The 226015-nt window shown below is 42.4% G+C and carries 274 protein-coding genes, 1 tRNA gene and 23 pseudogenes (2 of these 298 cut by a window edge); 138 read left to right on the forward strand and 160 right to left on the reverse strand.

What is annotated here, in order from left to right:
* Nucleotides 1-284, forward strand: the 3' portion of a protein-coding gene (locus tag MKP07_RS15285; RefSeq protein WP_317236020.1) for a DUF5683 domain-containing protein. It extends 202 nt beyond the left edge of the window; only the last 284 of its 486 coding nucleotides appear in the window; the start codon falls outside the window, past its left edge; its stop codon occupies nt 282-284.
* Between the two features lie 125 nt (nt 285-409).
* Here the strand turns inward: MKP07_RS15285 and MKP07_RS42585 are convergent.
* Nucleotides 410-1471, reverse strand: a pseudogene (locus tag MKP07_RS42585) (Mrp/NBP35 family ATP-binding protein).
* Between the two features lie 101 nt (nt 1472-1572).
* Here MKP07_RS42585 and MKP07_RS15305 point away from each other — a divergent pair.
* Nucleotides 1573-2205 (forward strand): carboxypeptidase-like regulatory domain-containing protein, encoded by a 633-nt coding sequence (locus MKP07_RS15305; protein WP_240847964.1) that lies wholly within the window; start codon nt 1573-1575, stop codon nt 2203-2205.
* A gap of 135 nt (nt 2206-2340) precedes the next feature.
* On the opposite strand, the gene ruvA is transcribed toward MKP07_RS15305, so the two are convergent.
* On the reverse strand, nt 2341-2928 hold the full coding sequence (gene ruvA / locus MKP07_RS15310) for a Holliday junction branch migration protein RuvA (RefSeq protein WP_240847965.1): 588 nt from the start codon (nt 2926-2928) through the stop codon (nt 2341-2343).
* Between the two features lie 243 nt (nt 2929-3171).
* On the opposite strand from ruvA, the gene MKP07_RS15315 reads away from it, so the two are divergent.
* A complete protein-coding gene (locus tag MKP07_RS15315) occupies nt 3172-4164 on the forward strand; it encodes a beta-ketoacyl-ACP synthase III (RefSeq protein ID WP_240847966.1) in 993 nt (330 codons plus the stop codon).
* 59 nt (nt 4165-4223) lie between these two features.
* Nucleotides 4224-4631, forward strand: a complete 408-nt coding sequence (locus MKP07_RS15320; protein WP_240847967.1) for a GNAT family N-acetyltransferase — start codon at nt 4224-4226, stop codon at nt 4629-4631.
* Between the two features lie 103 nt (nt 4632-4734).
* On the opposite strand, the gene MKP07_RS38650 is transcribed toward MKP07_RS15320, so the two are convergent.
* Nucleotides 4735-4911: an outer membrane beta-barrel protein gene (locus tag MKP07_RS38650; RefSeq protein ID WP_317235831.1), complete on the reverse strand. Its 177-nt coding sequence runs from the start codon at nt 4909-4911 to the stop codon at nt 4735-4737.
* Between the two features lie 5 nt (nt 4912-4916).
* The gene (locus MKP07_RS15325; protein WP_262919320.1) at nt 4917-5813 is read right to left on the reverse strand and encodes a porin; all 897 of its coding nucleotides are present in this window, start codon (nt 5811-5813) and stop codon (nt 4917-4919) included.
* A 314-nt stretch (nt 5814-6127) separates the two neighbouring features.
* On the opposite strand from MKP07_RS15325, the gene MKP07_RS15330 reads away from it, so the two are divergent.
* The 6 genes and pseudogenes from MKP07_RS15330 to MKP07_RS15355 all read left to right on the forward strand — a co-directional run bounded on the left by MKP07_RS15330 (nt 6128) and on the right by MKP07_RS15355 (nt 9214).
* On the forward strand, nt 6128-6400 hold the full coding sequence (locus MKP07_RS15330; protein ID WP_240847968.1) for a hypothetical protein: 273 nt from the start codon (nt 6128-6130) through the stop codon (nt 6398-6400).
* Entirely contained in the window at nt 6373-6693 is a 321-nt protein-coding gene (locus MKP07_RS15335; RefSeq protein ID WP_240847969.1) for a hypothetical protein, read from the forward strand. The genes MKP07_RS15330 and MKP07_RS15335 overlap by 28 nt, the downstream gene beginning before the upstream one ends.
* A gap of 188 nt (nt 6694-6881) precedes the next feature.
* Nucleotides 6882-7373: an acetyl-CoA carboxylase biotin carboxyl carrier protein gene (gene accB / locus MKP07_RS15340; protein ID WP_240850863.1), complete on the forward strand. Its 492-nt coding sequence runs from the start codon at nt 6882-6884 to the stop codon at nt 7371-7373.
* A 50-nt stretch (nt 7374-7423) separates the two neighbouring features.
* Nucleotides 7424-7789, forward strand: coding sequence for a four helix bundle protein (locus tag MKP07_RS15345; RefSeq protein WP_240847970.1), 366 nt, complete (start codon nt 7424-7426; stop codon nt 7787-7789).
* 85 nt (nt 7790-7874) lie between these two features.
* Nucleotides 7875-8776: pseudogene (locus MKP07_RS15350) on the forward strand (acetyl-CoA carboxylase biotin carboxylase subunit); the annotation flags it as partial.
* Between the two features lie 84 nt (nt 8777-8860).
* Nucleotides 8861-9214 (forward strand): acetyl-CoA carboxylase biotin carboxylase subunit family protein, encoded by a 354-nt coding sequence (locus MKP07_RS15355; protein WP_240850865.1) that lies wholly within the window; start codon nt 8861-8863, stop codon nt 9212-9214.
* Between the two features lie 216 nt (nt 9215-9430).
* Here MKP07_RS15355 and MKP07_RS15360 read toward each other — a convergent pair whose 3' ends face one another.
* The 7 genes from MKP07_RS15360 to MKP07_RS15390 form a co-directional block, all read right to left on the reverse strand.
* Nucleotides 9431-10156: a DUF6263 family protein gene (locus tag MKP07_RS15360; RefSeq protein WP_240847971.1), complete on the reverse strand. Its 726-nt coding sequence runs from the start codon at nt 10154-10156 to the stop codon at nt 9431-9433.
* 22 nt (nt 10157-10178) lie between these two features.
* Complete coding sequence (locus tag MKP07_RS15365) at nt 10179-10847, reverse strand: DUF2911 domain-containing protein (RefSeq protein WP_317236023.1); 669 nt, start codon at nt 10845-10847, stop codon at nt 10179-10181.
* Entirely contained in the window at nt 10763-11008 is a 246-nt protein-coding gene (locus tag MKP07_RS15370; protein WP_240847972.1) for a hypothetical protein, read from the reverse strand. The genes MKP07_RS15365 and MKP07_RS15370 overlap by 85 nt, the downstream gene beginning before the upstream one ends.
* Nucleotides 11009-11116: 108 nt before the next feature.
* Entirely contained in the window at nt 11117-11854 is a 738-nt protein-coding gene (locus tag MKP07_RS15375) for a tyrosine recombinase (protein ID WP_317235832.1), read from the reverse strand.
* Nucleotides 11815-12015, reverse strand: coding sequence for a site-specific integrase (locus MKP07_RS15380; RefSeq protein WP_240847973.1), 201 nt, complete (start codon nt 12013-12015; stop codon nt 11815-11817). Before MKP07_RS15380 ends, MKP07_RS15375 begins: the two co-directional genes overlap by 40 nt.
* A 31-nt stretch (nt 12016-12046) precedes the next feature.
* Nucleotides 12047-12682 (reverse strand): hypothetical protein, encoded by a 636-nt coding sequence (locus MKP07_RS15385; RefSeq protein ID WP_240847974.1) that lies wholly within the window; start codon nt 12680-12682, stop codon nt 12047-12049.
* Nucleotides 12683-12884: 202 nt separating this feature from the next.
* Nucleotides 12885-13142: a YraN family protein gene (locus tag MKP07_RS15390; protein ID WP_240847975.1), complete on the reverse strand. Its 258-nt coding sequence runs from the start codon at nt 13140-13142 to the stop codon at nt 12885-12887.
* A gap of 34 nt (nt 13143-13176) precedes the next feature.
* On the opposite strand from MKP07_RS15390, the gene manA reads away from it, so the two are divergent.
* The 3 genes from manA to nth all read left to right on the forward strand — a co-directional run bounded on the left by manA (nt 13177) and on the right by nth (nt 15471).
* On the forward strand, nt 13177-13677 hold the full coding sequence (gene manA, locus MKP07_RS38655) for a mannose-6-phosphate isomerase, class I (RefSeq protein ID WP_262919321.1): 501 nt from the start codon (nt 13177-13179) through the stop codon (nt 13675-13677).
* Between the two features lie 41 nt (nt 13678-13718).
* Nucleotides 13719-14381, forward strand: coding sequence for a cupin domain-containing protein (locus MKP07_RS38660; RefSeq protein WP_262919322.1), 663 nt, complete (start codon nt 13719-13721; stop codon nt 14379-14381).
* A gap of 436 nt (nt 14382-14817) precedes the next feature.
* Complete coding sequence (gene nth / locus MKP07_RS15400; RefSeq protein WP_240847976.1) at nt 14818-15471, forward strand: endonuclease III; 654 nt, start codon at nt 14818-14820, stop codon at nt 15469-15471.
* A gap of 115 nt (nt 15472-15586) precedes the next feature.
* On the opposite strand, the gene MKP07_RS15405 is transcribed toward nth, so the two are convergent.
* On the reverse strand, nt 15587-15940 hold the full coding sequence (locus MKP07_RS15405) for a hypothetical protein (RefSeq protein WP_240847977.1): 354 nt from the start codon (nt 15938-15940) through the stop codon (nt 15587-15589).
* Between the two features lie 34 nt (nt 15941-15974).
* Nucleotides 15975-16682: a hypothetical protein gene (locus MKP07_RS15410; protein WP_240847978.1), complete on the reverse strand. Its 708-nt coding sequence runs from the start codon at nt 16680-16682 to the stop codon at nt 15975-15977.
* Nucleotides 16683-16784: 102 nt separating this feature from the next.
* Between MKP07_RS15410 and MKP07_RS15415 the strand changes: the two genes are divergently transcribed.
* From MKP07_RS15415 to MKP07_RS15445, 7 genes and pseudogenes are all read left to right on the forward strand, one after another.
* The gene (locus MKP07_RS15415) at nt 16785-17132 is read left to right on the forward strand and encodes an N-formylglutamate amidohydrolase (RefSeq protein WP_240851124.1); all 348 of its coding nucleotides are present in this window, start codon (nt 16785-16787) and stop codon (nt 17130-17132) included.
* The gene (locus MKP07_RS15420) at nt 17054-17392 is read left to right on the forward strand and encodes an N-formylglutamate amidohydrolase (RefSeq protein ID WP_240847979.1); all 339 of its coding nucleotides are present in this window, start codon (nt 17054-17056) and stop codon (nt 17390-17392) included. Before MKP07_RS15415 ends, MKP07_RS15420 begins: the two co-directional genes overlap by 79 nt.
* Nucleotides 17393-17564: 172 nt before the next feature.
* Nucleotides 17565-17735, forward strand: a complete 171-nt coding sequence (locus tag MKP07_RS15425; RefSeq protein WP_240847980.1) for a hypothetical protein — start codon at nt 17565-17567, stop codon at nt 17733-17735.
* Nucleotides 17736-18409: 674 nt separating this feature from the next.
* Nucleotides 18410-19410 (forward strand): annotated as a pseudogene (locus tag MKP07_RS15430) (flavohemoglobin expression-modulating QEGLA motif protein).
* 10 nt (nt 19411-19420) lie between these two features.
* Nucleotides 19421-19642, forward strand: coding sequence for a hypothetical protein (locus MKP07_RS15435; protein WP_240847981.1), 222 nt, complete (start codon nt 19421-19423; stop codon nt 19640-19642).
* 34 nt (nt 19643-19676) lie between these two features.
* On the forward strand, nt 19677-19928 hold the full coding sequence (locus tag MKP07_RS15440) for a hypothetical protein (protein ID WP_240847982.1): 252 nt from the start codon (nt 19677-19679) through the stop codon (nt 19926-19928).
* 35 nt (nt 19929-19963) lie between these two features.
* Nucleotides 19964-20404, forward strand: coding sequence for an ATP-grasp domain-containing protein (locus MKP07_RS15445; protein WP_240850869.1), 441 nt, complete (start codon nt 19964-19966; stop codon nt 20402-20404).
* On the opposite strand, the gene MKP07_RS15450 is transcribed toward MKP07_RS15445, so the two are convergent.
* The 3 genes from MKP07_RS15450 to MKP07_RS15460 all read right to left on the reverse strand — a co-directional run bounded on the left by MKP07_RS15450 (nt 20401) and on the right by MKP07_RS15460 (nt 22848).
* Nucleotides 20401-21300 (reverse strand): sucrase ferredoxin, encoded by a 900-nt coding sequence (locus MKP07_RS15450; RefSeq protein WP_240847983.1) that lies wholly within the window; start codon nt 21298-21300, stop codon nt 20401-20403. The two genes, MKP07_RS15445 and MKP07_RS15450, sit on opposite strands and share 4 nt — an antisense overlap.
* Nucleotides 21301-21433: 133 nt before the next feature.
* Nucleotides 21434-22135: a cupin domain-containing protein gene (locus tag MKP07_RS15455; RefSeq protein ID WP_262919770.1), complete on the reverse strand. Its 702-nt coding sequence runs from the start codon at nt 22133-22135 to the stop codon at nt 21434-21436.
* A 476-nt stretch (nt 22136-22611) separates the two neighbouring features.
* Nucleotides 22612-22848, reverse strand: coding sequence for a hypothetical protein (locus MKP07_RS15460; protein ID WP_240847984.1), 237 nt, complete (start codon nt 22846-22848; stop codon nt 22612-22614).
* A gap of 150 nt (nt 22849-22998) precedes the next feature.
* Here MKP07_RS15460 and MKP07_RS15465 point away from each other — a divergent pair.
* The 3 genes and pseudogenes from MKP07_RS15465 (at nt 22999) to MKP07_RS15475 (ending at nt 27055) form a co-directional block, all read left to right on the forward strand.
* Nucleotides 22999-25991 (forward strand): annotated as a pseudogene (locus MKP07_RS15465) (glycoside hydrolase domain-containing protein).
* A 301-nt stretch (nt 25992-26292) separates the two neighbouring features.
* A complete protein-coding gene (locus MKP07_RS15470; RefSeq protein ID WP_240847985.1) occupies nt 26293-26664 on the forward strand; it encodes a TIM barrel protein in 372 nt (123 codons plus the stop codon).
* Complete coding sequence (locus MKP07_RS15475) at nt 26645-27055, forward strand: sugar phosphate isomerase/epimerase family protein (RefSeq protein WP_240847986.1); 411 nt, start codon at nt 26645-26647, stop codon at nt 27053-27055. The genes MKP07_RS15470 and MKP07_RS15475 overlap by 20 nt, the downstream gene beginning before the upstream one ends.
* A gap of 63 nt (nt 27056-27118) precedes the next feature.
* On the opposite strand, the gene MKP07_RS41205 is transcribed toward MKP07_RS15475, so the two are convergent.
* The 4 genes from MKP07_RS41205 to MKP07_RS15495 all read right to left on the reverse strand — a co-directional run bounded on the left by MKP07_RS41205 (nt 27119) and on the right by MKP07_RS15495 (nt 28784).
* Nucleotides 27119-27382, reverse strand: a complete 264-nt coding sequence (locus MKP07_RS41205) for a hypothetical protein (RefSeq protein WP_317235833.1) — start codon at nt 27380-27382, stop codon at nt 27119-27121.
* A gap of 204 nt (nt 27383-27586) precedes the next feature.
* The gene (locus MKP07_RS15485; protein WP_240847987.1) at nt 27587-27850 is read right to left on the reverse strand and encodes a hypothetical protein; all 264 of its coding nucleotides are present in this window, start codon (nt 27848-27850) and stop codon (nt 27587-27589) included.
* Entirely contained in the window at nt 27850-28143 is a 294-nt protein-coding gene (locus MKP07_RS15490; protein ID WP_240847988.1) for a UDP-N-acetylmuramoyl-tripeptide--D-alanyl-D-alanine ligase, read from the reverse strand. The genes MKP07_RS15485 and MKP07_RS15490 overlap by 1 nt, the downstream gene beginning before the upstream one ends.
* Before the next feature lie 29 nt (nt 28144-28172).
* Nucleotides 28173-28784 (reverse strand): UDP-N-acetylmuramoyl-tripeptide--D-alanyl-D-alanine ligase, encoded by a 612-nt coding sequence (locus tag MKP07_RS15495; protein ID WP_240847989.1) that lies wholly within the window; start codon nt 28782-28784, stop codon nt 28173-28175.
* Nucleotides 28785-29030: 246 nt separating this feature from the next.
* On the opposite strand from MKP07_RS15495, the gene ispF reads away from it, so the two are divergent.
* The 17 genes and pseudogenes from ispF (at nt 29031) to MKP07_RS15570 (ending at nt 40377) form a co-directional block, all read left to right on the forward strand.
* Complete coding sequence (ispF, locus tag MKP07_RS15500) at nt 29031-29510, forward strand: 2-C-methyl-D-erythritol 2,4-cyclodiphosphate synthase (protein ID WP_240847990.1); 480 nt, start codon at nt 29031-29033, stop codon at nt 29508-29510.
* Between the two features lie 3 nt (nt 29511-29513).
* Nucleotides 29514-29888: a hypothetical protein gene (locus tag MKP07_RS15505; protein WP_240847991.1), complete on the forward strand. Its 375-nt coding sequence runs from the start codon at nt 29514-29516 to the stop codon at nt 29886-29888.
* Between the two features lie 212 nt (nt 29889-30100).
* Nucleotides 30101-30544, forward strand: a complete 444-nt coding sequence (gene dut, locus MKP07_RS15510; RefSeq protein WP_240847992.1) for a dUTP diphosphatase — start codon at nt 30101-30103, stop codon at nt 30542-30544.
* A 32-nt stretch (nt 30545-30576) separates the two neighbouring features.
* On the forward strand, nt 30577-30972 hold the full coding sequence (locus tag MKP07_RS38665; protein ID WP_262919323.1) for a DUF4292 domain-containing protein: 396 nt from the start codon (nt 30577-30579) through the stop codon (nt 30970-30972).
* A 2-nt stretch (nt 30973-30974) separates the two neighbouring features.
* On the forward strand, nt 30975-31364 hold the full coding sequence (locus tag MKP07_RS38670) for a DUF4292 domain-containing protein (protein WP_262919324.1): 390 nt from the start codon (nt 30975-30977) through the stop codon (nt 31362-31364).
* Between the two features lie 158 nt (nt 31365-31522).
* A complete protein-coding gene (locus tag MKP07_RS15520) occupies nt 31523-32200 on the forward strand; it encodes a murein hydrolase activator EnvC family protein (protein WP_240847993.1) in 678 nt (225 codons plus the stop codon).
* Nucleotides 32201-32274: 74 nt separating this feature from the next.
* The gene (locus tag MKP07_RS15525) at nt 32275-32820 is read left to right on the forward strand and encodes a hypothetical protein (RefSeq protein WP_240847994.1); all 546 of its coding nucleotides are present in this window, start codon (nt 32275-32277) and stop codon (nt 32818-32820) included.
* On the forward strand, nt 32807-32950 hold the full coding sequence (locus tag MKP07_RS15530) for a peptidoglycan DD-metalloendopeptidase family protein (RefSeq protein WP_240847995.1): 144 nt from the start codon (nt 32807-32809) through the stop codon (nt 32948-32950). Before MKP07_RS15525 ends, MKP07_RS15530 begins: the two co-directional genes overlap by 14 nt.
* A gap of 106 nt (nt 32951-33056) precedes the next feature.
* Complete coding sequence (locus tag MKP07_RS15535; RefSeq protein WP_240847996.1) at nt 33057-33341, forward strand: ferredoxin reductase domain-containing protein; 285 nt, start codon at nt 33057-33059, stop codon at nt 33339-33341.
* A 26-nt stretch (nt 33342-33367) separates the two neighbouring features.
* Nucleotides 33368-34093, forward strand: coding sequence for a flavin reductase family protein (locus MKP07_RS15540; protein WP_240847997.1), 726 nt, complete (start codon nt 33368-33370; stop codon nt 34091-34093).
* A gap of 149 nt (nt 34094-34242) precedes the next feature.
* Nucleotides 34243-35100 carry a Tex-like N-terminal domain-containing protein gene (locus MKP07_RS15545; RefSeq protein ID WP_240847998.1) on the forward strand — a complete coding sequence of 286 codons (858 nt, stop codon included), beginning with the start codon at nt 34243-34245 and terminating at the stop codon, nt 35098-35100.
* Nucleotides 35097-36491, forward strand: coding sequence for a helix-hairpin-helix domain-containing protein (locus MKP07_RS15550; RefSeq protein WP_240847999.1), 1395 nt, complete (start codon nt 35097-35099; stop codon nt 36489-36491). Before MKP07_RS15545 ends, MKP07_RS15550 begins: the two co-directional genes overlap by 4 nt.
* A gap of 287 nt (nt 36492-36778) precedes the next feature.
* Nucleotides 36779-37015, forward strand: a pseudogene (locus MKP07_RS42590) (carboxypeptidase regulatory-like domain-containing protein); the annotation flags it as partial.
* Nucleotides 37016-37068: 53 nt separating this feature from the next.
* Nucleotides 37069-38931, forward strand: coding sequence for a TonB-dependent siderophore receptor (locus MKP07_RS15555; RefSeq protein WP_240848000.1), 1863 nt, complete (start codon nt 37069-37071; stop codon nt 38929-38931).
* 191 nt (nt 38932-39122) lie between these two features.
* The gene (locus MKP07_RS15560; protein ID WP_240848001.1) at nt 39123-39470 is read left to right on the forward strand and encodes a HesB/IscA family protein; all 348 of its coding nucleotides are present in this window, start codon (nt 39123-39125) and stop codon (nt 39468-39470) included.
* Between the two features lie 11 nt (nt 39471-39481).
* Nucleotides 39482-40030, forward strand: a complete 549-nt coding sequence (locus MKP07_RS15565) for a class I SAM-dependent methyltransferase (RefSeq protein ID WP_240848002.1) — start codon at nt 39482-39484, stop codon at nt 40028-40030.
* Nucleotides 39985-40377: a methyltransferase domain-containing protein gene (locus tag MKP07_RS15570; RefSeq protein ID WP_240848003.1), complete on the forward strand. Its 393-nt coding sequence runs from the start codon at nt 39985-39987 to the stop codon at nt 40375-40377. Before MKP07_RS15565 ends, MKP07_RS15570 begins: the two co-directional genes overlap by 46 nt.
* Here the strand turns inward: MKP07_RS15570 and MKP07_RS15575 are convergent.
* On the reverse strand, nt 40374-41195 hold the full coding sequence (locus MKP07_RS15575) for an alpha/beta hydrolase family esterase (RefSeq protein ID WP_240848004.1): 822 nt from the start codon (nt 41193-41195) through the stop codon (nt 40374-40376). The two genes, MKP07_RS15570 and MKP07_RS15575, sit on opposite strands and share 4 nt — an antisense overlap.
* Before the next feature lie 158 nt (nt 41196-41353).
* Nucleotides 41354-42133, reverse strand: a complete 780-nt coding sequence (locus tag MKP07_RS15580) for a glutaminyl-peptide cyclotransferase (protein WP_240848005.1) — start codon at nt 42131-42133, stop codon at nt 41354-41356.
* Between the two features lie 170 nt (nt 42134-42303).
* On the opposite strand from MKP07_RS15580, the gene MKP07_RS15585 reads away from it, so the two are divergent.
* From MKP07_RS15585 to MKP07_RS41210, 6 genes and pseudogenes are all read left to right on the forward strand, one after another.
* Nucleotides 42304-42774, forward strand: a complete 471-nt coding sequence (locus tag MKP07_RS15585; protein ID WP_240848006.1) for an Lrp/AsnC family transcriptional regulator — start codon at nt 42304-42306, stop codon at nt 42772-42774.
* 2 nt (nt 42775-42776) lie between these two features.
* The gene (locus MKP07_RS15590; protein ID WP_240848007.1) at nt 42777-43043 is read left to right on the forward strand and encodes an EamA family transporter; all 267 of its coding nucleotides are present in this window, start codon (nt 42777-42779) and stop codon (nt 43041-43043) included.
* The gene (locus tag MKP07_RS15595; protein ID WP_240848008.1) at nt 43025-43717 is read left to right on the forward strand and encodes an EamA family transporter; all 693 of its coding nucleotides are present in this window, start codon (nt 43025-43027) and stop codon (nt 43715-43717) included. Before MKP07_RS15590 ends, MKP07_RS15595 begins: the two co-directional genes overlap by 19 nt.
* Before the next feature lie 53 nt (nt 43718-43770).
* Nucleotides 43771-44789: pseudogene (locus tag MKP07_RS15600) on the forward strand (LLM class flavin-dependent oxidoreductase).
* Nucleotides 44790-44905: 116 nt separating this feature from the next.
* Entirely contained in the window at nt 44906-45712 is an 807-nt protein-coding gene (locus MKP07_RS15605; RefSeq protein ID WP_240848009.1) for a phosphohexomutase domain-containing protein, read from the forward strand.
* Entirely contained in the window at nt 45670-46629 is a 960-nt protein-coding gene (locus MKP07_RS41210) for a phosphohexomutase domain-containing protein (RefSeq protein WP_240848010.1), read from the forward strand. The genes MKP07_RS15605 and MKP07_RS41210 overlap by 43 nt, the downstream gene beginning before the upstream one ends.
* A 51-nt stretch (nt 46630-46680) precedes the next feature.
* Here MKP07_RS41210 and MKP07_RS15615 read toward each other — a convergent pair whose 3' ends face one another.
* Nucleotides 46681-48516 (reverse strand): hypothetical protein, encoded by a 1836-nt coding sequence (locus MKP07_RS15615; RefSeq protein WP_240848011.1) that lies wholly within the window; start codon nt 48514-48516, stop codon nt 46681-46683.
* Nucleotides 48517-49032: 516 nt separating this feature from the next.
* On the opposite strand from MKP07_RS15615, the pseudogene MKP07_RS15620 reads away from it, so the two are divergent.
* From MKP07_RS15620 to MKP07_RS15630, 3 genes and pseudogenes are all read left to right on the forward strand, one after another.
* Nucleotides 49033-50126: pseudogene (locus tag MKP07_RS15620) on the forward strand (DUF3810 domain-containing protein).
* A gap of 118 nt (nt 50127-50244) precedes the next feature.
* Entirely contained in the window at nt 50245-51882 is a 1638-nt protein-coding gene (gene rpsA / locus MKP07_RS15625) for a 30S ribosomal protein S1 (protein ID WP_240848012.1), read from the forward strand.
* Between the two features lie 26 nt (nt 51883-51908).
* Nucleotides 51909-52193, forward strand: a complete 285-nt coding sequence (locus MKP07_RS15630; protein ID WP_240848013.1) for a hypothetical protein — start codon at nt 51909-51911, stop codon at nt 52191-52193.
* Between the two features lie 1306 nt (nt 52194-53499).
* Here MKP07_RS15630 and MKP07_RS15635 read toward each other — a convergent pair.
* The 6 genes and pseudogenes from MKP07_RS15635 to MKP07_RS38690 form a co-directional block, all read right to left on the reverse strand.
* Nucleotides 53500-54543, reverse strand: coding sequence for a zinc metalloprotease (locus tag MKP07_RS15635; protein ID WP_240848014.1), 1044 nt, complete (start codon nt 54541-54543; stop codon nt 53500-53502).
* A 227-nt stretch (nt 54544-54770) separates the two neighbouring features.
* Nucleotides 54771-55898 carry a hypothetical protein gene (locus MKP07_RS15640; protein ID WP_240848015.1) on the reverse strand — a complete coding sequence of 376 codons (1128 nt, stop codon included), beginning with the start codon at nt 55896-55898 and terminating at the stop codon, nt 54771-54773.
* A gap of 74 nt (nt 55899-55972) precedes the next feature.
* Entirely contained in the window at nt 55973-56893 is a 921-nt protein-coding gene (locus MKP07_RS15645) for a TonB-dependent receptor domain-containing protein (RefSeq protein ID WP_240848016.1), read from the reverse strand.
* 268 nt (nt 56894-57161) lie between these two features.
* Nucleotides 57162-58127 (reverse strand): TonB-dependent receptor, encoded by a 966-nt coding sequence (locus MKP07_RS15650; protein WP_240848017.1) that lies wholly within the window; start codon nt 58125-58127, stop codon nt 57162-57164.
* 244 nt (nt 58128-58371) lie between these two features.
* On the reverse strand, nt 58372-58680 hold the full coding sequence (locus MKP07_RS38685; protein WP_317236024.1) for a zinc-binding metallopeptidase family protein: 309 nt from the start codon (nt 58678-58680) through the stop codon (nt 58372-58374).
* Nucleotides 58659-59491 (reverse strand): annotated as a pseudogene (locus MKP07_RS38690) (M42 family peptidase). The gene MKP07_RS38685 and the pseudogene MKP07_RS38690 overlap by 22 nt, the downstream one beginning before the upstream one ends.
* A 405-nt stretch (nt 59492-59896) precedes the next feature.
* Between MKP07_RS38690 and MKP07_RS15665 the strand changes: the two are divergent.
* Nucleotides 59897-60562: a DUF6515 family protein gene (locus MKP07_RS15665; protein ID WP_240848019.1), complete on the forward strand. Its 666-nt coding sequence runs from the start codon at nt 59897-59899 to the stop codon at nt 60560-60562.
* A 239-nt stretch (nt 60563-60801) separates the two neighbouring features.
* Here the strand turns inward: MKP07_RS15665 and MKP07_RS15670 are convergent, their stop codons facing one another.
* The 16 genes and pseudogenes from MKP07_RS15670 to ilvA all read right to left on the reverse strand — a co-directional run bounded on the left by MKP07_RS15670 (nt 60802) and on the right by ilvA (nt 76084).
* Entirely contained in the window at nt 60802-62754 is a 1953-nt protein-coding gene (locus MKP07_RS15670) for a hypothetical protein (RefSeq protein ID WP_240848020.1), read from the reverse strand.
* 22 nt (nt 62755-62776) lie between these two features.
* On the reverse strand, nt 62777-63475 hold the full coding sequence (locus tag MKP07_RS15675) for a carboxypeptidase-like regulatory domain-containing protein (protein WP_240848021.1): 699 nt from the start codon (nt 63473-63475) through the stop codon (nt 62777-62779).
* A gap of 16 nt (nt 63476-63491) precedes the next feature.
* Nucleotides 63492-64367: a GLPGLI family protein gene (locus MKP07_RS15680; protein ID WP_240848022.1), complete on the reverse strand. Its 876-nt coding sequence runs from the start codon at nt 64365-64367 to the stop codon at nt 63492-63494.
* Nucleotides 64368-64550: 183 nt separating this feature from the next.
* The gene (locus tag MKP07_RS15685) at nt 64551-65621 is read right to left on the reverse strand and encodes a glutamate synthase subunit beta (protein WP_240848023.1); all 1071 of its coding nucleotides are present in this window, start codon (nt 65619-65621) and stop codon (nt 64551-64553) included.
* A 14-nt stretch (nt 65622-65635) separates the two neighbouring features.
* A complete protein-coding gene (locus tag MKP07_RS15690; RefSeq protein WP_240848024.1) occupies nt 65636-65911 on the reverse strand; it encodes a hypothetical protein in 276 nt (91 codons plus the stop codon).
* A gap of 248 nt (nt 65912-66159) precedes the next feature.
* Nucleotides 66160-68478: a glutamate synthase-related protein gene (locus MKP07_RS15695; protein WP_394803659.1), complete on the reverse strand. Its 2319-nt coding sequence runs from the start codon at nt 68476-68478 to the stop codon at nt 66160-66162.
* Nucleotides 68476-70121, reverse strand: a pseudogene (locus MKP07_RS41215) (glutamate synthase central domain-containing protein); the annotation flags it as partial. The pseudogene MKP07_RS41215 and the gene MKP07_RS15695, both read right to left, overlap by 3 nt.
* Nucleotides 70082-70671 (reverse strand): annotated as a pseudogene (locus tag MKP07_RS42595) (hypothetical protein). The pseudogenes MKP07_RS41215 and MKP07_RS42595, both read right to left, overlap by 40 nt.
* 509 nt (nt 70672-71180) lie before the next feature.
* Nucleotides 71181-71591 (reverse strand): formylglycine-generating enzyme family protein, encoded by a 411-nt coding sequence (locus MKP07_RS38715; RefSeq protein WP_262919327.1) that lies wholly within the window; start codon nt 71589-71591, stop codon nt 71181-71183.
* Complete coding sequence (locus tag MKP07_RS38720; protein WP_262919328.1) at nt 71588-72682, reverse strand: formylglycine-generating enzyme family protein; 1095 nt, start codon at nt 72680-72682, stop codon at nt 71588-71590. Before MKP07_RS38720 ends, MKP07_RS38715 begins: the two co-directional genes overlap by 4 nt.
* A 127-nt stretch (nt 72683-72809) precedes the next feature.
* Entirely contained in the window at nt 72810-73127 is a 318-nt protein-coding gene (locus tag MKP07_RS15715; RefSeq protein ID WP_240848025.1) for a hypothetical protein, read from the reverse strand.
* Nucleotides 73128-73144: 17 nt separating this feature from the next.
* On the reverse strand, nt 73145-73354 hold the full coding sequence (locus tag MKP07_RS15720; RefSeq protein ID WP_240848026.1) for a hypothetical protein: 210 nt from the start codon (nt 73352-73354) through the stop codon (nt 73145-73147).
* 45 nt (nt 73355-73399) lie between these two features.
* On the reverse strand, nt 73400-73864 hold the full coding sequence (locus MKP07_RS15725) for an LVIVD repeat-containing protein (RefSeq protein ID WP_240848027.1): 465 nt from the start codon (nt 73862-73864) through the stop codon (nt 73400-73402).
* A gap of 62 nt (nt 73865-73926) precedes the next feature.
* On the reverse strand, nt 73927-74706 hold the full coding sequence (locus MKP07_RS15730; protein WP_240848028.1) for an LVIVD repeat-containing protein: 780 nt from the start codon (nt 74704-74706) through the stop codon (nt 73927-73929).
* A 126-nt stretch (nt 74707-74832) separates the two neighbouring features.
* On the reverse strand, nt 74833-75132 hold the full coding sequence (locus tag MKP07_RS15735) for a hypothetical protein (RefSeq protein WP_240848029.1): 300 nt from the start codon (nt 75130-75132) through the stop codon (nt 74833-74835).
* 16 nt (nt 75133-75148) lie between these two features.
* Nucleotides 75149-76084 (reverse strand): threonine ammonia-lyase IlvA, encoded by a 936-nt coding sequence (gene ilvA / locus MKP07_RS15740; RefSeq protein WP_240848030.1) that lies wholly within the window; start codon nt 76082-76084, stop codon nt 75149-75151.
* A 178-nt stretch (nt 76085-76262) separates the two neighbouring features.
* On the opposite strand from ilvA, the pseudogene MKP07_RS15745 reads away from it, so the two are divergent.
* A pseudogene (locus MKP07_RS15745) lies at nt 76263-77359 on the forward strand (methionine aminotransferase).
* 99 nt (nt 77360-77458) lie between these two features.
* A complete protein-coding gene (locus MKP07_RS15750; protein WP_240848031.1) occupies nt 77459-77776 on the forward strand; it encodes a hypothetical protein in 318 nt (105 codons plus the stop codon).
* Here MKP07_RS15750 and MKP07_RS15755 read toward each other — a convergent pair.
* From MKP07_RS15755 to MKP07_RS42610, 15 genes and pseudogenes are all read right to left on the reverse strand, one after another.
* Entirely contained in the window at nt 77773-78081 is a 309-nt protein-coding gene (locus MKP07_RS15755) for an ATP-binding cassette domain-containing protein (protein WP_240848032.1), read from the reverse strand. The genes MKP07_RS15750 and MKP07_RS15755 overlap by 4 nt on opposite strands.
* Nucleotides 78042-78725: an ATP-binding cassette domain-containing protein gene (locus MKP07_RS15760; RefSeq protein ID WP_240848033.1), complete on the reverse strand. Its 684-nt coding sequence runs from the start codon at nt 78723-78725 to the stop codon at nt 78042-78044. Before MKP07_RS15760 ends, MKP07_RS15755 begins: the two co-directional genes overlap by 40 nt.
* 139 nt (nt 78726-78864) lie before the next feature.
* Nucleotides 78865-79197 carry an ATP-binding cassette domain-containing protein gene (locus tag MKP07_RS15765; protein WP_240848034.1) on the reverse strand — a complete coding sequence of 111 codons (333 nt, stop codon included), beginning with the start codon at nt 79195-79197 and terminating at the stop codon, nt 78865-78867.
* A 100-nt stretch (nt 79198-79297) separates the two neighbouring features.
* Nucleotides 79298-80779: a ketol-acid reductoisomerase gene (gene ilvC / locus MKP07_RS15770; RefSeq protein WP_240848035.1), complete on the reverse strand. Its 1482-nt coding sequence runs from the start codon at nt 80777-80779 to the stop codon at nt 79298-79300.
* 50 nt (nt 80780-80829) lie between these two features.
* Nucleotides 80830-81306 carry a DinB family protein gene (locus tag MKP07_RS15775; RefSeq protein ID WP_240848036.1) on the reverse strand — a complete coding sequence of 159 codons (477 nt, stop codon included), beginning with the start codon at nt 81304-81306 and terminating at the stop codon, nt 80830-80832.
* Between the two features lie 9 nt (nt 81307-81315).
* A complete protein-coding gene (locus MKP07_RS15780) occupies nt 81316-81600 on the reverse strand; it encodes a hypothetical protein (protein ID WP_240848037.1) in 285 nt (94 codons plus the stop codon).
* 104 nt (nt 81601-81704) lie between these two features.
* Nucleotides 81705-81902 (reverse strand): ACT domain-containing protein, encoded by a 198-nt coding sequence (locus tag MKP07_RS15785; protein WP_240848038.1) that lies wholly within the window; start codon nt 81900-81902, stop codon nt 81705-81707.
* A 52-nt stretch (nt 81903-81954) separates the two neighbouring features.
* Nucleotides 81955-82536 carry an O-methyltransferase gene (locus tag MKP07_RS15790; protein ID WP_240848039.1) on the reverse strand — a complete coding sequence of 194 codons (582 nt, stop codon included), beginning with the start codon at nt 82534-82536 and terminating at the stop codon, nt 81955-81957.
* Nucleotides 82537-82563: 27 nt separating this feature from the next.
* Complete coding sequence (gene ilvB, locus MKP07_RS15795) at nt 82564-84306, reverse strand: biosynthetic-type acetolactate synthase large subunit (RefSeq protein ID WP_240848040.1); 1743 nt, start codon at nt 84304-84306, stop codon at nt 82564-82566.
* Nucleotides 84307-84384: 78 nt separating this feature from the next.
* Entirely contained in the window at nt 84385-84879 is a 495-nt protein-coding gene (locus MKP07_RS15800; protein WP_240848041.1) for a DinB family protein, read from the reverse strand.
* Nucleotides 84860-85345: an ORF6N domain-containing protein gene (locus MKP07_RS15805; RefSeq protein ID WP_240848042.1), complete on the reverse strand. Its 486-nt coding sequence runs from the start codon at nt 85343-85345 to the stop codon at nt 84860-84862. The genes MKP07_RS15800 and MKP07_RS15805 overlap by 20 nt, the downstream gene beginning before the upstream one ends.
* A 3-nt stretch (nt 85346-85348) precedes the next feature.
* A complete protein-coding gene (locus MKP07_RS43780) occupies nt 85349-86047 on the reverse strand; it encodes a hypothetical protein (RefSeq protein ID WP_449589534.1) in 699 nt (232 codons plus the stop codon).
* Nucleotides 86033-87030, reverse strand: a pseudogene (locus tag MKP07_RS43785) (dihydroxy-acid dehydratase domain-containing protein); the annotation flags it as partial. The pseudogene MKP07_RS43785 and the gene MKP07_RS43780, both read right to left, overlap by 15 nt.
* A gap of 63 nt (nt 87031-87093) precedes the next feature.
* The gene (locus MKP07_RS42605) at nt 87094-87510 is read right to left on the reverse strand and encodes a homocitrate synthase/isopropylmalate synthase family protein (RefSeq protein ID WP_394803660.1); all 417 of its coding nucleotides are present in this window, start codon (nt 87508-87510) and stop codon (nt 87094-87096) included.
* Nucleotides 87490-88247, reverse strand: a pseudogene (locus MKP07_RS42610) (2-isopropylmalate synthase); the annotation flags it as partial. The gene MKP07_RS42605 and the pseudogene MKP07_RS42610, both read right to left, overlap by 21 nt.
* A gap of 192 nt (nt 88248-88439) precedes the next feature.
* Here MKP07_RS42610 and MKP07_RS15830 point away from each other — a divergent pair.
* The 6 genes from MKP07_RS15830 to MKP07_RS15850 all read left to right on the forward strand — a co-directional run bounded on the left by MKP07_RS15830 (nt 88440) and on the right by MKP07_RS15850 (nt 93201).
* Nucleotides 88440-88877, forward strand: coding sequence for a hypothetical protein (locus tag MKP07_RS15830; protein WP_240848046.1), 438 nt, complete (start codon nt 88440-88442; stop codon nt 88875-88877).
* Between the two features lie 44 nt (nt 88878-88921).
* A complete protein-coding gene (locus tag MKP07_RS15835; RefSeq protein WP_240848047.1) occupies nt 88922-89986 on the forward strand; it encodes a hypothetical protein in 1065 nt (354 codons plus the stop codon).
* Nucleotides 89987-90128: 142 nt separating this feature from the next.
* Nucleotides 90129-90464: a hypothetical protein gene (locus tag MKP07_RS43790; RefSeq protein WP_449589127.1), complete on the forward strand. Its 336-nt coding sequence runs from the start codon at nt 90129-90131 to the stop codon at nt 90462-90464.
* Entirely contained in the window at nt 90461-91321 is an 861-nt protein-coding gene (gene trpB / locus MKP07_RS15840; protein WP_449589535.1) for a tryptophan synthase subunit beta, read from the forward strand. The genes MKP07_RS43790 and trpB overlap by 4 nt, the downstream gene beginning before the upstream one ends.
* A gap of 30 nt (nt 91322-91351) precedes the next feature.
* The gene (trpA, locus tag MKP07_RS15845; RefSeq protein WP_240848048.1) at nt 91352-92119 is read left to right on the forward strand and encodes a tryptophan synthase subunit alpha; all 768 of its coding nucleotides are present in this window, start codon (nt 91352-91354) and stop codon (nt 92117-92119) included.
* Between the two features lie 119 nt (nt 92120-92238).
* The gene (locus MKP07_RS15850) at nt 92239-93201 is read left to right on the forward strand and encodes a TlpA disulfide reductase family protein (protein ID WP_240848049.1); all 963 of its coding nucleotides are present in this window, start codon (nt 92239-92241) and stop codon (nt 93199-93201) included.
* Nucleotides 93202-93371: 170 nt separating this feature from the next.
* Here the strand turns inward: MKP07_RS15850 and MKP07_RS15855 are convergent, their stop codons facing one another.
* The 18 genes from MKP07_RS15855 to MKP07_RS15925 form a co-directional block, all read right to left on the reverse strand.
* Nucleotides 93372-94682 carry a DEAD/DEAH box helicase gene (locus MKP07_RS15855; protein ID WP_240848050.1) on the reverse strand — a complete coding sequence of 437 codons (1311 nt, stop codon included), beginning with the start codon at nt 94680-94682 and terminating at the stop codon, nt 93372-93374.
* A 205-nt stretch (nt 94683-94887) separates the two neighbouring features.
* Complete coding sequence (locus MKP07_RS15860) at nt 94888-95196, reverse strand: transposase (RefSeq protein ID WP_317236028.1); 309 nt, start codon at nt 95194-95196, stop codon at nt 94888-94890.
* Between the two features lie 619 nt (nt 95197-95815).
* Nucleotides 95816-97102 carry an amidohydrolase gene (locus MKP07_RS15865; RefSeq protein ID WP_240848052.1) on the reverse strand — a complete coding sequence of 429 codons (1287 nt, stop codon included), beginning with the start codon at nt 97100-97102 and terminating at the stop codon, nt 95816-95818.
* Nucleotides 97103-97129: 27 nt separating this feature from the next.
* Nucleotides 97130-97429 carry an alpha/beta hydrolase family protein gene (locus MKP07_RS38725; protein ID WP_262919329.1) on the reverse strand — a complete coding sequence of 100 codons (300 nt, stop codon included), beginning with the start codon at nt 97427-97429 and terminating at the stop codon, nt 97130-97132.
* On the reverse strand, nt 97417-97668 hold the full coding sequence (locus MKP07_RS38730) for an alpha/beta hydrolase family protein (protein WP_262919330.1): 252 nt from the start codon (nt 97666-97668) through the stop codon (nt 97417-97419). Before MKP07_RS38730 ends, MKP07_RS38725 begins: the two co-directional genes overlap by 13 nt.
* Nucleotides 97669-97679: 11 nt before the next feature.
* Complete coding sequence (locus MKP07_RS15875; RefSeq protein ID WP_240848053.1) at nt 97680-99656, reverse strand: S9 family peptidase; 1977 nt, start codon at nt 99654-99656, stop codon at nt 97680-97682.
* 504 nt (nt 99657-100160) lie between these two features.
* On the reverse strand, nt 100161-101597 hold the full coding sequence (locus MKP07_RS15880; RefSeq protein WP_240848054.1) for an efflux transporter outer membrane subunit: 1437 nt from the start codon (nt 101595-101597) through the stop codon (nt 100161-100163).
* A 145-nt stretch (nt 101598-101742) separates the two neighbouring features.
* Entirely contained in the window at nt 101743-103842 is a 2100-nt protein-coding gene (locus tag MKP07_RS15885) for an efflux RND transporter permease subunit (protein WP_240850878.1), read from the reverse strand.
* Nucleotides 103728-104672, reverse strand: coding sequence for an efflux RND transporter permease subunit (locus MKP07_RS15890; protein ID WP_394803572.1), 945 nt, complete (start codon nt 104670-104672; stop codon nt 103728-103730). The genes MKP07_RS15885 and MKP07_RS15890 overlap by 115 nt, the downstream gene beginning before the upstream one ends.
* Nucleotides 104673-104686: 14 nt before the next feature.
* The gene (locus MKP07_RS42615; RefSeq protein WP_394803573.1) at nt 104687-104902 is read right to left on the reverse strand and encodes an efflux RND transporter permease subunit; all 216 of its coding nucleotides are present in this window, start codon (nt 104900-104902) and stop codon (nt 104687-104689) included.
* Nucleotides 104903-105023: 121 nt separating this feature from the next.
* Entirely contained in the window at nt 105024-106172 is a 1149-nt protein-coding gene (locus MKP07_RS15895) for an efflux RND transporter periplasmic adaptor subunit (RefSeq protein WP_240848055.1), read from the reverse strand.
* A 407-nt stretch (nt 106173-106579) separates the two neighbouring features.
* Nucleotides 106580-107005: a TetR/AcrR family transcriptional regulator gene (locus MKP07_RS15900; RefSeq protein WP_240848056.1), complete on the reverse strand. Its 426-nt coding sequence runs from the start codon at nt 107003-107005 to the stop codon at nt 106580-106582.
* A 230-nt stretch (nt 107006-107235) separates the two neighbouring features.
* Nucleotides 107236-107499 (reverse strand): ACP S-malonyltransferase, encoded by a 264-nt coding sequence (locus tag MKP07_RS15905; protein ID WP_240848057.1) that lies wholly within the window; start codon nt 107497-107499, stop codon nt 107236-107238.
* The gene (locus MKP07_RS38735; RefSeq protein ID WP_317235835.1) at nt 107475-107840 is read right to left on the reverse strand and encodes an ACP S-malonyltransferase; all 366 of its coding nucleotides are present in this window, start codon (nt 107838-107840) and stop codon (nt 107475-107477) included. The genes MKP07_RS15905 and MKP07_RS38735 overlap by 25 nt, the downstream gene beginning before the upstream one ends.
* A complete protein-coding gene (locus MKP07_RS38740; protein ID WP_262919331.1) occupies nt 107822-108124 on the reverse strand; it encodes an ACP S-malonyltransferase in 303 nt (100 codons plus the stop codon). The genes MKP07_RS38735 and MKP07_RS38740 overlap by 19 nt, the downstream gene beginning before the upstream one ends.
* Before the next feature lie 130 nt (nt 108125-108254).
* A complete protein-coding gene (folE, locus tag MKP07_RS15915) occupies nt 108255-108851 on the reverse strand; it encodes a GTP cyclohydrolase I FolE (protein WP_240848058.1) in 597 nt (198 codons plus the stop codon).
* 37 nt (nt 108852-108888) lie between these two features.
* Complete coding sequence (locus tag MKP07_RS15920; protein ID WP_240850880.1) at nt 108889-109167, reverse strand: 6-pyruvoyl trahydropterin synthase family protein; 279 nt, start codon at nt 109165-109167, stop codon at nt 108889-108891.
* Nucleotides 109168-109355: 188 nt separating this feature from the next.
* Nucleotides 109356-109775 (reverse strand): 6-pyruvoyl trahydropterin synthase family protein, encoded by a 420-nt coding sequence (locus MKP07_RS15925; protein WP_240848059.1) that lies wholly within the window; start codon nt 109773-109775, stop codon nt 109356-109358.
* A gap of 166 nt (nt 109776-109941) precedes the next feature.
* On the opposite strand from MKP07_RS15925, the gene MKP07_RS41220 reads away from it, so the two are divergent.
* The 5 genes from MKP07_RS41220 (at nt 109942) to MKP07_RS15950 (ending at nt 114494) form a co-directional block, all read left to right on the forward strand.
* Nucleotides 109942-111078, forward strand: coding sequence for a helix-turn-helix domain-containing protein (locus tag MKP07_RS41220; protein ID WP_240848060.1), 1137 nt, complete (start codon nt 109942-109944; stop codon nt 111076-111078).
* 148 nt (nt 111079-111226) lie between these two features.
* Nucleotides 111227-112240 (forward strand): alpha/beta hydrolase, encoded by a 1014-nt coding sequence (locus tag MKP07_RS15935; RefSeq protein ID WP_240848061.1) that lies wholly within the window; start codon nt 111227-111229, stop codon nt 112238-112240.
* Between the two features lie 15 nt (nt 112241-112255).
* Complete coding sequence (locus tag MKP07_RS15940) at nt 112256-112939, forward strand: hypothetical protein (protein WP_240848062.1); 684 nt, start codon at nt 112256-112258, stop codon at nt 112937-112939.
* A gap of 47 nt (nt 112940-112986) precedes the next feature.
* A complete protein-coding gene (gene mqnB / locus MKP07_RS15945; protein ID WP_240848063.1) occupies nt 112987-113631 on the forward strand; it encodes a futalosine hydrolase in 645 nt (214 codons plus the stop codon).
* Between the two features lie 59 nt (nt 113632-113690).
* Nucleotides 113691-114494 (forward strand): 1,4-dihydroxy-6-naphthoate synthase, encoded by an 804-nt coding sequence (locus MKP07_RS15950; RefSeq protein ID WP_240848064.1) that lies wholly within the window; start codon nt 113691-113693, stop codon nt 114492-114494.
* 9 nt (nt 114495-114503) lie between these two features.
* Here MKP07_RS15950 and MKP07_RS41225 read toward each other — a convergent pair whose 3' ends face one another.
* The 12 genes and pseudogenes from MKP07_RS41225 to MKP07_RS16010 form a co-directional block, all read right to left on the reverse strand.
* Nucleotides 114504-115820 (reverse strand): cryptochrome/photolyase family protein, encoded by a 1317-nt coding sequence (locus MKP07_RS41225; protein ID WP_240850881.1) that lies wholly within the window; start codon nt 115818-115820, stop codon nt 114504-114506.
* Nucleotides 115821-115857: 37 nt separating this feature from the next.
* Nucleotides 115858-116271: an aminotransferase class IV gene (locus MKP07_RS15960; protein WP_240848065.1), complete on the reverse strand. Its 414-nt coding sequence runs from the start codon at nt 116269-116271 to the stop codon at nt 115858-115860.
* A gap of 16 nt (nt 116272-116287) precedes the next feature.
* Entirely contained in the window at nt 116288-116686 is a 399-nt protein-coding gene (locus tag MKP07_RS15965) for a hypothetical protein (RefSeq protein WP_240848066.1), read from the reverse strand.
* 95 nt (nt 116687-116781) lie between these two features.
* Nucleotides 116782-117003 (reverse strand): DUF4296 domain-containing protein, encoded by a 222-nt coding sequence (locus MKP07_RS15970; protein ID WP_240848067.1) that lies wholly within the window; start codon nt 117001-117003, stop codon nt 116782-116784.
* Between the two features lie 99 nt (nt 117004-117102).
* Nucleotides 117103-118133: pseudogene (gene coaBC / locus MKP07_RS15980) on the reverse strand (bifunctional phosphopantothenoylcysteine decarboxylase/phosphopantothenate--cysteine ligase CoaBC).
* A gap of 29 nt (nt 118134-118162) precedes the next feature.
* Nucleotides 118163-118384, reverse strand: coding sequence for a flavoprotein (locus MKP07_RS41230; protein WP_317235836.1), 222 nt, complete (start codon nt 118382-118384; stop codon nt 118163-118165).
* 119 nt (nt 118385-118503) lie between these two features.
* A complete protein-coding gene (locus MKP07_RS15985) occupies nt 118504-118713 on the reverse strand; it encodes a hypothetical protein (protein ID WP_240848068.1) in 210 nt (69 codons plus the stop codon).
* 105 nt (nt 118714-118818) lie between these two features.
* A complete protein-coding gene (gene bamD, locus MKP07_RS15990) occupies nt 118819-119130 on the reverse strand; it encodes an outer membrane protein assembly factor BamD (protein ID WP_240848069.1) in 312 nt (103 codons plus the stop codon).
* A 43-nt stretch (nt 119131-119173) separates the two neighbouring features.
* Complete coding sequence (locus tag MKP07_RS15995; RefSeq protein ID WP_240848070.1) at nt 119174-119635, reverse strand: outer membrane protein assembly factor BamD; 462 nt, start codon at nt 119633-119635, stop codon at nt 119174-119176.
* Between the two features lie 142 nt (nt 119636-119777).
* Nucleotides 119778-120578, reverse strand: a complete 801-nt coding sequence (locus tag MKP07_RS16000) for a uroporphyrinogen-III synthase (RefSeq protein WP_240848071.1) — start codon at nt 120576-120578, stop codon at nt 119778-119780.
* A 35-nt stretch (nt 120579-120613) separates the two neighbouring features.
* The gene (locus tag MKP07_RS16005; protein WP_240848072.1) at nt 120614-121453 is read right to left on the reverse strand and encodes a DUF4271 domain-containing protein; all 840 of its coding nucleotides are present in this window, start codon (nt 121451-121453) and stop codon (nt 120614-120616) included.
* An 81-nt stretch (nt 121454-121534) separates the two neighbouring features.
* Entirely contained in the window at nt 121535-123151 is a 1617-nt protein-coding gene (locus tag MKP07_RS16010; RefSeq protein ID WP_240848073.1) for a POTRA domain-containing protein, read from the reverse strand.
* 296 nt (nt 123152-123447) lie between these two features.
* On the opposite strand from MKP07_RS16010, the gene MKP07_RS16015 reads away from it, so the two are divergent.
* Nucleotides 123448-123822 (forward strand): radical SAM protein, encoded by a 375-nt coding sequence (locus MKP07_RS16015; protein WP_240848074.1) that lies wholly within the window; start codon nt 123448-123450, stop codon nt 123820-123822.
* 5 nt (nt 123823-123827) lie between these two features.
* The gene (locus MKP07_RS16020; protein WP_240848075.1) at nt 123828-124475 is read left to right on the forward strand and encodes a coproporphyrinogen-III oxidase family protein; all 648 of its coding nucleotides are present in this window, start codon (nt 123828-123830) and stop codon (nt 124473-124475) included.
* Between the two features lie 123 nt (nt 124476-124598).
* Here the strand turns inward: MKP07_RS16020 and MKP07_RS16025 are convergent, their stop codons facing one another.
* From MKP07_RS16025 to MKP07_RS16105, 17 genes are all read right to left on the reverse strand, one after another.
* Nucleotides 124599-125312: an NAD(P)H-dependent glycerol-3-phosphate dehydrogenase gene (locus tag MKP07_RS16025; protein WP_240848076.1), complete on the reverse strand. Its 714-nt coding sequence runs from the start codon at nt 125310-125312 to the stop codon at nt 124599-124601.
* Between the two features lie 5 nt (nt 125313-125317).
* Nucleotides 125318-125638 carry an NAD(P)-binding domain-containing protein gene (locus MKP07_RS16030; protein ID WP_240848077.1) on the reverse strand — a complete coding sequence of 107 codons (321 nt, stop codon included), beginning with the start codon at nt 125636-125638 and terminating at the stop codon, nt 125318-125320.
* A gap of 76 nt (nt 125639-125714) precedes the next feature.
* Nucleotides 125715-126485 carry an SDR family NAD(P)-dependent oxidoreductase gene (locus MKP07_RS16035; protein WP_240848078.1) on the reverse strand — a complete coding sequence of 257 codons (771 nt, stop codon included), beginning with the start codon at nt 126483-126485 and terminating at the stop codon, nt 125715-125717.
* 10 nt (nt 126486-126495) lie between these two features.
* A complete protein-coding gene (locus MKP07_RS16040; protein ID WP_240848079.1) occupies nt 126496-126828 on the reverse strand; it encodes an alpha/beta fold hydrolase in 333 nt (110 codons plus the stop codon).
* Complete coding sequence (locus tag MKP07_RS16045; protein ID WP_317236030.1) at nt 126774-127139, reverse strand: alpha/beta fold hydrolase; 366 nt, start codon at nt 127137-127139, stop codon at nt 126774-126776. Before MKP07_RS16045 ends, MKP07_RS16040 begins: the two co-directional genes overlap by 55 nt.
* On the reverse strand, nt 127136-127288 hold the full coding sequence (locus MKP07_RS16050) for an alpha/beta fold hydrolase (protein ID WP_240848080.1): 153 nt from the start codon (nt 127286-127288) through the stop codon (nt 127136-127138). The genes MKP07_RS16045 and MKP07_RS16050 overlap by 4 nt, the downstream gene beginning before the upstream one ends.
* Before the next feature lie 115 nt (nt 127289-127403).
* Nucleotides 127404-128807, reverse strand: a complete 1404-nt coding sequence (gene lnt / locus MKP07_RS16055; protein ID WP_240848081.1) for an apolipoprotein N-acyltransferase — start codon at nt 128805-128807, stop codon at nt 127404-127406.
* 238 nt (nt 128808-129045) lie between these two features.
* The gene (locus MKP07_RS16060; protein ID WP_394803576.1) at nt 129046-130332 is read right to left on the reverse strand and encodes an ABC transporter ATP-binding protein; all 1287 of its coding nucleotides are present in this window, start codon (nt 130330-130332) and stop codon (nt 129046-129048) included.
* Nucleotides 130333-130378: 46 nt separating this feature from the next.
* Complete coding sequence (locus MKP07_RS16065; protein ID WP_240848083.1) at nt 130379-130609, reverse strand: hypothetical protein; 231 nt, start codon at nt 130607-130609, stop codon at nt 130379-130381.
* The gene (locus MKP07_RS16070; protein WP_240848084.1) at nt 130590-130847 is read right to left on the reverse strand and encodes a hypothetical protein; all 258 of its coding nucleotides are present in this window, start codon (nt 130845-130847) and stop codon (nt 130590-130592) included. The genes MKP07_RS16065 and MKP07_RS16070 overlap by 20 nt, the downstream gene beginning before the upstream one ends.
* 93 nt (nt 130848-130940) lie before the next feature.
* Nucleotides 130941-131633: a DUF6438 domain-containing protein gene (locus tag MKP07_RS16075; RefSeq protein ID WP_317236031.1), complete on the reverse strand. Its 693-nt coding sequence runs from the start codon at nt 131631-131633 to the stop codon at nt 130941-130943.
* Nucleotides 131564-131845, reverse strand: a complete 282-nt coding sequence (locus tag MKP07_RS16080) for a hypothetical protein (protein WP_240848086.1) — start codon at nt 131843-131845, stop codon at nt 131564-131566. Before MKP07_RS16080 ends, MKP07_RS16075 begins: the two co-directional genes overlap by 70 nt.
* Nucleotides 131846-131940: 95 nt before the next feature.
* A complete protein-coding gene (locus MKP07_RS16085; protein ID WP_240848087.1) occupies nt 131941-132306 on the reverse strand; it encodes a hypothetical protein in 366 nt (121 codons plus the stop codon).
* A gap of 90 nt (nt 132307-132396) precedes the next feature.
* On the reverse strand, nt 132397-133323 hold the full coding sequence (locus MKP07_RS16090; protein ID WP_240848088.1) for a retropepsin-like aspartic protease: 927 nt from the start codon (nt 133321-133323) through the stop codon (nt 132397-132399).
* Between the two features lie 36 nt (nt 133324-133359).
* Nucleotides 133360-134907: a YifB family Mg chelatase-like AAA ATPase gene (locus tag MKP07_RS16095; protein WP_240848089.1), complete on the reverse strand. Its 1548-nt coding sequence runs from the start codon at nt 134905-134907 to the stop codon at nt 133360-133362.
* 50 nt (nt 134908-134957) lie between these two features.
* Nucleotides 134958-135518, reverse strand: a complete 561-nt coding sequence (locus tag MKP07_RS16100) for a Uma2 family endonuclease (protein WP_240848090.1) — start codon at nt 135516-135518, stop codon at nt 134958-134960.
* Nucleotides 135519-135639: 121 nt separating this feature from the next.
* Nucleotides 135640-136179, reverse strand: coding sequence for a YceI family protein (locus MKP07_RS16105; protein WP_240848091.1), 540 nt, complete (start codon nt 136177-136179; stop codon nt 135640-135642).
* A 134-nt stretch (nt 136180-136313) separates the two neighbouring features.
* On the opposite strand from MKP07_RS16105, the gene MKP07_RS16110 reads away from it, so the two are divergent.
* From MKP07_RS16110 to MKP07_RS16135, 6 genes are all read left to right on the forward strand, one after another.
* Nucleotides 136314-137123 (forward strand): UbiA family prenyltransferase, encoded by an 810-nt coding sequence (locus MKP07_RS16110; RefSeq protein ID WP_240850887.1) that lies wholly within the window; start codon nt 136314-136316, stop codon nt 137121-137123.
* Between the two features lie 9 nt (nt 137124-137132).
* Entirely contained in the window at nt 137133-138095 is a 963-nt protein-coding gene (locus MKP07_RS16115; protein ID WP_240848092.1) for a type III polyketide synthase, read from the forward strand.
* Nucleotides 138083-138301 carry a hypothetical protein gene (locus MKP07_RS16120; protein ID WP_240848093.1) on the forward strand — a complete coding sequence of 73 codons (219 nt, stop codon included), beginning with the start codon at nt 138083-138085 and terminating at the stop codon, nt 138299-138301. Before MKP07_RS16115 ends, MKP07_RS16120 begins: the two co-directional genes overlap by 13 nt.
* On the forward strand, nt 138294-138842 hold the full coding sequence (locus tag MKP07_RS16125) for a methyltransferase domain-containing protein (protein WP_240848094.1): 549 nt from the start codon (nt 138294-138296) through the stop codon (nt 138840-138842). Before MKP07_RS16120 ends, MKP07_RS16125 begins: the two co-directional genes overlap by 8 nt.
* A 130-nt stretch (nt 138843-138972) precedes the next feature.
* Entirely contained in the window at nt 138973-140106 is a 1134-nt protein-coding gene (locus tag MKP07_RS16130) for an NAD(P)/FAD-dependent oxidoreductase (protein ID WP_240848095.1), read from the forward strand.
* A 46-nt stretch (nt 140107-140152) separates the two neighbouring features.
* Nucleotides 140153-140638: an META domain-containing protein gene (locus MKP07_RS16135; protein WP_240848096.1), complete on the forward strand. Its 486-nt coding sequence runs from the start codon at nt 140153-140155 to the stop codon at nt 140636-140638.
* A gap of 40 nt (nt 140639-140678) precedes the next feature.
* Here MKP07_RS16135 and MKP07_RS16140 read toward each other — a convergent pair whose 3' ends face one another.
* From MKP07_RS16140 to MKP07_RS43800, 4 genes are all read right to left on the reverse strand, one after another.
* Nucleotides 140679-141044 (reverse strand): CoA-binding protein, encoded by a 366-nt coding sequence (locus MKP07_RS16140; RefSeq protein WP_240848097.1) that lies wholly within the window; start codon nt 141042-141044, stop codon nt 140679-140681.
* Between the two features lie 138 nt (nt 141045-141182).
* The gene (locus MKP07_RS16145) at nt 141183-142325 is read right to left on the reverse strand and encodes a dihydrolipoamide acetyltransferase family protein (protein ID WP_240848098.1); all 1143 of its coding nucleotides are present in this window, start codon (nt 142323-142325) and stop codon (nt 141183-141185) included.
* Complete coding sequence (locus MKP07_RS43795; protein WP_240848099.1) at nt 142253-142639, reverse strand: lipoyl domain-containing protein; 387 nt, start codon at nt 142637-142639, stop codon at nt 142253-142255. Before MKP07_RS43795 ends, MKP07_RS16145 begins: the two co-directional genes overlap by 73 nt.
* 17 nt (nt 142640-142656) lie before the next feature.
* Nucleotides 142657-142761 (reverse strand): biotin/lipoyl-containing protein, encoded by a 105-nt coding sequence (locus MKP07_RS43800; RefSeq protein WP_240848100.1) that lies wholly within the window; start codon nt 142759-142761, stop codon nt 142657-142659.
* A gap of 634 nt (nt 142762-143395) precedes the next feature.
* On the opposite strand from MKP07_RS43800, the gene MKP07_RS16160 reads away from it, so the two are divergent.
* Nucleotides 143396-143695, forward strand: a complete 300-nt coding sequence (locus MKP07_RS16160) for a hypothetical protein (RefSeq protein WP_240848101.1) — start codon at nt 143396-143398, stop codon at nt 143693-143695.
* A 24-nt stretch (nt 143696-143719) separates the two neighbouring features.
* On the opposite strand, the gene dnaX is transcribed toward MKP07_RS16160, so the two are convergent.
* Complete coding sequence (gene dnaX / locus MKP07_RS16165; protein ID WP_240848102.1) at nt 143720-144877, reverse strand: DNA polymerase III subunit gamma/tau; 1158 nt, start codon at nt 144875-144877, stop codon at nt 143720-143722.
* A 225-nt stretch (nt 144878-145102) separates the two neighbouring features.
* Between dnaX and MKP07_RS16170 the strand changes: the two genes are divergently transcribed.
* Nucleotides 145103-145483, forward strand: coding sequence for a hypothetical protein (locus tag MKP07_RS16170; protein WP_240848103.1), 381 nt, complete (start codon nt 145103-145105; stop codon nt 145481-145483).
* Nucleotides 145484-145545: 62 nt separating this feature from the next.
* Here MKP07_RS16170 and MKP07_RS16175 read toward each other — a convergent pair whose 3' ends face one another.
* The 11 genes from MKP07_RS16175 to MKP07_RS16220 all read right to left on the reverse strand — a co-directional run bounded on the left by MKP07_RS16175 (nt 145546) and on the right by MKP07_RS16220 (nt 152467).
* Nucleotides 145546-145944 (reverse strand): hypothetical protein, encoded by a 399-nt coding sequence (locus MKP07_RS16175; RefSeq protein WP_240848104.1) that lies wholly within the window; start codon nt 145942-145944, stop codon nt 145546-145548.
* A gap of 38 nt (nt 145945-145982) precedes the next feature.
* A complete protein-coding gene (locus MKP07_RS16180; RefSeq protein WP_240848105.1) occupies nt 145983-146891 on the reverse strand; it encodes a ferritin-like domain-containing protein in 909 nt (302 codons plus the stop codon).
* Between the two features lie 18 nt (nt 146892-146909).
* Entirely contained in the window at nt 146910-147641 is a 732-nt protein-coding gene (locus MKP07_RS16185) for a ferritin-like domain-containing protein (RefSeq protein ID WP_240848106.1), read from the reverse strand.
* Between the two features lie 395 nt (nt 147642-148036).
* Nucleotides 148037-148849 carry an anti-sigma factor gene (locus tag MKP07_RS16190; RefSeq protein WP_240848107.1) on the reverse strand — a complete coding sequence of 271 codons (813 nt, stop codon included), beginning with the start codon at nt 148847-148849 and terminating at the stop codon, nt 148037-148039.
* Nucleotides 148846-149391, reverse strand: a complete 546-nt coding sequence (locus tag MKP07_RS16195; protein ID WP_240848108.1) for an RNA polymerase sigma factor — start codon at nt 149389-149391, stop codon at nt 148846-148848. Before MKP07_RS16195 ends, MKP07_RS16190 begins: the two co-directional genes overlap by 4 nt.
* 86 nt (nt 149392-149477) lie before the next feature.
* Nucleotides 149478-150314, reverse strand: coding sequence for a hypothetical protein (locus MKP07_RS16200; protein ID WP_240848109.1), 837 nt, complete (start codon nt 150312-150314; stop codon nt 149478-149480).
* A 79-nt stretch (nt 150315-150393) separates the two neighbouring features.
* Nucleotides 150394-150672, reverse strand: a complete 279-nt coding sequence (locus tag MKP07_RS16205) for a hypothetical protein (protein WP_240848110.1) — start codon at nt 150670-150672, stop codon at nt 150394-150396.
* Between the two features lie 89 nt (nt 150673-150761).
* Nucleotides 150762-150890, reverse strand: coding sequence for a hypothetical protein (locus MKP07_RS38765; RefSeq protein ID WP_262919334.1), 129 nt, complete (start codon nt 150888-150890; stop codon nt 150762-150764).
* Nucleotides 150887-151585, reverse strand: coding sequence for a L,D-transpeptidase family protein (locus MKP07_RS16210; protein WP_240848111.1), 699 nt, complete (start codon nt 151583-151585; stop codon nt 150887-150889). The genes MKP07_RS38765 and MKP07_RS16210 overlap by 4 nt, the downstream gene beginning before the upstream one ends.
* Nucleotides 151586-151757: 172 nt before the next feature.
* Nucleotides 151758-152318 (reverse strand): L,D-transpeptidase scaffold domain-containing protein, encoded by a 561-nt coding sequence (locus MKP07_RS16215; protein WP_317236032.1) that lies wholly within the window; start codon nt 152316-152318, stop codon nt 151758-151760.
* Entirely contained in the window at nt 152312-152467 is a 156-nt protein-coding gene (locus MKP07_RS16220; protein WP_240848112.1) for a hypothetical protein, read from the reverse strand. The genes MKP07_RS16215 and MKP07_RS16220 overlap by 7 nt, the downstream gene beginning before the upstream one ends.
* A gap of 267 nt (nt 152468-152734) precedes the next feature.
* Between MKP07_RS16220 and MKP07_RS43805 the strand changes: the two genes are divergently transcribed.
* The 5 genes from MKP07_RS43805 to MKP07_RS16240 all read left to right on the forward strand — a co-directional run bounded on the left by MKP07_RS43805 (nt 152735) and on the right by MKP07_RS16240 (nt 155822).
* Nucleotides 152735-153202 (forward strand): hypothetical protein, encoded by a 468-nt coding sequence (locus tag MKP07_RS43805; protein WP_317235838.1) that lies wholly within the window; start codon nt 152735-152737, stop codon nt 153200-153202.
* Nucleotides 153203-153209: 7 nt separating this feature from the next.
* Nucleotides 153210-154220: a F0F1 ATP synthase subunit beta gene (gene atpD, locus MKP07_RS16225; protein ID WP_317235839.1), complete on the forward strand. Its 1011-nt coding sequence runs from the start codon at nt 153210-153212 to the stop codon at nt 154218-154220.
* Between the two features lie 75 nt (nt 154221-154295).
* Nucleotides 154296-154553: an ATP synthase F1 subunit epsilon gene (atpC, locus tag MKP07_RS16230; protein ID WP_114791550.1), complete on the forward strand. Its 258-nt coding sequence runs from the start codon at nt 154296-154298 to the stop codon at nt 154551-154553.
* A gap of 154 nt (nt 154554-154707) precedes the next feature.
* Nucleotides 154708-155604 (forward strand): hypothetical protein, encoded by an 897-nt coding sequence (locus MKP07_RS16235; protein WP_240848113.1) that lies wholly within the window; start codon nt 154708-154710, stop codon nt 155602-155604.
* A gap of 11 nt (nt 155605-155615) precedes the next feature.
* The gene (locus tag MKP07_RS16240; protein WP_240848114.1) at nt 155616-155822 is read left to right on the forward strand and encodes a hypothetical protein; all 207 of its coding nucleotides are present in this window, start codon (nt 155616-155618) and stop codon (nt 155820-155822) included.
* Between the two features lie 78 nt (nt 155823-155900).
* Here MKP07_RS16240 and MKP07_RS16245 read toward each other — a convergent pair whose 3' ends face one another.
* On the reverse strand, nt 155901-156056 hold the full coding sequence (locus MKP07_RS16245) for a hypothetical protein (RefSeq protein ID WP_240848115.1): 156 nt from the start codon (nt 156054-156056) through the stop codon (nt 155901-155903).
* A gap of 406 nt (nt 156057-156462) precedes the next feature.
* Complete coding sequence (locus tag MKP07_RS16250; RefSeq protein WP_240848116.1) at nt 156463-156942, reverse strand: hypothetical protein; 480 nt, start codon at nt 156940-156942, stop codon at nt 156463-156465.
* A gap of 1 nt (nt 156943) precedes the next feature.
* Here MKP07_RS16250 and MKP07_RS16255 point away from each other — a divergent pair, with 1 nt between their 5' ends.
* Nucleotides 156944-157306 (forward strand): response regulator transcription factor, encoded by a 363-nt coding sequence (locus MKP07_RS16255; RefSeq protein ID WP_240850890.1) that lies wholly within the window; start codon nt 156944-156946, stop codon nt 157304-157306.
* A gap of 79 nt (nt 157307-157385) precedes the next feature.
* On the opposite strand, the gene MKP07_RS16260 is transcribed toward MKP07_RS16255, so the two are convergent.
* The 3 genes and pseudogenes from MKP07_RS16260 to MKP07_RS16275 all read right to left on the reverse strand — a co-directional run bounded on the left by MKP07_RS16260 (nt 157386) and on the right by MKP07_RS16275 (nt 159389).
* On the reverse strand, nt 157386-157835 hold the full coding sequence (locus MKP07_RS16260; RefSeq protein ID WP_240848117.1) for a DUF5362 family protein: 450 nt from the start codon (nt 157833-157835) through the stop codon (nt 157386-157388).
* A gap of 248 nt (nt 157836-158083) precedes the next feature.
* A pseudogene (locus MKP07_RS42620) lies at nt 158084-158805 on the reverse strand (DUF4197 domain-containing protein).
* A gap of 50 nt (nt 158806-158855) precedes the next feature.
* Entirely contained in the window at nt 158856-159389 is a 534-nt protein-coding gene (locus MKP07_RS16275; RefSeq protein ID WP_240848120.1) for a YqgE/AlgH family protein, read from the reverse strand.
* A 123-nt stretch (nt 159390-159512) separates the two neighbouring features.
* On the opposite strand from MKP07_RS16275, the gene MKP07_RS16280 reads away from it, so the two are divergent.
* The 3 genes from MKP07_RS16280 to MKP07_RS16290 all read left to right on the forward strand — a co-directional run bounded on the left by MKP07_RS16280 (nt 159513) and on the right by MKP07_RS16290 (nt 160859).
* Nucleotides 159513-159878 carry a hypothetical protein gene (locus tag MKP07_RS16280; RefSeq protein WP_240848121.1) on the forward strand — a complete coding sequence of 122 codons (366 nt, stop codon included), beginning with the start codon at nt 159513-159515 and terminating at the stop codon, nt 159876-159878.
* Nucleotides 159879-159979: 101 nt separating this feature from the next.
* Nucleotides 159980-160201 (forward strand): hypothetical protein, encoded by a 222-nt coding sequence (locus tag MKP07_RS16285; RefSeq protein WP_240848122.1) that lies wholly within the window; start codon nt 159980-159982, stop codon nt 160199-160201.
* Nucleotides 160176-160859, forward strand: a complete 684-nt coding sequence (locus MKP07_RS16290; protein WP_240848123.1) for a sensor histidine kinase — start codon at nt 160176-160178, stop codon at nt 160857-160859. Before MKP07_RS16285 ends, MKP07_RS16290 begins: the two co-directional genes overlap by 26 nt.
* A gap of 16 nt (nt 160860-160875) precedes the next feature.
* Here MKP07_RS16290 and dcd read toward each other — a convergent pair whose 3' ends face one another.
* The gene (gene dcd / locus MKP07_RS16295; protein ID WP_240848124.1) at nt 160876-161391 is read right to left on the reverse strand and encodes a dCTP deaminase; all 516 of its coding nucleotides are present in this window, start codon (nt 161389-161391) and stop codon (nt 160876-160878) included.
* A 384-nt stretch (nt 161392-161775) separates the two neighbouring features.
* On the opposite strand from dcd, the gene MKP07_RS16300 reads away from it, so the two are divergent.
* A complete protein-coding gene (locus tag MKP07_RS16300; RefSeq protein ID WP_317236033.1) occupies nt 161776-162081 on the forward strand; it encodes a 4'-phosphopantetheinyl transferase family protein in 306 nt (101 codons plus the stop codon).
* A gap of 35 nt (nt 162082-162116) precedes the next feature.
* On the opposite strand, the gene MKP07_RS16305 is transcribed toward MKP07_RS16300, so the two are convergent.
* The 8 genes from MKP07_RS16305 to cobA form a co-directional block, all read right to left on the reverse strand.
* Complete coding sequence (locus MKP07_RS16305) at nt 162117-163145, reverse strand: DUF2130 domain-containing protein (protein WP_240848126.1); 1029 nt, start codon at nt 163143-163145, stop codon at nt 162117-162119.
* A 454-nt stretch (nt 163146-163599) separates the two neighbouring features.
* Nucleotides 163600-163902 (reverse strand): hypothetical protein, encoded by a 303-nt coding sequence (locus MKP07_RS16310; protein WP_240848127.1) that lies wholly within the window; start codon nt 163900-163902, stop codon nt 163600-163602.
* A 110-nt stretch (nt 163903-164012) separates the two neighbouring features.
* On the reverse strand, nt 164013-164315 hold the full coding sequence (locus MKP07_RS16315; protein ID WP_240848128.1) for a hypothetical protein: 303 nt from the start codon (nt 164313-164315) through the stop codon (nt 164013-164015).
* 304 nt (nt 164316-164619) lie between these two features.
* Nucleotides 164620-165039 (reverse strand): SH3 domain-containing protein, encoded by a 420-nt coding sequence (locus tag MKP07_RS16320; RefSeq protein ID WP_240848129.1) that lies wholly within the window; start codon nt 165037-165039, stop codon nt 164620-164622.
* A 292-nt stretch (nt 165040-165331) separates the two neighbouring features.
* Nucleotides 165332-165622 carry a BON domain-containing protein gene (locus MKP07_RS16325; RefSeq protein ID WP_240848130.1) on the reverse strand — a complete coding sequence of 97 codons (291 nt, stop codon included), beginning with the start codon at nt 165620-165622 and terminating at the stop codon, nt 165332-165334.
* A gap of 104 nt (nt 165623-165726) precedes the next feature.
* Nucleotides 165727-166410: a Crp/Fnr family transcriptional regulator gene (locus tag MKP07_RS16330; protein WP_240848131.1), complete on the reverse strand. Its 684-nt coding sequence runs from the start codon at nt 166408-166410 to the stop codon at nt 165727-165729.
* Between the two features lie 42 nt (nt 166411-166452).
* A complete protein-coding gene (locus MKP07_RS16335; protein WP_240848132.1) occupies nt 166453-166608 on the reverse strand; it encodes a hypothetical protein in 156 nt (51 codons plus the stop codon).
* A 77-nt stretch (nt 166609-166685) separates the two neighbouring features.
* On the reverse strand, nt 166686-167219 hold the full coding sequence (gene cobA, locus MKP07_RS16340; RefSeq protein ID WP_240848133.1) for a uroporphyrinogen-III C-methyltransferase: 534 nt from the start codon (nt 167217-167219) through the stop codon (nt 166686-166688).
* A gap of 211 nt (nt 167220-167430) precedes the next feature.
* On the opposite strand from cobA, the gene nirB reads away from it, so the two are divergent.
* The 11 genes from nirB (at nt 167431) to MKP07_RS42625 (ending at nt 177291) form a co-directional block, all read left to right on the forward strand.
* On the forward strand, nt 167431-169086 hold the full coding sequence (gene nirB / locus MKP07_RS16345; RefSeq protein WP_240848134.1) for a nitrite reductase large subunit NirB: 1656 nt from the start codon (nt 167431-167433) through the stop codon (nt 169084-169086).
* Complete coding sequence (locus MKP07_RS16350) at nt 169023-169925, forward strand: nitrite reductase large subunit (RefSeq protein WP_240848135.1); 903 nt, start codon at nt 169023-169025, stop codon at nt 169923-169925. Before nirB ends, MKP07_RS16350 begins: the two co-directional genes overlap by 64 nt.
* 58 nt (nt 169926-169983) lie before the next feature.
* Nucleotides 169984-170226 (forward strand): nitrite reductase small subunit NirD, encoded by a 243-nt coding sequence (gene nirD / locus MKP07_RS16355; RefSeq protein ID WP_240848136.1) that lies wholly within the window; start codon nt 169984-169986, stop codon nt 170224-170226.
* A 163-nt stretch (nt 170227-170389) separates the two neighbouring features.
* Nucleotides 170390-170797: a hypothetical protein gene (locus MKP07_RS16360; protein ID WP_240848137.1), complete on the forward strand. Its 408-nt coding sequence runs from the start codon at nt 170390-170392 to the stop codon at nt 170795-170797.
* 50 nt (nt 170798-170847) lie between these two features.
* A complete protein-coding gene (locus tag MKP07_RS16365; RefSeq protein WP_240848138.1) occupies nt 170848-172056 on the forward strand; it encodes a NarK family nitrate/nitrite MFS transporter in 1209 nt (402 codons plus the stop codon).
* Nucleotides 172057-172202: 146 nt separating this feature from the next.
* Nucleotides 172203-173420 carry a molybdopterin-dependent oxidoreductase gene (locus tag MKP07_RS38770; protein WP_262919335.1) on the forward strand — a complete coding sequence of 406 codons (1218 nt, stop codon included), beginning with the start codon at nt 172203-172205 and terminating at the stop codon, nt 173418-173420.
* Nucleotides 173342-174802: a molybdopterin dinucleotide binding domain-containing protein gene (locus MKP07_RS38775; protein WP_317235840.1), complete on the forward strand. Its 1461-nt coding sequence runs from the start codon at nt 173342-173344 to the stop codon at nt 174800-174802. Before MKP07_RS38770 ends, MKP07_RS38775 begins: the two co-directional genes overlap by 79 nt.
* Nucleotides 174796-175785: an FAD-dependent oxidoreductase gene (locus tag MKP07_RS38780; protein WP_317235841.1), complete on the forward strand. Its 990-nt coding sequence runs from the start codon at nt 174796-174798 to the stop codon at nt 175783-175785. The genes MKP07_RS38775 and MKP07_RS38780 overlap by 7 nt, the downstream gene beginning before the upstream one ends.
* Nucleotides 175785-176606 carry a hypothetical protein gene (locus tag MKP07_RS16380; protein ID WP_240848139.1) on the forward strand — a complete coding sequence of 274 codons (822 nt, stop codon included), beginning with the start codon at nt 175785-175787 and terminating at the stop codon, nt 176604-176606. Before MKP07_RS38780 ends, MKP07_RS16380 begins: the two co-directional genes overlap by 1 nt.
* Complete coding sequence (locus tag MKP07_RS16385; RefSeq protein ID WP_240848140.1) at nt 176576-177115, forward strand: hypothetical protein; 540 nt, start codon at nt 176576-176578, stop codon at nt 177113-177115. The genes MKP07_RS16380 and MKP07_RS16385 overlap by 31 nt, the downstream gene beginning before the upstream one ends.
* 14 nt (nt 177116-177129) lie before the next feature.
* Complete coding sequence (locus MKP07_RS42625; RefSeq protein ID WP_394803577.1) at nt 177130-177291, forward strand: rubredoxin; 162 nt, start codon at nt 177130-177132, stop codon at nt 177289-177291.
* A 21-nt stretch (nt 177292-177312) separates the two neighbouring features.
* On the opposite strand, the gene mobA is transcribed toward MKP07_RS42625, so the two are convergent.
* Nucleotides 177313-177894: a molybdenum cofactor guanylyltransferase gene (mobA, locus tag MKP07_RS16390; RefSeq protein WP_240848141.1), complete on the reverse strand. Its 582-nt coding sequence runs from the start codon at nt 177892-177894 to the stop codon at nt 177313-177315.
* Between the two features lie 72 nt (nt 177895-177966).
* Between mobA and MKP07_RS16395 the strand changes: the two genes are divergently transcribed.
* The 11 genes and pseudogenes from MKP07_RS16395 to MKP07_RS16445 all read left to right on the forward strand — a co-directional run bounded on the left by MKP07_RS16395 (nt 177967) and on the right by MKP07_RS16445 (nt 185115).
* On the forward strand, nt 177967-178800 hold the full coding sequence (locus MKP07_RS16395; protein ID WP_240848142.1) for an MOSC domain-containing protein: 834 nt from the start codon (nt 177967-177969) through the stop codon (nt 178798-178800).
* 2 nt (nt 178801-178802) lie between these two features.
* Entirely contained in the window at nt 178803-179783 is a 981-nt protein-coding gene (gene moaA, locus MKP07_RS16400; RefSeq protein ID WP_240848143.1) for a GTP 3',8-cyclase MoaA, read from the forward strand.
* Between the two features lie 33 nt (nt 179784-179816).
* Nucleotides 179817-180629: a molybdopterin molybdotransferase MoeA gene (locus tag MKP07_RS16405; protein WP_240848144.1), complete on the forward strand. Its 813-nt coding sequence runs from the start codon at nt 179817-179819 to the stop codon at nt 180627-180629.
* Between the two features lie 165 nt (nt 180630-180794).
* A complete protein-coding gene (locus tag MKP07_RS16410) occupies nt 180795-180992 on the forward strand; it encodes a hypothetical protein (RefSeq protein WP_240848145.1) in 198 nt (65 codons plus the stop codon).
* A gap of 105 nt (nt 180993-181097) precedes the next feature.
* Entirely contained in the window at nt 181098-181715 is a 618-nt protein-coding gene (locus MKP07_RS16415) for a sulfite exporter TauE/SafE family protein (RefSeq protein ID WP_240848146.1), read from the forward strand.
* Between the two features lie 163 nt (nt 181716-181878).
* Nucleotides 181879-182265: a molybdopterin-binding protein gene (locus MKP07_RS16420; RefSeq protein ID WP_240848147.1), complete on the forward strand. Its 387-nt coding sequence runs from the start codon at nt 181879-181881 to the stop codon at nt 182263-182265.
* Nucleotides 182266-182273: 8 nt separating this feature from the next.
* On the forward strand, nt 182274-182510 hold the full coding sequence (locus MKP07_RS16425) for a MoaD/ThiS family protein (protein ID WP_240848148.1): 237 nt from the start codon (nt 182274-182276) through the stop codon (nt 182508-182510).
* Nucleotides 182511-182513: 3 nt separating this feature from the next.
* Entirely contained in the window at nt 182514-183638 is a 1125-nt protein-coding gene (locus MKP07_RS16430; RefSeq protein ID WP_240848149.1) for a HesA/MoeB/ThiF family protein, read from the forward strand.
* Nucleotides 183639-183648: 10 nt separating this feature from the next.
* Entirely contained in the window at nt 183649-184083 is a 435-nt protein-coding gene (locus tag MKP07_RS16435) for a molybdenum cofactor biosynthesis protein MoaE (protein ID WP_240848150.1), read from the forward strand.
* A 132-nt stretch (nt 184084-184215) separates the two neighbouring features.
* Nucleotides 184216-184652, forward strand: a pseudogene (locus MKP07_RS16440) (cyclic pyranopterin monophosphate synthase MoaC).
* A gap of 93 nt (nt 184653-184745) precedes the next feature.
* Nucleotides 184746-185115, forward strand: a pseudogene (locus MKP07_RS16445) (molybdopterin-binding protein).
* Nucleotides 185116-185129: 14 nt separating this feature from the next.
* On the opposite strand, the gene MKP07_RS16450 reads toward MKP07_RS16445, so the two are convergent.
* From MKP07_RS16450 to MKP07_RS16465, 4 genes are all read right to left on the reverse strand, one after another.
* Nucleotides 185130-185321 (reverse strand): hypothetical protein, encoded by a 192-nt coding sequence (locus MKP07_RS16450; RefSeq protein ID WP_240848151.1) that lies wholly within the window; start codon nt 185319-185321, stop codon nt 185130-185132.
* Nucleotides 185318-186580, reverse strand: a complete 1263-nt coding sequence (locus tag MKP07_RS16455; RefSeq protein ID WP_240848152.1) for an ABC-F family ATP-binding cassette domain-containing protein — start codon at nt 186578-186580, stop codon at nt 185318-185320. The genes MKP07_RS16450 and MKP07_RS16455 overlap by 4 nt, the downstream gene beginning before the upstream one ends.
* Nucleotides 186581-186591: 11 nt before the next feature.
* Nucleotides 186592-186846: a hypothetical protein gene (locus MKP07_RS16460; RefSeq protein ID WP_240848153.1), complete on the reverse strand. Its 255-nt coding sequence runs from the start codon at nt 186844-186846 to the stop codon at nt 186592-186594.
* Between the two features lie 77 nt (nt 186847-186923).
* Complete coding sequence (locus MKP07_RS16465) at nt 186924-187100, reverse strand: ATP-binding cassette domain-containing protein (RefSeq protein ID WP_240848154.1); 177 nt, start codon at nt 187098-187100, stop codon at nt 186924-186926.
* 279 nt (nt 187101-187379) lie between these two features.
* Here MKP07_RS16465 and MKP07_RS16470 point away from each other — a divergent pair, with 279 nt between their 5' ends.
* The 22 genes and pseudogenes from MKP07_RS16470 (at nt 187380) to MKP07_RS16565 (ending at nt 204405) form a co-directional block, all read left to right on the forward strand.
* On the forward strand, nt 187380-187682 hold the full coding sequence (locus MKP07_RS16470; protein ID WP_240848155.1) for a DUF3347 domain-containing protein: 303 nt from the start codon (nt 187380-187382) through the stop codon (nt 187680-187682).
* Nucleotides 187673-187909: a hypothetical protein gene (locus MKP07_RS16475; protein ID WP_240848156.1), complete on the forward strand. Its 237-nt coding sequence runs from the start codon at nt 187673-187675 to the stop codon at nt 187907-187909. Before MKP07_RS16470 ends, MKP07_RS16475 begins: the two co-directional genes overlap by 10 nt.
* A tRNA-Lys gene (locus MKP07_RS16480) sits at nt 187900-187972 on the forward strand. Before MKP07_RS16475 ends, MKP07_RS16480 begins: the two co-directional genes overlap by 10 nt.
* Before the next feature lie 627 nt (nt 187973-188599).
* A complete protein-coding gene (locus MKP07_RS16485; RefSeq protein WP_240848157.1) occupies nt 188600-189817 on the forward strand; it encodes a LamG-like jellyroll fold domain-containing protein in 1218 nt (405 codons plus the stop codon).
* A gap of 2 nt (nt 189818-189819) precedes the next feature.
* Entirely contained in the window at nt 189820-190635 is an 816-nt protein-coding gene (locus tag MKP07_RS16490) for an endonuclease/exonuclease/phosphatase family protein (RefSeq protein ID WP_240848158.1), read from the forward strand.
* Between the two features lie 306 nt (nt 190636-190941).
* Entirely contained in the window at nt 190942-191355 is a 414-nt protein-coding gene (locus tag MKP07_RS16495; protein ID WP_240848159.1) for an aspartyl/asparaginyl beta-hydroxylase domain-containing protein, read from the forward strand.
* A 52-nt stretch (nt 191356-191407) separates the two neighbouring features.
* A complete protein-coding gene (locus tag MKP07_RS16500; protein WP_240848160.1) occupies nt 191408-191563 on the forward strand; it encodes a hypothetical protein in 156 nt (51 codons plus the stop codon).
* A gap of 351 nt (nt 191564-191914) precedes the next feature.
* The gene (locus MKP07_RS16505) at nt 191915-193027 is read left to right on the forward strand and encodes an acyltransferase family protein (protein ID WP_240848161.1); all 1113 of its coding nucleotides are present in this window, start codon (nt 191915-191917) and stop codon (nt 193025-193027) included.
* An 85-nt stretch (nt 193028-193112) separates the two neighbouring features.
* A pseudogene (locus MKP07_RS16510) lies at nt 193113-194227 on the forward strand (sigma-54-dependent transcriptional regulator); the annotation flags it as partial.
* A gap of 141 nt (nt 194228-194368) precedes the next feature.
* Nucleotides 194369-194467, forward strand: a complete 99-nt coding sequence (locus MKP07_RS41240; RefSeq protein ID WP_317236034.1) for a helix-turn-helix domain-containing protein — start codon at nt 194369-194371, stop codon at nt 194465-194467.
* Nucleotides 194468-194626: 159 nt separating this feature from the next.
* Nucleotides 194627-194986: a DUF7674 family protein gene (locus tag MKP07_RS16515; protein WP_240848162.1), complete on the forward strand. Its 360-nt coding sequence runs from the start codon at nt 194627-194629 to the stop codon at nt 194984-194986.
* 28 nt (nt 194987-195014) lie between these two features.
* On the forward strand, nt 195015-195614 hold the full coding sequence (locus tag MKP07_RS16520) for a GNAT family N-acetyltransferase (RefSeq protein ID WP_240848163.1): 600 nt from the start codon (nt 195015-195017) through the stop codon (nt 195612-195614).
* 325 nt (nt 195615-195939) lie between these two features.
* Nucleotides 195940-196017 carry a K(+)-transporting ATPase subunit F gene (kdpF, locus tag MKP07_RS42630; protein ID WP_394803662.1) on the forward strand — a complete coding sequence of 26 codons (78 nt, stop codon included), beginning with the start codon at nt 195940-195942 and terminating at the stop codon, nt 196015-196017.
* A gap of 57 nt (nt 196018-196074) precedes the next feature.
* Nucleotides 196075-197775 (forward strand): potassium-transporting ATPase subunit KdpA, encoded by a 1701-nt coding sequence (gene kdpA, locus MKP07_RS16525; RefSeq protein ID WP_240848164.1) that lies wholly within the window; start codon nt 196075-196077, stop codon nt 197773-197775.
* A 9-nt stretch (nt 197776-197784) separates the two neighbouring features.
* A pseudogene (kdpB, locus tag MKP07_RS16530) lies at nt 197785-199823 on the forward strand (potassium-transporting ATPase subunit KdpB).
* A gap of 21 nt (nt 199824-199844) precedes the next feature.
* On the forward strand, nt 199845-200414 hold the full coding sequence (locus MKP07_RS16535) for a K(+)-transporting ATPase subunit C (protein ID WP_240848165.1): 570 nt from the start codon (nt 199845-199847) through the stop codon (nt 200412-200414).
* A gap of 13 nt (nt 200415-200427) precedes the next feature.
* Nucleotides 200428-200700, forward strand: coding sequence for an outer membrane beta-barrel protein (locus MKP07_RS42635; RefSeq protein ID WP_394803578.1), 273 nt, complete (start codon nt 200428-200430; stop codon nt 200698-200700).
* A pseudogene (locus tag MKP07_RS16540) lies at nt 200697-201505 on the forward strand (porin). The gene MKP07_RS42635 and the pseudogene MKP07_RS16540 overlap by 4 nt, the downstream one beginning before the upstream one ends.
* 82 nt (nt 201506-201587) lie before the next feature.
* A complete protein-coding gene (locus MKP07_RS16545) occupies nt 201588-202628 on the forward strand; it encodes a sensor protein KdpD (protein ID WP_240848166.1) in 1041 nt (346 codons plus the stop codon).
* A gap of 49 nt (nt 202629-202677) precedes the next feature.
* On the forward strand, nt 202678-202956 hold the full coding sequence (locus MKP07_RS16550) for a hypothetical protein (protein WP_240848167.1): 279 nt from the start codon (nt 202678-202680) through the stop codon (nt 202954-202956).
* A gap of 53 nt (nt 202957-203009) precedes the next feature.
* Nucleotides 203010-203192 carry a hypothetical protein gene (locus tag MKP07_RS16555; RefSeq protein ID WP_240848168.1) on the forward strand — a complete coding sequence of 61 codons (183 nt, stop codon included), beginning with the start codon at nt 203010-203012 and terminating at the stop codon, nt 203190-203192.
* A gap of 106 nt (nt 203193-203298) precedes the next feature.
* The gene (locus MKP07_RS16565; RefSeq protein WP_240848169.1) at nt 203299-204405 is read left to right on the forward strand and encodes a sensor histidine kinase; all 1107 of its coding nucleotides are present in this window, start codon (nt 203299-203301) and stop codon (nt 204403-204405) included.
* 536 nt (nt 204406-204941) lie between these two features.
* Here the strand turns inward: MKP07_RS16565 and MKP07_RS16570 are convergent.
* The 6 genes from MKP07_RS16570 to MKP07_RS16595 all read right to left on the reverse strand — a co-directional run bounded on the left by MKP07_RS16570 (nt 204942) and on the right by MKP07_RS16595 (nt 210013).
* Complete coding sequence (locus MKP07_RS16570) at nt 204942-206084, reverse strand: PepSY-associated TM helix domain-containing protein (protein ID WP_240848170.1); 1143 nt, start codon at nt 206082-206084, stop codon at nt 204942-204944.
* Nucleotides 206085-206208: 124 nt separating this feature from the next.
* A complete protein-coding gene (locus MKP07_RS16575; RefSeq protein WP_240848171.1) occupies nt 206209-206364 on the reverse strand; it encodes a hypothetical protein in 156 nt (51 codons plus the stop codon).
* A 101-nt stretch (nt 206365-206465) separates the two neighbouring features.
* Nucleotides 206466-208295 (reverse strand): TonB-dependent siderophore receptor, encoded by a 1830-nt coding sequence (locus tag MKP07_RS16580; protein WP_240848172.1) that lies wholly within the window; start codon nt 208293-208295, stop codon nt 206466-206468.
* A gap of 98 nt (nt 208296-208393) precedes the next feature.
* The gene (locus MKP07_RS16585; RefSeq protein ID WP_240848173.1) at nt 208394-208636 is read right to left on the reverse strand and encodes a carboxypeptidase-like regulatory domain-containing protein; all 243 of its coding nucleotides are present in this window, start codon (nt 208634-208636) and stop codon (nt 208394-208396) included.
* 158 nt (nt 208637-208794) lie between these two features.
* Complete coding sequence (locus MKP07_RS16590) at nt 208795-209712, reverse strand: ROK family protein (RefSeq protein ID WP_240848174.1); 918 nt, start codon at nt 209710-209712, stop codon at nt 208795-208797.
* Nucleotides 209713-209722: 10 nt separating this feature from the next.
* On the reverse strand, nt 209723-210013 hold the full coding sequence (locus MKP07_RS16595; protein WP_240848175.1) for a MarR family transcriptional regulator: 291 nt from the start codon (nt 210011-210013) through the stop codon (nt 209723-209725).
* 240 nt (nt 210014-210253) lie between these two features.
* On the opposite strand from MKP07_RS16595, the gene MKP07_RS16600 reads away from it, so the two are divergent.
* The 4 genes from MKP07_RS16600 to MKP07_RS16615 all read left to right on the forward strand — a co-directional run bounded on the left by MKP07_RS16600 (nt 210254) and on the right by MKP07_RS16615 (nt 213295).
* A complete protein-coding gene (locus tag MKP07_RS16600; RefSeq protein ID WP_240848176.1) occupies nt 210254-210844 on the forward strand; it encodes a Gfo/Idh/MocA family protein in 591 nt (196 codons plus the stop codon).
* A 134-nt stretch (nt 210845-210978) separates the two neighbouring features.
* Entirely contained in the window at nt 210979-211614 is a 636-nt protein-coding gene (locus MKP07_RS16605) for a hypothetical protein (protein ID WP_240848177.1), read from the forward strand.
* A gap of 73 nt (nt 211615-211687) precedes the next feature.
* A complete protein-coding gene (locus tag MKP07_RS16610) occupies nt 211688-212434 on the forward strand; it encodes a 3-keto-disaccharide hydrolase (RefSeq protein ID WP_240848178.1) in 747 nt (248 codons plus the stop codon).
* Nucleotides 212435-212530: 96 nt separating this feature from the next.
* Nucleotides 212531-213295: an SIMPL domain-containing protein gene (locus MKP07_RS16615; RefSeq protein WP_240848179.1), complete on the forward strand. Its 765-nt coding sequence runs from the start codon at nt 212531-212533 to the stop codon at nt 213293-213295.
* Between the two features lie 131 nt (nt 213296-213426).
* On the opposite strand, the gene MKP07_RS16620 is transcribed toward MKP07_RS16615, so the two are convergent.
* From MKP07_RS16620 to MKP07_RS38805, 11 genes and pseudogenes are all read right to left on the reverse strand, one after another.
* Nucleotides 213427-213648 (reverse strand): hypothetical protein, encoded by a 222-nt coding sequence (locus MKP07_RS16620; RefSeq protein WP_240848180.1) that lies wholly within the window; start codon nt 213646-213648, stop codon nt 213427-213429.
* A gap of 11 nt (nt 213649-213659) precedes the next feature.
* Nucleotides 213660-214010: a hypothetical protein gene (locus MKP07_RS16625; protein ID WP_240848181.1), complete on the reverse strand. Its 351-nt coding sequence runs from the start codon at nt 214008-214010 to the stop codon at nt 213660-213662.
* Nucleotides 214011-214108: 98 nt separating this feature from the next.
* The gene (locus MKP07_RS16630; RefSeq protein WP_240848182.1) at nt 214109-214549 is read right to left on the reverse strand and encodes a hypothetical protein; all 441 of its coding nucleotides are present in this window, start codon (nt 214547-214549) and stop codon (nt 214109-214111) included.
* Nucleotides 214550-214727: 178 nt separating this feature from the next.
* Nucleotides 214728-215543, reverse strand: coding sequence for a M48 family metallopeptidase (locus MKP07_RS16635; RefSeq protein ID WP_240848183.1), 816 nt, complete (start codon nt 215541-215543; stop codon nt 214728-214730).
* Between the two features lie 101 nt (nt 215544-215644).
* Nucleotides 215645-216079, reverse strand: coding sequence for a glycerol-3-phosphate acyltransferase (locus MKP07_RS16640; protein WP_262919336.1), 435 nt, complete (start codon nt 216077-216079; stop codon nt 215645-215647).
* An 11-nt stretch (nt 216080-216090) separates the two neighbouring features.
* Entirely contained in the window at nt 216091-216294 is a 204-nt protein-coding gene (locus tag MKP07_RS38785; protein WP_262919337.1) for a glycerol-3-phosphate acyltransferase, read from the reverse strand.
* A gap of 369 nt (nt 216295-216663) precedes the next feature.
* Nucleotides 216664-217472, reverse strand: a pseudogene (gene prmA, locus MKP07_RS16645) (50S ribosomal protein L11 methyltransferase).
* A 15-nt stretch (nt 217473-217487) separates the two neighbouring features.
* The gene (locus MKP07_RS38795; RefSeq protein WP_262919340.1) at nt 217488-218081 is read right to left on the reverse strand and encodes a DUF445 domain-containing protein; all 594 of its coding nucleotides are present in this window, start codon (nt 218079-218081) and stop codon (nt 217488-217490) included.
* A pseudogene (locus tag MKP07_RS42640) lies at nt 218078-218748 on the reverse strand (DUF445 family protein). The gene MKP07_RS38795 and the pseudogene MKP07_RS42640 overlap by 4 nt, the downstream one beginning before the upstream one ends.
* A complete protein-coding gene (locus tag MKP07_RS16660; protein WP_317236035.1) occupies nt 218741-219559 on the reverse strand; it encodes a YpdA family putative bacillithiol disulfide reductase in 819 nt (272 codons plus the stop codon). Before MKP07_RS16660 ends, MKP07_RS42640 begins: the two are co-directional and overlap by 8 nt.
* Entirely contained in the window at nt 219549-219755 is a 207-nt protein-coding gene (locus tag MKP07_RS38805) for an NAD(P)-binding domain-containing protein (RefSeq protein ID WP_262919342.1), read from the reverse strand. Before MKP07_RS38805 ends, MKP07_RS16660 begins: the two co-directional genes overlap by 11 nt.
* A gap of 108 nt (nt 219756-219863) precedes the next feature.
* Between MKP07_RS38805 and MKP07_RS16665 the strand changes: the two genes are divergently transcribed.
* The 7 genes and pseudogenes from MKP07_RS16665 to MKP07_RS16690 all read left to right on the forward strand — a co-directional run bounded on the left by MKP07_RS16665 (nt 219864) and on the right by MKP07_RS16690 (nt 225673).
* Nucleotides 219864-220481, forward strand: a complete 618-nt coding sequence (locus MKP07_RS16665; RefSeq protein WP_240848185.1) for a hypothetical protein — start codon at nt 219864-219866, stop codon at nt 220479-220481.
* A gap of 20 nt (nt 220482-220501) precedes the next feature.
* Complete coding sequence (locus MKP07_RS16670) at nt 220502-220852, forward strand: transketolase C-terminal domain-containing protein (RefSeq protein WP_240848186.1); 351 nt, start codon at nt 220502-220504, stop codon at nt 220850-220852.
* A 155-nt stretch (nt 220853-221007) separates the two neighbouring features.
* Nucleotides 221008-221847 (forward strand): annotated as a pseudogene (locus MKP07_RS16675) (sigma-54-dependent transcriptional regulator); the annotation flags it as partial.
* A 113-nt stretch (nt 221848-221960) separates the two neighbouring features.
* Complete coding sequence (locus MKP07_RS43810; RefSeq protein ID WP_449589173.1) at nt 221961-222134, forward strand: hypothetical protein; 174 nt, start codon at nt 221961-221963, stop codon at nt 222132-222134.
* Nucleotides 222135-222271: 137 nt separating this feature from the next.
* Nucleotides 222272-223972, forward strand: coding sequence for a TldD/PmbA family protein (locus MKP07_RS16680; RefSeq protein WP_240848188.1), 1701 nt, complete (start codon nt 222272-222274; stop codon nt 223970-223972).
* Nucleotides 223973-223988: 16 nt separating this feature from the next.
* Nucleotides 223989-225059 (forward strand): hypothetical protein, encoded by a 1071-nt coding sequence (locus MKP07_RS16685; RefSeq protein ID WP_240848189.1) that lies wholly within the window; start codon nt 223989-223991, stop codon nt 225057-225059.
* A 29-nt stretch (nt 225060-225088) separates the two neighbouring features.
* Nucleotides 225089-225673: a hypothetical protein gene (locus MKP07_RS16690; RefSeq protein ID WP_240850898.1), complete on the forward strand. Its 585-nt coding sequence runs from the start codon at nt 225089-225091 to the stop codon at nt 225671-225673.
* A 110-nt stretch (nt 225674-225783) separates the two neighbouring features.
* Here MKP07_RS16690 and MKP07_RS16695 read toward each other — a convergent pair whose 3' ends face one another.
* Nucleotides 225784-226015: the end of a hypothetical protein gene (locus MKP07_RS16695; RefSeq protein ID WP_240848190.1), read on the reverse strand. 275 nt of this gene lie beyond the right edge of the window; only the last 232 of its 507 coding nucleotides appear in the window; its start codon lies beyond the right edge, outside the window; the stop codon is at nt 225784-225786.

Consider the following 226015-nt stretch of genomic DNA (forward strand, 5'->3'; position numbering starts at 1 on the left):
AAGACTCAACCGGCTACTTTGCATTAGACCGGACGGTAAAGTTATATCTGCGAGAAGGGCAGGGGCTTGAAACCCTAAGAACTATCCGGGATGACTCCCGGAAAAATATGGTTTATTCGGGTTTGTATTTTTTAATTGCCTGGGGGCTGAATATTATAGAGGCCACTGCTGATGCTCATTTAAGCGGTTTTGATGTATCGGATAATCTTTCATTTGGAGTAAAGCCAGCCGTAGATATTTCTTCACGTACAGCCGGACTGAGTTTTGTACTAAAGACAAAATAGCAGGCACACAATGTTCTTTATGAAAAGGTAGGTATGCGTAGATAAAGCCCTCTTTGCTTAAAACAAAAAGACCCCACATACATTTGCATGCGGAGCCTCTTCCATTATTAAATTGTGTATTGAATCTATGATTTTGTTGCTCTTTGCTCTACTTCTTTTGCCAGGTCTCTGAACGCTTTTTTACTTAGCTCATCATCACTCACCATTACCGGAATGCCAATATCTCCACCCTCACGAATACTTTGTACCAATGGTATTTCTCCCAGGAAAGGTAGTTCGTATTGCTCTGCTAGTTTTTGTGCGCCCTGTTTTCCAAAAAATATAATACTTATTATCCGGTAATTCCGCTGGCGTGAAATAGCTCATGTTTTCAACAAGCCCGAGTATGCGGGCATTGAGCTGTGCCTGACCAAACATGGCAATCCCTTTTTTAGCATCTGCCAAAGCTACGTCCTGTGGTGTACTTACAATTACAACGCCCGAAACCTTAATTAATTGTAATAGGGTCAGGTGTATATCCCCTGTACCGGGCGGCATATCTACAATGAGATAGTCCAGTTCGCCCCAATCCACATCGGTAACAAATTGGCGGATAGCGCTACTAGCCATCGGTCCGCGCCATACAACGGCTTTGCTCTCGTCTACCAGCAACCCAATGCTCAGCAGCCTTATTCCAAAACGTTCTAACGGTACAATCACTCCTTTGCCATTCACCTCTTTCATTAAAGGGCGCTCGCCACGCACACCAAACATAATAGGCACACTGGGGCCATAAATATCTGCATCCATCAGGCCCACTTTGGCGCCTGATTCGGCCAATGCCAGCGCCAGGTTAGCAGATACGGTGCTTTTGCCAACCCCACCTTTACCACTTATAACCGCTATTACTTTTTTACGCCCGCAAGAGGTGCGTTTTGATCCTGCTCATAAGTTGTTTCGGCCACAGGCTTATTTTGAAAAGCTACTTTAATGATCGCATCCTTATTTACCTGCTCCTTTATCGCTTTTATAGCTTCACTCTTGAGCTTTAGCCTCATATCAGCATCGTTAGTGTCTACAATAAGGCTGAATGAAATGTAATATTTTTCGATATTCAGATCCTGCACAATACCCGCGCTAACAATATCTTTTTCATTGCCAATATGGTATACTGTTCTTAACGCATGCAATACTTTTTCCTTCGTCATTATTAAAGCTTATGTTAAATTCAAATGTAAATGCCAAAGTTAAACACCTCCAGGCCCAAATTGTTGTCTTTATTAAAAATCATGTACTTAATTTTGGCGCAGTGAAGAAGATATTGTTTTTAGTTAGCTTTTTGATGGGGGCAATTGCGGTAAACGCGCAATTCGAAAAAGCCCGTGATTCCGTGGTTCAGCTTTTTGGGGTGATTATGACTGCTGATAGCCTGGAGGCCATTCCTGCTGTGAGTGTAACTGTAAAGGGCACCAAACGAGGCACCATTACCAATAATGAAGGCGTGTTTTCCATTGCTGTACTAAAAGGCGATGTGATCGAATTTTCGCACGTTAGCTTTTTGCCCGGATCGGTTCATGTTCCCGACACATTAAAAGGAAGCCAGTACAGTATTGTGAAAACATTGGTGCAGGATACCGCATTTCTACCGGTGGCTATTATAAGACCCCGCCCTACACCAGAGCAGTTTGCCAGAGATTTTGTGAATATATCTGTTGCTGAAGATGAATTGGAAATATTAAGGAAAGCCAATACTCCTGAGGCCAGAAGAGCCTATTTGGCAAAATTACCACAGGATGGAAGGGAAATGACCAACCGCCAGCTGAATAACGTATTTCAACGGGCCCGTTACCAGGGGCAGGTACCTCCGATGAATATATTTAGCCCGGCCGCCTGGGCAGAATTCATTAATGCCTGGAAACGCGGGGATTTTAAGCGTAAGTAAGGTGAATGGTTGAGTAGTCGATAGTCAATAGACCGCACGCGAAATTATTATCATCCTATAATCTACATTCAACGTTTGTTGTTGGGTATCCATTATCCAGTATCTATCATCTGATATCTGGTATTTCGCATCCCGCTACAATCCCTTTAACACCCTCTTAATCAGGTCTTCCAATGCAAGTTCTGGTTCTGCCTGCAGGAGTTTGGAGAGGTTTTGATCTGCCTGCTGACGGTTGATCCCCAGGGCCAGCAATGCTTCAAGCGCATCTTGTTTTATAGAAGGGGCAACAGATTTGCCAGGAGTAACTACAATGTCAGTATGTTGTTTGCCTATTTTATCTTTTAATTCCAAAACAGCTCTTTCGGCCGTTTTCTTGCCGATCCCTTTTATTCTTTCCAGCGCTTTACTGTCTTCATGTAAAATAGCCGAACTAACTTCCTCAGGTTTCATATAGGAAAGGATCAGTCTTGCGGTATTCGCTCCAATTCCCGATACACTTATTAGTAATAAAAATATATCTTTTTCCTGGTTGTCGCCAAACCCGTAAAGCAGGTGCGCATCTTCTTTTATAATAACATGGGTGAATAGCAGTCCCTTTTCCAGGTTCTGGATTTTCGAGTAGGTATTCAGGCTGATATTAACCTCATACCCTAATCCGCCAATATCTACAATAACTGTAGAAGGTGTAATATGGGCAAATGTTCCTTTTAAATAGCTGATCATTTGTCAAATATCAATATGAAATTCTAAATCGCAAATTCTAAATCATAAATTAGCAGGAAAGGCAATGTTTTATTAAGCGGGAGCCAACCCGTTCCGGCGGATGGGAAATAACATTGCTACAAACACGGAGCCATCGGCTCCAAAATCAGAAACTTGCCTGGGGCAGGCAATTCACAAATCATAAATTCCACTACCTTTGGCGTCCCCGAAGGGGTTCTTCGGGAAAATATTTTTAAGAAAGCAATGGCGAACAAAATTACAGCGGCAATCACGGCAGTTAATGGCTATGTTCCTGAGGATAAACTAACGAATTTCGATCTTGAAAAAATAGTGGATACCAACGATGAGTGGATACGTACCCGCACTGGTATTGAAGAAAGACGAATACTGAAGGGCGAAGGGAAAGGGGTGAGTGAAATGATTGTGCCTGCTGTAAATGGATTGCTGGAGAAGCGAGGTATTGATGCTAAAGAAGTAGACTGTATTATTGTTGCTACGGTTACACCCGATATGGTGTTCCCGGCAACTGCGAATATTGTTGCCCACAAAGTAGGCGCAATTAACGCTTTCGGGTATGATGTTTCTGCCGCATGTTCAGGCTTTTTATATGCCCTTACGCAAGGAGCTGCCTTTATCGAAAGCGGTCGATATAAAAAAGTGATCGTAGTAGGCGCTGATAAAATGAGTGCCATTGTAGATTATACAGACAGAACCACCTGCATTATTTTCGGGGATGGCGCGGGTGCAGCTCTTTTGGAGCCTAACGAAGACGGCATGGGAATAAAAGATAGTCTTTTAAAGAGTGATGGGGCCGGAGCTCAGTATTTAAGAATGAAGGCCGGTGGCAGTGCTTATCCTGCAAGTGCAGAAACAGTAGCGAACCGGGAGCATTATGCTTACCAGGAGGGGCAAACTGTGTTTAAGTTTGCTGTAAAGGGAATGGCTGATGTGAGCGCAGAGCTTTTGGAGCGAAACGGATTAACAGGTGATGATATAGCCTGGTTGGTTCCGCACCAGGCGAACTTACGGATTATTGATGCAACAGCTAATCGTATTGGTTTGCCTAAAGAAAAAGTGATGATCAATATTCAGAAATTTGGAAATACTACAGCCGCCACTATACCTCTTTGTCTGTGGGAATGGGAAAGCAAGCTAAAGAAAGGCGATAAACTGGTATTGGCTGCCTTCGGCGGTGGCTTTACCTGGGGAGCTACTCTTATAGACTGGGCATATTAATATTCGAAGCTTCATTTTTTAAGCTCGATACTCATTATTTATTACTGATTACTCATTACTTGTCATCCAACATACATATAAGGCCTGCAGAACGGCAGGATTGTCCGCGGATCTTAGAGTTAGTAAAAGAACTGGCTGATTATGAAAAAGCCCCGGCGGCAGTTACGGTTAGTTTAGAGCACTTTTCAGAAAGTGGCTTTGGGGTAAATCCTGTTTGGTGGGGCTTTGTGGCCGAAGATCAGGGGAAGATTGAAGCGTTTGCTTTGTATTATATCAGGTTTTCTACCTGGAAAGGGCAGGCGATGTACCTGGAGGATATATTGGTTACCGAGGAGATGAGGGGAAAGGGAATAGGGAAGCTATTAGTTGAAGCGTTAATTGCAGAGGCGCGTAAAAAGGTCTCCGGCGAATATGCTGGCAGGTGTTGGATTGGAACGAGCCGGCCATCAACTTCTATAAAAATATAACGCCACATTTGATGGCGAGTGGATCAACTGCGCTATCGAAGTATAAAAAGGAAAACCTCCCGCGAGCAGGAGGTTTTTTCTATAAGCAGTGTAAAACAAAGTACTAAAAAGAGTATACCGCAGCCACCAGGAAGGACGCGGCACTTTTGGTATCGCTACCATCATTTTTCTTGAAGATAGGGTCTTTGGCGCTGTCAATCCTGAATTCAGGAATAATAGCCAGTCCGCTAACCGGTTTGATATTGAATGACAACGTAGCCTGTGTTATCGAAGTTCCCACGGGATTTACATCTCCATAGGTTCCAAAACCAAACCTTTATCCTTGTCATCAAAATATTCACCTCTTAATGTAATACCAAATTTTTCGGTTGGGTCTACATTAACATATAAGGCAGATCCCCACCATTTGCCCGAACCCCCACCTATGGGGTCAACCATTTTTACAGTTCCATCATATCCAAGCGAAAAAACATCGTTTACCTTTGCTGTTGCAGTAAGGCCTATTTGGTTAATATTATTACCCGCTGTGTCTTTGCCTCCCACATAATTTAAAAATGCATTCACCTTTTCTGATGTTTTGCTGAATTGTGCGATTACGTTCTTTTTGGCAAAAGAAGCGGACAAGAAATCGGTCGGATTGGCAACTCCTGCCATTAACCCAAAACCGCTGCCTAGCGTAAAGTCAGCTTTCAACCCGGTATGAGAAAATGGTCCATAAGAAAACATATAGCTCATGCTATAGTTGCGGTTGAGTTGCGGATCTAATACCTCGTAGCCTAAGTGGGTTCCCCATTTACCTGCTGAAATTCTGATATTATCTGTCGGGTTGTAAGTGACATAAGCTTGTTTGATCGCTTGTAATATACCCGATTCTACATAGGAAAACTCCGTGGCTCTTGTTCCGAAGCCCAGGTCAACCACCACGCCAGCTTTTCCTTTGGTATAACTGGCTTTTAAGGAAGCCATGCCTAGTTCGATAGAATTTTGAGAATTGGTGAAACTGGTCTTGTTGTTAAATATGCCTGTTGACTTGGCATTGGCAAAATTGTAACGATAATAAGCATCTACCGACCCATTGATTTGTAATTCGCCTTTGGGTTCTTCAGTTACGGGTTCTGTTTGTGCAAAAATTGCAGTTGAGATGAAAAGAGCTTTGGTTGCTAAAAGAAGTTTTCCTTTCATTTACTTTAGTTTAAAGTTTAAAAAAATGTTTAAATCGAAATTCGCATGGTATTTAAAAATAATTTGATGTTTTTTAGCATTTGTTACTTTGTTTTTGGCTTTTCTAATGCTAATAATCATATTAAATAAATACTAATTAATTGTAAACATAACAATAATTCTACAAAAATTGGATAATCGGTAGAAAATATATAAATAATAATAATTTTAATATGATGTCCAAGCGTCTTTTTGCTTTCTTGATATTTATATTAAACCGGATTATTTATAGCGGGGTATTGAAAAATGCTATATTTGCGCCCTAAAAAAATACAATGGCAAATACTGCAGATATCAGCCGTGGCATGATCCTCAAACTGGACGGTAGCCTCTACTCGGTAGTTGAGTTTGGAGAAAACAAAACAGCCCGTGCAGCAGCAAAGGTTTGGGCAAAGCTTAAAGGTGTAGACAATAGCAGAACTATTGAAAAAACCTGGAACTCCGGAGATAATATATATCCTGTAAGAGTGGAAAAAGAGAATACCAATATCTTTACCAGGACGAAACCGGCTACAACTTTATGGATAATACCACTTTCGAGCAGATGAGCGTGGCAGAAAATTTAATTGATGCGCCGCAGTTCCTGAAAGAAGGCCAGGAGGTTTCGATTGCCATTAATACTGAAACTGAGCAGCCTGTAAGTGTTGAATTACCCGACAAAATTGTAATGTTAGTAACTTACACAGAACCTGGTTTGAAGGGAGATACTGCTACGCGTACTTTAAAACCTGCAACAGTTGAAACTGGTGCTACGGTGAGCGTGCCTTTGTTTGTAAATGAAGGAGAGCTGATAAGAGTGAATACGAAAACCGGCGAGTACGTAGAACGAGTAAAAGAATAATTGTAAGTATATTAAAGAATGGCTCTGATCGATACAGGTTGAGGGCCATTTTTAATTTTGGCGCTGCTGTGCCAAAAATTAGGAGAAATCTACGGTTTAATCTTATTGATTTACTTACCTTAGATGTTCGTGTCGAACGCTGTTACAGAAAAAATTGTATTAACCCCAAAGCTGTCAAATTGAAAAGTATGGACTTCAGGCAAATTCAGGAATTGATCAAGATGGTCAATAAATCTAATATCGGAGAATTAAATATAGAGCAGAAAGATTTTAAATTAACGATCAAGCAGAAAGAAGAAGCGATTACCCAGGTGGTATCAGCGCCTCCTTTTCCTGTTCAGGGTTTACCGGTTCCGGTAGCGCCTGCACAAATCACAGCGCCGCAAACCCCGGCTGCAGCTGCTTCTGCCGAGAAAGCAAAAGCGGAGCCCTCTAACAACAATATCATTGTTAAAAGCCCCATGATAGGTACTTTCTATCGCAGACCCTCGCCCGATAAAGCTAACTTCGTAGAAGAAGGAGATATTATTACTCCAGGGAAAGTAGTGTGCGTAATTGAGGCAATGAAATTGTTTAACGAAATCGAAAGCGAAATAAGTGGAAGGATCGTGAAAATATTAGTAGACGATGCTTCACCGGTTGAGTTTGATCAGCCTTTGTTTGAAGTGGAAACGGCGTAATAATGTGATAGTAAGCTGATTTGCTAATATGCTAATCATAAAATTGGTTTATGCAAAAAGACCTTATAGAGAAAAATCCGATCTTAAAATTAAGTTTCGAGTTCTCTCTTTTAATTATTGATTACTGTAGCAGATTAGATGATAGTAAGAAATTTGCAATTAGTAAGCAATTATTCAGGTCGGGAACTTCTATTGGGGCAAATGCATTTGAGGCCCAAAATTGTGAAAGTAAAGCGGACTTCATCCATAAAATTAAGATATCTGCCAAGGAAGCAGATGAAACACAATATTGGCTCACATTATATGATTATTCAAAGGAATATCCTTCCACATCTGACTTACTCATTAAATTAGAAGAGATCAGTAAAATTTTAAACAAGATTTTGTCGACTTCTAAAAAAGAAAAATCCTTTTAGTTATATTCTTAGTTTTTTTATATAAATAGATGTGTGATGTTCATTATCGTATTAGCACATTACCATATTAGCACATTAAAAAATTATGTTTAAAAAGATATTAATAGCCAACAGGGGTGAGATTGCTTTGCGCATCATAAGAACCTGTCGTGAGATGGGTATTAAAACGGTTGCGGTATACTCTACGGCCGATAGTGAAAGCCTGCACGTAAAATTTGCGGATGAAGCGGTGTGCATTGGTCGCCCGGCCAGTTCAGAGTCTTATTTGAATATCCCTAATATCATGGCTGCTATCGAAATAACCAATGCCGATGCAGTACATCCGGGATACGGATTCCTTGCTGAAAATGCAAAGTTTGCTGATATCTGTAATAAAAGCAATATCAAGTTTATTGGTCCCACTGCAGATATGATCAATAAAATGGGTGATAAAATTACGGCCAAAGAAACCATGATCAAAGCCGGCGTACCGGTTGTGCCAGGTGGAGAAGGTTTGCTGGAGAGCATCGAAGAAGCAAAAGAGCTGGCTAAAGTAGTAGGTTACCCAGTAATCTTAAAAGCAACTGCGGTGGTGGTGGTAAAGGTATGCGCATCGTTTGGGAAGAGAGCGAAATGGAAAAAGCCTATGATACTGCGAAAATGGAGGCTGCTGCTTCCTTTAAGAACGACGGTATTTATATGGAGAAGTTTGTTGAAGAGCCCCGCCATATAGAAATACAGGTTGCAGGAGATCAGTTTGGCAATGTATGTCATATGAGTGAGCGGGATTGCTCTATTCAACGACGCCACCAGAAATTGGTAGAAGAGTCTCCTTCTCCTTTTATGACCGATGAATTACGTGCTGCTATGGGTGAGGCTGCCAAAAAAGCGGCATCTGCTATCGGCTATGAAAGCGTAGGTACGATCGAATTCCTGGTAGATAAGCATCGCAATTTCTACTTTATGGAAATGAATACCCGTATACAGGTAGAGCATTGCGTAACAGAAGAAGTGATCAATTTTGATTTGATCAAAGAACAAATCAAAATCGCTATGGGTGAAAAAATATCAGGTAATGACTATTTCCCTCACATGCATAGCATTGAGTGCCGTATTAATGCAGAAGATCCATTTAACGACTTCCGACCTTCTCCCGGTAAAATTACCAACCTGCATGTGCCAGGCGGTCATGGGGTGAGGGTTGATAGTCACGTTTACGCAGGGTATACGATATCCCCTTATTATGATTCGATGATCGGTAAGCTGATCACAGTAGCGCGTACGAGGAAGGAAGCTATTGATACGATGTACAGGGCCTTAAGTGAGTATGTAATCGAAGGGGTGAAAACTACAATTCCTTTTCACCTGCAATTAATGAAGAATGAAGATTTCATCAATGGCAACTTCAATACTAAATTTTTAGAGACTTTTCAATTAAAGAAATAAGTGGTTGGGGAGCAATATTTCCTACACGTATAATAAAAAATGGGCTTCGTTTATCGAAGCCCATTTTTTATACGGGTTATAATGACTATGGTTTTTTAACAGTAGTCATTGTAATGTCAGCGTTTACGGCCATCGGTACCTTTTGTCCCCCGGCTTCTATATTCCCTTTCATCTTTTGCTGTATGGAGGACAGGAGCGGCATACCTGTATCAATATCTACCTCGGTGCTGCCACTGAATGATCCTTCAATGGCAAAACCACATCCATGCCATTTGTCTGTATAGATGCGTTGCTATCGGTGGTTAGTTTTCCCGTAAAGTCGATATAGGCTTTTTTGCCTTCTACTTTTACTAACGTGTAGTTGGCCGACCCCTTAATGGTGTAGGGCTGCTTTAAGCTCATTTCGGTTGACCAGGACTCGCCTACTTTAACCGGGTTGTTAGGGTAAAAGCCAAAAGATTGCTCAATCATGTTTTTTAAGGCATCTTCTCCCACTACACCCTTCATGGCTTCTTGCTGTTCTTTCAAATCACCTACTTTGCCGAGCATTTCCTCGACACCCTCTATCTTCACTACTTTTCCATACGGATCCATTAAAAGAACTAAACTTTGCCCTTTTAAGGCTCTGAACGCAGCACTGGCCTCGTTGGTCGTGTCCTCACTGCTCATTTTTATCTGCTCTCCCATGATCTGCATATTCATGTTGAATTGATCGTACACGAGCTTTAGCTTTTTGTTCTCGCCATCTGCAGATACATGAAAGGTGCTGTTGAAGTCATAGTCCATATTCATCTCCACATTCTGGTCCATTACGTTTTGGATCATTTTGGTTTTGCTAACCAAGGCCACGCCATACCGGCTACCATTTTCCGGGTTAAACCTGATCGTATACGCTTTTTGAGCCTGTACAAGAATAGAGCAGATAATAAATGCGCACAGCAAGAGGCCTTTTTCATAAAAGGAGCTATTTTATGGAACTGATCAGTTTATTGTTTAATGTCACGTAATCCTGGTTTTTGGCAGCGGCAGCCAGTTCTTTAGACTTTAATGCAGCTTCCTTCGCCTGTGCTTTTTTGCCCAGTTTGGCTAATGTGCGTGCCTGTTGATAACGTATCCAGAAAGCATTGGGTTGCGCCTCAACGGCTTTGCTAAACCATTCTTCGGCTTGCTTCAAATCTTTGCCGTTTTCCAGGTAATAGAAAGCTGACTGAAAATAAGCGGGCTTATCTGATTTCATCGACTCTTCGATAGAAGCCATGATCCTGTCATTTACGTTGGTTTTAATAGGCAGGCTTACCATCGACTTGTCCCAGCTAATGATCAGGTCGCAGCTTTCAGATTGAATATTGTCAAACTGGATGCTAAAGTTTTCTACACCTGTAGTTAAAGGTTTTACTTTGGCTGTTACTCTCACCACATCTTCTTCCTGTTTGTAAGCAGAAGGACTGGTGACGTCGGTTTGTTTGGTAATGATCAGCGTCCAGCTGGTTGCCCCGGGAATACTTAATAAACCATATTTGCCAGCAGCGATTTCTTTGCCCCCTATAATTACATTATCTCCAAAAGTAAGAGTGGTAGCGCCGTTGGCCCCGGTACGCCAAACTGCATTGTAGGGAACCAGGTCGCCAAATATTTTCCGGCCTTTTTTACAGGGCGACTATAAGATAGCTCAACATTGGATAATCCAAATTCCTGTTTAACAGTTTGAGCCGGGCTCGGTGCGGGCATTTTTATCTGGGCATTGGCGTAAGAGAGTGCGCATAACAATGCAACAGATAATACAATCTTCTTCATGTGTGGTTTGTTTTTTATTTTGACTTGATAAATGTAGCAAATATCATTGAGCTACACGCTACAGTACAACGTACAATGCTGTAAAAAGTTAACCCTTTCACAAAAAAATCAGCGGAAAGAAGGATGGAATTGTTCCAGTGTTTTACGTAAAAACTCTTTGTCAAGATGTGTATAGATCTCAGTGGTAGTGATGCTTTCGTGCCCCAGCATTTCCTGTACGGCACGCAGGTTAGCCCCGCCTTCTATTAAATGGGTGGCAAATGAATGGCGGAAAGTATGCGGCGATACTGTTTTATTAATACCCGCTTTTTGTACCAGGTCTTTGATAATTAAAAATATCATAACACGGGTAAGCTTTTGCCCCCGCTTGTTTAAAAACAGGATGTCTTCATTGCCCGTCTTTACCGCAACGTGATTACGGATGTTTTGGCGGTAAATATTAATGTATTTGGTAGCGGCATCGCCAATGGGAACCAATCGCTCTTTATCGCCTTTGCCGGTTACCCTGATATAGCCTACATCGAGATAAAGTTGTGAAATGCGTAAGTTGACCACTTCGCTCACACGCAGGCCGCAGCTATACAGTGTTTCAAGTATCGCCTTGTTGCGACCACCTTCGGGCTTGCTAAGGTCGATCTGTCCGATGATGATTTCTATTTCAGAAAAACTTAGCACATCGGGCAGGGCCCTTTTGGTTTTAGGTGCTTCCAGCAAAAGAGTGGGATCTTCCGCAACCATATCTTCTAAAATACAATACTTGTAAAAAGCGCGGATGCCCGAAATAATGCGGGCTTGCGAAGTGGCAGTCATTTCCAGCTCGCCAATCCATTGTATAAAAAATTGCAAATCCTGCAGCGTGATGGCTGCAGGATTTTTTGTATATTTTTTATTTCGAGAAATTGCACCAGTTTATCCAGGTCGCGTAAATAAGCGTCTGTAGAATTATCGGAAAGCGATTTCTCTAATTGCAGGTATGCTTTAAATCCTTTTTTGTAAGGTGCCCACATTTTTATTTAAAAGAAAGCGGGTTGTTGTGAATCACTTCTTTTTATCAACGTTGAGTTTAGCGTAAATATTGGCTTTAGTAATATTTACTGAGTCAATCAGGCGGTGTACATTGTCGTAATCCATATCAGTAACGCCCTGGTCTGTTAATAATTGTTTAGCTATTTGGCCGGTAGTCATATCTTCCACATAAATGAAAGTGTTGTCATAATAAGCAACCAGTCCTTCTTCAACTTTGAATTTAGGATCGAAATTATTGATAGCGCTGGTGAACTTAGCTGTAGTGCCTGTTTTTTCGAAAGGAAGTTTTAATAAATAACCACGACCGGTAGCGCAATCATTAAACTTCACCCATGCATATTTACCATCAATGATACTACAGGTAAGGAATTGTTTGGATGGCTTAACGACGTTAGGAATAAATTCGCTGAAAATAATATCTTTTATTACACCCATGCCTCCTTTTTCCCAATGGATAGAGTCGATCTGGCAATCTTTGTAGCTGATACGAACAAAAGGTTTACCAGGTGCTTCAGATTCGAATTTCATAGGCTCGGTCAGACAGGTAGTGTCGCTGCAGAAGGGCGCGGAAGCTACTTCTTTACCACCATCTTTACAGCTGATCAGGGCCATGGTGGCGGCAATGCAGGCAATGCTTAAAAATTTCATGTTTTTTCGTTTATTATTTGAGTGGGTTTCAAAGGAAACAAACCTACATAAAAAATCCTTCAAACACAACACAATAGAGCGTTTTCTGATCGCATAGCCCACTATTAAAGAAATACGTCTTCCAGCAGGAAATAATCGGGAGCGCCATCTTTTTGAAAAGTGATCGATAAAATGTCGTATTGAATCCATCGGTGGCCCGGGTTTAAATAGAGATATTCATCAGCCGCATTTTTAAGAAACCTGAACTTTTTTTGGTTACACTGTCTTCCGGGTGTCCATAAACTTCGGAGCTGCGTGTTTTTACTTCGATAAAATGTAGCTTTTTGCCTTTGTTGGCAATGATATCAATTTCATAATAAGAATGACGCCAGTTTTTACAAACAATCGTATAACCTTTGCTCTGCAGATAGGTAGCAGCAAGCGATTCTCCATTTTTGCCGATGTCGTTATGAATAGCCATGCTTATCTTTACCTGAATTTACTACAATATTTCTATGCAACAATTAGCGTCTTTAACCGGAAGTATTAAACATTACGATTGGGGTGGTACCTCTTATATCCCGTCTCTATTGCAGATTGAAAATCCCAACCTGGAGCCATTTGCTGAATACTGGCTGGGGGTACATCCGCAGGCAGATTGTAAGCTAACCCTTACCGGCGACAAACAGGTGCTGCTAAGGGACTATATTGAAAAGGACCTGGCAACTGCTTTAGGGACCACTGTTTTAAAACGGTTTGGCAATCTGCCTTATCTTTTAAAAGTGCTGGATGTAAAAGATATGTTGTCTATACAGGTTCATCCGTCGAAAGAGCAGGCTGCTATTGATTTTGAAAAGGAAAACGAGGCAGGGGTGCCGTTGTCAGCACCTGACAGAAATTATAAAGACGCGAATCACAAACCGGAATTAATGGTGGCGATGAGCGAGTTCTACCTATTGCATGGCTTTAAGCCAGAGGATGAACTGTTGGCGGTATTGGACAAAGTGAAGAGCTGAAAAAGTTCAAAGCCGTTTTTAAAAAGAAAGGTTATGCAGGGTTGTATCAATTATCGATGGAAATGCCACAGGAAGAAGTGAATGCCTTATTACAACCCCTGTTGGCACGCATCATCCCGTTGTACCAAAATAACCAACTTGAAAAAACAGACGAAAATTTCTGGGCAGCAAGGGCGGCATTGACATTCGGCAGGCCCGGCGTTATCGATCGGGGCATTTTCTCTGTGTATTTTTTCAATTTGTTACACCTCACAACAGGCCAGGCGATATTCCAGGATGCCGGTGTGCCTCATGCTTACCTTGAAGGTCAGAATGTAGAAATTATGGCCAGCAGCGATAATGTATTGCGCGGCGGACTAACCACCAAGCATATAGATACGGTGGAGTTGTTGAAACATACCCGTTGCGAAGCTACCCATCCCAAAATAATTAAACCGGCTAAGGGGAAATCTGTGCAATCGTATAAAGCTCCGGTAAAAGACTTTACATTAAATTCTTACCAACTTAATAAAGGAGAAGCCATAACGCTGGATATTGCAACAGCAGAAATATTTTTATTGATGCAGGGAAAAGTTACGCTGCAGTCTAAAAAGATAAAAGTGGCGCTGGCAAAACCCAATATAACGGCCGCTGCTTTTGCCGGAGCAACTGTAACCATAAAAGCGTTGGAAGATGCCTGGCTGTTTAAGGCTGCGGCGCGGTAGGCTACTCTTTTTTACGGTGATTGTTTTTTCAGATGTTTCCACCTGGGGTTCCTGCCGCATAGATACAAGCGAGCCATTTTTGAAGTCCAGGATATAATCATAAAAGGATATAGCTCCCTTCTTTTCAAAAGATACATAATATAATGTTTCGTACAAAATATCTTCGTCTGTTTTATTAAAGCTTTCACGATCGGGCTTCCCGAACTTTGAAATTACCTGCGCTTTAGTCATACCGGGTTTGATATTTTCCGAACTAAAACTACCTGTTCTTAATATGGTACATGAGGTTAAAGCAAACATTACGAAAACAAAGGGCAGATTAAAAGACTTAAACATACAACTGTATTGAAAGAGTATTTACTGATAATAAGATTGATGGTAAATAACTCTCATTGGTTGCTTAACCATAGCTTTGCTTTTTCACAATGGAACTTTTATGACTAAGAAAGAACGTTACCAGTTTGTAGTGGATTATTTTTCGGTTCACATGCCTGAGCCTGAAACGGAGTTAGTGTATGATAATCCTTATCAGCTTCTGGTAGCCGTTATTTTGTCGGCTCAATGCACCGATAAAAGAGTAAACCTTACTACGCCATTTATATTTGAAAAATATCCTGACGTTAAAAGCCTGAGCAAGGCGACAGCCGAAGAGGTGTTCCCATTGATCCGTAGTATTTCTTATCCTAACAATAAGAGTAAGCATTTGGTGGGCATGGCACAAAAAGTGGAAAGCGATTTTAACGGCGAAATACCGATGACGGTAAACGAGCTGGTAGCGCTGCCCGGCGTGGGGCGTAAAACGGCTAATGTGATCACCTCTGTAGTGGAAAAGCAGCCGAATATGGCGGTGGATACCCATGTATTTCGTGTAAGTAAAAGGATAGGCCTTGTGTCGCAAAAAGCCTCAACGCCATTGGCAGTGGAAAAAGAATTAGTTAAAAATATAGATGCCTCACTTATTCATAAAGCGCATCACTGGCTGATTTTACACGGAAGATATACCTGTATTGCCCGAAACCCCAAATGCAGGGAGTGTGGCTTACAGCAAGCCTGTTTGTGGTTTCAGAAAAATAGTTTGAATTATAACTAGTGTATTTAGAAAGAGTAAACCAGGGCAATGCGCTCAGGTCTGATTTCCATTTTCATTTGACCCGGATGGAGGCGGGTATTTTTACCTGGTTGATTATACGTCTCTACCGACTTCTTTATTTTTTATTAGCTGATATACTAAAGGGAATAGAGACTGCTGCTAAACCGGCACCGATACCACCAATAGCCCAGTTAGGTTTTCCTCCGCCAATAGCCGTTCCCAACGACCATCCCATCATAAATCCACCGGTGTATCCCAGAATAGTACCTACCGTTGTTGCAGCTTTCGATGATTGAAAAACCTTATAGGCTTCACCATCAGTCTTAAGTATAGTTTTTAACTGTTTTGATTTAAGCAGGACTCCATTTTGATAAAAGGTTTGTCCGCCAAAGGTTTTTTTAATAGTAATGGTATCGTTTCCTTGGGCGGCAACATAGATCACTACCAATGAAAAAATAAGGGTTAGCATTGTTCTGTACATAGTTTTTTATTTAAATAATGGATTAAAAATTGTAGCGTAAACCAGCCAGGCCTTCTACCCTGGTGAGGCTTTCAATATTGTTTCCTTCCAATTGGGTAGTAGCGCCATTGCGGGTCACACGCGAAAGAGAACCTGAATATAAATTAACGTCAATACCGGCTGATAATCCTCTCGAAATTTTAATATCAATGCCAGTGGTCATAAAAGAAGCCACAGAGCCCCCTTTAATCGTGCCTTCGATGCTGTTGATCCAGCCTTGATCGCGATACCCGATATAACCCGCTCCAATACCGCATAACCATTCAGCTTTTTCATTCAAAACAGGCTGTCTGAAGCGATACGAAGCGCCTGTATAATTTATTTTGATATTGCTGATCAAACTTGGGGAGGTCATGGATGCAGCTGTGCTGAACAAAGAATAATCAATACCCACGCCATGCTTACGGCTCAAAAAATAAATAAGGCCGGCATTAAAAACAGGGCCACGGCTGATGTCTCTGAAATAGGAAGCATTATCAGGCTTTTTCCCCAGGCGGTAGGCGTAACCACCGGAAACAGCAAGTCTGAGCTTGGAGTAATCAGGTTCAAAAATCTGGGCATGGCTAAGGCAGCAGTATACCAGGGCAATGGTTAGCAGTAAATATTTTTTAATCATTGGTTGAAGCGGATCTTTCGACCATACATTTAGTTCCTTATAAAGATAGGATGTTTTTGAATTCTCTGGCCGCACTGTTAAATTTTTACACCTCGGAGTGTCTTTTGAGGCCTGTCATTGCCTAATGACATTTATATAGAACGCTCTTATGGCTTACTTTTTGTTTTTAAGTTAGTTATGAAGGATTTTACTATCGTAAATAGGAATACGCCCATACTGGCTTTCGCCTTGCATGACGGTCACGAGATAGATGACGCCCTGCGTCCTTATCTTCTGTTAGATGAGCAAGGCCGCGCCAGGGAAGAAGATCCTTACACGGGATATATGATCAGTGAGCTTCCTGTTACTACGATATTGGTACATGGCTCCCGATTTCAGCTGGATCTAAACCGGACAAAAGAAAAATCGGTTTATGCAAAGCCGGAAGATGCCTGGGGCCTGAAGGTTTGGAATGGTCTCCTGCCACATCTATTCAGGAGCTGCATATACGCTATGAACAGTTTTATACGGCAATACTGCTGTTAATTGAAGCAGCTATAAAGGAACATGGGCGCTTTTTGATACTGGATGTTCATTCTTACAATCATCGCAGAGAAAATTCGTTTACAGAAGCGCCTAACGAAACGTACCCAGAAATTAACCTGGGAACGGCTTACAATAAAGATAAATGGCAGCCACTATGCAACCGCTATAATGAGTTTTTATCAGCATCTAAAGTTTTAGGAAAACAGCCAGATGTTAGACAGAACATCATTTTTAAGGGGGCGCATTTGCTCAGTGGGTAATAAATGAGTTCGGGGATGATGGAGCGGTGCTTTCGATCGAATTTAAAAAAACTTTTATGGATGAATGGACAGGTATTGCTGATATACCGCATATCAATGCTTTAAAGCAATTATTGGAATCGTCGGTAAGCTTTTTGCAAAAGGAAATAGAAAACGGAACCTGGAATAAAGCATGACAGAAGCTAATCAAAAAATATTGAACCGCTTGCAGGATAAGCTTAAAAAATCAGAGCCGATCCATATCACTTTGCCCGGCAATGGTCTTCTTAAAATTGAGAAGCCTGTTCCGTTTTTATTGGTATACCGGCTGGGGAGGGGAAAGATTATTTTCCTAACCGGTTAGGCAAAACAGAGTCAGCTTTCCTGATTGCAGAAGACAGGGCAGATGGTCTCATGCGAAAGATTATTGAAATGGTTAGTACTTTACTGGCAGACAAGTTTAATGGTTTTTTGATTTTGGAAACCTGGCTTTCACCCAAAGTATATCAGTCTCCTTTTACTATTCATATCAGCCAGAAAAGGGCAATAGATACGGCCCGCAAACTGGATGTAGAGTTAAACAAAATACCTATACCATCCTGGGGAAAAACCTCTGTCATTCAAAAGCAACAGAATCCGGCAACGCCGGCAAATGCACAACCTCTATTGCAGAAGGAATATATAGAAAAAAACGGGATCACTTTTGTTGGGTTAGAAATAGCACCCGTATATGTAAATGAAGCCACCGGTAAACCTTATCCTTTGTTTTTGCGTGAACTGAGGGCGAGTTATAGCAAGGCGTTGCGTAAAAGTTTTTTCGAATTTATACGTTTGCAAACTTCTTTTATTGCTTCTCATTTTCAGATGTTGGGTACTACCATCATAGATGATAAGGCCCGTGAAATAGACAGGGAGCTGGCAGCGTATACCAAGATGTTCGACTTTCTGATGTTGGTAACACCCATTAATGCGGACGCCGCATGGAAAGATTTTGAGAAAGCTAACTATGCTAAGAATCCGGTGTTTCATTACCGGCCTATGCCTGTTGATCCGGAGCTGATCAAAAGGAAAATATATAACCTGCCTATTGAAGAAATAACGGACCCTACCATTGCTTTTTTGTTTCGCGATAAAAGAAAAGAGATCGACCGGATGCTGAACATGATGCAGGAACGTGAAAAGCATGATTTCCTGTTGAGCAGTTTGCAATTATTCGGTCCGGTTAGTGAACAGTTGCTGGATGTAGCGAAAGCCCTGCTGGTGGCGGTAGATGTGGGGAGTGAAGTTGCTCCTGAATCGAAAAGATTAACCGCTGCAGAGTTTGCGTTGCTGGCTCAAAAAGAATTGAAATGGCTACGGGCCCAGGATAGTAGCATATCGACCAATGTGCGTATTGCAGAAGATATAGAGGGAATACTGGTGTCAAAAGGGGTGCTGAATATTAACTCAGGCTTCGGCGTCTCAAAAAAAGAGCACAGCCTCTTTTACAGCACGAAATTGGCACGCATGTGGTAACTTATTATAATGGTAAGGCTCAACCATTGGAGTTGTTTTCTATCGGGGTACCCGGTTACGAAGAATTGCAGGAGGGGCTAGCAGTGCTGGCAGAGTATATGACAGATGGCTTAACGGCTAGCAGGATGCGTACACTTGCGGCGCGTGTAGTAGCGGTACAGGAAATGATCAGCGGTAAATCCTTTGTAGATACGTTTAACCTGCTCTCTGATAAATATGCTTTCACCCCTCATTCGGCTTTTAATATTTGTATGCGGGTGTATCGTGGTGGCGGGCTTACAAAAGATGCTGTTTATTTAAAAGGTTTTTTGAATATTATAGATTATATCAAAAAAGGAAAAGACCTCAGGCACCTGTTGATCGGAAAGATCCGTGAAGATTACCTGCCTGTAGTACAGGAGCTGATCCATCGCAACATTCTTTTGGAAGCACCCATAACACCGCGTTTTTTACAGGGAGATTTTTTGGCAAAGCTCGAAACAATTAAAAAGGACGGGAACATTTTTAAAATGATTCAACAATAAAAAACTATATATGCGCATAGGTTTTGTTATTAATGATTATGATCGTGAAGAATCCTATTTCACTACTACCCGGCTGGCATTGCAAGCCCTTCAAATGGGACATGAAGTGTATTATATCGCGGTGCAGGATTTCAGCTATACCGCTTCCGGGCAGATGGGTGCTCATGCAAAAAAGCGCCGGCTAAAAAATTCCGGAGCCCCCAGATATTTATGGAAGCGGTCTTTGAGGTAGAGAAAAAACTGATAGAGTCCAAAGACCTGGATGTTTGATGTTGCGCAACGACCCCTCTGCCGATCTGGATGACCGACCCTGGGCACAGTATTCGGGAATTGTATTTGGACAATTAGCCAAGAAAAACGGAGTGTTGGTCTTGAACAATCCTGACACGCTCGCCAAGGCTACCAATAAAATGTATTTTCAATACTTCCCTGAGATCATAAGGCCGGAGACTATTATTACCCGTAGTATTGCGGAAATTAAAAGCTTTTACGCGGCACATAAAAAAATATTGTCTTAAAGCCCCTTCAGGGATCGGGAGGAAAGAATGTTTTCCTGGTTAATGAACAAAATCAGAATTTAAACCAGATTGTAGATGCTATTGGACGCGATGGGTATATCGTTGCACAGGAGTACCTGCCGAAAGCCAGTAAAGGAGATATAAGGCTGTTCCTGTTAAACGGAAAGCCAATAGAAATTGACGGAAAAGTAGCAGCTATACATCGTACACAGGCAGGTGGCGATATCCGCAGTAATATTCACCAGGGAGGCTCTGTATCCCAGGCTAAAATAACCCGGAAGATATTTGACATTGTAGATGCTGTAAGCCATAAGCTGGTTAAGGATGGGATGTTCCTTGTGGGCCTCGATATTGTAGGAGATAAGGTGATGGAAGTGAACGTATTTAGCCCTGGTGGTATGGGACATGCCTGCAGGCTGAACGACGCTAATTATTTTGAAGAGGTCATTAAGGCAATTGAACAGGAACTGGACTAAGACAACTCCTCTAATTTCGCCAGCTTAAACTTTGAAATATTTTCCTGTTTTGTAGCACTGCAGGTTAAAAGATGCGGATAATCGATCTTAACCCTCTCCAGGTCCATCATGTAATGGCCATTATTGCTGGTGGTTACGTCTACCTCGTAATGGTCGCCCTCATGTTTTAGTAAATGAGTATGAATTTCGAAATCTATATCATAGTTCTGCAAATGTTCACGCAAATGACATTCTATAGCTTGTTCATAAAATGACCTGCGGGATACACCTCTGAATTTATTCTTATAAATTTTTCTCAAAAGGGTTCTTACCATAATATGCCCAACATCTTCCACCGCAACATGCCCGTAATAAATACCAAAAGGCATAGCAATAACATTGGCTGCAAAACGGTCACCCCCTACATGGGTACATTCCCAAACATTTACATCTGCATTAAAGGACTCAAAAAATTTAAACACCGGGAAGCCGAATTTGGCACAGCATTTATCTTTTTTGCCATTGGTACAGATCACAAAAAAGGGATCTGTCTGCCATTCCGTATCAGCGGAATTGATATGATCTGATAACTTAATAGAACTGATCTGTTCAATGGTGCTCTGAATGGTAAAATAGCGCCCGGCTTTATTGTCAACAAAAGATATCTTACAATCTTTAAAATTGGTTTTTTTATTGCGGATCAGTAATACTTTTCCTTTCAGGCTTTTGGCCAGTAGCTGGATACCTTTAAGCCACTCTTTATCAAAATGTGCCTCAATGATCTTTTCAGGAAAAGGATTGGCATGTTCAATTAAAATGAACGCGCCGGCATTAGCCGCAGTGCCGGCCAGCTGCTCTTTAAAATACCGTGATGCGGCACTGCAGAAAAATACCTCTTTCTTAGTATTGTTGTCCAAATAATAATACTTTACAATTCATCAATATAAACAACGCCTTCCCTGATTAGTTGTGTAATCAACCCTTTTACAGACTCTGCATCTCCGGATAGATCTTTCAGCTTCAACTTCTTTTTACGGAAAATGTCATCAACTACCGGTTTAAGTGTATCCGGAAACTGGATGGCTTTACCCAGCAAATGTAGTTCATGGCCCGTTTCTTTTTCACAAACTGGTAAATCAGCCCTTCGTTTAAAGCTAACGGGCTATCGCCGCTTAGCTTGCTGATATTCCTGATGCTCTCAAAATAATTGCGAACGGGTTGAGGTTGAGCCGAATGAAAACTTTTATTCAACCGCTCTATGCCTTTATTAAAATTAAGTTGTGACAATTTCTGACGAAGGCTTTCTGTTTTTTCCTGTATTAATTCAGTCAGGTCGCCTTTCCAGAAGGGAACGGCTTCTCTGAACTCTTTAAATTCTTCCAGCTGGGGGAATATTTCATTGAAGTACCTCGCCCAGGTAAAAGATAGCACACCTATCGTAATGTGAGAAGAAATGCCATCATCTGCCATGGCATCATGCACATAACCGCGAGGAACATATAAAAAGTCACCAGGACTTAGTTGTATCGTTTGAATAGGTTCTTTCTTATAATCCTTACTTACAAAAGACTGGTTCTTTGTGGGGAGCTCTTTTTCAAATCCGTATAAATGCCAGGTTTTAGTGCCCGATATCTGCAATACAAAAACATCATGGGTGTCCCAATGCGGGTTAAATCCCTGCGATTTGTTCGGCGTAATGTATAAATTGGCCTGTACAGGAGCGTTGAACTTTGCGAAAGCTCCAGGCTGCAGTGGGAGAGGTTATTAAAGTAACGCTGTCCCGCTTGTATTACAAACGTGGCGCCGTTATTAAAAAGGGCGAAAGCTTTTTCAGTATTGATGATCCCGTCTTTACGGTGATGCCCGATCGGCGTGCTCTTTAAAGTATAATCGCCGTTAGGAATTTCTTTCCCGTTTTTAACAATACGAACTGAGGGGTAGAAAATATCCTGGCGTTCCAGGTAGTCGGAAATCTCACGGGGTGTTAAAATGTCCTGGTAGTACTGCTCGTCGTTTCTTTTTACATGTAAAATGTCTTTTTCATGGTACTTTTCAAAAAAGTCTTCCAGGCTATAGGGCGCTACAATTTTATCGAAAAAATAATTCATCATAGTTTTATTAAGGTATGCACGTCATAATAACGCAATGGGGCATGCAAAGTGCAAAAAAAGCCGCAGTAAATATTATTTTCTGCGGCTTTTAAAAAAAGTCCTTTTAAGGCTTAAAGATTAGGCTTCAGTTGTTCCTTCGGTAGTTTCGCCACCATCGCCGTCTGCACCGCCATCACCATCAGCACCACCGTCGCCGTCTGCACCACCATCACCATCAGATGCATCACCACCATCAGCACCACCATCACCATCTCCATCTCCGTCGCCATCATAAGCGCCTTCTGTAGCGTTCACTTCATCTAATCTTGTTACCAATACTTCTTCCTGATTCAATTCAATATTTGTTGTTTCCATAAAACGATTTTGAGGTTTAATAAAATAATATTTGCTAAACTAAAGTAATGAATCTTTTTGGTTTTATGATCAATCGTATGCGCAATTTTTTCTTTATAAAATGATTAACAGGTTTTCATAAACATTTACCTTTCTGTCAAAATTTAGAAGATGCGTTATTTGTTGACAGCTCTCTTATTCATTGGCAATTTATGCAGTGCCCAAAATCTTAAGTATATTAACGGCAATAATAGTTGGAATGCCGACTCTTTAGGTAATCATCGCTTTATAATAAAACTAAGCAAGGAGCAATTGGCGATAAACAAATCAGTGGCATATGTAAATATTCCGTGGCGCCGGCATGACGATAATGTTGCTCAAAAACGTATTATTATGGTGGGTGAGACCGGCACCAAGCCTATTGATAACATAAAGATAGTATCTGCAGATAATGAGCAGGCGAGTATATTATTTGAACCCTCCGAAGGCGCGGGTAGCTACTATGTGTATTATATGCCCTACAAAAATGAAGGACGATCTAACTATCCCAGGGGCGTATATTTAAAACAGGCGGAAACAGCAAGTGAAGGCTGGCTAAAGCAAACCTTACTGAAGAATGCATTTGCAAAGGCCGTTACTATCACCTACGAACCTATTAACGCTTTCAACAGCTTTTATCCCATGGGAATGATTGCTACCAGGAACGAAACAGCACAGTTACAAAGAGGCGTTGCGAATAAAAAATACCTTGTTTTTCCTGAAGATAGAATGCATCCTGTTCAGATGAGGGATTACCTGCCCTATCGTTGGGTACAAAATGGAGCTCGCCCGGCTTTTAAAGACACGGCGGCGCGGGGAGAGTATTTTACCTTCCAGCTCGGTGTGTATGCACTAACGGACCTGGCAAATGTACAGGTTGAGTTCTCTGATCTGAGATCCAAAAATAACCAGGTTATTCCCGCACAATATATTTCCTGCATCAATACAAATGGGACCGATTATAAAGGTAATTTATGGCAGACACAGGTAAATGTTCCCGGTGGTACCATACAATCTATGTGGTGTGCAGTTGATGTGCCTTTGAAGAGCGCACCGGGTATTTATACCGGCACGGCAACGGTGAAGACCGGCCAAAGCGGTAACCAATCCATCCAAGTAACACTGGTTGTTAACAATAAAGTTATAAAAGACCAGGCTGCTGATCCCGAAAAACAAACAAGACTTAAATGGTTGAATTCGACCCTGGCTCAGGACAATACAGTAATTGCGCCCTATACGCCTTTGCAGGTAGCGGATACAACCATATCCCTTTTAGGGAGAAAAGTGCTGATAAATAAAGATGGTTTTCCCGCACAGATACAAACCTTTTTTAAGCCGGAAATGACTTCCATTGGAACAACGCCCAATAATATCCTGATGGAACCTATACATTTTCATCATATAGAGAGCAACGGGAAAGCCGTGAAATGGAAGAGTGATGGAATACGATTTCTGCAAAAAGATGCCGGCATTGTTAAATGGGAAGCGGTTAATACCTCGCCAAAGTTGCGCATGAAGGTGAATGCGGCTCTCGAATTTGATGGCTTCCTGGCCTATACGGTACAACTGGTTGCGCTGGAGGACGTTTCTTTTAAGGATATTACTTTTCATATTCCTGTAAATCCTGCGATGACCGATTACTTTATGGGCCTTGGAATGAAGGGCGGTCAAAGGCCCGATTCTGTTTTATGGAAATGGGATGTGGCGCATAAAAACCAGGATGGCGGCTGGATCGGCAATGTGAACGCCGGCTTGCAGTTTTCATTAAGGGATGAACATTATACACGCCCTTTAAACACTAACTTCTACTTGCAAAAACCGCTGCTGTTGCCACAATCATGGGGTAATGGAACCAGTGGCGGAATTGATGTTTTTAGAAAAGGCAGTTCCGTATTGGTTAATGCGTATAACGGTGCCCGTAGTATGAAGGCCGGCGATACACTTTACTATAATTTTAATTTGCTGATCACTCCTTTTCATACGATTAACACCGATTTTCAATGGAAGAACCGTTTCTATCATAAATACGAAGATCTGCAAAGCATAAAAAATAAAGGAGCATCTGTAGTAAACATTCACCATGCTAATGCTATTAATCCCTATATTAATTATCCTTTTATCGAATGGAAAAAGATGAAGGCTTACATTGACAGTGCCCATGGGCTTGGATTGAAAGTAAAAATATATAATACGGTTCGGGAGCTCTCCAATAAAGCATATGAAACCTTTACCTTGCGTAGCCTGGGGCATGAAATTTATTCTCCGGGTCCGGGGGCGGGTTTAGCTGGTTACAGGAGCAGGTAGGCAAGGATTATATTGCTGCTTGGTTTGTACCTGAGATCAAGGATGCGGCCATTGTTAATAGTGGTATGAGCAGGTGGCATAACTATTATGTGGAAGGTATGAATTGGCTGGTAAAAAATGTTGGAATAGATGGTATTTACCTGGATGACGTGGCATTTGATCGTGTTACCATGAAACGGATAAAACGGATACTGACGCAGAACGGAGCGCCCGGCATCATCGATCTGCATTCGGCTAACCAGTTTAATAAAAGTGACGGGTTTAATAATAGTGCCAACCTCTATATGGAGCATTTTCCTTATCTCAACCGGCTTTGGTTTGGAGAGTATTTCGATTATGAAAAAAGTGATCCCGGCTTTTTCCTTACGGAAGTGAGTGGTATTCCTTTTGGTTTAATGGGTGAAATGTTACAGGATGGTGGTAACGCCTGGAGGGGCATGGTATATGGCATGACCAACCGGATCCCCTGGAGCGACAATGCTGATCCACGACCGATCTGGAAGGTTTGGGATGACTTTGGAATGGAAGGATCTGAGATGATAGGCTATTGGGTAAAAGACTGCCCTGTAAAAACAAGTCATGCACAGGTGCTGGCAACAGTGTATAAAAAGAACGGCGCAACGCTGGTTTCACTCGCCAGCTGGGCAGAGAAAAATGAAACGGTTAAGCTGGCGATTGACTGGAAAAAGCTGGGAATCGATCCTGCTAAAGCCACCATTACTGCGCCTGCAATAAATAATTTCCAGGAAGCTGCAACCTTCAGGCCCGATGACGTAATACCCGTTGAGAAGAACAAAGGATGGCTTTTGATCATCAAATAAACCAATTAATAGTTTATCTTTCGGGATCTTTGGAGCTGCTTTAGTCAGGCCGAAGTAAATCTTGTAATAAGCTATATGATAAGGAAGGGCGGGCTCTGGCTACGCTCATTCTAAACCGAATACATTTTTAAAGTATAAAATATCCATATGAATAGAAAAGTTTTTCTTAGAAATGCTTCAGCAATTGCCGCAGCTTGCGCTGTGATGCCTGCATGGGGAAAAGAGCTCATCTCCGTAAAAAATCTTTTTCGAAATTTCATTGGCCCAATGGTCTTTACATAAAAAGCTTTTTGCCAAGGAAATGGACAATCTCGATTTTCCGGGAGTAACTAAAAAGGAGTTTGGTATTAGTGTAGTAGAGTATGTGAATACCTTTTTCAAAGACAAAGCTGAAAATACGCAATACCTTAATGAATTGTTGAAACGCTGTAAAGATAACGGGGTAAAAAATCACCTCATCATGTGCGATGGGGAAGGCGATTTGGGAAATGCTGATGCAGCTGCCCGTACAAAAGCGGTGGAGAATCACTACAAGTGGGTGAATGCTGCTAAATACCTGGGGTGTGCTACCATAAGGGTTAACGCAGCCGGTAAAGGCACTGCTGCCGAAGTATCGGATGCTGCCGCCGAAGGTTTATCAAAGCTGGGGGCGTATGCTGCAAAAGAAAAATAAATGTAATAGTAGAGATCATGGTGGCTACTCATCTGACGGAAGCTGGTTGAGCGGTGTTATGAAAAAGGTTAATAAGTCCAATGTAGGCACTTTACCTGATTTTGGGAATTTCTGTATCAGGCGAGATGGAAATAAATGTGCGGAAGAATATGACCGGTATAAAGGCACAAAAGAGCTCATGCCTTTTGCCAAAGGGGTTAGTGCCAAGAGCTATAATTTTGATAGTAATGGAAATTGTGTGGAGACAGATTATGATAAGATGTTGAAGATCGTAAAAGAATCGGGCTTTAAAGGTTATGTAGGCATAGAATATGAAGGAGGCGCCATTTCTGAAAGCGAAGGAATACTTAAAACAAAAGCTTTGTTAGAGCGTATACAAAAAAGCCTGTAAAAAATGAAGCGGGTACTATCAACATAATCTAGTACCCGCTCTTATAATCTTTGACAATAGTTGCTACCAGTTATCGCCCTGGTCTTTATTAATGCGTTCTGAAACATCCATTGGTCCCCGGCTGCTCCAGTTCGGATCATACTTCACAAACCAGGAAAGCCAGAGGCTACGCGAAAAACGCATGAGCCACGGTTGTAAAGAAACCAGGAGCAAGGCGTTGAATATGATCCAGTAAACAAATCGGTTGTCTTGTAGTGAAAAACCGATCAATACCCACCAGGCAATGGCGCTGGCTACACTAAGCGCAACCGCCAGCATATAGCTCACATAACTGGTGCCGTAAAAAAGCCTACCTCAATTTCCGTTGGTTGACCGCAAACAGGGCAGTTCTTATTCATTTTCATAAAGCCGCTGAGTTTTAAAGTGAGCGGTTTTTCAAACAATTTACCCTCTCGGCAACGGGGGCAATAACAGCCTAATACCGTTCCTAAATAACTTCTCCTGGCTTTTTCATTGTGCTCCATGACCAATTTATTGGGTGATTGCGGTTAATATTTTCTCCATCTGGGAACTTCTGCTGCCCTTTATCAGGATATAAGCATGTTCGAAATTTTGCCGACCAGCCCATTCTGCCGCATCAGCCGAATGCTCGAAGTAGGTAAAGTCTTCGCTATAGGGAAGGAAAGGCTTACCTACTAATACAACCTGGTACCAGCTGTTTTGTTGGATCTGGTTAATGAGTGTTGCATGTTCAATGGCGGTTTCATCGCCCATTTCGGCCATAGCGCCGATCATTAATATTTTTTATCAGCTTTAATATGAGCCAGGTTTTCAATAGCCAGTTTCATGCTGCTGGGATTGGCATTATAGGCATCCAATATAATTTTGTTGCTACCTTTTTCAACCAGTTGCGAGCGGCTGTTCGACGGCCTGTAGCTTTCTATCGCCATTTTTATAGCATCGGCAGTAATATCAAATTCATGACCCAAAGCAACTGCTGCCAGCACATTGGGTAAATTATAGTCACCTACCAGCTTTGTAGCTATTGGTAACTCCGTTTCGCCCATTGATATAGTAACGGCCAGCAACTCGCCTTTTGTTTCAGCCTTTCCGTTGATCAGGCATCATGGGTGCCATAAGTTACAATGCGTGCAATACCCTTGCTCATCTCCTGCAGGTAATCATAGTCTTGCATGATAAAAGCGGTAGCATCCTCCCGGGTGCGTAAATAGTCAAACAATTCTCCCTTCCCCTTTCTAACGCCTTCCAGGCTGCCAAATCCTTCGAGATGCGCTTTGCCACAATTGGTGATCAGCCCATGTGTAGGTTCCGCCACCTGGCAATAACCTTCAATTTCGTGCAGGTGATTGGCGCCCATTTCCACTACAGCTATTTCGGCATCACGCTTTATTTTAAGCAGGGTAAGCGGAATGCCTATATGGTTGTTCAGGTTTCCCTCGGTGGTGTACACTTTATATTTGGCGCTCAGTACCACATGAATCAGCTCTTTAGTGGTGGTCTTACCATTGCTGCCGGTAATAGCGATCAATGGAATGTTGAACTGCCGGCGGTGGTAATTCGCCAATTGTTGCAGGGCTGTCAATACATCCTCTACCAAAATGGTCTTGCCCGCAACTTCAAAAGCCTGTTCATCTATAATTGCGTATGCGGCTCCTGCGTCCAATGCCTGTTGTGCAAATTGATTGCCGTTGAAGTTGGGGCCTTTCAATGCAAAAAAGATCGCCTGCTTGTAGCTTCCTCGTATCTGTCTGTATGTTGGGATATTGTAAATAAACCTCGTAAAGTGCCGCTGTGTTCATAGCTGCAAAAATAGACAAATGAAGGGAGTTAGTTATATTCGCGGGGAATAAACAGGGGGCTTGGGGCGGAGAGAGGGATTTGAATCCCGTATACTCAACAGGTGTTTGATTTTACGGCCGTCCACTCTGTAATGTAAAAATATATAAACAGTTTTATGAGCTTTAGAATAGGTAATGGTATCGATTTTCATCAGATGGTAGAAGGGCGTGATCTTTGGATCGGCGGCATTTTAATTCCTCATACAAAGGGAGCCCTGGGACATAGCGATGCCGATGTATTGCTGCATGCGATCTGCGATGCTTTATTGGGCGCTTTAAGCCTGGGTGATATTGGTGTTCATTTCCCGAACAATGATGAAAGGTATCGGGATATTGATAGTAAAATACTGCTGAAACATTGCATGACGCTGATTAAAGATAAAGGCTATAAAGTAGTTAATATTGATTCAACGCTCACTTTGCAGGAACCCAAAATAAAACCTTTTGTACCCCAGATGCAGGAAACTATTGCAGGTATTTGCGAGGTATTGACCGAAGATGTTTCTGTAAAAGCAACCACCACCGAGCACATGGGCTTTGTGGGAAGGGAAGAGGGACTGGTGGCCTATGCTACCGTTTTGTTGCAGAAGATATAAGCAATGAATGTTATATTTCACACAGTTTCGGCTATTGGAGTTGTGGCGATGGTGACGGATACCAGCATAGTTAAGCCGGATAATTACCGTGCTGTAACGACCGTGGCAACAATAGCTTTGTTTGCCGCCGTGTTTTTTCATGGTGTTTTAGACTACATGCCACATTGCTATCCGGTACATTCAAAATGGGATGTGGTTATTGGCCTTTGCATTATTGCTACAGGAACTATATTGGTCCGAAAAACATATCGATTAATAGTGGTCGCTGCTTTTGCAGGTTGCATTTTACCTGATATTATAGACTTGCTTCCTGCTATTTCGAATAAATATATGGGATGGGAAATTCCAATAATGCAACCCATATTCCCTGGCACTTAAAAGAAAACTCGGGATCCATTTATAATGGCAATTGTAAAACCTCCTTTATTAATCATTGGTCCTTGATAATTTTTGTCTTATTAATGGCTTACGCCCGGCGGGAGGACCTGAAAATCATCTTGAAATAGCCTCATTACTGCAACATTTTGTTAAATATAGGCTATCGTTAAAACAGCTTTCCGCTTTAGCAGCAACAGGCTATCTTTGTCGCTATGACCCAGTTACAAGTTAAAATCGTTAATAAATCGCAGCATGCTTTACCGGCATACGCTACTTCCGGTGCATCTGGTATGGACTTAAAAGCGTCTATAGAGGAAAATATCGTGTTACAACCCCTGGAAAGGACCTTGGTGTCAACAGGCTTATTCATAGAAATACCCGAAGGTTTTGAGGCCCAGATAAGACCGCGCAGCGGGTTGGCTATTAAACAGGGATTAACCTGTCTGAATACGCCTGGCACAATTGATGCAGATTACAGGGGAGAAATAAAAGTAATTTTAATTAACCTGTCCAACGAAGCTCAAACGATCCATAACGGTGATCGCGTTGCCCAGATGGTAATACAGAAAGTAGAGATCATTAACTGGGTACCGGTTGAGGAACTGGGTGAAACGGTGAGAGCCGCGGGAGGCTTTGGGCACACAGGCAAACAATAATGGATGCGCTATCCATTGTATAAAACAAAAACATGAAACAATTAGCATTAATTATAGCTATGGCCGCACTGGCATCATGCGGTGCAAGTAAGAAGGCAGCAAAAACGCCTTCGGTAGATACAACCCAGGCTCCACCGGTAGCTACGGTAGAAAATGAAGGCCCGTCTGTAGTGCTTTCTAAATTAAATAAAATCGACTTTAAGACTTTTTCGGGTAAGGTGGATGTGGATTTTGATGATGGAAAGGGAAATGGCAAAAGTGTTAGCGCTAAGCTGGTGATTAAAAAAGACGAAGCGATATGGATGTCGGCAGGCTTACTTGGTTTTGAAGGTGTAAGAGCATTGATCACTAAAGATTCCGTGAAGATCCTCAATAAACTACAGAAAGAATATATAGCGTCCAGCCTTTCTTATATCCAGGAAAAATAGGATTGCCCGTTGACTTTACAACGTTGCAGGACCTGCTGATTGGTAATGCTATTTTTGTAAACGAAGGCAATGCTTCGCTTACAAAAGAAGGTACCGGTTATGTGGTTACCACGCAGGATGCGAATTTTAAGAACCTGCTCACCGTTTTATTACCGGGCTACTTACCTGCTGCAAGCAAACTGAGTGATGTAGATGCATCGAAAAACAGGAGTGCTGAACTAGCATACAATAATTACAAACAGGTGGCAGGGCGTAATTTCTCTACCTCAAGGGACATTCGTGTTAACTATAAAAGCAATATTACTATAAAACTTAACTTTCAGTCTCACGATTTTGATGGAGAAGTGGCCATTCCTTTCTCTGTTCCCTCAGGTTATAAAACAAAGCAATAATCCGGTAAACATTTATGCTCCAGGCTCCAATACTACTGTATTCATTATTACAACGGTTTTTTCTATTCATGAATATTCCGGCAAGAGAATGTAAAAAGCTGTTGGTTTTATTAGTTGTTCTTTTAAGTGCTTTTTCCAACAGGGCCGTAGCGCAAAAAATGAGTGATAAAACTTCGATGGAGGAGGAGCGAAGAAAATTGCAGCAGGAGCTGAGACAAATACAACAGGCCTACGATGCTGTTAAAGGCGAGAGTAAAAATAATCTCCACCAGCTGGCAGCACTCAACAAAAAAATTGAAGTACAGAATCAGTATATCAATAATATCGGCAAGGAAATACGCCTTATTGATGATGATATCTATTACAGCGCTATAGAAATTAAAAGGCTGAAAAAGCAGATGGATACGCTGAAGGCGCACTACGCTAGAACGGTAGTGTATGCGTATAAAAACAGGAGCAACTATGACTACCTGAACTTTATTTTTTCTGCCAATAGTTTTAACGATGCGATAAAGCGTGTAGCCTATTTGAAAAGCTACCGTAATTATCGCGAAAAGCAAATGGAAGATATTGTTAAAACTAATACCTTGATCGATAAACGTTATGCCCACCAGGTAGCCAGCAAAAAACAGAAGGAAGGTGCATTGGTTACCCGTACCAATGAATATTCGGTTTTGGGAGATCAGCGGGCAGAAAAAGACTCTGTGGCTAAGCTGCTGCAATCACAAGCAGGGTCACTTCAAAAGCAGATTGCTAAAAAGCAGCAGGAAGATAAACAGCTGAAAACAGACATTGCCGCAGTGGTAAGGAAGGAGATTGCAGAGGCAAAAAAATAGCGCAGGAAGAGGCGAAGCAAAGAGCAGCAGCAGAAGCCAAAGAAAGACAAGAGGCCTGGGCGCGCGAACGCTTATTGGAAACAGAAAGAGCATTAGCTGGCGCGAAGCCAACAACCGTATCGCCTGGTACAACGCCTGCAGCTCCGGCATCTGCGCCACCAGCGCAGGAAGTAGCTTCAGCTCCATCGAGAGAGTTGAAATTTGACCCTGTAGGTGCTGGCAAAAGCACTACGGTAAGGGCTGTGCCTAAATCAGATAATTCAATTGTTGCAAATACAGGGCCTATTGCGGCGAGAAAAAATACGCCGCCACCACCACCTGCCCCGGTAGTAGAAAACAAAGCTCCTGCAGGAGGATATCTAAATTATAAAGCAGATGATATTGCATTAAACAGCGACTTTTCGCAGAACCGCGGTAAGTTGCCCTCACCCGTTGACGGGGTAATAACACTGGGTTTTGGCCGGTACAAAATAGAAGGGGTAGGCCCTGATATTGTTGGAGATAATCCTGGTGTGACCTATACAGCGCAGGTCGGAGCTCCCGTTAGGCGGTATTTGGTGGAGAAGTGGTCAGTATTTCTAAAGTGGGGGAACCTCATTTGTGGTAATGCGTCATGGTAAATATTTTACGGCTTATAGCAACCTGGCTTCTGTAAGCGTAACTAAGGGGGCATCGGTGGCGCGTGGCCAATCTATAGGTACCGTTGGCGCTGATGAAGAAACAGGCGGGGGAAGCTCGATTTTATCCTGATGATCGAGGAGAAAAATGTTGATCCGCGTGTTTGGCTGAGGTAAATAGTAGAACGCCGTCATCCGCAGGAGGGATCCATTTATTAAACCGATGAATTGTAATCGATATGGATACCGGAATTATCAAGAAGCTGGAAATTGTTTCCATAAAATCCAACACGCCTGATTCCAGAACCCTGGTATTACAGCCATTAAACTGGCAGCCTCAATATAAAGCGGGGCAATTCCTCACGTTAGTATTTTACAATCATTCGGGCGAGCAACGCCGATCCTATTCCATATCATCTTCGCCTGAAGCAGGAGAACCGCTATCCATCACCATAAAAAACTCGACAATGGCGAATTCTCCAGGAAACTGGTATACAATTCCAGGCCGGGAGATATCTTATTGACTTCAGGTATCGGCGGTTTTTTTGTTTTGCCTGAAAAGTTAAATCATCTTACATTTTGCTTTCTGGCTGCCGGTAGCGGCATTACCCCTTGCTTTTCATTGATCAAAACCTTGCTATTAACAACGCCGCAAAAAGTATTTCTTTTTTACAGCAACCGGAGTGAACAACAGGTCATCTTTTATGAGGAGTTGAAGTCTTTGCAACAGCAATATAAAGACCGGTTCTATATCCATTTTATGTTTAGTAACCGGCTTGATGTCTATTATAGCCGGTTAAGTCACTGGCTGCTGACACGGTTGCTAGATGAGCACTTTCTCAGCATCGATAAAAAAGATATCCGGTTTTACGTTTGTGGTCCTTTTGATTATATGTTAATGTCTGCCATTTCGTTACGTAATAACGGCGTTATCAATGCGCAGATCATTAAAGAAGATTTTAATCCCTTACCGCCGGCAAAGCTTCCTCAGCCTCCTGATAAAGTCATGCACCAGGTTACGGTGCATCTTGCACAAAAAACACATGTATTGAACGTTCAATATCCGCAAACCATTGTAGCTGCGGCAAAACAGGCGGGCATTGCTGTTCCTTATAGTTGCGAGGCTGGACGCTGTGGCAGTTGTGTAGCAACCTGCACCTCGGGTAAAATATGGATGGCTTATAACGAAGTGCTATTGGAGGAAGAAATTGCAAAGGGACGGGTGCTTACCTGCCAGGGATACCCAATTGGTGGAGATGCCACAATTGTTTATTGATTGAGCAACTTTTATAAAAGGGTTTCAAATGAAAATCAATTGCTTACTTACGGCTGACTTTTGAGATATCCACTGTTTATAAAAAATTTTTTTTTTTTTTCCCCCACCTACATTTGCATGCCCAATAAATGGGAAGAATAAAAATGATTATGGATTTAAAGTATATACAACAAATAGCTATAGAGCTTTCGCTGCCTGTTAAAAACATCACCAATGTGCAGCAAATGCATACAGAGGGCGCTACCATCCCTTTTATTAGCCGATACAGGAAGGAGGCTACGGGCAATATGGATGAAGTACAGGTTGGAAATGTAATTGATAAGATCAAATACTATGATGAGTCGGAGAAACGCAAAGAAACTGTTTTGAAAACCATTGAAGCCGCCGGGAAGTTAACGCCGGAATTAAAACTGCGCATAGAGAATTGCTTAAATGCAACAGAGCTGGAAGATATTTACCTGCCTTACAAGCCTAAACGTAAAACGAAAGCAACAGTGGCTATCGAAAAAGGGCTGGAGCCTTTGGCGCAGCTGTTGTTTGGACAAATACAGCCGGTTTCGGATGAGCAAATTGCTGCTTATATTAATGAGCAGGTTAAAGATAATGCAGAGGCCTTGCAAGGTGCGCGGGATATTATTGCTGAATGGATATCAGAGAGCGAGCAGGCACGTACAACTGTGCGTTCCCTGTTTCAGGAAACCTCTGCCATTTCTGCAAGAGTGCTTACTACCAAAAAGGAGTCTGAAGAAGCCCAGAAGTACAGGGATTATTTTGAGTTTAAAGAACCCCTGGCAGATTGTCCTTCGCACAGGTTGCTCGCTATTCGTCGTGGTGAAAAAGAAGGCTTCCTTATCATGGATATCGCTATAGAAAAAGAATCGGCAGTAGGTGAGTTAAAAGATGTATTTGTAAAATCTTCGAATAGTGCAGGGGAGCAGGTGGCGTTGGCAACGGAAGACGCTTATGGTCGTTTATTAAAGCGGCTATTGAAACTGAGTTTAGGATGAGCAGTAAAACAGCGGCCGATGAAGAAGCGATCCGGGTGTTTGCTGAAAATCTTCGTCAGCTATTATTAGCCTCGCCTCTCGGAAGCAAGCGGGTACTGGCTATAGATCCTGGCTTTAGAACGGGCTGTAAAGTGGTTTGCCTGGATGAAAGCGGCACTTTCTTAAAGTATACAAGCATATTCCCCCATCCTCCGCAAAATGACTGGAGTGGCGCTGCCGCAACCCTGAAAGAACTGGTGAGCAGGTATGAAATTGAGGCAATTGGTTATGGCAACGGTACTGCCAGCAAAGAAACGGAAAAGCTGGTGCGTGGTATTGACTTTGGTAAACCTGTTTCTATCTTTATGGTGAATGAAAGCGGGGCGTCTATTTATTCTGCCAGTGAAGTAGCTCGCGAAGAATTCCCGGATGAAGATGTAACCGTTCGTGGCGCCATCAGCATCGGTCGCCGCTTGCTGGACCCGCTAAGCGAGTTGGTGAAGATAGATGCAAAGAGCATTGGCGTAGGTCAATACCAGCATGATGTAAACCAGAACCGTTTAAAAGATAGCCTGGATAATGTAGTGCAAAGCTGTGTAAACTATGTAGGTGTAGATGTGAATACAGCCAGTAAGCACCTGCTTACTTATGTCTCCGGACTTACAGCTACTACTGCTAAAAATATAGTAGAATACCGTGGCAAAAATGGTGCTTTCAAATCGCGCAGTGAACTGTTGAAAGTTGCCATGCTGGGCCCAAAGGCCTATGAGCAATGCGCAGGGTTTTTAAGGATACCCGGTGCAGAAAATCCGTTAGATAATTCGGCCGTGCATCCCGAGAGTTATGGCATTGTAGAAGAAATGGCGCAGAAGATGAGCTGCACGGTTAGTGATATCATTGCCAAGTCTGATATCAGAAAACAGATTAATGCGAAAGACTTTATCAATGAAACTGCCGGCGCTTATACCATTGAGGATATTTTAAAAGAATTGGAAAAGCCAGGTCGTGATCCCCGGGATGTAATTGAAGAGTTCAGGTTTGCGGAGGGTATTGCTACTATGAGTGATTTGAAGCCTGGCATGAAGGTTCCGGGTATTGTTACGAACATTACGAATTTTGGGGCATTTGTTGATGTAGGTGTAAAGCAGGATGGGCTGGTGCATGTTTCCCATCTGTCTAACAAATTCGTAAGTGATCCCAACGAAGTAGTAAAGCTCAATCAAAAAGTAATGGTAACCGTGGTCGAAGTCGATGCTTCCCGCAAGCGCATTGCTTTAAGTATGAAGGAGGAAAATAAAACGGAGCAACCGCGCCCGCGCACCAACCTGCCTAAAGGAGCGCCTGTAAGCAACAAACCTAAAAATAGTTTTCAATCGAGCCTCGATGCCTTGAGGAATAAATTTGATAAGTAACCAGGCTTCATGCCGGTTGATAAAGCCTCGCCGATTTATAACCGGCGAGGCTTTATTGTTGTTAGCTCACAAGTTGGCCAACGGCTTCTTTAAAAATTTCCGGATTGTATATATTGAAATTCCCGAATTCGTAAATCGCCGCGATTATTCAAAATTACTTTTGCCGAAATTGTAATTATGCGCAATCAAACCAGGACTTTCTTACTCAGGTATTCCCTTACGCTAAGCTTGCTTATTGTCTTTATAACAGCAATGGCTTTTGAAGGAAGGGATGTATAAAAGGGCAAATAGTTGATGCAGATCAGAACCCGGTAGCGGGAGCCAGCATTACATTGTTAGAAACAACGCATGCCGCTATTAGCGATGCCGATGGAAATTTCGAAATAAAAGGATTAACAGGGGGAAGGTATATTGTCAGGATAACGCATATTGGGTTTAAGCCCTATGATGAAACCCTACAAGTGAAAAGTGACGGAATAACGGTAGTAAAGGTTAGCCTGCAAAAAGAAACAGAAAGTCTTTCGGAAGTAACGGTCGTTTCCGGAATTAACCGTTTCAATAAAAGGAAACGAATGATGTGGCGCGCCTCCCGCTGCGAAACATCGAAAACCCGCAGGTGTATTCAGTTATTCCCAAAGAGATTATTGCCGAACAGGTTGTGGTGGACTATAATAGCATCTTTAAAAATATTCCGGGTGCTGCCGTTCCGGTAGTGTACAACCAGGGGAGAAGTGCCATGTTATCCAGAGGGTTTACTACGGCAAATTTTATCCGTAATAGTATTTCAGGTTTCGTTTATACCAATATCGACCCGGCTAACCTCGAAGTGCTCCAGGCTATAAAGGGGCCGTCGGGAACCTTATTTAACAGTGGTCAGATATCCTTTGGCGGTTTATTCAACCGGGTTACTAAAAAGCCTTTAGAGCAAAATAAAACGGAAATAGCATTTACCGGCGGCGGCTATAATCTGAACAGGCTGACTTTTGATATCAACCGGCCATTAACCAATGATAAGCAGGTATTGTTCCGTCTCAATGGGGCGGTACATACGGAGAAAAGCTTTCAGGACCAGGGCTTTACCAGAAACGTAATGCTGGCGCCGAGTTTTATTTATAAACTGAATGATCGCCTGGATTTTCTGCTAGATATCGAAGCGTCTTTGTATAACGCTACATCGCCTATTCGTTTTGCGCCTTCTGCTACTGCAACCACAATCAATAATATCAGGGACTTTGGGATGGATTACAATCGATCATTCCTGACCAACTCGCTGGATTATCATACGCAGCAGGTGAACTTCTTCGGCCAAGTCAATTATACCTTGTCAGGCAACTGGAAGCTGCAGACCAATATCACCCGTACTTTTTCAACAACAAAAGGATATGTAACGCAACTGATAGGGGTAAATGACAGCATGCTACGCCAGCGTGCTCAAAAGGAAAACTTCCCCTACAACGGAGTGGAGCTGCAACAAAACCTGGTCGGTGATTTTAAAATTGGAACATTGAGAAACCGTATCGTGGTGGGTATCGACTATTATAATCAGCGAAGCGATAGGAATACACCGACAGTGACCCTGGCTGCGATTAATTTTAGAAAGCCAGGAGCCGCTTACAATAATTTCAATGCGGATAAGATTGATTCGGCTGCAGCACGTGTGATTCCTGAAACTTATGCCACCAATATTTCCAATTATAGCGCTTATGTGTCCAGTGTTTTGAATATTACACCAAAGTTTAATGTAATGCTCAGTTTAAGGCTGGACAACGTAGATAATAAGGGGCGGTACGATGTGGCAACAGCTGTATTCACAGATGCCTTCAACCAAACAGCTCTATCTCCCAAGTTGGGCATGGTATATGAAATCGTAAAAGATAAACTGTCTCTTTTTGGTAACTACATGAATGGGTTCGATTACAATGCCGGTTCCGATTCTGTTGGTAATCCATTTAAGCCACAACAGGCCAACCAGTGGGAGATAGGCTTGAAAACAGATCTGTTTCATCACAGGTTAACCAGCACTATCAGCTATTATGATATTGCCGTTACCAATGTTTTAAGGCTGGCTCCGGGTGGTGTTTTCAATATCCAGGATGGTACACAGATCAGCCGTGGCTTTGAGGCTGAAATAATTGCTAATCCCATCGATGGGCTCAACCTTATTACCGGGTACACTTATAATGACAGCAAGCTCACCAATGCCGCCGCTGATGTTAACGGGTTAAGACCGGCCACAGCAGGCCCCATGCACTTGGCCAATTTCTGGATCAGCTACCGCATTGTTTCCGGTAAAGCTAAAGGTCTCGGCGCTGGTTTCGGGGTAATTATGGAAGCAATTCTTATCAAACCAATACCCATAAATTTAAGTTTGAAATACCCGCCTACACTGTTTTTGATGCCACCGCATTCTATGATTTTGTTAAATGCAGGGTTGGATTAAAATTGGATAATCTTACCAATGAACAATATTGGTCATTTCGTCTCGCGCCTCAAATGCCAAGAAGGCTGTCTGCAAATGTGGTGTTCAGGTTCTAGGAACGAATGACAGCTGCGGAAAGTGCTTTCGGGCCGTAAGAGGATTCTAACCAAACGATGATACGATAATACGGCTCTTTTATTTAATTTTGTAGTATGGAAACAATTATAGCGTCCAGCCCGGTTACTTTAACTGCCGGCGCGGTGAGGGAAATAAAAAGACTGATCAGTGAGCCAGGTTTTGATACTACCCAGCTTTTGCGCATTGGGGTAAAAGGTGGTGGTTGTAGCGGAATGAGCTATGTTTTAGGATTTGATCAGAAAACAGATGCCGATAAAGAATTTGAAATAGAAGGGGTTTCCTGTATCATCAATAAATCTCACGAATTATACCTGGCAGGTATGGAGATAGACTGGAGCGATGGTCTCGATAACAGGGGTTTCACATTTTCTAACCCTAACGCCAGCAGCACCTGCGGCTGCGGAACCAGTTTCGCTGTATAATTCCTTTGCTGATGCCTGATATACATTATTCTTTTTGTCCGGTTTGCCAATCGGATCAATTACAACATGTCTTTAATGTTAAAGATTACACCGTTAGCGGTAAGGAATTTGAGATCCTTCATTGTAATGCCTGTACGGTAAGATTAACCCAGGACGTTCCCGGGGTGGACGATATTGGTATTTACTACAAATCAGAAGATTATATCTCGCATACCAACACCAGCAAGGGTCTGATCAATCAGCTGTATCAACGGGTTCGTGTTCGAACCATGAAGCAGAAAGCAGCTATTGTGAAAAGGCATACCGGGCTAAAAACAGGGAATTTGCTGGATATTGGGAGCGGCACCGGCACATTTTTGCACACCATGCAGCAGCAGGGTTGGAGCGTTGCAGGTTTAGAGCCAGATGCTGATGCAAGAGCTGTAGGCAAGGAGCAGTATGGTATTCAGACGAAGCCATCTCGCGAACTTTTTCACTACCGCCGCAGAGCTTTAATGCTATTACTCTATGGCATGTGCTGGAGCATGTACATACCTTGCATGAATACGTGGCTCAAATGAAAACGCTTTTAGCGCCCGGCGGAAATTTGTTTATTGCCGTGCCTAACTATACCAGCAAAGACTCAAAAGCCTATGGCGCTTACTGGGCAGGCTATGATGTGCCCCGGCATTTATATCATTTCTCACCGAAGGCTATGGCTGTCCTTGTTCAGCAACATGGATTAAAAATTGACGAAATGCTGCCTATGTGGTTCGACAGTTTTTATGTAGATATGCTGAGCAGCAAATACAAGAGCGGCAAAGTAAATTACCTGAGCGCCGGCTTGCACGGCCTGGCTTCTAATATCAATGCAATGGGCAATACGAAGGAATGCTGCTCGGTTATTTATGTGATTACTGCCGGTTAATCCTTGTTGTTTAGGATTTGTTGTTTAAAGAAATTAATAATGGCTGCGTTGGCATCCTGAGGATATTCATGTCCCCCGGGATGTATATATAATGTAACAGGCGTTCCCTTGGCAGAGGAGTAGTTGGTTATATAAGGTCCGTCCTTGCTGCCTGCCAGATCACATCCGTTCAGTTTTAATAATCTTTGATGAACCAGGTATTGGTTGTCTGGTTTTACCAGCGGGTCTTTCGCTCCGGTTACAATAAAAGCAGGCTTTGGTTTTAAACTCAGTATATTTTTTCCAGGAAGTGTGGACGTAGGAGCAAAAGCCGCAAAAAGTTTGCCACGTAATGCCCATAGTTGGTATACGAAATTGCCGCCGTTAGAATGCCCGGTAGCATATACACGATTATCATCAATATTGAATACCCTTTTCAACGAGTCGAGCATCTGGTCAAAGAAAGTCAGATCCCGGTTTCCCATAGCATTCAACTGCTGCCAACCGGTCTTCTTTCCCTCGGGGTCTGTCAGGTTGCCCGGCGTGTTCAGTCCCTGGGGATACACTACAATGGCTTCTGGCCATAATAAGTCAAACCGGTGGGTTCGATACATGTTGTGCATTGTTCCTCCATGACCATGAAAAGCAACAATTAATGGATGGGGTTTTGATGATCCAGGTGCAGCGGGTAAATAGACCAACGCTTTTCTTGCGGTGCCCTCCACATTCCATTTCATTTCCCGGAGTGTGGGAATGGTGTTTTGCTGTGCGTTTACTGTTAATGCTGCTACCCCAACGATCATGCTTACCGTCAGCAGGAATTGCAAGCTATATTTCATAATGATCCTGTTTAAACGGTTAGAACATAATAATGCGCTAAGGTTTAACGAATCGATGCAGAAAATTTCTGGTAAACAATAAGGCCATGGTTTAAACCATGGCCTTATTGTTTACTGTCCTAATTGTACCTCGTACAATTCAGGCCATTTTTTGCCGGTTATATATACTTTTTTGTCTCCGCATCATAAGCAATACCGTTCGGTACATCATTCGGATCCCTGTTGTTTATACGTTGCCAGATATCCGAAACGTCAATCTTTCCAACGATCAGACCGTTAGCAGGGTCGATCTTCAGGATATAAGGCTGCTGCCATACGTTAGCATATACAAACCCATCGATATACTCCAGCTCATTTAAGTTATAAGCCAGCTCGCCGTTATGCGTAACGGATTGTGTATGTAATAACTGAAAAGTAGAGGGGTTGTAAAAATACAGATTGCCGCTCCCATCTGTTACAATGAGTTCCTTGCCATTATTGGTTATTCCCCATCCATCTGTATTAAAGTCAAACTCCTTTATCTTTTTAAGGTCAGGTAGGGTATATACAAAAACTTTTCTTTCGGTCCAGGTGAGTTGATACACTGTATCATTTAATACAGTAATGCCCTCTCCAAAATGATGGTCATCCAACGCAATGGATTTTTCGGCCTTACCTGTTTCGAGATTTACTTTTAAAAGATGAGAGTTTTTACTGCTTACAGGATTATCAGCATCTCCACCGGTTCCTTCAAATAACTGTCCTTTATAAACCACAAGCCCCTGTGTGAAAGATGAAGTGTCGTGAGGATAGGTTTTAACCACCGATAAGCTGATATTAGGAATGGGTGCCGCTGTAGTGCCAGGTTCGGGCGTTGTCGTATCAGCAGTATTGTCACCACAACCGAAAAGAAGAGCTGACATTGAAACTACTACGAATAAGGAGAAAAGTCTGTTCATTGCTTTTAAATAATTGGGTACAAAAGTAGGATAAGAAGATTTCAAAAAAATCATAAAACCATGGCTGTATTCAGTTGGCCTTAATTAGAATATTATTCGTTGATTTTGTGTTTTTAAGAATATTATTCGTTTTTAAATATTATTTTGAGAATAATATTTATTTTTGAGGTATGGTACAAACCGATACTGTTTTAAATGATGTGGACAAGGCCATCTTAAGATTGATGCAGGATGATGCGCGTATTACCAACGTGGCCATATCTAAAAAGCTCAAAATGGCGCCTTCAGCAGTGCTGGAACGAGTACGGAAGCTGGAGGAGCGGGGTATTATAAGAGGCTATACAGCTAATCTTGATCCCGCAGCTTTGAATAAAGAATTGCTGGCATTTATTTTTATTAAGTCTGCCGACGGATTTGGCTGTGATACTTCTGCAAAAGCCTTTGCCGCCATCCCCGAAGTGCAGGAAGTGCATAATATAGCCGGTGACGATTGTTACCTGGTTAAAGTTCGGGTAGCTAACACCCAGGCTTTAATGGAGCTGCGCCGAAAGCGGTTTAGCAAGATCGCTAATATTCTCTCTATGCGCACTACCATCGTAATGGAAACTGTAAAAGAAACGCAAACTATCTCAATTACCTGATTATGACAACAACCAAACAGCCTTCTGTAGCATTGGTGATATTGGCCTTTGCCGCCGTTTACATCATTTGGGGCTCTACTTATTTTTTTATTGAAATGGCGGTGAAACATATTCAGCCAATGGTTTTAGGAGCCGTACGTTTTATTATTGCCGGTATTATCATGATGATATGGGTGGCAATCAAGGGTGAGTCCATCTGGCAAAAGTCTGCCATTGCACCCGCCGCCATTAGTGGTCTGCTCATGCTTTTTTGGGCAATGGTGCGGTGATCTGGGCTGAGCAGTTCCTGCCCAGTTCCTTTGTTGCCATCTTCCTGGCTTCAGCGCCGCTTTGGTTTTTATTGCTGGATAAAGTAAACTGGCGACAAAACTTCAACAATAAGTACACGATCATGGGAGTAGCCATAGGCCTGTTAGGCGTTATTGCTTTGTTTTACGAAAAAATAGCAGCAACGGGGTACAGTAACAGCCTCCTGCCGCTGATTATATTATGCGTAGCTAATATTAGCTGGTCGCTGGGTTCATTATTCTCCAAGTATAAAGTAAAGGGTACCTCAGCTTCGGTTAACTCCGCCTGGCAAATGCTGGCGGCAGGCGCGGCGTTTACAATCGCAGGTTTTTTTAACAACGAGTTTACAGCAATGGAATGGGCTGCCATACCAGTCAAAGCATGGGCTTCGCTGGCCTACCTGGTTGTCTTTGGCTCTATCATCGGCTATAGCGCCTATGTGTTTTTGTTAAGTGTAAGAAGCGCCACACAGGTAAGTACCTACGCGTATGTAAATCCGCTGGTAGCCGTTTTGTTAGGTGTATTGATCAATCACGACAAGCTGACGCCTATGCAATTGGGTGGACTTGCTATTATTTTATGCAGTGTGTTTTTTATTAACCTGGCTAAAAAGAACCAGCTAAAAGTAAAAGCACGTTTGGAAGCGCAAGGATAATGTTTGCAACTATTTTTAGCCTTATGTGTTTATACAATACATAAGCAACAAAAATGAGCGATAGCGTTTTCAAGGGACTGAAATATTCGGTGCTGGACCTGGCCACCGTATGCCAGGGGGACTCTTTACAGGATACTTTTGCAAGAAGCCTGCAGACCGCAAGGTTTGTAGAAGAACAGGGTTATAACCGCTACTGGTTTTCCGAGCATCATAATATGGAAAGTGTTGCCAGTGCCGCCACTTCAGTTTTGATTGGCTATGTAGCAGGCGGTACGAATACTATACGTGTAGGTTCCGGAGGTGTTATGCTGCCGAACCATTCTCCCTTGATCATAGCAGAACAGTTTGGTACATTGGGTTCTTTATATCCCGACAGAATTGACCTTGGACTGGGCCGCGCGCCGGGAACCGACGGGTTGACTGCGATGACGATACGCAACAGTCCTTTGAATATACCTTACGATTTTCAAAAAATATTGAACAGCTGCAGCTCTATTTTAGTACGGAAAATGCGCATGCTAAAGTGCGGGCATTACCCGGAGAAGGAGTAACTGTTCCTATTTGGGTGCTGGGTTCCAGTACCGACAGTGCTTACCTGGCTGCGCAGATGGGCTTGCCTTACGCATTTGCTGCTCATTTTGCGCCTACTCACATGATGCAGGCTTTTGCTATTTATAAAGAATATTTCAGACCCTCTGATGTGCTGGATAAGCCTTACGCTATGGCTTGTGTTAATGTGATCGCAGCTGATTCCAATGAAGAAGCCGCTTTTCTCTCCACCTCCATGTATAAAATGTTCCTGGGTATTTTTACCAATTCAAGAGAACCTTTAATGCCACCCTTTGATCCGGCAGGATTATCCGATTTATGGACACCGGAGCAGGAGTATGGCGTAAAGCATATGCTTTCGCATGCATTTATCGGGGATAAAAACCGCATTGAGAAAGACTTGAAAACTTTTGTAGAAAATACCGGCATACAGGAAATTATGACCATAACCCAGATTTTTGATCAATCTAAAAAGGAACATTCTTTTAAACTTTTCACTGAAATAATGAAAGGCAACAACTAAGTTTTTTCTATTTAACAGCGTTGATTTCAGCGCATTCTATACTATCTCACAAAAGTTGGGACGTGCATGCTGTGGGTACACCTAAATTAGTATCTTCAGGCCCTAAATAAACTTTTATGGATAATGCAATTCAACAAAAAGTAGATCAATGGTTGCAGGGCAATTATGATGAAGAAACGAAAAAGGCGATTCAACGATTGCAGGCTGAAAATACTAACGAACTAGCTGATTCTTTCTATCAAAATCTTGAATTTGGTACCGGGGGCCTCCGCGGGGTAATGGGAGTAGGCACCAATCGTATGAACAAGTATACGGTAGGTATGGCTACGCAGGGTTATGCTAATTATTTAAAACAATCCTTTCCCGGAGAAGTGCGGGTAGCGATTGCTCATGACAGCCGCAATAACAGCCGCTTTTTTGCGGAAACAACAGCCAATGTTTTTGCCGCCAATGGTATCAAAGTCTTTTTGTTCGAGAGCCTTAGGCCAACGCCGGAGCTGTCGTTTGCCATAAGAACCCTGGAGTGCCAGGGCGGTGTGGTATGTACCGCTTCTCACAATCCGAAAGAGTATAACGGCTATAAAGCGTATTGGAATGATGGAGGGCAATTGGTGCCACCGCACGATAAAAATGTAATAAAAGAAGTAGAAAAGATCCAGTCGGTAGATGATGTAAAATGGAGCGGAGGTGAAACGAATATTACACTGATTGGAAAAGACCTGGATGAAAAATACATCGGGATGGTAAAGGGCTTGAGTGTGTATCCGGAAGTGATTGAGAAGCAGAGCGACCTGAAAATTGTTTACACGCCCATACATGGCACGGGTATTATGCTGGTGCCGCAGGTACTGGAGGCATTTGGTTTCAGAAATGTATATATGTGGATCAACAGAAAACACCCGACGGTAATTTTCCCACGGTAGCCTATCCTAACCCTGAGGAAAAAGAGACCATGAGCATTGGTTTGCAAAAGGCCAAAGAACTGGATGCCGATATTTTATTAGGAACAGATCCGGACGCTGACCGCGTGGGAATTGGTATCAAAAATAATAAGGGTGAGTGGGTGCTGATGAACGGTAATCAAACTGCTGTGCTGGCATTTAATTACCTGCTGGAAGCCAGGAAGGAAAAAGGTATTTCGCAGGATAATGATATGATCATTACCACTATTGTAACAACGGGTATGGTCGATGACCTGGCCAGGGGCAATGGTGTTACTTGTTATAGGGTATTAACGGGTTTTAAGTGGATTGCCGAAATGATCAGGCTGAAGGAGGGGAAAGAAAACTATGTAGTTGGAGGAGAGGAGAGCTTTGGATTGATGATCGGAGATAAAATAAGAGACAAGGACGCAGTTAGCGCTGTAGCTTTATTATGCGAAATGGCGGCTTACGAAAAAGAAAAAGGCAAGACCTTATTTGATAAGCTGGTAGAACTGTACATCAGCTATGGATTCTATAAAGAAGACCTGATCTCTATTACCAAAAAAGGGATGGATGGCCAGCAGCAGATCGCAGCTATGATGCAGGAGTATCGCAATAACCCGCCGCAAACCATTAATGGCTCAAAGGTGACGAAAGTGTTGGATTATGATAACGGGTTATCTACGAATGTACAAACACGCGACGTGACGCCAATTGATCTGCCACGCTCTAATGTGCTGCAGTTTATAACAGAAGATGGTTCCCTGATCTCTGCCCGTCCCAGCGGCACCGAACCTAAGATCAAATTTTATTTTAGTGTGAAGGAAAACCTGGCCAGCGCCGATCAGTTTGATGAAGTAAATGCGAAGCTGGATGAGAAGATCCAGGCGATCATTAAAGATATGAAGCTGGGTTAGAAAGCCGTATCGTAAAGAAAGCCGCCCCGGATCAGCGATCCGGGGCGGCTTTTATATTGTTGGTGTTGGATTATTTTTTACAGCCTGGATTGTTTTGCTATACTCAAAAGTTCCGTCCTTATTAATCTGCTTAAGCCTGATGAAGACTTTTGTTTCCTTACCGTCAACAGAACCATCCTGTTTGGTACATGATATACCGCAAAAGGCCATGACTCCCGTTAGAAACAAAACACTTGCGATCTTTTGTTTTCTTACAGACAGTAACAAAGCGCCGGCAAGGGCAAGGCTGCCCCAGGCAAAGGCTAGAGGATGCGCATCCAGGTCAAGGATAAATTCATAGTCGAGGCTTTTGTCTGAATCGCCATTCACTGCCTTTGAATGAACCGTGCCGATTTTTGTAAACTGGTTGCCATCTGCAGACGCTTCTATATCAAATTGAAGATTGCTTTTCTCCATAGTCGTGGTCCATGTTACTGAAAGCTGATTGGCCGAAAGGATCGCATTAAATCCACCCAGTGTAATAGGCAAAGCCGGATTGCGGATGCCGAAGTCAATACCAGAAACGTCTGCAATATCATCGTAAAGAGGCCGGTAGATCTGGCCCAGGTTGATAATACCCGTTTTGTTGGATGTGTTGGCCACGCCGCCTACATTTACGCCGGTATAGTTATAGCCATTTAGCGGATTGTCTGCGGCTGAAAGTGTTGCGCCCTCATACTTTTCGCTGTTGGTGAGTATTACTTTATACTCTCCGGTAACTACGCTATTGCTGGCTACGTAGGTGGTATAAGTACCATTAGCATTTACTTTTAGGGAACTTACTACAGCCCCCGACGGACTCACCAGGTTTGCCCAGAGATCATTGGCGATACCGTTTTCCCCGGTTCCCCGGATGGCATTGTTATTGGCATCATTCCAAACCGTTCCCTGTATTAAAACAGCCCTTGTGAAAAAGCCGCCGCCTGCCATAAAGTCTATGCCGAAGTTGCCTGTTTCAGCTGTGTTGGTAGGGTAGTTGCTGATGGTTAATAACTGGGTATTAGTTAAGCTTACGTCTCCTCCAAAGAAGCTAACGCCATAAAGCGTTCCCGATGTAATGCCCAATTGCGCCAACGTAACAAATACGCCGGATATATTTTGTGCAGCAATAGTTTGACTGGGCTTTAGATCGGTGTCTGTTGTTGTTCCTGTTACCCTGCGTTGCATTACCACCGATTCGAAAGAATAGCCGGTAGATCCCCAGTTGGCAATGTTAACGGTAGCGGGGGTGTTTAAGGCAGTTACCGTATTGCCGGCACTATTGAAACCGGTAATGGCAGATACTTTAAAAATATCATTACCATTTCTTTCCATTAAGAGAAATCCTGAGGTATTCGGATTGTACCGGCTTACATCAACCGGGTTGGCGAGTATCAGGTCAAAGCGTTCAATATTGTTGGTGGTATTTCCACCGGTATTAATAAAAACATTATCCGTGCCCCTGTTAATGACATAGCTATTGATGAGGTCTTCCATGGTGCTTGAATAGTCGGGGGCCAGATTTACGGTATTACCCGTTCTGCTGCCCGTTTCAAACAGGGAGGTTGTTTTTACATCCGTATTACTTCTTCTTACAAATACCGAATTAAAAGGCCTGGCCCCTGGTACCGCTTTGGTAAAAGTATAAGACTCTCCCTCCACATTAAATAACTTAACAACCCTGTTAAGGCCTACCGTTGTGGCATTAATTCTACCATAATTTAAAGTGAAAGTTGTGCCCGTGGCATAATCATTGCCGAAGCCTGCAATGGCATAACTGGTGCCTGGTGTGGTGGCAGGGTAAGAACCTAGTATGAAGTTAGCAGGTTTTTTTGACTGTATGCTATCAGCGGAGCAAAAAACAGCCATGCATAGAGCATCGCTCTAAAGGGTACAGAAATCATAGACTTTGTTTAGAATTTATTATACAAGTGCGAAAAGGGCGCAAAAGTATATTAAATAAAACAAATATTTATGTTAATTCATATCCGTAGCCTTGTAGGAGCTGAATAACCAGTGAAACCGGAAGGCAGAAATGTATAGACTGGTTACGACAAATGATACATTGCGTAATAATCGAAAAATTCATTTCTTAGTGTCACTCTTCTTTTCCGGGAAAAAGTCTTTTTACCACATGAATGCAGGAAGTAAATATAGATTTCAACATGCTAATTAATCTGGCTTTCATCGCGCGTGATTTATAGGTTTTAATTATTAAAATGTTTACAAGGCGAATGTATCTTATAAAAGAGCAACTAAATTAGGTATTTTTCCCGTCCCTCCGGACAGATGCACTAAATGTGGAAAACATTTGAAAAGAGGTGATCAAAATTTAAGATCGCGATCAAGGCATTGATCATCAATTGTTTATTTTTGAAATTGAATATGGGTGTATCAAATTTTAAGAAACGGGTAGGTTGGATAACAGTTGTTTTACTGGCTGTTATTATTAAACTGGTTTCTGTTAACCCTGAGTGGGTGGAGCAATACTATACCTATAGCGTTTACCCCGTCGTTGCTACAATATTGAGGTTTTTGCTGGGATGGATACCGTTTAGCATAGGTGATATACTGTATATCGCTGTAATAGTATTTGCAATTTACCATATTACCCGGCTGATAAGACGGGTAAAACAAAAGCAATTTACCAGGCAATACGGCTATCGGTTGATACGGAAAACCGTTTTTTTAATACTTTGGATCTATGTGTTATTTTACGGCTTATGGGGACTCAATTACTCCAGGCAGGGCATTGCCAGCCAATTGCAGCTCCAGGAGCGGGAGTACACTACCGCCGATTTAGATACGCTTGTAGGCTTACTTAGCAAAAAGCTGGATCATAATGCACGGATGCTTACTCCTGCTATGAGAGACTCGTTCAAAACGAAGCGCAATCTTTTCTTTAATGCTTCCCTGCTTTATAAAATAGCTGCAACCCGGTATCCTTTTCTTTCACACAAGGGCTATTCTGTAAAACCTTCCTTATTTAGTTATCTTGGTAATTACCTCGGCTTTCAGGGATATTACAATCCATTTACCGGTGAAGCACAGGTGAATACCACTGTTCCGCTTTCGGTTGAACCTTTTGTGGCATCGCATGAGATAGCGCATCAGCTGGGCTATGCAAAAGAAAGCGAAGCGAATTTTGTAGGATTTCTCGCCTGCCGTTTACATCCTTCGGTTAATTTTAATTACTCGGTGTATTTTGATATGTACCATTATGCTATTCGTGAACTGTCTTTTGCGGACTCTGTAAAAGCTAAAAGCTATGACACCGCCTTACATGTGCAGGTAAAAAAGACATTGCAGCCTATATCAAATTCTATAAAAAATACCAAAACCCTATTGAGCCCTATATCGATAAAATGTACAGTTTTTTTCTAAAAGCCAACAACCAGCCCAAGGGGCGAAGATCTTACAACGAAGTGGTAACCTGGCTGATCGCTTATTATAAGAAGTATGGGAAAGAAGCCATTTGATTGTATAGACTGTTAGTGCATTGATTATCAATCGATAATCGCGTATTCAAATCATGAATCATAAATCTTAAATTCTTCGTACCTTTGCAGTCCGAATTTTAAACCCTTCGGATTTTTTATGAATTTTTATTTTAAACAATTAAACGCTGATGCACAGGAGAACGCGGGTGCTACCGAGCCGGTAGAGGAAGCTTCTGCAGCGACAACAAACGCACCTGTTGAGGCACCTGCCAAAGCTCCTGTAGCTGAGGTGGTGGAAACTGCGCACGACGATTTCGATTGGAGCGTAGACAAACGTAATGTTTCTTCTTATTCTAAAGAGGAAAAAGAAAAGTATGACAAGGTTTACGACAACACTTTCATCCAGTTAAATGATGGAGAGTTAGTAAACGGTACTGTTGTAGGTCTTACTAATACTGATGTTGTATTAAACATTGGTTTTAAAAGTGATGGCCTTATTTCTTTAAACGAGTTTCGCGATATCCAGGGCCTGAAAATTGGCGATGAGGTAGAAGTGATGATCGTTGAGAAAGAAGACAGGGATGGTCATTTGAACCTGAGCCGCAAACAAGCCCGCACTACCCGTGCATGGGAAAAAATTGTTGAGGTTAACAAAACAGGTGAAGTGGTTACCGGTCTGGTTACTTCTAAAACTAAAGGTGGTTTGATCGTTGATGTATTTGGTATGGAAACCTTCCTGCCAGGTTCTCAAATTGATGTTAAGCCTGTTACAGATTACGATCAGTTTGTTGGCAAAACAATGGAATTCAAAGTGGTTAAGATCAACGAAACCATTAAGAATGCGGTTGTTTCTCATAAAGCGCTTATCGAAAGCGATATGGAAGCTCAACGTGCTGAGATCATCGGTAAACTGGAAAAAGGTCAGGTATTGGAAGGTACCGTTAAAAACATCACCGACTTTGGTGCATTTATGGACCTGGGCGGCTTAGACGGCTTACTGTATATCACAGATATTTCATGGGGACGTATTTCTCACCCGAACGAGGTGTTGAAAATGGATCAGAAACTGAACGTGGTGGTGTTGGATTTCGACGACGAGAAAAAACGTATCAGCCTTGGTTTAAAACAATTAACGCCGCATCCTTGGGATGTATTACCAGCAGATATTTCTGAAGGTAACACAGTAAAAGGTAAAGTAGTTAATATCGAAGATTACGGTGCATTCTTAGAGATCTATCCTGGTGTTGAAGGTTTGGTACACGTAAGTGAAATTACATGGGCTAACACTCCGATCAATGCTAAAGACTTCTTCAAATTGGGCGACGAGCACGAAGCGAAGATTGTTACTTTAGATAAAGATACCCGCAAAATGAGCCTTTCTATCAAGCAATTGACAGAAGACCCATGGAACGATATCGAAAGCAGGTTTGCTGAAGGTACCAAGCACGAAGGCGAAGTGAAAAACATCACTAACTATGGTGTATTCGTTGAGCTGGCGCAAGGTATTGGCGGTATGATCCACATCAGCGACTTAAGCTGGTTAAAACGTTTCAACCATCCGGGCGAGTACACTAAAGTAGGCGAGAAAATCGATGTTATGATCTTAGGTATCGACAAAGAAAACCGCAAACTTCAGTTAGGCCACAAACAACTGGAAGAAGATCCCTGGAACACCCTTCAGGATACATTTGCTATCGGCACTGTACATGAAGGAACCATTACCCGTAAAGATGACAAAGGAGCTACCATTCAATTGCCTTACGGCTTAGAAGGTTTTGCTCTAATCGTCACCTGAACACGAAAGATGGCAAATCTTTAGGTTTGGATGAGACTGCAGAGTTTACTGTAATCGAGTTCGATCGCAATGAAAAACGTATTGTTGTATCTCATGCACGCGTATGGGAGCAGGAGCAGTACACAGAGCGTGAAGGCGTTAAGAAAGCAGAACGTGCAGAAGCTGAAAAAACCAAGAAAGCGGTGAAAACCATTCAAAGCAAAGTTGAAAAAGCTACTTTGGGTGATTTAGGTGTATTGGCTGATCTGAAAAAGAAAATGGATCAGGAAGCAAATGCAAAATCTGCATCTGACAGCGAAGAAAAAGCATAATCATTTTTCTTTTTAATAGTAATGCCCTGGAAAACTCCAGGGCATTTTTTGTTGAGATAGTTATTACGGAAGTATTAGCCGATGTATAGGATACTAATGATAAGGTAATTTCACTCTTGACTCAAATGGCGTACTTAAACTACGCAATACAAAAGACGGGCAATGAGTTGCTTTACGCGCAAGGCCATACATCCTACGCCTGCTACCGTTTTTAAGAAATATGTTGATGCAAATAACAGGCTGGGCCATATCAAGTAGCCTCCCGTTGCGATTGTTTACCCGCCTTTGATCACGGTTACATTCCGGCAAGATTGCAAACTCTCCTATAGCGGCTACATATAGCTTAGGATATATGTAGGAAACATTTCGACCAGTAACATATAGGTTAGTGTAGATAGGATACCTTTTAAACCTGGTTACGCGTTGCCAGATAGAGGTTAGTCTGCCACATTTATATTGTTGGCTACGCCAGCGATGCGTATTGCTACTACAGCAAACTTATAAAACACCCGTGTGGATGTATATAAAGTCGATTGGGGTATAACTGTTCACAAAATGGATAACAATAAAAATGGTGTTAACCGGTTCGGATAAAATTACTTTTTAACACGCACATAAGTTGCGGTGCCGCCATCCTCCCAACAGGGCGGTGTAGATATTCTAAGCGTATCATTGTTTAAGCGTATTTGTTCATAGTTCCCTGAACTATATTCTATAGCCAGGTAGCCGTTCGTATTCCATCTGCATTCCTTGATCTCCTTTTTGGTGATCGTAAACGTTTCTGAAGATGTGAGTTTTTTGTTTTCGTAGCGATTTAATGTTCCCTGGGGTTGTAATTCTATATAATTGCCATTGCCCGCCGGATAATTAATAAGAGGTTCCGGAAAAAAGTTAGCAGATCTTATTTACCAGGTACCATAAAATTTGCTTGTGTTGATATTGTCTTTTTTGCAGGAGCTTAGAAGCAGCGTAAGCGTTGTTAAAAGCAGCATGGTTTTCATAAATGTGTTTTTATATAAGACGTGACGAACTGCGAACGCAACCGGGAAATAAAAAAACCGGCGCGAGGCCGGTTTTTTTATGAGAAAAGTCACTTCTATAATTCGAAATTATTATCAATTTATTGCCCGTATTCCTCTCGGAGTAGAGTGTAGAGCGTATGAATCATATAAAAAGCTTTCTGGTTGGTAACCTGAATCCCAACTAATATAATTTGTTATATCAGAACCTATTTTATATGATGAAACACCAGGAGGAATAGTATGGTTTGTGTAACCAATATATGTGGGAGAGCTACTATTTTCAGTTATTGTTGTTTTAACAGTAACAGTTTCCGGGATGTGGGTCGTTCTAGGTATTGTGCATCCAGGATCCGCAAAAACTCAATATAGAGGTCGAATAATTGCAATTCATAATAGCCTTGATTGTAATAATGAGTGTTAGTCAAAACCTTTCTCACTTTTGCATACATTGCTGGATAAAGATACTCGATTGCAATTTTGTCGTATTCACTGAACCCATTCCCGGTCGGTTCGCTTGTGCTTTCAGTCCATTCTGGAATTGAAAAGCCTGGTGAGATGATAAAGGAGTATTGATCTGGATTGGGGTTGGAGAATGATGCGAAGCCTGGGGTTCCTGGAATTTGTTTTAGGAAGGTTCCAATTTGATTAGGGTCATTGGGAATTTCGTTTGTGTGGAATAAACCTATTGCATGTCCAAGTTCGTGGGTTGTTAAGCAAGTAAGTCCAGCAACGGTAGGATAATAGTTGTCATGAGCTTTGTTTAAATCTAGCCACATATCACTTCCAGGTTTACCATTCACAGGATAGAGCGTATAACCATCCGAATAGGTAAAAGGAGCTGGTAGCCCATCTACAAGATGTATTTTAATGTCCGCCAAATTGCTATCAAGCACTTGAGTCATTCTTATATATGAATTTGGAATAAGCGTATTGAAGTTTTCAATAGCTGCCCAAAGGGAATATACGAACTTGGATGTATACGAAGCTGGTAAGTACCGTGCTACTGTATCTATATATATATTTATATCTCTTTGGTTCTCTAAACTGATCGGACCAAATACATTTGATGATGCAGTTTGTCCTACAACAACTTGTCTTAAACTTGTTTTTTGAAAATCTCTTTTATTAAATACCATATCACCTCCCACCACAAAAAAATCTTTAAATTCTTTAATGCTATTTGGATGCACGCCTATTTGTTTTGCAAAAGCTTCTAACGTATAGTATTCTTGGTGATTTTGATAGTCATTGTTTAGGTCTTTTTTACAAGATGAGATGAAAGCTGCTGCACAGAACAGCAATAAAAAATTAATAATTTTGCGTTGCATAAGTTATTGTTTTGTTTGGTGTGAGAACAGATAATCCATATAGAATTATCAAGTTATAGCGATTGATTATTTACAGAATTTGTTAGCTTTCTCGTAGATTAGTTTTTATATTTTTTATAATGTTAGACAGCAATATATAAATAAATATGCGTTTAATTATATTTGGTAACAATAACGTAATAAAAAAACCGGCACGAGGCCGGTTTTTCTACTGTTGAAAAATTCTCTTAATTGAATAGGTATCTTAATCCGATTTGCATGCTCCACGTTGTTCCAACTGTTCTCACATCTTGATACATTGTAGTTGGTAATTCTGGAACTACTGCACCACTTGGTGTGAACACATTCATCCGGAATGTAGGATTCTCTCCGCGTGTTGCCACTGACAGAGGAGTATTTGTATTGGCGGTTCTTACTTTTTGGATGCCCCAATTGGAGTTTAACATGTTGCCGAAATTAACAATGTCTAAACTAAACTGTAAGGTATTTCTGTTTTTTCCGATATTAGTAAACAGATCCTGAAGAAGCTTGGCATCAAACCTGTTTAACCAAGGCATTAATACACCGTTTCTTTCTGCTATTTTACCTCTGTTGTCGTTTAAGTAAGCTGTATTAGCAATTAGCTGTTCAAAGGCAGCTTTTTGCTCTTCGGGCGTAAATGTTCTTGTTTTAGTTACTTTATTTTCCGTGTAACTAACAGTATTTGCAACAAAGTTTACATCTGACCCATTATTCGGAATAAACAAAAGATCTCCGGCTATTGCATCACCATTTACATCTCCATTATAGGTAAAGCTATAACGTCCCTGACTAGCACCATTGTAATATAAAGAAACAGTAGTTGCTAAGTGATTGAAGTATTCTTTTCTATATGAAATTGTACCCACAACACGATGTGGCAATGCATCTATTGATGAAGCAAGGAACAAGTCGTTAGGGTTGTTTATGTTTGGAGTAGCACCCCAGGCAGAGCTTGCATTTGATCCTTGGTTATCTGTTGTTGTTTTTGCTGTAGTATGGCTGTAAAACAAGGAGCCAAAGAAGCCTTTTTTGGGTGCCATATTTACACCAACTGTAAAGTTGAACGAATGTCCCATTGTAGTATTACTTAATACGCTACCTGAGTTACCTCCTAGCAGTGAGTTGAACGTATATGCTGCAGCGTTCGCATAGTAGTCTCTTCCGTCATACATTTTTTGGGTAGCGTCTTTCCTGTTCGCACCAAATTGATAAACACCTTGCATGTCTTTGGTATAAAGGATGTCAGCGGATACGGTAAACGGAGACGTCGCAATACGTTTATCGAAACCTAAGCTTGTGCGGAAAATTTGGGGCATTTTAAAGTCTGATGACACTAAGGCTAATGTTCCAGGAACTCCATTAGAAGGCCCTTTAATAAATACATTCTGAGCGCTTGCAGGGGTATTATTTAGCCAGTAGTATTTTTCCGGATTAAAACGGATGTCTTTGATCCATGGTGCAGATGCTGCATAGCTACCTGGCTCAATTTGGTTCTGGATAACCCCAGTATTGGTAGGTTGATTGGTAAGCCATACGAAAGGAACACGACCAGCGAAAATACCAGTACCACCGCGAACAATGAAGTCCTTGTTGCCAAAAACATCCCAACGAAACCAACACGCGGGGATAACATTATTCTTGTTTTAGGCCATTCAGCTGAGCCATAACTAGTGATATCTCCATTTGCATTGAGCAGTCTCAAGGTGTCAACAACGGGGTTAGCTGTCAAGTCATTCTTGAATTTAGGCATCTCTGCTCTAAGTCCAACTGTAATACTAAACCTATCACTTAACGTGATATTATCCTGTGCATATAATGCAGGAAGGAAATAAGTTACTTTCGCATAAGGATCCATTCCTGGATAAACATAAGTTAAACCATATTGGATAGGAGCTACCTCTTCCGGAGTCCCCGTTTTAAGGAAATCGGCAACAGACGCATATCTATAATAGGAGGTACCAGATCTTTGGTAGCTATTCCCGAATTTTTGCATTTCAAAGCTACCTCCAAATGTAAATGCGTGTTTACCGGTAGTGTAGCTAACGTTATTAAATATGTTTAAATTGTCATTTATAACGCTATTATTATAAGAAAACAACTCATAACCTGCAGTAATGTAGTTTTGGAAAACGCCGGAAGCTACTGTTGTTAAACCATCACCAATATCGATCATTGGAAATTCAGAACTATTCGATGTTCTATCGCTGTTTATTTTACTGAAAGTAACTAAAAACTGGTTAGATACATTTTGAGATAATTTACTATTAAGTTCAGCGGTGATCGATTTTACAGTATTCTCCTGAAAATACATCGTATTTTCAAATGCCATTGAGTTCACACCAACACGCGCATAGTTGTCAAAGTTGGTGCGGGGGTTAGCCCAGAGTTTAAACTCACTAAACTTGGCTTATCACTTTTAGTAGCATTATATCGTAATGCCAGTTTATGTCTGTCGTTAATATTCCAGTCAATTCTAGCCAACAATGATGTTACTTGTGATTTACCGTTAGCATAACCCTCATATCTACCAGGATCGTATCCCCAGCGATTAATCAGGTGATTTTTCACGGCCTCAAGGTCAGTGCGTGTTACTCGGCTTATATTATTCCCCTGATCAGACGATCCATTGTCCGATGCCCTCCATAAATTGGTAGCACCGCATCGGGTCCCTCCATATCAATCCGTTCGGCATTAACAAAGAAGAATAGTTTATTTTTAATAATCGGACCACCTAAGCGGAAGCCATAAGTTTTAGTAGAACTAGGTTGAAGTCCACTTACAGGATCACCGTTAACCTTGCGGCCCAGCAAACCCTCATTGCGCCAGTAATGATAAGCAGAACCTACGAATCTGTTGGTTCCGCTACGGGTAATGGCATTAATTCCAGCTCCGGTAAAACCTCCTTGTCTTACATCATAAGGAGCAATGTTTACCTGGATTTGCTCAATAGCGTCTAGTGATAAACCGCCACCACCAGGCAATGGATCATCGTTAAGGCCAAAGCCATTATTAAAGTTAGCTCCGTCAACCTGAACATTATTATAGCGACCATCACGACCGGCAAATGAGTTTCCGTTCGATTGTGGGGTTAATTTGGTGAAGTCTGTAATACTTCTGGATATTGTAGGTAACTGAGTTAGTTGACGGGTCGAAATATTGGTGCTCGCTCCGGTCTTATCACGATTTGTAGTACCACCTGCACTTGCAGTTACCACAACGCCCTCAAGTGTAGCACTGGTAAGCTGCTCATTAAGTGTGAAAGCTTCACCTAAATTAATATTAATGTCAGTTAAGGTTTTAGAAGGTAAACCCGCATAACTTACTTCAATGGTGTAAGGACCACCCGGTCTAAGACCCTGCATATTGATTACGCCGCTGGATGACGCAACTCCGCTATAAACTGTACCGCTAGGAACGTGGGTAGCTTTAACGGTGGCACCACTTAAAAGTTGATCTTTGTCGCCCTTGATAACGCCAGTAATACTACTGGTGGTTACCTGTGCCTGTACTATTGCAGCTGACAGAAATGCCAATGCAATAAAAAAGAAGATTTTCTTTAGCATAGAAAAAATAGTTTTAAGCCGCAAAGAAAAGCAATAAATTTTAACATTTTGGCGGCTTATGTTAACAAATTGTAACCAGGCTTTAACATATTTTAATATTGATTAACATCAAGATTAGAGGATTTTCAAGAGAGCATTGCTTGCGAGGTAACAATTTTTTAACGTTGGAAACGAGCATTTATATAAAAACAAAAAAACCTGTCAATTATTTGACAGGTTGAAAAAGACTTTACCAGTAAATTTTTTACAAATAACTCAGATTTGTTTTCGGCGTTAACTCCAAAAGCGTTTCATACATCAGTTTAATAGTGCTTTCAATATCATCTTTGTGGATCATTTCCACTGTTGTGTGCATATAACGTAATGGCATTGATATTAAAACCGATGGACAACCATCATTGGCATAAGCAAAAGAATCGGTGTCCGTGCCCGTGCTCCGGCTTAAGGCCCGCCATTGTACCGGTATCTTGTTGTCCTCCGCCACTTTTTCTACAAAAGCCAGTAATTTATTATGTATCGCTGGTCCGTAAGCTAAAGAGGGCCCTTGCTGCAGGCTACATCACCCTCAATCCGCTTGTTGATCATAAAATGACCTGTATCGTGCGTCACATCGGTTACAATAGCCACATCTGGTTTGATCCGGCGGGCGATCATTTCAGCTCCTCTCAGGCCAATTTCTTCCTGTACGGCATTCACCACATATAAACTATAAGGAAGTTTTTTCTTGTTTTCTTTTAGGAGACGGGCTACTTCAGCAATCATAAAACCGCCAATACGGTTATCAAATGCACGACCTACATAAAAATCATTAGCGAGCTCATCAAAGCCATCCTGGTAAGTAACCACAGCTCCCACATGTACGCCCAGCTCTTCCACTTCCTTTTTGCTTCTTACTCCACAATCAATACATACATTTTCTACCTTGGGTTGTGTTTCGCTTTCCTTTCCAATACGGGTATGGATAGCAGGCCAGCCAAAAACGCCCTTTACAATTCCTTTTTTCCATGCACGTTCACCCGCAATCCCGGAGCGATCTGGTGATCCACACCTCCATTCCGTTTCAGGAAGATCAGGCCATTGTCGGTTACATAGTTTACAAACCAGCTGATCTCATCCGCATGCGCTTCAATCACCACTTTAAAGGGTTGGCCCGGGTTGATAATGCCCACAGCGGTACCATAGGAGTCTACAAACTGCTCGTCTATATAAGGCGCCAGGTATTTCAACCAGAGCTTTTGCCCCCAGGTTTCGAAACCCACGGGAGACGCATTATTGATATAATCTTTTAAAAAGGTCATAGACTCGGGAGTAATCACGGAGCTGCCTTTTTCTGCTTTTTTCTTTGTATTCTTTGCTTTAGCCATAAGGAAATTATTAGATTCAAATGTATATAAAAACGAACAAAAGATTTTAATATATACAATCCTCACCGGGTGGAGGCTCCAGTCATTTATATATCGCTGCGATACAGCTTTACTGCCTGTATGATGATTATGTTACTAATATATTGGAGCTACGCTGCTTTACTTTTTGACCACAGCCGCGCAGTGATGTATAATTAATAGAAGTCATACCACTTTGTTAGTCGCAGGGAACTGCATTGCGGCGATATATCCTGTTTAGAAACAAAATTGTTGATTCGCCGTTCTAACCATCCTATGTACTGTTCTGCTCACTATGCTCGATAGGGAGTAATTCTTTAACAAAAAATAAGATAAGGCAGGCAGCTTTTTTATGAAAACAATCGTCAAACAAAAAAGAAGTATCAAATGAAGCGATTTTTATTACCCCTGATTTTTGCAGTTGCTTTATTTTTAATAGATAATGTTGCGCAGGCTCAGCGTGGACGAATTTACAGGCATTACCCTGTTTATCGTAGCCGGCCAATGGTTTCGGTGGGCATTGGCGGCGCTTTTGGTGGTTTTTACGGACCTCGTATAATGCGAGGTTACGGATGGGGTCCCAGGGTTGGTGTCAATGTGGGTGTAGTTATTCCGCCCCCGGGAGCTTCGGTAAGAGGGTTGCCACCCGGAGCTGTGAAAAGACAAATCAATGGGATTACCTATTATTACAGGAATGATATGTATTTCCGCGAATTGCAGGAAGGAGGTTTTGAGGTAGTCGAGGCCCCGATCGGTGCTACCTTGCTAAGAATTCCTGCTGGCGCTGAGCTTCGTAAAATAGAGGGTAAATATTATTATGAAAAGAATGGCACTTTGTATGCTAGAGAGACCGACAGAAATGGACGCGTATTCTATATAATCGCTGGTAAAAATGGTGTGTTAGGTGATGACAGAGAATATGAAGATAGCTACAGCGAACCCGTAGACCCGGATGGGGTTTATAATGATAACCGGCAGGAAGCGCCGGTAGTAAAAACGGCAATCAAAGCAACGCTTCAACCGGGGAGGCTTATTCGGTACGCCCTGAAGTAGGAGACCGTTTTGAACAATTGCCACGCGATAGCCAGGAGGTAAACAGGGATGGTAAAAAACTATTTGTATCTCTAACGGTGTTTATTATAAAGAAGTAAAAGAAGAAAGTACTACCCTGTATGAAGTGGTAGATGTAAAATAAGTGAATATTCGTTGATTGTTTTTATTGTTAATGGTAACCGCCTCCTGTCAGGGGCGGTTATTTTTTGCAGCAGTCTGTGAGTAATTTCTATGTTGGTCTATCTTAAATTCATTCTTGCGCTCAGTAATACCTGTGAAGGACGAATCTCAAAACGGGTGACATTGGTTTGAATAGTATTAATGATGACTTGCTCGTATTCCCTGGTATTTAAAATATTCATCCATTTTAATTCCAGGTCGATTTTACGTTTGCCCACCGTATGCCTGTAAAAAGCGTCCACAAACTGGTTATTGAATTGCTGCTTTGCAATAGTATACTGGTTCCAGTCTCCTGAAATGTTGAACGATCCTTTTTCAGAGAGATAGAAGCTGAGCCTGGTTGCCTGGAAAAGTGTATAGGTTAAATTATCTGTACCCCTGTCTACCCGCTTTGAATATCCATAAGCAATATTGTAACTGGCGATCAGCCAGCTGAGAGAGCTGTTCTCCATTCTGAGGCTGGCATTTTGATTGTGGTTGATGGCAGTAAACAGGTTATTGTTTAACAGGTTCATAGTAGCCGAGCGTGTATAGCTATATCCCGTGGCGATATTGGTGGCGGCCTTTTTCATGTACTTACTAAAACTAAGAAAAAGCGCATGGGTATTACCTGAATTATCCTGGAGGATAGCTGTAGACACCTGCTGGCCATTGTCTGAAATCTGCCGCGATAGCATAATATTAGAGCTGTTATAGGCGTAATTGTAACCGGCATTTGCATCTATATTAAGTAACAGGTTCTTATAGGCGATACGACTACCGGCCCTTGTAAATGTGGCTTCCTCAATGGGCGATTGATAGGCATTGATGTTTAGAGCGCTGAACACATAGCCCGGGTATATATTGGTTAAACTACTAAAACGGTTTACTCTTGCCGCCGTTGCAGAGAAAGTGAATTTTTTAACGCTTACTTCCGTAAAAAGGGTAGGCTGAAAAAGCCATTTGTTCAGGTCTCTTTGAAAAACATGCTCCTCGTCTTTCACATGAATAATATTATTTGACAGTGGCAGGTTCAAGGAGAATCTAAAGCGCTCCCTTTTTAAGTTGAGGCCAACAGATGCCTGCGTATTAAAATTGTTTAGCCTTAGCCTGTTCAGCCATGGTACTTGCATTGGTTGCACCAGGTTGGCCGATTGTGTAAGTTCAATATCGGTATTTAATAACTCATCAGCATATAAAAACTTTAGAGAGGGAACAATGGTAAGATCTTTTTTACTGAAAGCCATGCTAACGGTATTAGTTGTATTAAAACTATTGGAACGTTTCAGCTGTTTGAGCGATAGCGCCGATTGCATAGCAGCATCGGAGAACTGCAGGGCTCTCAATGAATCTACCTGGTACCATTCGGGATCATGTATATAATTGATGTAGGATTGGAGGCTAACCAGGCGTTTAGATTGTTTGCTCAGCGGAAGCAGGGTACTCAGCGAATTCTGTATGGAAAAACCATTGGCGTGTGTGCGTTGATAAACCGGGATGCCATCTAACTCCAGTGTTGATCGGCTATTACTTTTATCAATAGAGAAATTGAGGTCGTTTTTAAAGAAATTAGCTTTGGCGTTCCTGTTTAAAGATAAAGCTGCTTTTGCTTTTTGGGCGAGATCGTTCAGGTCGCTCTTTCTGGAATAGTTGAGGGTATTTACAACAGTGCCATCGGGGTTAAGACTCGTAATGGATGTATTGGACGAACCTTTTAGATCCAATTCATGATAGGTATATAAAAAATTGGCCTTGACCTCCCAATCCTTTTTTAAACCCTCGAGAAAGTTAGCACCCACTGCATGTGATTGATTGAACCAATACCTGCTTTGAGGAATCGATGCAGGAGGATTCACCGATGAAGGCCTGAGAAAATCCCCGGTACTGTTTTCCTGCGATTGCCCCATAAAACCTGACAGACCAATAAAGTTGCCATTTTCCGAGATGATGTCTTCTCCGGTATTGTTGGATTTTAAATTGAATAAAGCCTGTCTTTTTTTGAGAACAACATGGGCGTTAGTTTCAGGTTCCATAAAAATGGAGAAAGCCCCAAGCCTAATGAACCGGATCCGGTCCAGGTGACATTTTTTTGAGTTTGATATTAATGCCGGCATTTTCAGAGGGGATCTTATCCTTCAACATTTTTATAGGCTGGTTATTCTCTACTACCTCCAGCTTGCCTACATCCTGGTGAGGGATAGAATTGGGGATAATGCCATAGCGTCCCTGCATCAGGTCTTTTCCTTCAACTGTGAATTGGTTGATATCCTTTCCCTGGTATTTAATTTTCCCACTTTCATCTATTTCGAGTCCGGGCATTCTTTTGATAACATCAGCCAATGACCGGTCGTTTTTATTAGCGAATTGTTCTACATCGTGTACAATGGTATCACCTTTTCGAAACATCATCGGGTCTTTCACAAAGACTTCTTCCAAAACAGTAGCTTTTTCTTTGGCGATGAAATGAACTTCCCGGGTTTGATTAGGGATGGTTTTTATTTCGGTTTCGTGATTTAGTAAACTGAGCTTAACCTGGATGGAATCAAGCCCCGACTGCTGCAGGATCGTAAAAGCCCCTTTGCTATCGGTCATTTTAAAAGCGATCACTTTATTGCTGCCGATAGGGGATATGATAATACTGGCATTGATCAGCGGAGTGCCGGACTGATTTTTTACCGTACCGCTAATAGTAACCTGCGCGCATAGCATACTTGTAATGCTCATGCTCATGAGCAAGGCCATCCATTTAATCATAAAAAATCTTTAGCGTTTATTGCAGTTCCAGGCGATTGTTGTTTTTCTTTTCGGCCTCAGCTCTTCTACGTTGTGCCTGGTCGAGCGTTATCTCGTTCCCGTTTTGATCTTTAAAGACTGTTTTGGTTACAGTACCTGCATCTGCGCCTCTTGGCGCCATGCCTGAGGCCATCGCATTCATTTGAACCCGGGCGTTTTCTTCTTTTTTGAACTCCTTTTTGTCTACGATCTCAGCAGTAGGTATGCTGCTATTTGCATCATTTATTGTTTTAATTTCAGCTAGTTCAAATACACAATGGTTTTTGTCATCCCACATTTTTACAATAAGACCGGGAAGACCAGAAAACTTATATGGACCGTTGTTAATGGGGAGGTCCGTAGTAAAAAGAGCATTCCAGTTTCTTCCTCCGTAATTTACTTTTGCCAGCTGGCAGTTATATTGGCCATACTTTTCGGTGTTTTCTGTTATGGTCCAGTTAAGTGTTGTTAAGTCCTCTTCGTAACCGTAGGTATCTTTGAGAAACTTTTGCTGAAACCTTATTTTCCCGTTATTGAACTTGAAGATGTCATAACTACTGCCACCTCCCATACCAGAAAAGTTAACATTGATACTCTTGACATTTTGAATGCCTCCCTGAGTCTCTATGGCCTGTTTCATGCTGTCTATATAGATATCTCTTTTCAATTTGGTGAAACTTACAAACCTGCTATGGTCCTTAAAAATATCCAATGCATACTGGTCTTTACTTTTTAACGTAACGTCGTTAGTGTCCCTCTGGAAACTAAAGTCGTAAATAACTCTCTGTGCGGGTTCATTTTGCGCAACACCAATAACCTGAAAGCAAGTGAATAAAGCAGTGAGCAGCAGGTAGTTTTTAATTGAAGTCTTCATGAACGAAAATTTACGTACGAAAGTATCGTAAATCTATTGAATGTCAAAATATTTATAGTTATAGAAAACCGGTTCATCAATTTTTAATCTATTTACAATTTGTTGTTGGGCTTCTTACTTAAGAGCATGCCAAAAAAAATGGCGCAGTTGCCTGCACCATTAAAACTCAAATATGAACATTCTTTATTGAAAAGACATAAGGATAGAGCTTTCTTTGCTTTCCAGCGTAGAAGAGCCCATTAAATATTCGTCTACTTTTCGTGCACATTCGCGGCCTTCACTAATAGCCCATACTACAAGGCTTTGGCCACGACGCATATCGCCGGCTGTAAACACTTTAGCTACATTGGTGGCATACTTTCCTTCTTCTGCTTTTACATTACCACGGTTGTCAAAATCCACGCCCAGTTCTTCCAGTAAACCGGCTTGTTGCGGGTGTACGAATCCCATGGCCAGTAAAGCCAATTCGCAGGGGATGTCTCTTTCGCTACCGGGCACTTCGGTGAACTTAGCGGGCTGACCCGGAGCCGGTGTAGTCCATTCCAGGTCTACAACTTTCAGGGCTTTCAGGTTCCCTGCATCATCGCCAATGAATTGTTTGGTAGCAATGCTCCAATGCCTTTGGGCGCCTTCTTCATGACTGGTAGTGGTTTTTAGCAGCATGGGGTAAGTAGGCCATGGCATAATATCCGTTCTGTCTTTAGGAGGCATAGGCAATAGCTCAAACTGTGTAACCGATTCGGCCTTGTGCCTGTTGCTGGTTCCCACACAGTCACTACCTGTATCCCCACCACCAATTACTACTACATTTTTGCCGGTTGCTAAAAGCTCTTCCGGTAAAATATTGCTTTCTATATCGGCATTGGCTAAAAAGTCTTTGCCTGCTACACGTTTATTATTTTGTTTCAGGAAATCCATAGCAAAATGAACGCCTTTCAGTTCCCGACCCGGAACCGGTAAGTCACGAGGTACCGTACTGCCACCACTTAAAACAACTGCATCAAACTGGCGCATCAGGTCGCTTATTTTTACGTTCTTACCTACATTAGAGTGGCATTTAAACGTAACGCCCTCTTCCTGCATTAACGCCACACGTCTGTCTATCACCCATTTTTCCAGTTTGAAATCGGGGATGCCATAGCGTAATAGTCCGCCTGGTTGCTCGTCGCGCTCGAACACTGTAACCAGGTGGCCTGCATAATTGAGCTGAGCCGCAGCAGCCAGACCGGCAGGTCCGCTACCAATAACCGCCACTTTTTTACCCGTTCTTACATTCGGTGTTCTTTTCGCAACCAGTCCTTTTTCGAAGCTATTTCAATAATATGTTTTTCTATTTCTTCGATAGCTACAGGAGGTTGATTAATGCCCAGTACGCAACTCATTTCGCAGGGAGCCGGACATATGCGGCCGGTGAACTCAGGGAAATTGTTGGTAGATGCTAATATCTCATAAGCCTCGCGATATTCTTTCCGGTAAACGGCATCGTTAAACTCTGGAATAACGTTGCCTAAAGGACAGCCGCTATGGCAAAAGGAATGCCACAATCCATACAGCGGGCAGCCTGGTTATTTAGTTTTTCCTCGGGGAAAAGTTGTACAAATTCGCGATAGTGTTCCAATCTTTCTTCCACTGGTTTTTTGGAAGGCAGTTCTCTTGTGAATTCTAAAAATCCTGTTGGTTTACCCATTTCTTATTTTAAAGTTTAAGGTTCGACGTTTAAAGTTCGACGTTTAAAGTTTAAAGTTTGCAAAGTGTGATCACCATGAACCTTAAACTTTAAACCTTCAACTATTTATGCTATCTGTTTTTGCTCAATTTTAGCCTGCATGATCTTCTTATACTCGCTCGGGTAAACCTTTACGAAGTTTTTAAGTTGATTCTCAAAATCATCCAGTACAAATTTGGCTACAGTGCTGTTGGTATATTGGTAATGCTTTTCTATTTCCTGCTGTAAGAACGCTGCGTCAGCGCTATCTACCGGATCCAGCTCTACCATTTCCATATTACAGTTGCCCGCAAATTTTTGACCTGCATCATAGATGTAAGCGATACCTCCACTCATACCTGCTGCAAAGTTGCGGCCTGTATCTCCCAGAATAATAGCGCGGCCTCCCGTCATGTATTCGCATCCGTGGTCTCCAACACCCTCTACTACCATGGTCGCTCCTGAGTTACGCACTGCAAACCTTTCGCCTGCTTTACCACGTATATAAGCACTACCATTGGTTGCGCCATAGAAGGCCACATTGCCAATAAGGCTGTTGTCTTCAGGTACAAATCCGGCTTTCTTATCCGGATAGATAATCAGCTTGGCACCACTTAATCCTTTACCAAAATAATCATTAGCATCACCTTCCAGTTCAAGCGTAATACCCTTGTTACAGAATGCGCCAAAGCTTTGGCCTGCCGTACCTCTTAACAGTAAATGGATCGTGTCTTCCGGTAAACCGGCATCGCGATATATCTTGGTTAATTCGTGAGAAAGAACGGTACCTGCAGCGCGATCCGTATTCACAATGTCGAAGGACGCTTTTATCGGTGTGCCATTTTCGAGCGCAGGTTTAGCTGCTTCAATAAACTTCCAGTCGATAATAGTATCCAACCCGTGATCCTGCTCTTCGTAATTGTAAATACCTACGCCTTCGTTCGCCGGTTCTTTGTAAAGAATAGGTGAAAGATCTAAACCTTTGTATTTCCAATGGTCAATACCGTCTCTTATTTTTAACTCATCTACCTGGCCTACCATTTCATTAACGGTTTTGAAACCCAACTCAGCCATCAGTTCACGCATTTCCTGAACAATGAACTGGAAGAAGTTAACCACCGCATCGGCTGTACCGGAGAAACGTTTTCTCAGGTCAGGATCCTGTGTAGCTACTCCCACAGGGCAGGTATTCAGATGGCATTTACGCATCATAATACAGCCTTCCACTACCAGGGCGGCTGTAGCAATACCCCATTCTTCGGCGCCTAATAAAGTAGCAATAACGATATCGCGACCTGAACGCATCTGGCCATCGGTTTGTAAAACTACCCGGCTACGCAGCTTGTTTTTAACCAGGGTTTGCTGTGCTTCTGCCAGGCCCAATTCCCATGGTAAGCCTGCATGACGGATGGAACTTAACGGAGAAGCTCCTGTTCCACCATCGTGACCTGCAATCAATACTACGTCTGCTTTTGCTTTGGTAACACCTGCTGCAATAGTACCTACACCTGCTTTACTCACCAGTTTTACGTTAATACGTGCATGGCGGTTAGCATGTTTCAGGTCAAATATTAATTGTGCTAAATCTTCAATTGAATAAATATCATGGTGCGGAGGAGGGGAGATCAAACCAACACCTGGAGTAGAGTGTCTTGTACGACCGATCCAGTCATCTACTTTATCACCTGGTAATTGTCCACCTTCTCCCGGTTTCGCTCCCTGCGCCATTTTGATCTGTAACTCATCAGCCTCAGTAAGATAAAGGCTGGTTACACCAAAACGTCCGCTGGCAACCTGTTTGATGGCACTACGCATACTGTCTCCATTTTCCATGGGTTTATAGCGTGCTTCATCTTCACCACCCTCACCGGTATTGCTTTTACCACCAAGGCGGTTCATGGCAACAGCCAGTGTTGTATGCGCCTCCCAGCTGATCGAGCCAAAGCTCATTGCACCGGTGGCAAATCTTTTATAGATATTTTCTGCCGGTTCTACTTCATCAATAGAAATAGAAGGACGTGAACGTTTAAAGTCGAACAGGCTGCGGATAGTAATCGCTTTTTTACCTTGTTCGTCAATAACTTTTGTATACTTCTTAAAGGTATTGTAATCGCCCATTCTTGTTGAATACTGCAACAGGTGAATGGTTTGCGGGTTAAACATGTGTGCTTCCCCTTTGCGTTTCCACTGGTAGAAACCACCGGTAGGTAATTGGTCAACAGGCAATTTCTTACGGGTAAAGCTAAACTGGTGTTTCGCCAGCGCTTCCCGCGCAATTTCATCCAGTCCCATACCTTCTATACGTGAAGTAGCATTGGTGAAGTAATTATTTACCACGTCTTTATTTAAGCCAATGATCTCGAAGATCTGCGCGCCCTGGTAAGACTGCAGGGTAGAAATTCCCATTTTAGAGAATACTTTCAACAGACCATCGCTTACCGCTTTGATATAATTTTTGTTAAGCTCCTCTATTGACTTATCAGTTGTGATCTTTCCTGTTTCCTGCAACAATTTAATAGTAGAGAAAGCCAGGTAGGGGTTAATAGCTGTAGCACCAAAGCCTAAAAGGCATGCAAAGTGATGTACTTCCCAAACGTCTCCCGCTTCAACTACAATACCAACCTTACCTCGTAAGCCTTTTTGGTCAGGTGGTGGTGTACCGAAGAAACAGCTAACAGTGAAGGAATAGCAGCATGATCGCCATCTATTGCTCTGTCCTGCAATACCAGTACTTCAAAACCATCATTTACGGCGTCTTCTGCATAGCGGCAAAGTCTTTCCAAAGCACGACGCATAGAACCTGCTTTGCCATCTGCAACAAAATAACACTGGATGGTTTTTGCCTGGAAACTGCCGGTATCAATACTTCTTAATTTCTCTAACTCATAGTTGGTTAACACCGGGTGCTTCAGCGCTACTACGTGGCAATCCATTTCATCTTCAATCAATAAGCTGCCGTTGTTCCCAACAAATGTTGCCAGTGACATTACCATTCTTTCCCGTATAGGATCGATAGGAGGATTGGTTACCTGCGCAAATAACTGTTTGAAATAGTAGCTTAAATGTTGAGGCTGATCACTTAAAATAGCCAGTGGTGTGTCAACACCCATGGAACCAATTGGCTCTTTACCACCGGTAGCCATCGGAAGAATGATGTTCTCTACATCTTCTGAGGTGTAACCGAAGGCTTTTTGGTATTTGAATATTTGTTCTGAACCCAAATCGCTGAACATTACACGAGGCTCAGGCAATTCCGTCAATTTGATTTTATATTGATTGAGCCAATCTGCATAAGGTCTTTGATTACAGATATTGCTTTTCAATTCGTCGTCACTGATGATACGGCCTTGTTCCATATCAACCAGGAACATTTTACCCGGCTGTAAGCGACCTTTTTCAATAATCGTGCTCTGGTCAACCGGAAGCGCTCCTGTTTCAGAACCCATAATTACGCGTCCGTCTGTAGTAACACAGTAACGCGAGGGACGTAATCCATTCCTGTCGAGTGTAGCGCCAATCATTTTACCATCGGTAAATGAAATAGAAGCCGGGCCATCCCAGGGTTCCATCAGGCAGGCGTGAAACTCGTAGAATGCTTTTTTAGCGGGGTCCATTTCTTCGTTACCGTCCCATGCTTCGGGGATAAGCATCATCATTACATGTGGCAGCGGGCGACCTGTTAATGCCAGCAACTCGATCATATTGTCCAGGCAGGCAGAGTCACTCTGATCGTTACTTACAATCGGCACCAGCATATCCATTTCCTCATCGGTAAATAACGGAGATTCGAAGCTTGATTCGGCCGAGCGTAACCAGTTCAGGTTACCTTGTAAAGTATTGATTTCTCCGTTGTGAGCGATAAAACGGAACGGCTGCGCTAACCTCCATGAAGGGAAGGTATTAGTGGCAAACCGGGAATGCACCAGGCCAAAAGCACTAACGGCGCGTTTATCAGAAAGATCATCATAATACTCACGAACCTGGTGGCTGGTGAGCTGACCTTTATATATTAAAGTACGGCAGGATAATGACGTAATGTAAAACCCGATCGGGTCTTTTTTACCGCATTACCTGTTATATGTGTGGCATATTTTCGTAAAACGAATAATTTTCTTTCAAACTCTATGGCCGTTTTTACATTGGAGGGGCGCTCAATAAAAACCTGCTCAATTGCCGGCTCCACATTCAAAGCACTTGGGCCGATCCCGGAATTATTAACCGGAACGGAACGCCAGTGAATTACCCGCATGCCCATCTTTTCAGCTGCGCGATTGAAGATATCCCGGCACTCCTCACGAAGCCTTAACTCTTTAGGAAAGAAAACCATACCTACTGCATACTCTTCGATTGCAGGAAGCGTGATACCTAAATGCAATAATTCATCATAAAAAACTCATGCGGAATCTGGATCATAATACCTGCACCGTCACCAGTATTGGTTTCGCAACCGCAAGCACCTCTATGCTCCATATTTTCGAGAATGGTCAGCGCATCGGAAATGGTTTGATGATTCTTATTGCCTTTAATATTGGCAACGAAACCAATTCCACATGCGTCGCGCTCAAAAGATGGGTCGTAAAGACCTTTGTTTTCTGTCATAGTTCCTTATAAAAGTTTTACAAAAAATTTTGGTCCGCCCGGATGAACCTCTCTCCAACAATTAGTCTGGAAAGGTCCGTGTTCGGACGGGCTTTTCAATATGGGGAAGGCAATCGAGAGCCGTGTAAATTAATTAAAAAAGTTGATAATTTGACAAAGCGACTGCTTGATGGGTTTAAAATTATTATTTTTTCAATTATTAAAGTAAAATATTAGATAATTTTCAATAAATACGCTATTTGTCAATAGCAATATATTGATCGGATAAGTTTAATGGGGAGACGGTTTTCTAATCGCAAATTAATAATAAATAGTATAATTGACAATTATTATTTTCGCAATCTCTATTGGCTCTGCTAAGCTGTTTTCTATGAATATTTTATGTATGGGGTCCTATTTTAATTTTTCTGTGAACTCGACTATTTTGCTAGTTTAGCGCGTTTTTTACTAGTCTTGATTTTTGTCTTTTACTACTCTGAAACCCTGGTTGCTGAAAGAGGCGTGAGGGTTTACGGACCCGATATCTTTTGTATTGAAAAACTGCATGCATTCGCACTGCACCACCAGGATCCGCCACGGGCATGTGCTACTTTTCTGCCGTTATCGCGTGGCAGAGAACCTGTACAAAACTCAAACACATTTCCCAATACATCATACAACCCCACCGGATTAGGTTTAAAACTGGCAACCGGAGCTGTATAAAGAAATCCATCGCTATGGTCGGGCTTTAGATGGTTTTTGCCATGCCATATATTGGCATAGTTACTGATGTTTTTCCGGGTAACCTTTCCGAAATATATGGAAGGCGTTCCGGCTGTTGCTGCAATTTCCCATTCTTCTAATGTAGGTAGCCTTACACCGGCCCATTTGCAATAGGCCAAAGCGTCATTAAAGCTGATAGAGGTTACCGGATGGTTCATTTTTGCGCTATGCTTCCTCTCGTAATTCCATTGGGATAACGCCAGTAAGCGGTGCTGTCGGTAATCCACCTGAAGGCTGCCAGTCCCGGCTCAAAAACAAGCGCGTTCTTATGCCGCTCTGCCTCGGTTATATAACCCGTAGCCTGTATAAATAGGTCAAATTCATTATTGGTTAGTTCGTGAGCAGCGATATAAAAGGTGGTGATCTTTACTTTTCGTAATGGATTCTGCAAATTATTTTCTTCACCTACCTGGTAGGTACCTGCCGGGATGTGAACGAACAGGCTGTCCTGGCTCAAGGCAATTTGAGGGGGACTGATTATTCCCCATAGGATGAGTAATAAGGCATATGGTCTAATGCTTTTGAGCATTGGCTTTTTGGAGTTAAAATAAGCCAGAGCACGCTGAAGGGTGAGCTCTTCATTGGCTTTGTTGAAAGCCATAGATGTTTCGTAGTTATCTGCTACGCCATAAAGGTTTTTGTAAGATTTTGATTTGATAAAATCGGCGTAGTTGCCTTTTTTCATCAATAACATCAAGGTGGTTAAAACATCCTTGTCTTTTTTATTTTCTTTGTAATAGGAAATTAAAAACGGCGTCATTTCCCAGGCATTGATCTCTACCAGGGCGTCTTTATAATTTACGCCCATTCTTTTACTGCGTGTAACAGATTCTTTTATAATGGCCATAACAGAATCCCTGTTCTGCACCAGGAATTGGAGTTGCCGTTCGCTCCAGGTTTCTTCATCCATCCATGATATAAGGTAGCCGAATATCTTTTGATCTTCATTCGTTTGAGGTACGAAAATGGCGCAGTTCTGGGCATACATTTCCGGGTGTATCATGGTGTACGTAAATTTCTCCCGCAATGCAAGTGCCTCATACTCCTTTTTTGAAATGGGACTGATGCCCATGTCCGAATTATCTTCATCAGACTGCGGTTTTATTTTAGCGATCAGTGCTTTTACCTTAGAGAGGCCATAGGGCGGCACGGATACCTGTGCTCTGAATTCGCGATAGGCATCCATCTGCGAATGGGCGGATAAATTAAAGATGCAAAAAATAAGGGTAAGCAATAAAATATGCCTCATAGTAACTGTTTAAAGTAAATGGACTGGCAATTTACTAATAAACAGACTGGTTTTTAAGCTAAGCTTTATACAGTTAAAAAAGTTTGCGAATAGCCTTTGTGGCGATCATCCTAAAACAGTACATCGACTAAAACTCAAATCCGAATTTTAAAGATATTCTTCGTAAATGATAAGCTGTTGTTTCCAGCAAGGCATTTTCTTCCGGTTCCTTATTAGGGGCATGTTTGATCCCATAATTATGTTCTTTATAGCCTTTGTAGGAGTACCCAACCGTAAAATTGAGCGCTGTAGTTTTAAGGCCTACCCGGTAACCGGCCCCCAACTCATAATATCCTCCGGGCCTACGTTTCATCGAGGTACCGCGGCTAAAGGTTTGCCCTTCAGTCTCTGCTACAAAGTTTACACCGGCATCAGCATATACAAAAGGAGTTGAAGCGCTATTCAAAATACTCTTACGGATATCTAAAAACAGCGGTAAGGATTGCTGGTAGTACGCATCGAGCCGCCACCAATACCGGCAAACCAGGTGTTGAGCCTGGCGCCGTGAATGGTTTGTATAATGACATTTGTTTTGTTGTCACCCAAGGGCAGGCCAGCATTGATATGGCCGGCATACCTGATCGGCGATTTTTGAGCAAACAGGCAGGATGAAAATAGCAGGCCCGTCAGCACTGGTAAGCATTTTCTCAAATTTACTTTCATTATTCAGTAGAGGTTTCAGTTTTTGCTTACGTTAATGGTGCTCAGGAGCCTGATGTTGTTAGGGTCTTTATAATCATATTGATATATGCCCGACTCGCAGCTTACAATGGCCACCCCGTTCATAGGTATTACATCAAAAGTATTGATTCCATCAATATGCTTTACCAGTTTAAGATTATTCAAATCGGTGATATCATATACTTTAAGTCCATCTTTGCCATCGCATATAAACAGCAGGTTGCCCGATAAGCCAAGACCGTGTGGGCTCGTCATCGGATACTTTTTAAGCAAAACGGGGTTGGTTAAAGATGTTGTTGAATAGATTTGCAATTCGTTCACGCCATCCCAGCATCGTGTGCCATTTCTCAGGGTAACAAATGCGTGTGTTTCGTTGGCTACCACAGGGTCACAACTTCTCACATGTGTTACAGATGATAGTTGCGCAGGATCATCGGGATTGACCAAGTCGTAAATGTACATGCCGTTTAATGAGCCGATGTACAGGTTGTCTTTAAACGGATAAATGGTTTCAATCAGCCAGCCTATTTGTTTCTTTTTACAAACTCAGGTTTCATGTCTGCAGTGATATTGAATACAGACATTCCTGATCCATCTACCGTGAATAAGCGTTCTTTGAGGGCTGCAAACCTTGCCATCGAGCCACCTGTTCCATAAACTGCTCCGGCGGCTCCGGCTGCGCCTATCGCTGCGTTGCTAAATACAGCATTACCCGTTGCATCAAAAAACATGAACTGAGCTTTTTCTCTAACAACATCCCCGCTTAATTCAATAAGGGTGTCCTTTACTGTATAGTCGACAATGATCTTTGCATTAAGGGGTGTTGGTTGGGCGCCGGGATACCAGGGGAACACATTTTCGATGATGTTTTTGATAGAAGGATTTGCCGGGTTGGTAATGTCAATAGTCCATAATTCCCTGTTCATATCGGCATACAACGCATTGTTTTTGGTAGCCATGTCTACATTTCCCGGCACTTTTATAAAACCTACATTTTTAGGATTTGAAGGATTGGTATTGTCAATTATATGTATTCCTTTCCAGGTTTCAGAAATAAGGAGGTAGTTGCCCTTTACATATATTTTACTTGGGTTTTTTAACGGTATAGGCATACTCAATTTGGCTTCTGACCGTACTTCGCCAAGGGTTTTCATAACCGGCGTGTAAAGTGTAATATAGCGCGTTGACTTGAAACTATCTTTCACACAACTTTGCGTGGCTAACAATAAGATGAAGGCAAGTAATTGCAACAGCAGCCGATTTCGCACGGCAGGTTGGGCAGTGTTTTGTTTTTGATTTTTCATGATTGCATTTTTACGCTAAAACGTAATAAAATGTTAAAGCGCAGCACCGTGCCAAAACTTTTTTGGTTAACCTCATGCAAGCCTGAAAACAGATCAATTTTCTGTTATTTGAAAACGGCTTACTGTTTAAACCAGGTAAGCAAACAGCGCATCGTCTTTATTGAGCTCTTTGTACTGAATGTTAAACTGGTTCATTCTTTCCATCAAACTATAGTAGTCGATTTTTGCCTTCAGCTCAATACCTACAAGTGCGGGTCCACTTTCTTTATTGGTTTTTTGCATGTATTCGAAACGGGTAATATCATCATCAGGTCCCAGCACATTGCTTACAAAGTTTTTTAGTGCACCGGGTCGTTGGGCAAAGTCGATCAGGAAGTAGTGTTTCAAACCTTCATATTGCAGGCTGCGCTCTTTTATTTCCTGCATACGATCGATATCGTTATTACTGCCGCTTACGATGCAAACAACGTTTTTTCAGGATGCTGTCTTTCATCAAGCCAAGGGCAGCGATGGATAACGCTCCTGCAGGCTCCACTACGATAGCATCTTTATTGTAGAGCTCTAAGATGGTGGTGCATATTTTACCTTCAGGTACCAATACTACTTTGTTCAGTATCTCCTTACACATACTGAAAGTGATATCGCCTACCTTTTTAACAGCAGCGCCATCAACAAATCTGTCTATACTTACCAATTCTGCTGGTTGCCCTTGCTTCAGGGCTTCTGTCATTGAGGGAGCACCCTCCGGCTCGGTGCCTATTATTTGGGTTGCCGGGCTAACCCCATGCATAAAAGTTCCGACACCGGCACATAAACCCCCACCACCGATGGGAAGTATAATATAGTCGATATTATTAAGCTGTTCGCTGATCTCCAATGCTACTGTTGCCTGTCCTTCAATCACTTTCATGTCATCAAAAGGATGAACGAAGGTCATATTGTTCTGTACGGTAAACCTTTTGGCCGCATTGGCACAATCATCATAAGTGTCACCGGTTAAAATGATCTCAATGTTATCTTCACCAAACATTTTTGTCTGGGTTATTTTTTGTTTGGGTGTAATGGAAGGCATGAAAATAGTGCCTTTAATATCCAGGGCCTTACAGCTATAGGCGAAGCCCTGCGCATGGTTACCTGCGCTGGCGCATACAACACCTCCCTCCAACTCTTCTTTAGAGAGGCTGCTCATCATATTGTAGGCGCCACGGAGCTTATAGGAGCGTACTACCTGGAGATCTTCCCGTTTTAAGTAAATGTTGGCGCCAAACTGCTTACTTAAAGTGGCATTTAATTGCAGTGGCGTTTTCGACACCACTTGTTGTAACCGTTCAGCTGCTTCCTGCACTGATTGAATAGATAACGTATTGTGAGATGACATGTTGAATAATTCAGAATCTTCAAAATTACAGGGATTTTACGGGCTATTTTCAATAAAGCGTGATCTCTTTTTGATGAGTACTATTTCTTTATTAAGTTAGCAAAATAGATATTCAATTTTTATTTTGATGAGCTTACGCAATAAACATACTGCATCGCCCGTAAATATTTTTACCGTAATGACCAACCTGGCCCGGCAGGAAAATGCTTATAACCTGTCGCAGGGCCTACCTGATTATCCTGTGGCACCTGAGTTAAATGAGTTGTTGCGGGAGGCTGTTACAGAAGGCTTTAACCAGTATGCCCCTATGCCGGGATTGGTTCAATTACGTGAGCATATTTCCAGTAATTTGAACGAGCGGTATAAAACCAGTTTTTGTTCGCCAGATACGGTTACAGTTACACCCGGCGCCACTTATGGCATTTATACTGCGCTTGCCGCTATTATAGAAAAAGGCGATGAGGTGATCTACCTCGAACCTGCTTTTGATTGTTATCTGCCCGCTATAGAAATTAATGGCGGCATACCTGTAAGTGTTACATTGGAGAGTCATAATAACTTTGCCATCGATTGGGAAAAATAAGAACCGCTATCAGTAGCAAAACCCGGGCGATCCTGGTCAATACGCCTCACAATCCTACCGGTTATATATGGACACGGGATGATTGGAACAACCTGGCCAATATTGTTGATGGAAGAGATATTTATGTGATATCGGATGAAGTATATGATAGTATCGTGTTTGACGGGCAACAGCATATACCGGGATTTTTACAAGCTGTATTCGACGATAAGATTATTTCTATCTATTCCTTTGGAAAGGCCTTTCATATTACAGGATGGAAAATAGGTTATTGTGTTGCATCGAAAGCAATTACGGAAGCATTTCGTTCCATTCATCAATATCTTACGTTTAGTGTAAATACACCAGCACAGTATGCGCTGGCAAAATATCTTGATATATACGACCCTAAAGAAGCTGCACGCATGTTGCAGGCAAAAAGAGACCTGTTGATAGACGGGCTCAAGTCCTCCGGTCTGCGTCAGCTAACAGTTTGCGAAGGAACCTATTTTCAACTATATGATTATTCTGCAATAAGCCACTTGAATGATGTTGAATTTGCCCAATGGCTTACGGTGGAACATAAAGTAGCAACCATACCATTAAGCGCCTTTTATAAAAAGCCGCAGCATGACAGGATTGTGAGGTTTTGCTTTGCCAAAAAGGACGAGGTGATTGAAAAGGCAACCCGTATTCTTCGGTCTATTGGTTAGCTCAGCTTGTGCCGTGCTGTAATCCTTATTCTTTTTTTAATCTTATATTTGAAATACTAATTACTTCAGTATGAGAAATACGATGCTACTTTGCCTGCTTTGCGTAAGCCTTATTTGCTGTTCAAAAAGGAAAAAATAGACGATCAGGTTCCCACGGTCATACCAGCATGGTTGCAGGATAGAATTGCTGCTATTAAGAAAGAGCAACAGGCACAATTATATGTGGTGAGTGAATACCGTATTGGTGGGGTGACTTTTTACAATGTCAGCAGTCCCATCAGCTCGTGTATACTTTGTGAGTTGTACGATGTAAAAGGGATACCTGCAAAATTGGCTTTGGATGCTCAAACCGAAATAAAGCAGGTTAGAGTAATCTGGCCTGTCAATCGCCAGATAGCAAAGCTGACCTCTGCTTAATTTTCTGAGAGGGTCTTACCTTTCTTTAGAATTAGTTTATGAGTAAGAGACGAAGGCAGCTGTGTTTCAAAATGCCCTACATAAATAATCGTGACACCATTTTTACTGATCTCATCTACCAGTTTGTTAAAATATTGGGTTTGATGTTGATCCAATCCCTGGCAGGGTTCATCTAACACCAACAATTGAGGGTTTTTAATGATCGTGCGTCCAAGTAGTGCCAGCCTTTGTTTTCCCAGTGGCAACGTGCTTAATAATTCATTCTTCACATCCTGTAATTCGAGGAATTGCAGCAGCTCGTCCAATTGCTGCTTTTGTGCATAACGTAATTGCCTGTAAAGACCATTGCTGTCGAAGAAGCCGGAGGCCAGGCTCTCAATACGGTAGCGTTGGCATCAAAATACCAGTGCATTTCCGGGGAGATCATACCTATCCGTCTTTTAATATCCCATATACTTTCACCTCCGCCGCGTTGTACGCCAAATAACCTGATATTATTAGCATAGGCCTGTGGGTGATCGCCGGTAATTAAACTGAGCAATGTAGATTTTCCTGAACCATTATGGCCCTGCAGCAACCATCGTTCTCCGGCATTTACTTCCCAGTCAACACCAGAAAGCACTTCCTTTTCATCGTATTTTACATGGATGTTTTTCATGTAAATGATACTGTCTGAAGTGTACTGGGGGCGCTGTAGTAGAAAGGAGGGGAGTGGCTTCAATACCTTCTCGTGAAAAACAACAGGAGTGTTAGTTGGGGTCAATCTTCCATCCTCCATTACAATTGTACGATTGATGCTATGGGGCAACTCAGTGTCGTTACTGATCAGCATTAAGGTACCTCCGTTTTGTACAAAACTATCCAGCAATTGATTGAGGCTAGCTCTTGCCTTAACATCAAGACCTGTATAGGGCTGGTCAATAATTAATAACTGAGGACTCAGCCACAAAGCTTTTATCAGCTGAAGTTTTTATGCTCACCGCTGGAGATCTCAAAAAGCTGTTCGTTCAGCACTTTGGCATAGCTGAATGTGGCGATCAGTTCGTTTAATACAGCACTATCTAATGAATACTCTTTGCCATATAATTCTAATTCGCGGGCAATCGTAACTGTATCTCTTTTTGCTGATGATTGTAACGTTGCTGGTAATAGAAGTTTCTGTCACCTTCCAAATTGGTAAACCTGTACCAGCTTTCCACAAACTGCACTGTAGGTTTAAGTAAAGAATCTGCGTCAAAATCAATGTTTATTTCACCCGAATATTTTATAGATCCGGCAATAACCTTTCCCAGTGTAGTTTTACCACTTCCGCTTTCACCTCTAACTATATAGTTGTCACCCGGTTGAATGGAAAAAGAAATATTGTGCAAAACAGTTTTTGCATCGTATCGGGCTGAAAGATTTTTGATATCTACAAGCATACGAGTAAGAATAAAGTGATCTGATAAGAAAAGACCCGACAGGTGTTTGAAGTCTGTCAGGTCTGTATAAGGTTAATTGATATTTATTTCAATAACAGGATTAAGCAGTCTTAATGGCTTTCATTGCGGTCATTGCTTTACGCAATACAGCACCAATCTGCTCTACCTCATGAGAACGGATAGCTTCGTTTACTTCAACCAATTCCTGGTTATCCACGGAGCCATCTTTACCTTCATTGTAGTTTTTACCTACCAGGTCAGTATCTACTGATTTCATGAAATCGGCCAACAGTGGTTTACAAGCCTGGTCGAATAAATAGCAACCATATTCTGCAGTGTCGGAAATTACACGGTTCATTTCGAACAATTTTTTGCGTGCAATCGTATTGGCGATCAACGGTGTTTCGTGTAATGACTCGTAGTATGCAGACTCTGGTTTAATACCCGCTTCTACCATTGTTTCAAATGCTAATTCAACACCTGCTTTAATAAACGCAACCATTAATGTATAGTTGTCGAAATACTCCTGTTCGCCGATTTTTACATCGCCAGCCGGAGTTTTTTCAAAAGCTGTTTCGCCTGTTTCTGCTCTCCATTTTAACAGGTTTGCATCGCCATTAGCCCAGTCTTCCATCATAATACGGCTGAACTCACCGCTCATGATATCATCCTGGTGCTTCTGGAATAAAGGACGCATAATTGTTTTTAATTCTTCTGCTACTTTAAACGCTTTGATTTTTGCAGGGTTGCTTAAACGATCCATCATTCCTGTAACACCACCTTGTTTTAAGGCTTCAGTAGTAACTTCTACACCATATTGAACCAGTTTTGAAGCATAACCCGGGTCGATTCCTTTTTCTACCATTTTGTCGAAAGAAAGAATAGAACCGGTTTGCAGTAAGCCGCAAAGGATGGTTTGCTCACCCATTAAGTCAGATTTTACTTCGGCTACAAAAGAAGATCTTAATACACCTGCGCGATGCCCGCCTGTACCTACGCAATATGCTTTGGCCCAATCCAAACCTTTTCCTTCAGGGTCATTCTCCGGGTGTACCGCTATCAGGGTAGGAACGCCGAAGCCGCGTAAGTATTCTGCTCTTACCTCGCTACCAGGGCTTTTAGGGGCCACCATGATTACTGTAAGGTCTTTACGGATCTGCATACCTTCTTCAACGATGTTGAAGCCATGCGAGTAAGATAAAGTAGCGCCTTGTTTCATCAATGGCATTACAGCAGTAATAACGCTTGTATGTTGTTTGTCTGGAGTCAGGTTAATTACCAGGTCAGCAGTTGGGATTAATTCTTCATAAGTACCTACTTTGAAGTTATTATCAGTTGCATTTTTCCAGCTGGCTCTTTTTTCTTCGATGGCTTCTTTACGTAAAGCATAAGAAACATCCAGACCGCTATCTCTCAGGTTTAAACCCTGGTTGAGGCCTTGAGCGCCACAACCCACAATTACCACTTTTTTACCTTTCAATGCATCAACGCCATCCAGAAATTCGTTGTTGCTCATGAATTCGCAAACACCCAATTGGTTTAATTGCTCTCTGAGAGGTAGTGTGTTAAAGTAATTTGCCATTGTTTATTGTTGTTTTTGTTTTTTACTTTTTTAATAGATCTATTGTTTTGTTATACGATCCGGCTTATTGATTTTGCAATCCCATAATGAAGACTGTCGTGCATTGCAATAGTAGCAATAATCTCGTCAATATCCGTCATGGGGATACCGTAAGTAGCCGTGGTGTATGGTGTTATAGTCGCATTGCCAAACTCATTGCTGGTCATGCTTTCTTTGATCATACCGATTGCGGTTAGAGCATAATCTTTCAAAGCCTGTAGCTCTTCCGCGTCGATGTCTGTTTCGGGGCGCGTTCCTTTTCCATATTTTTTAAAATAGGGAATTTCGATAGCAGGTTTCACCCCCGATGTCTTAAACGCTAATGCCAATGCCGATACTGAGATATGACCAAAGTTCCAGGCGATGTTATTATTAAAGCCTTCAGGTATTTTGTTCAGCTGTTCCAGAGTCAGGCCCTCTGCGAGTTCTGTAAATCCTTTTCTGGCAGACTCTATACAGTGAATAATGTATTGCTGTGTTTTTGTCATCGTCCTTTATTACATGGTGAATATTTTCTCACCTTTTTCCAGGAATTCGTTTTCGATCACTTCTTCTCCTGGTTCCTTATATTCAAATTCTTTCAGCCTTTTGTGGAAGCCTTCGCTTTCTTTCATGATAGCTACTCTTGCGCCACGAACAAATTCAACCAGGTTGTATTCGCTTAGCTTTTTTACCAGTTCTTCTGTATCTTCAGTATGGCCGCTTGATTCAAATACGGTGAAATCGGGACGCACGCATACTACGCGGGCGCCATATTTTCTCAGGATCCTTTCCACTACCATTTTCTCTGCAACTTCTTTAGTAGGTACTTTGTAGAGTGCCAGCTCCTGCCAAACGATCTCATCATTGGTATTATAAAAAGCTCTTAGTACTTCTACCTGCTTCTCTATTTGTTTAACCAGTTTTTTACCACTTCCTCTGTTTCATCGATAAGAATATTGAAACGGTGTATGCCGTCAATTTCTGATGATGAAGTGTTAAGGCTGTCGATATTTATTTTTCTCCTGGAAAAAATGATGCAAATACGCGAAAGCAAACCTATATGGTCTTCTGCGTAAACGGTGATGGTATATTGCTGTTTCATTGAAGTAGTGTGTGATTTATGAATTATGATTTTGTTAGAGCTGATCTGAAAATCATTTTTCGTTTTTTGTAACTATTATTATTCCGGTTGACCAGTTCAGTTTTGTTAGCATCACATCGGTTCTTTGATCTAACATCGCTATGAAGTTTTCGACTCGTTCAGCATGTCCTTCCGGCCAGTTAGGCTGGGGAAGCATATCATCTATAAAATAAATGCCTCCATGATTCAATAATGAAAACGCTTCTTCAAACAGGTCGTATTTTCCCGGCATGGCGTCTGCAAATATGAAATCGAATTTCTCACCTTTGTAATCCTTCAACCACTGGTACCCATCTGTTAATACAAATGCAGCTCTCCGGTCACTAAGATGCTTTGTAGCTACCTCGTGTAGCTGGGCATTATTTTCAATAGTGGTAAGATGTGCGTTGTGATCCATACCCTGGAGGATCCATGATGTTGATAAGCCACTACCGGTGCCCAGTTCCAGCATTTTGCCTCCGGGTTTTGAAGCAACCAGTGTTCTTAATAGTGCACCTGTCTGCAGATCGGAAGCCATATCAAAAGAGAGCTTCCTGGTTGCAGCTAAAATACTGTTGTATGGTACAGGGATATTATTAAAAACCTGGTCTTGCATGAATATTGTTATTCTATACTTTTAATATTACTTAAGTCTGATTTCGCTTACACTGCAACCCTGCGGTACCATTGGGAATACATTATTTTCTTTACCTACCATTACTTCCAGCAAGTAGCTTCCGTCATGATCCAGCATGGTTTTTAGCGCTGTTTTCAGGCTTTCACGCCTATCTATTTTCTGGCCTGATATACCGTAGGATTGTGCCAGCATAATGTAATCAGGGCTGGTGATGTTTACAAATGAATAACGTTTATCGTGGAATAGTTGCTGCCATTGGCGCACCATGCCCAGAAACTCATTATTGAGGATCATAATTTTTACTGCCGCACCAAATTGCATAATGGTTCCCAGTTCCTGCAGCGTCATTTGAAAGCCACCGTCTCCAATAATCGCAACCACTGTTCTGTCGGGTGCTCCGTACTTGGCTCCAATTGCGGCAGGAAGTCCAAAGCCCATAGTGCCAAGACCACCGCTGGTAACATTACTTCTGGTCTGGTTGAATTTGGCGTAGCGACAAGCTACCATCTGATGTTGTCCTACATCGGTAACGATTACGGCATCTCCGTTAGTTAACTCGTTTAAAGCATTCAATACTTCAGCCATACTCATTACATCACCCTCGGGGTTCATTTCAGGCTGAATGCATTGCTCGTTTTCTTCTTTCGCGTACTCTTTAAATTTATTAAGCCAGGCGGTATTATCTTTTTCTTTTAATAACGAGGTAAGCAGTGGAAGGGTTTCTTTGCAATCACCCCAAACCGATACGGTTGTTTTTACATTTTTATCAATCTCTGCAGGGTCAATATCCAGGTGAATCACTTTTGCCTGCTTTGCGTATTTGTCTAATCTTCCTGTAACGCGATCGTCAAAGCGCATACCCACCGCAATCAAAACATCGCACTCATTTGTTAATACGTTGGGGCCATAGTTGCCGTGCATTCCCAGCATACCCACTCCCAAAGGATGATCGGAAGGAATAGCGCTCTCTCCCAGGATAGTCCAGGCAGCAGGCAAATTACCTTTCTCTATAAATTGTGCAAATTCTTTTTCCGCTTCTCCCAATATTACACCTTGTCCAAATATTACAAATGGTTTTTCTGCATTATTGATTAACTCAGCCGCTTCTTCAACATATTCTTTGCGAACAATAGGTTTAGGCCGATAGCTGCGAACATGTGTACATTTTTCATAACCAGGAAACTCAAATTGTTGTATTTGTGCATTCTTGGTGATGTCAATCAATACCGGTCCGGGACGACCGCTGCGTGCTATATAAAAAGCTTTTGCTAATACGCTTGGTATTTCAGTAGCATCTGTAACCTGGTAGTTCCATTTGGTAACAGGTGTGGTAATATTAATTACATCCGTTTCCTGGAAAGCGTCTGTTCCCAAAAGGTGTGCAAATACCTGGCCTGTAATACAAACCAATGGCGTGGAGTCAATTTGTGCATCGGCTAAACCAGTTACCAGGTTGGTAGCTCCCGGTCCGCTGGTAGCAAAAACAACGCCCACTCTGCCGCTGGTGCGCGCATAGCCCTGGCCGGCATGGATGCCACCCTGCTCATGGCGAACAAGGATGTGCTCTACCTTGTCTTTATAATCGTAAAGGGCATCGTAGATGGGCATGATAGCGCCACCCGGATAACCAAATATTACTTCTGTATCTTCTGCCAGCAGGCACTCTATAACCGCTTTACTGCCCGACATAGTTTCGGTTTTTGTTGCAGGGATAGAAGTAGCTTCTTTTTGTATCTCAAGAGTATTCATAACTCAATGTTTTATTTCTTTAATGACTTGAATATTGTACTTTATAAGTGTTCCCGGACTTTTATTTGGAATGACGCATCAATTTGTTCTATAGAAATTTAGCAGGTCGGTAGAACCTAAATCGGTAAAGCCAACCTGACGAAGCATAGTGACCAGTTGTCCCCTGTGATAGGAGGCATGATTTACTGCATGTGCAAACAGCTGGTAATAGGGCATCGAATAAGCATCTCCGTTCAATCTCTTAAAATCGAGGGGCTCTGTCAATTTTGCTTCATCCAATGCATTTATAAATTCTTTAAATGCTGTAGAAGTTTTTTTCCAAAGAGCTAAATGTTCGTCTTTTGTTCCTTTAAATGTCGATTGTAACCACTCTATATTTTCTTTTTTATGAAACCGTTGCACCCAGGCGTTTTCCGCGCTTATCATATGCAATACAGTTTCCCGGATACTATTAAAGCTACTGACGACATGCTGTTTCCAATACTCATCGCTTAACTGCGCCAGCCATCCGCAGGCCATGATGGTTGCCTGAAGGTTGTAATCTGCCAGTTCTTTAAAGTATTCCTTTGTCATTTTGTTTTTTAAAACCAATTCGTTCCCTGTTCTCCCATTTCCTTTCAGCCGCTTTCTCGTCCAGTAAATTTTCAAGGGCGTCATAGATCTGGCTCATTTGAATGGCCCGGTCACTGTTGAGAATCCCGCTGAGCATGGCTACCCCTTGTTCTGTGAAGGCATAAGGTATGGCTTTAGAAGGCCTTGTGGTTCGCAATGTCGTCACAATTTGTGATGACATGCCCATATTGTATTGATTTTTAGCGTCTTGTAAGTTCAGTATTGTGGCTTTAGATTTTAGATCTGCCCATTCCTGGCGTGTGAGCTGAAACATAAAATCTTTTGGAAATCTTTTAATGTTTCTTTTTACCGCCTGATTAAATATTCTTGTTTCAATCTCATACAAAGCTGCCAGATCAAAGTCGAGCATCACCCGTTCACCTCTGATCTCATAAATCCTGTTTTGTATGGATTGAATTACCTGCATGCTTTAATCTTCATCCGTTACACAACCCTGCGAAGCATCTTTTACCAGCTTGGCGTATTTATATAATACCCCGTTGGTTACTTTCAATGCCGGTTGTTTCCAGTTGGCTCTTCTTTTAGCGATTTCTTCGTCAGATACTTTAAGTGTCAGCTTGTTGTTAGTCGCGTCTATTTCTATAATGTCGTCGTCCTGCACAAAGCCGATCAAACCTCCTTCAAAAGCTTCAGGAGTTACGTGACCTACCACAAAACCATGTGTGCCACCGCTAAACCTGCCATCTGTTATCAGTGCCACAGACTTGCCCAAACCTGCGCCAATAATGGCTCCTGTCGGTTTCAGCATTTCAGGCATACCGGGCGCTCCTTTAGGTCCCTCATTTTTAATTACCACTACATCTCCCGCTTTAACCCTTCCTTCAGCCAGGCCTGCAATGAGTTTTTTCTCACCGTCAAATACGCGGGCAGTACCTTCAAAGCGTTCACCTTCCTTACCGCTGATCTTCGCCACACTACCTTTTTCGGCCAGGTTGCCGTATAAAATTTGTAAATGACCTGTTTTTTTAAGGGGATTTTCCAAAGGATAAATGATATCCTGTGTAGCGAAATCCAGGTCAGGAACGGTTTTCAGGTTCTCTGCAATGGTTTTACCGGTTACAGTTAACTGGCTACCATCGATCAATCCATTCTGTAATAAATACTTCATCACGGATGGAACACCGCCTTTTTCGTGCAGGTCCTGCATCAGGTATTTACCGCTAGGTTTAAAGTCTGCCAATACCGGAACTTTATCGCTGATGGCCTGGATATCATCCTGGGTTAAAGAAACACCCACACTTTTGGCCATTGCCAGCAAGTGCAATACTGCATTGGTGCTTCCTCCTAATACAATAATAACCGTAATAGCATTTTCAAAAGCCTTACGCGTCATAATATCGCGTGGCTTAATGTCTTTTTCCATCAGAACGCGGATGTATTTCCCGGCATCTTCACATTCTTTTCTTTTTCCTCGCTTAAAGCGGGATTGCTGCTGGAGTAGGGAAGGCTCATGCCCATAGCTTCAATGGCAGAAGCCATCGTATTGGCTGTGTACATACCGCCACAGGCACCTGCTCCGGGACAGCTGTTTTTTACAATACCCTGGAAATCTGCTTCGTCAAGGTTACCCGCAATCTTTTGGCCTAATGCTTCAAACGCTGATACAATGTTCAGATCTTGCCCTTTGTAATGGCCTGGGGCAATTGTACCTCCGTAAACCATTATAGAAGGGCGGTTAAGACGACCCATTGCCATTAATGAACCTGGCATATTCTTATCGCAACCCGGCACAGTGATCAACGCATCATAATATTGAGCGCCGGCAACTGTTTCAATAGAATCCGCAATTACATCACGGCTTACTAACGAATAACGCATGCCGTCTGTTCCATTGCTCATACCATCACTTACGCCAATAGTATTAAAGATGAAGCCTACCAGGTCATTCCCCCATACACTTTTCTTTACGTCTGCCGCTAACCCGTTCAGGTGCATGTTGCACGGATTACCATCGTAACCCATACTTACAATGCCCACCTGGGCTTTTTTCAAATCTTCTTCAGTTAGTCCCAGTGCATACAACTGCGCTTGTGCTGCAGGTTGCGTAGGGTCCTGTGTAATAGTTTTCGAGTATTTATTTAATTCGCTCATGATATATAGTTGTTCGAGTTTGTTTGTGAATAGTCAATGGTCAATAGTCAATGGACCATTTTCCTAACTGCCTACCTTCTCCGCCATTTCTTTCAAATCGCTATCCTGTACTTCTTTTTTAGCATCTGCCACATTTAAGAATTGCTGGTATAGTACATCCACCTGGTTGCGGTCGAATTCATATCCCAGGTTTTTAAAGCGATACGCTAATGCACTGCGGCCACTGCGGGCAGTCAGCACAATTTTAGAAGTATCGGCGCCTACTTCTTCGGGAGCAATGATTTCGTAAGTAGTGGCTTCTTTTAAGAACCCATCCTGGTGAATGCCGGAAGAATGAGAAAATGCATTGTCGCCGACGACGGCTTTGTTGGGTTGCACCACCATGCGCATGGTGTCTGAAACCAGTCGGCTCATCGGTAGTAATCTGGTGGTATCGATATTGGTGTAAAGACCTAATTCAGGGTGTTTTTTGATGATCATCGCTACTTCTTCCAGCGATGTATTACCTGCTCTTTCGCCTATACCATTGATCGTACACTCAATTTGACGGGCACCACCAATAGCGCCTGCGATGGAGTTGGCTGTAGCTAATCCCAGGTCGTTATGGCAATGGCAGGAAAGGATCGCTTTGTCAATATTCGATACATTATTGATCAGGTACTGCATTTTCTCCTGGTACTGGTGAGGCAAGCAAAAACCGGTGGTGTCCGGAACGTTTACCACGGTTGCACCTGCTTTGATCACGGCTTCAGTAAGCTGTGCCAAAAACTGCAAATCTGCACGGCCTGCGTCCTCTGCATAAAATTCTACATCCGGAACCAGGTTGCGCGCCAGCTTAACGGCAGCTATAGCACGTTCAATGATATTTTCTCTTGTAGTATTGAATTTATACTTGATATGATTGTCTGATGAGCCAATGCCGGTATGAATACGAGGGCGAACTGCCGGCTTTAAAGCTTCGGCGGCAACTTCAATATCTTTTTGAACCGCACGGGTAAGGCCGGTAACGGTAGCATTTTTGATTACTTTGGAGATCTCATTTACCGAGGCAAAATCGCGGGGCTGGATACCGGGAAACCTGCTTCGATAATATCTACTCCCAGTGTTTCCAACTCAAGAGCAAGTTTTATTTTCTCTTCTGTATTAAGCTTGCAGCCCGGAACCTGCTCGCCATCTCTTAAGGTCGTATCAAAAATAAAAACTTTGTCTTGTGCCATAATTTAAATCGTTATGATGAATTAATTTTACGGATAATAAACTGGCAAAACAGCCAGATAATATCTGTCTATAAAATTAAACATTCCTATATTGTGAATGAAACTTTATTGGCGGGAGATTTACACCATATAAATTTTAATATTTTTTCTTATTTTATTGATAATCAGTAAATAGTATTCATTTAAATTACAATGCCCAGTAGAAGTACCGATGCGCTTTTTCAGTTGATCAAATCCCTCGAAAAGTCGGAAAAGAGAAATCTGAAGCTTTTTGTGAACAGGAATTCCGGTTCAGAAAGCCTGAAGAGTATCCTGCTATTTGATGCATTGGATAAAATGGCTGAGTACGACGAGGCGCTGCTGCTCAAAAAAGTGCCGAGTGTAAGCAAACAGCAGCTGTCTAATACCAAAGCTTTATTGTATCGCCAGATACTGAGTAGTTTAAGGGTGTTAAAGGATGATCGAAATGTAGATATGCAATTGCATGAAATGATGGATAATGCGCGCCTGCTTTACAATAAAGGCTTGTACCATCAGACATTGAAAATATTGGAGCGGCTGAAAGAATTTGCGCGGACTTATCACCAGTATACCTATCTACAACAAGGTCTTTTTTTGAGAAGAAGATAGAGGCGCTTTATATCACCCGCGGGCTTACCAGCCGTGCAGACGAGTTGACAGCAGAGGCAAATGAAGTGGCCCGAACCATTAATAATATCAATGATTTGTCTAACCTTAACCTGAAATTATACGGCTGGTATATTCAGAACGGGCATGCGCGGAATCAAAATGACATGAAAACCGTGCAGGCGTTGATGGAACACGACCTGGTGAAAAATACAGGTGACAGTTTTTATGAGAAAGTGTACCTGTACCAGTGTTATGTGTGGTATGCCTACATTAAGCTGGACTTTTTAATATATTACCGGTACTGCCAGAAGTGGGTGGATGTTTTTGAGCAATATCCCAAAATGATAGAGACAGAAACGGCAATGTATGTAAAGGGCATGCACAATCTGATGTCCGCACATTTTAACTTACTCAATCATGAGAAACTGGCTTCCAGTATCAGGAAGTTTAAGCATTTTGCCCAGACCGAGTTGGTACAGGATAATGATAATAATCGGATTGTTACCTATGTATATCTTTATACAGCTGTCATCAATCTTCATTTCCTGGAAGGCGCCTTTCATAAAGGCATTAAAATGGTTCCCTTTTTGGAAGAAATGCTGGTAAAGTATGGGCGCTATCTGGACCGGCACAGGGTTATGGTGTTCTATTATAAGATTGCATGTCTTTACTTTGGAAGCGGTGATAATAGCAAGGCTATTGATTACCTGAACCGTATTATCAATCAGAAAGACGACTTGCGTACCGATCTGCAATGCTACTCCCGCTTATTGCATTTAATAGCGCATTATGAGCTGGGAAATTATAATTTGCTGGAGTACCTTATCAAATCGGTTTACCGCTATATGGCTAAGATGGAGAACCTTAGTAAGGTTGAAGAAGAGATGTTTAGCTTTTTGCGAAGGGCCTTTAAGTTTAATGAAAAAACGATTAAGCCAGAGTTTGAAAAGCTATTAAATAAGCTTAAAAAATACCAGCATAATAGGCTGGAAGCAAGAGCTTTTGCTTACCTGGATGTGATCAGCTGGCTGGAAAGTAAGATCTCCGGCATACATGTGGAGGATGTAATCCGCAAAAAATATTTAAGAGAACGAATGCAAAAAGTATAAATTGGATTATATTTGTTGCTCATGAAATGTTCTGTTTCAAATACATCTTTTCGATGGTGGCGATAAGGCCACTCATTCTCTATGCCATTACCAGGCAGTTTGTTTTCTTATCTTTACATCCCTTATTAAATAAATTGAATTAATGCAGGCAACTTATAAAGAGCCCGATGAGTTGGGTTATTACGGTGAATTTGGTGGTGCTTATATCCCAGAAATGCTATACCCAAACGTAGAAGAATTACGTTCTAAATACTTAGACATTATTAATAGCGAGTCTTTTCAGAAAGAATACCAGTTCTTGTTAAAGGATTATGCGGGTCGCGAAACGCCTTTATACTATGCATCTCGCTTATCGGATAAATACCATACTAATATTTACCTGAAACGTGAAGATCTGTGCCATACCGGCGCGCACAAGGTAAATAATACGATCGGGCAAATACTGGTAGCAGAACGCTTGGGCAAAAAAGGATTATAGCCGAAACCGGGGCTGGTCAGCACGGAGTAGCCACGGCTACTGTTTGTGCGTTAAAAGGTTTGCAATGCATCGTATATATGGGCGAGAAGGATATTGAGCGCCAGGCGCCGAATGTGGCAAGGATGAAGATGTTAGGAGCTACGGTAGTACCGGCAACCAGCGGCAGCAAAACATTGAAGGACGCTACAAATGAAGCTATCCGCGACTGGATCAATCACCCGCAGGATACTTTCTACATTATCGGTAGCGTGGTAGGACCACATCCTTATCCTGATATGGTGGCTCGTTTTCAAAGTGTGATCAGTAAAGAAATCCGATCGCAGTTACAGGAGAAAATAGGTACAGAACTGCCTAAAGCTGTAATAGCATGTGTAGGAGGAGGGAGCAATGCCGCCGGTACATTCTATCATTTCCTTGATGAACCTTCGGTAGAGATTATTGCAGTAGAAGCAGCGGGTTGCGGCGTACACTCTGGTATGAGTGCGGCTACAACACAATTGGGTAAGCCGGGTATATTACATGGCAGCAAAAGTTATGTAATGCAAACTGCAGACGGGCAGGTAGTAGAACCGCATAGTATTTCAGCGGGGTTGGATTATCCGGGAATTGGTCCCATGCATGCTAATTTATTTGCTACGGGGCGTGGACAGTTTTTATCGGCTACCGACAAAGAAGCTTTGGAAGCCTCTTTTGAGCTGGCTAAGCTGGAGGGTATTATTCCTGCGTTGGAGAGCGCTCATGCCCTTGCTGCTTTAAAACAATTAAAGTTTGTGAAGGATGACAACGTTGTTATCTGTTTGAGCGGCAGAGGCGACAAAGACATGGAAACCTATATGAATGAGTTAAATAAAAAGTAAGCTGTTTACCTATAAAATAAGCATTAAAAGATGAGCAGATTGAGTGAAGCGTTTAAATCGGGAAAGAAGATTTTAAATATATATTGTACCGCAGGTTATCCTAAACTGGATAGTACTTTGACAGTAATGAAGTCGTTGCAGGATAGTGGAGCAGATATTATAGAATTGGGTATGCCTTACAGCGATCCACTGGCGGACGGCGAAACGATTCAGAAGAGTAGTGCGATAGCATTGGATAATGGAATGACTATGCACACTTTATTTGAGCAGCTGGCCGATATGCGCGGGCAAATCACTATTCCCGTAGTATTAATGGGCTATATGAATCCTGTTTTGCAATACGGATTTGAGCAGTTTTGTGCTGATGCCGCTAAAGTAGGTGTTGATGGGTTGATATTGCCCGATTTGCCCCAACATGAATTCGAAAAAACTTACAGGGCCATCATCGAAAAACATCGTCTCAATTTTATTTTCCTCGTTACTCCTGAAACCTCAGAGGAGCGCATTAAAAAACTGGACGAATTGAGCAGCGGTTTTCTATATGCTGTTTCTTCGTCTTCTACAACTGGTGGTGAAAAGGATTTTAACGAAGTGGAACGCTACTTACAAAGACTACAAAGTTATGGATTGAAAAATTCCATATTAGTAGGATTTGGTATTAAGGACAAGAAAACTTTTAACGACGCATGTAAATATGCGCAGGGAGCCATTATTGGATCTGCATACATTAAGATCATACAACATGCTCAATCGCCCGAGGCTATTACGCGCAGTTTTGTACAAAGTATTCTTAATTAACAAATGGATGCACAGATACGGGTTATTTTTGCAACCTGCAACAAATTTTGATCATCTGTGTTAAGCTTTGAGCATTTGGTAAAAGTGTAGATGCTTATTTTAATCCGTAAAATTTTTAAATGAAGTTTGTTATATCCATTTTAGTGTTCTTATTGCCTGCTTTGGCAATGGCGCAGAAACTCACCCTTAGCGGTACGATTGCAGGTTTAGCAGATAGTAGTACCGTAGTGCTAACTGACCTGGAAAATCCTGGAGCACCTTTAGCCGAAACTAAATCTACGGCGGGTAAGTTTACGCTTTCAACGCAACTGGAAGCTCCGTCTTTACTAGGGTTGGGAGTTGGCGATAGCATTAAAACTGCGGTTTTCCTTGGCAACGAAACAGTAACGGTTACCGGCACTGTAGCACAAAAAGTAGATGAATGGAAGTTTGTAGGTTCAGCGGTGCAAAACAGTTTTACGGAGTTTCAAAACACTTTCGTGCCAAAATTCGGTAAGTTAAGCGCATTGATTCAGCAGTTGCAATCGGGCGATGGCAGCGATGCCGTAAGAACAGGTCTTGATAGTGTCACCAACGATATTCAAACGTCTTTAGATGGTTTTATAGCGAGAAACCCTGCATCTCCTGTAAGCACTTTGGCAATTTTGTCAACGATCAACTTAACTGAAGATGTAGCCGTACTGGAGCGAAGATTAAACAGTTTAAAGCCAGCTGCATTGAGTAATGTTTTTGGCGGGCAATTAAAGCAGGCTGTTGTTAACGCTAAGTTTAACTCAGTAGGAAGTATTGCTTTAGACTTCTCGCAGGCAGATACAACGGGCAGGCAGGTAACACTTTCCCAGTTCAAAGGCAAATATGTATTGGTCGATTTCTGGGCCAGTTGGTGTGGTCCCTGCCGTAAAGAGAATCATTTTCTGGTTAAGACTTTTAATAAGTACAAAGACAAGAACTTTACTGTGTTGGGTGTGTCGTTAGATGAAGAAAAAGAAGATTGGTTGAAAGCCATAGCGAAGGATGAACTAAAATGGACACAGGTAAGCGACTTGAAAGGCTGGGAAAACGAAGTGGGCTCAAAAATATAAGATTACTTCTATTCCGCGCAATTTATTGGTTGGACCTGATGGAAAGATTATTGCAAAAGATTTGCGTGGTGATGACCTGGATGCTAAACTGGAAGAGATTCTAGGCAAGTAATTCCTGGAAATGATATTAATTAAAATAGCCGGCGGTTTAATCCCCGGCTATTTTTTATTTAGGCCCGGTCTCTGTTACCGTACCATTTTTTCTTGTGTTTATTTTCTGCAGCAGCCTGCGGTCTTTGTGGTTTGCCGGGCTGGTGGCTATTGTTCATTCCTTTAAAACCATTCTTATTGTCTATGTTGCGTTTTTGACGCGGAGGTCTTTCTGCTTTTTTAGGAATTTCAAAAACTTCCATTGGATAGGGGTGATCTGCTATAACCGGAATTTGCTGCCTGGTTAATTTTTCAATATCTTTTAAGAAAGCTTTTTCTTCAAAATCGCTAAAGGAAATAGCCTGTCCGTCTTTACCAGCTCTGCCGGTACGGGTAATACGGTGTACGTAGGTTTCCGATACATTGGGCAGATCGTAGTTAATAACCAGCTCCATACCCTCTACATCGATACCTCGTGCTGCAATGTCGGTTGCTACCAGCACCCTAATCTCTTTGTTCTTGAAATTTCCTAATGCACGCTGACGGTTATTCTGGCTTTTATTACCGTGAATAGCGTCCGATTTAATGCCGTATTTGCTTACATGGCGAACAATTTTGTCGCAACCATGCTTGGTACGGCTAAACACCAGCACTGTTTCGGCAACAGAACTGTTGAGCACATCTACCAGCAATGCATTTTTATTGCCTCTGTCAACAAAATATACCGATTGGCTAATCTTTTCAACGGTAGAGGAAACGGGTGTTACTTCTACTTTCACCGGGTTTCTTAAAATGGCATTAGCCAGGGTTAAGATCTCGGGAGCCATTGTAGCTGAAAAGAATAGGTTTTGTCTTTTCGACGGGAGTAATTTGAGGATCCTGTTCACGTCATGAACAAATCCCATGTCGAGCATCCGGTCTGCTTCATCCAAAACAAAGAAATCTATATGGTCGAGTTTTATAAATCCCTGGCTGATCAGGTCCAGTAAACGACCCGGGGTAGCCACCAAAATATCAATTCCCGAAGCAAGGACATTCGTCTGTTTGTTTTGGTTAACGCCGCCGAAAATTACTGCGTTTCTCAGCGGTAAGTGCCGGCCGTAAGCATCCAGGCTATCACCGATCTGGATCGCTAATTCACGCGTAGGAGTCAGGATCAGCGATTTGATATGCCTTCTGCCTTTTTGTGGGACCTGCTGGGAAAGAATCTGGAGCATTGGGATGGAAAAAGCTGCTGTTTTTCCGGTTCCGGTTTGTGCGCAGCCCAATACATCCCTGCCTTCCAGTAATAAAGGAATAGCCTGCGTTTGAATGGGGGTAGCGGTTGTATAACCTTCTTCTTCAATTGCCTGTAAAATAGGGGCAATTATATTAAGTTCTTTAAAATTCATCTTGTTTGTTTACCTGACCAGCCTGTAAATTATTGGGTGGGATAGGATTATTATAGTTGGATTGTGGATCGAAATCCCGCAAAGATACGATCTTCTGCGTTTATATCAGAGATAAGGCTGTAACGGAATGGTGTTGAACCATTAACGATTGATTTTTCAGGCCACGGTTTAAACCGTGGCCTGGAAAAATGGCGAAAATCATGATCTATTCATTTTCCTCAGTTTCAAACCCATATAATTTCAGAAGCTGAAGATACTCGTTATCGAAGGACTGCTTTTGATGGTGATTTTTTTGATTTTGTATATATTGAAATACGCTATTCAAGGCAGACTCTGCAACCGAATATGCAGCATAGCCGGTTTGCCAGGCAAATTTCTCATTTATGAAATCGTTTTGGTTGATAAAATGCGAGCTACTGCCTTTGATTTGTTTTATGACTTCTGCAATAGATTTTTCGCGATTGAGTAAGAACAAACAATGAACATGGTCGGGCATGCCATTAATGATTTTTATAAAAGCAACCTAATTCCCTAAATGATCGCTCATATACTCATGCAGGAGCGTTTCTATTTTAGGTTTGATGATTGGAGAACGTTCTTTCGTGCTCCAAATAGTATGTACCCGGATTTTGGAAAAAGAATGTGACATGATTCATAAGTTTTAGCGCGTTTTAAAATTAAGCAATAATAATTGGAAATTGTTTGAAAGGTTATCTGGGGGTGTATTTCAAATTTTCGCTAAAGTCATGCCGTCCGAAGTGGAGCGCCTCGGAAATAGTAGAGATTTCCTCGGGCCGATGCATGAATCATTAATATATCGCTGCGATGCAGCTCTCCCCTTTGTGATTATTGTTTTATTAGTATATCGCAGCTATGCTGCTTTTATTGTTTTGATCATTGCCGCATAGCGGCATCGTATTAATAGCTGCCATAATAATTCGTCAGTTATCTGAGCTGCGTAGCAGTGATATATTCTGTTTCAAACAAAGAGAAATTGATTCGATCGCCCTGAAGATTTCCCGACAGGCTCAAGGGGATCTGCAAAAGGAACTATAGCATAAGCGAAAATTTGAAATGCACCCTTATCTGGTTATCTCAGGCCATGGTTTAAACCGTAGCCTGAGATAGCGCCATTATAATTTCACGTATTCAAAAACAATATTGCAGAATATTTTTACGCCGTTTTGCAGCAGGGCATCAGAAACAATAAAGTCAGGGGTATGATGGGGTGGGGCTTTGGCTGTGTCATTACCCTTAGGCATGCCTCCATAGTACAGAAATACGGCCGGGGCTTTTGTTCCGTAATAAGAAAAATCTTCGGCGCCGGTTACCCATTTGGTTTCCTGTACATTTTCTTTGCCGACTGCTTTTTCTAAAACAGGAACGATCTTCCGGGTTAAGTCGATATGGTTGTAGGTTACCGGCGTGTTTTTGTTGATGCTTACTTCTACCGTAGCATTATTGGCCGCCGCCACATTTTCAGCAATATGTTTTAGTCGCCTGTGAATATCCTCCTGCATTGCCGTATCAAATGTCCGGATGGTACCAGCCATTTCCAATTCTTCAGGAATGATATTATTGCGCACCCCCGAATTGATCTTACCTACTGTTAGCACCACCGGGGCTTTAGTAAGGTCCTGTTGCCTGCTTACAATTTGCTGAAGGCTGTTAATGATCTGTGCTCCTGTAGCAATAGGGTCTACGCTTGACCAGGGCTGCGCTCCATGACTTTGTTTACCTTTTACTTTTATCGTAAACCAGTCGCTGGCTGCCATAAAGGGGCCAGGCTTATAAAATACTTTTCCTTCTTCTATCCAGCTTTCGATATGCAGCCCAAATACAGCATCTACTTTTGGATGGTCCATTACGCCCTCTTTAACCATTAGCTCCGCGCCGCCTTCTTCACCGGGAGGGGCTCCTTCTTCAGCAGGTTGAAAGATAAACTTGACAGTGCCCGGTATATCTTTTTTCATCGAGGCCAGTACTTCGGCAGTGCCCATTAAAATAGCCACATGGGTGTCATGGCCACAGGCATGCATAACGGGTACTTCTTTGCCGAGGTATTCGCCTTTGGTTGTAGACTTATAAGGCAGGTTATTTCTTTCCAATACGGGCAGCGCATCCATATCTGCTCTAAGCGCAATAACAGGTCCGGGTTTACCTCCTTTCAGTATGGCTACTACACCTGTTTTAGCCAATGTATCTGCTTCTATACCTAGTTTCTTTAAATGAGCGAGTATATATTGTTGTGTTTTGAACTCCCGGTTGCTTAGCTCGGGATTCTGGTGTATATGTCTTCGCCATTCTACAAGTTTTGGTTGTACGGCCTCAGCTTTGGTAGTTATTGTCTGGGTATAGTTTTGCGCCGATAGCGCAGTTGCAAAAAATGAAAGGGCAACAGAAAATATAATTTTTCTCATTGCCCTAAGTTAATTTAAAATGGTGATTTACTGAACAGTTTCCAGGCCCCAGCTATTTCCTTTATCAACGGCCGGCACACCTTCTATTAACCATTTTGCAGGTTTATCGCCCTTCAACAACCAATCAAAAAACTGTTGTTCCCTGATCTGAATATCCTTGCGGTTTTTTCTTTGAACGAGATTATGCTCCTCACCATTGTAGTTAAGCATCCATACCTGTTTGCCCAGGCGACGCATTCCGGTAAATAATTCAATGCCCTGGTACCAGGGAACTGCACCATCGTTGTCGTTGGCCATAATCACCATGGGGGTATTTACTTTTGGCAAATGGAATAAAGGAGAGTTTTCAATGTATAGCTCAGGCTTTTCCCAAAGTGTTGCACCAATGCGGCTCTGTGTTTTTCGTATTGGAATTGCCGGTTCATACCTGTTTGCCAGCGTATACCGCCGTAAGCACTCGTCATATTGGCAACGGGGGCGCCCGACCAGGCTGCGGCAAACATATCTGTCATGGTAACCAACTGTGCTACCTGTATACCTCCCCAGCTTTGGCCTTGTATGCCCATACACTTATCATCTATCCAGCTTTTTTTGCAAGGGATTGAGCTCCGCTTACAATATAATCGTAGGCGCTTTTAGCCGGATACCCGATGGTATAAGAAATGTCAGGTGTCATTACTATGTAGCCGCGGCTTACAAAGAAAGAAATGTTTAATCTACTGGGGGTAGGCGCTGGTGGTACATATTTGTACAGGTTGTCTGTTAGCTTTTCATAAAAGTAGAGTATGACAGGATATTTTTTAGTGCTGTCAAAATCTTCCGGCTTGTAAATAATGCCCGCAGCCGGTTTGCCCGAAAAGGTATTCCATTGATATAGCGCTGCAGTACCCCAGTTATAGTTCTTTTGCTGGGGATTAGTGGCTGATAGCCTGGTTACGTTGTTTGATTGCTGCAGGTATAAGTCGGGAGACGCTATATAACTTTCTTTGCTATAAGTATAAACAGGAGCATTCTTCGCTTTGTTTACCTGGCTTATATATAAAGGCTGTATGGGTTGTAAGAAAGCTGACAACTTATTGTTTTCAAGAATCGCCAGTCCGCTTTGCTTACTGGTATTATCGAAAACATTGAGTATATTTTTATTGGCTGCTTTAATAAAATCTTCTTCTTCGTCTATTTGTATGTACCTGTAAGTGACTTTATTTTTTCTGCCATTGATGGTCAGATTTACTGGTGCTGTTCTGCCAGTTGGATCGATTGACCATATGTCATAACGATCATAAATGAGCACCCTTGTGTCGCCATCCTGCCAGCCCATCACACCATAGGGCGAAGGTGCGTCGGGTACATCATTTTCTTCATCATAGAGCGGGACTTTGATGCCTGCTGTAATGTTGATTGCGTTATTGCCATCAAACACATGGTAATGACGCGTTGTATTATCATACCATAGAACATATTTTCCTGAAGGTGATATCCAGGAAGCTCTGATATCGCCGTCCAGGTTGAGAATGGCAGGAATATATTTGTTGTTGGCAACATCCACTTTATAAATGTCTTTTCGGGTATTGCCGGCCCACTGCGAAGCAATACGTCTACCAGTGTCGGTAACTGCAACAAAATAACGCGCATCGGCCAATGTACCTTCGTAAACTGTGGGGAGATAGCTGCTTCCCAGGGGCAACATTTTCTGCTGTTTAAAATCGTATACGGCAACATAACTTCTTTCCCTATCTCTTTTTTGATTCGCCAATTGGTAAGGTTGCAGGTAATCGTCCTTATAATTCCAGATATCTACATTTACTTTATCAATGTCCACCTGGCTGGTGTCTTTGGGCGGCCGTGCGGGTGCTATCGCAAACTGCAGGCGCTCTCCCGATTTGCTAAAGCTGATCTTGCCCAATTCGCTGATACGCTCTCCGCTACGGAAATTAGCTGTAAGTGTGTCAACGATCATCAGAGCACTATCCATGCCCTGCTTGAAATACCATAAAGTGTAATATTTACCAGGTGCTTTGGCTTTAGCTCCTCTTTGCGCCACAAATGCAGCCTGGCTGCCGTCATCGGAAATAGCAAGGTTTTTAAAATCATTACCACCTTTTAGCAAAGTATCTGTTTTTTTCGTGAGTAAATGATACAGGATAACGCGCGATGTTTTGGCAGTATCTTTCAAGTCCAGTGTTTGTTCCAATAATAGTTCTGTTCCTTTTTTGTTAAAAACATAGTCGCTCACATTTTTAAATGCCAGCGATGTTCCGGTAAAAGTATTAATAAGAACCAGTTTGTTATTCCTGCCATGATCCGTAACGCTGTCTTTGCCCTCTGTTTTAGCCGGAGCCAGCGAGCCAATTACATATTGTAAAGAATCAATGATTTGTTTAAGGCTGTCTTTTGTTTTATCCGATTGATACTTTGGCTTGCTAACCGGTTCGTTTTTGAAAAGACCGGCTATCCATATATTAGGTTCTTTAGGTGTTTTAAAAGAGATCAGGTTAGGGAGTTTTTCAATTTTACCGGTGTTCAGTGTGAGCATTGCTAAGGTATCGCGCGGCATTTCATCTGGTTTCTTCTTTTTAATTTTTGCCTGGCGTATATCCTTAAAGTAAGGTTTTATTTTAAACAGAAGAGTAGCTTCATCGCCAGTAAAGCAGGCTTCGTAACCCCTTGGGATAATTCTTTTATTATTTTTGTCGGTAGTTGATTGTATAACCAGTTCGTCATCGCCCTCCTGGACATTGATATTATACGCAACCCACTTGCCATTATTACTGATTATTGATTTACCTATAGATTGCCAGTTGTCATAAACAGAATGGTCGAGGGGCTTTTTTGAGCCATGGCTGTAACTACTGCTGCTAACATTGCCAGCAGAAAGATCAATTTCTTCATCAGCTTTATTTTAGACTAAAGTATCATTATTTTTTGAAGTAGTAAAGTGCTCAAGTCATATAGAAGCAATTGCTATAAAAGGTTAGTATATAAAAGCGTTACATTGAGCAGGTAAAAACAAGAAAAGAGGGCTTGCAAAACCCTCTTTTCAATATAGGAACGCTATGATTTATTTCCATCCACCTCCCAGCGAACGATAAAGGTCTACTGCTGCACTTAACTGCAGGCGATGAATGTTGGCGAGGTTCAGCTCTGCCTGTAATAAATTGGCCTGTGCCGACAATACTTCGAGGTAATTCGCCATACCGCTTTTGAATAAGAGACGGGCATTTTTAATGGCATGCTTCAGCGTATCGGATTGACCTGTTGCGATGTGTTTTTGCTCTTTTAATTTTTCGGTTGTTATGAGTGCATCAGATACTTCGCCCATAGCGATCAGCACAGACTGCCTGAACTCAAGAACCGATTGTTCTCTTTGAATTTTAGCAATTTCAAGTTGCGTTTTTAATTGACGTTGCTGAAATACCGGCTGGGTAACACCGCCCAGTACGGTGCCGAACAGCGAAGCCGGTATATTGAACCAGTTATTGGCGAGGTAAGAGCTTAAGCCGCCCTGTGCGCTGATCGATAAACTAGGGTACATATTAGCTTGGGCAATACCTGCTTTTGCATTGGCTGCTACCAGGTCCAGTTCCCTGGCGCGCACATCAGGTCTACGACTTAGTATGGCTGAGGGAATGCCCGGTGAGAGCCATTTTGGTATATCGGCCTGGAAAAGACCCTTGCTCCGGTCTATGGGAGCTGGCAGACTACCGGTTAAAATGCTTAGTGCATTTTCCTGTATGGCAATATTTTGCTCGAGTTGTGGAATAAGAAGCTCTGTGAGTTGTTTTTGTGCTTCTACCTGTTGCACTGCTAAAGTAGTTACTTCGCCTGCATTACGTTGCAGCCTGGTAAACGAAAGCGTGCTATCCACCAGCAACAGGTTTCTTTTGGCTACATCCAGTTGCTCATCCAGCATAAGCAGGTTATAATATCCTTGCGCAATATTGGCTACTACCTGGGTTTGTACTGCTTTTGAAGCCTCGTAAGTTTGAAGGTAATTGGCCATGGTAGCTTCCTGCTGACGACGGATCTTGCCCCATATATCGGCCTCCCAGGAAAGATTAAATGCTGCATTAAAGTCTTCCACATGTTGTTGGCCAATAAAACTACCTATGCTCAAACCATTTAAACTATTATTAGATGGGTTGGTGGTTTGAGCCGTGATACTGAAGCCTAACTGCGGTAATTGCAGCAGCTTGGCTTGTTTTAATGTTTGTACTGATGCCGCTACGCGCTTTAGTGCAATTTGCAAATTGAGGTTGTAGTCTATTCCTTTGTTAATAAGCGATTGCAGGGTAGGGTCGGTGAAAAAAACCTTCCATTCCACGTCGGCAATGCTGCTGGTGTCGGCAGTAGCCACTGCCCGGAATTCTTGTGGAAGATTCAGTTCTGGCTGCTTATAATTCTGACCCACTTTGCAGGAGGATGCGATAACCAGCATCATCGAAAGGGGCAGTAAATAATACAGCGTGTTTTTATTTTTCGTCTCTAAAAAGTTCATTTGTTATCCATTTAATAGTGGCAGTAATGCTTTCTCTGTTGATATTTATGAGCTGGAAGATTGTTAGGGCGTTCGTTTGGAAACTTGCTGAAATCTCTATTCAGGCTACTTTTCGTGAAGGCCGCTAACAATACAACCGGTAACCTTATTCCAGTTCCCAATTTTCTTCACCAGCTTTTTTCGATACTATTTTTTCCTGCAGATACTGGAAGATGATATAAAGCACCGGGATAAGGAATACACCCAGCAGTACGCCGGTAAGCATGCCGCCTACCGTGCTATAGCCGATAGAATGGTTGCCGATAGCAGATGCTCCTTTTGCAAATATCAGCGGTAGCATACCAACGATGAACGCGAAGGAAGTCATCAGTATCGGACGTAGCCTCAATCGGGAAGCTTCCAAAGCCGAGGCAACAAGGCTCATACCTCTTTTTCTGCGTTGTACTGCATATTCTACAATGAGGATAGCATTTTTAGCTAATAGCCCAATCAGCATGATCAATCCAATCTGTACATAAATATTATTTTCAAGTCCGGCAAAACCAATAAACATAAATACGCCCAGTATGCCCGCCGGAACCGTAAGTATAACTGCGAGTGGCAGTACATAACTCTCATATTGTGCGGCCAGCAAAAAGTAAACAAAGATGATGCTGAGCAGGAAAATATAGATTTGCTGGCTACCTGCGCTTCTCTCTTCCCGGGTAATACCTGTCCACTCGTAAGAGTATCCTCGTGGTAGGGCCGTTTTTGCTGTTTCCTCAATGGCCCGGATCGCATCGCCGGTACTAAAGCCTGGCTTAGGCACGCCGTTAATGGTAACGGCATTAAACAGGTTATTGCGTGTTACCGTTTCGGGACCAAATACACGTTTAAGCGTTACAAGGGTTTTAACCGGTACCATTTCGCCAAGGTTGTTTTTTACAAAAATGCCATCTAAAGAAGCGGCGTCTTTCCGGTAGGAGATGTCTGCCTGCGCCATTACCCGGTAATATTTACCAAAGCGGTTAAAGTCAGATACAAAGCTGCTACCGAAATAGATCTGCATGGTTTGCATCAGCTCACTTACAGATACACCCAGTTGTTTGGCTTTTATAAAATCGGTCTCAATAGTATATTGCGGGTTGCCTGCGGCGAATGTGGTGAAAGCATAAGCGATCTCTTCACGCTGCATCAGGGCTCCGATAAAAGCAGCTGCCGTATTGCCCAGTTTATCCAGCGGGCCGTTAGTACGATCCTGCAACATAAATTCAAACCCGCTTACATTACCAAACCCCTGTACTGTAGGGAAATTGAAGAAGAAGGTATTGGCATCTTTTACCGAAGTTACCTTGCCGGTCAATGCTGCGGCAATCTCATCAGGGTTTTTCAACTCGCCACGTTCGTCCACATCTTTTAACCGGATAAAACCTGCGGCGTAAGGAGAAGCGCTGGCATTACTGATAAAGTTTAATCCATCTGCTACCCAAAGATTGTTGACTGAAGGCTCTTTTTTAATGATCTTGTCGATGGCTTCTGTAGCCTTATGTGTACGGTGAAGGGAGCTTCCGGGAGGTGTATTGACTGCATACAGTACAAAGCCCTGGTCTTCTGTTGGAATAAAACCGGTAGGCGTTGTTTTGATGAGCCAGTAGCTGGTACCTGCTATAAGTACCAATGCGCCAATTGCTACCCATTTTCTGCGGATCAGGAATCGCAGGCTGGTTATATAACGATTGGTCAAAGAACGGAAGCCTGCATTAAATGCGGCAAAGAAGCGCGCCATGAAACCTTTTTTCTCGTGGGGGTGCCCTTTTTCACCCGGGTGGTGCGGGTTCTTTAAAAATAAGGCACAAAGCGCCGGGCTCAATGTTAAAGCGTTCACCGCGGAAATAAGGATTGCTATAGCCAGCGTAAAAGCAAACTGCCTGTAGAATACGCCCGCTGGTCCCTGCATAAAGCCAACGGGTACGAATACAGCGGCCATAACCAGGGTAATCGAAATGATGGCGCCGGAAATTTCGTTCATAGACTGCACGGTAGCTTTACGCACGGGCATGTCTTTGTGTTCCATTTTGGCGTGTACGGCTTCTACTACCACGATAGCATCATCTACCACAATACCAATAGCCAATACGAGTGCAAACAGCGTTAGCAGGTTGATGGTGAAGCCAAATAATTGCAGGAAGAAAAAAGTACCCACAATAGCCACGGCACTGCAATAGCAGGTATTAGTGTTGAGCGGAAGTCCTGCAGGAAAATGAATACCACAATAAATACCAGTATGAAAGCGATTATGAGCGTTTCACGTACCTGGAAAATGGACGCATCCAAAAAGTCTTTGGAATTGTACATAGTAACAGGTTTGATACCCTTGGGCATAGTGGTATATAATTCTCCCAGCTGCTTTTCTACTTCAGTAAGAATTTCGTTAGCGTTAGAGCCGGCTGTTTGTAGTATAGCAAATCCTGCAACAGGCTTTCCGTTTAAACGATTATTGGCATTGTAGGTAAATGCACCGAACTCTACACGGGCCAGGTCTTTTAGTTTAAGCACAGAACCATTAGCATTTGCTTTTATCACTATGTTTTCATAATCTTCATGCTGGTTCAATTTGCCTTTGTACTTCAGTACATACTCAAATGTCTCATTGCTGTTCTGGCCCAGCCGACCGGGAGCGGCTTCCAAACTTTGATCCCTGATGGCACTTAATACATCCTGTGGCGAAAGATTGTTTGCTGCAAGGCGGTCGGGTTTCAGCCATATCCGCATCGAGTAATCCTTGGCGCCAAATACCTGTGCCTGCGCTACCCCGGGAATTCTTTGTATCTGCGGGATTACATTGATCTTAAGGAAGTTTTCCAGGAATAGCTCATCATACTGGGAGCTATCTTCGCTGTAGAGCCCCGTAAACATGATAAAGCTGTTTTGTACTTTTTGCGTGGAGATGCCTGATTGTACCACCTCCTGCGGGATCTGGTTCACCGCTTTAGATACCCGATTCTGTACATTCACCGATGCGATATCGGGATCGGTGCCTTGCTTGAAAAATACAGTAAGAGTCATCGTGCCGTCGTTGCTTGAGTTGGAGGTCATATAGGTCATGTTCTCTACCCATTGATGGCTTCTTCCAGAGGAGTGGCTACAGACCGCGCCACTACTTCTCCATTAGCACCCGGATAAGTTGCAGTAACCTGCACGCTTGGTGGCGCTATATCAGGGAACAATGTAACAGGAAGCGCGAACAGTGATAGTATACCCAGCAAAAGCAGGATAATGGAAATAACCGTTGATAATACAGGTCGTTGAATGAATTTTTTTAGCATGATATTGAGTTGTATGGTGCTTGCTTAAATAAGTGGGATAAAAATTCCCTTAAGGGACCGTGTGGTCACTTTCATACAGCTATTTTACAGCGGTATGCCAGCTTCTATCAGTTAAGCACTGTTATATGGGATTGGCCTTTAATATACTGTCTGCCGATACCAACTGTGGTTGAATTTGAGTACCTTCTTTTAGATTGCCTGTGCCTGAAAGCACAATCTTCTCACCTGAAGAAAGCCCTTTGTTTACAAAATAATAATAGGAGGTTTTGCCCGAAAGGTGAATAGGTTTACTGGCCACCTTGTTGTTATTGTCCACGGTAAATACAAAAACTTTATCCTGGATTTCAAAAGTGGCTTCCTGTGGCACTACCAATACCTCGTTGAAAAGCTGTGGCAGGCGAATCTTGCCCGTGTTACCGCTTCTTAGTACTTTATTGGGATTGGGGAATGCAGCACGAAAAGTAATAGCACCAATAGTCTTGTCGAATTGTCCCTGTACCAGCTCTATGGTTCCCTGTTGCGGATAAACCGTATTGTCAGCCAATAGTAATTCAACCGAGGGGACATTTTTCAGCTTCTGCTCAATGGTTTCACCGGCATATTTATTTTTAAAAGCAATAAAGTCTGGTTCACTCATTGCAAAATAAGCATACATGGTATTTACCTCGCTGAGCACGGTAAGCGGTTGTGCCTCGCCGCGTCCTACAAGGCTTCCGGTTTTGAAAGGAATGCTGCCTATATAACCGCTAACAGGCGCTTTAATTAACGTATAGCCTACATTAATCTGCGCATTTCCTACCATGGCTCTGGCTTGAGCCAATGCTGCGGTAGCCGCATTGTAATTGGCTTTTGCCGTTTTAAGTTGCACATCAGAGATAACGGCATTGTCTACCAAGGGCTGAAGCCTGTCAAGGTCAACCTGTGCCTTCTGTACATTCGCTTGTGCGGCCAATACATTCGCTCTTGCGTTGTTCAACGTTTCGTTATATAACTGCCCGTTAATTTTGAACAAGGGTTGTCCCGCTGTAACATAAGCACCTTCATCAACATATATCTTTTCCAGGTAGCCGTCTACCTGTGGGCGTACTTCCACGTTTACTTTTCCTTCCAGCGATGCAGAAAATTCCTGGTAAACAGTTACAGGCGATACGGGTACACCCATTACAGGCAATGCCGGTGGCTGGTTTTGAGGACCTGGGTTTGCCGATCCGCTGGTGCAGCTATGCAACAATGTTGATAATACAATAAGTGTGAGCACCAACAAGCTCATGAGGGGGTATGGGTTCTTGTTTTCATTTGTAGATTTGATTTTTAGTCAAAAAGATACTAGTCCCCGCCAGTTACCTGCCGGCAGAGAAATACTTAGCCTGTTGATAGGGGCACAGAGGTCCTGTTAGGATAATTTGCCTACTGAATATGGAGTATTAACTCCATAGCCCGCCACCATTCTATCGGGGAATTTGTTTAAGAAATTGTTATTGTTTGGGTAATTGTCTTTTTGGGAAACTTAAAGGTTTTCAATAATATTCACTACCATTTGATCCAGCACCGATACGTTCATTGTTTGGGGAACATCAGCGCTTCTTGTAATCATGATCGAAGTAAAACCATGTATTGCAGACCAAAAAGCATGTGTTTTATAACACGCAGATTCTATATTGGTTTTCTTCTCTATAATTATTTTTTTATGATCTCGTAAATAAGATCCTGCAGGGCTTCAAATTCTGTTTTCATTTTGCCTTCTCCGCAACAGGGCATTCCTATACCAAACATAAGCTTGAAGTAGCTACCATTTTTAAGCGCAAATTTCCAATAGCAGTCAACCAGCGCCTTTAATTCATCCTGCGGCGATTTCTCTTTAGAAATAGCTTTATGAATATTGGCCAGTAAAAGCTTAAAGCCATCCTGTGATATCTCAAAAAGAATCGCCTCTTTATTCACAAAGTGGTCGTAGATGACGGGTGCGCTGTATTCAATGGCATCTGCTATCTTACGTATAGACAGCGATTCCCATCCTTCATTCTTCACCAGGTGCAATGCTGCATCAATGATCTTTTTACGAATCATTTCCCTGTCTCTCAGTTTGCGCTCAGATACACTCATAAAATATTTTTTCCTAACAGTGTTAGCAAAGTTAACGGTGTTATTTATTAAGTTCAACTTTTTTTCTGACAAATAAATAAATATTTGCCCGGGAGTAGTAAATGAGGCCTCAAAATAGTTGAATAGCGGGCGGAAATTGAGTGGATTAACATCACTACGGGCATAAAAAAACTACACCCTCAAGTGTAGTTGTGCCGATATAAATTTTATCGTAGTGTTGGCCCGTCTTGCTAGTTGACACCGGCAACTTCTACTGTTTTATCAATTTTTTGTACCAGGCCTTGTAACACTTTCCCTGGCCCGGCTTCTGTAAATTTAGAAGCGCCATTGGCTATCATGGCCTGTACGCTTTGCGTCCATCTAACTGCTCCTGTAAGCTGGGCAATAAGGTTTTCTTTGATCTCATCTTTGTCTCTTACAGGCTTAGCTACCACATTCTGGTAAACCGGGCAAACAGGTGTGTGGAAAGTTATTTTTTCAATCGCTTCCTGCAATTCTTTTTGGCAGGTTCCATTAGTGGCGAATGAAAGGCTCCGCCCACCGGTAGTACCAACGCTCTTTTGGCCCCGGCCGCTTTCATTTTTTCGCAGGCTACTTCAATACCTTTCAGGCTGCCACTGATAACCAATTGGCCCGGGCAGTTGTAATTGGCAGGTACAACAATTTCCCCGGTTTCTGTCTGTGTTTCTGCACAAAGCTCTTCCACTTTTTCGTCAGACAGGTTAATGATGGCGGCCATGGTTGATGGCTGGATCTCGCATGCTTTCTGCATGGCGGTTGCACGTATAGCTACCAACTGCAGCGCATCTTCAAAGCTTAAAGTTCCATTAGCCACCAATGAAGAAAACTCTCTAAAGAGTGCCCGGCAACCATATCCGGTTTTGCATCTTCAATAGTTCTATAGGCAATGATCGAATGCAGGAAGACGGCCGGCTGCGTAACGCGTGTCTGCTTCAGATCTTCTTCTGTTCCTTCAAACATAATATCGGAGATTCGAAAGCCAAGCACTTCATTAGCTTGTTCAAAAGATTTTTTTGCAAATATGCTTAGTTCGTAGTGGTTTTTTCCCATGCCCACAAATTGAGAGCCCTGGCCGGGAAATATAATAGCATGTTTCATTCTTATGCTTTTTTATTTTAATTAGTCAGAAGTAATGCTGTATATACATTCCTTTGATGTATAGCATACTTCACTTTGTTTTCGAGCTGGCTAAAATACAATAAGCTTGGTATTTCAGCCTTTTATTTTATTAATGCAGATCTGCAGTTATCAGCTTTAAAAATTCGCTTCTTGTAGAGTTTTTCTGAAACTCTCCGTCAAAAGCGGAAGTGGTAGTTACCGAGTTTTGTTTCTGAACACCACGCATCATCATACATAAATGTTTGGCTTCAATTACCACGGCTACTCCCACCGGGTTAAGCGTTTCCTTAATGGCATTCATTATCTGCACCGTCAACCTTTCCTGCACCTGCAGGCGGCGACTGAATACATCTACCACGCGGGCGATTTTGCTGAGTCCGGTAATCCATCCATTAGGAATATAAGCTACATGAGCTTTCCCAAAGAAGGGTAATACATGGTGCTCGCACATGCTATATAGTTCAATATCTTTTACAACGATCATCTCACTCACATCTTCGTGAAACTTGGCCGAATTGATAATTGCATGGGCATCCAGCTGATATCCCTGTGTGAGATATTGCATGGCTTTGGCCTGGCGCTCCGGCGTCTTTAGCAAACCTTCCCGCTCATGATCTTCACCCAAAAGCTGCAAAGCTTCTTTATAATTCTTAATGAGGCCCTCGGTAGTAGCTTCGTCGTATGTCTCAATCTTCTTGTAGGACATTGGTTTTAGTTAAGTATGTCAATATTATGTAATAAAATTATCCATTTGCAGGATAATCTACAAAATTTCTGGGCGTTTCATAAAGCCTCACCTGTAAATCTAAAGAACCCGCGATATGTGGCCTCAAAAGATTATAGGTTACAATAGCGATATTTTCGGCTGTGGGGTTAAGTGCTTTAAACTCTTCCGTATCCAGATTCAGGTTTTTATGGTCAAACTTTAGCAGTACTTCTCTTTTAATAATATCACTAAGCTCTTTCATATCCATTACAAAACCTGTTTTCGGATCCGGGTCACCCGTTACTTTTACAACCAGGTCGTAGTTGTGGCCATGATAGTTAGGGTAAGCACATTTGCCAAATACTGATGCGTTTTTTGCTTCGTCCCAGTCTGTATTATAAAGCGGTGCGCTGCATTAAAATGTTCCTGTCTGTATACAGATACTTTCATGGTAATAAATGGTAAGTAATAAATAATGAGTACTGAACCTCTGGTCGGGGATCTTTACAATGCTACTCTCTCGAAATACTCCACATAAATACGCGGAGTTTCATACAATTTAATACAGTGTAAGTGTATGCCTTCGGGGATATGTGGTTGCAGCTGCTTCCATATTTCTATAGCCAGGTTTTCTGTGCTGCACATTTTACCCTTCATAAAATCCACATCTTCGTTCAGATTTTTATGGTCCAGTTTTTCTGTAACATGTTCCCGTATGATGGTGCTCAGTTTTTTTACATCGAAAACAAAACCTGTGTCGTAATTCGGCTTTGCTTTAACAGTAACCAATAGGTCATAATTGTGCCCATGCCAGTTGGGATTCGCACATTTGCCAAACACTGCTTCATTTTTTGCATCGTCCCAGGCCGGATTGTAAAGGCGATGGGCAGCATTAAAATGTTCCTGTCTCGTAAGATATACCATAGAAAATCAAAATTATCGATTTTTTAAAAAATAAGAAGGCTTTATATTTGATCAAATACAATAAAAGCCTGGTTCCTGTGCGCAAAACAGCTAATAGGTAGTCTTTTTTAAGAACTATGGTATTAAAGTATTTCCTGTATTTTTAGGGGCTTCTAAATACATTTTTGTGTCAATCCTTTTTTTAACCGGGATCATCATCACTTTCTTTTTGTCATCTCTTTTGATCACCAAAAGAGGTAAAACCAAAGCAGACTATATTTTAACCACATGGCTTTTTGTTTTGGGTATACATCTCACCCTTTTTTACATGGTCCAAACCGAACAGTACCGAAGCTGGCCTTATTGGTTAGGTTTTGAAATTCCCTTGCCCCTGGTTCATGGTCCATTTCTGTTTTTATATACAGCGGCATTAACCAACCAATTTCCCCGGAAATACTATTGGATCGCTCATTTTATACCGGTTGTGATCGTATATCTTGTACTAACAGATTTTTTATCAGGAACTACGGAGGATAAGATATGGGTGTATCAGCATGAGGGAAAAGGATATGAACAGCCGGCACAATTTATATTCGCAGCTATAATACTATCCGGAATAAGTTATATAGTCCTTTCATTATATTATTTAAAAAGGCATCGAAATAATATCCTCCATGTATTTGCAGATACAGAGAAGATCAATTTAAACTGGCTGTACTATCTTATAATTGGCATTAGTATCATCTGGATCATCGTCATTTGGGGAGACGACCGTTTGATCTATACCGTGGTGGTTTTTTTCATTTTATTTATCGGGTATTTTGGAATAAAACAGGTAGGGATATTGAATAGCAATATGCTTGTAAAACCAGCGCCGCTTCCATATGCCGACTTGCCCCCAATAGAGACTGCCGTTGCAGCAGTCAGGCCCGAAGTTCCCAAATACCAAAAATCACGCGTAACTGAAGAAACCATTGATAAAATACACCAGGATTTATTAACGCTGATGCAAAAGGAAGCTCTTTTTACAGATCCGGAATTGACGCTTGGCACATTAAGCGAGCAATTAGCCATACACCCCAATACGCTTTCGCAGGTGATCAATTCTAAAGAAGGTAAAAACTTTTACGACTATATTAATGCGCTCAGAATAGCCACATTTATAAAAGCATTGAGTAAACCGGAGAACAAAAAGTATACGCTTCTTTCCCTGGCTTTCGAGTGTGGATTTAATTCGAAGGCTTCCTTTAACAGGAACTTTAAAAAACATACAGGATTGAGTCCCACGGAATATTTAAAAGATACTTTTGATGCTTTTGAATAAGGGCTCAAAGCTCATGAAAGAGTATCCTTTTTCATAATATTTTGATTTTCATTATTTTGTGTTTTGTGAAAATGAGGTCTCATTGTACACGATGAGCCTGTTCCTCCTTTTGTTTGATCCATATTTGCGCTGAACTAAAAACGCAGATATGACAATCAAACAAAGCAGTTTCATATTGGCTATTATAGCAATGCTGGCCTATAGCTGCTCTACTAAAGACAAGTATATTAATGAACCAGGCAACCTGGTGCCCAAAACTGCAGATGAGGATCAAAGCATCCCATCGATCCGGGTAAACGGATCCCTACTACATTCAGAAGCCTTCGGACCTGAAAATGCGCCCCTGATTGTTGCGATTCATGGCGGGCCGGGTGGAGACTACCGTTATTTGCTCAATTGCAGGGAGCTAGCCGTCAAAGGATACCGGGTTGTATTTTATGACCAGAGAGGAAGTGGGCTCTCTCAGCGGTTTCCCCGTAAGTCTTTTACTTCTTTAGGAGAGAAAGCAGTGGATCTGATGTATGATGAATTGGGTGCCGTTATTGCCTATTACAAAAAAAATCCGCAACAGAAAGTAATACTATTGGGCCATTCCTGGGGTGGGATGCTTGCTTCGGGGTATGTTGGAAGGAACCCGGAATTAGTAGACGGGTTGATCGTATGCGAACCCGGAGGCCTGAAATGGGCCGATGTGGAAGATTATGTAAAAAGATCAAGATCTTTTAATATATGGGGAGAAGCCTTAAATAATGTAACATATCTCGACCAGTTTATTACGGGTAAAGAAGATCAGCATGCAATATTGGATTACAAGATGGCCATGCTTTCATCCCGGAATGAAATCACCGGAGAGGCAGATTTTGATCCCGGCTCCTCCTGGCGTGATGGAGCGATAATATCCGGGGCGCTTTATGAAACCGGGGAGAAATACAAAACAGATTTCTCAAAAGGTCTCAATCGCTTCAACAAGCCCGTTCTTTTCTTTTTCAGCGAAAAAAACAAAGCGTATCCTGACAGCTGGGCTGGTAAAATAACAGCAGCCTATAATACCGTTGAAAAAATAAAAGTAGCAGGCGTAGGCCACGACGGTATTATTACCAACACCCAGGCATGGCAACAAATCACACTACCGGCGATACTCGAATACGTGAAAAATTTTTAATACAAACTTATTTTAATGAAAGCAAGAGCGTTCTGCACACTATATGTGTGTGTGTATCTAATTACCAACACGCTATCAGCACAAACAATCAACTGGGCTAATCCTCAAAAAGGACATGTGGTGAATGCTAATATTGGAGCTAATTACGGCATTATATACCGAGTAGGGTATGGCTATAAAACAGTGGGAAGGCTTCCGTTGATGGCTACACTCAGTTTTTCAGTTCCTTCAGGAGATCAGCTTTTTGACGATTTTGCCACTCACTACGGATTGGAAATGGTCTTTTTAAAATGGCGGCACATACGCGGAACTGCCGCCATTCAGGGTATTTACAGGCGGTTTCGAAATGACCTGGTTACCGCCAAAAATTTCGGAGCCGGGCTTTCTGTTTCATTGGGAGTGTATAAGCTTCGTTGGTTTGCTGCAGCCGAGACTGGTTTTGATAAAGCGATCATCACCCATTTTCAACATTCGGATGTGTATGAAGAAGAGTTCCCGCTGGTAAAAAACGGCTGGTATAACCCAGCTACCGGTGGCAACTTTAATTATGGACTGAGAACGGGGTTGTCTTTTAAGAACAATGAACTAACACTTAGGCTGGGGAGTATCGTAAACGAGGATTTTAAATCCAAGCCGATGTTGCCTTTCTACCTGCAATTAGGTTTTAACTACAGCATAGCTTCCCGCGCAAAACATTAATAATCTTCTGTAGATTATTAATGCCAAAATAAGAACTTTGCCACATTATGCAGAAAAGCAGGAGCGTATTGGTAGTGGCGGCAACAAAGATGGAGATCGCTCCATCTTTATCCTTATTTAAAAAGCGGCAGATACCTGTTGCCATCACCGGGATAGGCGCTGCGCCTTCAGTTTATAGTATACTTAAGGCGATGATACAGTATCGGCCTTCTATGGTTATACAAGCTGGCATAGCCGGCTGTTTTGACCGGAAATATTTGCTGGGTGATGTATTGGCGATTGGGGAGGATGGTTTTGCTGATCTAGGAGTAGAAGAGAATAAACAATGGCGGTCTGTATTTGACATGGGATTTGCCGCGCCGGATCAAAGACCGTTTAAAAATGGACGGTTGAAGAATCCCTATACAAAAATACTACGGACCACAGGCCTGGAAATAGTGCCTGCAGTTACGGTAAATGAAGTAACTACGAACAAAGCTAGAATTAGTTTGTTGAAAGCACAGGGTTCTGTAGTTGAATCGATGGAGGGTGCAGCATTGCATTATGTAGCATTAATGGAAAAAATACCCTTCCTGCAGATCCGTTCTTTATCTAATTATGTTGGCGAAAGAGATAAAAGCAAATGGAACTTTAAAGATGCCGTCGGCAATTTAAATAAAGAACTGGTTAGAATAGTTGAACACATGGCTTGAGGCAATAGCCCGCAAAAAAGTCTCTATTGCTGATTTTAATATAATATTTCGATTTTAATATGATTTTGACAATTGGTTTTTCTCCCTGTCCTAACGATACTTTTATTTTTGATGCGCTTGTAAATGGAGGAATAGATACAGGTGATATACAGTTTGAACCGGTATTGGAAGATGTGGAAACACTGAATCGCTGGGCGCTTGAAGGGAAGCTGGATATTACTAAGCTAAGTTTTCCTGCGTATTTTAAAACTTCAGAAACGTACCAACTATTAAATGCAGGCAGTGCATTGGGGAAAGGAGTGGGGCCTTTGCTGATTGCTCATTCAGATCAACATTTCTCCGATGAAGAAGTGAGTAATGCTTCCATCGTGTTGCCAGGTGTAAATACTACCGCCAACCTGCTTTTCAGTTTTGCTTTCCCGGGAGCTGTAAATAAGGAGTTTAAAGTTTTTCATGAAATTGAAGATGCCGTAGTAAACAAAGAAGCTGATCTTGGTGTGATCATTCACGAAAACAGGTTTACCTACCAGCAAAAAGGGTTACATAAAGTGGTAGACTTAGGTCAGCATTGGGAAGAAAAGATGGGCGTGCCCATTCCTCTAGGCGGAATTGTAATAAAGAAGTCTTTGGGAAGTGAAATATACGACCGTGTAAATCAACTGATCCATCAAAGCTTGCAACAATCATTTGCCCATTACCCCGCAGTTTCCGGTTATGTGAAGGACCATGCTCAGGCTATGAGCGAGGATGTGATGCGTCAGCATATTGAATTGTACGTAAATAATTATAGCCTGGACCTGGGCGCAGAAGGGAAAAAAGCTATATCCGTTTTACAGGAGGTGTTTGACCGAAATAATAATTAGTTGGCTATATTATCTCTTCAGAGCATTCGAATATACTTCCAGGCATCGTTTCCGGGCAAAATCATGCTCTACGATTGGGGCTGGATAACTGTTACTCTCCAACTCAGGAACCCATTTCCTGATATATTTTAAATCTCCGTCAAACTTTTTTGTTTGTATATATGGGTTAAAAACTCTGAAATAAGGCGCAGCATCGCAACCGCTTCCCGCAGCCCATTGCCAGCCGCCGTTGTTGGAAGCCAGATCATAATCGAGTAACTTTTTTGCGAAATAAGCTTCGCCCCAGCGCCAGTCAATAAGTAGGTGTTTGGTTAAAAAAGATGCAGTGATCATACGTACCCGGTTATGCATAAAGCCGGTTTCATTTAATTCCCGCATACCTGCATCAACTATAGGATAACCTGTTTGTCCGGCACACCAGGCTTCAAATTCCTTTTCATTATTTCTCCAGTTTATTTTATCGTAGTCTTTTTTAAAGGAGGTATCAATAACGTCTGGGAAATGAAAGAGTATCATCTGGTAAAACTCGCGCCAGATCAGCTCTTTCAGGTAGGTTTGATTCAGCTTGCCGGCTCTTGTTACGAGCTTACGAATGCTTATGGTTCCAAATCTTAAATGCACGCTTATTCTTGTGGTACCCTTGATTCCTGGTATGTCCCGCGTTTTATCATAATCTTTTATAAGGCCCGAGTCAGGATCTGGTGAAGGGAAAGAGCTACGCGTGTTCTTGAATCCTAGTTTTTGCAATGAAGGAGGCTGTATCTCAGGCTGCTTATGGAAATTGTTCCAGTACTTTTTTGTGGGGTAGGATTTAAGAAAAAATGGCGTAACAAGCGATAACCACTTATTAGCATAAGGTGTATAGATAGTATAAGGCTTACCATCATTTTTAAGCACTTCGTTTTTTTCAAATATTACCTGGTCCTTAAAACCTCTTACAGAGGTCCCTTTCTCTTTGAAATAACTGTAGATGGCATTGTCGCGCTGCCGGGCATAAGGCTCGTAATCCTGGTTGAGGAAAATGCTTTGAATGTCATAATCTTTTTCAAGCGTTTGAAAAACTGTTTCCGGCTTTCCGTGTCGCAGATCTAATGTTGCCCCCAACTTCACAAGCTGCTCCTGTATTTGTGCTAGTGCTTCATAGATAAATGTAAGACGCTGATCAGCCTTGTCTTCGAGCTCATCCAGGATGTTAGTATCAAAAATAAAAATGGGTTGTACCGGGTGTCCGCTTTTTAAAGCATGATATAAACCCGCATTATCCTCTAAACGAAGGTCCCTTCTAAACCAGAATATACTTACAGCTTCTTTTTCAAAGTAATGGATTTGTGATGGCTAAAGTATAACAAAAAGTGAAACCGTTTTAAAAAAGAGGCTGTATCAATTGCTGGTGCAGCTGTTTAGAAATGGTGTTCTGGTAGTGAATGCTTTCAATGCTTTGCACCCAGCGTATGCCACGTATAGCGTTGGTTAAAAAAACTTCATCTGCTTGTAAAAGGTCATCAGGGCGACATGGTGTTTCCGTTATAGTACCGATTTGGTCGATCAGATAAGATCGCATCACTCCATCTACACAGCCTTCAGTTAAGGCAGGTGTAAATAGGCGCTCATCTTTAATCCAGAATAAATTGGCAATAATGCTTTCACAAATGTTTTCACGTTGATTGAGTATAATGCAGTCGTTCCATTTTTGCTGTTTGCTGTAGTTTGCCGCCACAGCATACAACAATGCTGAAGCCGACTTTATATTCGCATAAGCATCGCAGCTTTTCTTCATTTCAGGAAAAAGCCAGTCACCAGGCCATTTTCGTTGAAAGCATTATTGGCAGCCTCCAAAGGCCATGCTTCAATAATGTATTGCAGTTTGTTGTCTCCGTCAAAAAGCCCTCCATTTCCATTAGAAAAGGATAGTCGTACACGGGCGGCATGGCTGCAGGCATTTTTTCGCAGAGTTGCAGCGCCTGTGAAAGAATGTGCCCGATGTCGAAATGAGCAGGGCTCTTGTATTGTAGCAGGGACAGGCTCTTTTCGATTCTTTTTTGATGATAACTGTCAAAGACAATAAGGCCTTTCCAAACTTTGATTGTTTCAAAGAAGCCATCACCATAACGATAGCTTTTGTTGCCCGCGGTTATTACCGGGTCGTTTTCGTTATGATAAATACCGTTATAGCAAATTTTTCGGGCTGTCAAGCTACAGGAATTAAAAGTTTAGGCACAGCAATACTAAAGAGAAGAAGCCCCGTCTTTAGTTAAAACAGGCAAAGAAGATGAGCTGGTGTCTTTGCCTAGTGCTCTTTTTGCCGGCTTACAATAGTATCAATCACAGTCTTTAATTCGTCAGGCCTTTTCTCATAATAATCCAGGGTTTTATTAAACTGCTCTTTAGTGATATTATGAATTTTAAAAACTTTCTGGAGCATCACATCATTCAGCGCAGCCCTGTTTTGTTCGGGATACTTGTAATAAACGTACCCGTTCAGCAGCTCACTGCTTTGGGCAACATCCACATTACTTTTTCCATTTTTTCTTTTGGAAGTACATTGTCAGAACTCTTGCAGGATGCCAGGAGGGATATGATGGCTAATATATATAAATATCTATGCATGTTAAATGCTTAAAGTTTTTGTATGGTCTATTATTGTATCTAGAATATCAGCAGCTACCCGCGTCTTATTTTTCGAATTAAAGGGTATTTCCGCTCCCGATTTTGTAAAAATGGTGATCTTGTTGACGTCACTGCCAAAAGCAGCCCCATCATTCAGAGAATTGAGTACGATAAAATCGGCGTTTTTGTTATTCAATTTTTCCAGGGCATTGGCCTTTTCATTGTTGGTCTCCAACGCAAAGCCTAATAATATCTGGCGATCATTTTTAATGGCGCCCAGGCTTTTAAGAATATCCTTTGTTTTTACCAGTTTTAATTCAGGGGTGAGGTCGCCTGATTTCTTTATTTTTGCTCACTAACTATTTCCGGTTTGTAATCTGCTACGGCTGCTGCCATTAATGCTATGTCAACCTTTCCAAAATGGTCATGACAGGCGTTATACATTTCGTCAGAGGAGGTTACTTTAATCACCGTAATGCCGGTGTATTCTTTAGGTAATGCAACCGGACCTAAAACCAGTATTACCTCGGCTCCTCTGTCTCTGCATTCTTTTGCCAGCGCAATTCCCATTTTACCGGAAGAATGATTGCCGATAAAGCGAACAGGGTCGATGGCTTCATGAGTAGGGCCAGCCGTAACCAACACCTTTTTGCCGGCAAGGGACGCTTTGTCTTTATTAAAATAATGGTTGAGATAAGCAATAATATTTTCAGGTTCTTCCATGCGGCCATCACCAAACAGGCCACTTGCCAGTTCACCATGCCCGGGTTGAATAATCCTGATGCCGTCTTTTTGAAGAAGCTCCAGGTTGCGTTGGGTAGATGGATGATGCCACATATCTTCATCCATGGCAGGTGCTACAATAACAGGGCAGGTAGCTGAGAGATAAACCGACAGTAAGAGGTTGTCGCAATGCCCGTTAGCCATCTTTGCCAAAGTATTGCAGCTTAAGGGCGCTATCAACATTATATCTGCCCACCTGCCTAATTGTACATGATTCGCCCAGGTGTTTTCAGCAAATATATCCGTCAATACTTCATTCTTCGATAGTGTAGACAGCGTCAGGGGGGGGAGACAAAGTCTTTAGCAGCAGTAGTCATTACCACTTTCACTTCAGCGCCTTGCTTTACCAAAAGGCGAACCAAATGGATGATTTTGTAGGCGGCGATGCTACCTGAAATGCCAATTAATATTTTTTGCCTTCTAACAAGGGGATGTGTTTTAAAATGTGATGTCTGTACAACGTATGCTAAAAGAACCGGCTGTTTACAACTGCGTTTCACTTCTGTGCAAAATCAGCATAAAAGATTCATTTATGCTGCAGCCACAAAAATATTTAAAACAGAAAAACCACAGCCATTTAAAATGTTACTGTGGTTCTAATTTTTTATGTCCAAATATACTAGCTAAACAGCTCGTCTTCTGCTTTTCTAAAGTATACTTTGTCGTCTAAAAACTCGTAAGTTGCTAATAAAGCAGGGTTGGGCATTCTTTCGTATGCTCTTGAAATTTCGATCTGCTCTTTATTTTCATGAATTTCTTCCAAAGAATCTGTGTGGCTGGCAAATTCATCCAACTTATTGTGCAGCTCTTCTTTAATCGAAATGTTCACCTGGTTCGCTCTTTTAGCGATAATGGAGATTGATTCATAAAGATTACCGGTCTTTTTTTGATACTTCCCAGATCCTTTGTTTCCACATTACTGGGAATACCGGCGCTAAGTTGTCGTCTTAACTTGCTCATTATTCGTAAATTTTTGTATTTCTGTATTTGATAAAGATATGTAGCTTTCTACATCTTTGCGATATTTACTATCAGGAAAACGCTCAATAAATTCATTGCCTTCATTGATCACCTCCCTGTAACGTTCTACTTTTTTAATAGCGGCAGTTAATCCTGCGGTACGATAGAAAGATTTAACCACCATGTATTTATACTCATCGGCTACCAAAGATTCGGGGTGATTATCCAGCAAAGTGGAAAAAGTAACCCCTGCTGCTCTATACTCCCCAATGTTATAATACAACATTGCCGATTTGTAATCTTTTATTTCAAGTTTTTTTCTCAGCTCATCAATGTAACGGTTGGCTTCTGTTACGAACCGACTGGGGGTGCGTATTAACGAATGTTTGCAGGTTACTGATGGCTTTGTACGTATTAGTCTGGTCCAGTTCTGCTTTGGGTGACTGTAAATAAAAAATATAAGCACGCATATATTCCATTTCTTCAGCCCGTGGACTGTTGGGGAAGCTTTCCAGAAAAGTTTTGAAAAGATTCTCTGCGTTGGCGTAATCCTTTTGATTGAAAGTGGTATAAGCGTATTTGTAATAAATATCCTGGAACTGAGGTGTGGTTTTGTAATAAGGGATCACATCCTCGTACACAGTATAAGCCTTCATCCATTTTTTCTTGGCATAAAACTGATCTGCCATTTTAAGCTTAAATGCAGGATCCTTACTCTTCAATATCTTGTTCATGCCAGGACCGCAGGACACCAAAGAAGCTACCAGAAAAACAGCGATTACAAATCTCATAAAGGTTGCAAAGTTAACCATAATAGGACAAATGTTGCTAAAAAATATGACCCGCCCAACTAAGTGACAGTTAAGGTTTTGGTAAAGAATAGACGCCTGCTGGTGAATACCAGTAAGGAGAATAATTATCCTTGATAATCAATTACTTTTTGTTAGAATCTGCCAGGAAATGGTCTAATGCGGTGATCATACTGGGCGTTTTAGGCTTTGGCGCTATAATTTCAGGATTAAGCCCTGATTTAACAGCCTCCGACTTCGTATTGTCGCCGAAAGTACCCACAACTATCCCATTTTGTTTGAATTTGGGGAAATTGTCGAACCAGCTTTTTACACCTGAAGGGGTAAAAAAGCAAACCACATCAAAGTTTTTATCGCCAACCGTCTTTTTGATATCATTACTTTGAGAGCGATACATAAAAGCCAGCTCAAAGTCGCAGTTATTGTTTTTCAACCAGTTCACGATGTCGCTATCCTGTTGGTTTTCGGAGCATACATAAAGAAAGCTTAGGTTCTCTTTATGTTTATTCATAACATCGAACAGGCTTTTATTAGTGCCGTCAGCACCATAAAAAACCTTACGTTTTCTGTATAAAATAAATTTCTGCAGATATAAAGCAACCGCTTCAGTGATGCAGAAGTATTTAGTATCTTGAGAAACAGTGATTTTATTTTCTTCACAGGTGCGGAAGAAGTGGTCGATAGCGTTACGGCTTGTAAATATCACGCCGGTAAACCGAACGATATTTATTTTTTGTTGCCTGAAGTCTTTGCCGGAAATAGGCACTATACTTATCAGCGGCTCAAAGTCAAGTTTTACACCATACTTTCTTTCAAGATCGAAAAAGGGAGATTTCTCGCTCGAAGGTTTTGGCTGTGTTATGAGTATACGCTCAATTTTGTCTGTTGAAGACTTGGTACCGGATTTTTTAACTTCATTTACCATTAGCGATTCCTAAAATTGGATGCAAAAGTACATTATTATTTTAAAATGGATAATATTCCTTTGTACAGGATGATCGTAGGCAAAATTTCAAATGCACCTACGTACAAAATAAAATGGAAAAAGCTAATACTATTGTCTTTGCGAACAATACCGGCAGCTGATACATAGCGATACAAAATAAATCCTGCAATCAGTAGCCAGCTTAAGGTCCAGGCGATTGTGCTTACCGGCTTTGCCGAAAGGGCGATGGCAATAATCAGTGGTAAAATAAGTATGGTAAGCACTTTATTTACCAGGAAGATCAGGAAAATATAATTATCCGTTAGTTTGCTGATTCTGAAAACCCAGCCAATAAATTTGAGAATGAAATACTTGCCCAGATAAATAATTCCGATAGACGCCGTGGTATAAATGAAAAGTTGCCACAGTGGTAGTTCCCATTGCGCAGCATCTATATTCTTTTGTATAACCATTGCCGCATAAAACCCGGCGGTGATTACAAAAAGGATATTAAATAGCAATGAGGGCAACGAATTTTGAACTACCTGTTGCTTGAGCTGGCGTTGTTTAAGGCTTCGCCTGAAAAAGAGGTTAAAAAGATCGGTAAAGTATTTGTCAAAACTTGCTTTAAAGATCGCGAACAATAAAAACAAGCCAGCCACCATATAAAAGTATATCTCCTTGCCCTGGGTGGCGGTTTTAATGGTGTAGAGTGGATAACCGGCTTTTTCAGTAAAGTTAAAATAGGGGTGATGACTAAGGATTTTCCTGGACAGCTCTATGTTTTTACGTACAGCAACTTCTTTATGCGCAACTAAGCTGTCTGCCTGAGTAGCAACAAGGCTATCTGTTCCCTGAGCTATTATGTCAGGCATCCATATCCATCCCACGCAAAAAACAGTACTAAAAAATCCTGGTCAAGAAAAGAGTTTTGCTGCAAAAATAGACCCGCAGGGTTAAAAGTAATTAACGAATCCAAAATGAATTTTCGATTGTCGCAGGTTAAACTCCGTATCATTTCTTTTTCCAACCGCCCAGGCCAGGTTAAATAGCCCCACTTTGGTTTCAAAAGCCATTCCCAACCCTCCTGATAAATAGGTATAACTAATATTACTCCCCCTGCTTGCATTCTTTCCCCAGCCTCCGTCCGTAAAAACATTGAAATAAGAATTTTCGCCAATTAGATAGCGGTATTCCAATGTTCCTAAACCGTACTGCGAAAGAAACTGACTTTGTTCATCAAAACCCCGGAGCAGCCTGTATCCGCCAATTTGAAAGAGTTCGTTTCTGAAGATATTGCTTCCGGAGATGTACCCACCGTTGATAGCCGTTTTTACGGTGCTCCTGGACGCCTTACCGATCGGGAAATACTTCGCAACAGCCAAAACCGATCGCAGCTGGTAAGATTTTGTTTTTACGGTGTCGTACAAGCTGGCAAAGTTAAAACCAGGGTCTTCCGGATCTTCCAGGTCTACTATCTGGTTGTTGGGTTTAATATTTTTATTACCGACAGAAGTGTTGAATAGCAGCTCCAACCCGCTTACGGGGTTAAATATATAATTAGTGCTATTGATTATATACTCTACACCGAGGTGGGTGATTTTTACGTCGGCTTCTTCCGGCAACTTCCTGGTGGTTATAACCGCAGATTCATTGATATAGTTTAAAATACTGCTAAACCGCTGCACGTATAACTTAATGCGTTGCTGACGGTTTAATGCCAGCTGGGCGCCCAGTCTTATGTCAAAGTTTAAAAATGCAGAGTCTCTTTTGAGCATATTAAAACCAAAATCTACGCCCAGCGGAGAATTGAATAAATAAGGCTGTTCGTAGTTCATACTAAGCCGTTGAGAAGCAGCCTGAAGCCGTTGCCAGGTAAGGCCAATGGTTTCTCCGGCGCCAAAAGCATTTTTCAGGTTGAGGAGCCCTTCGCCAGTTATCAGCATTTTGCGGTTAGCCGAGGCGTCGCTATTAGGCAGAAACCCGATAATGATATTTACCTGGCTGCTTTTTTTCTGCTGCAGGAAAACCTCGATGGTTCCACCTGTGCTTCCCCATATTAATTGAGGAGGGAATGCTTCCTGCACATAGTTGAGCTTTTTTAGTTCTGTACTGATCTGCAGCAATTTATCTTTATTATAAACAGAACCGTTTTTGATACCAAGAAATTGTTGAAGGTATTCGTTGCTTATTTTGGCATTGCCGGTAACTTTTATGCTATCAATATGATAAAGTGGTCCTGGCTGAACATTGATCCTGCCAAAAACATCCCTGCCATTGATCTGCAGGCTATCCATAAAGATCCTGGCAAACGGGTAACCATTATTTTCCATGTATTCCAGCGTGCGCTGCTGCAACGTAACAATTTTATCAGGATCGTACTGCTGTTGCATGAATTTACCGGGAGACCATCCAACCTGGCTTAACCAACGTTGCGACTCATCGTTTGCGTATACCGATGCCCATTGATAGATCTCCCCAAAGAAAAGATGAACGGAAGTGCGTAGAGAATCGGATTGTATGGAATCTATCGACGCTGTAATATAGCCCTTGGCTTGTAAAGCAGGGAGCAATTGCCCTACGTAATTGTTACAATCATCGCGGTTGATGAATTCTTTTTAAGCTGAAGAACTGATTCTGCAAATGCACTGTCCCTGTCAACTGTAATAACAGATAATATATGCCTGTTTTGCCCTTTGGTCAGCAAAATATGTAAAAGCAGCAATGCTGTAAACAGGTATCGTATCTTTGCAGGTTTCAACGGGAGTAAAAGTAAGTTGAAAAGTTGAAAGGTATAAATGTTTACAAGGTATGAAAACGACATCCTTGTTAACCTGTAAACTTATTAACTTATCAACCTAAACCTCACATGAGCGGCATTTATATCCATATACCTTTTTGCAGGCAGGCCTGTAATTATTGCAATTTTCATTTTGCCACTTCTTTATCAAAAAAGGAGGCAATGTTGGTCGCTATCAATAAAGAAATTGTATTGACTGCCGAAGACGGTAAATGGCTGGTGAATACCATCTATTTTGGCGGTGGTACACCCAGTTTGATGGAGGTTGAAGAGATCGCCACTATTTTAAATACTATACAATCTGTTTACAAGGTAGATGGAGGTGCTGAGATAACTTTGGAGGCCAACCCTGATGATTTAACGGAGGAAAAGCTAAAAGGGTGGAGGGCTGCCGGTATTAATCGCCTTAGTATCGGTGTACAGTCTTTTTTGAAGAAGACCTGAAATGGATGAACCGGGCGCATAATGCAGTGCAGGCAAGAAAAGGCCTTGAGCTGGCATTGCTATATTTTGATAACATTACCATGGATCTTATTTATGGAACACCGGGTCTCACCAACGATAAGTGGCAGCGAAATGTAGAAACGGCCCTGGCATTGAACATTCCTCATTTGTCCTGCTATGCACTTACAGTTGAACCCCAAACTCCCCTGGATAAACTAATCAGGCTAAACAAAAAGGATGATGTGAATCCGGATACACAATCAGAACAGTTTTTATTATTGATGGGTTGGCTGAGAGCTGCCGGATATGAGCATTATGAGATATCCAATTTTGCAAAGCCTGGTTTCCGTAGCCGTCACAATTCTTCTTACTGGCAGGGAAAGCCTTATGTGGGTATCGGACCATCTGCCCACTCATTTAATGGAACGGAGCGGCGTTGGAATATTGCCAATAATCAGCAATATATCGATGCAATAGCAAAAGGAGTTGCACCGGTTGAAAAAGAATTGCTTACACCGGTGCAGCAGATCAACGAATCGATTATGATCTCCCTTCGTACCGTAGAAGGAGTGGATCTAACCCGCTTTTCTGAAGGAGCAGCCCGGCAGTTGGTTAAAGCAGTGCAAAAATATATTAACAGGGCTTGCTTGTAATACATGAACCCAACCGCTTACGGCTTACCGACGAAGGAAAACTGTATGCGGATGGTATTGCTGCGGATCTTTTTTCGATGAGTAACCTAACCACGGTTTAAGCTGGGTGCGTATGGGAGGCTCCTATATCAATACTTTTTCAATAGCCTCAAAGCCTTTTACCGGCGTGAGTTTGTCCCATAGTATTTTATAGATGTTTTCCGCAATGGGCATTTCTGCTTTTATTTTCTTATTGATATTGTAGATACATTTAGCTGCATTATAACCCTCGGCTACCATGTTTAATTCCAGCTGAGCCGCTTTTACTGAATAGCCTTTGCCGATCATATTGCCAAATGTGCGGTTCCGGCTATACAATGAATAACAGGTCACAAGGAGATCGCCCAGATACACCGATGCCGCATAGTTGGCAGATTTGCCACCCGTAGCGAGGTTGGCCTCATGCTCGCCAACCACCATATGCTCGGCGCCGAAACTCCTTAAAAATGCAGCCATTTCGTCGGCGCAATTGGCAATATAAACACTCTGGAAATTATCGCCGTAGTCGAGTCCATGAGCAATACCCGCGCCTAAAGCATATATATTCTTAAGTACGGCGGCGTATTGTACGCCTAAGATATCATCATTCACCACCGTATTAATAGCAGGTGAGGTAAAGTAAGCCGCTATCTTTTTGGTTGTTTCTACATCAGTGCCTGAGAATGTCAGATAAGAAAGCTTTTCTGCTGCTACCTCCTCGGCGTGGCAGGGCCCCAACACTGCAAAATAGTTTTGCAGGGGGATATTAAATTGCCTGTTCAGGTACTCATTGAGCAATATATTTTCCTTAGGCAGCATACCTTTTACGGCCGATAATATTTTTTATTCTTCAGATCACCGGGCTCCAGTTCTGCCAGTACTTCGGTGGCGTAGGCCGAGGGTACCGCTATGATCAATACATTCGCGGCGGCCACCACTTTTTGAAGATCCGTTTCAATTTTTAAAAGCTTTGTTTTTAAAACTGCCGAAGTGAGGTAGTGGGGATTATGAGATCGCTTTTTGATATAAGAGGCGGATGCATCGTTTCTCACCCACCAGCTTACTTTATTACCGTTATCTGTAATGATTTTAACCAGTGCTGTTGCCCAGCTACCGCTTCCTATAACACCAAATTTTATCGCCATTGTGTATGATGTCGGACCACAATCTGAAGACCGGAAAATTAAGGTTTCAGCGTTCAGACAGGGCCTCTTTAGTTTACTATTTCCTGAATGAATAAAAGCTGTTCGCCTGCTGTGTACAGGTCACCACGAGGTCGTTGATACAAACATGTGGAGGTAATCCCGCACAATAAAAGATGATATCTGCTACATCCTGTGCTACTAATGGCTCCATACCTTCGTATACTTTAGCTGCTTTATCATCGTCACCTTTAAAACGAACATTAGAGAACTCCGTATCTGCTGCCCCGGGATGGATGGCCGTTACCTTAATATTAAACTTCAGTAACTCAATCCGCATAGCCTGGCTGAGGGCATTCACCGCGTGTTTGGTAGCGCAGTACATATTGCCCTGGGCATATACTTCCTTGCCGGAAATAGAACCCAGATTGAAAATGTGGCCACTTCCCGCATCAATCATAAAAGGGAGGACCGCTTTGGTCATATAGGCCAGGCCTTTTAAGTTAGTATCCACCATTACGTCCCAGTCGTCAATACTGGCTTCATCAAAATTATCTCTGCCCACAGCCAACCCTGCATTATTGATAAGGATATCAATCTTTTTCCATTCGTCTGGCAAACTGCTGATGGCAGCCTGTACGTCAGCCTTGTTTCTTATATCAAACGACAAAGGCAGAGCCTTTACAGCATACTCCCGCTGTATTTTTTCGCTAAGTAAATCCAGTCGTTCCTTGCGGCGCCCGGTAATAATTACATTATAATTATCAGATGCAAATTTCAGGGCGCAGGCTTCGCCAAAACCAGAAGTAGCGCCTGTAATTAAAACTGTTTTATTCATCTTTTCGCTCATTAATGAGGCGTTAAATATCGGATAAAAAATCTTCAATTGCCTTATTCGCTGCTTCAGGCTCTTCAATCATACCCAAATGGCCCGATTTTTTCAAAATATTCACAGAAGAAATAGAAGGGATGGATGCCTGTTCGATGGTTTTATTAAGCGGTATGATCTCATCCTGTTTGCCATAAACAAAAAGTACCGGCACTTTTATTTTCCTGAGCACTTCTACACGGTCTGGCCTTTGCATCATTGCTTCGTAATAACTGATGACAGCCTCCTTGCTCATTTCAGGTAAATGACTCATAAAGTGTTCATACAGCTCCTTATTATCAGTTTGGGTAATCGCCGCAAACATTTTGGGTGCGGTGGTTTCAAGAAAGGGTTGCGCACCATGCTTTTCAGTAAACTCAATGCCTTTTTGCCTGCTTGCTTTTTTTCATCATTATCTTCAGTGGCAGTGGAATGAAATAGTCCTAACCCGGCTAATAGTTCGGGATATTTTTCCGCAAATGCTAATGCTATATACCCGCCCATACTATGTCCTATGATCGCTGCCTGTTCTATCTCTTCCGCTTCGATTATTTCCTTTACTACAGTAGCGATTCCCTCCATACTTACATCGCTGGTGAGCTCAGAAACACCAATGCCCGGAAGGTCGGGCGCTATAACACGATAGTTTTTTTCAGTTGATTAATTTGTTCAGACCAGGCGGTACTGTCCACTCCAAAGCCATGCAGTAGCATTACAGCATTGCCTTCTCCTCCAGCCATATAACTGATCAGCTTACCTTCAACGGTTACAGATTTTCTATGCATTTTTTTGTTTTTATAGTGTTAAACAAATCAGCGTCTTTAACTACTTCTTGCAGTACAAGCAGAAATGGCCTAATAAACTGTTGTTAATATAATATTATAAAAGAGAACTGATGCGTTATGATGCTTTGGAAAGCGTTCTGTTCTTTATCTTCCGAATTATCGTGAGCAACAATAATGCCGTTGCCAGACCGCTGACGATCTTAGATAGCAGATCGCCGTGCCTGGTATAAAAAGTATCGGTAACGTAGGCAGGAACCGTTTGTTTTAAAGCGCCATCCACATTCCAGCCCAGCTGTTGAATGATGTTGCCAAACGGATCAATAAAGCAGCTGATGCCTGTATTAGCGCTTCGTGCTACCCATTTACGGCTTTCAATAGCACGCAGGCGGGCATAATTCATATGCTGTTTATAACCCTGTGTGTCGCCCCACCAACCATCATTAGTAATAATGCAAACCAGGTTGGCTCCTTTACGATTAAATGCGGCCAGGTAATCGCCATAGATGCTTTCATAGCAAATAGCTGGTGTTACGTTATAGCTATTATTACTGGTGTTAAATACATGGATATTCGTGTCTTTGGCATAACCGCCACCGGTTCCGCCAAACTTTTCAAACGCAGGCGCCATAAAAGCCAAAAAGCCCGGTAACACTTCAGCCCCTGGTACTAACCTGGATTTATGGTAAATCTGAGCTTGGGTACTATCCAGCATCAACGCGGTATTATACATTTCGTAATAGCCGCCACCACCTCTGAATGGCTTGGCAAAGCGGCTAACCTTAGCAGAAAACTCCCTGTATCCTTCCAGGCCGGTAAGTAAGTTGATGTTTGGATTTTCTATCAGGAAAGCCCATATCGGTGATAAGAAAAAATCATCTCTCAGCTGCTCTTCGTTTGTTTGCTTGGGTATGGCTGTTTCGGGCCATACTACCAATGCGGTATTGGCATCTATTTCTTTTCTGGATAAATGGATCAGCTTTTGTAATTGTTCCTGCTCCGATCCTGTACCATATTTTATATAGGGATCTACATTCGGCTGTACCACCACTACATTGTATTTATTATGCAACAGGGTAAGATTATTTTTAACAAAAAATGACAACAGGATCGGTATAAAAAGTAAAACCAGCCATGCCGCTATATTTCTGAAATAGCGCAGGGTTCTTCCTTCCTTGCGGTACAATTTCAGCACATAAAATATCATTACATTGCTCAGCAGGATCCATAAACTTCCTCCTGAAGTACCAGTGTACTCATACCACTGTATCCATCCCGGATGTGTAGCAAAAGCGTTCCCCAATGTGAGCCAGGGCCAGCTTAAATCCCAGTTATGATGCAGGTATTCAAATGCCAGCCAGTAAGCAACTATAGATAAGCTACTGATAAAGCCTTTTACATATTTTGTGGTGAAATAGTACAACAGCCAGGGAAGACACATGACCAAGCTATTGGCAAAAAAGCGCTTACGCCTCCCACCAAACTGGCCTTGGCTACCCACCAGGTGGTGAGCACATTCCATAAGACCATGTGGATATAGGTGTACCCGAAATACTGTCTCCAGCTTAACCCGCGTTCCGTTAAAAAAAGTAGCGGAAGCCAGGCAACAAAAATGAGCAAGGTAAGGGGGAAGTTGGCCATGCCGCCCAAAGGAGCAGGGCTCCCAGTACGGAAATCAGTAAGTTTTTTGCCGGTAATTGCATGGCGTAAAGCTAAGGCAAATACACCTGAAATTAATTTTAATAAAGGGTTAATGTTGATTAGGCTACCGGCGCTTTTTGCGTTCTTCTTTCGCCAATCTGCTGCCGCCACATTGCATAGTATAGTCCTTTTCGCTCGATCAGTTCTTCGTGGCTTCCGGTTTCAGCTACTTCGCCGCGTTCCAACACATAAATGCGGTCGGCATGCATGATGGTGCTGAGTCTGTGTGCAATCAAAACTGTTATCTGGCTGCCTTTGGAAGACACTTCCCGTATCGTTTCGGTAATTTGCTCTTCTGTAATGGAGTCCAGCGCCGACGTGGCTTCATCAAAAATAAGCAGGTGGGGATCTCTTAATAAAGCCCGCGCTATAGCAATCCGCTGCTTTTCACCGCCGCTTAATTTCAGGCCGCTTTCGCCAATAACCGTATCTACGCCATTGCCTGCTCTTTCCAGCAAAGCAGTGCAGCTGGCTTTTTGCAGGGCTATTTGTAGCTGTTCTTCTGTAGCCGCTGGGTTTACAAACAGCAGGTTTTCGCGTATGGTCCCGGCAAAGAGTTGGGTATCCTGTGTTACAAAACCTATCTGTCTCCTGAGCTCATCGAAATCAATATCGTCTCCGTTAATGCCATCATAATAAATACTACCTTCTTTAGGTCGATATAAGCCCACAAGCAATTTCACCAAAGTGCTCTTTCCCGATCCGCTGGGTCCAACAAAAGCAATGGTTTCTCCCTTTTTTACGTCAAAAGAAATATTTTCCAGCGCTTTAAACTGAGCAGTTTGGTGCTGAAATGTAACATTTCTAAACTCCAGCTCTTCCAGAATTCCCAGCGGGTGTGGTTGAACCGGCTTCGGCTCACTCTTTTTCTGCATCAGGTTATGGAAGTTCTGTAGCGAGGCTTCCGCTTCCCGGTACGAGAGTATGACATTACCAATTTCCTGCATGGGACCAAAAAGAAAAAAGCCATAAAAACTTAACGAAAGATATTGCCCTGGTGTAATTGAATCCTTAAAAATCAACCATAGTAGTGTGAATGCAATTACCTGTTGGAGAAAGTTCACCAACGTACCCTGTATAAAGCTGAGGGAGCGAACATTTTTTACTTTACGCAACTCCAGTTTAAGAATTTTAAAGGTATTGTTGTTCAGCCGTGTTACCTCCTGGCCGGTAAGCCCCAGGCTTTTTACAATTTCTATATTGCGCAAACTTTCGGTAGTGGTACCCGCCAATGCTGTTGTTTCTTTAACAATATTTTTTGAATGATCTTTATTTTTTTGCTCAAAAGGCTGGTTACCAGTGCAATAAAGAATATGCCCAGCGCATAAACAGGCATGATGGTCCAATGTAGGCGGAACGCATATATTGAAACAAAGACAATACTTACAATAATCACAAAAAGACGTTCACAAAACTGCTGATGAATTTTTCTGTATCTGTACGAACCTTGGTTAAAATAGACAGCGTTTCGCCGCTACGTTGGTCTTCAAAATCCTGGTAAGGAAGACGCATGGAGTGCTGTAATCCATCTGTAAAAATAGTTGCTCCGAATTTTTGGATTACCACATTTACAAAATAGTCCTGGAAGGCTTTGGCAATACGGCTAACCATTGCGGTGCCCACCAATAAAAAAGGTAAAAGAACACCCCGTGATAGCCACTTCCGCCCCAAAGGTAATTGCGCTCAGAGCGTGGTAATGTTTTAGCCTTGTCAAAGTGATGGGGTGGTTGGCAAACATGTCCAGCAGGTTTCCGCTGATCATGGGTGCAAATAATGAAAAGATCTGGTTCACTGCTGCTAAAAATAATGCAAAAGCAACCAGCCATTTATAGGGTTTCAGGTAGTGGAGTAGTATACGCATGTAGTTTTCTGTAGTTGGAAAATGGAGCAAAATTGCGCCAGTTTTTTAACAACAAAGAAATTTATTTATTGTTCGGTTAGCTGGGATGCTGAATTACAGAACTAATACGTTTTTCTTTCTCCATAACAGCATCTTAACCAAAAGGATTATTGCTCGGATAATTTTAGTCAGTATAGATTGGATTAGGATATTTGCCACAATCTCCTGGAAATGTAACTCAATTGGTTCTTCTTGCTTTTGAAGGACTACTTTGCCGGGGACAGCATATAAATAATGTATCAAGTCTCCGCAAACAGAAGGCAGTAAGAAGGTTTTTAGACATTTGATTTGATTGTCGTATGCGATCTCAAGGGTATATTCTGGAGCATCGCGAAGTACCTGCGGCCATGTTTTAAGGTTTTTCAGATCAGATAAAGAGAGCAATTCCAACAATTCCGAGTATAGACTATCCGATACTTTAGCGTTGAAGAGTCCTTTTTTAATAGCGTACTCACCCCCGATAAACTTTAATTCTTTCTTGTTGGTTATTTCCACCGTCATATCGGGGCATGTGCCGTAACAGGTAGTGGCCTTAAACCGGATTGCCAGGAAATTAAAGTTGGTGTCCTTAATAAGAGAGCGTTCGGTATACTTCAGCAGTTTTTTATCGTTTGACAGTTCAAGTGCCAGAGCATTTACCGGTAATAGTTTTAGTGTTTGAGGGGTCTTTTGCTTTATCAGGAAATCATAGTTCCTGGTATGTACTTTTGAAAACCCATCTCCTGAACTGATGTAATTGCTAAACAGGCGTAGCGTATCTTTTTAATAAGGTAGTTGATGTTTTCCGGATAGCTACCAAATACTTCAAAATGCACTTTTTGAGAATCTACTTTAAGATACTCAAGATCGGCGCCAACCCATGTTTTTTGAAGATTGTAGGGTTGTGCCAATAAACTGGTGCCCGCGTAAATAAAAGTAAATAGGATAAGCTGTAGGATTGTTTTATTTTCTTTCATCATCAGCTTTTGCTTAATAGATGCCTGCCGGGAGAAATTACATAATGATCCATCATTCTAAAATAATGGAGAAAGGTGTACAGGGAAATACGAATGTTTTATTTTACCAGATGACAGCCCCAGATCAGTTTCCTGGTTTTTTCAAAAGTGCCTTCTAAATATGCTTTATACTCTTCTGTTCCTGAGGTAAAAAGTTGTTCGCCGTCTTCGTCGTACACGATAGATATACTATTACATTGCATTGAGGAGCCACTCCTAACACCAGTTTCATAAACCGTTCGTTGTTTCCAAATGGCTTTAAACAGTACCCCGGAGCAGCCTTCTCCACAGGGGCCAATGGCATTCTTGATTTTCATTAACCAGGGCCTGGAATCCCAGGGGGCATCAGATTCATAAGATTGCGCGCCTCGTTTGCTGCAGGCAGCTCCAACAACGATCAACATTAAAAGCAGTATACATTTCATATGGCGGTGATTTTAGGTGTATCTGGCAAATAAGACGAGCGACATCATTCAAACGCAACAAAATATAAATAGGAGGCCTTCCCGGCATTTTTATATATTGGAATAGCCCGATTTAAAAAAATGATTAGGCTTTAAATAAACGTGCTGTCTTTGTGCATCAATAATAATGCGAAATCTTTTTAAAATGTCGCCGCCCATCACGCTTATTTTCTGCCGTCCCACAGTGCCGGTAAAAAAGCCAACATGGGTATTGTGTAGTTGTAATTGTCCCAGCTTTAAAACAGGCAATACTCCTTTTTGCGTGGTTAGTACATTGCCATAGGCGTCTTTTAATTTTTTCTCGCTGGTGATCTTTATTTTCTGGTCGATTTTATTATTCTGAACAAAAGCATCATTCAGTAAAATATCACCGCCATAACCTGAATGTAAAAGCAATTCAGCTTCGAGCAACTCGTCGCCGATTTTTAAATCTCCTTTTACAAAAAGATTGGCTCCCTGTGAGGCCAGTGCCAGTTTTTCATACTTTTTAAGATTCTTTGGAAGCGTACGCCCCACGGTTAGCTGTTGCTTTTCAAAATCGAAATCAAGCACCTGGCCATTAAAAAAATTTAAACCGATCTTGCCATCAGACTCCTGGCCGGAGTTTTGGTCGTCCCATATTTCTACATTGCTCCAATTTAAACCGGAGATTGTTAACTGATTGCCATTGCTATATCGCGAACTGTTGCCGCCGCCGCCCCAGCTTTTTACATCATCCACCGCCCCTGTAAATTGGATGGTATTCAGTTTCTTAACGGCTTCTTCAGTAAGGGTAATATCACTGGAAGCTGTATGCAGCATCAGGTTGACCGTATCTTTTTCATTGATTGCCGCTTTGATGATAATATTGTTATAGGCCGTGATGCGAAAGGGTATCCTATGGGACGATTTATTGTCTGCGCTCCTTAATACGGGCTGCGCTTTTACAAGAGAAATGGATGAAAGGAGACTGAGCAGTAAAAAGATGAAATGTTGCATAGCAAATGAAGCTGGTATTGTATGAGTTTAAATATATTATCCTGCCCATCCCTCCCGGTCAAGACTACGGTATTGGATAGCCTCAGCCAGGTATTCGGGTTTGATCTTTTCCGATCCTTCCAGATCGGCAATGGTACGCGATACTTTTAAAATGCGATCGTAAGCCCGCGCCGAAAGGTTGAGTTTTTCCATAGCGGCTTTTAATAATAGTTGGCCCACATTATCAATAGCACAAACCTCGGCCAGCATTTTACTGGTTATTTGAGCATTGGCATAAATACCCGGATAGTTCTTATAGCGTTCTCCCTGTACCTCCCTGGCTTTGATCACTCTATCGCGAATCGTTTCGGAGTTTTGCTCTTTCCTGATAGTAGATAATTCGCTAAAAGGTACAGGCGTTACTTCTACATGCAGGTCGATACGGTCTAAAAGTGGCCCGGATATTTTGTTTAAATATTTTTGAACAGCGCCGGGAGGGCAGGTACAGGTCCTTTCAGGGTGATTATAAAAACCACAGGGGCATGGATTCATGGATGCGATCAGCATAAAACTTGCAGGGAAGTCGAGTGTTAGCTTTGCCCTTGAAATGGTAACCCTGCGCTCTTCCATTGGCTGGCGCATTACCTCCAGTACGGTTCTTTTAAATTCGGGCAACTCGTCCAGAAACAAAACACCATTATGCGCTAAGGATATTTCGCCAGGCTGCGGATTACCACCCCCGCCTACTAAGGCCACATCTGAAATGGTATGATGTGGTGAACGGAAAGGTCTTTTAGAGATCAGTGTTGCATTTTCGGATAACTTACCAGCAACGGAATGTATTTTAGTTGTCTCCAATGCTTCCTGCAAAGTGAGCGGCGGAAGGATGGTAGGCAGCCGTTTGGCTAACATCGTTTTACCGGCGCCGGGAGGCCCAATCAGTATCGCATTATGTCCACCTGCTGCCGCAATTTCCAGTGCCCGTTTGATGTTTTCCTGTCCTTTTACATCGGCAAAGTCCAGATCAAAATCATACTGCGAATGAAAGAATTCGTCTCTCGTATTCACTTCCAGCGCATCCAGGCCGGTTTCTCCATTATCAAAAAAATCGATGACTTCTTTTATATGGGTAACGCCATATACTTTCAGGCTGTTTACCATTGCGGCTTCGCGGGCATTGGCTTTTGGTACAATTAAACCTTTGAACTCCTGTTTGCGTGCCTGTATGGCAATAGGTAATGAACCTTTAATCGGCCTGATCTCTCCGTCAAGGCTGAGCTCGCCCATGATCACATAGCGCGACAGCGCATCAATGTTTTCTATTTGTTCTGATGCTGATAAAATACCGATGGCAATGGGGAGATCGAAAGCTGTTCCACTTTTTTTGATATCGGCAGGGGCCAGGTTTACCACCAGTTTGGTGCGTGGCATATCGTAGCCGTTGGTCTTGATAGTGCTTTCCACCCTTTGCATGCTTTCTTTTACGGCGCTATCAGGCAGCCCTACAAGGGTCGAGTCTTTTCCGCTTGCCATCCAGTTAACTTCGATGGTGATAGGTATAGCTTCAACGCCGTATACAGCGCTGCCATTGATCTTCACTAACATATATTGAAGATACTAATTAAATGCTATAATAATTATACGTGGGGTTGGATCTAATCTAAATTGAAAACATCGTCAAGCACCATAGTAAAACCAGGTAATACAGGAGTCGTTACTATATCACCAAAAGTAAGCAGGCGGGATGGTTGATAATGCCCATCATCGTCCAGAGTATATTTCATAAAAGTCTTCTCATCAGGGTGTATGATCCAGTATTCCTTTACACCACTTTCTTCGTAAACCTCGTATTTGTTCTGTAGTTCTTTCCGGTTATTTCCAGGTGAAAGAATTTCGACCACTATATCAGGAGCACTTAAACAGCCCTTGTCATCCAATTTCGACTGGCCGTACACTACACATATATCTGGCTGTAAAACCGTGACGATTTCTTTGTCTTCTTTTGAGTTGCGTGGAAGATGAACATCAAACGGAGCATTATAAACATCGCACTGTTTACCATGCAAAAAATTGAACAATTGATTTAATATAAATACGCTTGCTTTTTGATGGATACGTTTGGTTGCCGGGCTCATTTTAAAAATGCGTCCTTTGATAAGCTCCAGCCTTTCCTCAGCCTGCCATTCTAAGAGTGTTACCAATTGCATTTCAGGCATGAAGGATATTATTGTAACTTCAGCACTTAACTCCGTGTACTTAACATCTCTACGGTTAGAGACTAGTCACGGAGAATGGGCGAAAAGAAGTAATGCTCAGTTATTGAAATAATCCCCCAATCTATTTCTTTCCAACTACATCCAGGTTTACTTTTACATTGTCGCCCATGGTCATACTATTGCCGCCGATGCCATACTCTTTGCGATCAACGCTAAATTCTGCTTTGAAATTATAACCGCCCTGCACAGGTGTTGCAACAAAATCGAACTGAATATTTTTAGACACGCCGTGCATGGTAAGCACTGCTTTGGCAAAATACACATTATTACCCTTCGCTTGTATGCTGCTTGTTTTAATACCAATCGTAGGATATTTTTCTACATCAAAGAAATCGTCTTTCTTTAAGTGATCGTCTCTGCGCTTATTATCTGTATTAATGGTGTTAGCATCAACGGTTACATCAAACTGGCTGGCCGATAGTTTTTTGGGATCAAAGCTCATCTTGCCTTTGAGACCAGTTACCGAGCCATCTACATTTACCCCCATATTTTTAATAACAAAAGAAATTTTACTATCTGTTGCGGAAGGCGTGAGATTTTGTGCAAAGGAGCTAACAGATATAACCGCTGCAAACAAAAACAAAAAGGTCTTTTTATACATAAAAATTTAATTTAACTAAAATTGAATATTTTGAGTAAAATTATACAAATTCGAACAATGGTTAAACATTGGTTTTAAAATTGCATGTTAAGTCCACTATACAACATTTGCGGTTTGGCTTTTCCCTCTTCCTGATGCCGGTTTATTGGTTTGCTTTAAGCCAGGCCTCGGCAATATACTGGGACAGGGCCTGCCTTATTTTTATCCTACTTCATTTCTTGGTATATCCATCCAGCAACGGATATAATTCGTATATGGATAAAGATACCGGTAGTATCGGTGGCATAGAAAATCCGCTACCGGTTCATAAAGAGCTGTTCTATATAAGTGTAATAATGGATATGATGGCATTGATGCTTTCTTGTTTTCTGGGAGCGATGGTACTGGTAGGAGTGGGTATCTATATCCTTGCATCAAGGTTGTACAGCTACAGGGGCGTACGATTAAAGCAATACCCTGTTACAGGATATCTTACAGTGATGATTTGCCAGGGCGCCCTCGTTTATTTTATTGTAAGCGGCAGCGTAAATAATGCATTGGATTTGAAGGGTGAGTGGTTGCCAGCTATTATTACTTCTTTATTAATTGGTGGTACTTATCCTCTAACTCAGGTATACCAGCATCAGCAGGATAAGGAAGATGGTGTTACAACCTTGAGTTATAAACTGGGGATTAAAGGAACATTTGTTTTTTGCGGTATTGTTCTTTTTGTAGCATTATTATTGCTAACTCTTTACTTTATAAGGGCAAACCAGTGGTATGCATTGATTGCCTACGGAATAGCGATGCTGCCGGTTGGCGCTTATTTTACCCGTTGGTTTCTAAAAGTACAGCAAGATCCGGGCAACGCAAATTTCAAAAACCTGATGAAGATGAACTATGTGGCCTCGGTTTGCAGTAGCATTGCCTTTATCAGCATTTTAATTATAAACAAAGCAGGATAAACTATAGTAGTGTTTGAGGCGGGTGTGGTTGAGTTTAAAGAAACTATCTACTCACTACTCATCACTCATTATTTGAAATCAAATATGAGTAAGATAACATCGATCGCAACAGCAGTCCCGGAGTATCGGCAAAGCCAGATGCAGATATATGATGTAGTACGCGCCATGCATGCTGATACGGAAGAAGAGGCAAGGGTGTTACGTTTTATGTATAAGTCGAGCGGAATTGAAACCCGTTATGCCGCTGTTCCGGATTTTAACCCTGGTAATGGACGGTGTGAAATAGTATCCAATGCAGCCGGTACATCGGCCACTACATCGCTCGAAGAACGGTTAAAAATATATGACAAAGCAGCCCTCAATCTTGCTATAGATGTGATTGGGAAGTGCCTGCCAGAAGGTATGGAGCCATCCGGTATTACACACCTGATCACCGTTAGTTGTACCGGTATGCAGGCACCTGGTCTTGACCTTAGTATTGTAAAAGCACTGAGTCTAAAGCCGGATATATACAGGACTTCAGTGAACTTTATGGGATGCTATGCCGCTATTCATGGACTAAAGCATGCGCATTATATTGCGGAGAAGGAGGCAGATGCTAAAGTGCTGGTGGTTTGCGTTGAACTGTGTACCCTGCACTTTCAGAAAGATAAGTCGATCGACAATATAACCAGCACCATCATATTCGGAGATGGGGCAGCCGCTGTATTAGTAGAGAATTCAGCAAGTGTGAGGAAAGGCTGGGAGCTACATGGCTTTTATAGCGAAATAAATTTTGAGGGTATTGATGATATGGCCTGGAAGATTTCGGCAGATGGTTTTTTAATGACGCTGACGAGTAAAGTGCCGGAAATTCTGGAAAAGAAATGCCGGAGCATTATGGATAACGCGCTTCAATATTATGGAATAGAAGGTGATGAAGTTGATAGCTGGTGTGTTCACCCCGGCGGTAAAAAATATTGGAAGCCATAGAACGTGGTGCTGCTGTTACCAGAGAACAATTGCAGGAGAGCTATGCCGTATTGAGGGAATATGGAAATATGAGCAGTCCCACTGTGTTGTTTGTACTGGAGAAGATTTTGAAAAATGCAGCATTAGATCCCTCTGTTAACAATATTGTGGGAATGGCGTTCGGTCCGGGTCTCACATTAGAAACCTTTCATTTATCTCATGCCTGATTTTTCTACAAGAAGTAGTAAGAAGGAATTGCTGGATGATCCGGACGTCCCTTTTGAGGATATCAGGCAAAATATGCGCGAGCTTAACACCATTAATACGCTCCTGGGTGGTCATGCTATTACCCAAAAAGGTTTCAGGAAAATATTGGGCAGCCGAAAGGAAATCAGTGTTTGTGAAATAGGATGTGGCGGTGGCGATAACCTGTTTGTAATTCATGAGTGGTGTAAGAAAGCGGGTATTAGAGTAACGCTAATTGGTGTTGATATCAATGCACATTGCATCGGATTTGCTAAAGAGCAATACGGTCATTTGGGAATTGAGTTTATTTGCAGCGATTATCAAACCTGCAAGGTTCTTCCGGATATATTGTTCAACTCTTTATTCTGCCATCATTTTACAAATGAAGAACTGGTTGGCATGCTACAATGGATGGAGCGACATTGTATCACTGGTTTCTTTATTAATGATCTGCACCGGCATCCTTTGGCCTGGTGGAGCATTAAAGGATTGACAAAACTTTTTCGCGGTCATATCTTGTGAAGAATGATGCGCCTCTTTCTGTACTAAGAGGGTTTAAAAAAGATGAATGGCAAGGACTGTTGCAGCAGGCAGAGATTGACGCACAAGTGAGCTGGCAATGGGCATTCAGGCATTTAATTCTGTATAAAAAATGAATGGCTTTGATTATGATATAGGGATTGTGGGTGGCGGATTAGCCGGATTGACAACTGCCATACAACTGAGGCGCAAAGGATATACAGTGGCATTGTGGGAAAAGAATAAGTATCCTTTTCACCGGGTTTGCGGAGAGTATATCAGTAAAGAAAGCTGGAATTATTTGCAAAGCTGTGGTATCGACTTACCGGCCTTGCAATTGCCCATGATCAATAAGCTGGAAGTAAGCGCACCCAATGGGACACTTTTAAAAACAAAGCTGGACCTGGGTGGTTTTGGCATCAGCAGGTATTGGCTGGATAACCTCTTATTTGAGGAGGCAAAAAGGGTGGGAGTAGCCGTTTTCGATGGCCGCAAAATCGATCAGCTATTTCGTGATAATGAGAGTTTTGAACTATACACGGGAAATGACTCTTTTAAAGTAAAGCTTGTGCTGGGGAGCTTTGGAAAGCGGAGCAATATAGATATAAAGTGGCATAGAAAGTTTGTTACACAAAAGCCTAATGCGCTCAATAATTATATTGGTGTAAAGTATCATATTAAAGCAGATTTTCCTGGCGACACTATTGCGCTTCATAATTTTAAAGATGGCTATTGTGGCATATCAAAAATAGAAGGGGATCAATATTGTCTTTGTTATCTTACCACTGCCTTTAATTTACAGTCGGCCGGAGGAATTAAAGAAATGGAGCAGAAAGTTTTATTCCAAAACGCTCATTTGCGGAGAATATTTAAGCAAAGTGAGTTTATTCTTTCATCACCGGTTACTATTTCGCAGGTTTCATTTAATCGAAAGGAAATCGTTTATAATAATACACCTCTCGCGGGTGATGCCTGTGGCATGATTACTCCTTTGTGTGGCAATGGTATGAGCATGGCCATGCACGGCGGGAAGATTTTTACGGCTTTGGCTGATGACTTTTTGCAGCAACGAACTTCCTTTGAAAATATGTTGGGTTTATATGAAAAAGCATGGAACAGTGAATTTTCAGCACGCCTGCGTATGGGGCGTATCATCCAGGCTAATTTTGGCAAAGAGTGGCAAACGGATTTATTTATTAATATACTCAAATACCTGCCATGGCTTACTGCACGAATGATTAGAGCCACACATGGAAGGCCTTTCTAACCTTATTTGGCATGGGTTTGGATTTCTATAACCAAACCATTTCTTTATGAAGCGACATTATTTTTTATATGTTTTGCTATTCGCGATGGTAATTGTTATAGCTTGTAGCAGTCCACAAAAAACATCTGTAAATAATAGCGGTGAATCCGGCAATGTGATCATTCCTAACGCCGATGCCAAATCTTTTCAGAATGAATTAGCGGGTACCTGGAGTGTAGTTTCCATGCGCCGTCAGCAGAAGGCTGACCTGGAAATGCTTTCCGGCGTAACGTTGCAATTTAATGCCTCCGATACCAAATTTTCCGGGAAAGCTCCCTGCAATTCCATTTTTGGAACAATTCAGTTAAACGGGTATAGTATACGTTTTCAGAATATAGGGGCTACCAAGATGGCCTGCGACAAACTGGAACAGGAAACGATCTTTATAGATCTCCTGCAAACAAGGGTTAGCGCCTTTACATTGGAAGGTAACAAGCTCTATTTGAGAGATGGAATCAGTAATATTGTATTCACCTGCGAGCGAAGCCAATAGTCATTTTTCTTTCATTCATTATTTATAAACTCATCCATCATTAATATTGCCCTGTGCTCAACATTACCAGCGTACAGGCTTCTATTGTTTGCACGCCCTGCTCTTTAGCTTTATGTGCTAATGTATCATTTTCTGCTCCCGGATTAAAAATGATCCGTTTGGGATGGAGTGATAATATGTAGTCTTCATATTCTTTCTGGTTCTGCTCATTCATATACATGGTTACAGTATCAATTCCTTTTTCATCCGGCTTTGATTTATGAATGACTACATCGCCAACCTGCCCTTCGCGTCGGCCGATAGCTACTACATCGTGACCATTGGCCCTTAATCTTTTTAAAGCCATATTGCCGTAGCGGGAACTGTTTTCTGATGCGCCTAAAACCAATGTTTTTTTATTTGCCATATCCTGGTATTAAATGGGGTAGATACTATTTCGCTGATGAACTGTACAATATTGATGCCATTGGACTTAGTTGTTGTACAACAAAAAAGCCACAATGTAATAATAACACTGTGGCTTATATAAAGTTTCAACCTATGGTTAAACCAGCATACGCAAAGGTTCTTCCAGGAAGCTTTTTAATGTTTGAAGGAAAGCAGCTCCAACAGCGCCATCCGCTACGCGGTGGTCGCAGGTAAGGGTAACTTTCATGATATTACCAACGGTGATCTGTCCGTTTCTAACAACAGGAACCTGGTTAATGGCGCCTACTGCAAGAATGCAGGATGCAGGAGGATTGATAATAGCAGTAAATTCTTCAATACCAAACATACCCAGGTTAGAGATCGTGAAGGTATTGCCTTCCCACTCTGCCGGAGCCAGTTTCTTTGCTTTGGCACGTCCCGCAAGGTCTTTAACCTCACCTGCAATCTGCGATAATGATTTGGTATCTGCAAAACGAACTACCGGAACCAATAAACCCTGGTCCACTGCTACTGCAACGCCAATATCTACATGATGATTAACACGAATGGTTTCGCCCTGCCAGCTGCTATTGATAGCCGGGTGCTGTTTTAAAGAAAGTGCCGCAGCCTTCAGTACCAGGTCGTTAAATGATATTTTATTAGGAGATACTTCGTTGATTTGTGCACGGCTTGCAACTGCCTTATCCATGTTGATTTCCATGGTCAGGTAGATTTCGGGAGCCGAAAACTTCACTTCAGAAAGGCGTTTTGCGATGGTTTTTCTCATTTGAGAAACCGGAACATCTTCGAAAGAAACCTGCCCTGTAATTGCAGAACCTGTAGCAGCAGGTGCCTGGCTGGCAGCTGTATCCTGAGCAGCTGGCTTGGACGCAGCAGGTTTATAGTTGTCGATATCCGATTTGGTAATTCTTCCACCGTCTCCCGAACCTTGTACAGTTCCCAGGTCAATACCTTTTTCTGCAGCCAGCTTTTTAGCTAACGGAGAAGCCTTGATGCGGCCGTTCTCGCCCGTGGTGGAAGCTTCGGGAGCTGCTGATGTTTCAGTAGCTGTTTCTTTCGTTTCAGCTGTGGCTTCTTCTTTAGCTTCAGCTTTAGGAACCGGCGCTGAGCCACCACCTTTCACTGCTGCAATAATCTCATCTACGTTTACTTTTCCTTCCTCACCAATAATGCAAAGCAGGTCATTCACCTGTATTTTATCGCCGGCTTTTGCGCCCTGGTATAATAGTTTACCATTTTTATAGCTTTCCAGCTCCATGGTAGCTTTATCGGTCTCGATTTCAGCCAGTAAATCCCCTTTTTTACATCATCGCCAATATTTTTGGCCCAGCTAGCAATAACGCCTTCAGTCATGGTATCGCTCAGACGAGGCATTAATACCACCTCATCCAATTTGGATATATCTATTGTTGATCCCGAAGGAGCCGCTGCTTTTTCTGCAGTTTTAGCTTCTTCTTTAACCGGTTCATCCTTTTCCGAAGGAGTACCTGATGATTTTTCTTCTTTGGGTTGGGCACTCTCACCGGCTTTCCCGTTTACAAGGCCCGAAATATCTTCACCTGCCTCTCCCACAATTACCATCAGGTCGTCTACCTGCAGTTTTCCACCATTTTCTGCACCCAGGTAAAAACGGTTCCATCTTTATAGCTTTCTAACTCCATCGTGGCTTTATCGGTTTCAATTTCAGCCAGCAAATCACCTTTTTTACATTATCGCCTACTTTTTTATGCCAGGCAGCAATCACCCCTTCAGTCATTGTATCGCTCAATCGGGGCATTAAAATTTTCTCAGCCATGTATATAAAATATTTCGCCCGAAATTAGTGAATTATGGTGAATGGGCAATAGTGAAATGTCTTCAACCGCAGATTAGACAATTTATTGAGATAATAGTAAAAAAACACAGGATGGCGGCAAAAAATTACCGGCACTCAGGTCATTTTTGTAGTATAATACCTCCGGAATAAGCTCAAACCGCCTAAAAGATAAAAGATTTTCTAACGACCCAGTTCCAGCTTAAGCTTTTCCTTTAATTGTTGTACCAGAGGATATTTAGTGATCATTTTCTGGTATTGTTCTACAACAGACAAAGGTCGTTCTATCACTTCCTGAGGTGCGGCTGCCGGTTAGCATCAATGAGGTTAAAGAGCTGTAATTGGGTATTCTGTAATTCCAGCTTTAAAAACTCAGCCGCCTCATTTTTAGTAATTTCTACAAACCGGTTTTCCAGCGGATTGGAAGTGTATACGTTAAAGGAGTTGGCATCGAGGATCTCAACGGTAGCCAGCGAGAAGCTTTGAGCCGCCGGGTTACGATTGTCTCTTAATAATTGTGTAAATTTCTGCCAGGCTTCAATAAGAGTGGCCTCCTGCAGTGGCTGGTCTTCCTTCTCGGGAGCTATTTCCTTAAACTGCTTTCTGAGCTTTTCCAGGCTGCTGAGCTTTTTCCTGCCGGCGGGGTCGATGTTAAGCCCGAACTGCCTGCAGGTGCCTTGGGTGTTACCATTGGCGTAGATGGAGATTGCTGCGGCAATACAACAGGTTCATCCGCAATAATCAACTTTGCTGCGGTGGTGCAGCTTGCTGTGTTTTGGCTCTTTCCTTTAAAAGTATCGGTTGTATTTGCCTGAAGGCTAATGCGCCTTTTGACTCAACTAGTTTTTTTTTGATACTGAATTTTCATCCAGTGAGAGTTGCATTGCCTGTTGCAGGTAGCAGAGTTTTATCAGGGTTAACTCTACATGTAACCTTTTATTACGGGCCGATCGATAGTTGATCTCCGATTCGTTTAAAATATTAAGTGCGCTAATAAGCAGCGGTGTAGGGATTTGTTTAGCTGCATTGAGGTACTTTTCCCTGAAACTTTCTACTGTATCCAGTAATGCCACTACTTTTTCATCTTTACTAACCAACAGGTTGCGGATAAAAGCCGCCATTCCATTCAATACCAGGTCGCCTTCAAAGCCTTTACGGTTAATATCGTCAAACAAAAGCATGGCGCTCGCCAGGTCTTGCTGCTGCATATAATCCATCAACCGGAAATAATAGTCCTCATCCAGTATATTCAGGTGTTCCAGGGTACTGTTATAGCTCACTTCCCCATTGCTGAAGCTCACTATTTTGTCCATGATACTCAAAGCATCGCGCATACAGCCTTCACTTTTCTGGGCAATAAGCTGCAATGATGCCTTATCTGCGTGAACCCCTTCTTTACTGCAAATGCCTTCCAGATGCTCTACTGTGTCGTTGGTGGTGATACGCTTAAAGTCGAATATCTGGCAACGGCTTAATATAGTAGGAAGTATTTTATGTTTTTCTGTGGTGGCTAATATAAAAATGGCATAGGAGGGAGGTTCTTCCAGCGTTTTAAGAAAAGCATTAAATGCCGCTGAGCTCAACATATGTACCTCATCTATAATATATACCTTGTATTGACCAGCCTGCGGTGCAAACCGTACCTGGTCTACCAATGTGCGGATATCATCTACTGAGTTGTTGCTGGCAGCATCCAATTCATGGATATTCAGCGAACTGCCATGATTAAAAGAAACGCAAGAACTACATTCGTTACAGGCTTCTCCATCGGGAGTAGCGTTTTCGCAGTTGATCGTTTTTGCCAGGATACGGGCGCAGGTAGTTTTACCCACACCACGCGGACCGCAAAACAAAAAGGCATGTGCCAGCTGGTTTTGCTTAATAGCATTCTTTAATGTAGTGGTGATATGCCCCTGGCCTACAACGGTATCGAAAAGCTGTGGCCTGTACTTGCGTGCTGAAACGATAAATTTATCCATGATTACTCCTCCCGACAAAAGTAACGTATTACAACCTGATTTGTTGGAGCCATATTCATGATGTGGAAAATTGGTGTTCAGTTATATTCTGATAAAAGAAAGGAAATTTTGTACGCTTCTAATGTCCTGGAAATAAGTTGGTTAAATAAAAAGCCGTATCGCTTTAACAAATAACCATCAGGCTTGGTATGGGGTTTGTTTAACCAAAGACGAATTTAATTTTTTTAATCAAATCCCAATCTTATGAAATCAATTTTGAAAATGTTAGGTGTGGTGCTTTTTGCATCTTTTGTATTTACAGCTTGTAGCAAGGACGATGATCCTGCTGATAACCGTTTTTTTGTAGGAACCTATAAGGGAAAGGTGACTTATGATGGTGCCGGTAACGATGTTAATAATAGCAATGGCTCGGTTACGGTAGTAAAAGATGGGTCTGCAACTACTTACAGTTTTAAATTTTCTGATGGTATTCCTGATATTAACAATGTAGAATTCAGGCAGAGTGGCGATAATACCTGGGTGAGTACCGGGGAACTGGCAGGATTGATCAATGTAAATAATGCAAATCTCAAGATCGCTGTTACCAAAAATGGTAATGTATGGACAGCTGATTGTAACAGGTAGTTATTTAAAATCTAATTAAAGAAAAGCCCGCGATTCGCGGGCTTTTTGCTATAACACAGATCCTACTTATTGGTCCAAAGCGTCCACTTTTTATCGAACTTGTACCACTTACCATCACTTCCTTCCCATTTCCATTCAGGTACTTCACTCCATTTGGTTCCGTCTGCGCTCCAAACTAATTTGCCTTCATTTATTTTTAACCACTTGCCTTCCTTATCCGTCCAGCTTTGGCTCTCAACTTCGGCCCATTTATTTCCGTCAGTACTCCACCATAGTTTGGCAGATTTGTCCAGTTTGTACCAATAGGTTTTACCTTCAATGGATCCTGCCCAGGTTTGCGTTTTCGATTTAACCCAATCTGCAGCTACTTCGTAGGATACAGGGTTTGTGAGAATGTCAGAGGCTTGAACGCTTGTAACAACGCCGCCGAAAATAGTGAATGCTAAAAGTATTTTTTTCATTGTATTGTCTTTAAAAATTAAATGTTGAATCCTGTTTACTATAATCTAAAAGCAGGCTTAAGGAATAAATTGGCTATAGTAACTACGTTGGCGGTTGCAAGCGCTTCGTCAAAACTTTCGGCGGCCGCGGCCTGTGTAACGCCGGTTGCAATATTAGTAATCGGGATAGTGGCCTGAGTGGTATTTTGCTCGCCCGCATAAACTGCATCTGCAGGAGCTACACCCGTGTCATTGCCATTAGCTGTATAAGTAATCCATGGTTTAATGGTAAGGCCTGCTGCCGCTGCCATCTGGCGCAGATGCGATGCATGGCGTGCTTCTACCGCGTGTATTTGCAGCGCGGCAGTTAATACTACCTGGTTGCCTTTAAGAAAGCCTGCCTGACCTTTATACGCTCGTACGCCGGTGTCTTCGAATGCAGTAGCTACTTTAAGGAATGTTGCATAATTGGTATACACATCGCCAAACGTTCCTCCTGAGGCATAGCTGTTATCTGCGTTATAAGTTCCTCCGGCTCTGAAATCAAAATTAGTATAAGCCAGCTCGGGGCGCGCTGCAGAACCCAATACAGCCTTTAAGAAATCCACATGGGCTTTTTCATGGTCGCGTATGGTGGTAATAGCTTGCAATGCCGCAGTGCTGGGGAAGTTAAAGGTTACGTCTTTAACAGAAGAAGCAGGATCCTTGCCCACAACAGTATGGTTGTAAAAATGGTATTCCAGGTACTCCAGCGTTAAGGCAAAATTCAGCACATCATTGACAGTCCTGGTGCCAGACTGTCCATAAGCCTTAGTAAACATAGAGCTTAAGGCAAGAGGTAATGCCGCCATTGAAATTTTTCGTCCAACGTTATAAAAGTCTTGCATCACACGTCTGCGTGGACTCAGCCTGTCGTAGATATCTTCATCTACTTTTTCTATTTCGCTTAATATATTGAGGATATTCATGATTGGAAGGTTTTAAGGTTAAAAAGCATTTTTTACGTCGATCTTGGTTTTGATAAAAGTAGCTGCAATGGGAAGCACTTTGCTGGGTGGGAGGGCTGCGTCAAGGCCTTTGGAGTTGTCGGCTCCCAGTGCGGTGAGGCTGTTCAGGTCAGAAAAAGAGCCGTTGGATATCTGGTCTCTGATCCAGGCTGCATGTCTTGCTTCTACGGAGACGATCTGCCCGGCAATTACGAGATAGGCTTCTGTAGTGATTTTGTAGCCGGCGCCGTTGTAAGCAGCTACTCCCAGGTCTTCAAATGCTTTTGCTGTAGCCAGCACGCTGTCTTTACTGGTGAAATTTACTGAAGAGAAGTCAACTTCAAGGCTTCCGATGGCATTACTGCCCAGCGCTTTTTTGAAAAATTCGCGATGTGCGATCTCATGCAATTTTATATCATTCAAAAATGCGTTTTGAGAGGCGCTAAAAACAGCAGATGATTTGGCCACTACTTCGGTATAGAAGGCTGCTTCCAGTTGCTCTAACGCATAGGCATAGTTTAATATGCCTATATCATCCTTGAAGTCGATGGTTGTCCCTTTGTTATTATTATTATTTCTGAACTCGTCGTAGAAATCATTATGGCCGCAGGAGGTAAGTAAAGCGGCGCCCGCAGTTCCCAGGCCTAATGCAGAAAGAAATTTTCTTCTGTTATAACCTTCTTTGACGGTGCGTGTGCCAGAAGTAGAAAGGTTGTCTTGTTCTGATTTCATAATATTTGATTTTTTATTGGAGAATGGTTGGGTACTTACAGGTGCCCTTTCATTAATACATACGAGAGGTGATTCAATGTGGATTCTTTTTTTAAGAAAAATAAACGAGGGGTGATGAGTTGAGCGGTGAATAGTAACCAGTGAATGATGGATAGTGAGTAGTGAATGTGGCAATGCTGAGTGATGAATAACATAATGATGAATGGGAAAAACACAGTATTGGTTTTTCCCGTTATGCAGGTGTTGTAGTAAAGTCAGGGCTGTTTTTATAACAGGGAGAAGGGCGAAACGTCAATGAAAAGGGGCTGCCCAAACCTGCAGCCCCAATACTGATATGTCATTCAAACCATGACAATATTATCTACGGAAAATAAAAGAAAACGGATTTGGGTAAATTAAATTTTGCCCATTACAAATAATTGCTCCAGGTTAGGAGTAGGACTTCCACCTTCATTTTCGAGGGTAATAGCAAATGCCTGGGCGTTTTGTATATTTTTCAATTTGCAAACAGTATTGCAATCTCCTAATACGCCCGCATCAATAGGCTGCCCGTCCATTAGAGCCCAAAGCTGGTATTGCTTGCCTTTAGGTGCCTTTGGCAGGGCTTTGGCAACCAGGTAAACGTCTTTGTTGGTTTTGTTCCAATATACAACAGCATTGCTGGATTCCTTGCCTGCTACACCGCTCAGGGCAACCTTCAACATGTTCGGGCCCGTTATCAGTTGCATATTTTGATCCAACTCATTCAGCTTTGTTTGAATGGTGGTGTTATTCGCATATAGCTGGTCCCGCTGCAAAGCTAATTGGCGGTTTTCAGCCTCCAGGTTTTTGTATTTGGAATAGGTATAAATATTAAATGCGGCACTTATTACGAAAAGGATCACCGAGGCTGCTGCCAGGTATTTGATAAATGGCGTTTTCCCGGCACTTTCAAGTGGCCTTACTTCGGGGTATTCAGGCGTTTTTATATATTCTTCATCTGGCTTTAAACCCAACTGATCGAACAGGTTGGCTTTAATGCCCGGATTTACAGGTACGGCATTGTGAACAGCAGATTGCTCCAGCTCCTGCTCGAATGCCAGTATGGCTGCTTCGATCTCAGGGTGCTGCATACGAAGTTGTTCCAGCTCGGCTCTTTCATCAGCTTCTGCCAGGCCCAACACATAACTTTCGATTATGCCACTTTGTATGTACTCCTTTATGTTCATGTATTACTAATCCTGCTTCTTAATTCAATTAAAGCTTTTCGTAACCTGGTTTTTACGGTTCCTAAAGGTATGCCGGTTGTTTCGGCAATATCGCTTTGTGTAAACCCATCGAAGTAGCACATTTCTACCACGGTTTTATACTCCTCTCTTAAATTGTTAACAACTTTTCTAAGGCCGATAGCATCAATATTAAATAAGTTGTCAGCAGCTATTTCGTTGTTTCTGTCTGTCAGTTCAACATTTTGACGGGAGTTTTTCCAGTCTTTGCTTCTTAAAGTATCTATCGCGGTATTACGTACTATCGATGACATCCAGGTAAAAAGCCGGCCTTTTATACTGTCAAAAGTACTGGCCTGGTTCCATATTTTTACGAAACTATCCTGCAAAACGCTATCCGCTAATTGCTCGTCTGGGATGAAAGTGCGTACTATACTGTTTAACGCGCCTGCATAGTTATCGTATAGATAACTAAACGCATTTGCATCACGTTGTTTTAATAACGCAACCAACTCCTGTTCCGTATATTTTTGTATGGCTTTCAATAGAGGAATTTCACATCAGTACCAGAGATACGAAAATTATACCAATACGGTTTTATAATTTGAAATATTTTTTCGGGCAGGCAATATTACGACAAAAGCGGGTGTGCTGTGAATTTCTTTTCACGGTCAAACAGGTAACGGTAGGTAGTTAATATTCTACTCCTGTGTGTGCCCAGCGATTCTGCAACATTGATCATTTTGGGATTGAAATCACCGATCCATTGCATTTCGAAATTTTCATAAATAGGAGTGCCCAGTTCATACTGCCCATTTGTGATTTTCAGGTTTTGGATCAGGCGGCAGCCTTCAATGATCATGTAAGCGTCAACGCCCTTTCCCTGGAATTCCGGCACGATGCCAAAAACAAGTCCTACAAACTTGTTGCAGGGTTTTGTTTTTTTATACCATAAAAATTTCAGCTTATCCAGTAGTCCAAATTTTCCATTCAGGTATTTGAACCATTGATTAAGGTCGGGGAGGTTCACCCAAATACCAATAGGGTCTCCTTTATAGTAAATAATCCAGTTCACCCTTTCGTCCATAACCGCCTTCATGGATTGGAACATTTTCAATGCGGTTCTCTCATCGAGCTGTTTTAATCCTCCATGCCCCGCCCATGCTTTGTTATAGACGGTTGTAAAGTCTTTCACGTATTTGGGCAGGTTGTTCGTTTTGATGTTGTCCGAAGAGTAGCTCGGGTCTTTAGCCAAAGCCGCGTGTCGCTCATAAAATTTCTCCTGTATACGGCTACCTACATTTAGGCTAAAACAAATTTGGTTAAAAAAGGGACGAAACCCATAGCTTTCCAACAGGTCTTTATAATATGCCGGGTTATAATTCATCCGGTATAAGGGAGGCTCAAACCCTTTCACCAGCAACCCCCACCAGGTGTCACGTTCCCCAAAATTGATCGGTCCGTCCATAGCAGTAATGCCTTTGCCTTTTAACCAGCCTTTCGCAGCATCCAGTAGTATGTTAGCCGCTGTCTGGTCGTTGATACAATCAAAAATCCCATGCCGCCCACAGGACCATCATCTCCCTTTGATTTATATTTTTATTAACGAAAGCGGCAATACGACCGATAAGATGGCCTTGTTCGTTTTTCAATACCCATCTAACGGCTTCACCGGAGCGGAAGGTCTTATTTTTTTCTTTGTCGAAAACCTCATTGATGTCTTTATCTAAAGGGCGTATATAATTCGGATCGCTTTGATTGATCAAAACGTTCACTTTAATAAAGTCCCTTGCGAGCGTTGAGGTATTAACTTCAATAAGATTCATGCTACAAAAATAGGCGGCGATCCAATATTATATGCCTGAAGTTTTCTTCTTCTTCGTACCAGCAACGCTATCCTGTTTTCTTTTTAGTTCTATTGCTTCGGTTTTGCGGGCGATAGAATCTTTTCTTTTTGTTCTTTCAGTTTAGCCAGGTCTTTTACTTTTTGAATGCTGTCTTTAATAGTTTTTTGCCTGCTGTAGCTGGTGCCTACACTGTTCAAAAACATTTTTTAGCAATAATGGCATCATGCCCATAAATATCTTCCCTGAAGTTTAAAACGCTGCTGTCGTTTACCCACGATGTGAAATAAGTGATCAGTACCGGGATGGGCTTTTTAACCCTTACATATTTTTCCTCATAAGTATGCATCAGGCTGTCTACCTTTTTAGCGCTATATCTTACCGTGTCATTTAAAATATATTCTGCCAGCTTTGCAGGGTCTTTCAGCCGGATACAGCCATGGCTATAGCTTCTTTTGTCCCGGTTAAATAAACTTTTGGCGGGAGAGTCGTGGAAATAAATATTGTAACTATTAGGAAAGAGGAACTTAACCAGGCCTAGGGAATTCCAGGGGCCGGGCTTTTGCCGCACACGTCCTTTGATCACTTCCATATGGTTTCGTGCCAGGTAGGCTGCGCTCGGCGCGCCATTCATTTCGTTTTTAACAATGCTGGTGGGTACGTTCCAATAGGGGCTGAAAACAATATTGCTCAAGCGCCCGGTAAATACAGTCGTATTATTACCTTCTTTGCCAACCACCACATCCATATCCCAGGCTGGCTGGCCATATTCGTATACATGAAGTTTAAATTCAGGGATATTCACCATGATAGAGCGGCCGCTGTCTTTGGTGTTGCCCGGTAGCCAACGCATACGTTCCATGTTGATTAATACCTGTTGTATACGTTCTTCCACAGAAATATTTACATCTTTTAAGAAGGTTTTGCCAGCAGTGCCATCAGGTTTGTAGCCATATGTTTTTTTGAGTTCGTTTACGGCATCCGCCAGCTCGCTGTCATACTCATTGGTAAAAGTGCTGTCGGGGCCAAACAGAAAGCCTTCTGCTTTTAGTCTTTTTTCAGGGTCTTTACAGCAGCATCAGTGTAACCTTTTTCATGATCTCCACTTTGCTGTTTACAGTGGGCCACCCTCCGGCATCTTTAATCTGTTTATATTTTGACAGCTGTTCTTTTAATTTCAGGTATTGTGGGTTTTGAGGGGCATATTCATCTGCATATTGCCCATGACTAGTTAATACGGAGTCCAGCATAGCTTCCAGCGTCAGCTTCTTTTTAGGGATGTACCACTCCAGTGATTTGATGCTGAAATCGGGATCTGCTGCAAAAGCATGGTCTGCATAAGTATAAAAATATCTGGTCAGCAGTATTTCCACGTTCTGGTATAAGGAGTCATTTTTTGGACGTATGCGCTCCAGGCGGATCAGGGTCTCCATCTTGTCTGTCAGCCATTTATTGTAAACGGAAGAATCTTTCGAATAGTTTAGATAGTTTTTCAGCAAATTCCAGAAGGAAACGGTATGCTCTGGTAGCCCTTCCTTTGAAAACCAGGCATATTGGTAGTTCCGGCTATTGTAAAAGCTGGTCAGGCGGTTATTTAAGGTATCGCTAAGCTCATTGGCTTCTAAAATACTCTAACTTCCGCAGTATCAATAAAAAGCGAATTGAAGGAATTGCTGGTGTCAATGGTAATGTCCACTTTTGTAATGATCTTCTCCCGTTCCTGTTTTTCCTCCTCCTTTGTTTTTTCAAAGAAATTGCAGGATGGCAGCAAAAGCACAAAAAAGCTGCTATAAACAGCGGTTGTCTAAAAATCATATATAGGTTACAAATAAGGAATAAGATTTCATACAAAATTAGCCGTAAAAAACAATATAAGTCGGCGTTTGAAGCATGTATTAGAATATTTTCTGGTATGAATGAGGATTAGCGCCATTTTGTAGGGTTGAGCAAAGTTGAAATGTGAATAATTTGTAAAGCGGTTGTACCATAATACGCAGAGAAGCCTTACTTTTGCAGCCACAAAAATAACCAGACCTCAAATTATATGGCAACAGTTGGTAAAATTAAACAAGTTATTGGAGCGGTAATCGACGTTCAGTTTGGTGACACACTCCCTGAAATTTATAACGCGTTAGAGCTGACGAAAGAGAATGGCGAAAAGCTAATACTCGAAGTTCAGCAACATCTGGGAGAAGACAGCGTTCGTACTATTGCGATGGACGGAACTGAAGGTCTTGTTCGCGGTACGGAAGTACGCGATACAGGAAAAGCAATTGCTATGCCTGTTGGTGAAGCTATTAAAGGACGTCTTTTTAACGTAACGGGAGATCCTATCGATGGTTTGCCTGCTGTTTCTAAAGAAAACGGCCGCCCTATACACGCAATGCCTCCGGCTTTTGAAAACCTGAGCACGGCTTCTGAAGTGTTGTTTACTGGTATTAAAGTGATCGACCTTATTGAACCTTATGCAAAGGGGGTAAAATTGGTTTGTTTGGTGGTGCTGGTGTGGTAAAACAGTATTGATCCAGGAGTTAATTAATAATATTGCTAAAGGTCACGGTGGTTTGTCGGTATTTGCCGGTGTGGGAGAGCGTACGCGTGAGGGGAATGACCTGATGCGTGAGATGATTGAAGCAGGCATCATGAAATATGGTGAAGGCTTTAAACATAGCATGGAAGAAGGTGGCTGGGATTTGAGCCAGGTTGATCCTGCTGAGTTAGCAGAGTCTAAAGCAACTTTCGTATTCGGACAAATGAACGAACCTCCGGGTGCACGTGCGCGCGTGGCTTTGAGCGGTTTAACAATTGCTGAATATTTCCGTGATGGTGATGGCGAAGGAAAAGGTAAGGATATCCTGTTCTTCGTTGATAATATCTTCCGTTTCACTCAGGCTGGTTCTGAGGTATCAGCCTTGTTAGGTCGTATGCCTTCAGCGGTGGGTTACCAACCTACACTTGCTACAGAAATGGGATTGATGCAGGAGCGTATTACTTCTACTAAAAATGGTTCTATTACTTCAGTACAGGCGGTATATGTACCGGCGGATGATTTAACGGATCCGGCTCCGGCAACAACATTTGCCCACTTAGATGCTACAACGGTATTAAGCCGTAAAATTGCTGACTTAGGTATTTATCCTGCGGTGGATCCATTGGATTCTACCTCTCGTATCCTGATGCCTTCAGTAGTGGGTGAGGCGCACTATACTTGTGCCAACAAAGTGAAATTAATTCTGCAACGTTATAAAGAGCTTCAGGATATCATCGCCATCTTAGGTATGGACGAGTTGAGTGATGAAGATAAAATGACGGTATCGCGTGCACGTAAAGTACAGCGTTTCCTTTCTCAGCCTTTCCACGTAGCTGAAGCCTTTACTGGTTTGAAAGGTGTACTGGTACCTATCGATGAAACGATCCGTGGCTTTAACATGATCATGGACGGTGAGGTAGATGAGTACCCTGAAGCAGCCTTCAACCTGGTAGGTAATATTGAAGATGCTATTGAAAAAGGTAAGAAGTTATTAGCATAGTAATTAATTAGCTAATTAGCCAATGTGCTAATAAGCTAATTATTTGGCTCATTATTACATTATCACATAATACAAATGAAATTAAATATTTTAACTCCGGAAGGCAGTATTTTTAGTGGTGAAGCTTATGGTGTTCAAATGCCAGGCGTAACCGGGTCTTTCGAAGTGCTGAACAGGCATGCTCCGATGATCGCTGCGTTGGGAGAGGGTAAGCTGAAAGTATTACAAAGCAGTCTTACAGGCCCAGCCACTTTCTATACTATTCAGGGTGGATTTGTAGAGGTACTGAATAACAATGTAACCGTATTGGTGGAAGGCGCTAAGAAAGTTTAATCTTTTTATACGTATTGATAGAATCCGGGGCTTTTCGCTTCGGGATTTTTTGTTATTATTAAAAATCCTGTTTTTAGGGGACTGATAAGCTTGCCTTCAGGCTTTATTTTTATCGAATGCAAAACGTTCTATTATAAAAATAAACCAGTCAATTATGAAAGCCCCTATTTTAGCTTCAGCCCTGTTAGTTTTACTTTTATTTACCCAATGCAAGAAAGGATCGATAACAGACTCAGAAGAAGGGCCGCGAAGTTCAACAACAATACAAGCATCAAGGCCCGGCACCTATAACCTGGAAATGAAGGAGGGCGAACCTGGCCGGGGATCTATACTACCGCCCGGTTTTAGTGAAACGATAGCCGAAATTGTAGCACCTGCACGCGAAGCGTTGCTACAAATAGTAGACAAAGATGAAACAGGTACCTATAAAGCCTTTAAAGAAGATGTTGAAAAAGTGAAGGAGCTGAAAACCGAGGTTGAGCGGCAGGAGAAATTACAGTATATCCGTAAGCGCTATTATAGTTTCATTAGCGATGTCTGGGAGAAAGCTGCTATTGATGAAGAGGGCTATAAGAAGGCCATTATAAGAGCTTTGCCTGACAGCCTCAGGGAGCATATTGCGTTTGATAAGGAGTTTCTAAACTTTAAAATTGAATATGGCAGTCGAAAAGATCCATTGCCTTCCGATCAACCCGACCCGGCTCCGGTGCCTGCTCCGGAATTACAATGCTATAATGCAACAAAAGCGATTGTAGGTGGATCTAATAAGGAAGTTACTTTAGTTGCAGGAGCTACAGCTGATTTATTCAGGTACATGGGGCAACCTTCTTCCTATTACTATTTATTTGCGAACGGAGTTGCTTTCCCGTTTTATGGTATCGGACGTGGAACCTGTTGGGCGAATAGCAATATTACAATTCCCGGAACTTTTATGGATGACGACAGGTTGATCAGAATTAGAAAAACTTTACCTGGGACGCCACAATTACTGCCCTTGCCGGAGGACTGGTATCCTGTGCAAATGGATATTACTGGGCCGGTACAACATTAAAACGTATTGAAGTGTGGGCTCCGGTAATATGGGTAAGTGAACTGAAAAGGAACGAGACCATTTTTGAAGAGGAGCTGGTAAGTAAAAGTCAGTTGTCCATAATGAGGCGTGGTGCAGAAATATCTAATTTCGCATTTACCGAAGGTTTGGGCTATGCCAATTCCATAGGTTCGCTTACCATCAATAGTTGGACCTTATGTGAAGAGCTGAAGAAGTAATAGTGCCTGGCAAAAGATAAAATAATTGCAATAACCGAAGTGTACAGTTTGGGTTATCTTCAAGTAGCGGGCAGGAAGCTAATTGGAGTTTTGCAAAAACACTCTTGTTCGTGCTATCCCAAATTTGTACCCGGTAAGATGCAGTTGACGATTACTTAGTTTAGCATCACATGCCACCCAGCCATAGGCCGGAGTATAAGCCTGGCCATTTTTAAACAAGCCGTCTTCAAACACCAGGTTTTTTAAAACAAGTTGACCTTTTTGAGTTTAGGTTCTGGCTCCCCAATCCAGTGCATAATACCATAATACTTACCGTTTTTCTCGAATATGCGTATGGAACGGGTTTTCTCCGGGTTAAGCCATATACCGTTAATGTCATTGGCAGAAGGCGCAGAAAAATAAAGAAGGGAGAGAAAGAGGATCGTCATCGGTAAAATATAAATGTTGGTTTATAAAATGAAAAGCAGGTAGAACTTTCATTTAACAACAACAATATTTTAGGGGTATGAGCATAATTTTAATAGTCTACTGTAAAAGTAGACTATTTTTGAGGAACTTACAAATTTTTGAACGATGATGTATTAAATGAATAAAATGGCTATTTCATCAGGGGAGTAATGACTGACCCCCAATAGCTTTATTAATTTAGTATTGAATTGAAGTTAATGCGCGCACTTAATAGACCGAATAGCTTTCCGTTTTTAGGGTCATACTTTACTTCCAAAGGTAGCCAGATATCATCTTTTAGCCTTATTCGAGCCACAGCATTAGCGTAGAAAGCATTTTTTTCTTCGCCCGGATATATTCTCGCTAATCTGTAAAGGTAGGAGGCACCTAATGCAATTTCTAAACAAGAGTAATCATTATCCCTGTTCTTCATAACATAGTTGATGAGTGGTTTTACTTCTATAAGTCCTCTTTTTAGATTTCTATTTCCTGACGTGGAATCGCTGGAATAATTGACAGCTCCTAAAATATTAATGTCCCAATTTCCAATAGTGCTATGTTTCGATAATCCTTTTGTGTATTGTGTAAAAAACGAAACTGAAGATAACTGAAACCTATCCTTATGTAATGTGTCACTAATACCCACTACCCAAAGCGAGTTTTTGGTGATCAAAATGCTGCGTTGCGGGGCGAAAGGTTATGTACTAAAGGATGCTGATCCGCATGAGCTTTGCAGGGCCATCAGGGATGTAATGGCGAACGGATATCATCTTTCGAAACTGGTAACAGGAAAACTGCTTTTTACGATGAACAAACCACACGACTACACCACTTCTACTAAACTATCGGTAAGGGAGAAAGAGTTTTTAAACCTCTGTTGCAGCGATCTTACTTATAAAGAAATTGCTGATCGCATGTTTGTAAGCGTTCGTACGGTAGATGGCTATAGGGATAGCCTATTCGAAAAACTCGAACAGAAATCAAGAGTGGGGTTGGTGTTATATGCCATAAAGCATCAATACTACCAGGTAAAATAAAGCCCCGCTCATAGAAGCGGGGCCTTAAAATGTAAGATGATCTGTAGTTATAAGTGTATTTTTTGAATTTCCTTTTCTATCATCTTCCGACTACTGAGCCTAAAGCGGAAAATATGAAAATCAATGCATAAAGGCCGAGAATGATGATAGTGAATATGCCTACAAACTTAAAATACCTTTTCAGGTACAACAGTGATTGATTGAAACCTGCCGCGTCGCTTGTTCTGATGCTGGCCCGTACAGCGCTCCCAAATTTATAAAGCATAAAAGTGGGATAAAATGCAATGGCACAAACAACAATCATATACACAGTAAAAAAGGTAGCCCCAAAAGACGCGAATGGCGTTCCGGAAGCGGCCATTAACCCACTTAATAATGATCCCGCAAAGAGGCCAAAAATTAGCATAATGCCCAGTATAACAAATCCTACAATACCAAGAAACCTGGACCATTTCCCGGCTTCATCGAGATTTATTTTTCCATTTTGATCCAGTAATCCGTTTTCGTTGAAAATGTTGCTATTCTCCATATTGTTAATTTTAAAAATAATTTTGTAAAAGGTTAAAAAAGTTTTGGTTAATGAATGCTTTGCGTAATAGCAGCAAGCTTGTTTTTGTTGAAACGATGGTTTGTTGGTTCGGTCATAGTTGTGAAGTTTGTAGTTAATATTTATTCTAAACTAGAATAAGTTTTTTAATTGAGCAACATAATTCTGTAAAAATAATGGCATCCAATCAACGGATGCCATTACTAACTTATTTATGTGATTAATGCTTTCTAATTCGCGGACTGGCGATTGCCTGCCTGCAGATCAGCATAACCAAAAACTCTTTGCAGTAGAGGTGTGGTGCGTGCCGAAAGATTCGACCGTATATCTTCTTCCTTATTGGCTACATATAAAAACATAGCATCAACAGCTCTCGCCGCAATAAATTCATTTAAGCTGGGCTCCAGCTTTTTATTCATTAATGGAATAGAATTATAGGCTTTAGCTAGCGTATTATATTCGTTGCCGGCTCCCGTTGCACGTATGGTGCTGTCTACTATGGGGCGAAAGGCCGTCATAAGCTGCGGGCTCATGGCGCTTTTAAAATATTGGGTAGCAGCATTTTTGTTCCCACTTAATAAAATACCTGCAGCATCGCCAATGCTCATGTTTTTACTGAGCTTAAAAATATGGGTTTGGCTTTTTGAACCGCAATAGACATCGCATTCGTGTACTTAGCCGTTACAGTATTCACTACCTGCGTAAGTCCCAGGTCTCTCAAAGTTTTTTCGATTTTTGCAGCTTCGCCCGGAAATGCAAAACGAACTAATGCGTTACCCTGGTTAGGGTTGGCAAATGCATCAAAGCCGCTAAAAAGCCCCTGTGTTAAAGCTTCTTTTAACCCCTGGGCTATTTCGAAACTGGAGAGTGTTCCGGCAACATTCTTTAAAGTATCACAGCCGGAAAAGAAAAAAGTGCTGCTCAGCGTAAAAACAAATAATAATCTTCTCATGTTTGATCTGTTGTTGTAATTATTCCCGCAAAATTAATTCATTCTGGGGTCTAGGGGGCATTAATTATCAACTCGTATGCACCGCCTAACTCTTTAAGCACATCTTTCCACAACTCTTTTTCATTATTGGGAAAAATAAACTTAAGGGGAGCAGGAGCTACGATCCATGTTTTCTCTTCCATTTCAGTAGCTAACTGGCCGGTGCCCCAGCCGCTATAGCCTAGGAAGAATCTTATTTTATTCAGATCTGCTGTTCTTGAATTAATCAATTCTATTACCTTGTCAAATTCGCCACCCCAAAAAAGCCCGTCCAATATTTCTTTTCCGCCAGGAATAGCATCCGGGTATTGGTGTAAAAAATGTAAAGTGTTCAATTCAACAGGGCCTCCTTCGAAAACAGGTATATTGAAATCGGCCAGTTCAGGTACCAGCTCATCTATCAAATAATCCAGTTTACGGTTCAAAATAAAGCCAAAACTACCTTCTTCATTGTGCTCACAAAGAAATACTACTGTTCTTAAAAAATTGGGATCGTCTAAATGAGGGTTTGCTACTAATAAAGTTCCATTTGCGGGTTCTATCATACAACCAATATAGGAATTTTTTACTAAATGTGCCCGGGCGTACAGCCATTTATAAAAAGTTAAATATAGATTGCTTTTGCCTGATTCATGCTCAACTTAGTTGCTATTATTATATTTGCTTTTGTGAAAAGATTATTCTCGTCTATAACTGTCTTAATTACGCTGTCTTTAGTCGGTATTATTATAATGCAGGTATCCTGGTTGAAAAACCTCATTAAATTAAAGGAAGACCAGGTTAAACAAAATATCGACAATGTTTATCAAAACTTAAGTGATGAATTTGGGCAGAGAAGAGAGCAGCTGATCAAAGAAGCGAGCCGCGATTATGGCACGCTGTTTTCCCCGAGAGGTTTTTTCGAGCCGTTAAAGGCGGTTTCAATAGGGGCGAAGATAAGTAGCAGCGAAATTGAAAAGATCATTAATAGTGCTTTTGAGAAAGCCGGTCTGGGTAAGATGAAGTATGAGTATGCTTTTTTTCGGGGTTGCTAACTAATCGAAACCCAACTGTTGAAAAACAGTCCCCTAATTTCTGGGCAGCCTCTGAAGATACTGTTCGTAATTACAGCCCCGATTATAAACTTATAAGGGCCTTGCCGGGCTCCGATTCAGATGGCATCACTAAGGATGAAAATTTAGCATTAGCCGTATTGAATTGGAAATCGTATGTAAAACAGGCGATCATCTGGAACGTGGCATTGGCCATATTATTTACATTAGTTATTGTTTCTGCATTCTACCTTACCGTTTATACCATGCTGCGCCAAAAGAAACTGGGAGAAATTAAGAATGACTTTATCAATAACATGCCATGAGTTTAAGACGCCTATCGCCACTATATCATTGGCAGTGGATGCGCTAAAGAATGAACGGGTAATGGGGGATCGGGATAAGCTTAATTACTTTAGCGGCATTATTAAGGAAGAGAACCAACGGATGAATAAGCAGGTGGAAACTATTTTAAAAGCATCTCAGTTTGAAAAAAGGGAGGCTGAAATAGACTTAAAGCCATTGCGTGTGCATGAAGTAATTGAGAATGTAGTAGATAATTTCCAGTTGCAGTTGCATGAAAAGAACGGGGACTCGGTATTGAACCTCGGTGCTACGAGAGATTTGATCAATGCAGATGAAGTGCATTTTACAAACCTGGTTAATAACCTCATAGATAACGCGGTGAAGTATTCAAAGGATAATGTTCCTATCCAGCTAAAAATATCTACTTCCAATACCTCCAATGGTATCGTTATTAGATTCGAGGATAATGGTATCGGAATGAGTCGCGAAACCCAGAAGCGTATTTTTGAAAAATTTTATCGTGCCCATACCGGTAACCTGCATAATGTAAAAGGCTTTGGTTTAGGGCTCAACTATGTGAAATCCGTGGCCGACTCCCATAATGGGACCGTGAAAGTGGATAGCGTATTAGGTAAGGGATCCGTTTTTTCAGTTGAGTTTCCCCTGTCTAAAAGCTAAAACTTATTTTTCCACATCATACTTTCCACCGGCTTTTCGGGTTGGCTACTGTATTTCGCATTTTTTTCTGGTTATATTTTACCTCAATCTCACCCTCAACAGGGAAGTAGATCAGTTGGCCTACGGGCATGCCTTTGTACACCTTCACAGGTTGTTTTACAGATATTTCTAAAGTCCAGTGACCACAAAAGCCTACATCGCCTTTGCCGGCTGTGGCGTGAATGTCAATACCCAGTCGACCGGTAGACGATTTGCCCTCCAGGAAGGGGACGTGTGCATGCGTTTCTGTATACTCCAATGTTACGCCCAGGTAAAATATATGGGGGTATAGTACAAATCCTTCATCAGGAATTTCGAAATATTCTATTTCATTGTGTTTTTTGGCGTCCAGCACATGTTCACGGTAAGTAGCCAGCCATTTTCCCAAATGAATGTCATAACTGTTGCTGCCCAGGCACTCCCGGTCATAAGGCTTAATAACGATAGTGCCCTGTTCCATTTCCTCTTTTATCCTTATATCTGAAAGAATCATTTTTTTGATTGACTGTTGGCTAATGCCTATGGACTCTCGGCCATCGACTATATTTGCGCAATATAAAATTAATAGCCGCACCATGCCTGTTTTTTTCAACAAGATATTAATGAGCATACCCGTTTGGGTATCTGGAAGATAGAAGAAGATGATTTTTTTTAAGAGGCTGGTACCTTTGCATAGGGAGGTGACACACCCGCACAAGCGGTTGCAGCACCTGGCGGGACGATTTTTATTAAAATATCTTTTTCCTGATTTCCCCTCTCAACAAGTGCAAATAGCGGATACGAGAAAACCGTTTTTGCGGATGAAGCCTACCATTTTTCTATATCTCATTGCGGCGATTATGCGGCTGCTATTGTAAGCCGTAACAATCGTGTAGGGATTGATATCGAAATACCCACCGATAAAGTGTTGCGGGTAGAGCATAAATTTATAAGCCCGGAGGAACAGCTTTGGCTCACGCCGTTAACACTGGAAAAAGCGACACAGGTATGGAGCGCTAAAGAAGCGGTATACAAATGGTTTGGGGAAGGATTGGTAGATTTTAAGCAACACATTCAATTGCAAGGATATAAAGCAAACGATATCTTTAACTGCTATTTTAGTAAGAGTCAAACCTCAATGGAGATTCATTTAAAGGTGTTGCATCCTCTTTGTCTCAGCTTTATATACTGCGCGTCAGTTTGAGAAATGAATGTGTTTTTGTTGCCGGGGCCTGCACGTTAGATCGGGTCGTCGTAATCCAATAGGTTGAGATCTACATTTTCTAAACCACTGATGCCATCGATGGAGCCTCGAATATGTGTAGCATTCAACAATACTTTTTCGAGCTGTTTTTCCCTGGCTTTCCATAATCGTTCCATTGCATCTCTTTCTCTTTGAATGCTCATTTTCATACTTAAAAACCCTTCACGTATGGCTTTCCATTGTTCTGAAAATTCAGGACTGGTTAAATAGCTATACAGCATATTCATTTTATCACCTTTGTTTTCCTGGCTTTTAGCCGCATTGTAAATACGGAAAATACCATCTCTTAAAACGGAGGCCAGCGCTTTGGCTTCTGAAAAGCTACAGATCCACACGCCGTCTTTTTCTCCAAAACAATCCATGTCTTTCGGGTACCTACGAGTTACCAGGATGGCCATGTCTGCCCCCATTGAGCGCATATCTGCTTTTAGTTTTTCTATCCATTCGCCTCCAAAATTTTCAGCGCGTTTACTTTCCCAGATGATGCGTCCGCATTCTGCGCCCAGGTTATTGCGAACCACCTGAATACAATCAGCTCCCCGTACACCTTTGCCTACTTCTTCAATCCTGTCAAAGGGGAAAGATGTGTTGAGCAGTTCTTCCAGCGCCAGCTCCTGGCTTTCTCCCTGCAGTTGCATGGAACCCTGCTCGGCCTTTCGCTTCATTTCACTGGCCAGTTTTTTCTGGTCTTCCAGTTGCTTTTCCAGTTCTCTTAGTTTAAGCTGGTATTCAGTATCTTTTTGAGCCGACTTGTCCGCTTCAATTTTGCGAAGACTTTCGGCTAATTTTTCTCTTTCCTCCGTTAGTTTTTTCTGTAAGGTTAGTTCCAGCTCAGCCTCTTTATTTTTAAGTTCCTGTTGTTGTTTAAGGAACTCTGTTTCCCGCTGTCTCGAAAGTTTTAGCTTCTCTTCATTATCCTCATTTGCTTTTTGAAGTAAGGAGAGTTTATTTTCGAAATCACCGCTGATACTTTTGGTTATCTGCTCTTCCAACTGCTTTTGCAACGAGGTTTTCTCTGTCTGCAGTTTTTGCAGCCATTCTGTTTCTTTCTTTTGCAGCTCGGCCTGGTGCTCTTCTGTTTTCTTTTTTGCCAGTCTGTAACCTTTGCACGAAGTTCCTTTTCCACTTCTTCTCTTATGGCTTCGTTGGGTTCAAATTCGCTGCCGCAACTGGGGCATTTTATTTTTGTAGACATTGATGCAATTTCAATAAATAAAAGCTAATAGAGAAATCATATTGTACATTCATTGCCAGACCTTACATATTCAACGCATATTTTTTCAAGCAAATTCAATATTCTTCTGTTGATATATATGATACAAGGTATAGGAAAAAGAAGTAACAGGGTTGGAGTATGCAAGTGATTACTGGTGATAAGGCGACCAAATGAAAAGCCTACACCCAATACTACAAGTAAGGGTAACAGCAGGTAAACTATTTCAAATGATGGAACTTGCTTTAGGTTAACTTAATGCTGTTGTCTGATATTTTTTCGATAAGCCCGTCAAGATGAGACTTGGTGAGCCGTTTACTGTCAAAAAAATGGCTGGTATAATCAACTTTAAATTCATTAGGGAAATAGTGAGTTATAGTAAAGCCTGATATAGCAGCGGGTTGTTTGATATTAAGGTTCCTGATCACCCTTTTATTGTTATCGGCGTCATCAAGCTGCCATATCAGCTCATCAAAATCTCTTTTTATAAAATATTCAGTTGTTTTGCGTTGATAAAGGTATCGTACTTCCCGCAACATTTTTTTCATCTGCTAAAGATAATACGCTTTTACTGTGAGCAGTGAATAATGGGCTGAATAAAAACAATAGCCATCCTGTTGAGGATGGCTATTGCAACTAGCTAAAACAGTGTTACTGATTAAGCTTCGTTTTCTTCTTCCGTTTTTAAATCATACTGTTTTGTACTCAACAACTCTTTGTTGGTTACTGCATAAAATGTATCGTTGTATTTACTTACTACATTTGCCAGAGAAGTAGTTGCTGCTATATTTGTTTTAGATATTTTTGTTGTATCTGTGGGAACGCTCGTTGTATCTGTTGGAGTGGGTGTTTCCGTTGTATCAGGTACAGGCGTTTTCGTTGTATCTGTCTGAGCCATTGCCGTTCCTAAAATAAAAGTAGAAGCTGTTACCAGTACGAATTTTGTTGCAATTTTTTTCATGATATAAAGGTTTTAAAGTTTAATAATGATCACTTGGCTATCTGGGTTAGAGGAGCAAGTGTCTCTGTTATATAAACGCAATATTGATTCCATTATATACAAAGGTTTAGTTAATGGAATCTATAATATTTCTAAAAATGAGGGCATTTTATTAGAAATATTGAATAGCTCCTTTTATACATGTTTTATAATTTCTAAAACAGGGATTTATATATTATCGATTAGTTGGTTTTTTTAAGTGTAGCAGGGATATAAAAAAGCCCCACAATAATGTGAGGCTGTATTAATATAAGATAATTTAAGTTTACGCAATAGGCTCAAGATACTGAGCATAGGCATATCCTTCTTCTCCGTCGTTGGTGCGAACGGACCACCAAAGATCATTGGCTTTGCTTACGAGTGTAATGATCTCGTCTTTAGCTGCTTTACCAACAATCGGTTGATCGGTTCCGGGACCTTTCCTGATATTCAGGTTCGACTCCTGGGTGATCACGCGCGCCTGGCTTCCGGCTTCTGCTTTCGCATTTACATTTAGTATCAGATCCCCACTTGCATAGTTAGGGTCAATTTGATTATAAACGTCCCAAAGCTGGTCCTTTACAGCTCCGCTTGGCGCGTCTCCATCAACATATAAAACGCCATCTTGTTCTCTAACTGCCAGGTTGCTTACACCTGCTGCATTAGCGGCATCAACCAATGCCTGATATTTTTCCTGAAGTGCCATAATACTGTTTTTGATTTGTTATGATTGTGATTCTCCGAATGCAGGCAACAATTGATCTATCAATAATTGCGTGTCTGCCTCTTTAGTTGCCCTGCTTATTTTACTGTTAAGCCTTTGCTATCAACTTTTTTAGGTTTGGTAGACTGAACTTTCTGCATTAAAGTTTTCAGATCGTTCTTGGCAATTTCACCGGTCAGTGTAACCTGGCCGTCAGCTACTGAGGCCTGTACAGTGGGATGGTCTTTGATAGCATCTGTTACCGCAGTTTTTAAAGAATCGTCAGCTGTAATAACTACAGGCGCGGTGGCGGAGGTGGCATAACAGAAGTTTGGTTTTGCACGCTTTTAATTCCTTCTACACCTTTAACAGCAGATTCTGCAGCAGCCTGGGCCGCCGGATCTTTCAATTCACCAGAGATCGTTGCTACGCCATCTTTTACTTCAACTGTGGTACCGGTTAGTTCGGGGTTCGCGCTAATGGCCGCTTCAGCAGCAGTTTTTAAATCGGCGTCGCTTTTACCTTTGCAAGAGGGCAGGGCAAACGAGAATGCAACAATGGCAACAATGGCCAGAATTCTTTTCATTTTCATTGAGATTTAGTAGTTATTAAAAAAATTACTAAGCGAATATAATCGAAATCGGTGCCAATTTTCAATCGTCGGCGGTAATATTTTTTATTATTGTAATATTAACACACAGCATTCTTGATGGCTGTTTTGTCCAGTAATGCGATAGCCTTGGCTTCTGTTTTTATATACCCCAGCTCTGTAAACTCATTCATGGTTTTGTATACAGTTTCATAAGCGGTACCCACATATGCAGCAATATCCTGCCGGCTGATGGTAAAAGCTATAAACCCAGATTCGGTTCTGCCAAATTTTTGCTCCATGGCAAGCAGGGCGTTGGCCAGCCTGGCTCTGACGGTCATGTGGGCCAGGTTACGCATCCTGATCTCCGAAAGCATCAGTTCGTCGGCCATGAACATCATAAACTGGTAGGCAAAATCCTTATTGGTTTTAAAAGTGGCTTCAAAGAAGTCGAGTGTGATGTAGGTTAAGGTGACCGCCGAAAGTGCCGTAGCGGTAATGGGGTACTGAGCATGCTGACTGTTGAGTCCCCGGTGTCCCAGTATGTCCTGGTTATGCGCAAACCGTAGTATCAGCTCTTTTTCCTGGTCCCACAGTTTATGAACTTTAGCAATCCCGCTCAGCATAAAGTAGATGCCATTCACCGGATCGCCTTCTTTAAAAATGATCGCTCCTTTTTTGTACTGGTGTACCTGGGCGTTCGTGTCGAGTGCAGGCCACCATTCTTTCATACAATGTTGATGAAGAAATGAATGATGGGCTTCGTTGCCTTTCTTAATGCGCATAGTAGACTAAAGATAGATGAATCTGGGTTACTATGCTGCTTTCTATGCGTTGCTGGAGTGTAAGATATTATGTATTTGTTGTTGTGCGGATAGTTCTGAAGCAAGGTTTACCACTTCGCCTATAACAATAATAGCGGGATTTTCCAATCCTGCATGCTGCGCTCTGAAATAGATATCTTTTACCTGTCCGGTTACCATTTTCTGGTTAGGTAAAGTGCCATTTTGAATAATGGCAACCGGTGTTTCGCTTTTACCATAGCCGGAGAATATTTCTGTTATCTGCTCCGTTTGCTCATCGCCATTAATATAATAACCGTGGCGCTCGATTGAGCGGCCAGCTCAATGTCCCTGGAGATGTCTCCGCTGCGGGTGGTGCCGGTAACTACCCAAAAGCTTTCGTTAGTGCCTCGGGCAGTAACTGGGATCATTTGCGAAGCGGGAACAGCCAATGCACTTGAAATGCCAGGTACTACTTCAATTTGCATCCCCGCGCTTTGAGCCGCTTCAATTTCCTCCCAGGCTCTGCCAAATACAAAAGGGTCGCCTCCTTTTAACCGCACTACACATTCGTTTTTTTTAGCATATTCAAGTATGGTGTCATTAATTTCAGACTGGCTGAGTGCATGGCATCCATACCTCTTTCCAACAAACTGTTTGATACAAGCAGGTTTAGCATAGTTTAATAGCGCTTCATTTGCAAGTGCATCATATAATATAACATCTGCTTCCTGTAGTTTTTTGATTGCTTTCACGGTTATTAAATCAGGATCTCCAGGTCCTGCTCCAATTAGTATTAGTTTGTTTCTCATTTATTATAAATAATTATATGTAATATTTTTTCATTAAAGATAGAATTTTTATCGTTTATTTTATTATATTTGAAATATAAAATTATTTAGTATTTATTGTTTTTGAAAAATTTTAATCTCTTTTGAGCTTATTTTTAATAGAATAGTTTATATGTTATAATTTTTAATATAAAGATTGCCTGCTATTTTTCTAAATCAAAAAACGACATTTATGAAAGTTGTTGTTATTGGAAATGGCATGGTGGGCCAAAAGTTCTGCGAAAAACTGCTCTCTAAAGGAATTCCTGATCTGCAATTAACTGTGTTTGGTGAAGAAACCCTGGCTGCTTATGACCGGGTGCACCTTAGTTCTTATTTCGCCGGGAAAACGGTGGAAGATCTTACGCTGCAGCCGGTGAAATGGTATCAAGAAAATGGGATTGACCTGAGATTAGGCGACCCTGTACAGGATATCGATCGCTCAAAGAAAACCGTAACCTCTTTCGAAGGAATTACCCTTCAGTATGACTACCTGGTGTTGGCCACAGGTTCTGCCGCATTTGTACCACCCATCCCGGGAGTGGATAAGCATGGCGTTTTCGTGTATCGTACGATCGAAGACCTTAATATGATCTGGCGACATGCAGCCACTGCCAAAACTGCTGTTGTGATCGGGGGTGGTTTGTTGGGACTCGAAGCTGCCAAAGCTTGCCTGGATCTGGGCATTAAGGATACGCACGTAATTGAATTTGCCCCGCGTTTAATGCCTCGCCAGGTTGATGAAGCGGGTTCGGAAATATTGATCCAGAAATTAAAAGAACTGAATATAACTACCCATACCGGTAAAAACACGGCGGCGATCCTGGGTAATGAAACCATCAAGGGGATGATCTTTACCGATGGTACTATACTAAGTACGGATATGCTGGTGATCTCTGCAGGCATTAAACCCAGAGATGAACTGGCGCGTGCCTGTGGACTGACCGTAGGGCCGAGAGGCGGTATCGTGGTAAACGACCACATGATCACCAGTGACGAGCATGTTTTTGCGATCGGAGAATGTGCTTTGCACAACTCAATGATATACGGCCTGGTAGCGCCGGGGTACGAAATGGCCGATGTAGTGGCTACACAATTGGCAGGAGCCGCCAAGCAATTTCCTGGTTTTGATATGAGTACTAAATTGAAACTGATAGGGATTGATGTAGCCAGCTTCGGCGATCCGTTTATATCTGGGGAGGAAGCGAGAACTATTGTTTTCAGGGACAATCACCGGGGTGTTTACAAAAGGATCAACTTTTCCAATGATGGTAAGGAATTGTTAGGCGGTGTTTTGGTTGGAGATGCTGATGCCTATAATATGTTGTTGCAGATCTGTAAAAATAAAATGGCGTTGCCTCCAGATCCGATGGATCTGATCATAAAGGCTAAAGAAGGTGGCGGCGATGCGGGAGCCGGCGTGGTAGCCTTGCCCGATGATGCATTGATCTGTAGCTGTGAGGGTGTAACCAAGCTGGATATATGTAATGCGGTAACCCAGGAAGGTTGCGAAACCGTAGATGCTGTAAAGAAATGTACCAAAGCGGCCACCGGTTGCGGAGGATGCGCACCCATGGTAAAAGATATCATGGTGCATACCATGAAGCAGCAGGGTAAATTAGTGCGTAATGTATTGTGCGAACATTTTGGATACTCAAGGCAGGAGCTTTACGACCTGGTAAAGTTAAGAGACCTGCACAGCTTCGATGAAGTATTGGATGCATTAGGCGAAGGGGATGGATGCGAAACCTGTCGCCCCGCTGTGAGCTCCATACTGGCGAGCTTATGGAACGAGTTGATCGTGAAAAAGAAAGTGCTACATCGCAGGACACGAATGACCGTTTCTTAGCAAATATTCAAAAAGGTGGAACCTATTCCGTTGTACCTCGCATTCCCGGAGGTGAAATAACACCTGATAAATTACTGGTCATTGCACAGGTAGCTAAGAAGTATAACCTGTATACCAAAATAACCGGTGGGCAGCGTATTGATATGTTTGGCGCTCATTTAAATGACCTGCCTTCCATCTGGGAAGAGCTAATTGAAGCGGGCTTTGAAAGCGGACATGCTTACGGAAAATCACTGCGTACAGTTAAGAGCTGTGTAGGCAGCACCTGGTGCCGCTTTGGTTTGCACGATAGTGTGAGCTATGCTATTCGTATTGAAGAGCGTTATCGCGGCCTTCGTTCCCCGCATAAATTAAAGTCGGCGGTATCGGGTTGTATCAGGGAATGTGCAGAGGCGCAATCAAAAGACTTTGGAATTATTGCTACCGAAAAAGGCTGGAACCTTTATGTATGCGGGAATGGCGGCTCCAAGCCACAACATGCTTTAATACTGGCTACCGACCTTGATTCGGAAACCTGCATCCGATACATCGATCGCTTCCTGATGTTTTATATTAAAACGGCAGACCCTCTTACCCGCACTGCTACCTGGTTGAATAAAATGGAAGGTGGTATCGACTATCTCCGTAGCGTGGTGGTGCATGATAGCTTAGGTATTGGCCAAGAGCTCGAGCGGGAAATGCAGCTGTTGGTAGATGCTTATCAATGCGAATGGAAGAACGTGGTGGAAACACCTGAGCTTAGAAGCCAGTTTACTCATTTCATTAATGCACCCAAAGAAAAAGATCCTACTATACAATTTGAGGCCATGCGGGATCAGAAAAAGGCTGCAACCTGGTAATCGTTACAAAAGCATCACTTCCTTTTTCATTAACAACTATCTCTAAAACTATTCATCTATGTCCAATCAAAACTGGTTTCACGTATGCAGTGTGCAGGATATGCCGCATAATGGTGGTGTATGTGTAAAATACGGCGAGCATCAGATAGCACTGTACTATTTCACCCATCGAAATGAGTGGTACGCTTCTCAAAATTTATGTCCGCACAAACAACAAATGGCGTTAAGCCGTGGCATGCTGGGTTCCCAGCAGGGAGAGCCTAAAGTGGCTTGTCCCTTCCATAAAAAACTTTTTCCTTAAAAGACGGGCATTGTCTTAATGATGAGGCCTGCAGTAATATCAATATTTATGATGTGCGCGTAGCAGAGGGCGAAGTGTACATCAATGTAACAGGTATCGATCAGCTTGTTGCCAGCGAATATCAGCACGACACAATTTCTCCCAATACCTAAACCCAAAGCAAATGAGAAAACTATTTAAACCATTAATCACGCTGGTATCGTCCCTAATCCTTTCTAACGCTGGTTGGGCGCAAACACCTGCTCCTAAACCAGTACTCGTAGCCTGGGATGGTATGGTGATCGCCGGCTATGTTGATAAAGGCGCTTTCATCAACTTCGGCGGACCTTGTATCAAATTTGTCAACAAGCCTTATGTAATAACACTGGGTATGTTACCCTCACTTCGGATCAAAGAAGATAAAGTCGCTGTCGGCGCAAAAAAGAATTCACCGGTTACACCCAACCTGGGTGCTGGTGTAAGCTTTGCGTATAAGCACCTGGCCTTGCAGGTACCGGTATATTATAACGCAAAAACAGCTGCTGCTGATGGGCGATGGAATATAGGTGTGGGCGCCGGCTACCGGTTCTAAATACAACCTCTTAACGCTATTCATCTATATAATTTATAAACCGATCTATTATGAGCTCTATCAATACAAAGCCACTTAGTAAGTTGAACGTGTTTTCCTTTAAGGGAATACAAATGCGTACTTTTCATATAACCTGGTTTACTTTTTTTGTTTGTTTTTTCGGTTGGTTTGGCCTGGCGCCTCTGATGCCGACAATCAAAGAAAGCCTGCATCTTGATAAGTCGCAAATTGGTAATATTGTTATCGCTTCAGTATCCGGGACCATTGTTGCAAGGTTATTGATTGGTCGCTTATGCGATACCTGGGGCCCGAGAAAAACATATACTGCTTTATTGCTGATTGGAGCAATACCTGTGATGTGCGTGGGGTTGGCAGAGAGTTATACCAGCTTCCTGTTATTTCGCCTTGCTATCAGCATTATTGGCGCATCCTTCGTTATTACACAGTTTCACACATCTATGATGTTTGCATCTAACATTAAAGGAACAGCCAATGCGGTTGCCGGCGGCTGGGGTAACCTCGGTGGTGGCGTAACCAATATCGTAATGCCATTAATATTTGCAGCTATTGTTGCGGCTGGTTATACCAGTGATGAAGCCTGGCGCAAGGCCATGATCTTTCCTGGCCTGATGATGTTGATTGCGGCATTTCTTTATTTTAAATATACCAAAGACACGCCCGAGGGTAATTTCGACGAAATAGAAAGAGTAAAAGAAAAAGGTAAAACAGATTACAGTGTTTTAAAGGACTGGAGAATATGGGCTTTGACACTGGCTTATGCTATGTGCTTTGGCATGGAGATTACATTTGATAATATAGCAGCTTTACATTTTGTGCAGGAGTACAAGCTGGACCAAAGTACTGCCGGTTTTTGGGCCGGTGTATTTGGATTGATGAATTTATTTGCGCGGGCCCTCGGCGGCATATTTGCTGACAGGATAGGAAAAGCTTATGGCATGCGCGGAAAAGGTATTTTGCTCGCCGGGGTTTTATTGCTGGAGGGGATCGGGCTGATATTGTTCGCAAGGGCCGGTTCTTTACCATTAGCGATTATCTCTATGCTGTCTTTCGCACTTTTTCTGAAAATGGCGAATGGTGCTACCTATGCCATTACTCCTTTTATTAACGAAAAAAATGTAGGGCTTGTAAGTGGTGTGGTTGGCGCGGTGGCAACCTGGGTGGTATGCTATTTGGTTTTTTATTTAAAAGTCCGTCTATTACATATGCCCAGGCTTTTAGTTATATCGGTGTTATCGTAGTGCTGGTATCCCTTATTGTTTTGTTAACCCGTTTTGCGAAGGTGAAACCAGTTAATGAGCCTGTGGTTGCATTAGAACCTATAGCATAGCAGCTACTCTTATATCAATGACCTCTGACGATTGCTTGTTTTAAACAGAGAAATATAATGAACAATCCTCCCGCTTATTTTCCTGACCATAATAAAAATACGACCACCTGTTGTTATTGCGGAGTGGGCTGTGGTATTGAAGTGGCGAAGGATAAGCTGGGGCGGTTAATGGTAAGCGGCAATGAAAAACATCCTGTAAATAAGGGCATGTTATGTAGCAAGGGCATGAACCTGCATTACACCGTGAATGATGCCAGCGACAGGTTGTTCTATCCTGAAATGCGTTATGGTCGTAACCAGCCCCGGCAGCGGGTATCCTGGGACGCGGCCTTGGAACGTACTGCGGCCGTATTTAAAACCTTTATAGAAAAGTATGGTCCGGATTCAGTAGCTTTTTATGCTTCCGGACAATGCCTGACCGAGGAATATTATGTGGTCAATAAACTCATCAAAGGATTTATTGGCAGCAATAATATTGATACCAATTCCAGGTTGTGCATGAGCAGTGCGGTGGTGGGATACAAGATGAGCCTGGGGGAAGACAGCGTGCCGGTGAGCTATGATGACCTGGATGTAGCCGATGTTATTTTTGTGGCGGGAGCCAACCCTGCATGGTGCCATCCGATATTATGGCGCAGGGTTGAAGCTGCCCGTGAAAAGAGTCCGCAGCTTAAAATTATTGTAAGCGATCCGCGTAAAACGCAAACCTGCTCTATCGCAAACGTTCACCTTCAATTAAATCCGGGGACAGATATTACACTGCATCATGCTATTGGCAGGGCTTTGATAGAAAATGGTGATGTAGAGGCTGAATTTATTAAGCATCATACGGAAGGGTTTGAAAAATACAGGGATATCGTTTTTGCAAGAACGGTAGCCGAAGCGGCTTCTATCTGCGGGGTAGAGGAGTCGCTGATATGGGAAACAGCATCTTACATTGGTAACGCCAAAGGTTTTATAACCATGTGGACGATGGGGTTGAACCAGAGCGTAGTGGGGGTAAACAAAAACCTTTCCCTGATCAATCTGAACCTAATCACCGGTCACGTCGGAAAGCCGGGATCGGGACCGCTGTCTCTTACCGGTCAGCCCAATGCTATGGGAGGGAGAGAAGTCGGCGGATTGTCGAACCTGTTGCCGGCACATCGCGATTTGACGAATGAACAGCACAGAGCCGAAGTAGAAGCTTTCTGGGAGTGCCTAAAGGCCGGATACCGGCAAAACCGGGCCTTACGGCTACCGAAATGTTTGAAGCGTTGGATGAAGGGCGATTGAAAGCGATATGGATACTATGTACCAATCCGCTGATTAGTTTACCCGATGCAAGAAAAGCAGAAGCAGCATTAAAGAAAGCGAAATTTGTGGTAGTTCAGGAAGTAAGCAATAAACCGGAGACATTGCAGTACGCCGATGTTATTTTGCCCGCTGCCGCCTGGACTGAAAAAGAAGGAACGATGACCAATGCCGAGCGCCGGGTGAGTTACCTCAATAAGATCACCAATGGCCCGGGTGAAGCGCTACCTGATGCCGAGATCATTTGCCGGTTTGCGCAAAAAATGGGCTTTAGCGGTTTTGATTATAATGATGCTGCTGAGATTTTTGCAGAACATGCCGCACTAACCCGTGGCACGAATGTAGATATGAGTTCGCTGAATTACAGCATCCTGAAAGAAAAGCTAACCGTACAATGGCCTTACACAGCTATTCATGCCAATGCCCGCGAGGGAGATGAAGCGTCGCTGGGGACTAAGAGGCTGTTTGCTGATCATCAGTTTTATACAGCGAGTAAAAAGGCTATCATTCATTCGTTCGACGATGCCAATAAGTCAGAGGTTTTAAATTCTGATTTTCCATTGATACTAACTACAGGTCGTATACGGGATCAGTGGCATACGATGAGTAAGACCGGGAAAGTGAATAAGCTCAAGCAGCATATTTCATCAGTCTTCCTGGAAATACATCCCGATGATGCTTTGGAAAGGGGTATTAAGGAACATGCCCTGGTTGTTGTAAAAAGTCTTCGTGGTGAAGTGCAGGTAAAAGCAAAGCTTTCTGAGGATATCAAGAAGGGAGTAGTGTTTTTACCCATGCATTGGGGTAAGATATTGAATAGTGATCTCAACCGGGCTAACAATGTTACCAATAACCTGCTCGATCCAAAGAGTAAGGAGCCGGATTTTAAGTTTACGGCTGTGGAGGTGAGCCTTTATAAGAAGCCGAAACAAAAAATAATAGTAGTAGGTGCAGGCGCTGGCGCTTGTGGCTTTGTAAAATCTTATCGGAATATTAATGCAGATGATGAGATCGTAGTTTTCAGTAAAGAGGCATTCCCGTTTTATAACAGGGTGTTATTGCCTGATTATATTACGGGAACATTGCAATGGGATAACCTGGTTAAAATGACCGATGCAGAAGAATATGCTTATAATGTAAAATTGCACCGGGGTGTTAGTGTAACCTTTATAAATAGAGTGGATAAAACAGTAACCGACAGCAATGGACAAATACACGCTTATGATATATTGGTCCTGGCTACCGGCAGCCGCTCCGCTATGTTGCGCGATGTGCCAGCCATGAAAGGTATTTTCACTATGCGTAACCGTTATGATGCTGATCGGTTTTTAGAACATACCGGGAAACACCCGGGAGAGTGGTAATTGTGGGTGGTGGGCTTTTAGGTATTGAGTTGGCGGCATCTTTAAGGGAGATCAATGTTGAGTCCACTGTGATTCAACGGACCTCTCGTTTAATGAACCGGCAATTAGACCCCTTAGGTAGTCAGTTGCTCCAGGAAGAGTTGGCCGACAAGGGCGTTGATGTGTATTATAATGATGAGATAGAACGTTTCCTGGGTACAGCCGCGATAACGGGTATTAAGCTTAAGAGTGGGTTAACGATTCATTGCACCACGGTGGTGATTGCCATTGGTACTACTCCTAATATTGAAATAGCAAGAGAGAGCGGTTTGGAATGCAAGCGGGGTGTGGTGGTGAATGATTACCTGCAAACCAATGATCCTTCTGTTTTCGCAATAGGAGAGATTGCGGAGTTTAAAGGCTCACTATACGGTATTACTGCAGCAGCCGAGCAGCAGGCAGAAATAGTAGCCCGGTATATGAATGGTGATATAGCTCAGTTCTACCAGGGATCTTTATTGATGAATATCCTCAAAATTCATGGAACAGATCTTTGCTCTTTAGGCGAAGTAGAATGTCCGGATGATCCGGCTTATGAAGAAGTAGTTTTTATCGATAAGGCCAAACGGTACTATAAAAAATGTATTATTCATAATGACCGTTTGATTGGCGCCATATTAATAGGAGACAAGAATGAATTTTTGGAGTATCGCAGTCTGATCGAAAATTGTATAGAGTTAAGCGAAAAGCGACTGCAGTTACTTCGTTCGGGAAAAGCAGCGGAGCCGGTTATTGGTAAACTGGTATGCAGTTGTAATAATGTAGGAGAAGGCAACCTGCTGAATAAAATACAGGAAGGTTGTAAGGATCATTTGCAGCTATGCCAGTTAAGCGGCGCTGGTATGGGGTGCGGTAGCTGCCGCCCCGAAGTGAAAGCCATCCTGGAAAAGACATTGGAACTTTCTCCTGTTGAAAATAAGGAACCCCGGCAAATAAGCGCATAATGAAAGGCTATTATACCATAAAAGTCAATTGCAAAGGTGGAATCGTTTCTCCCGGTGAGTTGCTGGAGATTCTCAATGTGGCTTCTAAAGCGGCTGTGAAGCAGGTGGGCTTTGGTTTACGGCAGCAACTGCTGATTGATGTGGAGGAGAACCTGGTGGGAATAATAGCAGAAGGTTTGATGCAATCTGGTATTGCCTGCGAAGTAGATAAAGATGAACATCCGAATATAGTAAGCTCTTATCCGGCGGAAGAGGTTTTTATTAACAATAGCTGGCTGAGCGAAGGTGTGTATAAGGATATATTAGACGAATTGGATCATCGTCCCCGGTTAAAGATCAATGTGTCAGATAGTAATCAGAGTTTTACACCTTTGCTCACCGGGAATATTAACTGGGTGGCATCAAAAGGGAATCCTCATTTCTGGCACCTGTTTATTCGTTTCCCCAAAACCAATACCGTCTTTGAGTGGAACGAAATGGTCTACACGAATGATGTGGCAAGACTTTCCCGCGATATAGAAGCCATTATTCTTAGTGATACCCGGGCATTTTTAAATAACCCATCAATAGAGGGAGACGCTTTGTTTGATATTATTAAAAAGGGTAGCTATATTACCCAGGCGGTTACTGAGCGTATGAGTTTGCCCTCCTTTAACCTGCCTTATTATGAAGGCTTTAACCGGCACAACAATAAATATTGGTTGGGCGTATATAGGCGTAATGAGATGTTCTCTATCGCTTTCTTGAAAGAGCTTTGCCAGCTGTGTTTAAGCACCAAAATCGGTCAGCTTTGCTCAACCCCTGGAAGTCTATTATTATAAAGGGAATTGAAGAAAAGGACAAACATTGGTGGAGTGATTTGCTGGATAAGCATAAGATCAATATGCGCCACGCTGCCAATGAGCTCAATTTCCAGGTAGAAGATAATGATTATAGTGCCAAAAGGTTGAAGGCGCATTTAGTTCGTCAATTGAACGCAATGGATGCCCGTACTTTTGGGATTTGTATTGGTATTAAAACAAGAAAAGGAAGCGAAATATTCAGTAGTGTCCTTATCCGGAGGAAATCACTGTTGCGCTTGTTTGGAAGAGGGTTTATCCACGTATATGATATATTGTGCGCAAAAGATTTTAATCCCAATGAACGAACCGAGACGGTGTTTGTCAGCAATATTCCACGGTGGTACCTGGCATCTGAGTTACAGCGGTCGGTTTTGTGGTATTACAAACAGAAGGCAGGGCAGCAGCTTGTTATACCCGAACCTTTGCCAGCTAGCAACCTTTTAAAAAAGGATCCGGGGCGGCACTGTTTCAATGCACGCATTGCCTGAGTGTTTATGATAGTGTGTATGGCGACACAGATCAGGGAATTGAACGGGGTACGATCTTTAGGGAAGTACCGGATAGCTATTGTTGCCCTGTTTGTGAAGCGCCAAAAAAGATTTTAAACGGGTTTCGTTGGAAGTGGCGGAGGAGCTGTGAATGGTCAATAGTCAATAGTCAATAGATGTACTCTATGAGCCATGATCTACAATCCATTCAAATCAGCATGTGCATTGAAGTTCCGGAAGTATTTCTTTTGATCCTCTTTTAGGGGCAGTGTAGCCAACCGGAGGTTGTCCAGTGTGAATTTCATACTGAACCTTGTAAGTTGCCCTTCCTGCAGCATCGTCATTATTTTTTGAAGGGCGGCTGAAGTGTATATAGCGCATAAGGGTTCTGCTTCGCCTTCGTTGGTAAAAATGAAAGCCTCCGCATCCGTTTTCTGGTATAGGTTGTAAAGTTCTTTGAGTAAAGTTGTTTCCATTAAAGGCATATCACAGGCTAACACGAACAGGTCTTCTGTTGGGTTAGCAATATGAGCACTTAAAAGTCCCAGTAATGGTCCTTTTACGGGAAGTGTTATATTGTCAGTTATTAAATCAACTCCAGGCAGGCCATTAGTATAATGATGCTCCTGTAAAGTGTTGATTGAAGCTTTTACAAGCATGCCAAGGTCTTGTAATTTCCTGGCTGCATCCGTAGCCCAGTTCGTTACTTCTGTTTTTATCAGCCCTTTGTCACTGCCCATTCGAGTGCTTAATCCTCCACAAAGTATAATGCCTGTCATGATTGGTTCATTATTAGTGTGTGATAAAATTAGTTATTCTTTAAAACAAAGCCAGTCCTGTAAACAAGAAAATTGTACTTTCATATCATGCTATCGGTAAGTCATTTATATGTATACCCTATTAAATCATTGGGCGGCATTTTGCTCGACGAAGTGGAGCTCACAGACAGGGGATTAAAGAACGACCGGCGATTTGTATTGATTGATGATAATAACCGGTTTATATCGCAGCGCGAACTGGCAAAGATGGCCTTGTTGCATACGGTTATTTGTGGTAACCAATTAATTGTTTTTGAAAAAGGAGATAGTGCCAGCCTATTGCAATTAGACCTTTACCCGTCTGAAGGAGATCGGGTTGATGTGATCCTTTTCGATGATGCAAGTGAAGGCTTATTAATGAATGGGCCCATTAATGATTGGTTCAGCAAGAAGCTGGATAGAAACTGCCGCCTGGTGTATATGCCCGATAAAGTGGAGCGAAAAGTAGACCCCATATATGCCCGTCACCAGGAGATTGCGGCGTTCTCTGATGGCTTTCCTGTTTTAATGATAGGACAGTCCTCTTTAAATGATTTGAACAACAGGCTGGATCAATGGTTGCCCATGAACCGGTTTAGACCCAATATTGTTTTTTCAGGAGGTGCTGCCTTTGAAGAAGATACGATGAAAGAAGTTGTAATCAATAGTGTCAGTTTTTCGGCGGTGAAGCCCTGCGCAAGATGTGTGGTGACAACTATTGACCAGGAAACCGGTCTTAAAGGAAAGGAGCCTTTGCGGACACTGAATAAATACAGACAGCTTAATAATAAACTTTATTTTGGTCAGAATATTTTATATAAGGGCGAGGGGATTTTAAGAATAGGTGATGAGTTAAAAGTAATGCAGCGACAACCTTATTTATTTTAATAATGCTTATTGATCGATACAATCGTGTTCATAATTATTTGCGTATTTCTCTTACGGATAATTGCAATTTTCGTTGCTTTTACTGTATGCCCGAGGAGGACTATGCTTTTACGCCCCAGGCCGCTTTAATGCAGGCAGATGAAATTGAGCGGTTGGCAAAAATATTTGTAGGGCTGGGTGTGAACAAGATCCGTTTAACAGGAGGTGAACCTTTGGTTAGGAAAGATGCCGGAGCTATTATCAGCGCTTTGTCGAAGCTCCCCGTAAAGCTGTCGCTTACAACCAACGGTGTTCGGTTACATGATTTTATTGATGTTTTCAAAGAGTCGGGAATCAATTCGATTAATATCAGCCTGGACACATTGCAGGCTGAAAAATTTCAAATGATCACCCGCCGGGATAGCTTTCACCGGGTAATGGATAATATAGGGCTGATGTTAGACATCGGTATGCATGTTAAGATCAATGTTGTGGTAATGGCTGGGTTAAACGATAACGAACTGCTTGATTTTGTAGCATGGACAAAAGAGGTTCCGGTACACGTACGTTTTATCGAGTTTATGCCCTTTGCAGGTAATCGCTGGACCGGCAATAAGGTGTTTACCTGGCAGCAAATGCTGGAGCGCATTTCGGACAGATATTCTTTTCTTCCTTTGAAAGCAGGCGTACATGAGACCGCAAAAGCTTATATAGTGCCCGGGCATAAGGGTACCTTTTCTGTCATCAGTACTATGAGTGCGCCTTTTTGCAGCAGCTGTAACCGCATAAGGCTTACAGCCGACGGAAAATTGAAAAACTGCCTGTTTGCACAGGATGAAACAGATGTATTATCGGCCCTGAGAACTGGTGCAGATCTGGAACGGCTCATAAAAAATAATATAGCTGCAAAAGCAATGGAGCTGGGCGGTCAGTTCAATAAGAATTTTGAAACCCTGAAAGCTGATGAGGTTTTTAACAGGAGTATGATCGCCATCGGAGGCTAGACTACAGATTAAATCAAGATATAAATAGAAGTAATGATTAGCGTGGAAACTGCCCGGCAATTGGTGGCGGCAAATACCATTCGTTTGGCCCCGGTATGGGTTCCGTTAAAAGATGCACTGGGGAAAGTGTTGGCCGAGGATATCCATGCGGAAGCAGATGTGCCCGCTTTTGCTCAATCAGCTATGGATGGCTATGCCTTTTGTTTTGATGACTGGAGCTATGGCATACCACTGACAATAAACGGAGAAATGCCAGCCGGTGCCGCTAAACAGAAGTCTGTAGCAAAAGGTGAAGCGATCCGGATCTTCACTGGCGCCCCCATTCCCTCAGGAGCTGATACTGTTATCATGCAAGAGAAAACAAGGGCAGCTGCTCACGAATTGTTGATCGAAGAGGAGAGGCTGCTTAGTGGCGCTAATGTGAGGTCAGCAGGTTCTGAGATACGAAAAGGTGATCTGGCATTAAAAATCAATACACAACTAACCCCGGGCTCCATTGGATTTTTGGCAGGCATGGGCGTTAGCAAGTTAAGCGTGTATCCCGATCCGGCGATTACAATTATTGTTACAGGAGATGAATTGCAGGAGCCGGGCGAGCCACTGAGTTACGGGCAGGTATATGAGTCTAACTCTTACACGCTTTTAGCGGTTTTGCAACAGGCAGGACTAATGCCCGTTCAGGTTTATAAAGTGAAAGATGATTTGCTGGAGTTGACCACAACCCTGCACGCTGCGCTGGAAGCGTCTGATCTGGTTTTACTCACAGGAGGAGTAAGTGTGGGTGACTATGATTTTGTAGTAAAGGCAGCGGGGATTGCAATGTGGATACGGTCTTTCATAAGATAAAACAGAGGCCAGGTAAACCATTGTTCTTCGGGAAAAAAGACCGTAAAATAGTGATGGGCTTCCGGGAATCCTTCATCGGTACTGACCTGTTTTTATATGTATGTGTTACCTGCTTTAGAGCAACTTACACAAAGACCTTTGAGTCTAAAAAGGCTAAACCTGCCTTTGGCAAATAGTTATACTAAACAACATGCACTTACTCATTTTTTGAAAGGCTGGTTTGATGGTAGGGGCGTAAGAATATTAGATGGTCAGGAATCTTACCGGCTAAGTTCCTTTGCACATGCCAATTGCCTCGTAGAGTTGGGTGTTGAGGCGCGTTTGTATGAAAATGGAGAAGAGGTTGTTGTTCATTTGTTATAATTAGTGTCATGGATTTAATGTATTTGTTTTATGTAAGTTTATTTATTGTAGCATTCTTGTATGCTTCAATAGGGGCATGGCGGAGCCAGTGGTTACCTGGCTTTAATGGCCATTTTTGGTGTAGCTGCTGAAGTGATGAAACCAACAGCATTATTGCTCAATTTGTTTGTGTCGCTAGTGTCCTTTATGCAGTTTTATCGGGGAGGCTATTTTAAAATGAAGCTGTTTTTGCCCTTGGCGCTGGCGTCTATACCCTTTGCATTTTTAGGAGGGTTGATAATTGTAGATGCTGCTTTTTATAAAAAGATATTAGGACTTTTATTGCTGATACCTATTGCCCGGTTTTTATTTTTCAGCAAACTAAAGTTCGATGAAAACAAGAAACATCAATTAGGACTGGCCGTTTTAATTGGCGCCGCTATTGGATTTTTGTCCGGCCTTATTGGTATTGGAGGTGGTATTATACTATCTCCCGTGCTGCTATTATTGCGTTGGACCAATATGAAAGAATCCGCAGCCATCAGTGCCATATTCATTTTTGTTAACTCAGCTGCAGGATTGGCGGGGCAATTTACGCGGGGAATACATTTTACAACAGATATGTATGTATATGTGATAGTGGCCTTTGCCGGTGGTTTGTTGGGGGCTTATTTCGGCGCGCTTAAATTCAGGCAGAACGCGTTAAAGTATATACTTTCTGGTTTTATTAATGGCTGCTTTTAAACTGTTGTTTGTTTAACTAAAATAAATAAGAATTGATGCGTTTGATTTTATTGATCTTTTTCGGGGTGTTGATTTCAGTACAGGCTTTTTCGCAAAAAAGATTGACCCCACGGATCATTTTGTAATTGAAGGCGAAGTTGCAAAAAGTGTAACTGTTTCGCTGATGGATCTGAGCAAATATGGAACCCATTTAAAGGATAGTTTTCGTATAACCAATCATCTTAAAGAGCCCCGGTCTCTATTGAAAGACCTTAAATTGGTTTTGCTGAAAGATGTATTAGAGAGCGTGGAAATTAAGAGCCCCGGACCTAAGCAGTTAAGCGAATGTTATCTGGTTGCTGAGGCCAGCGATGGCGATAAGGTGGTGTTCTCGTGGAACGAGTTGTTCAATACAAGTGTGGGAGATGAGGTTTACCTGGTGGAGGGCTACGATGGGCAGGCGGGTGTACAAATGCCAAACAGGATAGCTTTGCTATCAACGACCGATCATGCAACCGGCAGAAGATATGTAAAGGGTTTAAAGAAAATGGTCATCAAAAGGGTTCATTAAATTTGCACATGGCGATACAGGTTTTGTTTTTTGGGCAGCTTACTGAGATAGCAGGAAATGCAGTAGGCGTGGACGTAGCTGCAACTGGTACATTACGCGGGTTGGAGCAGGAGCTTTGGACGCAATTTCCTTTATTGAAAGACAGGAAATATGCATTATCCGTCAATCAGAAAATTATAAAAGAAGACATAAGTTTGGCCGACGGAGATGTGATCGCTTTTTTACCTCCTTTTTCAGGCGGATAGGTTATGAATCAACAGGAATTTTACAACAGGTATCAAAGACAGCTTATTTTAAAGGACTTTGGAATGCCGGCACAACAAAAGCTGCAGGCAGCGCGTGTATTGGTGGTAGGGGCGGGAGGACTAGGTTGTCCGGTTTTACAGTATCTGTGTGGTGCCGGCGTGGGAACGATAGGTATTGTGGATGATGACGTCGTTGGTTTGTCTAATCTGCACCGGCAGGTTTTGTACGAAACAGGTGATATAGGCAAACCCAAAGCAAATGTGGCGGCTGAACACCTGTCGAAGCTAAACCCGGACATTCGGATCACGCAATATGGGGAGCGGCTTACTAACAAAAACGCTCCTGGCATTATTGCGGATTATGATATGATAGTAGATGGCTCCGATAATTTTCCTACGCGCTATCTTGTTAACGATGTCTGCGTAATGCTGGGTAAGCCTTTTGTATATGGCGCTATTGCGCAATACCAGGGCCAGTTGTCTGTATTTAACTGGCGTGTCGCCGAAGGGCAAACCCGCGCAGTTCATTACAGGGACGTTTTTGCACAGCAACCGGCAAACGATGAAGTGTTCAATTGTAATGAGGCCGGTGTAATAGGCGTTTTGCCTGCAATTATCGGAACCATGATGGCGGCAGAAGTAGTGAAGATGATAACAGGGGTCGGGACGGTTTGCGCGGGAGAGCTGCTTACTTATGACATGCTAAGCCAGCAGGTGCATAAGTTTGTTATAGTTCCTGATACGGAAGTAGACCAGTTGCTGCCGGATACAGCTAATGAGCTTTATGATTTCGAATATGATGAGGGTTGTACAACAGGAAATGTATTCGAGATAGAGCCTTCTGTTTTTACAGCATGGTGGCAGCGAAAGGATACTGTGTTTGTAGATGTACGTAATGCCGGAGAACAGCCGCTGTTAAAAGGATTTTCACATATTAATATTCCTTTGGCTGAACTGGAAGACAGAGTAGAAGAGCTAAAGCAGCATAACATTGTTTTATTTTGTGCTTCAGGTAAGCGTAGTATGAAAGCTGTGCAATTATTGAACAGGCTGGATGATCAATTAAACGTGTACAGCCTGAAGGGCGGTATCAATAACTGGCAGCAAACACAGTCGTCTTTATTATGAGCGAAAAAAAGTGAAAAATATTTTTGTTGAAGGGCCTATAAGCACAGCCTTCATAGCAGACAGTATTCAAAAGCATGCTGCTAAAACCAGTATTGGCGCGCACGATATTTTTCTAGGGCAGGTAAGAGCAGATATTGTTAACGATCGAATAGTATCAGCAATTGAATATACCAGCTATCAGGAACTGGCGCTGCAAAAAATGCAGGAGATACGCGAGGCTATTTTTGAAAAGTATGCGCTAACCTGTATGCATGTGCATCATAGCCTGGGAGAGGTAAAGGCTGGTGAATTATGCCTTTTTGTATTCACATCGGCTCCGCATCGGAGGGCCGCTATTGATGCCTGTGCCGAACTGGTAGAGCTGATTAAAAACGAATTACCTGTTTGGGGGAAAGAGGTGTTTGACGATGAAACGCACCAATGGAAAGTGAATAAGGAAGGGTAGTTGATGGTTGATAGATGACCGGGAGGAGAGTTGGCAGGGGACAGGTAATGGTGGATAGAAAGATGAATGTGTATGGTTTCGTTCATTAGAAGCTAGTAGTGTCGATATAAATTTGTGATCTAATATTTCAATATGGTTGATATTACTTTTAAATCAAACAGTTTAAGGAGAGCGGTTGCGATAGCCACATTAACAGTGTCGAAGCAGGAGACTATTGATGCTATTAATAACCGGGCGATTCCGAAAGGAGATGTCTTTGAATTCTCTCGTGCTGCAGGCCTGCTGGCTATAAAAAAACCAGCGATGTTATCCCCGACTGTCATCCCTTACCGGTGGAGTATGCGGCAATTAACCATAGGATATACGGATTGGATATTGTTATAAGCGTTACAGTGCATACGATTTATAAAACCGGTGTAGAAGTGGAAGCCATGCATGGCGCGGCTATTACGGCTTTAACTATGTATGATATGCTCAAGCCGGTTGATAAAGAAGTGTCGATCTCCAATATCCGGCTGGAAGAAAAAAGGGTGGGAAGTCAGATTTTAAAGATGATGCAGGGTTTATAAAATCTGCGGTGGTCGTTTGTTCTGATAGCGTGGCCGGGTGACAAAGAAGATAAAAGTGGAAGGGCGATTTTAAAAAAGCTGCAACAAAATAATATCACTGCAACAGCCTATGAAATCATTGCAGATGAAAAAGAGTTGATTGCGCAAAGAGCCCAGTCGTTGGCAGGCGAAGGCTATCAGTTGATTTTATTTACGGGGGCACGGGGCTAAGTCCCGGGATGTAACACCCGATGCGATAAAGCCCTTATTGGATAGAGAAATACCGGGTATTATGGAAGCCGCCCGTAGCTATGGTCAGCAAAGAACGCCTTATGCGATGCTATCGAGAGGGGTGGCTGGTTTCATAGGCGATTCATTGGTGATCACACTTCCCGGCTCTACCCGTGGCGCAGAAGAAACCATGGATGCCTTATTCCCTTATGTACTGCACCTTTTTAAAATTGCAAAGGGAATGAGACATTGAGGAAAGCAGGGAAATTACCCTGCTTTCTCTTCCAGTTCCATCAATAGTGTAAATACTTCTTCGTAATTTTTTTCGAGTTGTTTGTTTTCGTCCGCCGCTTTTTTATAAGCCTGTTCTGTTTCTCTAAACTTATCCTTATCCGCATAAATCGCCGGGTCTCCCAATTTTGCTTCCAGGGTTTTTAATAAGGCCTTGTTTTTATTCAATGTTTCTTCTGCCTGCTGAAACTGGCGCTGTTGTTTTTGCAGTTCTTTTTCTGCTCTTTATTAATAGCCTGGTTTTTTGAAGCAGCTTCTACCGGTTTCTCTTTAACAACCGGTGCAGGGGCAGGTGCCGTATTGGCCTTTTGCTCATCTTTCTTCGATGCGGCTAGCTGTTTCGCCTGTGCGGCCATTCTCTCGTTCCATGCTACCCATTCGTCATATCCGCCTTTAAATTCCTTGATCTGGTGGTCGACGATTTCCCAGATCTTATTAGCAGTTTTAGAAATAAAGTGACGATCGTGACTCACGATCACCAGGCTGCCTTCGTACTTTTTTAAAGCATCGATCAGCAGGTCGCAGCTATGCATATCCAGGTGGTTCGTAGGCTCATCCAGCATCAGGAAGTTGGCCTTACTGATCATTGTTTTAGCCAATGCTACACGGGCTTTTTCTCCACCGCTCAATACTTTGATCTTTTTATCGGCATCATCTCCACTAAATAGGAAACATCCTAACAGCGTTCTCAATTCGGCATCCGTCATCTGAGCGCCGCAACTGCGCATTTCATCCAAAATGGTATTGTTAAGGTTCAGCGATTCCAGCTGGTGTTGTGCATAAAAGCTTTCCTCTACATTGTGTCCCCATTTACGGTCCCCTTCTATAGGTTCAATACCGGCAATAATTCTTAAAAGGGTCGATTTTCCTTTTCCGTTCGCACCGATCAAAGCGATCTTGTCACCGCGCTCAATTTCTGCCTTGGCATGATCGAGTATGGTATGTTCTCCAAACGATTTGGAGATATCATCCAATTCTACCAGTACTTTTCCTGGTGTTTTATCCACCCTGAAATTGATCCTGATATTGGGTCTCTCCACACTTACATCTTCAATCCGGTCCAGCTTGTCCAGCTTTTTCATAATGCTCTGTGCCATGGCAGCCTTGCTGGCTTTAGCGCGGAAGCGCTCCACTAACCGTTCATTCTGCCTGATATAATCCTGTTGATTTTCAAAAGCCTTTTGCTGCATTTCTACCCGCACTTCCTTTTCCGTTTCGTAGAATTCGTAGTTGCCATTATAAACATGCAGCTCTTTTTGATACAGTTCGATGATCTTGGTAACCATCCGGTTCAGGAAGTATTTATCGTGGCTAACGATTACTACGGCGCCCTGGTAATGTTGCAGGTATTTTTCCAGCCATTCGATAGAAGGAAGATCAAGGTGATTGGTAGGCTCATCCAGCAGCAATAAATCTGGTTTAGCCAATATCATCTTTGCTAACAATACGCGCATCCGCCATCCCCGCTAAATTCTTTATAGGGTCTTTGCAGGTCTGCATTCGTAAATCCAAGGCCCTGTAATATTTCCTCGGTAGTATGATGAATATTGTATCCGTCTAATGTATCCATCTCATGTAGCTTATCGGAGTACTCGTGCAATGTTTTTTCATCACCGGTGCGCTCCAGCTCCTTGCCCAGTTCCTCAATTTCCTTTTCCAGCTGAATCACTCTTTCAAAGGCGCCCAACGCCACCTGGAGGATCGATTCATTGGTATCAAAGCTTAAAAGATCCTGGTGTAAGTAGCCGATGCTGGTGTCGCGGCTTTTTTCTACCGTACCCTTCGACGGGGTGAAGCCCCCGTAAGCAGCTTCAATAAGGTTGATTTTCCCGTTCCGTTATAACCTATTAGCCCTATTCTTTCATTGGGCTGAATGTGCCAGGTTGCATCTTTCACAATTACTCTTGCGCCAAATTCAAACGTCACATTTTGTAAGCCTGCCAGCATAATCTATATTTTTACTATTTTTGATGAATTGAGCCTGCAAAATTAGCAAATGCAGGCAGTAACTTAAGCCTTATCATGAAATAAACATAAAAATTATTGAGCTAATTTATTTCACAGTGATGATAATTTTTATCGTTTATACTATGTGGCCAAAAGCAATAAAGAATCCTACATGAAAAAACTATTTTTGGTTATTTTAGTGCTGGTAGCAGCGTTTTTCGTATATAAATATGCCTTTAAAAAGGAGGAACCTAAAAAGAGGCGCCGAAATCCCTTTCGGTGAGTGCGCATAGCGATATTTTTAATCAATCCGTAACCGCTGTTTTAACCAGCTATTATGCGCTGTCCGGTGCTTTTGTAAACTGGGATTCAACTGCTGTTAACAAAGCCGCCTCTGATTTACAGGCAGCTATCGGTGAATTTAAAGTAGAAGAGCTGAAAAAGACTCCAGTATTTACGAAACGGCTTTATTCCCGCTGGATAACAGTAAAAATAGTTTATCGGCGATCCAACAAGGCAGCACCTGGGAAGAGAAAAGAAGGGCTTTGCAGGATCTTTCTGAAAACCTGCATATGTTGCTGATCACCATCAAATACGACCAGGGTATCGTGTATTGGCAGGAATGCCCGATGGCTTTTGGCGAAAATACAATCGGGAACTGGTTGAGTGCCGAAGAAAAAGTGATCAATCCATACCTGGGTGCCAAAGATCCTAAATATGGCGCAACCATGTTAAATTGCGGAGAAACCAAAGAAAAAATCAATTTTTCGGTGCGGATACGGCCGTTAAATAAAATACCGACTCCGTAGCTCAGTTGGTAGAGCTACTGACTCTTAATCAGTAGGTCCAGGGTTCGAGTCCCTGCGGGGTCACTAAGCGCATCATCGCAGATGCGCTTTTTTATTATTAGTAGATAGGTTTTTCAGTTTATACTAACGATAATGCATTTGCTTTTATCGCTTAAACGTCACCGGGAATTACCATGGAACAACACTGCCTTTTAACCTGACAAGATAATATGGATAGAGTAAATAGTGTTTCTTGTGTTGAGTAACTTTTTGTTGACTAAACATAAATAAAATATTAAGCTTTAGGACGTAATTACATTTAAGTCAAACGGCTTGTTTTGCCGAAGACATCAGCTTTTATTTTAAAGATGGGTTTCATAAAGAGGGATGAACTGCTTTCCTTTAAATGTTCCAGAATCTTTTTTAGCAATCACTTCCTGGAAAAAACAATCGGGTATGGATGCCCTTGGTTCTTGCAACAAAACAGAAGCAATTTGCACTTCGTTTGAAGCACAGGCTGGTTGTTAAGGTTGGGTGAGACGAATAAAACATTTTATGACATGTAAAAGCGATTGGTTCTATGTGCAAACGTTTGCGCAATAACAAGTATGTTAATTAATTGAATGTTCATTCAAAATATCTTTATGAAGGATATTTTTATGAATGATTGTATCAAGGTTCGAGCTTATTTTAGTAGATAAGGCCGATATTATGAAGTATATTATTACTGTTGTTATTTCCCTGGTAATAGGATTGCCACTATTTTCCCAGGCTGGCCACAATAACCAGGCATTATGTCTCGATGGTCGGGATAATAGGGTTTGCACGGGTATCGGTGTTATCCAACCTTCCTGGACACTGGAGGCATGGATTAAAGGAAATGATACTTCATGGAAAAGCCTGGAGGCTATTTTCGGCGGCGGCGAATACAGTAGCCTGAACATTGCCGATAATTTACCTTTGGCTATCAAAAACGGGGCAGTTGGAAATGCTCATGCCGGATTATGGTCTCCAGTTATTTTGGATAATAACTGGCACCACGTGGCCCTATCCTGCAACGATACTGTCACCTTACTTTATCTGGATGGATCAGAAGTAGCGCGGAACCAAATAAGATTCTCCATTCTGCCTGGTGTGCTGGGTGGGCACGAAAAGGAATCAATGACATTTGATGGCTTAATGGATGAAGTGAGAATATGGAAGCGGGCTATATCGCAGCATGAGCTAAAGCACTGGATGAATCGCACGCTTACATCCGCCCATCCTCATATAAACGATCTGGTGGCATACTATAATTTTGATGATCTTACAAATGGTGTTGGAGCAAACTGGGTAGGAAAAGGCTGGCAGCCCTATCATCTCAGAAATGGAAGAGGCAATTATAAAGCGTCGGCTCCCCTGGCATATACAATGGTTAGTAATAATACAAAGTTTTCCGGTCGAAAGGAGCCTCAGCAATTATTGAATGCTACCGTTATTCATAACGAGTGGGATTGTGAACAGGGACATAAAGGATTCCAGGTACTTAAACTGCGGATAGCTATTACCGGCCAGCAAAAGCCTTTACGGCTTAGCGAATTAAAACTGGATCTTTCAGGAGTAAGCCATTTGTCTGATATCGAACGCGTACAGGTGTATTATGCCGGCCAAACCGCCACATCAACCATAAGGAAAGAACTGTCGGGAAACGGTATTCCAACAGGTACATTATTAAATTTCTCCGGCGCAGGAAAGCCGGTTTTTTTATCACCAGGCATTAACTATTTTATTGTAGCGGTTGATATTTCAGGAGATGCGGTTCCCGGTGGGCAAATAAAAATAACCGTACCATCATTTCGCATAAATAAGGTTGATTATACTCCGGAACAAACAAATGATATCATTGTTCCGCAGGTAACCCCTAGCAGCAAAAAAGCCCGGCAATACTAAAAGTGTTTCAGTGGAATATATGGCATGGCGGGGTTCATTTGGGTAATAATGGAGTAGATAAAGTCATCGAAATATTGAAGGCAAGCAACGCAGATATTATTACAATGCAGGAAGCTTACGGCGCTCAGCAGCGCATAGCCGATTCGCTGGGTTATTTCTTGTATACGCCCGGCCCTAAAGATAACCTGGCGGTGTTCAGCCGGTATAAAATAAACCCTCTTCCACGCTCAAAGAAACCGTTTAATTCTAACCCGGTTATGATCACCTTACCTGGCGGGAAAGAAGTGCTGGTCAATTCCTCCTGGCTTCGATATAGCACCAACCCTGAGTATACTTCCCTTTATCGGAATACAGGATTGAATCCGGATGAGTGGATCGTGCAGGATTCGCTGAATGCATTGGCAGATATCAGGAATATCATTGAAAAGGATACAAAGCCTTTTGTAAAGGATGATGAAACGGCCGTAATTATCGGGGGCGATTTTAATTCGTGCAGCCACCTGGACTGGACTAAGGAAGCGGCCCCTTTGCACGCAGGATACGGTCCGGTTGCGTTTCCGGTTTCTCGCTACTTATTAGATGAGGGATATAAAGATGGTTTTCGCGAAGTGCATCCCGATGAAGTAATGCGACCTGAAGGCTCCTGGTCGCCTATATATGGCCAGTTGCCGAATTGCCGAATTGATTTTTTGTATCACAAGGGGAAATATATTAAATGCCTTGCTTCAAAAATTGTAAGAACGACTCCCGATATAGATGATATCTGGCCTTCGGATCATGCGGCAGTAATTTCCACTTATGAGATTCTATCTCCCTAGTTCTTGAAGTTGTTTAAAATGACAAGTAAACATCTGTGAAGACTTCAGCATATGCCTTAATCTGGCGCCATCACGCAGAATAGAAGGGAGCCCAAAGACAGGATCAATTTAACGGTATCTGTTGATGGAGAACTAAACAAGCCGATCTGTCGGTATATCCTAACGAAAGGCATCTCTGATTGGGCGCATAGGCCACAGCATACAGGTAATAAGGCAACTCTGATACCCGGCCATCCTCCTTCTACTGAAAAAGCATTAAATTCGTTCGAATGATCTGTTTGCCCAAATACCGCTTATGCCTCCTTCGTGACCGGCTATTCATCCGGCTGGAAGGCACATTTCAATACCTCACATTACCGGCGCGAATGGACTGTATTGCCCTTGCGGACACCAGGCGGAAAGGATCCTATTGTCCCGGATCTTATGGGTGAGCAAAGCTATGCTGATACAGCACATATGCAATATTTCCCATCTGTTGGATCATTGCTCCGTTCTTTCGGCTGTCTGGTGCAGTCGGTTCGCTTTTTGAATTTAAAAGTGGGCGCCAGTGTTAAGCCCCACCGCGATCATGAACTGGCATTTGAAATCGGCGAAGCGCGACTCCACTTTCCAATAATCACCAATCCCGATGTTACTTTCTCTGTGGAGGATAATCGCCTGAATATGCAACCGGGAGAATGTTGGTACATCAACGCCAACCTCACACCAGGTAAGCAATAACGGGAATACGGACCGGGTGCACCTGGTAATTGATTGCGTTGTAAACGATTGGTTGCGCGAACTTTTCAGCCTTGCGGTTAAACATACAAAAGCCGATATAGTTGATGTTGAAAAACAAAAACAAATCATTGAAGCATTGCGGTTACAAAATATACCCACTGCAACGCAACTCGCCAACCAAATGCAACGGGAGCTTGGCACTTTATAAACCTTATCCATAAATTGGGGCAGCCTATTTCTTCTTTTATTTTCAACAATAGTGTATCGCGTCAGTCGATAAGTATTCAAATAAAACCTATCCCGCGCGCGCACCCCATTGATCGCAATTAGAGATGCGGTTCTCATTTAATTTAAGCGGTGCTTCAACCGGATGACCGCTTACTTACCCATAAAAATGAGACGATCTGACCTTATTATGGTACGATTTGATCAAGGTGTAATGAGTGATCTGCCTATTTTCACCCTTTCATTAAAATGATTGAGAAACGATCATAAAACGAATGCTGTATCTGTTCAATCATTTTAATATTCAACCCTAAGTATTATATCGCAAGATCAAATGAATTATAACAGCCTTTCTACAAAGCCGCATTATCCTATACTTGATGGTTTACGCGGTGTTGCGGCCATGATTGTGGTAACTTTTCACCTGGCTGAGCCACTAGGAACGAGCCACCTCGATATCCTGGTGAACCATGGATACCTGGCTGTGGACTTTTTCTTTTTGTTATCTGGTTTTGTCATTGGCTATGCTTATGACGACCGTTGGAATAAAATGACCATTGGCTCTTTCCTGAAACGACGTGTTGAACGGCTTCAACCCATGGTAGTATTGGGGATGACATTGGGCGCGATAGGGTTCTATTTTACCGATTCATCGATCTGGCCCGACATTCATAATGTTCCTCTATGGAAAATGTTAGTGGTGATGCTGATCGGTTACACTATCCTACCTATTCCTTTATCGATGGATATCAGGGGATGGCAGGAAATGCACCCGCTGAATAGCGTAGGCTGGTCATTGTTCTTCGAGTATATTGCTAATATCCTCTATGCTATCGGTATCAGGAAGTTCTCCAATACGGCTTTAAGCATCTTGCTTCTGATCGCTGCTGCCGCGCTCGCGCATCTGGCAATCACCAGTCCTAACGGGGATTTGAGTGGTGGCTGGACATTGAATGGCGAACACATGCGTATTGGTATTACGCGCACGATATACCCTTTCTTTGCGGGCTTGCTGCTATCAAGGGTAGCTAAGCCCACGCGTATTAAACATGCGTTTTTATGGTGCAGCCTGCTGGTTGCGTTGGTATTGTATATGCCGCGTATTGGTGGCGCCGATAATCTTTGGATGAATGGTATTTATGAGTCGGTATGTATTATCGTTATTTTTCCGCTGATTGTTTATATGGGTGCCAGTGGTGTTCTACACAGCAAAACTGAAAACAAGATATGCAAATTCCTGGGCGATATATCCTATCCCCTTTACCTGGTGCATTATCCGATCGTCTATTTTTATGTAGCCTGGATCAATGATAATAAAGGCACCACTATTGAGCAAGCCTGGCCTTATGCCATACTGATCTTAGTGGGCAGTGTTATTCTTGCTTACGCCAGCTTAAAATGGTATGATGAGCCGGTTCGCAAATGGCTAAGGAAGAAATGGGGATAGGAGAGGTGCTAAGGGGTGTTTTATAAACTTTGCCTGAACTTGCAACATCGCCATTGGTTCCTGAACTATATTTGTGCTCTCTATTATGTCCAGTAAAATATTGATCATAGACGACGAAGAGAAACTTCGCACGCTTTTAGCCCGAATTATAAGTATTGAAGGTTTTGAAGTGCTGCAGGCTCCCAATGCCAAAACGGCTTTAAAGAAGCTGGAAACGGATCCTGTTGATATCGTGATCAGCGATGTGAAGCTGCCGGATGCTAACGGTGTGGAGCTGGTGCAAACCATCAAAGAAAAATATAAGACCGTTGAAGTGATACTGCTGACAGCTTATGGAAATATCCCGGATGGCGTACAAGCCATTAAGAACGGGGCATTTGACTATATTACCAAAGGAGACGATAATAACAAGATATTGCCCATGCTGAGCAGGGCCGCAGATAAAGTGGCTTTAACCAAAAGGGTATTGCAACTGGAAAAACAACTGGAAAAGAAATATTCTTTCGACACGATTTACGGGCAGTCCAAGCCGATACTAGCCGCCGTGGACGCGGCCCGTAAGGTGGCTGTTACTGATGCTACGGTATTGCTTACCGGCGAAACGGGTACGGGGAAGGAGGTTTTTGCCCAGGCCATTCATAACGGCAGTACACGTCTGAAATTTCCTTTCATCGCTGTTAACTGTTCTGCGTTTAGCAAAGAATTATTGGAGAACGAATTGTTCGGCCACAAAGCGGTGCTTTTACAGGCGCTATCAAAGATACCAAGGGTATTTTTGAAGAAGCCAACAACGGAACGGTGTTCCTGGATGAAATAGGCGAAATGCCTTTAGACCTGCAGGCTAAACTGCTCAGGGTATTAGAATCCGGAGAATTTTTGAAAGTAGGCGATAGTAAAACTACAAAGATCAATGTGCGGGTGATTGCAGCTACCAATCGCGATCTGCAAAAAGAAATTGAAGCGGGCAGGTTCAGGGAAGATCTGTTCTATCGTATCGCTGTATTCAATATTGCATTGCCTGCGCTGCGGGAGCGTGTAACAGATATAGAGCAGCTGGCACAGTTCTTCCTGCAGATGTTTGCCAGGAAGATCGGCAAAAAGATATTGTCTATGTCTGCCGCTTATATTACCGCTTTAAAACAACATGGCTGGAAGGGGAATATACGTGAGCTGAGAAATGTGATAGAAAGAAGTGTAATACTAACAGATGGCAATGAGCTGGATGCAGACAGCCTGCCGGCTGAGTTCCAGGCATCTGCTATCCCTGCCACAGTAGATGGAAAGAGATCATTATCCGCATTTGAGCTTGCCGCTGCTGAACAATTGCATATCCGTAAAGTGATGAATTATGCCAATGGTAATAAAACAGAAGCCGCCCGGCTTTTAAATATTGCGCTTACTACCTTGTATCGCAAGCTGGATGAATACCAGATCAAATAACACTATCGAAACGATAGTAAGGCTACTTTCAAAACAGGATGCTTTTGTAATAAACCACAATTGAGCTCATATTGATTTTGTTGATAGTCAATCAACAACGCTATTTTAAAATACACGGCATATAATTGGTCAATTGGTATTGAACCAATCGATAAAAATATGAATCAGTATGAAGCAGCCGACGAAATAGCTATGATAGTGCCCGGTTCCGCCGGGGAGATCTGCCAGGCTATGAAAACAAAAAATCCTTTTAAAACCATCAGGATATTCTCCAGGCATTTTAAAGGGCTGGTAGAGGCACACAATTTAACCATGACCGAAAAATGCCTTCGGGTAATAGGCAAAATCTATGAAAAAGGAGATGTGGCAGTAAAGAACGCAGTAGAAACCGTTTTTATATTCTCCTTAGATCTTATAACCACTTCCTGCTCGGTAGCAGAACGTAATCAGATCATGAGTAAGCTACCCATTCAGGTATTCACCGCCTATTACCGGCAGGTATATAAAAGTGCTTTTTAGAAAGTTTTCATTTTAAAAATATATAAATATGGACGATGTCGTCATTGTCAGGTCTGCAACAAAAGGTGACCTGCATTTTGCATCCGCTATTATAGCGGAGATAGAATCATCAGCTAAAGCAAGAGGTAGTGGTATTGCTAAACGAAGCGAAGCTTACATACATGAAAAGATGTTGGATGAAAAGGCTGTTATAGCAGTAACGCCAACAAACGAATGGGTGGGTTTCATTTATATGGATACATGGAGCAATGGCGATTACGTATCGCACTGCGGTTTGATTGTTGCACCTCTATTCAGGAGGATGGGCATTGCCACCCGGCTCAAAGAAAAAATATTTGAACTGTCAAGAACCAGATTTCCCGAAGCCAGGATATTTGGTATTACCACTACGCTCGCAACTATGCGTATTAACTCCAAACTGGGTTTACAGCCGGTTACCTTTTCTGAGATTGTGCAGGATGCAGCATTTTGGGATAAATGCAAAAGCTGTGTGCATTATAAAGACCTGTGCAAAGCTGGATTCAAAAACTGTTTCTGCACCGCTATGATGTTCGATCCTCATAATGACGATAGTTTTCGGTTGGAGAACAAAACCTCTATGCTGACCTCTGTTGATGCCCATTTCTGAACCTTATCGAAATGATAAAAGCCCTTTCAAAACGAAAGGGTTTTTTAATAGAGTGAATTGGCTTGGTTTTATTTATTGTGCTGTTAATCAATTTTTTGTACCGTTTTTTTAATACTGGAATATGAATTGTTTTAGGTTGGCATATAAAATTTTACAAAAATGTATCGCAGCAACCAACATTTTATCAGAAAGCCCCTGGAGGCATTTTTCAACCACATCTTAAAACCTCAATTCCTAAATAATACACTATGACAGCTGTTTTAATCATTGCAGGACTGATCCTGTTCGCATTGTTCTTTGCTTTCATTAAATACTTTGAAAAAATATGATCCTCTTATTTATTATAGCCATTGCTGTATTTGTTTATATCTGCTATGTGCTGATCAAACCAGAAAAATTTTAAGAAGCTGACAGGATACCTGTTGGTGTATAGTCAACCACTAATTATCAATTAATCAAAATGAATACAGAAATTTCCGGAGTGATCCTGATGTATGCACTGGTGATACTACTCGCAATCCCATTGGGCAGATACATCGGGAGAGTCTTTAGCAATGAATCTACATGGCCCGATCGATTGTTCAATCCAATCGACCGGGTATTTTATAAGATGTCGGGTGTTGACCCAACCAGGCCAATGACCTGGAAGCAACACCTGCTTTCCTTGTTAACCATTAACCTGGTATGGTTTATATTAGGCATGTTCGTTTTAATGAACATGAGCTGGTTGCCATTAAACCCGGACGGGAATCCTTCAATGGGTGCCGACCTGGCCTTTAACACTGTTACCAGCTTTATTTGTAATACTAACCTGCAACATTATTCCGGTGAAACCGGTATGTCTTATTTAGGACAATTGATACTGATGTTGTTCCAGTTTATCAGCGCGGCAAGTGGTATTTCTATCGCGTCTGTATTATTTACTGCAATGAAAGAGCGTACTACGACACAGCTGGGTAACGCTTATTTTTTCTTTGTTCGTACCTGTACCCGCATTCTTTTTCCCATAGCATTAGTTACCGCCGTTCTATTGTTGTTGAACGGTACCCCTATGACTTTTGAAGGTAAGGATACCATCACCAGTGTGCAGGGAGATACCATACAGGTAAGTCGCGGCCCGGTAGCTGCTTTTGTACCGGTTAAGCACCTCGGCACCAATGGAGGAGGTTTTTTCGGACCTAATTCTGCACACCCGCTTGAGAATCCCAATTATATGACAAACATCATTGAGATGGTGGCTCAAATGATCATTCCTGTAGCCCTGATCTTTGCCTTAGGTTATATACTAAAGAGAAGGAGGTTTGCCCGTATGATCTATGGGGTGATGACCATTGGCTTCCTGATCCTGGTCATTCCAACTATTGTCAACGAAGTTAGCGGTAACCCTGCTATAAGCCGCATGGGCATTTCGCAGCCATTCGGTAATATGGAAGGAAAAGAAGTGCGTTTCGGGCCGGTGGCTTCGGCTTACTGGAGCATTGCCACTACTGTAATATCTACCGGTAGCATCAACTCCATGCATGACAGTTTTATGCCGTTAAGTGGTATGAACCAACTGCTGGGCATGATGGTCAATTGTTTCTATGGTGGTGTAGGTGTAGGGCTGATGAATTTTTACATCTTTATTATACTGGCCGTATTTATAAGCGGATTAATGGTGGGACGTACACCCGAATTTATGGGTAAGAAAATTGAAGCAAGAGAAATGAAAATAGCCATGATCATAGCCTTGCTTCACCCACTGTTCATACTCGCCGGCACCGCTATTGCCAGTCATTTATACGCAGGTAGCCCTGAAGCTTATGCAGGCTGGTTAAATAATCCTGGTTATCATGGGTTTAGTGAAATGCTATACGAGTTTACCTCTTCGAGTGCTAACAATGGAAGTGGATTCGAAGGCCTGGGCGACAATACGCCTTTCTGGAACATTGCCTGCGGTATCGTAATGATGTTGGCTCGTTACCTCCCCATCATCGGCCCCATAGCCATTGCAGGTAGCCTGGCTGCTAAAAAGTACACGCCTGAAAGTGCGGGTACATTGAAAACAGATACATCAACTTTTGGTTTGATGATCTTTGCGGTGATCGCAATCGTAGCTGCCTTATCCTTTTTTCCTGCACTGGCGTTGGGCCCTATTGCAGAATATTTTTCACTCTATTAAGTTAATAAAATGAATACGAATAATAAACTGTTTCAGGCCGGCCTGGTAAAAGAAGCCCTGAAGCAATCTTTTATCAAATTAAGCCCGGCCAAGATGTTTCGCAATCCGGTAATGTTTACCGTATGGGTGGGTACCCTGGTAATGGCTGGTGTATGTGTCTGGATCGCTACCGGTGAGCAAAACCAGGGCAGTTTGGTCTATAACCTGGTGGTAACCGCAGTGCTGTTCATCACCTTGTTGTTCGCCAATTTTGCTGAAGCGATTGCGGAGGCAAGGGGCAAGGCGCAGGCCGATAGTTTACGCAAGACCCGCGAAGAAACGCCTGCGCGGCTGATTCAGCCGGTGGGAGAAATGTATGTGAATGAAGTAAAAGTAGTTTCCTCATCGCAACTCAAAAAAGGAGATGTATTTCTCTGCGAAGCCGGAGATATCATTCCCTCCGATGGAGAAATTGTGGAGGGCCTGGCCACTATCGATGAAAGTGCCATCACTGGTGAAAGTGCACCTGTGATCAGGGAAGCAGGTGGCGATAAAAGCAGCGTTACCGGCGGTACCAAAGTATTGTCAGATAAGATCAAGGTAAAAGTAACCACGGAAGCAGGTGAAAGCTTCCTGGATAAAATGATTGCCCTGGTAGAAGGGGCAAGCCGGCAGAAAACACCTAATGAAATTGCGCTCACTATTTTGCTGGCAGGCTTTACGCTGGTGTTTATCATTGTAACAGTGACATTAAAGCCTTTCGGGGACTATGCGCAAACACCCATTACGATCGCCGCTTTTATTTCCCTGTTTGTATGCCTGATCCCGACTACCATCGGTGGCTTATTGTCAGCCATTGGTATCGCGGGCATGGACCGGGCATTGCGGGCGAATGTAATTACCAAGAGCGGTAAAGCGGTAGAAACTGCCGGAGATATAGATGTACTGCTATTAGATAAAACAGGTACCATTACGATCGGCAACAGGAGAGCTACCCATTTTCATCCGGTTGAGGGGGTGTCAAAAGAGCAATTTATAAAGGCGGTTGTCTTGAGCTCTGTTGCTGATGAAACGCCCGAAGGTAAATCGATCATTGAACTGGCAGGTGTTGATGTAAAGGCTTACCAGGTCGCTGATGCGCAGTATATAAAATTTACTGCAGAAACAAGGAGTTCTGGTATTAACTATGCTGGTAACCAGATCCGTAAAGGTGCTTCAGATGCGATCCGTAAACTGGTAGAGAAAGCGGGCAACAGGTTTCCCGAAGAGGCTGATAAAAGCGTTAAAGCGATATCCGGTAACGGAGGCACGCCATTAGTAGTGGCGGAGAACAACCAGGTGATGGGTGTGGTAGAATTGCAGGATATTATTAAGCCGGGTATACAGCAACGTTTTGAAAGGCTGCGTAAAATGGGAATTAAAACGGTAATGGTAACCGGCGATAATCCTTTAACCGCAAAGTATATAGCTGAAAAAGCGGGTGTAGATGATTTTATTGCCGAAGCTAAGCCCGAAGATAAAATGAATTATATCCGTAAGGAGCAATCAGAGGGACGATTGGTAGCAATGATGGGCGACGGTACCAATGATGCACCTGCACTGGCACAGGCCGATGTGGGCGTAGCAATGAATAGCGGTACGCAGGCGGCTAAAGAAGCCGGCAATATGGTCGACCTGGATAATGATCCCACCAAACTGATTGAAGTAGTGGAGATTGGTAAGCAGCTGTTAATGACAAGAGGCACATTAACCACTTTTAGTATTGCCAATGATGTAGCCAAGTATTTTGCAATAGTTCCTGCTTTATTTATTGCTTCAATTCCGGCATTGCAGGGGCTAAATATTATGAACCTGCATTCCCCGAAACAGCCATTCTTTCGGCCGTAATCTTTAATGCAATCATTATACCGATGTTAATACCATTAGCGTTGAGAGGTGTTGCCTATAAGCCAATTGGCGCCAGTGCCCTCTTAAGGAGAAACCTGCTGGTATATGGCTTGGGTGGTATTGTTGTTCCTTTTATAGGTATCAAGCTGATCGATATGCTTGTTGCTTTATTTATTCGTTAATCATTATAAATAATTATACAAATGAAAGAAAATATAATGCCTGCTATCAGGCTGACTTTAGTATGCCTTGTTTTTTTCTGTGGCATTTATACATTGATTGTTTTAGGGCTTGCCCAGCTTACACCCAACAAGGGGAATGGCGAAACGATCAACCTCAATGGTAAAAAGTATTACTCCAATATCGGACAGAAATTTACAGAGGATCGATATTTCTGGTCGAGGCCTTCTGCAGTGGACTACAACGCTGCTGGCGCTGCGGGAAGTAATAAGGGACCTTCCAATCCTGATTATTTACAAACGGTTCAACAACGTATTGATACTTTTTTAGCACATAATCCCGGCGTTCGTAAAGCAGATATACCCTCAGACCTGGTTACTGCCAGCGGCAGTGGGCTTGATCCACATATTTCTGTGCAGGCAACTGAAATTCAGATTAAGCGTGTGGCTGCAGTACGTGGAATCACCGAAAGCGAGCTTCGCCAACTGGTAGAGCAAAATGTCGAAAAACCACTGCTCGGATTGTTTGGGACGGAAAGGATAAATGTGCTTCAGCTAAACCTGGCCTTGGATCACCTAAAACGAAAAATATAAAAGGATATCGCAGATGAAAAAGATTTTATTAGCCGGCATGCTGCTGGCCGGCATAGAAGCGTTCGCACAGGATGATAGCACTGGTGCTCCATTAACTGTTAGCGGCTACCTGGAAGCTTATTATACGTACGATCTGGGTCGTCCATCGAACCACAACAGGCCATCCTTCATATATTCACATAACCGGCATAATGAAGTGAACCTGAATTTAGGTTTGGTCAAAGCCGCCTACGAGCGCCGCAACGTAAGAGCGAACCTGGCTTTGGCAGCAGGTACGTATATATGAATGCTAATTACGCTGCAGAACCAGGTGTATTGAAGAATCTCTATGAGGCTAATGCGGGTATAAAAATATCCAGGCGTAAAGAGATATGGGTCGATGCGGGCGTGCTCTCTTCCCACCTTGGTTTTGAGAGCGCCGTTGGTAAGGATAACTGGACGTTGACGAGGAGTCTTTTTGCAGATAATTCTCCCTACTTTGAAACCGGCGCCAAACTATCTTACACTACTGATAATGGCAAATGGCTGATAAGCGGATTGGTATTAAACGGATGGCAACGCATACAGCGGACTGATGGAAATAATACCCCGGCATTCGGCCATCAATTAACCTATAAACCTAATAGCAGGGTAACAATTAATAGCAGCTCTTTTATCGGTAATGATAAACCGGATAGTGTGAAACAGATGCGTTACTTTCATAATCTCTATGGTGTATTCCAGGTTACCGGGCAGTTGGGTATTACTGCTGGTTTCGATATTGGGGCTGAACAAAAATCAAAGGGAGCAGCAGCTACAATACCTGGTATACCCCGGTTATGATCATCCGGCTAAGCCCGTTGCCAAGGCATAGCATTGCCGCCAGAGGAGAGTATTACCGGGATAAGAACGGGGTGCTCATTTCAACCAACACAGTTAATGGTTTTAATACCTGGGGATACTCACTCAATTACGACTTCCTTGTTTTGCCCAATGCGATGTGGCGCCTGGAAGCCCGTGGTTTTTCGTCGAAGGATAGGATCTTTGTAAAAGGAGACGATCAGTCTGCCTCCAACTATTTTATCACTACCTCAATAGCTCTTGCTTTTTAATGACAGATAGTAACCATACTGCCCAGCATTTCCTGGACCTGATCCGTAATTCGAAACGGGGAAGTTTAAAATTTACATTGGCATGAGTGCGGGTGTAGGTAAAACCTACAGGATGTTACAGGAGGCGCATGCCTTGTTAAGAAATGGAGTGGATGTTCAGATAGGGTATGTGGAAACCCATAACAGGGCCGAAACTCATGCCCTACTGGATGGGTTACCTATTATTCCCCGGCGGAAGCTTTTTTATAAAGGGAAAGAATTAGAGGAGCTGGATATGCAGGCGGTGATCAACCTCCGGCCGGAGGTTGTGATTGTAGACGAGCTGGCGCATACGAACATAGAGGGTAGCCAGAATGCCAAGCGCTGGCAGGATGTAATGGATATTCTGGACGCAGGTATCAACGTAATCAGCGCCGTAAATATTCAGCATATTGAAAGTCTGAATGATGAGATAAAGGAGATCACCAATATTGAGGTGAAAGAGCGTATTCCCGATAGTGTATTGACCAAAGCCGATGAAGTGGTGAATATTGACCTTACCGCCGATGAATTAATAACCCGGTTAAAGGAAGGGAAGATATATGAGGCTGCTAAAATCGAAGCCGCCATCAACAATTTTTTCAAAAGCGATCATATATTACAGTTAAGAGAACTGGCGCTGAAGGAAGTGGCTTCGCATGTAGAGCATAAGGTTGAAAGCGAAGTGACCAGGGTGAACGCTTTGCGGCATGAACGTTTTATGGCCTGTATCGGAACCAACGAAAAAACAGCGAAGCTGGTGATCCGCAAAACAGCCCGCCTGGCCAATTATTACCATAGCAAATGGTACCTCTTATATGTACAAACGCCTAAGGAAAGCGCCGATAGAATTGCGCTGGATAAGCAACGGCACCTTATCAATAATTTTAAGCTGGCTACAGAACTCGGCGCTGAGATCATCAGGGTAGAAGCAGGCAATGTGGCAAGAGCAATTATGGTACAATGTGAAGAAAGGCAGATTACAACGGTTTGTATTGGGAAACCCCATTTTTCCTTGTTCGGCATTATTCTCTCTACGGGCACTTTCCAGGCTTTGTTAAATAAGTTGTCCAGCAACAATATCGATCTTGTAATTTTATCATAGCATAAGTGTATGCTTGTTTCACCCCAGGGGGAAAATAAAACGAAAACGGATGAAAATTAAAGCCAGGTTAACAATAGGCATAGGGCTATTATTTTTGATGATCTTATTGCTCTCGCTTATTAGCGGGGGATATGTATACCAGCTGAAGGCGGATACTACGAATATATTAAAAGCCAACTACAACACACTGGAGTATGGACGTAACATGTTGCTTGCACTCGATGATGTGAGCACAGATACTACGGCTTTGGTAGCGTTTAGCCGTAACCTGCAGGATCAGCAAAAGAATGTAACCGAGCCGGGAGAAAAGAAACAACACAACGTGTAGCAGAACATTTCAGGCAACTGCAAAATGATCGGGGTGAAGAATCTGTAAAGGCTTTGATCAGGAAAGATATTTCAGAGCTGATGCGGTTGAATATGGAAGCCATAGAGCAAAAAAGTAAATTGGCAACTGCTACGTCTGAAAAAGCGATTGTAGTGATCTCTGTAGTAGGTACGCTTTGTTTTATTATCGCTTTTGTTTTGCTCATCAATTTGCCGTCCAGTATAGCGAACTATTAAAACATTAACGGCAAGCATCCGCCAGATTGCTAATCAGAACTACAGCCAGCGACTGCATTTTGATCAGGCCAATGAATTTGGTGAACTGGCCCGGTCATTTAATGTAATGGCCGAAAAGTTGCAGGAGTATTCGGATAGCAAACTGGATAAGATATTAAAGGGAAAGAAAAGAATTGAAGCGCTGATCAATAATATGCATGATGCCGTTATTGGGATTAACGAAAAAAGAAAGGTCCTTTTTGCTAATGATGAAGCCCTTAAGCTGACCGGTCTGAAGCGGGAGGACCTGGTTGGGAGAAATATCCAGGATGTTGCCGTGCAAAATGACCTGGTAAGATTAATGGCACAAGCTATACTGCAACCCGCTGTAACAGATGATGGGCACCTGCCCGTTAAAATTTATGCGGACCAAAAAGAAAGTTATTTTGAGAAGGAGATTGTTGATATCAATATCACACCTACAGGTGAAACAGATGCGCAGTTTATAGGGCAGGTAATTATTTTGAAAAACATTACTCCTTTTAAGGAACTGGATATAGCGAAAACTAATTTTATAGCAACAGTATCCCACGAACTGAAAACGCCAATCGCTTCCATAAAAATGGGCCTCCAGCTCTTAGGTAATGAACAGGTGGGAACTCTTAATAAAGAGCAATTGTCGCTGCTGGAAGGCATCAGCGAAGATGCCGGAAGGTTGCTTAAAATAACCGGCGAATTGCTTAATATAACGCAGGCTGAAAGTGGCATGATACAGCTGACCATGGTCGCAACGCCGGTAGATGAGATCATTCATTATGCCTTACAGGCAACCAAAGTAGCGGCCGATCAAAATCAGGTTCGTATACAAGTTTCCGCTGACAGGGGATCGCTAACTGTTATGGCGGATAAAGACAAGTCGGCATGGGTGTTAACTAACCTGTTATCCAATGCCATTCGTTATACGCATAGTAATGATGTGATCCAGTTGGGGATTGAGCAAAAAGAGCACCAGGTGGTCTTCTCGGTGAAGGATAATGGACCCGGAATCGCGCCGCAATTTTTGGAAAAAATATTCGACCGCTACTTTCGCATGCCCAACGAAAAAGGAGGTGGAACCGGACTGGGCCTTACTATTGCCAGGGAATTTGTTGAAGCGCAGGGTGGTTCGCTATCGGTGGGAAGTGTGTTAGGTGCAGGAAGCTGCTTTTCCTTTACACTGAATAGAGCTGAGTAGCCACCGTCCTTGAATCTTCCCGGAATTTGCATAACCGCCAACCGGGGGCTATACAAGTAGCACAATGTTATCGTAAAAAATATTTAACAGATCTTAATGAGATATAAAAAAACAGCTTATATTTGTCTACTTAAATTATAGACTAATAGCTGTTAACCACCAGCGGCTGTATATCTAAACTAAATTGAATGAATAAGCTAATACAGTTTGTGACAAGTTCACAAGGCTACTATATTTCAGGCCGGGTGGTTTCTTTCCGAATCAAATTTTGATTTGTTGTAATTAACCAACGTTGTCGAGTAATCGTTTTCCCGGTTATAATTAGTTATAACCTGCAAAAGGTATCTCCAGACCTGTTCACTATAATCGGTGGTTGGTTATGGAGGCGGGACGGAGTGCCTTTTGCAGTATTATAACAATCTCTTTTTTGATCAGCAATGCTAAAGTAAGCGCGATAAGCTGTATTGCAAAATAACAAACGCGCAGCTTCTGTATATAAGTACATCCTGGAAAAATAAACAACCTCTTGGCTTTGGTCAGGAGGTTTGTTGTATAGGGTTGCGTTTCTTTTGGTTTTTCTTTCGGCCTCTCCATATCAGGAAACCAGTAATGGGCAAGCTGGCCGCAATAAGGCTGGCAAAGAACGCCAGTATTTTTCCAGGCAAACCCAATACAGCGCCTACGTGAATATCATAATTCATACGGGCTATTTTATCAGATAGCGGGGCGGTTTCAAACTTGCCCGCATAAACGCCATGGGTTGGCAACTCCTTGCCGGTATATTGGTCGTAATGATAGAAGTCGGCATTGAAATAGCTGTCCAGGTTGTGATTTACGTAGCCTTCCAATGCGTCAGCATGATCGTGCGGAAATACTATACCCACTTTATTGTCCGTTTTTTTCTGCTTCATTAAACCCAGCCAAATCGTATTCACCATCTTTTGCTTGTTTACGGTTCCCGCTAATGTGCTGTCAGAAAGCGGATGTACATGTTCGGGCATGGTTTTTCCACCCGAGGTAACAAAATAAACCGAATTGGAAAACCATTCAAATCCCATTACCAGCCCTGTAATAGCCAGGAAAATGGCGATCCAGGTCATATAAAAACCGAATACATTATGGATGTCATAATTTTTCCGGCGCCATTTGGTAGTGGGTTTCCATTTGAGCCGGAAACGCTGTTTGGCAGCCGCTTTGTTTTTCGGCCACCAGAGAATGATACCGGTGATCATCATGATCAAAAAGATCAGCGTGGCTGTCGATATAATCATTCTTCCTGTTTGCCCCAGCCAGAGCTCATAATGCCCCATGGTAATAATCCGGAAGAAATCGCTGCTCATGTCTTTGACCTTTTGTACATGCCCTGTGTAAGGGTTCACGAATATCTGGTAATATACTTCCTCATCATAATAATAAGCCAGGGCTGCGTCCCGGGTGCCCAGGTATTCAATCGAAACGGTTTCTTTGCCGTTCAGGTATTGATCTGCCGAATCTTTTAAAACAGTGGGAGGTAGGTAACTGCTGCCCGTTTCTTCTACAAACCTATACGGTTGGGTAGCATCACTGATCTCTCTTTCAAAAGCCAGTATACAGCCGGTAATGCCCAGCCATACCACTATAATGCCCGAAGCAAGGCCTAGCCACAAATGGAGCTTCCCGATAGTTTTCTTAAACGTCATATAGTTTCCTTAAAAGTAACTGAGGCTGCCTCTAAGAGGTAACCTCAGTTACTGATTAGTTATGTGTTGTACACTAATTGTTTGGGGAATTACCTCCTCAAATTTAAAGTCATTTTATCGATTCTTAAAAAGAATAGGTAACTGATAAACGGGCATTTCTTGGTGGCTCCGCCTGGTAGTAATAAGCTTCGGCAGATGTGCTCCAGTCGCCAGGTACTGTAGGGCTGGCTGAGTATGACCCGGAGAACAGGTATTTGTCAAGTATATTAAATACGTTCAATACCAGCTTGTATTTATTTCTCGAATAAGATATACCACCATCCAGTTTAAAGTAGTCGGGTAACTGCTGGCCTTCGGTCGACCATCCGGTATACCGGTCGATTAAGGATGTGAAACCCCGTTAAAACCTAAGCCCTGTAAAGTGCCCTTTTGAATTTCGTAGCCAAGCCAGGCATTGGTGGTGTGTTTGGCATAACCCGGCAGCAATTGTCCTACGGTATAACCCACGGCACCTTCAGCAACCTCGGTCACCTGCGCGTCAGTAAATGCATAGTTGGCAATAGCCGTGAAGCCAGGTAAGATGGTACCTCTGGCATCAAATTCAACACCTCTGGCTATCTTCTCACCTAACACCATACTGTAGCCCTGGCTGGGAGAACTGTGTACCGGGTCGCCGGTTAACTCATTTTGTTTTAAGATGCGGTATACAGACAAGGTGGTGGACCATCTGTCTTCAAACCAGTTCTTTTTGAGGCCTAATTCCATATTATTGCCTGTAATAGGTTTAATCTTACCACCGTTAAATAGTCTGCCTGCCTGTGGCGTAAATGCCTGGTCATATAAAGCATACGCGGAGAATGATTTATTAATAGAGTAGCTTAAACCCACTCTTGGTGTAAAGCGTTGTGCTTTAGAATATTCAACATCTACTCCATATACCTGGCTTACGTCTGTAAACCTGCCGGCGATTGTTAAACGAAGTTTTTCCTGGAAAAATGCGATCTCGTCCTGCACATAAATGCTGGAGTAGCGCTGTTTTTGAATACCTCCCGCCGCTACGGCTCTTTCTTCGATCGGCCTGGTACGGTCAAACACAGGATATCCGTTTACAGGAGTACCATAAGTTGGATTGTAGGGGTCAAAAAGAGCACCTATGGTGTCCAGGTCGTGGCTTTGCCCCCAGTCTGCATAGTAATTTTTGTTGGCTGCGTCAAGGCCGGCAAGAAAGCGGTGGCGAATGGAGCCGGTTTTAAAAGTACCGTTTAGAAATACCTGACCCAATGCCATGGTACTTTTGGCATCCCAAATGCCGATATTCCGGATAAGACTATCACCTGAAGGCGCTACATAAGATGGCCATGAGCTCATGCCTTTCTGGTCGTACCCAAAATAAGATCCCTGCGCAGTAAGTTTCCAGTTGTCAGAGAAATTGTGTTCAAATGTCAGGTAGCCGCTATGGTCATTTATCCTGGTAGGAGGCAAGCCTGGATTGGTATAGGTAAAGTTTGCGGGAAAGGTTCCGTATCCTTTCCGGGAGAAAACATAGTAAGAGCCTACTTCTGTCATGCGGGCAAACTGCCCGTTATACTCCAGTGTCAATTTTGATTTATCGTCTAGCTGGTAAGAAAGCACAGGGGCTACAACAAAACGATTATTATATTCATAATCACGTTGAGAACCTCTGTTTTGCGCAGCAACATTAAACCGGTATAACAGCTTTTTGTCTTTGCTCAGGGCTCCATCCAGGTCCAGGCTTCCCCGGTACAGGTCAAAGCTGCCTAAAGTGAAATTTACTTCGCCTTTGGTTGCCCCGGTTGGCTTTTTGGTAACCACATTATATAAACCACTGGGATCTCCGTTAGCTAACATAAAACCTGCCGGACCCTTTACAAATTCAATCCGGTCCACAAAGCTCATGTCTTCCGTTAATGGTCCCCAATAAGAGGCTACTACGTTCATGCCATTTCTAAATGCCTGTATCTGAGAGCCTCTTGAAACGATATTCGTATATAGGTCGCCCCAGTGTTCTGAACGGGCAGTACCACTCACATTACGGATAAGTCCATCACTCATACTGATGATTTGCTGATCTGCCAATACTTTTGATGTAACAACCTGTACGTTCTGAGAAAGCTCAATAAGCGGAGTTTGTACCCTTAGTGAGTTAGATGCTGTATTAACGTTAATACCATTTTTGTGTCCTACCACCACTACTTCACTCAGGTTGGTCGCACTGATATTGAGCTGCAGCGTTATTTCGCTGGTTTTTCCCGCTGTTACATTTACATCTCTTTCTAAATCATCATGGCCTACCAGGGAAATACGGATCTTGTAGCCCCCGCTACTAATTTATTAAAGCTGAAATAACCTGATTCGTTGGTAATAGTAGATTGGTCTTTGCCCGCCAGCTCTACCGTAACTCCCTGGGCTTCAGAGTTGTCGCTGGTGGTTATTCTCCCTGTTATTTTTCCTGTGCCTGATTGGGCGAGGGCCGATGTGGCGCTGATAAGCAATACGAATATTGCAGCCAATAGTGATTTAATCGCTGTCATATTAAAAATTTGGACGGCGAAAGTACCAGCGGTACAGAAAAAACATTTTCGAGATGCGGAAAAATATGGGAAGATCCTGCTTTTATGACTTTTCTATGATATACTACGCACTGCAGGGCCTTCGCATATTCAAGCGCCTGCTTGTTGTATCGTTGCGTTTAAAAAGATTCAACTGCGTTGGCCGCATAGCCAAAAATCCTGAAATGCTCCGGGTGGTTGGAGGAAATAATTTTTGTTTTTTCTCTTACCTGCGTCATACAATAAGTGTTGATGGCCTGTTGCATAGGCAAAGTGATGTATTGTTTGGCTTCTGCAATTTTTCCACTAAGAATGATCAGCTCAGGGTTGAATAGTTGAATAAGCGTAGAAGTGCCTTTGCCGATATTCGCGCCGATATCCGACAGTAATTGTATCGCATATTGGTCTCCTTTATTGGCCGCATCGATAATATGGCTGGGTGCCAGTTCCTGTATATCTTTTTTAGAAAGATTGCCTAAGATCGAGGTGGTGCCGGATGATATATCTTTCCGTGCAATCTTAGACAATGCCAGTCCCGAAGCTACTGTTTCGAGGCAACCTCTTTTTCCGCAATAGCACAACTCTCCGTGTTCTATGAACGGAATATGACCAATTTCTCCCGAGAAGCCCCAGCTGCCCTGTCTGATCTCCCCATCCATTATAATCCCTAATCCTACTCCCCAGTCCATTAATAATACCAGTACATTTTGTTTTCCTTTTGCCAGCCCATACCTGAGTTCAGCTAAAGCAGCGCCTTTAACATCGTTCTGTAGTATTACAGGTAATTGAAGCACAGCCTCCAGGTCTTGTTGTAAAGACTGTTCTGTTTGATCAAGCAGGTAGGTGTAATTCTCTCCCAGGCCTTGTGATATAAGCCCCGGCATTCCTATACTGCAACCTATGATCCGCTCACGAGGGATTTTTACGGCGCTTAATAATGACCGCACCGATTTTAGAATGTTTCCGCAAAAGTCTTTCCGGCTATTGCCCAGGTGTAGCGCTATCGTTTTGATAGGTGTTACAATATTAAAATTGTTATCTACAATGGCCAGCCGCATGGTAAAAAGCTCAACATCTATGCAAACAGTAAAAAACGACTGATCCCGGCAGGCGTAAAGATCGGCCTCCGGCCTCCGATCGATTCTCCTTTTCCTTTTTTTCGACCCATTTTTCTTTAACCAGCCGCGATATTATCGTAGATAAAACGGGAATGCTGATCTCAAGACTTTTCGTAAGGGCGGTTACCGGCATCGGTCCGTTAATGTGCAAGGCTCTCAGGAGTTTAATGGCAATCAGCTCCTGCTTATTAACCGTTTTTTGTTTGATCAGCGGGTTCAGGGCAAGCAAATCGATGTTCATTTGACAAAATATTTATGATCTTACAAAACTTTATATAATTATTTAAAAAACAAAATTATTTAATCGAAAAAATAAATAAAGATGATTTATTGGTATGAATTATTTGGTAATATTGTTTTCGTTTGCACTACATATGTTTGAGATCCACATTCAGAAATTGGATGAATATTTAAAATTTGTCTTTAATAAAAGATGGCAATACAGTAGAACTATTTACTAACTAATAATAATTTTTTAAGTATGAGTAATCATTCGAATGAAGCCCGCCGTAGCTTTTTGAAAAAGCTGATGCTTACCTCAGGCGCGGTTGCAACAGGAAGTTACCTGAGCGCTTCTGAAACTGAGGTAAGAAAGATCATTGGCCTTACCCGTAACAGCACTTTTGGCACGAACGATAACGTGAATGTAGCATTAATCGGCGCTGGGAGTATGGGCAGTGGCGATCTGAATACAGCCTTGCAGGTGCCTGGGGTAAAAATGGTTGCCGCCTGCGATCTGTATACCGGAAGGCTGGACGCTGCTAAAAAGAAATGGGGTAATGAGATCTTCACTACTAAAAGTTATAAAGAGCTATTAAATAGAAAAGATATAGATGCGGTTATTATTGCCACCCCCGATCACTGGCATCAGCAGATATCGATAGACGCCATGAACGCCGGTAAGCATGTGTATTGCGAAAAGCCAATGGTGCATAGCGTGGCCGAAGGTCCGGCTGTAATAGCCGCACAAAAGAAAACCGGGAAGGTATTCCAGGTGGGCAGCCAGGGCGTTTCATCGCTGGGAAATGAAAAGGCCAAAGAGTTACTGAAAGCGGCGCCATTGGAGAGCTGAATTATGCAGAAGGTTTTTGGGCAAGGAGAGATCCTGTTTCTGTATGGCAGTATCCCATTCCTGCCGATGCCTCGGAGCAAACCGTTGACTGGGATGCCTATATTGGTAATACCACCAAAAGGCCTTTCGATAAAATGCGTTTTTTCCGTTGGCGGAATTATAACGATTATGGCACAGGCATGGCGGGTGATCTGTATGTGCATTTATTTTCGAGCCTGCATTTTATAACAGATTCCCTGGGACCAGACAGGATATATTCAACAGGTGGTTTGCGTTTTTGGGACGATGGCCGTGAGTGCCCCGATATGCAGCTGGGCGCTTTCGATTATCCTCAAACCGCTGCGCATCCGGCATTTAATTTGTCCCTCCGCTGCAATTTTGTAGATGGTACCAGTGGTAATACTTACCTGAAGCTGGTAGGGAGCGAAGGCTCGATGGATGTAACCTGGGAAAGCGTTACTTTAAAGAAGAATAATTTTTCTGATAGTGGCGATCCTTTTCTTCAAAAACAAAAAGGTTTGGGCGAAGAGCCGCGCAAAAAAATATTGCCGCCGTTGGCTACTATTTATAAGGCCGAAGATGGCTACAAAGGTGGGCCCTACGATCATATGGTGAACTTTTTTACCGCTATCCGCAAGGGGAGTAGCAAGGATATTGCGGAAGATGCTGTTTTTGGTTACCGCGCTGCAGCGCCGGCTTTATTATGTAATGACAGCCTTAGAGAAAGAAAGCCACTTCAATGGGATCCTGTCAATATGAAAAAAGTGTAAATAGGTTAATCTTAAAAATAAATTCTAAACCCGCTGTGTCGGAGTTCATCCGGCAGGCAATAAAAATGAACAGATGAAGCTACTAATATGGACCGCTATCACTATAACTTCAGGTATGACGATTAATAATGATCCGGCTCCCGGAAAAAAGGTTGAGCATAACAACAAGGTGAATGTAAGTTCCTCGCCATTCGTAAAAGGTAAATGGCAAACTTTATTTGATGGCAAAACGCTGAAAGGCTGGCATGGCTATAACAAGGGTAAGGCTAAAGTGAGTAACTGGATCGTTGTTGATGGGGCCCTGGTTTGCCTGGGCGCTTCTGCCCATGATACCGGCGGGGATATTGTAACTGATCAACAATATGAAAACTTTGAGCTGGAATGGGAGTGGAAAGTAGATAAGGGTAGCAATAGCGGGGTAATGTACCATGTGGTAGAAGATGCAAAGTATAATGGGCCTTACGAAACCGGCCCGGAATACCAGATTATTGATGATGTGAATTTCCCTGGCAAACTGGAAGAATGGCAACAGGCAGGAGCTGACTATGCCATGCATAACGCTAATGCCGATAAAAAATTAAAACCCGTGGGAGAGTGGAATCATAGCAGGATCATCTTTAACAAAGGCCACGTAGAACATTGGCTGAATGGTAAAAAGATTGTGGCATTCGAAGCCTGGACGGATGAGTGGCATCAAAAGCGTACCACCGGTAAGTGGAAAACTTATACGGACTATGGAAAGGCCAAAACAGGCTTTATCGCTTTACAGGATCATGGCAATAAGGCTTACTATAAAAACATACGGGTTAAAGAGCTGTAGTAATTGCTACGCTGTTGTTAAAAGTCGATGAAGGCTTATGGGATTACTGTTTTTATCTTAATTTCAGGAAACTTTTAAAATACCCCTGAGTCAGCTATGGAGCAGCCGCAAATTAAAAACAGGTACGTTAATATTAATCTTTTAGGCTTAGCACTAATTGCCATAGCAATGGTAATTGGAGCTTATGTGATTGCCGGAGCCTATAAATACAAATTTAAAAAACAGGAAACCATACGCGTTACGGGCAGCGCCGGGAAGGATTTTGTAAGCGACCTGATTGCATGGAATGGCAGTTACAGCCGTAAAGCTTTTGATTTGAAGGAGGCCTACTCATTAATTAAAACCGATGAGCAGAACGTAAAAAGCTATCTCGTGAGCAAGGGTGTGAAGCCAGGCGAAATGATCTTCTCTTCGGTAAAAATCGATAAGCAGTTTGATACGAAGTATAATGAAGAAGGACGTATGACGGGGTCTGAATTTACCGGCTATAATCTTACACAAAATGTAAAAGTAGAGTCTAAAGATATTGCCAAGGTAGAAGGGTTGGCCCGGGAGATTACAGGGCTGATTGAAACCGGGATCGAATTAAATTCTCCCGAACCCTTATATTTTTATACCAAGCTGGCCGATCTGAAGCTGGATTTGTTAGATAAAGCAGCAGAAGATGCACGTAAGAGAGCAGATATTATTGCTCAGAAAACAGGCGGTAAGATCGTTAGTGTGAGCAAAGCTAATATGGGAATTTTCCAGATCACCGGGCAAAATAGCAATGAAGATTATAGTTATGGTGGCGCCTTTAATACCTCATCTAAAAACAAAACAGCAAGTATTACAGTAAATCTTGAATGTACAGTAAAGTAGCTTGCTCAAACAGCAGCAGTGCAGCAGGCGGCTGATGAATGTATTGTTATATTTTACCTCTTATAAACGTAAAGCCGGCTCCAATAGGGCCGGCTTTTAGCATTGACATAGGATAAAAATAGTTGCGTAGTCTATTTAACGTCGTTTCTAACAGCTTTCAGCTTAGATCCGGGAAGATAAATTTGAAATCCCACACCAATCATAGGAGAAAAAGCTGCTGCGGAGCTTCCAAAACCTGTGGTGAGGTTTAGTTTGGCTAACGCCTCTAATGCAACATTCTCTGTTACAAAATAGGCCAAACCTGGTCCAATTCCGGCTTCAAACCCGTTGGTAGAGCCGCCGCCACTCGACACATTTCTACCTCCTAAGCCAGCATTTGCTTCAGCAAAGAACGTGGTCTTTTTACTAGTTCACCTACCTCACTTTTGCTAAAATAATAACGGGCTAATGGTCCCACGCTGTACGAAACAGTGGTTCCTCCGTCTTTGATCGATCTTAGTCCAAGACCAACCTGTCCACCAATAGCTAACCTGTCTTGCACAAACCAGGCTGCTTTAGGAGATAAGTTGAAATTGAATTCAGATCCACCTCCCTGAAATGTACCGCCGATACTTCCGATTGTACCTCCGATAAGATAGTTGCCTTTCTCAAGTTGCGCTTTTGATACCATGCCGGTCAGGCAAAATGCCGTTGCTAAAAAGAAAATTTTTTTCATAATTACGGTTTTACTGAGAGGGCTTGCAATAACTGTGCCGCAAACAAAAACCCGGTTCGTTAAAACCGGGTCTATACATAGAAATTGTCTCTTAAACACTACGCAAGCTGAGCTTCTCTTTTTCTCTCTGTGGGTGCTGCTGCACTCCTTTCTTCAACATAGCGCTCAAATCTTGTAGCTGTCCACACGTGATCTAACTCAACGTTGTCCATGCTGGCATACCCACCTTTGGTAAGTTTGTTCCAGCTTCGGTCACGATTAAGATCGGTAACGATCTTAGAAGTAGTTTTAGGGTACGCAATCCAAAACTTTGTGTTCTCTTTTAAAGAAGGCATCACATCTGTTAAAATACCATTCAGCTGATTTTCATTTACAGCAAATACCAAGGCAAAGTCAAGTTTTCTTGATCTTAATAATGGTGTCATGTTTTTTGCGAATGAAAGCTTGCTAAACTGTTTTTCGATAGAAGATGGTAAGCCCTGAATTAAAAGATTCTTTTCGTCTGCGTACTGTAGTTTTTCAAAAACTGTTTGAATCATACAACTTGTGGGATTTATTAAAAAATACCAGGCCTCTTACAACCCGATTAATATTTACAAAGCCTCGAAAAGGTTTTGCAAAGGTAACCCAAAAAGTTTGACTATCTGGTATATTTAACAAAAAAGTCATTGATCTTTAATTATCAATGACTTTTGTATGTTGAAATAAAGTATTTTATTATTTGCTCACAGGCTTATAGTATTTTAAAGCTTCAGGCATATATTTTTGAAGTTGTTCAATCCTTCTTTCAGGTCCAGGGTGTGTGCTTAAAAATTCCGGCGTTCCGCCACTTCCGGCCTGGGCCTGCATTCTTTGCCAAAGACCAATAGCTTCCTGGGGGTTATAGCCTGCCATCGCAGCCCAGATCATTCCATAACGATCTGCTTCCAATTCCTGCTTTCTTCCAAAAGCCATAATTCCTACCTGGGATCCTACGCCTACAGCTGCTCCGAATATATTGCGCATGGCGGCAGAGCTTTTATTAGCCATAAATGCATCGAGGATACTGCCACCATATTGAGCTGCAATGGTTTGGCTCATGCGCTCATTGGTGTGACCGAACAGCGCATGCGATACTTCATGACCCATAACATTGGCTAAAGCTGCTTCATTTTGCGTTATAGGTAATAAACCGGTATATACCACAATTTTACCACCCGGCATGCACCAAGCGTTGGCCTCGTTACTTTGTACCAGCTTGGTTTCCCATTGGTAGCCTTGTAAATCCTGACCCATATTGTTCTGATTGAAGAATTGAGTAACTGCAGCAACAATCCGCTTACCCACACGGTTCACCATTTCGGCATCCCGGTTATTAGACGTAGTGGGAACTACTTTAGCGCTCGATAAAAATGATTGGTATTCACCTACAGCCATTTGTTGTAATTGCGATTCGGGTAATAATTTAAACTGGCTTCTGCCTGTAACTGCATTGGTAGAACAGGAAACTGCTATGGCAGCTACGGCAAACAGACTTAATACTTTCTTTATCATTGGTTTTGGATTTTAAATTTATTGTCCGCTGTACTATACGCAATCATTATACCAAACCAGTTTGGCTGAGCGTATAAGATAATGATGGTGGAATAAGAGTACTAAGAGTCTTGGTTTTTTTGGCGCCTGCGATCCCTCTTTTTGAAAATGGGTACTTTACTTTCACCGCCCCTGATAATACGACCGATGTTTTTTTGATGGGTAAGAATGACCAGTAAGGCTACTGTAACCGCAAAGCCGCGATAAATAGGGTTATCTACATTGAATATAACCAATATGAAAACCGGAAATGCGACACTTGCCAATATGGAACTCAATGAAACAAATCTAGTAAGATATAGAACCAGCAGAAAAACACCCGAGCATGCAAGGGCAGTCCACGGAGAAATGCCAATTACCAGTCCAAACAAAGTGGCAACCCCTTTGCCGCCTTTGAAATCAGCCCATACCGGGAAGATATGACCAATAACCGCGGCAATGCCCAATATGAGCTGCATATTTAGCAAAGCAATTTCAGTGTTGAACTCGGGTAGCAAAGCCGCCAGTTTTACGGAAAAAATCCCTTCAACACATCACAGATCATAACAAAAGAACCCCAACGCGGGCCCAATATGCGAAAAGTATTGGTGGCTCCTGCATTGCCGCTCCCATAATCCCTGATGTCAATGCCAAAAAATCCCTTGCTCACCCAAACGGATGTCGGAATGCTGCCCAGGCAGTACGCACATAAAACTAATAAGATTTCCTGCATTATTTATCCGTTATATGGAGCAATGAGTTTCAAATATAGTGTATATACCAATATCTATCTGTTCTTTACGACACCAAATAATTCACAATAAGGAAATTAGTTTCCTTATATTCCCTGTAAAACTGCTGCACAAATATACGCCGGTTTTAGCAGAATTTGCGTTCATTAACAGGTTGGAAGATCGAACTGGCGCCTGTTCGGGGATATTCGCACTGTTTTCCTATTTATTGATTGTCAATAATTTAGGGTCTTTTGGTGCCATTGCGACCTCCGTTTGTGTTAAAATAACCGTTTAGTTTTAGCATATTGCTAACTATACTGTTGGCAATACAGTTCTTGGGCACGTGTCTGGTATTTAACGCATTTTTACTACAGCTTTTTAAAGCTCAGGCAAAGCCAGTTATTCCGGGCATTTTTTTCAGTCAACGAAAGTTGATTGTTTTCCGCAGTTTCCCTGATAATATCGAAATCTTCTTCTAGTATACCACTTAGGATGAGCTCCCCGCCGGTATGTAGTTGTGACGAAAGATCTTTCATGTTTTCCAGCAACACATTCCGGTTGATATTGGCCAATATAATGTCGAAGTTTTCACCCATGATCGCCGAATCGGATTGTATTAAACGGATACGGCGGTATTGTTTTGATCGAAATTTTCGCGGGCGTTTAGTATGCTCCACTCGTCTATGTCATTGGCAAATATATTTTCAGCGCCCAGCCGATGAGCCAGGATTGCCAGTACACCCGTTCCGGTGCCGAAGTCAAAAACTGATTTCCCAGGAAAGGAGATCTTTCGCATTTGCTGCATCATTAGGTGCGTGGTTGCATGATGGCCGGTACCAAAGCTCATTTTAGGAGTGATGAGGATCTCGTGTTGTATATTTTGCAGAGGTTCGTGAAAAGATGCCCTGATTCCTACAAAATCATCTACGATAACAGGATTGAAATTAGATTCCCATACCGCATTCCAGTTTTGAGGCGCTATTTCCTCCTTCTCAAATTCCAATTGATAGGTTGATGCGAGTTGGGCAATCTCGTCCTGGTTATAATTTTCTAGGAGGAAGATCACCTTCAGCCCGTTGTCTGTTTCTTCAAATCCCTCAGCAGTGTTTTGGAGTTCTGCAATAACGATGTCCGCAATGTCTGACGGCACATTTCTAAAACTAATTACAATATGCATTTTATGTTTTGATTATTAACTGTTTTCAATCAACCGGGTAATCGTGTAGATCAGTAAACCCACCAGTCCACCCACTAATGTTCCATTAATGCGAATGAACTGGAGATCTTTGCCCACTTCCAGTTCCAGCTTGTTGCTGAGCTCTTTTCCCTGCCAGTTCCCTACCGTATTGCTGATGAGCTCGCCTACTTTAGATGTGTTCTTCAGTATATATTTGTAGGCGGTCTTCTGCACCCATTTATTCATTTTTTGCTGAAATGCCGGATCATTCTTCAAATTGCTCACCATGTCCCCGATGGTTTTTTGCAGGTAAAGCTGGATAGAAGACTCCTGACCTTCCAGGTCGCTAATGATAGCCTGTTGTATATGTTTCCATACCGAAGATGCGTATTGGTGAATTTTTTCGCCGCTTAGCAGGCTGTTTTTGATGTCTTCCAGTTCTTTCTGCCAGGCTGGGTTGGTTCTGATATCTTCTATAAAACGGATGAGCTGCTGGTTCACCTCCAGCCTTACTTTGTGATGGGGGTCCTGGTCTATTTCCAATAGGTAATTAGCCAGTCCTTTGGTTATTTTAGTGGCGATCAGGTTGTCCACAAAGCCAGGGATCAAAAAATGGCTTTCTTTTTCACCCTTTCCCGCACCATCGGTTCGTTTTCTGTCACATAATCGCGCAGCTTGGTTACCAGGTAGCTTAATATGCGTGTCTGGTCGCCTCTTTCCATAATAATATCGAGCCCCGATGCTACAGCGTTATTGAGCTTGATTTCTTTGAGTAGTTTTTGCGATTGAGTTGATATGAATTGAGTAACCATCTGGTCATCCGCTTTTCTTACCACATCTTTTAAAATTTTAGAAATTTCGGTAACTAAAAGCGTGAGGTTGTTAGGATTTTCCAGCCACTGTACCAGCAAACTGCTAACCTGAAGTTTTTCGATATAGGGGCGTATCGCAGGTCCGTTCAAAAAATTAGCAACAACAAATCCACCCAGGTTGTCGCCAATATTCTTTTTTTGTTTTCTATCAGGTTAGTATGCGGAATACGAATTCCCAAAGGGTGATGGAATAGGGCGGTTACGGCAAACCAATCGGCCAGGGCGCCAACCATGGCGGCTTCTGCAAAGGCTTTGATATAACCCAGCCATATATCATCCATGGTTTTCAATAGCCAGGTGGATAACACATAAATGATGGTCATCAATACAAAAAGCCCCGTAGCAATGGCCTTATGTTTCCTGAGCTGTTGCGCTTTAATAATATCGTTGAGTGGTTCAGGCATCCTGTGCTTTCTGCCTGATATCCTTAAAGATCATCACGGCATGTTCTCTTGAGTTTTCAATAAACAGGCGATGTGTATTCATTCCGCCACATATAACACCAGCAAGATAGATGCCGGGAATATTGGTTTCGTGTGTATCAGCATTAAGAACCGGGCATCGTACATCATCATCGCTCAGTTCAATGCCGGTTTTTTCCAGGAAATTCAGGTTGGGTTGGTAACCGGTAGCGGCAATAACCCAGTCGTTTTTTAATGTTACCGGTCCCTCAGGCGTATCAATATCTACTTCATGTTCGCGGATGGTTTTCAGCGAAGCATTAAAATAAGCTTTAATTGAACCCTCTTTAATCCGGTTTTCAATATCTGGTTTTACCCAATATTTTACTCTCGAGCCAATAGCATCGCCCTTTACTACCATGGTTACACGGGCACCTTTACGAAAAGTTTCCAGGGCCGCATCCACTGCGGAGTTCATGGCGCCCACTACTACCACATCCTGGAAGGCATAAAAATGCGGATCGCTATAATAATGAGTTACTTTCGGCAGTTCTTCTCCGGGTACCTGCAGCAGGTAGGGGATATCGTAAAACCCGGTTGCGATGATTACGTGGTCGCAGGTGTAAGTAGCTTTACTGCTTCGTATATGGAAGACCTTCTTTCCGTCTCCCATCAGAGAACCGCCATCTGCCACCTGTGATCTGCTCACCTCCATAACTTCTTCAAAAAGATGGATGTTGACGTTGAAATTTTGCGTTACCCGGCGATAATATTCCAGGCTTTCATTACGTGTGGGCTTGGCATTATTCGATATACAAAAGGCACATTTCCAATCTCCAGCCGGTCAGAAGTGGAGAAAAAGTCATGTTCACCGGGTAGTGGTATAGTGAATTAACCAGGCAGCCTTTTTCAAGAACGAGGTAAGAAATATTACTTTTTTGAGCCTCCAAAGCGCAGGCCAGCCCAATAGGGCCACCTCCAACGATGATCACCGAAAAATGAGATTGCATGTGACAAAGATAACGGCTGCGATTATCGAATATTTTATATTTTATATTGCTTATTCTAGCATTTTACGTTTAAATTTGCCGCACTTTAAAAGTATTAACAAAAATAATATGGCAAGAATTATTGCATTTAGAGAGGCTTTAAGAGAAGCTATGAATGAGGAGATGAGACGGGATGACAGGGTGTTTTTAATGGGTGAAGAAGTTGCCGAATATAACGGCGCGTATAAAGTAAGCCAGGGTATGCTGGCAGAATTTGGTCCTAAAAGAGTTTTAGATACGCCGATAGCTGAACTGGGTTTTACTGCAGTAGGTGTAGGCGCCGCACAAAGAGGTTTAAGGCCGATTGTTGAATTTATGACCTGGAACTTTGCAGTTTTAGCATTGGATCAGATACTGAACACAGCATCTAAAATGCTGGCGATGAGCGGTGGTCAGATCTCTTGTCCTATTGTTTTCAGAGGTGGTAATGGTTCTGCCGGCCAGTTAGGTGCCCAGCATAGTACGGCTTTTGAGTCACTGTATGCCAATATCCCAGGTATCAAAGTGGTATCTCCAAGCAACCCTTACGATGCAAAAGGTTTATTGAAGCAAGCTATCCGTTATGAAGAAGATCCGGTAATATATATGGAGAGCGAGACCATGTATGGGGATAAAATGGAAGTTCCTGAAGAAGAATATTATATAGAATTAGGAAAGGCTGATGTAAAAAAGAAGGCAATGATGTAACAATCGTTTCTTTCAATAAAATGATGAAAGTAGCTTTAGGCGCCGCAGCCGAGCTGGAAAAAGAAGGTATCAGCGCCGAAGTGATCGATTTACGTACCATTCGTCCTTTAGATGTTCCTACAATCGTTAAAAGTATCCAGAAAACAAACAGGCTGGTAATTGTAGAAGAACAGTGGCCGTTTGCTTCTATTTCGTCTGAAATAGCCTACAATGTACAAAAAGATGCTTTCGATTACCTGGATGCACCGATCCGTCGTATTACTGCGGCAGATGCTCCATTACACTACGCCGCCAACCTGGTAGCAGCAGCTTTACCTGATGTAGCCCGTACGGTTAAACTGGTAAAAGAAGTGATGTATCAGAAAAAATAATTTGAGTCATATTATCATTTTTAAAAGTCCATGAGCTATATTTATTCGCTCGTGGACTTTTAAGTTTACGATCTAAACAAAAAATCTGTAATAAAGTGCCCCATAGAAATAAGACAAACGAGAACGCGCCCGTTATACTCGTAATAGACGACGAAGTGTCCATTCGTAAAACTTTGATAGAAATATTATCATTCGAAGGTTATAAAACACACGAGGCTTCAGATGGCGAACAGGGAATCAGGATATTCTCTGAGCATAAATTTGATGCGGTTTTGTGCGATATTAAAATGCCCAAGATGGATGGAATGGAATTTTTGGGTAAAGCGTTGGAGGTAGCGCCTGACGTGCCTGTGATCATGATATCGGGTCATGGCACCATTGAAACAGCAGTGGAAGCGGTTAAAAAAGGAGCCTACGATTTTATCTCCAAGCCACCTGATCTGAACCGCCTGTTGATTACCATAAAAAATGCGCTGGATAAAGGCACGCTGGTTACCGAAACCAAAGTGCTCCGTAAGAAAATATCCAGGGTACAGGAAATTGTGGGCGATTCTGAGCCTATTAAACGCATAAAAGAGACAATCGATAAGGTAGCACCTACAGAAGCCAGGGTGCTGGTAACCGGTGAGAACGGGGTGGGAAAAGAATTGGTAGCTCGCTGGTTGCATGAAAAAAGTAGCCGTAATGCAAGTCCCCTGGTAGAAGTGAACTGTGCAGCCATACCTACAGAGCTGATAGAGTCTGAATTATTTGGTCACGAAAAAGGATCTTTTACATCTGCCGTTAAACAAAGGATAGGAAAGTTTGAGCAGGCCAATGGTGGTACGCTTTTCCTGGACGAGATTGGTGATATGAGCCTGAGTGCACAGGCTAAAGTGCTTCGCGCATTGCAGGAGGGGAAAATAACAAGGGTTGGGGCCGATAAAGATATTAATGTAGATGTGCGTGTGATAGCGGCTACTAATAAAGACCTGCTGGAAGAAGTGGAGCAAAAAAACTTCCGGCTGGATTTATACCATCGCCTTAGTGTAATATTGATCCATGTACCTTCCTTAAATGATCGCAGGGACGATATCCCCCAATTGATCGATCGTTTTTTAGAAAGCATTTGCGCAGATTATGGTATCTCGAAAAAGGAATTGATGATGGCGCTATTAAACTGCTGCAACAACATAACTGGACGGGTAATATCAGGGAATTGCGTAACGTGGTAGAACGACTAGTTATTCTAAGTGGAAAAACAATTATTGCAGAGGACGTAAAGAATTATGCAAACCCGTAGATAATTGCATCTTATTGATTGAAGATTATGAGGCTGCTGTGCGCATGAATGGATCATGTACACAGCAGTTATGATTTAAGGAACTATTAAGAGTCAACTGGTTATTACTTCGAATGCACCGCTTATCTTTATAATATATGACAACAGCAACCCGCTCTTTACTGCTAATTGGTATGGTATTATCTTGTGCCAATGCCTGGTCCCAGGATTTACTTTCCCGGGTTTTAAAGAATGAATTACAGCGGGAATTTACACAGCTAAAGGCTGCTGATAAAAATGTATACTATATGAGTTACCGGGTAGATGATATGGTCTCCTACCGGGTAACCGCTAATTTCGGTGTCATTAGTGCTGTCGATTCCAGCAGGGTAAGGGTGTTTACACCAACAGTTAGAGTGGGCAGCTACCAGTTTGATAATACCCATAATATCCAGTTTGGAGGTGCTGCCGGTACTTTGCCCATAGTAGAGAATGAGGATATATTGCGCCTGTCTATTTGGAAAAGCACAGACCTTGCCTATAAGAATGCTGCGCAGATATATGAACAATTGCTGACGAATAAAAAAGTGCGTGTAGCGGAAGAAGATACAGCCGCCGATTTTTCTAATGCCAAACGGGAAATTTATTATGATGCACCGTTAAATTACAAGGCGCTGAAACCCGACCTGGATAAGATCGCCGCAACCCTTAAGAACTTCACCCGGGTATTCAAGCAAAACCCAGACTTACTACAGGGAGGCGCTAACTTTGAGTTTAAGATTACGCGAAAATATTTCATTGATACAGATGGGTCCGACATTGTAGAGAACGGTACAGAAACCTGGCAGAGCATTTTTGGTAATACCAAAGCTGATGACGGCATGGAACTTCCGCTTTACAAGCTGTATTTTGCTTATAAGCCGTCCGAATTACCCTCGGGTGATAGTGTGCTGGCCGATGTTTCTCAGATGAGCGTTAAATTGACCCAATTGAAAAAATCACCGCTCGCAGACCCCTTTGTTGGCCCGGCGATTCTTTCTGGTCGTGCTGCGGGCGTATTCTTCCACGAAATATTCGGGCACAGGCTTGAAGGTAAACGAATGAAAAACGAATCTGACGGGCAAACTTTCAAGAATAAAATAGGCACCGAAGTACTGCCCGCTTTTTTAAGCATTGCAATGGACCCTACCGCAAAAAAAGTATCAGGTGCTGAAGTGAATGGTTTTTACAGGTTTGATGACGAAGGGGTTGCTGCCCGAAAAGTGGATGTGGTAGAAAATGGCATCCTGCGTAATTTTTTAATGACACGCACACCTATTAATGGGGTGAGTGGTAGCAATGGTCATGCGCGTACGGCACCCGGAGGTATTCCTGAAAGCAGGCAAAGTAATTTGGTTGTTACCGGCAAAAGCGAGAAAACGTTTAATGAATTGAGGGATATGCTGATCGCGGAGTGTAAAAAGCAAGGTAAGCCTTACGGGTATTTGTTCCAGGATGTGCAGGGCGGATTTACCAATGTAGGGCGTACCACACCCAACGCTTTTAATGTGTTGCCAACAGAGGTGTATAAAATTTATGCAGATGGTAAGCCAGATGAGCTGGTAAGAGGGGTTGATCTTATAGGAACGCCGCTTTCTATGTTCAAGCATATTGCAGCTTGCAGCAATAGCATGGAAACATTCAATGGTATGTGTGGCTCAGGATCGGGCTGGGTACCGGTTTCGGCTTCATCGCCGGCCATTTTTGTAGACGTAATTGAAACGCAGAAAAAAGCAAATCTTCCGAACGCTTACCGGTATTGCCAAGACCAGACCTCGACAAATAACACCGGAATATTTTTATATCAGTTGGTAGCCTAAAGTAAATAAGTCAAAAATGAGAGCAAAGATATTTTTCCTGACACTCCTGATAGGTTTTGCAGGATCTGCAACCCTGGCGCAGGATTTAAAGGATAATTTTTACGTAAAAGTACTCAACGATGAGCTGCAGCGAAATATTACCCGGTTGCATCTGCCAGACCTGGAGAAACCTTTTTATATCGCTTATAACCTGCAAAATGTCAACAGCTATAGTTTAAACAGCGAACGTGGTGAAATTACCACGGTGGTAAAAACGCCAGTGAATAATAAGTCGGTATCCGTTAAGCTAAGGGTTGGCGATTATCATCGCAATTTCGATTATATGATGTATGACGGTTATTTTGCGAATTTGCCGGATGAGGCCAGTGCCGATGAGTATCGCCGGTTGTTATGGCTGGAAACCGACCGGGCCTATAAAAATAATGCCCGACAGTTTAGCGGCTTTATGTCCTCTTTAAAAAGAGTAAGCGTAGACGAAAAAGAACTGGCCCTGGATGACCTTGCCCGCATTACACCGGTAGTAAAAGATTTTGGCGCTATTCAACCCATACAAATAGATACCAAAAAATGGGAACAACATTTACAATCACTATCGGCCCTGTTTAATGCTTATCCTAAAATAACCACATCCTATTGCCGCCTGTTAATAAGCAGCGCTGAAAATTACATAGTGAGCAGCGAAGGTTCTGTGATAAGAAAGCCCGGAGGGGCCGTAACCTTTATGGCTTATGGCGCTACTGCCGATGAAGAAGGGAATAATTACAACAGCAGCTATTCCATAACAGTTAAGCAGATGGATGAGTTACCTACGCCCGAACAATTGCAGGCAAGTGTAAAAGAACTGATCAGTAAAATACAACAGAAAGAACAGGCTAAAGCATTTGAGGGCGCCTATATGGGACCTGTACTCTTTGTTGGGAACGCCGTTCCCGACATCGTTAATCAATGTTTTTCCAGTGCCTTGCAAACCCGTCGCAAATCTGTTTTGGGGTATAATTCCGGAGAAACCAATTATGAGGAAAAGCTGGGGCAAAAACTGGTGGCAACCGATCTTACAGTAACAGCTATTCCCTCACTAAAAAAGTAAATGGTAAGCATACCACAGGATACTATGAAATTGATGATGAGGGGGTGGTGCCGGCAGATTCGCTGGTGCTGATAGAAGCCGGTATTTTAAAGAGCCTGGTGAATGGAAGAACTCCCACCCGCAAGTTCCTTAAATCCCAGGGCTTTGGCCAGTCTTTTATGGGCAGGAATTATAATGCAGGTGTATTAAAGCTAACTTCATCTAAAACCGCTCCTGCAGATTCTATGAAGGCTAAGCTGTTGCAGCTAGCCAAAGAAGAGGGGCTTACCGTTGCATATATGGTAAAAGACATGTCTTTTAATAGTCCTGAGGTATATAAGATTGATGTAGCAACAGGTAAAGCCGAGATGGTAAATGAGTGCAAGATCAGTCCGTTGAATATGAAGTCTCTCAGGCGTTTTACTATTGCGTCAGATAAACTGCAGTTGGAAAATAATTCAGACTATACCATTGTTGCACCGGAAAGTATGATCGTCAACGAAATAGAGATCGAGAAAAACGAAACCACCACCAAGCCTAAACCTATTATTGTTTCTAACCCGCTTTTAGATAAAGCCATTGTAAGTAACGTTGATAAAAAAACCGGAAAAATAAAAAAGGCTGTTAAGAATTAACAGCCCAGAGGGTGTGTAATGAATTCATAGATGTGGGGTGCCCGAAATAACGATGCACCCTTTAACGGCCTGGTTTGGCGGCTTTCACGGCCCGGCTTCGGGTTCTCCATTTAAAGTTTGTCTGTACCCCTCGACTCCTTATCCATCCGTTGAATATCTTTTAATCGGTCTGCAGATATAGGATTTACGTAGTCCCAAAAAGCCGCTACGCAAACTATTTTCCATTGACCGTTTTCCTTTTCCATCATTCTTACCTCTTTACTGTGGTGGAAATTGTCGCCCTCTTTATTGCTGTTGAACTGGTCCCAGGTGAGATAGCAGGCATCAGGGCCATAAAATTTG

Origin of the sequence: Paraniabella hibiscisoli (assembly GCF_022512515.1) — a bacterium.
Classification (GTDB): Bacteria; Bacteroidota; Bacteroidia; order Chitinophagales; family Chitinophagaceae; genus Niabella; species Niabella hibiscisoli.

Bases quoted from the DNA above. Each gene is read 5' to 3' on its own strand.
- MKP07_RS16290 (WP_240848123.1), top strand. From the start codon at position 160,176: ATGACTTTATCAATAACATGCCATGAGTTTAAGACGCCTATCGCCACT.
- MKP07_RS15415 (WP_240851124.1), top strand. From the start codon at position 16,785: ATGAAGGATTTTACTATCGTAAATAGGAATACGCCCATACTGGCTTTC.
- MKP07_RS16095 (WP_240848089.1), bottom strand. From the start codon at position 134,907: ATGTTAGTGAAGATCAATGGCAGCGCTGTATACGGCGTTGAAGCTATA.
- MKP07_RS16610 (WP_240848178.1), top strand. From the start codon at position 211,688: ATGAAGCTACTAATATGGACCGCTATCACTATAACTTCAGGTATGACG.
- MKP07_RS16205 (WP_240848110.1), bottom strand. From the start codon at position 150,672: ATGAATCTTATTGAAGTTAATACCTCAACGCTCGCAAGGGACTTTATT.
- MKP07_RS16105 (WP_240848091.1), bottom strand. From the start codon at position 136,179: ATGTATAAAAAGACCTTTTTGTTTTTGTTTGCAGCGGTTATATCTGTT.
- MKP07_RS15890 (WP_394803572.1), bottom strand. From the start codon at position 104,672: ATGACCTCCAACTCAAGCAACGACGGCACGATGACTCTTACTGTATTT.
- MKP07_RS38785 (WP_262919337.1), bottom strand. From the start codon at position 216,294: ATGCAGGAAATCTTATTAGTTTTATGTGCGTACTGCCTGGGCAGCATT.
- MKP07_RS38720 (WP_262919328.1), bottom strand. From the start codon at position 72,682: ATGAGGCATATTTTATTGCTTACCCTTATTTTTTGCATCTTTAATTTA.
- MKP07_RS16330 (WP_240848131.1), bottom strand. From the start codon at position 166,410: ATGCGCATTAAGAAAGGCAACGAAGCCCATCATTCATTTCTTCATCAA.
- MKP07_RS16135 (WP_240848096.1), top strand. From the start codon at position 140,153: ATGAAGCGACATTATTTTTTATATGTTTTGCTATTCGCGATGGTAATT.
- MKP07_RS15830 (WP_240848046.1), top strand. From the start codon at position 88,440: ATGCCCAGTAGAAGTACCGATGCGCTTTTTCAGTTGATCAAATCCCTC.
- MKP07_RS16020 (WP_240848075.1), top strand. From the start codon at position 123,828: ATGAACCGGGCGCATAATGCAGTGCAGGCAAGAAAAGGCCTTGAGCTG.
- MKP07_RS15675 (WP_240848021.1), bottom strand. From the start codon at position 63,475: ATGATTAAATGGATGGCCTTGCTCATGAGCATGAGCATTACAAGTATG.
- moaA (WP_240848143.1), top strand. From the start codon at position 178,803: ATGCTTATTGATCGATACAATCGTGTTCATAATTATTTGCGTATTTCT.
- MKP07_RS16515 (WP_240848162.1), top strand. From the start codon at position 194,627: ATGAATCAGTATGAAGCAGCCGACGAAATAGCTATGATAGTGCCCGGT.
- bamD (WP_240848069.1), bottom strand. From the start codon at position 119,130: ATGTTGTATTATAACATTGGGGAGTATAGAGCAGCAGGGGTTACTTTT.
- MKP07_RS16585 (WP_240848173.1), bottom strand. From the start codon at position 208,636: ATGACAGCGATTAAATCACTATTGGCTGCAATATTCGTATTGCTTATC.
- ilvB (WP_240848040.1), bottom strand. From the start codon at position 84,306: ATGAATACTCTTGAGATACAAAAAGAAGCTACTTCTATCCCTGCAACA.
- MKP07_RS16235 (WP_240848113.1), top strand. From the start codon at position 154,708: ATGAAAGCCCCTATTTTAGCTTCAGCCCTGTTAGTTTTACTTTTATTT.
- MKP07_RS16180 (WP_240848105.1), bottom strand. From the start codon at position 146,891: ATGAATATCCTCAATATATTAAGCGAAATAGAAAAAGTAGATGAAGAT.
- MKP07_RS16590 (WP_240848174.1), bottom strand. From the start codon at position 209,712: ATGCGGCTGGCCATTGTAGATAACAATTTTAATATTGTAACACCTATC.
- MKP07_RS16535 (WP_240848165.1), top strand. From the start codon at position 199,845: ATGAAAGAAAATATAATGCCTGCTATCAGGCTGACTTTAGTATGCCTT.
- MKP07_RS16030 (WP_240848077.1), bottom strand. From the start codon at position 125,638: ATGGCGATAAAATTTGGTGTTATAGGAAGCGGTAGCTGGGCAACAGCA.
- mobA (WP_240848141.1), bottom strand. From the start codon at position 177,894: ATGACAGGCATTATACTTTGTGGAGGATTAAGCACTCGAATGGGCAGT.
- MKP07_RS16520 (WP_240848163.1), top strand. From the start codon at position 195,015: ATGGACGATGTCGTCATTGTCAGGTCTGCAACAAAAGGTGACCTGCAT.
- MKP07_RS16595 (WP_240848175.1), bottom strand. From the start codon at position 210,013: ATGAACATCGATTTGCTTGCCCTGAACCCGCTGATCAAACAAAAAACG.
- MKP07_RS16550 (WP_240848167.1), top strand. From the start codon at position 202,678: ATGAAAATTAAAGCCAGGTTAACAATAGGCATAGGGCTATTATTTTTG.
- MKP07_RS15855 (WP_240848050.1), bottom strand. From the start codon at position 94,682: ATGAATTTTAAAGAACTTAATATAATTGCCCCTATTTTACAGGCAATT.
- MKP07_RS16200 (WP_240848109.1), bottom strand. From the start codon at position 150,314: ATGGACGGACCGATCAATTTTGGGGAACGTGACACCTGGTGGGGGTTG.
- MKP07_RS15900 (WP_240848056.1), bottom strand. From the start codon at position 107,005: ATGAGTGTATCTGAGCGCAAACTGAGAGACAGGGAAATGATTCGTAAA.
- MKP07_RS15725 (WP_240848027.1), bottom strand. From the start codon at position 73,864: ATGTACATTTACGACTTGGTCAATCCCGATGATCCTGCGCAACTATCA.
- MKP07_RS15730 (WP_240848028.1), bottom strand. From the start codon at position 74,706: ATGAAAAATCAAAAACAAAACACTGCCCAACCTGCCGTGCGAAATCGG.
- MKP07_RS16635 (WP_240848183.1), bottom strand. From the start codon at position 215,543: ATGATAAAGAAAGTATTAAGTCTGTTTGCCGTAGCTGCCATAGCAGTT.
- MKP07_RS15950 (WP_240848064.1), top strand. From the start codon at position 113,691: ATGATTTTGACAATTGGTTTTTCTCCCTGTCCTAACGATACTTTTATT.
- accB (WP_240850863.1), top strand. From the start codon at position 6,882: ATGGACTTCAGGCAAATTCAGGAATTGATCAAGATGGTCAATAAATCT.
- lnt (WP_240848081.1), bottom strand. From the start codon at position 128,807: ATGGAATGTGCTCACCACCTGGTGGGTAGCCAAGGCCAGTTTGGTGGG.
- MKP07_RS15765 (WP_240848034.1), bottom strand. From the start codon at position 79,197: ATGCTTGTAGATATCAAAAATCTTTCAGCCCGATACGATGCAAAAACT.
- MKP07_RS15325 (WP_262919320.1), bottom strand. From the start codon at position 5,813: ATGAAAGGAAAACTTCTTTTAGCAACCAAAGCTCTTTTCATCTCAACT.
- MKP07_RS16125 (WP_240848094.1), top strand. From the start codon at position 138,294: ATGCCTGATTTTTCTACAAGAAGTAGTAAGAAGGAATTGCTGGATGAT.
- MKP07_RS16110 (WP_240850887.1), top strand. From the start codon at position 136,314: ATGCCGGTTTATTGGTTTGCTTTAAGCCAGGCCTCGGCAATATACTGG.
- dcd (WP_240848124.1), bottom strand. From the start codon at position 161,391: ATGATTCTTTCAGATATAAGGATAAAAGAGGAAATGGAACAGGGCACT.
- MKP07_RS15485 (WP_240847987.1), bottom strand. From the start codon at position 27,850: ATGATCGGCGCTATGGCCGAAATGGGCGATGAAACCGCCATTGAACAT.
- MKP07_RS16175 (WP_240848104.1), bottom strand. From the start codon at position 145,944: ATGAAAAAAATACTTTTAGCATTCACTATTTTCGGCGGCGTTGTTACA.
- MKP07_RS15615 (WP_240848011.1), bottom strand. From the start codon at position 48,516: ATGGCTGTTTTTTGCTCCGCTGATAGCATACAGTCAAAAAAACCTGCT.
- rpsA (WP_240848012.1), top strand. From the start codon at position 50,245: ATGAATTTTTATTTTAAACAATTAAACGCTGATGCACAGGAGAACGCG.
- MKP07_RS16475 (WP_240848156.1), top strand. From the start codon at position 187,673: ATGTTGCTGATCACCATCAAATACGACCAGGGTATCGTGTATTGGCAG.
- MKP07_RS16615 (WP_240848179.1), top strand. From the start codon at position 212,531: ATGGAGCAGCCGCAAATTAAAAACAGGTACGTTAATATTAATCTTTTA.
- MKP07_RS15330 (WP_240847968.1), top strand. From the start codon at position 6,128: ATGGCAAATACTGCAGATATCAGCCGTGGCATGATCCTCAAACTGGAC.
- MKP07_RS16145 (WP_240848098.1), bottom strand. From the start codon at position 142,325: ATGGAGCTGGAAAGCTATAAAAATGGTAAACTATTATACCAGGGCGCA.
- MKP07_RS15505 (WP_240847991.1), top strand. From the start codon at position 29,514: ATGAATGTTATATTTCACACAGTTTCGGCTATTGGAGTTGTGGCGATG.
- MKP07_RS15370 (WP_240847972.1), bottom strand. From the start codon at position 11,008: ATGAAGAAGATTGTATTATCTGTTGCATTGTTATGCGCACTCTCTTAC.
- ilvA (WP_240848030.1), bottom strand. From the start codon at position 76,084: ATGTCATCTCACAATACGTTATCTATTCAATCAGTGCAGGAAGCAGCT.
- nirB (WP_240848134.1), top strand. From the start codon at position 167,431: ATGAAAGTTGTTGTTATTGGAAATGGCATGGTGGGCCAAAAGTTCTGC.
- MKP07_RS16545 (WP_240848166.1), top strand. From the start codon at position 201,588: ATGAGTGCGGGTGTAGGTAAAACCTACAGGATGTTACAGGAGGCGCAT.
- MKP07_RS16625 (WP_240848181.1), bottom strand. From the start codon at position 214,010: ATGAAAAAAATTTTCTTTTTAGCAACGGCATTTTGCCTGACCGGCATG.
- MKP07_RS15780 (WP_240848037.1), bottom strand. From the start codon at position 81,600: ATGGTAGTGGAAAGGATCCTGAGAAAATATGGCGCCCGCGTAGTATGC.
- MKP07_RS16685 (WP_240848189.1), top strand. From the start codon at position 223,989: ATGAGAGCAAAGATATTTTTCCTGACACTCCTGATAGGTTTTGCAGGA.
- MKP07_RS15575 (WP_240848004.1), bottom strand. From the start codon at position 41,195: ATGAAATATAGCTTGCAATTCCTGCTGACGGTAAGCATGATCGTTGGG.
- MKP07_RS15775 (WP_240848036.1), bottom strand. From the start codon at position 81,306: ATGACAAAAACACAGCAATACATTATTCACTGTATAGAGTCTGCCAGA.
- MKP07_RS15550 (WP_240847999.1), top strand. From the start codon at position 35,097: ATGAGCAGTAAAACAGCGGCCGATGAAGAAGCGATCCGGGTGTTTGCT.
- kdpF (WP_394803662.1), top strand. From the start codon at position 195,940: ATGATCCTCTTATTTATTATAGCCATTGCTGTATTTGTTTATATCTGC.
- MKP07_RS16680 (WP_240848188.1), top strand. From the start codon at position 222,272: ATGACAACAGCAACCCGCTCTTTACTGCTAATTGGTATGGTATTATCT.
- MKP07_RS16050 (WP_240848080.1), bottom strand. From the start codon at position 127,288: ATGCATAGAAAATCTGTAACCGTTGAAGGTAAGCTGATCAGTTATATG.
- MKP07_RS16565 (WP_240848169.1), top strand. From the start codon at position 203,299: ATGGCCGAAAAGTTGCAGGAGTATTCGGATAGCAAACTGGATAAGATA.
- MKP07_RS16505 (WP_240848161.1), top strand. From the start codon at position 191,915: ATGAATTATAACAGCCTTTCTACAAAGCCGCATTATCCTATACTTGAT.
- MKP07_RS16380 (WP_240848139.1), top strand. From the start codon at position 175,785: ATGAAAGGCTATTATACCATAAAAGTCAATTGCAAAGGTGGAATCGTT.
- MKP07_RS16365 (WP_240848138.1), top strand. From the start codon at position 170,848: ATGAGCTCTATCAATACAAAGCCACTTAGTAAGTTGAACGTGTTTTCC.
- MKP07_RS41240 (WP_317236034.1), top strand. From the start codon at position 194,369: ATGAATTATGCCAATGGTAATAAAACAGAAGCCGCCCGGCTTTTAAAT.
- MKP07_RS15940 (WP_240848062.1), top strand. From the start codon at position 112,256: ATGAAAGCAAGAGCGTTCTGCACACTATATGTGTGTGTGTATCTAATT.
- MKP07_RS15875 (WP_240848053.1), bottom strand. From the start codon at position 99,656: ATGCCGCGCGATACCTTAGCAATGCTCACACTGAACACCGGTAAAATT.
- MKP07_RS15645 (WP_240848016.1), bottom strand. From the start codon at position 56,893: ATGGCATTTGAAAATACGATGTATTTTCAGGAGAATACTGTAAAATCG.
- MKP07_RS16570 (WP_240848170.1), bottom strand. From the start codon at position 206,084: ATGACGTTTAAGAAAACTATCGGGAAGCTCCATTTGTGGCTAGGCCTT.
- MKP07_RS15585 (WP_240848006.1), top strand. From the start codon at position 42,304: ATGGTACAAACCGATACTGTTTTAAATGATGTGGACAAGGCCATCTTA.
- MKP07_RS38715 (WP_262919327.1), bottom strand. From the start codon at position 71,591: ATGAACCATCCGGTAACCTCTATCAGCTTTAATGACGCTTTGGCCTAT.
- MKP07_RS15475 (WP_240847986.1), top strand. From the start codon at position 26,645: ATGCTGCAAAAGAAAAATAAATGTAATAGTAGAGATCATGGTGGCTAC.
- MKP07_RS38665 (WP_262919323.1), top strand. From the start codon at position 30,577: ATGAAACAATTAGCATTAATTATAGCTATGGCCGCACTGGCATCATGC.
- MKP07_RS16335 (WP_240848132.1), bottom strand. From the start codon at position 166,608: ATGGTAACCGGACAGGTAAAAGATATCTATTTCAGAGCGCAGCATGCA.
- MKP07_RS15380 (WP_240847973.1), bottom strand. From the start codon at position 12,015: ATGTGGGCACCTTACAAAAAAGGATTTAAAGCATACCTGCAATTAGAG.
- MKP07_RS16360 (WP_240848137.1), top strand. From the start codon at position 170,390: ATGAGAAAACTATTTAAACCATTAATCACGCTGGTATCGTCCCTAATC.
- MKP07_RS15580 (WP_240848005.1), bottom strand. From the start codon at position 42,133: ATGAACAGACTTTTCTCCTTATTCGTAGTAGTTTCAATGTCAGCTCTT.
- folE (WP_240848058.1), bottom strand. From the start codon at position 108,851: ATGTCCTACAAGAAGATTGAGACATACGACGAAGCTACTACCGAGGGC.
- MKP07_RS42635 (WP_394803578.1), top strand. From the start codon at position 200,428: ATGAAAAAGATTTTATTAGCCGGCATGCTGCTGGCCGGCATAGAAGCG.
- MKP07_RS15995 (WP_240848070.1), bottom strand. From the start codon at position 119,635: ATGAGATTTGTAATCGCTGTTTTTCTGGTAGCTTCTTTGGTGTCCTGC.
- MKP07_RS15635 (WP_240848014.1), bottom strand. From the start codon at position 54,543: ATGCAACGCAAAATTATTAATTTTTTATTGCTGTTCTGTGCAGCAGCT.
- MKP07_RS43790 (WP_449589127.1), top strand. From the start codon at position 90,129: ATGCAGGCAACTTATAAAGAGCCCGATGAGTTGGGTTATTACGGTGAA.
- MKP07_RS15925 (WP_240848059.1), bottom strand. From the start codon at position 109,775: ATGGTATATCTTACGAGACAGGAACATTTTAATGCTGCCCATCGCCTT.
- MKP07_RS16425 (WP_240848148.1), top strand. From the start codon at position 182,274: ATGGCGATACAGGTTTTGTTTTTTGGGCAGCTTACTGAGATAGCAGGA.
- MKP07_RS15545 (WP_240847998.1), top strand. From the start codon at position 34,243: ATGGATTTAAAGTATATACAACAAATAGCTATAGAGCTTTCGCTGCCT.
- MKP07_RS16035 (WP_240848078.1), bottom strand. From the start codon at position 126,485: ATGAGCGAAAAGATGAATAAAACAGTTTTAATTACAGGCGCTACTTCT.
- mqnB (WP_240848063.1), top strand. From the start codon at position 112,987: ATGCAGAAAAGCAGGAGCGTATTGGTAGTGGCGGCAACAAAGATGGAG.
- MKP07_RS15435 (WP_240847981.1), top strand. From the start codon at position 19,421: ATGCGCATAGGTTTTGTTATTAATGATTATGATCGTGAAGAATCCTAT.
- MKP07_RS16600 (WP_240848176.1), top strand. From the start codon at position 210,254: ATGAGTAATCATTCGAATGAAGCCCGCCGTAGCTTTTTGAAAAAGCTG.
- MKP07_RS15560 (WP_240848001.1), top strand. From the start codon at position 39,123: ATGGAAACAATTATAGCGTCCAGCCCGGTTACTTTAACTGCCGGCGCG.
- MKP07_RS16630 (WP_240848182.1), bottom strand. From the start codon at position 214,549: ATGATTCAAACAGTTTTTGAAAAACTACAGTACGCAGACGAAAAGAAT.
- MKP07_RS16080 (WP_240848086.1), bottom strand. From the start codon at position 131,845: ATGATGAAAGAAAATAAAACAATCCTACAGCTTATCCTATTTACTTTT.
- dut (WP_240847992.1), top strand. From the start codon at position 30,101: ATGACCCAGTTACAAGTTAAAATCGTTAATAAATCGCAGCATGCTTTA.
- MKP07_RS15650 (WP_240848017.1), bottom strand. From the start codon at position 58,127: ATGCTAAAGAAAATCTTCTTTTTTATTGCATTGGCATTTCTGTCAGCT.
- kdpA (WP_240848164.1), top strand. From the start codon at position 196,075: ATGAATACAGAAATTTCCGGAGTGATCCTGATGTATGCACTGGTGATA.
- nirD (WP_240848136.1), top strand. From the start codon at position 169,984: ATGTCCAATCAAAACTGGTTTCACGTATGCAGTGTGCAGGATATGCCG.
- MKP07_RS15565 (WP_240848002.1), top strand. From the start codon at position 39,482: ATGCCTGATATACATTATTCTTTTTGTCCGGTTTGCCAATCGGATCAA.
- MKP07_RS15385 (WP_240847974.1), bottom strand. From the start codon at position 12,682: ATGAAATTTTTAAGCATTGCCTGCATTGCCGCCACCATGGCCCTGATC.
- MKP07_RS16430 (WP_240848149.1), top strand. From the start codon at position 182,514: ATGAATCAACAGGAATTTTACAACAGGTATCAAAGACAGCTTATTTTA.
- MKP07_RS16485 (WP_240848157.1), top strand. From the start codon at position 188,600: ATGAAGTATATTATTACTGTTGTTATTTCCCTGGTAATAGGATTGCCA.
- MKP07_RS16025 (WP_240848076.1), bottom strand. From the start codon at position 125,312: ATGCTGCCTAAGGAAAATATATTGCTCAATGAGTACCTGAACAGGCAA.
- MKP07_RS16350 (WP_240848135.1), top strand. From the start codon at position 169,023: ATGGAACGAGTTGATCGTGAAAAAGAAAGTGCTACATCGCAGGACACG.
- MKP07_RS16465 (WP_240848154.1), bottom strand. From the start codon at position 187,100: ATGCTGGCAGGCTTACAAAATGTGACGTTTGAATTTGGCGCAAGAGTA.
- MKP07_RS16040 (WP_240848079.1), bottom strand. From the start codon at position 126,828: ATGTTTGCGGCGATTACCCAAACTGATAATAAGGAGCTGTATGAACAC.
- MKP07_RS15665 (WP_240848019.1), top strand. From the start codon at position 59,897: ATGAAGCGATTTTTATTACCCCTGATTTTTGCAGTTGCTTTATTTTTA.
- MKP07_RS15425 (WP_240847980.1), top strand. From the start codon at position 17,565: ATGACAGAAGCTAATCAAAAAATATTGAACCGCTTGCAGGATAAGCTT.
- MKP07_RS15670 (WP_240848020.1), bottom strand. From the start codon at position 62,754: ATGGAACCTGAAACTAACGCCCATGTTGTTCTCAAAAAAAGACAGGCT.
- MKP07_RS15520 (WP_240847993.1), top strand. From the start codon at position 31,523: ATGAGTGATAAAACTTCGATGGAGGAGGAGCGAAGAAAATTGCAGCAG.
- MKP07_RS16405 (WP_240848144.1), top strand. From the start codon at position 179,817: ATGATTAGCGTGGAAACTGCCCGGCAATTGGTGGCGGCAAATACCATT.
- MKP07_RS15865 (WP_240848052.1), bottom strand. From the start codon at position 97,102: ATGAGAAAAATTATATTTTCTGTTGCCCTTTCATTTTTTGCAACTGCG.
- MKP07_RS15390 (WP_240847975.1), bottom strand. From the start codon at position 13,142: ATGGCTATTCATAACGACATCGGCAAAAATGGAGAATCGCTTGCTGCT.
- MKP07_RS15805 (WP_240848042.1), bottom strand. From the start codon at position 85,345: ATGCAGGTAATTCAATCCATACAAAACAGGATTTATGAGATCAGAGGT.
- MKP07_RS15935 (WP_240848061.1), top strand. From the start codon at position 111,227: ATGACAATCAAACAAAGCAGTTTCATATTGGCTATTATAGCAATGCTG.
- MKP07_RS16140 (WP_240848097.1), bottom strand. From the start codon at position 141,044: ATGGCAAATAAAAAAACATTGGTTTTAGGCGCATCAGAAAACAGTTCC.
- MKP07_RS43805 (WP_317235838.1), top strand. From the start codon at position 152,735: ATGGCAACAGTTGGTAAAATTAAACAAGTTATTGGAGCGGTAATCGAC.
- MKP07_RS16015 (WP_240848074.1), top strand. From the start codon at position 123,448: ATGAGCGGCATTTATATCCATATACCTTTTTGCAGGCAGGCCTGTAAT.
- MKP07_RS16670 (WP_240848186.1), top strand. From the start codon at position 220,502: ATGATGAAAGTAGCTTTAGGCGCCGCAGCCGAGCTGGAAAAAGAAGGT.
- ruvA (WP_240847965.1), bottom strand. From the start codon at position 2,928: ATGATCAGCTATTTAAAAGGAACATTTGCCCATATTACACCTTCTACA.
- MKP07_RS16310 (WP_240848127.1), bottom strand. From the start codon at position 163,902: ATGAAAAAAATGTTGCGGGAAGTACGATACCTTTATCAACGCAAAACA.
- MKP07_RS15800 (WP_240848041.1), bottom strand. From the start codon at position 84,879: ATGACAAAGGAATACTTTAAAGAACTGGCAGATTACAACCTTCAGGCA.
- MKP07_RS15735 (WP_240848029.1), bottom strand. From the start codon at position 75,132: ATGCAGGAAATAAAAGAGCGCAGCCTGCAATATGAAGGTTTGAAACAC.
- manA (WP_262919321.1), top strand. From the start codon at position 13,177: ATGCAACAATTAGCGTCTTTAACCGGAAGTATTAAACATTACGATTGG.
- MKP07_RS16100 (WP_240848090.1), bottom strand. From the start codon at position 135,518: ATGCCTGAAATGCAATTGGTAACACTCTTAGAATGGCAGGCTGAGGAA.
- MKP07_RS16090 (WP_240848088.1), bottom strand. From the start codon at position 133,323: ATGCAACATTTCATCTTTTTACTGCTCAGTCTCCTTTCATCCATTTCT.
- MKP07_RS16255 (WP_240850890.1), top strand. From the start codon at position 156,944: ATGCTGCGTTGCGGGGCGAAAGGTTATGTACTAAAGGATGCTGATCCG.
- MKP07_RS38740 (WP_262919331.1), bottom strand. From the start codon at position 108,124: ATGAAACATGCTATTATATTTCCCGGCCAGGGCTCTCAATTTGTGGGC.
- MKP07_RS38805 (WP_262919342.1), bottom strand. From the start codon at position 219,755: ATGCAATCTCATTTTTCGGTGATCATCGTTGGAGGTGGCCCTATTGGG.
- MKP07_RS16275 (WP_240848120.1), bottom strand. From the start codon at position 159,389: ATGATAGAACCCGCAAATGGAACTTTATTAGTAGCAAACCCTCATTTA.
- MKP07_RS15880 (WP_240848054.1), bottom strand. From the start codon at position 101,597: ATGAACTTTTTAGAGACGAAAAATAAAAACACGCTGTATTATTTACTG.
- MKP07_RS16190 (WP_240848107.1), bottom strand. From the start codon at position 148,849: ATGAACATAAAGGAGTACATACAAAGTGGCATAATCGAAAGTTATGTG.
- MKP07_RS38770 (WP_262919335.1), top strand. From the start codon at position 172,203: ATGAACAATCCTCCCGCTTATTTTCCTGACCATAATAAAAATACGACC.
- cobA (WP_240848133.1), bottom strand. From the start codon at position 167,219: ATGAGAAACAAACTAATACTAATTGGAGCAGGACCTGGAGATCCTGAT.
- MKP07_RS16130 (WP_240848095.1), top strand. From the start codon at position 138,973: ATGAATGGCTTTGATTATGATATAGGGATTGTGGGTGGCGGATTAGCC.
- MKP07_RS16070 (WP_240848084.1), bottom strand. From the start codon at position 130,847: ATGCGTATACTACTCCACTACCTGAAACCCTATAAATGGCTGGTTGCT.
- MKP07_RS42605 (WP_394803660.1), bottom strand. From the start codon at position 87,510: ATGATCATCAAAAAACACCCTGAATTAGGTCTTTACACCAATATCGAT.
- MKP07_RS15535 (WP_240847996.1), top strand. From the start codon at position 33,057: ATGGATACCGGAATTATCAAGAAGCTGGAAATTGTTTCCATAAAATCC.
- MKP07_RS15355 (WP_240850865.1), top strand. From the start codon at position 8,861: ATGCATAGCATTGAGTGCCGTATTAATGCAGAAGATCCATTTAACGAC.
- MKP07_RS16000 (WP_240848071.1), bottom strand. From the start codon at position 120,578: ATGGTAAATGAAGTTAAAAAATCCGGTACCAAGTCTTCAACAGACAAA.
- atpC (WP_114791550.1), top strand. From the start codon at position 154,296: ATGAAATTAAATATTTTAACTCCGGAAGGCAGTATTTTTAGTGGTGAA.
- MKP07_RS15680 (WP_240848022.1), bottom strand. From the start codon at position 64,367: ATGAAGACTTCAATTAAAAACTACCTGCTGCTCACTGCTTTATTCACT.
- MKP07_RS16185 (WP_240848106.1), bottom strand. From the start codon at position 147,641: ATGAAATCAGAACAAGACAACCTTTCTACTTCTGGCACACGCACCGTC.
- MKP07_RS16605 (WP_240848177.1), top strand. From the start codon at position 210,979: ATGCGTTTTTTCCGTTGGCGGAATTATAACGATTATGGCACAGGCATG.
- MKP07_RS15345 (WP_240847970.1), top strand. From the start codon at position 7,424: ATGCAAAAAGACCTTATAGAGAAAAATCCGATCTTAAAATTAAGTTTC.
- MKP07_RS15790 (WP_240848039.1), bottom strand. From the start codon at position 82,536: ATGCAAGACCAGGTTTTTAATAATATCCCTGTACCATACAACAGTATT.
- MKP07_RS15470 (WP_240847985.1), top strand. From the start codon at position 26,293: ATGGACAATCTCGATTTTCCGGGAGTAACTAAAAAGGAGTTTGGTATT.
- MKP07_RS43780 (WP_449589534.1), bottom strand. From the start codon at position 86,047: ATGAAGTATTTATTACAGAATGGATTGATCGATGGTAGCCAGTTAACT.
- MKP07_RS15850 (WP_240848049.1), top strand. From the start codon at position 92,239: ATGAAGTTTGTTATATCCATTTTAGTGTTCTTATTGCCTGCTTTGGCA.
- MKP07_RS16320 (WP_240848129.1), bottom strand. From the start codon at position 165,039: ATGGCACTTCAGGAAAAATATCAGGCATTGGTTGATGCCGCTAATGCA.
- MKP07_RS15530 (WP_240847995.1), top strand. From the start codon at position 32,807: ATGCGTCATGGTAAATATTTTACGGCTTATAGCAACCTGGCTTCTGTA.
- MKP07_RS16665 (WP_240848185.1), top strand. From the start codon at position 219,864: ATGGCAAGAATTATTGCATTTAGAGAGGCTTTAAGAGAAGCTATGAAT.
- MKP07_RS15895 (WP_240848055.1), bottom strand. From the start codon at position 106,172: ATGAGCTTGTTGGTGCTCACACTTATTGTATTATCAACATTGTTGCAT.
- MKP07_RS16315 (WP_240848128.1), bottom strand. From the start codon at position 164,315: ATGAAAAAAATTGCAACAAAATTCGTACTGGTAACAGCTTCTACTTTT.
- MKP07_RS15335 (WP_240847969.1), top strand. From the start codon at position 6,373: ATGGATAATACCACTTTCGAGCAGATGAGCGTGGCAGAAAATTTAATT.
- MKP07_RS16415 (WP_240848146.1), top strand. From the start codon at position 181,098: ATGGCCATTTTTGGTGTAGCTGCTGAAGTGATGAAACCAACAGCATTA.
- MKP07_RS15460 (WP_240847984.1), bottom strand. From the start codon at position 22,848: ATGGAAACAACAAATATTGAATTGAATCAGGAAGAAGTATTGGTAACA.
- ispF (WP_240847990.1), top strand. From the start codon at position 29,031: ATGAGCTTTAGAATAGGTAATGGTATCGATTTTCATCAGATGGTAGAA.
- MKP07_RS16005 (WP_240848072.1), bottom strand. From the start codon at position 121,453: ATGCCTGACATAATAGCTCAGGGAACAGATAGCCTTGTTGCTACTCAG.
- MKP07_RS15960 (WP_240848065.1), bottom strand. From the start codon at position 116,271: ATGAAGAAAAGCTGCGATGCTTATGCGAATATAAAGTCGGCTTCAGCA.
- MKP07_RS16260 (WP_240848117.1), bottom strand. From the start codon at position 157,835: ATGGAGAATAGCAACATTTTCAACGAAAACGGATTACTGGATCAAAAT.
- MKP07_RS16325 (WP_240848130.1), bottom strand. From the start codon at position 165,622: ATGAAAAGAATTCTGGCCATTGTTGCCATTGTTGCATTCTCGTTTGCC.
- nth (WP_240847976.1), top strand. From the start codon at position 14,818: ATGACTAAGAAAGAACGTTACCAGTTTGTAGTGGATTATTTTTCGGTT.
- MKP07_RS38730 (WP_262919330.1), bottom strand. From the start codon at position 97,668: ATGGGCATACAAGGCCAAAGCTGGGGAGGTATACAGGTAGCACAGTTG.
- MKP07_RS42615 (WP_394803573.1), bottom strand. From the start codon at position 104,902: ATGCTAAAAAAATTCATTCAACGACCTGTATTATCAACGGTTATTTCC.
- MKP07_RS15405 (WP_240847977.1), bottom strand. From the start codon at position 15,940: ATGCTAACCCTTATTTTTTCATTGGTAGTGATCTATGTTGCCGCCCAA.
- trpA (WP_240848048.1), top strand. From the start codon at position 91,352: ATGAGCAGATTGAGTGAAGCGTTTAAATCGGGAAAGAAGATTTTAAAT.
- MKP07_RS16085 (WP_240848087.1), bottom strand. From the start codon at position 132,306: ATGAAATGTATACTGCTTTTAATGTTGATCGTTGTTGGAGCTGCCTGC.
- MKP07_RS15590 (WP_240848007.1), top strand. From the start codon at position 42,777: ATGACAACAACCAAACAGCCTTCTGTAGCATTGGTGATATTGGCCTTT.
- MKP07_RS15605 (WP_240848009.1), top strand. From the start codon at position 44,906: ATGGATAATGCAATTCAACAAAAAGTAGATCAATGGTTGCAGGGCAAT.
- MKP07_RS15695 (WP_394803659.1), bottom strand. From the start codon at position 68,478: ATGGGAATTTCTACCCTGCAGTCTTACCAGGGCGCGCAGATCTTCGAG.
- MKP07_RS15315 (WP_240847966.1), top strand. From the start codon at position 3,172: ATGGCGAACAAAATTACAGCGGCAATCACGGCAGTTAATGGCTATGTT.
- MKP07_RS16420 (WP_240848147.1), top strand. From the start codon at position 181,879: ATGGATCTGAGCAAATATGGAACCCATTTAAAGGATAGTTTTCGTATA.
- MKP07_RS15785 (WP_240848038.1), bottom strand. From the start codon at position 81,902: ATGAAACAGCAATATACCATCACCGTTTACGCAGAAGACCATATAGGT.
- ilvC (WP_240848035.1), bottom strand. From the start codon at position 80,779: ATGGCAAATTACTTTAACACACTACCTCTCAGAGAGCAATTAAACCAA.
- MKP07_RS16170 (WP_240848103.1), top strand. From the start codon at position 145,103: ATGAAATCAATTTTGAAAATGTTAGGTGTGGTGCTTTTTGCATCTTTT.